Here is a 230,686-nt window from a genome sequence, read left to right on the forward strand (position 1 = left end):
CTGTGACTCGGCGTGGATCTCCACCGCCACAGGGGCGTACAGATAGAGGGTGACCTGGCGGTCGTTGACCAGGGGCAGGGTGAAGCTCATGGGGCGGTAACCGGGGCCGTCAGACTGGAGAACCAGGTCCGTCAGCAGTTGTCCGCCCTGGATGACCATCAGGTGACCGTCACCGGCCCAGCCCTGGCTGATCTGCAGGCGCAGCTTATCCCCCGTGGAGGGCAGGATCAGGCGCTTCCACACCATGGGGCCCCGCACCGCCATCAGGGAGGCGGGCTGCCAGTGGTGCTCATCGGCCAGCTGAGTCAGGGAGGCGTCCTGTCCCAGGTTGGCGTAGGCCAGCGGCTGTGTTCCGACGGCCGAACTCCAAAACCAGCCGAGACAGAGGGCGCCGAAAACCAACGCAATAAGTTTCAATCCCTTGATAATCTTAACTTCCTTGCAAAGCCCAGAGTAGTTGTAGCAGAAAAGGCCCATGGATGCAGAAAATTTATTCAATGGCGACTTTTGTCGTCAACAGAATGGCTTGCGGCGCCTGTCGCCGCCCTCTAGCATAAAGACAGTAGTGACTGGTAATAGGAGAGCTTGCATGCAACCGGTCTTTTTCGCCCTGATGTCCCGGATGCAGAACGTGCATCGCTGGGGCAAGTCCAACCCGACCCGCGCCGAGAACGTCGCCGAGCACAGCTTCCAGGTGGCGATGTTCGCCCATGCCCTGGGGGAGGTTCGCAACAAGGTGTTCACCGAACAGCCCCAGGTCGACGCCAATCACCTGGCGGTGGTGGCCATGTTCCATGATTCCGCCGAGGTGCTCACCGAGGATGTAAACAGCGGCATCAAATACAGCGACAAGCGGATGCTGGCCCTGTGCCGGGAGATGGAGGCGATCGCCGCCCATATGCTGGTGACCACCCTGCCTGCCCCTCTGCAATCCACCTATAAGGGGCTGATCGAGCACGAGGATGATCCGGAGACCGCCCGCTTCGTCAAGGCCGCGGACCTGCTGTCTGCCTACACCAAGGCGTTGTCGGAGCTGCGGGCGGGGAACATGGAGTTTGAGGGAACCGAACGCAAGGTGCTGGCGGCACTGGCGCCCTATGTCGAGACCATGCCTGAGGTGGCCTGGTTTATGGAGCACTGCGTGCCGGCGTTCCAGATGACCATCGACGATCTGGTGGACGCGGCGCTGGTGGGAGACGGCGAATAAAAGAAACGGGGCGCTGTGCGCCCCGTTCTGGTATAGGGTGGGCCATTCCATGGCCCGCGACAACCCGTATTACAGGTCGTCGGTGTTCTCGGACAGGTAGGCGGCTACGCCGGCAGGGGAGGCGTCCATACCTTTCTTACCCTCTTCCCACTGAGCTGGGCACACTTCACCGTGCTCTTCGTGGAAGTTCAGGGCGTCAACCATGCGCAGCATCTCGTCGATGTTACGGCCCAGGGGCAGGTCATTCACCACCTGATGGCGTACGTTGCCTTCGGAGTCGATCAGGAAGGAACCGCGGAAAGCCACACCGGCTTCTGGGTGCTCAACGTCGTAGGCTTTGCAGATCTCGTGCTTCACGTCGGCAACCAGGGGGTACTTCACTGGGCCGATGCCGCCATCTTCAACGGCGGTGTTACGCCAGGCGTTGTGGCTGAACTGGGAATCGATGGATACGCCGATAACCTTAACACCGCGCTTCTGGAACTCTTCGAAACGCTTGTCGAACGCGATCAGCTCGGAGGGGCAAACGAAGGTGAAATCCAGAGGGTAGAAGAAGATCACCGCCTTGGAGCCTTCGATTTCAGTCTTCAGGTTGAAGTTCTCAACGATCTCGCCATTACCCAGTACGGCAGCGGCGGTAAAATCAGGGGCAGGACGGCCTACTAATACAGACATGGTGTTCTCTTCCTTTTTAAAGGTTAATTTCAACGGCAATCTTAATCTAACTTACTAGACTGCCGACAAATTCCCAATACGTTAGTCATGTGAAACTGAGCACAGTATAGGGGGGTGTGTTCCTTTGAAGAATCGAATAAAATAGATTAAACCAATCGATTGTTCCGGAGCAGACGATGCGCAGACTCCCTAGTCTCAAAAACCTATATTATCTGGTGCATCTGCACAAGGCGCAGAACTTCAACCGCGCCGCCAAGGCGTGTCACGTCAGCCAGTCCACCCTCTCCAGCGGCATTCAGAACCTGGAAGAGCAGATGGGCTGTCAGCTGATCGAACGCGACCACAAATCCTTCCTGTTCACCGCCACCGGCGAGGAGGTGGTGTGCCGCGCCCGCGAGTTGCTGGCTCAGGTGCAGGAGCTGACCGATCTGGCTCAGAGCGCAGGGGACGCCATGAGCGGCACTCTGCGACTGGGTTGTATCCCCACCATCGCCCCCTTCCTGTTGAACAGGGTGGTGAAGGAGTCTCAGCAACGCTTCCCCGATCTTACTCTTTTACTTAGAGAAGATACCACGGAAAACCTGCTTTCCATGCTCGGCAACGGCGAATTGGACCTGCTGTTGCTGGCACTGCCGGTGGACACCTCGGGTTTCCACACCATGGGGGTGGGCATCGATCCCTTCCAGGTGGTGATTCATCAGGAGTCTGCAGAGCAGTCCAAGCTCAGCTACGAAGATTGGCCGGACGAGAGCATCTTCCTGTTGCAGAGGGAGCACTGCATCACCGGCCACGCCATCAGTGCCTGTAATCTGGAGAACCGGGAGAAGATCAATCCTTTTGCCGCCACCAGCCTGCACACCCTGGTGCAGATGGTGGATTCAGGCCTGGGCAGCACCTTCCTGCCGCAGATGGCCATAGACGCCGGTATTCTCAAGGGAACCAATCTGCTGACCTATGTGCCTGAGGGGCAGAAGGCGTATCGGGAGATTGGTCTGGTGTGGCGGCAGACGACCAGTCGCCTGCGCACCTTTAGAACTCTTGGGGAGATGATTGGGGATCTGCTGCCGAGTAAGTCCGACTGACGGAGAACACTTCGATCTCCTGCTGCTTTCCCTTGAGGCGAATGGGCCCAAGGGAGAGCAGATCATAGTTGTGGTCATCATCCAGCGCCTCTTTCACCTGATCGGACACCAGCATCTGGCATCCCAGGGGACCACACTGGTCCTGGAGGCGGGCCAGGGTGTTGAGTACGTCTGAGAAGAAGCTGATCTCCTGCTTATATACCCCCACCAGCGCGGCTACCACCTGGCCACCATGGGCGGCCGCCTTGAACTTGGGCACGAAGCCATACTCTTTCTGGAAATAGTGACGGTTCCAGTAGAGGGTCTGAACGAAATCAAAGTAGACGTTGAGGCAGAGTCGAGCCCTGGACCTGTGACGCTGTGGCCAGCTGATCAGCACCGCATCCCCCACGTAGCGATAGATCTCCCCCTGGTTCTGGGTGACCACATCGGAGAGCAGGTCGAAACAGTCCTGAATCAGGCGGCTGAACCTGTAATCCCCCAGGGCTTCGGCGTGGGCGGTGGAGCTGACCATATCCAGGAACAGGAAGATCCGCTCCTCATACCTGGGCTTGTGGTATTTGCCCATACCGATGTTGAGCAGCACCCTAGGCCCCACCAGCAACCCCATCTGCTCGATGAAGGCCAGACCGGTGCGCACCAGCACCAGATAGGCGATCAGGGTCTGGGCCGAGGGAGCGTTAAGCACATGGGCGGTGAGAATCTGACTGGTGGCAGCAAACTGCTCGGCGTTGTCCCAGGAGTTGAGCCAGTTGGTGATGTAGGCCAGGGTCAGGGCGCCCAGCAGCAGAAACAGCCCCTTGAACGCCACGATAAAGGCGTAGGGCATTCGCCGGATGCCGCTGACGTCGGTGATCAGGTTGGACAGCCAGTGCAGACAGCCGAAAATCAGCCCCATATAGATGGACAGGGTGGTGAGATCCGCAGCCGTGATCGCCCAGTACGGACGGTCGTCCCCCTGGGCATAACGGAAGGTTACATAGGCCATCATCGCTAGAGACCAGGCGATAATGGCGAAGACCAGTTTTAGAAATTGTTGCCGCGACTGCACTCTGGTAAAGGGACTCTGTAATTATGGGGCCGGTGGAAAAGTTCCCGCCTGGCTTATTTTATTTGTAATAACGAGACATTATACAAGTTTTGTGACCTCAACCCAAACGCATATCACCTTTTGGATAGGCATTATTTCAGTTGTTATGGAAGTGTCTCTGTAGTAGGGCATGGGTGAAGGGGATCTTCAGATAGAAGCCCCTGGGCAGGGTCTGAATCAGGGTGCCGTCCGGGCCGATTCCCTCGGTAAGCACCCGGCTGTTGGCGGCCTTGGGGCGAAGCTGCAATACCTCACCATGGCGGGCGGTGATCGATTCCACCTCGCCCAGGGCGACTCGCTCCATGATCTCCTCCCAATCCTGTTGCAATGCGTGCCACTCATCTGGCGAGGGGCGCCACATCAGGGGCATCCCCAGGGTACGCTGTGCCACCGGAATCTGCCGCTCTCCCAGGATGGGTATCCACAGTATTGCCCTGAGCTTGTGACAGACCGGGCTTTGTTCCCAGCGCAGGCCGCCCAGATTGGTGAGGGGGCAGACGCTGACGAAGGTGGTTTCCAGGGGCTTGCCCTGCAGATCCACCGGGATGGTCTTCAGTTCGATGCCCAGCTGTTCGAAATCCGGGTGGGGCTTGGAGCCTGCGCTGGCGCCCAGATAGCGTTCCAGCAACTGACCGCTCCAGCCTTTGTGGCGCAGCAGATTGTCGGGTACCGCGATGCCCAGAGCGTCGGCCAGCTCCCCCAGGGTCCAGCCTGCTACCGCTTCGGCGCGTTCCAGTAGCTGTGCTTCGGAGTCCGGGGTGAAGTTAAGATCGATCATCCCGCCATTCTAACCCGAAGCCCCTAAGTGGGAACACCTTGATGGGGATAACTTTTGTGGGTGATTTTTGTACTGGTTTGTTGCCCACAGCGTGGCAAGCTCTGCAAAAAGTCGGGTGAATGAGGCTAACCTCATGAAATTAAAATAATTAAGTCATAATCAAAATGCAGTAATTGTCACTGTTATTCAGGTTATCCCGCCCTTACCCGTTTTTTCTTAACAGAGTTATGCACAGTTTGATTGGATAACTGTCGGCATTTGATCCACAGGAGCCTAAGGGTGGTGGATCTCTAACCGGGTCGCCAGGGGTTTTCTAACCGGTTGAGTCAAACTTTATACCAGGCATCCTGGAGCGGCGAGAATTTGAACGATCCAGGATCCTAGGTGGCGATCTGAATGTGGTTGGCAGTTATATATTTGATTTAATTTGATTTTTGTTTGTGTTGCGTAAGCGTCGAAGGATGGATTCTGTTCATCCATTGCGGATATCTCCACCACATACATTTTTACAAACAGGCTTATCCACAGCTCCGGTTGATAACTTTAGGGGGAATCGAGCAGGGGATAAATTTTCTGTATATAAGTGTTGAAAATTCTCGAAGTTACCCACTGGGGGCGCTCTCTAGCCCGGGATTGCCCCCGAGCGTCATTCTGTGGAACAATCAGAGCAAGATAAAAATCAATCGGATGACATAGTGATCGACAACGAAGGCTATAGAGCCAATGTGGGGATCATTATCTGTAACCGCCAAGGTCAGGTACTCTGGGCAAGGCGGTATGGCCAACACTCCTGGCAGTTCCCCCAAGGGGGGCTGGATCAGGGAGAATCCGCCGAACAGGCGATGTATCGCGAGCTGTATGAAGAGGTTGGGCTGCAGAAGAGGGACGTCAAAATCCTGGCCAGCAGCCGTTCCTGGCTCAGATATCGCTTGCCTAAGAGGCTGGTCCGGCAAGATTCCAAGCCGGTGTGTATTGGTCAGAAACAGAAATGGTTTCTGCTGGAGCTGGTGTCCGGCGAAGATCAGATCGATCTCAAGCGCAGCGGCCACCCTGAATTCGATGACTGGCGTTGGGTCAGCTATTGGTACCCAGTTCGCCAGGTGGTCTCCTTTAAGCGGGATGTCTATCGTAAGGTGATGAAGGAGTTTGCGCCGGTGGCCATGCCATTTCAGCCGCGCAAGGACCATACTAAACGCACCCGGGATGGAAACAACAAAGCCAGACGACGAAGAAGAGGCCGATGATTACCACACTGCGCACTATAGTGCAGCGGGTCGCTGAAGCTCAGACTGCGGAGCAGTCGATGATCGAGTTGGTGCAACAGACCCGCGCCGCCATGAACACCGATTGTTGTTCCCTCTATCTGACCGATGGAGAGGGGCTGATCCTCAAGGCCAGCGACGGCCTGGCGCCGTCCGCCGTGGGGCGGGCCCGCCTCAATGCCGGCGAAGGCATCGTCGGTATGGTGATGCGCCGGGAGGAGCCCATCAACCTGGCCGACGCGCCCTCTCACCCCGCGTTCAAACTGCTTCCTGAAGTCGATGAAGATGAGTTCCGTGCCTTTCTGGCCACCCCCATTACCCACAGGAGTAAGGTCCTTGGGGTGCTGGTGGTGCAGCAGAAGCTGGCTCGTCAGTTCAACGAAGATGAGGAAGCCTTCCTGGTGACCCTGGCGTCGCAGCTGGTGCCTGAGCTGCGCCCCAGCAGTGACCTGCCTGAGTTGACCGAAACCGGCCCCCGTCGCTGGAGTGCCACCGTGGCCAGTCCCGGCATTGCCGATGCCGAGATCCTGCTGGCGCGCCCGCGCATCTCCCTCGCCATGGAGGAGAGTAAGGGGCAGGGCAGTGACCGCGAGTGGGACAGGCTGGAGCGGGCGCTACTGGCCACCCAGGATGAGATGACCGCCCTCAGTGGCCGACTCAGTGGCGAGATCGAATCCCAGATCAGCGCCATCTTCGACATCTACCAGTATCTGATTGCCGATCCTGTGCTGCAGCAGGATCTGATGGCCGGCTGTGACGAGGGCTGGTCCGCCGAAACCGTGGTCTCCAGGGTGTTTACCCAGTATGTGGCCCGATTCGAAGCGATGACCGATCACTACCTTAAGGAGCGTGCCAGCGATCTCAAGGATCTGGGCCAACGCATCCTGGGTCAGCTGGCCCGTCCCGGTCAGGGGGGCAAACCGCCCTCCAAGCCGGTGATCCTGGTGGCCAGCGAGATCACTGCCACCATGCTGGCAGAGGTGCCCCGCAATAAACTGGCGGGCATCGTCAGTGTCGAGGGGGGCGCCAGCTCTCACGCGGCGATCCTGGCCAGGGCGATGTCGATTCCGGCATTGTTCGGTATCGATGGCTTGCCGATTCAGGCCCTGGCGGGTAAGCGCGCCATCCTGGATGCGGTGCGCGGCCAGCTGCTGGTGGAACCAGCCGAGACCGTGGTGCGTGAGTTCCATCGCTTTCAGTCCTCCCTGGCCAAGAAGGACGCCCGTTATGAGCGCGGCCTGACCGAGCCCTGTGAGACCCTGGACGGCGAACCCGTGTGCCTGCAGGTGAATGCCGGGCTGGTGGCGGAAGGGGAGCAGCTGGATCCCGCCTACGTGGGCGGCATCGGCCTCTATCGCTCAGAAACCCTGTACATGCTGCAGAATCACTTCCCCACCGAGCAGACTCAGGAACGGGCCTATGGCCGGGTGTTGCGTGCCCTGGGCAGCAAGCCGGTCACCATACGTACCCTGGACATCGGTGGTGACAAGCCTCTGCCCTATTTCCCCATCCGGGAAGACAACCCCTTCCTGGGCTGGCGCGGCATCCGCCTCACCCTGGATCACCCAGAGCTGTTCCTGGTCCAGGTCAAGGCGATGCAGCGGGCGTCGGTGCAGACCGGTAACCTGCGGATCCTGTTGCCCATGGTGTCCAACCTGGATGAGGTGGAGCAGGCCCGTAAGCTGATCGAGCAGGCCCGCCAGGAGCTGGAGGAGGAGCTGGAGTGCACCCTGCCCAGAGTCCAGGTGGGGGTGATGATCGAGGTGCCCGCATCCATCTACCTGCTGCCACAGCTCAGACAGAATGTGGACTTCTTCTCCGTGGGCAGCAACGACCTGACCCAGTACCTGCTGGCTGTGGACAGGACCAATGCCCAGGTGGCGGACAGGTTCAGCCACTATCACCCTGCGGTGATTCAGGCCCTGGCCCAGACTGTCTCCCTGGCCGGCGACAGTGAACTGAGTGTCTGTGGTGAGATGGCCGGCGAACCCGAGGGGGCGCTGATCCTGATGGCCCTGGGGCTGCGTCAGCTGAGCATGAACCGTCGCAGCCTGGGCCGTATCCACCACCTGGTGCGCCACCTGAGCGCGTCCCGGTTGGAGCCGCTGCGCGGTGCCCTGCTGCAGGCCTGCGACGATCAGCAGGTGCGGGATCTGGCTCGCAGTTGGCTGGATGAGCACGATCTGTCGGAGCTCTACCAGGACGCCTAGGGTGATCATGGCATTTGGGACGCTGACTCAGTATCCTAGGGCCACTTTTAAGGGACGGGGGCCAAGTGCCCCCGCCGTCGTTGACGGCCCCGCCACCTCAAGGTGGTGGACTTTACAGAAGATTCCAAGATGACCGAAAGCTACTTTGTGTTTCCCCAGATCGATCCTGTGATCCTTGAGATTGGCCCCCTGGCCCTGCGCTGGTATGGCCTGATGTATCTGGTGGGTTTTTTGGGTGCCATGTGGATGCTCAACCGCCATGCGGACAAGCCGGGTTCCACCTGGAGCCGTGACCAGGTCTCCGACCTGCTGTTTTATGCTTTCCTGGGTGTGGTGCTCGGCGGGCGCCTGGGGTACGTGTTCTTCTACGGCTGGCAGTGGCTGTTGGAAGACCCGCTTTATCTGTTCAAGATCACCAACGGAGGCATGTCCTTCCACGGCGGTTTGATCGGGGTGATCGTGGCGATGTTCTGGATCGCCCGCCGGCAGCAGCGCACCTTCTGGCAGGTGGCGGACCTGGTGGCCCCCACCATTCCTATCGGCCTGGGTTTTGGTCGCATCGGCAACTTCATCAACGGCGAGCTGTGGGGCAGGGTGAGCGATGTGCCCTGGGCGATGATCTTCCCCGGTGCCGGGCCTCTGCCCCGTCATCCCTCTCAGCTGTATGAGGCGGTGCTCGAGGGGCTGGTGCTGTTCCTGGTCCTGAACTGGTATAAGAATCGCACCGATAAGCCTGGTGCGGTGGCCGGCCTGTTCCTGGTGGGGTATGGCTGTGCCCGCTTCCTCATCGAGTTCGTCCGTCAGCCGGACGCCCACATGAGCCTGTATATGGGCTTCTCCATGGGGCAGTTGCTGACCATCCCCATGCTGGCCTATGGCGGCTATCTGATGATGCGGCCGGCCAAATGACACTGCCCTGTTAACGGGCAGAACGATAACAATATCTTAAGGTTTGTAGACCCATGAAACAGTATCTGGACCTGTGTCAGCGCATCGTCGATGAGGGCACCTGGGTAGAGAACAAACGCACAGGCAAACGTTGTCTGACGGTGATCAACGCCGACCTGGAGTACGAGGTCGGTGGCAACCGCTTTCCCCTGATCACCACCCGCAAGAGCTACTGGAAGGCGGCCATCGCCGAGCTGCTGGGCTACCTGAGGGGCTATGACAGTGCCGAGCAGTTCCGGTCCATCGGCTGCAACACCTGGAATGCCAACGCCAACGACAACCCCGCCTGGCTGGCCAGCTCCTACCGCAAGGGTGAGGACGATATGGGCCGGGTGTATGGGGTCCAGGGCCGTGCCTGGCGCAAGCATGACGGCACCCCGCTGGATCAGCTGGCGAAGATTGTCGATGACCTGAGCCGGGGCGTGGATGACCGCGGCGAGATTCTGACCTTCTACAACCCCGGAGAGTTTGAGTTGGGTTGCCTGCGCCCCTGCATGCACACCCACACCTTCTCCCTGCTGGGGGACACCCTGCATCTGACCTCCTATCAGCGCTCATGCGATGTACCACTGGGGCTGAACTTCAATCAGGTTCAGGTGTTTACCCTGCTGGCATTGATGGCGCAGATCACCGGCCACAAGCCCGGCAAGGCCTACCACAAAATAGTCAATGCCCACATCTATGAGGATCAGCTGGAGCTGATGCGGGACGTGCAGCTCAAACGGGAACCCTTCGAGTCGCCGCGGCTGCTGATCAATCCCAAGATCAAGAGCCTTAAGGATCTGGAGACCTGGGTGACCCTGGAGGATTTCCAGGTGGAGGGTTATCAGCACCACGACCCCATCGCCTACCCCTTCTCCGTCTGATTGTCTGCCGCCCCTCTTCGGGGCGGCGTCGTTTCGGCCATATCGAGTCGCGCCATCAGTGGCCCTGAGCCTGTTTGGACCGGTGCTCAGAGGATTTCACTGGTTTGGGGCGCGTCCCATCCCCCGGCCTCGAGCGATTCTTCCATCGGCTCAATCGCAATTTTAAGTGGTGGTTGATGGCCCGCTTTGTGATAGTCTCATCTGCTTATGGTTGGGCTTTGGTTCAGCTTTCCCGAACTATAATAGGTCGGTCTGCACTCCGCAGTCCCCACGCCGCAGCTCTGCGGCACGGTTTCCGGTTTCCGGCCGAGGCATCGGCTGGCTCGTCGATTTAAGGAGAAGCCCTCCCCTAAGGGAGGTCCAGGTTATGGCGCATCTAAATTACAATCACCTCTACTATTTCTGGATGGTTCGCAAGAAGGGTTCGGTCACCAAGGCGGCGGAAGCCCTGTTCCTGACGCCACAGACGGTCACCGGCCAGATTCGTCATCTGGAGCACCGCCTGGGGGGCAAGCTGTTTCGTCGTCAGGGGCGTCAGCTGGTGGCTTCCGACCTGGGGGAACTGGTGTTTCGCTACGCCGACAAGATGTTCAGCCTGAGCTATGAGATGCTGGATCTGCTCAACTACACCCAGGATAAATCCATTCTGTTCGAGGTGGGCTCCTCCGATGCCCTGTCTAAGAGTCTGGCCAGCCGACTGCTGTTGTCGGTGATGCCGGACGACGGCTCCATCCATCTCTGCTGCTATGAGTCCGGTGAAGAGAACCTGATGGAGCGCCTGTCCCAGCACAAGCTGGATATGGTGCTCTCCGGCAGTGACGCCGAGTCGCTGAAGTACCCGGAGATCCTCAGCAAGAAGCTGGGCGAGACCGGCATCAGTTTCTTTTCCCAGGAAAAAGTGGAGGGGCGCTTCCCCGCCAATCTGGATGGGGCGCGCATTCTGATGCCTCACCGAAAGACCGCCCTGGGCCAGCAGCTGCTGCGCTGGTTCGACGAAGTGGGGGTGTCCCCGGTGATCGTCGGTGAGTTCGACGATGCGGCGATGATGAAAGCCTTCGGCCTGTATCGTCAGGGGATCTTCATCGCCCCTACCCTGTATCGGGAGGAGCTGTTGTCTCAGGGAGTACAGTTGGTGGGGGAAACCGTCGACATTACGGAACAGTATCATGTGATGTTCGCCGAGCGGATGATTCAGCATCCGGCGGTGAAGCGGATCCTCGAGACCGATTTCACCGACCTCTTCAGTGGCAAGGAACCGGCCTTCAAACGGTTCAAGTAATCACACAAGGGGCGCTCAGGGCGCCCCTTTTATCAGGAGCAGTATGACCGTTCAAACCAAAGCCTCAGGTCTGGGGCTTATTGTGCTGTTGGGGGCCCTGGCGGGGCTGACCCCTCTGGCCATCGACATGTACCTGCCCGCCATCCCCACCATCGCCGATGAGATGCACGCCACCGTGGCCCTGACCCAGCTGACGGTGAGCTTCTTTCTGGTGGGCTTTGCCGTGGGCCAGCTGTTGTATGGGCCGCTGACCGATGCCTATGGCCGGATGCCGGTGCTGGGGGGAAGCCTGGGGGTGTTTGTGCTGGCCAGCCTGGTCGCCACCTGGAGTCACTCGGTGGAGATGCTGATCGCCGCCCGCTCCCTGCAGGCCCTGGGGGGAGCCGGGGCCTCTGTGGTGGTGATGGCGGTATTGCGGGATCTGTTTCAGCGGGAGAAGTTTGCCCGGGCCATGTCCTTTGTGATGCTGGTGATGAATCTGGCGCCCCTGGCGGCGCCGATTCTCGGGGGTTATCTGCTGCTCCACGGTGGCTGGCGGGCCATCTTCTATCTGCTGGGCGGTTTTGCCCTGGCCCTGATTGTGCTGATGCGGTTGCGGGTGGGGGAGACCCTGCCTCCAGAAGGGCGTCAGCCCGCCGGGTTCAAGGCGGCGCTGTCTCTGTATCGGGCCATCCTGGTCCATGACAGGGTGCGGGTGTACCTGATTGTGGGGACCCTGTTCTCCGCCTCCCTGTTTCTCTTTGTCACCGGCTCCTCCTACGTCTATATCCGCTATTTCCAGGTGCCGGCAGAGCACTTCGGTTATCTGTTTGGCCTGAATATTGTCACCATGATGACCCTGACCACGGTCAACGCCCGTTACGTGGCCAGGGTGGGCACCGCCAATATGATGGTGCGGGGCCTGATGATCACCGCTTTGGGCGCGATCCTGGCCCTGGCCACCTCCCTGCTGAGTGAGCCGCCCCTGTGGGCGGTGGTGGTGCCGATCATGCTGATGATGGGCCCCCTGGGGATGGTCAGTGCCAACGCCACCACCCTGGCCCTGGATGCCTTCGAGGGAGCGGCAGGATCGGTGTCTGCCCTGGGAGGCGCCATGCGTTTCCTGGCCGGCGCCCTGGCTGGTGCCCTGTTGTCACTGGTGCATCCGGAATCGCCCGCCCCCATGCTGGTGGGGATGGCGGTATGCTCGCTGGCGTCATTGGGGTATTATCTGTGGCATCAGAAACACCTGAGCGTTAAGGACGAACAATGAACCAAGAGAGGGAAAGCCTGGCCCGGCTGAAGTGGGCGTGCCGTCGTGGCATGTTGGAGCTGGATGTGTTGCTGGAGCCCTTCGTGGAGAAGCACTACCTCTCCCTGAACCCGCAGCAGAAGGCGGAGTTTGAGCGGCTGCTGACCTGTGACGACCCGGACATGTTTGCCTGGTTTATGGGCCACGAGGCCTGCCCGGATCCGCAACTGGCGGCCATGGTGGCCCTGATCCTGGAGCGCAACCGCGAGCAGTTGCGCTGAGCCGACGTCACCACCTCTGCTTATCGGGGTCAACTATACTGTCCAGATGGTTGATCCCGTTCGTTATCCTTTTCCTGCCCCCAAGACCTATCCCAACTGGCTCAGACTGGCGCTGAGTCTGCTGCTGTTGCTCAGCCTGTGGTTGTGGCCCGAAGACAGGTTGCCCCTGCAGGGCATCTGGCAGTTGGTGCTGGCTCCCTTGGCCCTGCTGCCCTGGCTGGTCAGGGCGCCCGAGACTCAGCCTTTCCTGCTGGCCGAAAACGGTGAGGGGGTGGAGCTGGGCAGTGGTGAACCCTTCCAACTGGACAGTCGCAGCTGGGTGCTGGGCTCAGTGGCGCTGTTGTGGGTACAGCCCGGGGCGCGGCGATGGTGGCTCAGTCGTGAGCAGATGGACAGGGCCGGCTGGCACCGGCTCTGTCGCACCCTGGTCAGGCTCAGGTCGACGGGGCCAGAACCGTAGGGGTGGGGTTATCCTGTTTCTCCGGATAGTCCAGGGTATAGTGCAATCCTCGGCTCTCCTTGCGAGCCATGGCACAGCGGATGATCAACTCGGCAATCTGCACCAGGTTCCTCAGTTCCAGCAGGTCATTGCTGATCTTGAAGTCCGAGTAGTAGTCGTGGATCTCCCCCTTGAGCATCTCCACCCGTCGCAGGGCTCGCTGCAGCCGCTTGTCGGTGCGCACAATCCCCACGTAGTCCCACATAAACAGCCTGAGTTCGTGCCAGTTGTGGGAGATCACCACGTTCTCATCGGAGTCGGTGACCTGGCTTTCGTCCCATTGGGGCAGGTCGGTGATGTTCTCCACCAGATCCAGTCTCTGGAAGATGTCCCGGGCGGCGGCCCGGGCAAACACCAGGCACTCCAGCAGGGAGTTGCTGGCCATGCGGTTGGCGCCGTGCAGGCCGGTGTAGGCCACTTCGCCCACGGCATAGAGGCCGGCGATGTCGGTCTTGCCTTCCAGATCGGTCATCACGCCGCCACAGGTGTAGTGGGCCGCGGGTACCACGGGAATCGGCTGTTTGGTGATGTCGATCCCCAGTCCCAGGCAACGCTTATAGATGGTGGGGAAGTGGCGGGTGACGAACTCCGGGTCTTTATGGCTGATGTCCAGATACATGCAGTCGGCACCCAGTCGCTTCATCTCGAAGTCGATGGCCCGGGCCACCACGTCGCGGGGAGCCAGCTCCTCACGGGAGTCAAAGTCGGGCATAAAGCGGCTACCGTCGGGCCGTTTCAGCAGGGCGCCTTCGCCCCGCAGCGCCTCGGTCAGCAGGAAGTTTCGTGCTTCGGTGTGGTAGAGGCAGGTGGGATGGAACTGGTTGAACTCCATGTTGGCCACCCGGCAGCCGGCGCGCCAGGCCATGGCGATGCCGTCGCCCGAGGAGACGTCCGGGTTGGAGGTGTACTGATACACCTTGGAAGCCCCGCCTGTGGCCAGCACCACGAAGGGGGCGCTGACGGTTTCCACATGCTCTTGGGTGCGGTTCCACACGTAGGCACCCACCACCCGGGTATCGCCGGCCAGTCCCAGCTTGGCACTGGTGATCAGATCCACCGCGTTGTAGCGCTCCAGCAGGGTGATGTTGGGGTGACGGCGGGCCTGCTCCTCCAGGGTGAGCTGAACCTCCTTGCCCGTGGCGTCGGCGGCATGGAGGATGCGGCGATGGCTGTGTCCCCCCTCCCGGGTGAGGTGATAACGGGGTTCGGTCCCGGCCGAGGTGTCCTGGGACTCCTCTTCGTCGAAGTCCACCCCTTTGCGGATCAGCCACTCCAGGGCGGCGCGGGCCTCGCGGGCGGTGAACTCCACCGCTTCTCGGTCACACAGGCCGGCCCCGGCAATCAGGGTATCCTCCACATGGGACTCCACGGTATCCTCTTCGTCGAAGACCGCGGCGATGCCGCCCTGAGCGTAATAGGTGGAGCCCTCGGTGAGGGGGCCTTTGGCGACGACGGTGACCTGGCAGCGGTTGGCCAATTTCAGGGCCAGAGTCAGGCCAGCGGCACCGCTACCGATGACTAAGACATCAGTACTGTGTTCAATCCCGGCTTTCATTAGGTATCATGGGGTTTTGGAAATGTGACCCTATGTTACCCGCTTCCCGTTCCAGCACCAAAATTTCGCGGACAGTGCAGATTTTTCGATCGGATCACAATTTTTTACGAACTTTTACCAGTAGGCGCAGTCTACCTAAGTGCGCGGAGACGAGTAAAAGCAAAATCAGCAGTTTAGTTTATGGGAGAGTGCTCTCAAGTGAGTGAGCCAAACAGCGATCAGCAGCTGGTCGAACGCGTTCAACAAGGTGATAAACAAGCTTTTAATTTGCTGGTGATGAAATACCAGCACAAGGTAGCCAACCTGATAAGCCGCTATGTCAAGAATCAGGGCGATGTCGCCGATGTGGCACAGGAGGCGTTTATCAAGGCCTACCGGGCTCTGCCTAACTTTCGTGGGGAGAGCGCGTTTTACACCTGGCTTTACCGGATTGCGGTGAATACCGCCAAGAACTATCTGGTGTCCCAGGGACGGCGGCCACCTGCAACGGATGTGGACGCGGAAGAAGCTGAGTTTTATGACGGTGCCGATGCACTGAGGGAGCATGCCTCCCCCGAGCGTCAGCTGCTGTCCGACGAGATTAAGAGGGCAGTGTTCAGCACCATAGAAACATTGCCGGAAGAGCTGAGGGTAGCCATCACACTCCGGGAGCTGGAGGGGATGAGCTACGAGGAGATCGCGACTGTAATGGAGTGTCCGGTAGGCACGGTGAGAAGCCGTATCTTCAGGGCGCGGGAAGCGATCGACAAGAGGATTCAACCGCTGTTAGAGCGGTAGTATCAATCAGGGTGAACCATGACAGAACGTAAAGAAGCAGTATCGGCTTGGGTTGACGGAGAAGGAACCGATCTGGACCTCAAGCAGTGGCTTAAGGATGAAGAGATGCAGTCCTCCTGGGGTCGCTACCACCTTATCGGTGATGCGATGCGCAACGAGTTGCCCAAGGAGCTGAATCTGGACATCGCCTCCAGCGTGGCTGCCGCCCTGGAGCAGGAGCCCACAGTGCTGGCGCCCAAAGAGGAACCTAAGTCCTCTGAGCCAAGCCGACGCTCCGTGGTCTCTGGCAAGGTGGTGGAGTTCTCCCGCCGCTTCGGTCAGTACGCCATCGCCGCCACCGTTGCCGCCATCGCCGTAGTCGGCGTGCAGCAATACGGTGCCGAGCAGCAGAACAGTCCTGTGCCTGTACTCAATACCCTGCCGGTTGTGGGCGCTCCCACCCCAGCCAGCTATCAGGCCAACACTCCTGCCGCTCGTCAGGCCCAGGCTCAGAGTGCCGAGGCCCAGGCGATGGAACAGCGCCGCCGGGTGAACGCCTATCTGCGTGACCACCTGTTGCAGCAGCGTCTGAAGGGGCATAATGTGTCCAACGACGATCAAGAGCAAAACTAAGAGGCACGCTTGCGTAAATTCTTGTTTGTAGTGGCATGGTTGCTGGCATTGCCGGCCCATGCCGCTGGCGACGACCCCGCCATCGACTGGCTGCAGAAGATGCAGCACGCCCTCTCCAATACCCAGTTCCGCTACTCCCTGATACACCTGCAGTCGGATCACATCCGTCCCCTTCGCTATCTCCACGGCACCGTGGATGGCAAGGAGGTGGCCTACCTGGAGCACCTGAACGGGCCACAGAAGAATGTGGTCAGAATCGGTGATCAGGTCACCTACCTGGAGCACGACGTCAAACCCTACTCGGTTCGCAGCGCTCGCATCAGCGGCTTTATTCCGCCGGCGTTCGGCACCGGCGTGGAAGCCTTCACCCCCTACTACCAGCTGGCCGTGGGGGGCCGGGATCGGGTGGCGGGTCGCACCTCTCAGGTGGTGCGCATCGTCTCCACCGACAAGTTCCGCTACAGCTACAGCCTGTGGCTGGATATGGAAACGGCGCTGCCCCTGCGTATCGATACCCTCAACGCCGATGGTCAGCTGCTGGAGCAGTATCTGGTGATTGAGATGGCCGCCTTCGATGTGACCCCTCCGGTGTTGGGCAAACTGACCGAAGAGAACTGGCCGCCGGTGCTGGTGAGAGCCAACAGCGATCAGCAGTCTCCCTGGCGTTTCGGCTGGTTGCCTCAGGGGTTCAAACTGACCCATGTGGACCAGCACCGCCTGTTCGGTGTCAATGACCCGGTTCAGTACCTGGCCCTGAGCGACGGCCTGACCGAGATGTCGGTCTACATCGGCCTGGCTGGCCAGGTGGTGATGCCCGAGAGCCTCTCCACCGGCAGCGGCCTCTCCCTGGCGTCTGCCCGCCACGGCGACGTGGAAGTGGTTGTCGTAGGGCGCTTGCCCCTGGAGAGCCTGACCAATGTGGCCAACTCCATCTATCCGGCGGAGTCCGGCCAATGATGGAGGCCCTGGCCCGGGTGGAGTCCTGGGATAAAGGCCAGGTCACCCTGAGCTGGCAGGTGCAGAGTGCCTGCGGCCACTGTTATGAGTCCGACAACTGCGGCACCGGTGTGGTGGCCAAGGGGCTGAATCCCAGGTCTCAGCGCCTGACCCTGCCCTGGAAGCAGCGGCTCAGCCCGGGCACCCAGGTGACCCTGGGGATCCCCGAGCAGCAACTGCTCAGTGCCGCCGCCCTGGTTTATCTGCTTCCCCTGCTAGGCTTACTGGTGGGGGTAGGCGGCACTGCCCTGATGGGTGGCGCCGAACTGTTGGCCCTGGGTCTGGGTTTGGCCCTGGGTGGGGCAGGCTTTATGACAGCCCGGCGTCTGGCAGATTCACTGACACCCACACCGAGAATCATCAAGGTGTTGGGCGCGCCTGCCAAGGAGTAGGTGGCTCTTCTTTGTTGCTGAAGAGGGCACCAATTCCCGGCGGTTACCTATTCCATAGCCGCCGGGGATAAAATCCGTTAAAATCCCCCCCCTGTATCTATCCCTGATAGTTTTGTTCCTGTTGTTTTTGCAAGAAGCGGCCTAGATGAAGCATATTCGTAATTTCAGTATCATTGCCCATATCGACCACGGTAAGTCGACCCTGTCCGATCGCCTGATCCAGGTGTGCGGCGGTTTGAGCGATCGTGAAATGGCGGAGCAGGTCCTCGACTCCATGGATCTGGAGCGTGAGCGCGGCATCACCATTAAAGCGCAGAGTGTGACGCTGGACTACACCGCCCAAGATGGCGAAACCTACCAACTGAACTTCATCGATACCCCAGGACACGTGGATTTCAGCTACGAGGTGTCCCGCTCCCTGGCGGCCTGTGAAGGCGCCCTGCTGGTGGTGGACGCCGGTCAGGGGGTGGAAGCCCAGACCCTGGCAAACTGCTACACCGCCATCGAGATGGACCTGGAAGTGCAGCCGATCCTCAACAAGATCGACCTGCCCCAGGCCGACCCTGAACGGGTGGCGGAAGAGATTGAAGACATTGTCGGCATCGACGCCATGGAAGCGGTGCGCTGCTCCGCCAAGACCGGCGTCGGTATTGAGGATGTGCTGGAGTGCATCGTCAAGACCATTCCTGCCCCCGAGGGGGATCCCGAGGCGCCGCTGCAGGCGCTGATCATCGACTCCTGGTTCGACAACTACCTGGGTGTGGTTTCTTTGGTGCGCATCAAGAACGGTAAGCTGAAGAAGAACGACAAGATCAAGGTGATGAGCACCGGTCAGGTGTGGGGTGTGGACCGTCTGGGTATCTTTACCCCCAAGCAGAAGGACACCACAGAGCTGCTCACCGGCGAGGTGGGCTGGGTAGTGTGTGGCATCAAGGAGATCCACGGTGCCCCCGTGGGCGATACCCTGACCCACGCCAAGCACGGCTCCGATCAGGCTCTGCCCGGCTTCCAGAAGGTGAAGCCCCAGGTGTACGCCGGCATGTTCCCCATCTCCAGTGAAGACTATGAGTCCTTCCGCGATGCCCTGAACAAGCTCTCCCTGAACGACGCCTCCCTGTTCTTCGAACCTGAGACCTCCGCGGCCCTGGGCTTCGGCTTCCGTTGTGGCTTCCTGGGTATGCTGCACATGGAGATCATCCAGGAGCGCCTGGAGCGTGAGTACAACCTGGACCTGATCACCACCGCGCCGACCGTGGTGTATGAGGTTGAGACCACCAAGGGCGAGACCCTGATGGTGGACAACCCGTCGGAACTTCCTCCCCTTAACAACATCGAAACCATTGCGGAACCGATTGTTGAGGCCAACATTCTGGTTCCTCAGGAGTATCTGGGGAATGTGATCACCCTGTGTATCGAGAAGCGGGGTGTTCAGACTAAGATGGCCTATCACGGAAACCAGGTGGCGGTGACCTATGAACTGCCCATGGCGGAAGTGGTGCTGGACTTCTTCGACCGACTGAAGTCCACCAGCCGTGGTTTTGCCTCCCTGGACTACAACTTTGTCCGGTTCCAGCAGGAGGAGATGGTGCGTCTGGATGTGATGATCAACGGCGATCGGGTGGATGCCCTGGCGATGATCACTCACAAGGAGAACGCCCAGTTCCGTGGCCGCCAGTTGGTGGAGAAGATGCGTGAACTGATTCCCCGCCAGATGTTCGATATCGCCATCCAGGCTGCCATCGGCAACCAGATCGTGGCGCGCAGCACCGTCAAGGCCCTGCGTAAAGATGTGACCGCCAAGTGTTATGGCGGTGACGTCAGCCGTAAGAAGAAGCTGTTGCAGAAGCAGAAAGAGGGTAAGAAGCGGATGAAGCAGCTGGGTAATGTTGAGGTGCCTCAGGAGGCCTTCCTGGCGGTACTCAAGGTAGGAGATTAATCGCGCATGGCGGCACTGTTTTCCCTGATCCTGGTTCTGGTCACCCTGGGGACCGGCCTGGTCTGGCTACTGGATAAGTTTTACCTGGCGCCGCGGCGCCAGCAGAAGCTGGCGTTTGCCAGCGAGCAGACCTCGGGGGAGCTGCCTGAGGAGGCCAGAGACAAACTGGTTCAGGAGCCCTGGCTGGTGGAGACCTCCAAGTCCATCTTCCCGGTGATCGCCTTTGTGCTGGTGCTGCGCTCCTTCCTGTGGGAACCCTTCCAGATCCCGTCAGGCTCCATGATGCCCACCCTGCTGGTGGGCGACTTCATCCTGGTAAACAAGCATGAGTACGGCCTGCGGGATCCTGTGTTCCGCGCCAAGTTTTGGGAGAACAACGACCCCCAGCGCGGTGACATCATCGTCTTCAAGTATCCCAAGGACACCCGTGTCGACTACATTAAGCGGGTGATTGGCCTGCCCGGTGACCGTGTGGTGTACCGCAACAAGACCCTCTATCTGCAGCCCAAGTGTGAGGCGGGTGTGGCCAAGTGCCCGGGTCTGGAGCAGGTGCAGTCTGCGGAGCTGAATCGGGATGAGTTCTTCCAGAACGGCACGCCGCTGACGCGCCTGGGTGAAGACCTGGCCGGGGTGGAGCACGACATTCTGATAAACCCGCGTCGCCCTGAGCCCCTGCGCTACTACTACAAGCAGCAGGGCCGTCAGACCGGCGACTGGGTGGTGCCCGAGGGCAGCTACTTTGTCATGGGTGATAACCGTGACAACAGCACCGACGGCCGTTTCTGGGGTTTTGTCCCCGAGGAGAACCTGGTGGGTAAGGCCACCGGCATCTGGATCTCCTTCGAGTTCGATCGTGAACGCGACAGTGTGCTGCCCTCCTGGGTACCCACAGGCGTTCGCTTCAGCCGTATTGGCGGAATTGATTAAAGGTTAGCAGTGGCTGATTTACAACGATTGGTGAGGCTGCTGGGCTATGAGTTTCAGCAGCCTCAATTATTACAGCAGGCCCTGACCCACAGAAGTGCGGGCAGTCGCCACAATGAGCGTCTCGAGTACCTGGGAGACGCGGTGCTCTCCATGGTGGTGGCCGAAGACCTGTACCACAGGTTCCCCAAGGCCCCCGAGGGGGAGATGACCCGGATGCGGGCGACCCTGGTCAAGGGGGCCACCCTGGCGGAGATCGCCCGGGAGCTGAATTTGGGTGAGTACATCAAGCTGGGGCCGGGTGAGATGAAGTCCGGCGGTCATCGCCGCGAGTCGATTCTGGCCGATGCGGTGGAAGCCATTCTCGGGGCGATCTTCCTCGACGGCGGCATCGAGTCCTGTAAGCCGGTGTTGCTGGCGTTGTGGAAGCCCAGACTGGATGCCATCCAGCCCGGTGCCGGTCAGAAGGATCCCAAGACCCGTCTGCAGGAGCTGCTTCAGTCCCGTCGCAAGCCCTTGCCGGTCTATGAGGTGATCACCGTCACCGGTGACGCCCACAATCAACAGTTTACTGTCCACTGCTCCGTGTGTGAGCTGGACGAGCCCGTGGTGGGCACAGGCAGTTCCCGTCGCAAGGCGGAGCAGGATGCCGCCGCCCGGGTCCTGGAGGCACTGGAATCATGACAGACACCACTTACTGCGGCTTCGTCGCCATCGTCGGCCGCCCCAATGTGGGCAAGTCGACTCTGCTGAATCGCCTGCTGGGGCAGAAGGTGAGCATCACCTCCCGCAAGCCTCAGACCACCCGTCACCGCATCATGGGCATTCATACCGAAGGCCCCCGCCAGGTGATCTTCGTGGACACTCCCGGATTACACATCGAGGAGAAACGGGCGATCAACCGCCTGATGAACCGCGCCGCAGCCAGCTCCCTGGCGGACGTTGAGCTGGTGCTGTTCGTGGTGGAGGGGACCAAGTGGACCCCGGATGACGAGATGGTGCTGAAGAAGCTGCGCCGTGGCGGCGAGCACCGCAAGACCGCCCTGGTGGTCAACAAGATCGATCAGGTCAAGGACAAGGAGGAGTTGCTGCCTCACCTGCAGCAGCTGCAGGAGCGCTTCAACTTTGACGCGGTGTTCCCGGTGGCCGCTGGCAAGGGCGGCGACATCGCCCCCATCATGGATCTCTCCCTGGCCAGTGTGTCCGAGTCCATTCATTACTTCCCGGAAGACTACGTCACCGACCGCAGCCAGCGCTTCATGGCGTCGGAGATCCTGCGTGAGAAGCTGATGCGCTTCATGGGGGATGAGTTGCCCTATGCGGCCACCGTGGAGATCGAGCAGTTCAAGGTGGACGAGAAGGGCACCTACCACATCAATGCCCTGATCCTGGTGGAGCGTACCGGCCAGAAGCGGATGGTGATCGGCAACAAGGGTGAGAAGATTCGCACCATCGGCCGTGAAGCGCGCATCGAGATGGAGAAGATGTTCGACACCAAGGTCTATCTGGAGACCTGGGTGAAGGTGAAGTCCGGCTGGGCAGACGACGAACGTGCACTGCGCAGCCTGGGGTATGGAGACGACTAAGATGGAGCCGGGTTGGCAGTCTGCCTATCTGCTGCACGCCCGACCCTATCGCGAGCGCAGTCAGCTGATCACCCTGCTTACCGAGCAAGAGGGTAGGGTGGCGGCGGTGGCGCGCACCTCCGGCAAACAGGGGGGCCTGATGAAGGCCGCCCTGCAGCCCTTCCAGCCTCTGAAGGTCTCCCTGACCGGCCAGGGCTCCCTCAAGACCTTAAAGGGGGCCGAAACCCTCTCTCTTCCGGTTCCCCTCTCCGGTGATAAGCTCTACTGTGGTTTGTACTTCAATGAATTGGCGGTACGATTGCTCTCAGAGCTGGCTCAGTGCACCGAACTGTTTCAGGCCTACCATCAGTGTCTGCTGACCCTGGCCGCCGAGGAGGAGCACGAGTCGGTGCTTCGCTACTTCGAATGGGCCTTGCTGACTCACCTTGGGGAGGCGCCGGCCCTGAGCCGGGATGTCACCGGCGAGCCATTGGTGGCCGATTGCTGCTACGCCCTGGTGGCGGAACAGGGGTTCGTCCCTGTGGGCCATGACCGGGGTTACCTGGGGGCGATGCTGCTGGCTCTGGCTCAGCAGCAGCTGGCACCGGAACACCTGGCCCAGGCCAAGCACCTGGCCCGGACCCTGCTCAGGCCACACCTGGGCAACAAGCCCCTGCGCAGCAGGGAGCTGTTTATGAAACGAATCAACAACAAGGACTAGGCATGAGTATTCTTCTAGGGGTCAACATCGACCACATCGCCACCCTGCGTCAGGCCAGGGGCACCAGCTACCCGGATCCGGTTCATGCGGCGGCGGTGGCGGAGCACGCCGGTGCCGATGGCATCACCATTCACCTGCGGGAAGATCGTCGCCACATCATCGACCGGGATGTCTACCTGCTGGCCCAGACCCTGAAGACCCGGATGAACCTGGAGATGGCGGTAACCGAGGAGATGCTGGCCATCGCCCTCGAGGTGAAGCCCACCTATGTCTGCCTGGTGCCTGAGAAGCGTGAAGAGCTGACCACCGAAGGGGGCCTGGACGTGGCCGGTCAGTTGGACAAGATGCTGGACGCGGTGTCTCGTCTGAATGAGGCGGGCATCAAGGTGTCGCTGTTTATCGATGCGGACAAGACCCAGATCGACGCCGCGGTGAAAGTGGGGGCTCCCTACATCGAGATTCACACCGGTGCCTACGCCGATGCCGAGACCGAGGCAGAAGCCGAGGCTGAGCTGGCCCGCATCCGCGAAGGGGCAGCCTACGCCGCCTCCAAGGGGCTGATCGTCAACGCCGGCCACGGCCTTAACTACCACAACGTCAAGCCCATTGCCGCCATCCCGGAGTTCTATGAGCTCAACATCGGTCATGCCATCATCGCCCGCGCCGCCATCGACGGCCTGGACCTGGCGATTCGGGACATGAAGCGTCTGATGCTGGAAGGGCGTCAGGGGATCTGATGAGCATCAAGGGTCTGGGCACGGACATCGTTGAGATTGAGCGGGTAGAGGCCCAGTTTCAGCGACTGGGAGAGAAGTTTGCCAAGCGCATCCTTACGCCCAATGAGCTGGAGGAGCTGGCCCGCTCCAAGGCGCCGGCGAGGCTGCTGGCCAAGCGCTTCGCGGTTAAGGAGGCGGCGGGCAAGGCCCTGGGCACCGGCATCGGCCGCGGGGTCTCCTTCCAGCACATCGAACTGGGTCACAACGCCGACGGGGCGCCGCAGCTGATCCTCACCGAGGGAGCCCTGGCCAGGATGCAGGCCCTGGGGGCGGAACAGGCTCACATCAGCCTGGCGGATGAGCGCCGCTATGCGGTGGCCACGGTGATTCTCAGCTGACGCCCTGTCTCAGAAACCAAAAAGGCCACCTCAGGGTGGCCTTTTTGATGCTGGGAGAATCAGAATTTTACTTCGGTATTGAACCCCAGCACCGTCAGGTTCTGTTGCTGCTGTTGCTGAAACTGCAGGTCGACAGAGAGGGTGAATCGACCCATCTGGATGCCGGTGCCGACTCGGGCGCCCAGGCCCTGGTCAATCTCACGGGTCAGCCAGGGGGACTCCTGACGGGTGAGGCTGAGGGAGGTCTGAGTGTACCAGGGGCTGTCTCCCCACTGGGTCTGCAGGGTCAGGGGAATTTGACTGAAGCTGGGATCCTGGGTGACCAGGGTAGGCGCCTTGACCCAGTGCACCTCGGCACTGGCGGCGTGGGTCCACATGGTCAGCAGCAGGGTCGCTGCGGCCAAGATTCTGTGCATCACCTCTCCTCCCTGAAAAATGAAAGACCGGTTCGGCGGGCCGATCCGGTCTTTGAGTATAGAAGAGATTTTTGCCTTTGCTATTTTGCCTGCTCAACCTTCACCGTGGTGACCATGCTCTCATTGGCGTCCAGCACCTCAATCTGGTAATCGCCTATGGTCAGCCGGGTGTGCACCTTGGGGATCTCCTCCAGGGTCTCCAGCACCAGGCCATTGAGGGTCTTGGGGCCATCGGTGGGAAACTTCCAGTTCATCTCCCGGTTCATGTCACGGATATTGATGCTGGCGTCCACCTCGTAGCTGCCGTCCTCATTGCGGTTGATCTCGTCGCTGACCGCTGGCTGCAAGCCTGTGGTGAAGTCGCCGACAATCTCCTCGAGAATGTCCTCCAGTGAGACCAGCCCCTGGATGTCGCCATACTCGTCCACCACCAGTCCGAGGCGCTCCTTGGCCCGTTGAAACTTCAGCAGCTGCACGTTCAGCGGCGTGCCCTCAGGCACATAGTAGATCTCCCGGACCTCCCGCAGCAGGGTGGCCTTATCGCTCACCTCCTGATCCCGGGTCATCAGCCTGAGCAGATCCGACAGGTGCAGGAAGCCCACCACATCGTCGATGTTGTCCCGGTAGAGCAGCACCTTGGAGTGGGGGCTGTGGGTCAACTGCTTCATCATCTTCTTGAAGTCGTCGTTGATGTCGATGGCATAGAGCTCGTTTCTGGGCACCATCACGTCCTCCACCGTCACCTTCTCCAGGTCGAGGATGGAGACCAGCATCTCCCGGTGGCGCCGGGGGATCATGGCACTGGCTTCGTTGAGCACAGAGCGAAGTTCGTCGGCGGAGAGATCGTCCCCATCCCCATGGAGGGGGCGCACGCCGACGATGGAGAGCAGGGCATTGCTGATGCTGTTGACCAGCCACACCAGAGGGTAGAACAGGGTCATCAGCGGGCGCAGCACCACGCTGTTGGGGTAGGCCAGTTTTTCAGGATAGAGGGCGGCCAGGGTCTTAGGGGTGACCTCGGCGAAGATCAGCACGATAAAGGTGAGGGCCCCGGTGGCCACCGCCGGTCCCCAGGCACCGAACCAACGCTGACAGACTATGGTGGCCAGTGAGGCGGCCGCCAGGTTGACGATGTTGTTGCCGATGAGGATAAGGCCGATGAGCCGGTCTGGGCGTTCCAGCAAGCGCTCTGCACGGCTGGCACCCTTATGACCCTGCTGACTGAGGTGTCTGAGGCGGTAGCGGTTGAGCGACATCATCGCGGTTTCCGTACCGGAGAAGAAAGCGGAGAGGCAGATTAGGACAGCCAGGGCGATAAGCAGGCTGTCGGTGGATATCTCGTCCAAGTCAGGGCAATCCTATTAGGCGGCTGAAACTGTAGAGTCGGGAAATGGCTGCCTCCTGTCAAGAGGCAGCCTCGTGGCTCAGCCGATGAGCAATTCTCGCACCAGCCGGTTGCCGAAGTAGGCCAGGGTCAGCAGGGTGACACCGGACATGGAGTAGATGATGGCGCTGCGGATGCGAATCCCCTGAGTGCGGTGACGCAGCAGCATGGTGCCGTACACCAGCCAGGCGGCAATGGCGAAGATCGCTTTGTGGGCCTGACCGCTGCCGAAGAAGCCTTCCAGGAAGATAAAGCCGGTGAGCAGCGACAGGCTCAGCAGTGCAAAGCCGATCATCACGAAGTGATACAACTGCTTCTCTACGGTCATCAGAGGCGGCAGCGGTGACTCCAGCATCAGCTTGCGATCCTTGAGTCGGCGGTTGATGCTGGCCAGCTGAATGGCGTACAGGGCGGCAATCAGGAACACCGAGTAGGCCAGCAGCGAGGTGCCCACATGGGTAAACAGCGCGGGGTCATTAAACAGGTAGCCCTCGTTCTGGGGCAGCAGCACCATGCCGGCGGCACCGAAGATGCCACAGATATAGACCGCGGGCACCACCACGATCACCTTGATGCGGGTCAGCATGATGGTGATGGCGGTGGTGATCATCAGCATCACCATAGAGGCGGTGTTCACCAGGCTGTAGTGCTGGGCACCATTCTCCAGAATCTGCGGAACCAGGGCGGCCCCGTGGCAGAGTACCCCTACGGCACCGGCGATGGTGGCCAGCTTGCGATTGGGCCCCTGCGGGTGCAGCAGTTTGCTGGCGACCAGGTAGAAGGCCAGGCCGTAGCCAATGATTGCGCTGATGGCAAAAAACTCCATAGTGCCTCTTTACCTCACAAAAATAGATATCGATCGGGGAATGCTCCCAATTTCCCAAGCTTATCATGCACTCCGGGCTTTGGGCAGCGGCTAGATTCCCAATTTGATTGGTGAATTTTGTCTGTTTGTGACAGGTGATCCCCTGGGTTGGTTCCCCAGGAGGGCAGCGGCGGTTTGTGTTTGTCTCTGGCGCACCGTTATAATGCCGAGCGATTGATCATTAACCGATGCTGCAGGCGATGTTCCAGAATTTATCCGAACGCTTGGGCCAGACGCTGAAGAACATCAGCGGCCGTGGCCGTCTTACTGAAGACAATATTAAAGAGACCCTGCGCGAAGTGCGCATGGCGCTGCTGGAAGCCGACGTGGCTCTGCCGGTGGTTCGCGACTTCGTGTCCAAGGTGCGTGAGCGTGCCGTGGGTACCGAGGTTTCCAAGAGCCTGACTCCGGGCCAGGCCTTCATCAAGATCGTTCAGAGCGAGCTTGAGGCGGCCATGGGCCAATCCAACGAAGCCCTGAACCTGGCCAGCCAGCCACCGGCCATCGTGATGATGGCGGGTCTGCAGGGTGCCGGTAAGACCACCAGTGTGGGTAAGCTGGCCAAACAGCTGAAAGAGCGTGAGAAGAAATCTGTTCTGGTGGTCAGTGCCGACGTCTATCGTCCTGCGGCCATCAAACAGCTGGAAACCCTGGCCGGTGACATCGGTGTGGAGTTCTTCCCCTCTGACGTGAGCCAGAAGCCGGTGGACATCGCCAATGCGGCGGTGGACCACGCCCGCAAGAAGTTCATCGATGTGGTGATCGTCGATACCGCCGGTCGTCTCCACGTCGACTCGGACATGATGGATGAGATCAAGGCGCTGCACGCCGCCATCAACCCGGTGGAGACTCTGTTCACCGTGGACGCGATGACGGGTCAGGATGCCGCCAACACCGCCAAGGCCTTTAACGAAGCCCTGCCGCTGACCGGTGTGATCCTCACCAAGGTGGACGGTGACGCCCGTGGCGGTGCCGCCCTCTCCATCCGTCACATCACCGGCAAGCCGATTAAGTTCCTGGGTGTGGGTGAGAAGACCGACGCCCTGGAGCCCTTCCATCCGGACCGGGTGGCTTCCCGCATCCTGGGTATGGGTGACGTGCTCTCTCTGATTGAAGAGGTGGAGCGCAAGGTCGACCGCAGTCAGGCGGAGAAGCTGGCCAAGAAGCTGAAGAAAGGTGAAGGGTTCGACCTGCTGGACTTCCGCGACCAGCTGCGTCAGATGCACAACATGGGCGGCATGATGGGGATGCTGGAGAAACTGCCCGGTGTCGGACAACTGCCCCCCGAAGCACTGGCCCAGGTGCAGGATGACAAGATGACCCGCCAGATGGAGGCGATCATCAACTCCATGACCCCGGGTGAGCGTGCCCGTCCCGACATCATCAAGGGCTCCCGCAAGCGCCGCATCGCCGCCGGTTCCGGTACCCAGCTGCAGGATGTGAACCGTCTGCTCAAGCAGTTCACCCAGATGCAGAAGATGATGAAGAAGATGAAGGGCGGCGGCATGAAGAAGATGATGCGCGGTATGGGTGGCATGCTGCCCCCAGGGATGAAGATGCCCCGCCGCTGATTCCAGCGCCCAGACTTCCGGCTGCTACACTCGGTTGTGGTGGCCACAGAACCGCCGAAATGGTTGCAATGCGCTTGCATTCAGGTAAAATCGGCGGGCTTTCTACCTTGGGGCCCCTGCGGGCCCCAATTCTATTGCTGTAAACCATTAGAGGAATTACCTTATGGTAACCATTCGTTTAGCCCGTGGTGGCGCTAAAAAGCGTCCCTTTTATCAAGTGGTTGTAGCGGACTCCCGCTCCAAGCGCGATGGCCGCTTCATCGAGAAGATCGGCTTCTTCAACCCTATCGCTGCCGGTAAGGAAGAGCGTGTACGCCTGGACCTGGATCGTATCGATCACTGGGTATCCCAGGGCGCTTCCCTGTCCGATCGCGTAGCCACTCTGGTGAAGGACGCCCGTAAAGCTGCGGCTTAATGGGTGTTAGGTTAGGGGTACGTTGATGAAACAGCAGGAACTGATGATGGTGGGCCGCCTAGGTGCGCCACATGGGATTCGGGGCTGGATGAAGGTCAACCCCTTTACCGAAGATCGAGAGGGTATCTTCGAGTACCGTCCTTGGTTAGTCACCCGGGGTGGGGTGCAGCAGGAGATGAAGGTGCTGGATTGGCGTCGTCAAAATAACGGCCTGATTGTGCGCCTGGATGGGGTTGAGGACCGTGATGCGGCTGCAGCCTACACCAACTGCGACATCTCTATCTCTGCCGATCAGCTGGCTGAGCTGCCGGAAGACGAGTTCTACTGGCGTGATCTCATCGGCTGTAAGGTGGTCAACACCCAGGGGTACGACATGGGCACCGTTTCCGGAGTTCTGGAAACCGGCGCCAATGACGTGCTGGAGATCAAGGCGAACCCGAAAGACGCCTTTGGCAAAAGAGAACGTATGGTTCCTTTTGTCCCGGAGCAGTTCATCCTCGAGGTGAACAAATCCGACAAACTAATTACCGTTGACTGGGACCCAAGTTTTTAATGACACAAGCGAACGCAATGTGGTTGGGGGTCGTTACCCTGTTTCCCGAGATGTTTCGTGCTGTGACTGAGTTTGGGGTAACCGGTCGCGCCGTGAAAAACGGCTTGATTGGATTGCAGACGTGGAATCCTCGTGATTTCACCCATGATCGACATCGCACCGTGGATGACCGTCCTTATGGTGGTGGTCCGGGAATGTTGATGATGGTGCAGCCCTTGCGCGATGCCATCCGTGCGGCCAAGGCCGAAGCGGGTGACGAGGCTAAGGTGATCTACCTGTCGCCTCAGGGCCGTCCACTGACCCAACAGGGTGTGGAGGAGCTGGCTCAGAACAAGCGCATGGTGCTGGTGTGTGGTCGTTACGAAGGTATCGACGAGCGCATCATCCAGTCGGAAGTTGATGAGGAGTGGTCCGTTGGTGACTATGTTCTCAGTGGTGGTGAGCTGCCGGCCATGAACTTGATCGACGCCGTATCCAGGCTGGTGCCTGGGGTGTTGGGAAAGCAGGCTTCGGCAGAGCAGGACTCCTTCTCGGATGGCCTGCTGGATTGTCCTCACTACACCCGTCCGGAGGTTCTGGATGGTCAACAGGTTCCGCAAGTCCTGTTAAGCGGCAATCATGAATCGATTCGGCGCTGGCGGTTGCAGCAGTCCCTTGGACGCACATGGCAACGACGGCCCGAGTTACTTGACAACCTAGCTCTGACTGACGAGCAAGCCAAGTTGCTTGCCGAGTTCGTCGCCCAGCAGGGTCAGGATGAACGTTAGAGTTTTCAGTTTAATCTAGGAAGAGAGACATTATGAGCAACATCATTAAGCAGCTTGAACAAGAGCAAATGAAGCAGGACGTACCCGCGTTCGGCCCTGGTGACACCGTTACTGTACAGGTTCGTGTAACCGAAGGTAACAAGACCCGTCTTCAGGCTTTCCAGGGTGTGGTTATCGCTAAGCGTAACCGTGGCCTGCACTCTGCGTTCACTGTACGTAAAATCTCTAATGGTGAAGGCGTAGAGCGTGCGTTCCAGACTCACTCTCCGCTGGTAGAAAGCATCAAAGTAGAGCGTCGTGGTCGCGTTCGTCGTGCCAAACTGTACTACCTGCGTAGTCGTACTGGTAAGGCTGCCCGTATCCGCGAGCGCCTCAACTAAGAATTTCTTAGTTGAAACTGGTAAAAGCCCGCCCTTTCGGCGGGCTTTTATCGTTTTATAAGGCTTTGCCAGCGAATTCTCATCCAGTTCAGCATTTACTTGCATCTCCTATCCATAAAAGGCATGGTGAACTCAGGCCGGAAGCACCGGTTGGGTTAACTTACTCATCGAATCGCTTTACCGATGGGTCATACTTGGAGACGCAGAAATGCAAAAGGACAGTATTAACAACATCCACATTCAATCTGAACAGGTCCTGATTACCCCGGAGCAGCTGAAAAACGAGTTGCCCCTCTCCGAGCATGCCTATCGATATATCAACGGCGCCCGTGCCCAGGTCGCCGACATCGTCCACAAACGTGATAACCGACTGCTGGTGGTGACCGGCCCCTGTTCCATCCACGATGTGGACGCGGCCAAAGAGTACGCCCTGAAGCTGAAGAAGCTGCAGGAAGAGGTGGGCGATCAGATGTTTATCCTGATGCGGGTCTACTTCGAAAAACCCCGCACCACAGTGGGCTGGAAGGGACTGATCAACGATCCGGACATGGACAACTCCTTCGACGTGGCCAAAGGGCTGCGTGCCGCCCGTGAGCTGCTGATCTGGCTGGCGGAGCTGGAGATGCCGGTGGCCACCGAGGCCCTGGACCCCATCAGCCCACAGTACCTGGCGGAGCTGTTCTCCTGGTCCGCCATCGGCGCCCGTACCACCGAATCTCAGACTCACAGGGAGATGGCCTCCGGCCTGTCCATGCCTGTGGGCTTCAAGAACGGCACCGACGGCAAGCTGGACGTGGCGATGAACGCCCTCAAGTCCGCCGCCAGCGGTCACCGCTTCATGGGGATCAACCAGGCGGGGCAGGTGGCCCTGCTGCAGACCCAAGGTAACCCGGACGGCCATGTGATCCTCCGCGGCGGCAAGCAGCCCAACTACGACTCGGTCAACGTGGAGATGTGCACCCGTCAGCTGCATGAGGCGGGCCTGAACTCCCGGCTGATTGTGGATTGCAGCCACGGCAACTCCTCCAAAGATCACCGCCGTCAGCCCCTGGTGGCTCAGAATGTGTTTAATCAGATCATCGAGGGCAACACCTCCATCATCGGCATCATGCTGGAGAGCCACCTGAATGAGGGTAACCAGTCCTCGGATCTGGCCCGGGAGGAGATGACCTATGGTGTCTCCATTACCGATGCCTGCATCGACTGGGACACCACCGCCGATCTGCTGCGCAAGGGCGCGGAGGATCTGGCCCCTGTGCTGCCAACCCGATTCGGAGGTGCCTGATGGCTGAACGAAGCAGTATCGAACTGGAGCGTTTGCGCGACCGCATCGATGAGGTGGACAAGGAGCTGCTGACCCTGTTGCGCCGCCGCCTGGACCTGGTGTCCGAGGTGGGGGTGATCAAACATGAGCAGGGGGTGCCCATCTACGCCCCCAAGCGGGAGGCGGCGATGCTGATGAAGCGTCGTGATGAAGCCTCGCTGATGGGGGTGCCGCCCCAGCTGATTGAGGACCTTTTGCGCCGCATCATGCGTGAGTCCTACGCCAGTGAGAATGACGTCGGCTTCAAGTGCATCAATCCGGACGTGGGCCCTGTGGTGATCGTCGGCGGTGCCGGTAAGCTGGGCACCCTGTTCAGTCAGCTGTTCCGTCTCTCCGGCTACGAGGTGCGCATCCTCGACAAGGAGGATTGGCCCAAGGCCGATGCCATCCTCGAGGGCGCCGGTGTGGTGGTGGTCTCGGTGCCTATCCACAACACCACCCAGGTGATTGAGAAGTTGCCCAAGCTGCCCGAAGAGTGTGTGCTGCTGGATCTGACCAGTATCAAACAGGCGCCTCTGGCGGCGATGCTGGCCAGTCACAAAGGGCCGGTTGTGGGCCTGCACCCGATGTTTGGCCCGGATCTCGCCAGCCTGGCCAAACAGGTGGTGGTGGTGTGTCACGGCCGTGAGGAGCAGAAGTACGCCTGGCTGCTGGAGCAGATCCGCATCTGGGGGGCTCGCCTCCATGAAGCGTCCGCCGCCGAGCACGATCAGGCGATGCAACTGGTGCAGGCGATGCGCCACTTCACCGCCTTTGTCTACGGTGCGCATCTGCGTCGGGAGAGGGCGGATCTGGACCAGCTGCTGCAGTTCAGCTCCCCCATCTACCGCCTGGAGCTGGCGATGGTGGGCCGACTGTTTGCCCAGGATGCCAAGCTCTACGGCGACATCATCTTCTCCCAGCCGGACACCCTGGCCCGGGCGCGTCACTACCTGGAGCGTTACCAGGAGGCGCTGAAGTTCCTCGAGCAGGGGGACAAGGAGGCGTTTGAGGCGCAGTTCGACGACATCGCCCAGTGGTTCGGTGACTTCGCCCAGCAGTTCCAGAGTGAGAGTGGCAATATGCTGCTCAGTGCCAACGACAATCGCAGCGAAGGCTGAGTTGAGTCGATAGAAAAAAGAGGTGCCATCAGGCACCTCTTTTTGATCTTAGGCCGCGTCACGCCCGGTAACGACTGAGCTGCTGGTCCAGATCGCCCGCCAGAGTCTCCAGGGCGCGACTGGCGTGGCTGCTTTGCTCCGAGGCGGCCACGGCGGTGTGCAGCTGCTGCTGTCCCTCCTGCACCAGGTGTTGCACCTGGGCGGTGAGATCCACCTGGGCCTGACAGGCGTCGGCCACATCCCGGCTGCTGGTCTCTATTCCGGCCAGCCCCTGCTCCAGCTCTGACAGTGCCTGAGCCAGCGCCTTAACCTGGCCGTCAGCGCTGCTGGCCTGGTCGGTGGATTGGTCCATCGCTTCCACGACTTCGGCGGTGGTGGAGACCACCAGTTCAATCATCTGGCGAATCTCGCCGGTGGAGTTGGCGGTGCGGGTCGCCAGGGTGCGCACTTCGTCGGCCACCACCGCGAAGCCCCGTCCCTGCTCGCCGGCCCGGGCGGCCTCGATGGCGGCATTGAGTGCCAGCAAATTAGTCTGTTCGGCGATCTGGGCGATCTCCTTTACCACAGAGTCGATCTGTTCTGTGGTGCGGTCCAGGGCGGCGGTGGTGGTTTGGGCCTGATGGATGCGCTGACTGACCCCTTCCACCTCCTCTCCGGCCTGGGCCATCAAAGCCAGGCCCTGGTTCATCCTGTCGCGCAGCCCGGCCACCACCTTCACCTCCTCCTGAGCCCTGCCCGCCATCTGCCGGGCGTGGTCCGCCACCCGGGTATTGGTGTCCGACAATTCGGTCAGCTGGCTGTCCTGACGACGGGTGGCGTCACTGGTGTCGGCGGCGGCCGCCAGCACCTGACGGCTCTGCTGACGAACCTGAGTGGTGGTGCTCTTGCTCTCCTGAACCAGGGACGCGGTGGCCGCGGCCAGGGCATTGAATTGTTGTCCGATGCGGCTCAGTTCATCCCGGCCGCTGATGGGGACCCTGTGGCCGAGATCGCCCTGAGCGAAGGCGGCGGCGGCCCGGGCGGTTTCTCCTACCATGCTGGATACCTGGCGGTAGAAGCCGGCGGTGAGCCACAGGGCCAGCCCCAGGGTGGCCAGCAACAGGCCGGAGTGGAGCCACAGCCTATAGTGGGTATCCTGCCTGGCTTGATTCAACTGGAATGCCAGGGTGTTGCCCAGCTGGACACCGGTTGCATCCAGCTGGCTGGCGAGTCGTTGTTGCTCCGGTCCGGGATTGAGGCTGACATCAATGTTGTCGGCATCGAGGAAGTGACGCTGTACCCACTCCAGGTAGCGGCGGATCTCCGTGGTGGGGTCGGCCTGGCGCCACAGCTGAGGTTGCTGGGTGCGGGCCTTGGTCATGGCCGTAGTGAGGGAGCGCAGTTGGCGCTGCAATCGCTCCATCTGGCCACTGAGGCCCAGATAGAGCTCCGGGGTAAAGCGCCCCTGGTTCAGCAGGGCGGTCACCTGGCCATCCAGGCGGGCCAGTTCCAGCTGCCAGGCCACCAGCTCAGAGCTCCACAGGCTCAGCAGCAAGGGGTCGGAGATCAGGTTGTCCAATTCGCCCTGGCGGGTCTGATCTGACAGCCATTGGCGGATGCTGTCCACATCGCTGCTCTGGGTACCCTGCAGCAGGGGGCGCAGGGACGCGGGCAGGGAAGCCGGCAGTGACAGCGGCTGGACAGCTTGCCCCTGGGCCAGGGCCAGGGCCAGGTCGAGGTCGGCGCGCCGCTGCCAGATGGGCTTGAGGCTGCTCAACTGGGTCTGGGTCGTCAGGGCCCGCTCAATCTGGTTCAGTGCACTGAGTTGCTGGCCGATGAAGGGCAGCAACAGGGCCAGCAGGGGCAGCATCAGCAGCAGGGCCAATACCAGCAGTTTGGAGCGGAAGGAGAGGCGAGCCATCAGGCGTTCGGCCAGTGTCAGCATGGGGACCATCCATGGGAAAGCTAAGGGTGATAGAACAGACCCGGCCAACGGTCACAACATTTCATTAATTCGTGGTTAAGTTGTGGTAAATACAGAAAAAAAAGCGGCCCTCTCGGGCCGCGTGTTGTTTATTCCAGTTCCGTCGGCAGGATGCGTTCACTCTGATAGCAGCCCAGCACCTTGACGAAGCGGGTGATGGGCACCAGCTCAGACAGGGCTTGCTGCATGGGACCGCTGCTGAGGTTGGCTTCCACATCCAGGTAGAACATCTCCTCCCAGGGGTTGCCGGGGATGGGGCGGCTGGTGAGCTTGCTCATGATGAGGCCGTTGTTCTTCAGCACCAGCAGGGCGTCCACCAGGGCGCCGGCCTTCTGTCCCGTGGCCATGATCAGCGTGGTCTTGGCGGGCACCTGGACCGGCACCTCCTTGGCCTTTCGTGCCACCAGAATAAAGCGGCTTTCGTTGTCGGCCTGGTTGGCCAGTTTCTCCCGGCGAACCTCCAGGCCATAGAGGGCCCCGCCGGCCTGGCTGGCGATGGCGGCCTTGGTGGGATCTTTGCCATCGGCGACCAGGGCCATGGCGTGGGCGGAGCTGGCGCAGTACTCCAGCTTCACCCCAGGGTAGCCGCGCAGATGATTGCTGCACTGGGACAGGACCTGGGGGTGAGCGTAGATGGTATCGATGGCGTCCAGATCGGCACCGGGCAGGGTGAGCAGGCAATGGCCTATGGTCTCGGTGGTTTCGCCGACAATCTGCAGATGAGTCTGCTGCAGCAGGTCGTAGACCTCGTTGATGAATCCGGAGGAGGTGTTCTGAATCGGCAGTATGCCGTAGTCGGCGTTGCCCTGTTCCACCGCCTGAATCACTTCATGGAAGTCCGGGCAACCCATCTCCACCATGGACATCTCCCGGCGGGTAAAGTAGCCCTGAGCGGCGATGTGGCTGTAGGAGCCCCGTGCGCCCAGGTAGGCCACGGTCACCAGATCCTGGCTGGTGTTCTGCCGGCCTTGCAGCCAGGCCTGCTGACGCAGCACCGAATCTTCGATGATGGTCTGGAACAGGCGGACCACATACTGGGCATCCAGCCCCTGATCCTTGCCCAGGGCCACCAGCTTCTCCAGCAGCTGATGTTCCCGTTCCTGATCCCGAACCGGCTTTAGGTCGATCTCCTTGCTTCTGGCCACATTCAGGGTCAGCTGACGCCGCTTCGCCAGCAGGGCCAGAAGATCGTTGTCTACCTGATTGATGTCGGTTCTTATCTTGTTTAAGTCCATCTTATCCTCGTTGCTGCTCTGAGGGCCTGGCCCGCCGGATACAAAAAAGCCTCCCGGTGAGGGAGGCTTGCTGGGTCATCTATTTTCGTTTTGGCACCCGCATTTCGCCTCCCTATCTGGGTGGTGCAAAAAAGAAAATAAAAAACCTGTGAATCTGAATTTTTATCATTGGGCTACACTAGCGGCTCGTCGATGCTTTTGTCAACAACGCAAAGCGCCGGCGTTTGCCGGCGCACTCCTCATCTGAACGTACGGGGGAGTCTTAGGCCGCGCTCTCCTCCTCTTCCACCTCGACGGCGGCGGGTTTGACATGACGCTTGGCCTGATCTTTGTGAGCGTGGCGGTTCAGCTGACGCTCCAGTTTCTGTCCCATCTGATTGATGGCGTTGTACAGGTTCTCATGAGAAGCTTTAGCAAACAGTTTACCGCTGGGGACGCCCATGGACGCTTCTATCTGGAAGTCGTTGCCCTCCTGGGTGATGATCACATGGGGGCTGATGAGGTCGACATCGTGTCGATTCAGTTTCTCAAAACGGCTTTCGATGCGTTCACGGATGGGGTCGGTTACGGCGAGGTGTTTGCTGGTGATTTCAATTCTCATAGAGTTCCCCTTCTGTATGACCCAAAATCAGGTTCAACTTCAGACTAACTCCACTTTTGCGTATGGGTAAAGTGATCTTGATCACCTTTTTGTCGAATGTCGGAAAGATACGCAATCGGTTCAACTTAGGTTAAAAAAACACAGATTTTCGCTTGTGGGATAATCAAAAGCGGCGCATTATGGGTGGGATTTAGGGCAAGGGAGTGCTGCGGTTCGTCTAGGAAATAACCGCCTTAAAAACGCCTGGCCCAGACCGGATTCCAAGGAGTTTAAGGTGAAGGTGAAGATCTGGGACGGCATGGTCCGCCTTTTTCACTGGGGGACGGCCTTGTTGCTGCCTCTGTGTTGGTATACCGCAGATCAGGGCATGATGGAGTGGCACATGACCTGTGCCTACCTGCTGATGACCCTGCTGCTGATGAGAGTGCTCTGGGGCTTTGTCGGCACCACTACGGCACGATTCGATCACTTCCTGCGCCGCCCCGGCGCCGTTATCCATTATCTGGCCCATTGGCGCCACCACAAGCGTCCCTACTTCGGGCATAATCCCGCCGGTGGCTACATGGTGCTGGTGATGCTGCTGCTGTTGATGGGGCAGGTGATCACCGGGCTGTTTGCCACCGATGACATCCTCACCGAAGGGCCCCTCTATCCCTATGTCAGCAGCCAGCTGGCGTCCACCCTGACCAGCCTGCATCACCTGATCTTTGATCTGATCCTGGCCAGTGTGGCACTGCATCTGACGGCCATTCTCTTTTATCGGCTCAACGGGGTGAATCTGGTGGAGGCGATGCTCACCGGTTATGGGTTTACCGCCGAAGGACGTCGCTGCAACGCCAAGACGCCCATGCGCTGGTTGCTGCCCCTGACCCTGACCAGTTCCGGGGTGCTGTTTGGCCTGATTCTTCCCCTCTGGTAGTGGGGAGCCATAAACTAAAAAAGGGCTGCAGATGCAGCCCTTTTCTGTGCTCGGCAATCAGTCCTGCTTGAACTGATCGTGGCAGCCTTTGCAGGTCTTGCCTGTGGCACCAAACGCCTTCTTGATGGCGCCGGCGTCGCCACTGGCGGAGGCGGTCGCCAGATTGGAGGAGGCCAGTTGAAACTCCTTGGCGATGTCGTTGAACTTGGCGTTGTCGCTCCAGACCGAGGCCAGGGCTTCGGTATCGCCCTTGTTGGAGCCAGCCACCTTGAACGCATCGAAGGGGATGTTGGCCAGCATGGCCAGATGCTCCGCCCGGCGCTGGAACGCGGCGTCATCCATCTCCTTCTTGCCCTTAATCATGGCGTACATGTCGCCAAAGTTTTCCTTGATCAGCTGGAAGGCGTGTTGCCTGTACTTGATGGCATCCTCCGGAGTGTTGAAGGCACCTTCGGCTGCGACTGAGCCGCTCATGGCCAGCAGTGCGGCCAACAGCATAGAACTTCTTGTCATTGTTGCTTTTTCCCTGTCGTTGTTTTGCTCATGTGAATAGTAACGCGCAAATGTGTCCGTGACCAAGCTCACAATTGTTTCTGAAAGTGGCTCAGCCTCTCATGACGGGAAAAACCGCTCGCCTTTGTCCTGCTGTAGCGGTGTAATGCTACGGCATTACATGTGGAGACCAAAAACGATATGGAATCTGAGTATTGGGATGAGGCGCTCGACCTCATCGCCGGACTGAGTGGTAAGGAGTCACTGAATCCTCTGTTCTCTCTTCTGCTGACCCCGGATGAACGGGAAGCCATAGGCGCCCGGTTGGCGGTGTTTCGCGCCCTGTTGCAGGGGGAGATGACCCAGAGGCAGATCGCTTCGACGCTGAATGTCAGCATTGCCACCATCACTCGTTGTTCAAACACATTAAAACATCTGCCCGACCCCCAGCGCGCCCTGATGCAGGAGATGCTGCTGGGGCCCAGTTAACGAGTTACAACGGAGACATCGATGTCAGAAGTAGTATTAGAGACATCAGCAAAACAGGCCTCACCCGGAATCCTGGGAGGGGCGATGATCATCGCCGGCACCGCCATTGGCGCTGGCATGCTGTCACTGCCGGTGATGAGCGCCGGCATGTGGTTTGGGTGGTCGGTGATCATCCTCGCCCTCTGCTGCTACTGCTGTTACAGCTCCGCCATGTACCTGGCCGAGGCCAACCTCAACTACCATGCCGGTGCCAGCTACGCCACCATGGCCAGGGACACCCTGGGTGTCCCCGGGGTGATCGCGTCGCTCTGCACCGTGGGCTTTGTCAGCTACATCCTCTGTTACGCCTACATCTCCGGGGGATCCTCGGTGCTGGCCTCCAGCCTGGAGGCGGGGTTCGGTCTGAGCCTGGCCAACTGGCAGGCGGGCCTGGTGTTTGGCATTGTGCTTGGCGGCATCGTGCTGCTGGGCAGCCGGGCGGTGGATCGGGTGAGCACTATCATGATCGGTGCCATGGTGATCACCTTCATCACCTCCATCGGCATGCTGTCCGCCGAGGTGACCTCCACCAACCTGTTCCCCGAAGTGGGTATGGGGGAGACACTGCCCTACATCTGGTTGGGGATTCCGGTGCTGGCCCTGAGCTTCGGCTACCACAGTACCGTACCCAGCATCGTCAAACACTATGACATGGATATCCGCAAGTCACGTCAGGCGATCCTCGGTGGCAGCCTGTTGGCCCTGGCCATCTATGTCCTGTGGCAGTTTGCCATCCTGGGCACCGTCTCCCGTACCGACTTCGCTCAGGTGGTGGCCTCCGGGGGTAACGTCAGTGCTTTGATTGGCGCTGTGGGCGATGCGGTGGACGGTCAGTTTATCGATACCCTGCTCAGCTTCTTCGCCAAGTTTGCCCTGGCCAGCTCCTTCCTGGGGGTGGCCCTGGGACTGCTGGACTTTATGAAAGACCAATTGGGGCTGGGCGACAGCGCAAGAGATACCGCCCTGGCCGGGGCCGTGACCTTCCTGCCCACCCTGACCCTGGCGGTGGCCATTCCAGATGGCTTCATCGTGGCCATCGGCTATGCCTCTCTGCTGGCCAGCATCTTCGTCTTGGTGCTGCCCTGTTCCATCGCCCTGGTGTTGCGTCGCCGCGGTGCCAGCGAAGGGTTCAGGGTCTCCGGTGGCAACCTGCGTCTCTATCTGGTGCTGGGCTTCGGTCTGCTGGTGATTGTGTGCGAGAGCCTGGCCCTTTTGAAGATGTTGCCGAGTTACCCGTAACAACGTGTTGTCGGTGTCGGCCGGATCTTCTAGGGCTGACACTGGCCGGAGCGCCTCTGAGATCATCGGCGCCGCCCCTGGGCGGCGCCGAATTGTATTACCTGTCAAACATTGAGCTGCCTCAGGTCTGTTAACGGGGTTTCCGCCTAGAGTTGAATAAGAGGCTGGAGCTAACTGAGGAGAGCAGCATGGATTGGGAACCCGGCAACATTAACTATCAAGGCCAGGACAGCGGCGTGCACCGTTGGCAGGTGGACTCTGAAGTGACGCTTTTTTGGCACCCGGACTGGTTGCATCTGGCTGAGGACATCACCGGCATGCACAAGCGGGTCCCTCTGGATCTCAATGCCGGAGAGGTGCCCACCGAAGCCCATGCGCTTAAGGCGGTGGAGAAAGTGGTCAAGGCGCGCAAGGGAGAGGCGTAGCCCTTAGCCAGGGGGCGCCTGCCCCCTGACATCTTCCCTCGGCCCAGGGTGGGTGCAGGCCCATTTGAGCACCACAGGCCCGACTATGGTGGTGAGGGTGATCACCAGCACCAGCATGGCGAAGCTTTCGTCCCCCAACAGGTTTACCTGTCGTCCCATCTCGGCGAACACTAGGCCCACTTCACCCCTGGGTACCATGGCGCTGCCCACCATCAGCTTCTGCCGCCAACTCCCCGACAGCCACAGTCCGCACTGCAGCTTGGTCAGGACCGCCAGGACCGTCAGGACCAGAGCAATGATCAGCGCGGTCGGCGTCAGAGCCTGTTGGTTCAGGTTGATGCTCAGTCCCACATAACTGAAAAACAGGGGGGCCAGCACATCATTGAGTGGTCCAGAGGCCTGTTCCAGCTTGCGGGTGAAGGGGAAGGGGTTGACCAGCCACTTGGACCAGGGAGAGGTAAAGTGGCGGGAGATCCCCAGGCCGGCGGCAAAGCCGCCCAGCAGCGGTGGTGTGCCACACAGGTGGGCCAGCCAGCCAAACAGGCAGATCAGCAGCAGCACGGTACTGGCGTGGAAGCCCGGTAACATATCTTGTTTGGTCAAGGGTTTGATCAGATAGATGATCACCCTGGTGGCCACGGGAGCCAGCATCAGAAACAGCACTATGGTCACCAGTTGCATGACCAGCCCAACCGGTTCCGTATCGCCGTTGGAGAGGCTGAACATCAGCCCCAGCAGCAGCACCCCAATTACGTCGTCGATGATGGCCGCCCCCAGGATGGTGTGTCCCATTACCCCCTTGTCCTGGTGATTGAGCCTGAGCACCCGCATGGCGATACCTATGCTGGTGGCGGTCAGGGCCACGCCAAAGAACAGGGCTTCAAGGGGCGGGGCGGGCAACAACCAGTGGACGAAGGGAGGAATCAGCATCGCGGGCACCAGCACCCCGCTCAGGGCGACGGTGATCACCCTGTGGCCGCTGTGCAGCAGGCGCTTGATGGAGGTCTCGCAGCCGATGACGAACATCAGGGTGACCACCCCCAGCTCAGCCAAGTTGTGCAGCTGGGGATGAGGGGTGACCCAGCCCAGCAGTGACGGCCCAAGGATCAGGCCTGAGCTCAGCTCTCCGACTACAGCGGGCAGCCCAAGACGCCAGCATAGCTGGGCCAGAATCTTGGCCAGCAACAGCATCAACAGCAGGCTGAGCAGGAAGGTGTCCAGATGCATGAGGGCTCCTTTAGGCGGCAAAGCTCGGTGGGCTTGCTCTGGTTAGACTATGTTTAAATCATAGAATTTCTTCGGAACTCTGGTGTTTAAAAGCGACAGAGGAGGGACTATGAGCAAGATCTTGATCGTGGCTCCCAGGGACGATGATCAATTTGACGCCTTGGCCAAGGGAGTGGAGCTGGCACAAACACTGAAGATGGATGCCGAGGTGGTGGGCTACTGCCACGAGTCGATGCCTACCACAGATGGGATGACGCCTGAGTTGGTGGAGTCCATCAAAAATCGCCTGATGAGTGAGCTGGACGATAAGCTCCACACCAGGATGTCTCAGTTGGGAGGGGGCATCCCGGTGACGGTGCGCTGGGCCGAATATCTGGCCGAAGATGTGGCCGCCCTGGGCGATCAAGGGGCGTCGATGATCGTCAAATCCTATCGCAAGAGCGACCACCTGCTGCCCACAGACTGGCACCTGATTCGCCAGACCCGGGTGCCACTGATGCTGTTTACCGACAACCACAGGGCCAGGGCTCAGGATGTGCTGGTGGCGCTGGATCTCAGCGGCAAGAGTGAGTCTAAGCAGATGCTTAATCAGCAGCTGCTCCATCAGGCCAAGCAGTTGGTGAAATCGACCGGTGGTGAGCTGCATCTGGCTTATGTGGTGCATCTGTCACGGGTGATCCGCGATCTGGAGGTGGTGGATACCCGGCAGCTGGTGAAAGATGTCTATCGCAACAACGCGCTGCTGCTGGAGTCTCTGGGATTGCCCAAGGACCAGGTGCATGTGATGGTGGGGGATGAAACCCAGTGCCTGCCTCAGTTGGCCAACAAGCTGCAGGTGGGGTATTTCGTCATCGGAGCCCGTCAGCGCAAGGGGATTCTGGGGTATGTGATGGGCAACACCGCCGAGGAGATCCTCAGCAAGATGCACAGCCATCTGCTGGTGGTGCCCCAATTCGATCAGTAATCTCGCATCGCTCGGCAATAAAAAACGGCAGCCTGAGCTGCCGTTTTTCCTGAAGGCGGGAATGAACCCTTAGTGGCAGCCGCAGCCGCCTTTGCCTTCACCGTGGTCACCGCACTCGCCGGTGCCGCCACAACACTCGTGATCGTCACCCTTGTCGCTGCAACCGCCACCACAGCCGCCGGCCGCGTGGATGTGACCGTGAGCGATCTCCTCTTCGGTCGCGGCACGTACTTCAACCACTTCCACTTCGAATTGCAGGGTAACGCCGGCCAGAGGGTGGTTGCCGTCAACGACAACGGTGTCATCGCGGACTTCGGCGACCACTACAGGGGCAGGACCCTGGTCGGTTTCCGCCATAAAGCGCATGCCAGGGGTGATGTCTTCGATGTCGCCGAAGGCGGCCAGAGGCACCTCCTGCTTCAGGCCCTCCTGATAAGGACCATAGGCTTGCTCTGGGGCAACAGCCGCTTCCAGCTTGTCGCCGGCCGCTTTGTCGGCCAGTTGTGCTTCCAGGCCTGGGATCAGGTTGTTGGCCCCATGCAGGTACTGCATAGGCTGACCGCCGAAGGAGTCTTCGATCAGTTCGCCTTCGCCGTCACGCAGACGGTAGTGCATGGTAACGACGGTATTAGCAGCAATTTTCATCCTGAACTCCAAAAACAGATGAGTGTAAAAGGCCAAATCATACGGCTTTCACCCTTGCTGCACCATGACTGAGGCGACATTTTTACCTCCAAAGGGGGATCAGAGCCGGCACTCCTGGCGGTAGGGGCGGATATCCGGGTAGATGCCGTCTCGGATCTGGCTTTGCAGTCCCTGCCAGTAGCTGGCCTGAAGCAGATCCCTGTGCTGGGCCATAAAGCTCTTGCGGATCTCCGCACGTCCCAGCAGGAAACGACCAAACTCCTCCGGGAAGATGTCCTTGGGCCCTACCGAGTACCAGGGCTCCGCCGCCATCTCATCCTCCGGGTAGCGCGGTGGCGGAATCACCCGGAAGTTGCAGTCGGTCATATAATCGATTTCGTCGTAGTCGTAGAACACGACGCGGCCATGGCGGGTGACGCCAAAGTTTTTAAACAGCATGTCACCGGGGAAGATATTGGCGGCGGCCAGCTGCTTGATGGCGTTGCCATACTCGCCGATGGCCCGGTGCAGGTGGAGGTCGTCGGCATCATCCAGATAGATGTTGAGAGGGGTCATGCGCCGCTCAATATAGAGGTGGCGGATGATGATTCTGTCGCCATCCAACTCCACTTCGGACGGAGCGCAGGTCATCAGTTCATCCAGCAGGGCCGGGCTGAATCTGTGGCGGGGAAAGGCGAAGTTACGAAACTCCTGGGTGTCCGCCATCCTGCCTACCCGGTCGTGCTCCTTCACCAGGTTGTACTTCTCCATCACCTCGGCTTTGCTGCTCTCCTTGGGCGGAGCGAAGCTGTCCTTGATCAGTTTGAACACCACATCATAGGAGGGCAGGGTGAACACGCTCATCACCATCCCCTTGATCCCCGGGGCGATGACAAACTGATCGCTGCTGGTGTTGAGGTGGCTGAGGAAGGAGCGGTAGAACTCGGTCTTGCCGTGTTTTTGCAGGCCGATGGCGGTGTAGAGCTCTGCCCAGGACTTGTTGGGCATCAGGTGGCGCAGGTAGCGCAGCAGCAGGGCAGGGCGGTCGGTCTCCACCATGAAATAGGCCCGGGTAAAGCTGAAGATCACCGAACAGTCATCCTGGCGGGTGATCACCGCATCCAGTGCCAGTCCCGCATCTCCATGGCGAATGGGCAGAATCAGCGGGGATTCCCCTCTGTGGCCAATGAGTCGCCCCACCAGATAGGCGCCTTTGTTTCGGTAGAAGACCGGTTTGAGAAACTCCACATCATGGGCTTTGAGCCTGTCCATCACCGGCTCCAGCCTCTGATGCAGCTTGTCCAGATCCTGGTCTATGTTCTCAAAGGCATTGAGCAACCTGGCGTAGCCCAGGGCACGGCGAAACGCCTCTTTGGGACGCTCCCCCAGATGGAAGCGCCAGCATAGCTGATGAGGAGCAAAGGGGGCGCGCCGGGCACTGGCGGTGTGGATATACAGATGCTGATTGTCCAGCCCCCGATGGCGAAACAGCCTGGCAAACACCGAGTTAAAGAAGGTTTCTGCCAGCTCGGCCTGGGGGTGGCCCTGCAACAGGACGCTGTATTCACTCTTGGCGGCGCGCCACAGCTCGGTGGAGATGGTCAGGCTGTCCAGTCTGGCCATCAGGGCGGCGACGGTTTCCGATACCCGCTGGCTGTAGAAGCGGATTCTCTGCTTCTGGGCGCGCTGAACGCCGGCCCAGTCGGCACTGAGAAATCGCTCCGGGGCGCCGGCATTGACCCGGGAGAAGAGCCGGTAGTGTTGGTCGAACCCGGTGAGAATACGGTAGGCGAGCCGTTTCGGGGTGCCCTTGTCCATCTGTGGTACTCCTTACCTGACTGCGGGACCTGGGGCGTGTGATCCTCACCCCTGCACCCTCTAACCTACCGTCACCCACCTTGCTTCTCAATGGGATTTCATTACCCTTGGCCGCAAATGTTTTAAGGTGTACAGCGCCTTGATGGGCTTTTTTGCGCCAATGCCCGCCTGATGCGGCACCTGCGCACGAGGAGAGAGTGTGGAACTGACCTTTATTCTGGTGGCCCCTGCCCGGGGAGAAAACGTGGGCGCCGTGGCTCGTGCCATGAAGACCATGGGATTTGAACGGCTGAGGGTGGTGGCCTCCCAGGCACACCTGAGTGAGGAAGCGGGCTGGGTGGCCCACGGCAGTCAGGAGCTGCTGAGTCAGGCACAGAGTTTTGCCACCCTGGCCGAGGCAGTGGCCGATCAGGATCTGGTGATTGCCAGCACCGCCCGTCGCCGAGGCGACAAACGGGTATTGCACTCCCCGGCCCAGGCGGCAGAAAAGGTCAGGGCTCTGGGTGAGGCGGCCCCCAGGGTTGCCCTGGTGTTTGGCTGTGAGGAGTCAGGCTTGTCCAACGCGGATCTGGCCTTGGCGGATCTGCTGACCACCATTCCCCTGGCCAACCCCTACCCCTCTCTGAATCTGGCCCAGGCTGCCATGCTTTACGCCTACGAGTTTTCCCGGGTTCCCCAGACTCCGGTGCCGGACGCATCTGGCGAAGGACCGCTTTCGGCACTGAAACAGCGCTCCATAACCTTGATGAATGATTTGAATGTTGCTGAGAATGACCCGTTGCGCCTGTGGCTCAAAGATCGCTTAGGTCTTTTAAATCAAAGGGATGTGTCAATGGCGCACACCCTGATGGGAGACATCGAAAAGGCGCTGAAAAAATAGTCCTTGACTCTTCGGCGCCTTTCAGTTCAAGTAACAGGTAAGACAAATTTAAAGGTTTATTCATAAAACGATGCTAAATATGCACGCTGTAATCACCACCATTATCGTGATTACCGGCACCGGTACCACCGGTCGCGGGGCGGGCTGCTAGTATCTGAACAAACCACAAATTCAGTTACCAGAAAGCCCGCTCCCAAAGCGGGCTTTCTTCGTTTTGGGCAGGGCACAACAGGAGAGACGAGATGAAGGTGATGAAGTTCGGGGGCTCTTCCCTGGCCAGTGCAGAACGGTTTGCCCAGGTGGCGACTCTGGCACAGGAGAGCGTCGAGGGGTTCTCTCTGGCGCTGGTGCTGTCTGCACCCAAGGGGGTCACCAATGCCCTGGAGTCGGCGGTATATCGGGCGGTGGCCGGCTACAGTGATGAGTTGCTGGAGCCGGTCCGTCAGACTCTGGACGAGCTCAGCGACGGCGCCGAACTGGATCTGGAGGCTCGTGAAGCCCTGATGGCCCTGTGGCAACAGGAGCTGGCCCAGGTGGCTCAGAAGCTTCAGGGGGTGGCGTTGCTGGGACGTTGCCCCGATGAGGTGGTGGCGGAAGTGATGGTGGTCGGTGAGCGCCTGTCGGTGCACATGATGATGGCCCTGCTTACCGCCCGGGGCGAGCGCAATGCGTTTCTGGAGCCCAGACGTTACCTGATGGCCCGGGGAGAAGCCCTGGATGCCCAGGTGGACATCGAGGCTTCCCGCCAACGTCTGGCTTCTCTGCCTGTTGGGGAGTACCGTTTCTGGGTGATGCCTGGTTTTACCGCCTGCAACCAGGAGGGGCAGACCGTTACCCTGGGCCGCAATGGCTCAGATTACTCCGCGGCCGCCCTGGCCGCCTGCCTGCACGCCGACAGCTGCGAGATCTGGACCGATGTGGACGGGGTCTACAGCGTCGATCCCCGCCTGGTGCCCGATGCCCGCCTGCTGGAAGAGATGAGCTACAAGGAGGCGATGGAGCTCTCCTACTTCGGTGCCAAGGTGTTGCACCCCAGAACCATCGCCCCCATCGCCCAGCACCAGATCCCCTGCCGCATCCGCAATACCCTGAATCCCCAGGCCCTGGGCACCCTGATCCATCAGGAGGGGGCGGGCAGTGACGCGGTGAAGGCGGTCAGCCACCTGGCGGAACAGACCATGATCAGTGTCTCCGGCCCCGGGATGAAGGGGATGGTTGGCATGGCAGCCCGGGTGTTTGACGCCATGAGCCTGGCCGGTGTGTCAGTAAGCCTGATCACCCAGAGCTCCTCGGAATACTCCATCTCCTTCTGTGTGGAGGAGCAGGACCAGGAGCTGGCGGTACAGGCCCTGGAGGAGACCTTCGCCCTGGAACTGAAGAGCGAGATGCTCGATCCCCTGGAACTGATGCCCGGCATGGCCATCGTCACCCTGGTGGGCGATGGCATGAAGACCCGCAAAGGGGTCGCCGCCCGCTTCTTCCGCTCCCTGGCCCAGGCCTCCATCAACATTGCCGCCATCGCCCAGGGCAGCTCGGAGAGAGCCATCTCTGCGGTGATCCGCAACGATGATGCCGCTGCCGCCCTGCGCATCTGCCATCAGAATTTCTTCGACAGCCGCCTCTACGTGGATGTGCTGCTGGTGGGCTGTGGTCAGGTGGGCGCCGAGCTGCTCAGTCAGATCAATCAGCAGCAGCAGGCCCTCAATGATCATCATGTGGCGCTGCGGGTCTGTGGCGTGGCCAACTCCCGGCAGATGCTGCTGGACCCTCATGGTCTCGGCCTGGACGACTGGCGGGAGCAGCTTGAGGTCAAGGGGCAGCCCATGTGCCTGGAGGCGCTGTTTGCCTTTGCCCACGACGCCAAGCTGACCAATCCGGTGCTGGTGGATTGCAGTGCCAGCGATGCCCTGGGGGCCCGCTATGTGGATGCCATGAACGCCGGCCTGCACGTGGTGACCCCCAACAAGAAAGCCAACACCGCCGACATGGCCTATTACCGGGAGCTGCGCCAGGTGGCCCGCCGCCAGCGCCGTCAGTTCCTCTATGAAACCAACGTGGGGGCCGGCCTGCCGGTGATCGATAACCTGCAGGGGCTGCTGCGTGCCGGCGACGAGCTGCACAGCTTCGGCGGCATCCTTTCCGGCTCGCTCTCCTACATCTTTGGTCTGCTGGAGGAGGGGGTCTCCCTCTCCGACGCCACCACCCGGGCGCGGGAGAAAGGCTTTACCGAGCCGGATCCCCGGGAGGATCTGGCGGGCATGGACGTGGCTCGTAAGGTACTGATTCTGGCACGAGAGGCCGGCCTGGAGCTGGAGATGGAGGACATCCAGGTGGAGAGTGTGCTGCCTGCCTCCTTCGATGCCAGTGGCGACACCGACAGCTTTATGGCCAACCTGCCCCAGGCGGATGCCGAGGTGGCCCAGATGGTCGCCGCGGCCAAGGCCGAGAACAAGGTGCTGCGCTATGTGGGCGCCATCGAAGCGGACGGCAGCTGTAAGGTGGCGGTTCAGGCGGTGGCACCTGAGCATCCCCTGTATGCCATCAAGGGCGGGGAAAACGCCCTGGCCTTTTACAGTCGCTACTATCAGCCACTGCCCTTTGTCCTGCGCGGTTACGGCGCCGGCACCGCGGTGACCGCCGCCGGGGTCTTCGCCGACATCCTGCGTACCCAGGCTTGGCAGAAGGAGGGCTGATATGGCCAAAGTGACCGCTTATGCCCCCGCCTCCATGGGCAACGTCAGTGTCGGCTTCGATCTGCTCGGCGCCGCCCTGCAACCTGTGGATGGCAGCCGCCTCGGCGACAGGGTCAGCGTCGAGGACGCCGATGCGCCGGCGTTCGCCTGCTGCGGCCCCTATGAAGACGTGCTGCCCAAAGACCCGGCCGAGAACATTGTACTCAGGGCGGTGGAGGCGTTTTTCGAAGCCAGTGGCCTGGCGCCTCAGCCCCTGTCACTGACCCTGGAGAAGAATCTGCCGGTGGGCAGTGGCCTGGGCTCCAGTGCCAGCTCTGTGGTGGCCGCCTGTGCCGCCCTCAACCGCTTTTTCGGTGATCCCCTGAATGAGGTGGAGCTGCTCAGGTTGATGGGGGAACTGGAGGGGCAGATCTCCGGCTCCATTCACTATGACAATGTGGCGCCCAGCTACCTGGGCGGGCTGCAACTGATGGTGGCGGACTTTGCCCGCAAGCTGCCTGCGTTCGACGACTGGTACTGGGTGGTGGCCTACTCGGGGATCAGCCTGTCCACCGCCAAGATGCGGGCGCTGCTGCCCGAACAGTATGACAAGGGCACCACCATCGCCTTTGGCCAGAACCTGGCGGCCTTCGTAGACGCCTGTTACCGCCAGGACCAGCAACAAGCCCTGGCCATGCTCAAAGATGAGCTGGCAGAGCCCTACCGGGCGGCCCACATCCCCGGGTTTGTGGCGGCCAAGTCCGCCCTGGCTGAACTGGGCGCCGACGCCGTGGGGATCTCCGGGTCCGGGCCGACCCTGTTTGCCGTCTGCCGTGACCCAGAGAGCGCCCAGCGGGCCAAGACCTACCTGGACACCTGTTACCTGGCCAATGCCAGGGGTTTCGCCCATATCTGCCGGCTGGCGGAGGATGGGGTTATCTACCAGAGCGAGAAGTAACCACCATGGAACTCTATAACCTGAAACATCCCGATCAGACCGTCAGCTTCTCCCAGGCCGTGCGCCAGGGACTGGGCAGGGACCGCGGGCTGTTTTTCCCCTCGAGCCTGCCGAAGCTGGACAACGTCGACGAGTTGCTGGCCATGCCCTTTGTGGATCGCTCCGTGGCCATTCTGAATGCCTGGCTGGGCGATGAGCTGGGTGAGGAGACAGTCGCCTCCCTGGTGCGTGACGCCTTCACCTTCGATGCCCCCCTGGCCCAGGTGTGTGACCGCCAGTACTGCCTGGAGCTGTTTCATGGTCCCACCCTGGCCTTCAAGGATTTCGGCGCGCGCTTCCTGGCACGGGTCCTCTCCCACCTGGCCGGGGAGGAGTCTCTGACCATCCTCACCGCCACCTCGGGGGACACCGGCGCCGCCGTGGCCGATGCCTTCTATGGCCTGGACAACATCAAGGTGGTGATCCTCTACCCCGAGGGGCGCATCAGCTCCCTGCAGGAGAAGATGTTCTGTACTCTGGGGGGCAACATCCAGACCCTGTCGGTGGCGGGCAGCTTCGATGACTGCCAGTCCCTGGTGAAGCTGGCGTTTGAGGATGAGCCGTTGAAGCAGGCCATTGGCCTGAACTCCGCCAACTCCATCAACATCGCCCGGTTGCTGGCACAGATCTGCTACTACTTCGAGGCGGTGGCTCAACTGCCCGAGGAGCGCCGTCATCAGGCGGTGATCTCCGTGCCCAGTGGCAATTTCGGCAACCTGACCGCCGGCCTGCTGGCCAAGGCGATGGGCCTGCCGGTGAAACGCTTCATCGCCGCCACCAACAGCAACGACACCGTCCCCCGTTACCTGTCTAACGGTCAGTGGGAGGTGCGTCCTACGGTGGCCACCCGCTCCAACGCCATGGATGTGTCTGCCCCCAACAACTGGCCCAGGGTCGAGGCCCTGTGTCAGGCGAAGGGCTGGTCCCTGGCTCAGCTGGAAGGGGTGGCGGTCTCCGAGGCGGAGTGTGAAACCCAACTGACCGCCCTGCACAAGGGAGGCTACCTGTCTGAGCCCCATGCGGCGGTGGCCAGCCGGGCACTGTCTCTGTCTCTTAATCCGGAGGAGTGCGGCATCTTCCTGGGCACCGCCCATCCGGCCAAGTTCAAGGAGTCGGTGGATGAGTTGCTGGGTCTGGATCTGCCCCTGCCTGAGGCGCTGGCCCAGGCGGCGGTCAAGCCTCTGCTCAGTGAGTTTCTGGCGAACTCCTTCGAGGAGCTGAGGGCCAAGCTGCTCTGAGTTACCCAGAGATGAAAAGAGGACGCCGTGGCGTCCTCTTTTTGATTCCGGAAGGGTTAGCCATAGAGGGACTCGAAGTAGCCCTCGAGGATCAGGGCGGCCGAGGTGGCGTCGATGGCAGACTTTTTCAGGCCGCGAAAGCCGCGGCGCTCAAACAGGTGCGCCTTGGCGTCCGTGGTGGTCAGGCGCTCATCCTGGGTGACCACCTTGACCCCGAAACGTCCATGGAGGCGGTTGGCAAACTTGCGCGCCCTCAGGGTCAGCTCCTGTTCGGTGCCGTCCATGTTCAGGGGCAGGCCCACCACCACCAAGCTGGGTTGCCATTCGGCAAACAGATTGGCCACTTCATCCCAGTTGGGGATGCCGTCGTTGGCCTTGAGGCCACACAGAGGCTGGGCGGTGCCGGTGATGCTCTGACCTATGGCCACGCCGATGGCCTTGGTGCCGAAATCGAATCCGAGAATGGTGTCACTCATGCGTGGCCAATCTCCCCGGACAGTTGCCAGGCGTCGATGCCCAGGGCCCGGGTGGCGGCGGCCCAGCGCTCTTTGTGGGGCACTTCAAACAGCAGCTCCGGGGTGGCAGGAATGGTCAGCCAGGAGCCTTCGAGGATCTCCTGTTCCAACTGGCCCGCTTCCCAGCCGGCATAGCCCAGGGCCACCAGATAATGGTCCGGAGCCTGACCCTGGCCCAGGCTGTCCAGGACATCCTTGGAGCAGGTGACGGTCAGCTCATTGTTGATGCGGCGGCTGTTGGCGAAGTTGCGCTCGCTGCTGTGGAGCACGAAGCCGCGATCCGGCGTGACCGGCCCGCCAAGCAGCACCTGGTTGGCCAGGCTGGCAGGCAGGACAAATCCCTCCTCCTGCAGCTCCATCTTCTTCAGCAACTCGTCCAGTGCCAGTCCAATGGGGTGGTTGATGATCAGCCCCATGGCCCCCTCTTCGTCGTGTTCGCAGAGGTAGGTAACCGAGCGTTTGAACACCTTGTCCTGCAGTGAGGGCATGGCGATCAACAGGTGATCTTTCAGGCTTTGCATGGGTAACTCCTTAACCTCCCGCCAGTTTGACCTTGAAGCCCTGTTGCTCCAGAAGCTGCTTGAGCTGATCCCGCTTGTCGCCCTGGATCTCGATGTCGAACTCCTTGACGGCACCGCCGACACCCATCTTCTTCTTCAGGGTGGCGGCCAGCTTCTTGAGCTTCTTGTCTTCTAAGCCTAGCCCCTTCACCACCATCATTCCTTTGCCTTTGCGGCCCTTTCTGTCCAGGTGGATGCGAACCCAACCATCGCCCTGAGGCGGTTGGGGTTTTGTCTCTTCCTGGCTAATGCGCCCCTGGTCAGTGCTATATACCAGTTGCGAGTCTTGATTAGAGATCATATCTTGCGGCTTATCAGGTATGGGCCTGTCAGTTTATCAAAATCACAGAAGAAAAAGGAAAATCTGCGCCGATGTCCCTCTTCAACCGACTGCTTTCCTCCATGGGCATGGGCTCCTGTGAGGTGGATACCCTGCTGAGTTCCGACAGCTATTCGCCCGGTCAGAGGGTGACCGCCCGTGTATTGGCCAAGGGAGGCACCATAGGTCAGCATATCCATGGGGTCTACTTCTCCCTCCACTGCCGTTACCAGCAGAGAGAGGATGGCCAGGTGCAAACCCAGGAGGTGGAGCTGGCTCATTTCCAGTTGCCGGTGGCGATGACCGTTGGCGCCCGGGAGGAGCTGGAGATCCCCATAGAGTTCCAGTTGCCGGAATTCACCCCCCTGACCCTGGGTAGTACCGAGGTGTGGCTCTCCACCGGCCTGGATATCCGTCAGGCCCGAGACCCCAGCGATAAGGATCTGTTTGAGGTGGTGCCCCAGCCATTGGTCGCAGACCTGTTGGTGGCCATAACCCGGCTGGGCTTTATCCAGGATCTGGTGCACACCGAAGCGGTCTCCTCCATGGCCAGGGTGACGGCGCCCTACCTGCAGATGTTCCACTACAGTGTGGGCGAGGGGCCATTCAAGGGGCGCATCGAGGAGATGGAGCTGGCGGTGGTCCCGGCAGAGGGGGGACTCTACCTGCATGCGGAGGTGACCCGCACCGGCCGGGGCATGGCGGCGGCGGTGAGTCGCATCCTGGAGGAGAGCGGAGACCGGCAACGCCGCAGGCTCACCCCGGAACTGGTGGAGAACCTGCAGCAGCACATAGAACAGCTGTTGGTGGACTGACCTTCAGGGGCGCTGAGCCCCGGCATTCGCCAGTTTCAGGTGTTCAGCGATCGATCTTGGTGAACTTGGACCCTTCGAAGGTGAGGTTATACATCAGTCCCTTATTCGAGAAGATGAATCCGATGATCGGCTGCCTCAGGGTGTTGCTGTCGAAGGTGCCGCCCGCCCCCAGGGTGGCCAGGGCGACCGAGCCGTCCACGCCGGCTTTCCAGCCCTGACTGTTACGGAAGTTGTCCAACGCCTCTGAGGTCATAAACAGCACCACCTGGCTCTTGACCTGAGCGCCGACCTGCAGGCCGAACGAGGCCGCCGCAGTGGCATAGTAGTCGGCTGGGGCGCCATTGATCAGCAGGGCGCCCTCGCCATATTCGCCGCCGATGCCGAACCCGGCTTTGTACACCTCGGGCATCACCAGCACGCCTCTGGCTTTCGCCACCAGCTCCTTCGCCGCCGGGGTTTCTTTATAGAGTTGCTGCAGCGCGCCCTTTACCTTGGCGTCGATCTCGGTTTTTGAGGCGGCCTGGGCACCGAATCCAAGGGTCATGGTCATCAGTGCGAACAGCCATATCTTCAGCGCTCTCATTCTCTGTTACTCCTAAGGCTATGATCCGGGTGCTATCCTAATAAGTTGTTAAAAAGTATAGACAACCAAATGAGTGCATGAGGAAGTCTTGGGAAAGGAACCAGAGTGACAGTGTCATGCTGAACCCCGGCTGGCTGAGAGGTCAGAAGGGCTTTAGGGAACCTGAATCCCTGTGTTAAGGTCATAAACAGTGTATTAACGGATAGGGATCCCACTATGTTGAAGCGCGCGTTTCTTTGGATTGGCATTTTGGCGCTGGCGGGCTGCAGCTCGGTCAGCACCGAGTACGACTACGATGAGAAGGTGGCGTTCGACAGCTTCACCAAGTGGGCCTGGGTGGAAGCCACCCCGGACAGCGGTTCCGCCAAGTACCAGATGGACGGACTCAACGATCGTCGCATTCGCGATGCCCTGACCTCCCAGTTGACCAATGCGGGCCTGTCCCAGGTGCCCGCCAGTGATGCCCAGGTGCTGGTGAACTACCTGACTCAGGTTGAGAAGAAGATCGATGTCGACACCTTCTACACCAGTTTCGGCTACTACCCCTACTACCACAGCCGTCACGGCTACTGGGGCACCGGGGTCCAGGCAGACACCCGGGTTCGCGAGTACAAAGAGGGTACCCTGATCATCGACATCATTGATGCCAAGACCAAACAGTTGCTGTGGCGTGGCAGTGGCACCGACACCCTGAAGAAGAACCTGACGCCGGAGAAGCGAACCGAGCAGGTTCAGAAGGTGGTTGCCGCCATTTTCGAGGGCTACCCACCAGGCAAAGAGAAGTGATTCACCCAGGCCGACTTGAAAGTCGGCCTGTTTTTTGCTCTGAATACAGAACCAGACTTTGGTCATTGAACAAGGAGATGGGATGAATCCAGAAGTCGAACAGGTGCTGTTTTTCTGGTTCGGAGAGCTGGAGCAGGGCCTGCCTAAAGAGCCGAAAGGCAAGCTGTGGTTTGGTGCCGGAGAGGTGATCGATGAGGAGATCCGGGTTCATTTTGGTGAGCTGCATCAGCGGGCGCTGATAGGTGAACTGGACGACTGGGCTGAGCAACCCAGGGGGCGTCTGGCCCTGATCATCGTCCTGGACCAGTTCAGCCGCAACCTGTATCGGGGCCGGGCCGAAGCCTTCTCCGGGGATGCCAGGGCGGTTGCTCTGTGCCGGGAGGGGATCGCTTCCGGTATGGATGATGAACTCAGCCTGTCGGAAAAGCAGTTCTTCTATATGCCGCTGCAACACTCCGAGTCTTTGGACGACCAGCGTCTTGGCGTCGAATTGTTGACTGACCTGACCCAGGGCCTGACCGACCGGGCATTGACCGAAGCCGAAGGCACCCTGAAGTTTCAGCAGCTGCACCTGGAAATCATCGAACGCTTTGGCCGTTTTCCCCACCGGAATCAGGTATTAGGGCGGCAAAACAGTGCCGCAGAGGCCCTCTATCTTGCCGACGGTGCCCCCAGGTTCGGCCAGTAATTATGTGTGGTCGCTTCTTCCAGGCCTGTGATGGCTACGATACCCGGGATCAGCTGGGGATGAATGGCGGCACCTTTGAGCTGGAGCCCCAGGGGGAGATTCGCCCCACTCATCTGGTCTCGGCGGTATTGGAACTCGATGGCCAGCTCAGCCTGAGGCAGTTCCAGTGGGGCCTGCCTCATCCCGGGTTGTCCAGACCCGTCATCAATGCCCGTAGTGAAACCCTGGCGGAAAAGCCGATGTTTCGTCAGGCTCTGGCGCGCAGGCGCTGCCTGATCCCCGCCTCGGGTTGGTTCGAGTGGCGCAAAGAGGGGAGCGGCAAGCAGGCCTACCGCTTCTCTGCACCTCGTCCTGCGCCGCTGTTCAGTTTTGCCGGACTCTGGTGGCCACCGGCAGAGTCCCTGCCCAACGGCGCCGTGGTGCTCATTACCCAGGCTGCCACCCAAAATCTCTCCGAATACCATCACAGGATGCCAGTGGCCCTGTTGGGGGCACCCGCCAGAGCCTGGTTACAAAGCGGCGAGCTCGGCGCCGCTCTCTCCTGCTTCGATGTGGCTGCCCACCCTGGCGGTGGTCCCGCCCAGGGACAGCTGTTTTAACCTGCCTTTTGCCTCAGCTTGGTCTATCTTTGAGATGGAGCCAGGAGCGAGATATGACTTTCTTTATCAGATGTTTGTGCTGTACCTTGGTGTTAGTAGCCCCGGTTATGGCCGGGGACAGAGACGGGGATGGTGTCCCGGACAGTAAGGACGCCTGCCCAAGGACATCGGCGACCGTGGCCAGCGGCAATGGCTGCCCGGCCCAGGCGGCTCAGGAGGCGCGCACTGTGGTGCTGCTGTTTGACAGCGGCTCATCGGTAGTGCGTCAGGATCAGCTCAAGAAGCTGCAGCCCTGGATGAACAAATGGCAGGGGCATCAACTGGTGGTCAAGGGGCACGCCGATGAGCGGGGTGGTGCCAGCACCAACCAGACTCTGTCACGAGCCCGGGCGGAGGCGGTTGCCGACGTTCTGCAGTTGAATTTTGGCGTCGATCGCCGCTCTCTCTCCCTACATGCTTTGGGAGAGAGTGAGCCATTGAAGGAAAATGACCAAGGACTGGCTGCCAATCGCCGTGTGGAGGTGGTGGCCCAGCCCGTAACCCTAAAACTGATTAAGGGAGACTAGGGAAAATGGAAGCATGGATGGAGCAGTTGCCTGAACTGGCGATGGCCTATGGACTAAATATCGTATTCGCCCTGGTGATCTTCATTGTGGGTCGCTGGGTCAGCAAACTGGTGCGTAAGCTTGTGGAAGCGGTGATGACCCGGCGTAACGTCGAGAAGACCGCGGTCAGTTTTGTCGGTGCCCTGGTCTCGGTGATGATCATGGCGGTGACCCTGGTGGCGGTTCTGGCGCAGCTAGGGGTGCAGACCGCTTCGCTGATTGCCGTGTTGGGTGCCGCCGGCCTGGCGGTAGGCCTGGCTCTGCAGGGCTCCCTGTCCAACTTTGCTGCCGGTGTCCTGCTGGTGGTGTTCCGTCCCTGCAAGGCAGGAGACTACGTCGAGGCCGCAGGAGTGGCCGGTGTGGTCGAGGAGATCTCCATCTTCTCCACCACCCTGGTGACCCCGGACAACAAGAAGATCATCGCCCCCAATGCGGCGGTGATGAGCAGCGTCATCGTCAACTACAGTGCCAAAGACACCCGGCGAGTGGATCTGGTCATTGGTGTATCTTACGATGCCGACCTGCGTCAGACCCGTGAAGTGCTCACCAATACGGTCAAGGCCTGCGAGTATGTGCTGGATGATCCCGCGCCCACCATCGAAGTGTCTGCGCTGGCGGACTCCAGTGTTAACTTCGTGGTCCGTCCCTGGGTCAAGGGCGCAGATTACTGGAACGCCTACTTCCAGCTGATGGCCAACATCAAGGTTGCCCTGGACGACGCCGGCATCGGCATCCCCTATCCCCAGATGGATCTGCATGTTCAGCAGTTGCCGGCCAGGTCGCCGGCCGATCATCAGTAGTCCCATTCCTGAGCAGAGTCAGGATTGAACAGCAAGGCGGGTCGCGATGGCGGCCCGCTTCACGTTTGGCGGGGGGAATGTGATCTCTGCCCATTTGGGCGCGCCTTAGGTACAATGGCGCCAAGCAAACACTACAGGACCCGCAAATGCTGTTGAAAATTGTACGTGAAGGCCTGGGCCGCACCATAGCTCTGGGCGATGTGCTCACTCGCCCCAGGCCGGTTAAACGCTCTCCGGAGGAGCAGGCCAGGGTAGCCAAAGAGGTACAAAGCCTGTCTCTCTACCAGTTTTATGCCTGCCCCTTCTGCATCAAGGTACGCCGTGCCATGCATCGGCTGAACCTGCCCATCGAGACCCGGGATGTGAATCGTCACCCGGTATACCGCGCCGAGCTGGAGCAGAACGCCGGTAAGGTGATGGTGCCCTGTTTGCGCATTGATGGTGACGAAGGCAGCCAGTGGATGCTGGAGTCTGGTGACATCATCGCCTATCTGGATAAGCGCTACGGCACTGCCTGATCCCCTTTCCTGCCCCGGGGGCTTTGGCTACAATGGCCGCTTTTTTACGCCCCTGGGTGCCCATGGATCATCTTCAAAGGTTTCACCGGCTCACTGAACTGCTGAAGGCACATCGCCACTGGTGGCAGTTTGTGCCTTTCGAGCAGCTGAGTCTGCCCTGGCTGGAGTCGGCTCCTGCTCTGTGTACCTGGTTGGCAAACCAGCCCGACGAGACCCTGGTGGCGCTGCGCCAGGATCTGCCGACACTGCACGCTGAACTCTCCCCCTTCCTGCCTTTTACCGTCGAGCTAGGCTCTCTGGCCGCCGTCGACGACAGTGAAAGTCGTGAGATTCGCTACCCATCCCGTCTCGACTCTGGTGTGCCTGGGCGAAAGTGGCGGCAGATCACCGCCTTTGCCTCTGCGCTGCACAGTGACGACCAGCCCTGGCTGGAGTGGTGCGCCGGTAAAGGCCATCTGGGACGGGTGCTGGCGGCGACCAGCGGTCGCGACGTCGTCAGCCTGGAGTGGCAACAGACCCTGTGCGAAGAAGGGGCGATGCTGGCATCGAAAAGCGGTCAGCCGCAGCGATTTGTTCAGGGCGATGCCCTGGCGGCCGATGCGGCCTCCCTGCTTGCCGGTGAACAGCATGCGGTGGCACTGCACGCCTGTGGTGAGTTGCACCTGGCCCTGATGCGCCATGGGGCAGAGCGTCGCACCAGGTCCATCTCCCTCTCCCCCTGTTGTTACCATTTGATCCCTCAGGACAGTTATCAGCCTCAGTCCCGGGCGGCCCAGGCAACTGGCCTGAGTCTGAGCAAGATGGACTTGAAGCTGCCTCTGCAGGAGACGGTCACCGCCCCGCCCCAGGTGCGACGCCGCCGCCGGCTGGAACTCAGCTATCGTCTTGGGTTTGATTCCCTTCAGCGCAGTCAGGGTGGCAGCGGATACCAGCCTCTGCCCACCGTGCCCAAGGCGGTGTTGGATCAGGGATTTGAAGCCTTCTGTCACTGGGCCTGCGAGCGTAAGAATCTGCCGCTGGATCTGACCCGGGCCGGTGATTTTCTTGAGAAAGGGGAGGTCAGAGTGAGCCTGGTGGAGCAGATGGAAACCGTGCGTCAGCTGTTTCGTCGTCCATTGGAGATCTGGCTGGCCCTGGACAGGGTGCTGTTTCTTGAAGAGCAGGGATACCAGGTGTCCCTGACTAAGTTCTGTGAGCGCAGCGCCACCCCGAGAAACCTGCTGATTCAGGCGACCCTCAGCAAGGCTATTTGACCCTGACCTTGCCCCCGACCATCTTCAGGGCAGGCACACCCCGGATCAGGGTCTGGCGGCCAAACTGACTGCCGCAGCCGGGACAGATCCCCGGCTCCTGGGTGTGATCCTCGGTAATCCGCTCCATAAAGCACTTCACCAGGGCACCGTTGCCCCCCTTGCGGTATCGCAGCAGCTGGGTACGACATCGGCTGCAGCTGATCTGGACAGAGCGGTCCGGGAGTTTGCTGTTGGGTCTGGCCATGGAATCCGGGTATCTGGTGAAACAGGCTAGGCAGTGTATCCCAGAGAGGGGCGCGGCGCGAAGTGGGAAATCGCCTTGCATTTCTGACAGCTCTGCTAATCTTGTTGATATGCCGGGCACAGAGTTCGGCTTTTTTTGACTTGGCGGGAGTGCCGGGTTGTCAGCGCAGAGAATCACAAGGATGTGGCCAATGTTGCACAGAGAAACCCTCTTAGGGCGGGCGGCGGTGCCCGCCCCAGTTTTTCAACCTGCAGATCACACGCAGATCATGGTTGGCCACCCAAAACGGGGAGGCGCCCATGGTTAACACCCTGAGTATCCGTCAACGCCTGGTGCTTCTGGTGGTGGTGATCTGCGGCATTCAACTGCTCACCACCTCGACCGTCTTTATTAAGCTGACCAACCTGGAGGGGCACCTGGGTGAAGTGGCCCACAGGAACATGCCTGTGGTGGCGGCGGCCACCCGCATCACCGAGTTGCAGCTGGAGCAGGAGGTGATGTTTGAGCGGGGATTCCGTTATGCCCTGGAGCTTTCCTCTGAGGAGGGGGCGGTGTCGGGCTACCAATCCTCCCTTGCGGCCTTCTGGGCGATGAATCAGGAGATTGAACGGGAGTTCAGCCGTGCCGGTCGCTTCTTCGAGGGCAGTACCGGCGATATGGCGCTCCTTGGCGCCTCGCTGGTGAAGCTTCGCGCCCATCATCACACCTGGGTGGAGCATGTTCAGGAAGTGTTTGAACACCTGGAACAGGGGGCTATCAGTCAGGCAGAAGCACTCTCCGGCCAGGTGGAACAGGAGGCTCAGGCCCTGACCACTGAGGTGGAGGAGCTGCTGCATCAGTTGGCGGGGCTGACCGAAACAACTTTGGGGGACATAGAGGGAGAGGCCACCAGCCTGGAATATATCTCGGTGTCCGCGTCACTGGTCTCCCTATTGATCGCCTGTGCCATGGTGCTGTGGTTCTCCAGGGCGATCATGCGGGGGCTGGACAAAGGTCTGGTGGCCCTGCACGATCTTGCCGGTGGTGACTTCAGTCGGCCCGTCGCCAAAGATGAGCCCGGCGAGTTGGGTGAGCTGCTCTGCGCCATGGAGAAGACCCGCAACACCGTGGCTCAGCTGCTCATTGGTGTCAGGCACTCTACCGAGGAGGTGGCCCAGGCCTCAGATTCTCTGTCGGTGTGCAGCTGTGAGGTTCAGAACAACGTCAGTCGCCAGACCGATGAGGTGACCCAGGTGGCCACTGCGGTGAATCAGATGGCGTCGACCGCTCAGGAGGTGGCACGCAGCGCCTCGGCCACCCAGGCGGCCACCGGTGAAGCGACCCAGAGGTCTCAACAGAGCCAGCAGGCCAATCTGGAGGCCATGGGGCACACGGAACAGCTGGTGGAGAGCCTGAATCAGAGCGGCGAGGTGATGGGCGCGCTGGAGCAGAACAGCCACAACATCGGCACCGTGCTGGAGGTGATCAAGGGGATCGCCGAGCAAACTAATCTGCTGGCGCTCAATGCAGCCATCGAGGCGGCACGGGCCGGGGAGCAGGGCAGGGGGTTTGCGGTGGTGGCCGACGAAGTACGGCATCTGGCTCAGCGCACCCACGAGTCCACCACGGAGATTGAGTCGATGATTGAGCAGTTCCGCTCCGGAACCGATGAGGCGGTGCAGACCATCCAGCGCAGCTGCGACCTTGGCGGGCGCACCATAGAGCTGTCCGGTCGCTTCAGTGAGCTGATGTCGCAGATGAATGATGCGATTCAACGGGTGAACGAGATGAACACCCAGATCGCCAGCGCCGCGGAGGAGCAGAGTGGGGTGGTGGAGGAGATCAACATCAACGTAGTGCGGGTCAGTGATGCTTCAGAGGGCAACGCCCAGCAGATCCAGCAGGTTGCTGCGGCCAGTGAACAACTGACGGCCACCGCCAGTCAGCTGAGAACCGCCATCGATCATTTCAGGTTACCGGAAACGGGATAGAAAAAAGGCCGGAGTCACAGCTCCGGCCTTTTAGTTTTGGGGTTTCAGGCTAGCCTTGACGGGCGGCAATGGCCCGGCTGATGACGGCAAGGGTGGTGCCGTTGTGCAGCAGGGCACTGGTGGCGGGACGCAGCCAGCCCATGGCCGCGGCCAGCATAATGCCGCTGTTGACCACCTCTGCCAGGCGGATGTTGCTGTCAATCAGCGCCATCGCCTCCTGGGACAGCTCTCTGGCCTGGGCAATGCCCAGCAGGCTATCCTGCATCAGCACCACATCGGCGGCCAGGTGCGCCAAGTCGGTGCCTGTGGCCATGGCCAGGCCTACATCGGCAGCCGACAGGGCGGGGGCATCGTTGACACCATCGCCGACGAACATCACCTTGTGCCCCTGCTGTTGCAGCTTGGTGACCACGTCCGCCTTGGAGTCTGGGGTGGCTTCGGCAAAGAACATGTCGAAACCCAGCTCCTCGGTGACCTGACGGGCCTTGGCCGTGGTGTCGCCGGTGAGCAGGACCAGATTGCGAATGCCTTTATCCCTCAGGCGCTTGAGGGCGTCGTGGACCTCTTCCCTCAGGGTGTCCCGAAGGCCAATGACCCCCATGGGCAGGTTGCCACTGGCCAGGAACAGCATGTGCTTGCCCTCCGCTTCCAACTGGGCAATGGTCTGCTCCAGCGAGCTGAAGTCCACCTGCTCATGGGCTTCCAGGTAGTGGCGGCTGCCAATCACCAGGGGATGACCGTCAATGGAACTCTTCAGGCCATGGGCGATCACGTACTCCACTTCACCATGCTCGATGTGGGGTAAGGCATGGTGTTTGGCGGCATTGACCACAGCCTGGGCCAGGGGATGGTTGCAGTGCTCCTCCACCGACGCGGCAATGGCCAACAGTTCCCGGGCGTTCTCCTGTTCGCGCAGGCAGATGACGTCGGTCACCTCCAGGTCGCCATAGGTCAGAGTGCCGGTCTTGTCGAACACCACGGTATCCACCTCAGCCAGGTTCTCCATGGCCCGGCCGCCCTTGAGCAGCAGGCCCTGTTTGGCGGCGCGGTACATCATCGACTTAAAGGCCACCGGAGTGGACAGCTTCAGGGCACAGGAGTAATCCACCAGGAATACCGAGGCCAGGCGCTCCAGGTCGCCGGTCATGGCGAACACGGCACTGCCGATGGCCAGGGTGATCTTCACCCGGCGTTCTGCCATCTCCTGAGTCGCCAGTTGAGTCTGACTCTTCTCGCCCAGCGACTGGGCGATGATGGCGGCGATGCGTGCTGTGGTGGTGTCACAGCCGATCTTTTCCGCCTTGAGGGTGACATTGCCCTCGTGAATGGCGGTACCTGAGTAGAGGTAGGCGCTGTCCTCCCGGCGCACCGGTACCGATTCGCCGGTGAGCGAGGCTTGGTTGACCAGACATTCACCCTGGGTGATCACCCCGTCTGCGGGCACCATGTCGCCTGGGCCCAGGCGCACCAGTTCGCCCTCGACCAGAGTTTCGGAGCTGACCTGTATCTCCTGACCGTCACGGATGACCCACACCTGAGTGTGCTTGGGCTGCATCAGTTCGGCCAGCAGCTTGTCGCTGTTGCGACTGGTGAGCTGCTCCATATACTCGCCGGTGGAGAGCAGGGTCTGGGTGAGCATGGCGGTCTTGTGATCCCCGCGCCAGGCGGAGAGGCCGATGGCGAACGCATCCAATACTTCGACGCCCAGGGTGCGATCCCGAAGCTGCTCAACCCCGGCCTCCAGGGTCGGGGTGATCAGCGCTGCGGTACTCAGGGAGGCGTAGCGTTTGGGCAGCAGCCCGGCGGCCAGAAAGCCCATCAGGTTCAGGGCAATATCGCCGCGGGTGTATTGGTGCTCGCCGTCGGCATGTTCCACCGCCTGCCAGTCCAATGATTCCAGTCTGGCCTGAATGTCCGCCGGCTCCAGCAGCTGGTGATCATATTCAATCACCAGGGAGCGGGCGTATTCATTCAGGCGGACAGAGTGCACCCCCTGCAGGGAGAGCAGTCCGCTTTTCAGCCAGTCGCCACAGCCCTTTAGAGAAGCCAGCAGCTCAATCTTGAGGCGGATGCGTCCAGGTATGTGGTGTTTGACCACAAACTGAGTCATCACTGCTCCTTGTGCAGGTTGCGGTAGTACTCCAGCTCGGCCTGAGTGTCTTCCAGGCGCTCCTTGAGTTCCTCCACTTCGCCACGCACAGTGGACCAGGCACGGTTGCCCGCGGAGGCGACGCCCTGCTGCACCTTCTTGTTGGAGAGCAGGTAGGCCACGGCGGCACCGGCCAGCAGGCCAGAGACGAAGTGGGTACGGGTGTTCTGCTGTTGGTAAGGCTGCTGCGGCTGGTAGCCGTAGGGGTAATAGGGATTAGGCACTTTTTTCATTGGAATTGTCCGTTAATTCATCGATGAGGTAGAGGCTGGCGGCGCCGGCGCACAACACAGTGGCCAGGGACAGCAGGGGGCGTCCAGCCATGCGGCTGGCAACGGCGGTGGCCATGCCTCCGGCAACTCCCGCTTTGGCGGCATCCTTCAGCGTCTTGGCGGCAAGCTCATTGACCTGCAGTTCACCGCGCTGATAGGCGCTCCACTGTCCAGCCGCAGAGGCGGTGCCGCCCAGTAGGGCGCTGGCGATCATCGCCCGGCTGGCGGGACTCAGCTCTCGAGAGCTGTTACTCATTGGCTTCAGCCTTTACCTGAGGCTCCGCAGGGGCTTCAGGGGCAGACTCCTGCTGTGGCGCCGCTTGAGGCTCGGGCGCGCGGTGGCGCTCGACGGATTCCTTGAAGCCCGCCTTACCGGCGGCCAGGGTGTCTTTAAACACATCGGTGCCCATTGAGACGTTGCTGGTCATGTTGGAGGCGGTTTGGGTGGCGGTCTGTTTTACCTTGTCGGTGCCGGTTTTCAGCAGATCGCCGGCATTGCCCAACATGCTCATCAGGTTGCCGCGGACGTTTTCGTTGCTGAGAATCAAGGCGGCAGCGGCGCCAATCATCGCCCCTTTCCAGAACTCTTTGTCGTCCACACCCAGCTTGTGCAGAAGATCCTTGAAGATGCCTGCCTGATCACCCATCAGTCCTTCCAGCATCTGCTGAGACTGGGCCATCAGTGGGTCGCCGTGGTGGTGATCATGGTGGCCGCCGTGTGGTGGCATGCCATGGTGATGCGGCGGATAGCCATGGGGCATTTGCGGCTGGCCCTGGGGCGGCACACCATAGCCTTGGGGTGGCATGGCGTGGGGGTGATAGCCGTGCATGGGATGAGGGTGGTAGCCATGCATAGGATGGGGGGGCCACACAGGAGGATAACCGTATGGGGGGTAAGCCATGTTTTGCTCGTCTTTGTTACTCATGATGTAACCGTCCTTATTGGTAATGTGGCGCTAAAAGGTCAATCAGCTCCTGGCAGGCCTGCTCGGCGCCCATCTGGCATTCGCCGAACAGCCTGTCCAGTAACCCGGGATGGATGGTGCCGTGGTCATACTCAAGGATTAGGCTGTTAGAGCCGGTATTGAGCTGGAACCTTTTTAAGGGGGGCAGGCGATTGGCCTGCTCCATAATCTGCTCTGTCTTGAATCTGGCCATCTGAGTGACCAGGGCCGAGTTGAACTTAAGCCGGATTCGGCCAGGAATATGGTGGGCAACGTGGACCCACTGCCTGAGCTTTACTATTTCTGTGGCCGTATTTGGCATGTCATTCAATCGCTTTCGCTAGTGGTAAGAGTTGGATTCTTGCATGGGGCTCTGTAAAGAGTGTTGCGCGAAGTCAAAAGGGGGTTCTTGTTTCCCTCAAATGGAGTGAAAGGGCAAACAAAAATCAATCTCATCACGAGCTTTGTGATGTTGACCCAAGGCCGGTGATTTTTCTTTGAATTTCAGCAGGGGATGGGATACATTAAATGCAAATCAGTCTCATTTAAGGTGGTTGTCATGTCCACTTACATCCACAAAACGGATCGTCGTCTGCGCATTCGCTCCGACTATGTCCTGAATAACCCGGCAGAGGTGCAGGGGTTAGTGGAGCAGCTGCGTCAGATCGATGCGGTACTGGAGGTGCGACATCGCCGTTACGCCGGCTCGGTGACACTTATTTTTGACCACAATGAGCTGACCGCCGATGATCTTCTGGAGACAGTGGAGAGCCATGGTTGGCTGCGCTCAGACAGTCGCAGCGCCTTTGTGGAAAACGCGGTACGCAGTGGCTCTCGTTCCCTGGTCAAAGGGGTGGCTGTGCTGGCATTGAAGCGTTTGATGGGCCCAACGGTGGTGAAGGCGCTGGCGTTCGCCTGATTTGAGATCAAACAAAAAAACGCGCTCCATTGAGCGCGTTTTTTTGTGCCTGAAATTCGGTCAACTGGCAAACTTCTTGACGGCACACTTACATTGGCCGCCCATCAGGGCCGGGCAGCGCTTACAGGGCGGAGATTTCAGTGGCAGCATGGTGAGGGGACGTGCCGGTTGTCGAATGGACTGAATCTGTGGGGTGCTCGCTTCCGAGGAGGAGAATTCGATGCCTCCCTCGTTAAACCAACTGAGCAGTGGGTTGAGTGGTGCCATCAGTTCTCGCACTGCGCTTTGCCCTGCCTGCAGGGTGATCGCCCTGAGCTCAGGGTTGAGCTCTCTTAAGGGGCGCTCAGCCTTGGCGAGGCGTTTTTGAAACTTACCCGCCTTGGTGAGCTTTTTGAGCTTCTTCAATGATGACACTGCACATCACCCAACTGAAATTGATTCTCATTTATCTTAATGGGTGGGAGACAAAATTACCAGAGGGTTGTTGCCCCACAATGAGGTCGGATCTCAGTTCCTGGGGTGGGACTTTCAGCTGATTTCCGGTTTTTGTTCGCTGTAAACCTTCGGCTTGGTAAAGTGGTTGTTGCGATGGGGTGTGCGCATTGTTACTTCTCGCTTGCATTTTCTTACCATGTTGCGGTGTTTTGGTGCTGATGCTCACATTATTTGGAACTTGATGTGAAATGAAGGCGGCAGGGGATGCAGTTGTCTTGACGCTTTGTTGTACAGCAAATTAGAATTCAAAAAAATGTTGTTTTTTTCGGGGTTAAAAAATCATTGATGTGAATTTGATTATTAGTGATCTATAAACTTCCTTCACCCTATGAATAGGGCAGTTGTTAATAATTTCACAAAGGCCAAATCAAGAGCCTGAATTAAATTCTCCGTTGGATTTAAAAACATTTAGATAAAGCTAAATTAGACTGGCACACACTTAAGCATCGACTGGTGTTGCTCACTAACGCTTCATAAAACAATCTTCAAGATTCACATGACTGCCTGAGACATTGTTTGTCATTAGAGTAGTCGGTTATTGCCTGGTGGTTTTGCTTCACATTTTAATGGGCAGGTTGTTTTCACGGAGCACTCTTTTTTGATGACAGCTTACCTTTTTGCTGCTGTCCGGCTTCTTTGTGCCCAAAAGAACCAAATTTCTGCCAGCTAAAGGCTTGCCATAGCATTTTGGCGATTCTGTTCTTACTTGATATTCACAAAAATAGGTTGAGCTATGCAATCAACACGACTACCTCTTTCTGGCGGACGTCGGAGCCCTACAACTGGGCGGCTGTTGGCTGGAGCTATGATGCTCTGGACTGCCGCAGCGTCTGCCGCCATAGACTATGACCTGCCTCAGGACGAGCCTTCCCGCTGGTCCGGGTATGTCGGTGGCGGATACACAAGAAATGTTTATAGTTCAGACTCATATCATGCATATGAGTCCTTCTATATGAACGCCAGGCTGGGCTATAAGACAGATTATGGCCAGTACCGTCTTACCGTGGGTGGTGAACAGGAAACCCTGCATGGTCAGGAGTCGACTTTCTACGATCCCATGATTGAGTTTCGTACCAATAAGTACAAGTTTGATGAACAGTGGTCTTTAAGAGGCAGCCTTGCTGCCATTCTTCCCGGTAACCACTATTCCAAGCTGGATCACTTTGAATACGCATTCAGATTGGGTGGCTATCTATATTGGAACCCAAGCGATGACTGGTATTTATATGTCTCTCCAAGATATAGATACAATGATTACAAATACAAAACATCCGGGCAGCGTGTTTTAACAGAGCATCAATACGATATTGTCGCTGATGCTCTGTGGCAGTTCTATCCCGATTGGTATCTGGAACTGACCTATCAGCATATCTGGAGCGAAAATTATTACGGTAAGCAATTAGACGACAAATTCTTCTTCGCTCAGGAGTTGGGCTGGGAGATTAAGAAGAATCTGATTCTTGCTGTGGCTCACAATAACAGTGGCCGATTCTATAACCCCGAGAGGGGTCCTTCTCAAGAGTTTGAGATCTTCGATAAGCGAAGCTCAACTTTCACTCTTTCGATAACACAATATTTCTAAGGCAATCAAGCTAAGAGGATATGATGAATAAATCTCTTTTGTGCCTCTCGATCACCAGTGCTCTGGCACTGTCTGGTTGCGGGGCGGGCGAGGAGCCCTACAAGGAACTGCCCAAGGATGAGAAGCAGATAACCACTGCGGCCATCGAGAAAGCCGGTGAGCGTCAATATCTCTACATCCGAAGTGTTGGGCAGGCGCCACGTTATGCCGCCGCTATCCGCGGATTTACCCAGGGCGACCCCAAGCTGGTGACCCTTAAAAAAGTTAAAGGTGGTATTCAGGTACTGCAATTAGACCGCGATAACATTGGTCTCGGCCATGAAGGTCGGTATGACACCGACAACAACCTGGCGCCAGTAGTGACCATTGCAGGTCAGTATATCGATTTCAAGTGTAAAGAAGATAAGTGGCGTGAGTGCATCAACGAAGAGGAGGAGAACGAGGACAAAGACCTCGAGTGGCATCAGAAGCGCTACTTCGTTCCTCAGTTTGAAAAAACCAGTGTCCATGAAGTGTCGATCGAGGACATATTTACCTTTGGGGAATGTGTAAAAGAGGACAAAGAGGTTGTGACTCTGGCTCGAGATGAGGATCGAGGCTGGAAGGGTTATGAGATGAATCTTGAAGAGGGGGTGATCAACTTCGAGATCAAGCACACCTACACCGCTTCTGACTCCTGTCTGAATCAGTTCTACAACGGCAGCCTGGATAACCTCTCCTTCACTACCACAGAGTACATCTCCATTGTGGCGGTGGATAAGCTGGCCAGCCCAGATTATCAGGCTATTCCCTACAGTGAGGATGAGCGGGGTACCTACGGTTACTTCACTTCCGATCATCACTATCGTGATGCCACCGACAGCGACGGTGTGGACGGCTATGTCCGTACCTACATGAATCGCTTCAATCCTGCCAAGGAGAGCATCACCTATTACCTGAGCAACAACTTCTTCGATGCCAAGAACAAGGCGTATCTGGATGCGGCCAACGAAAGTGTTACCGCCATCAATATTCAGAACAAACTGTTCAAGACCGGCTTCCCTGAGATCAAGCTGGAGCAGGCCAATGACAAGCGTCATGGCGACCTGCGTTACAGCCACATCACCCTGTTCGATCAACCCCTGGACAACGGTCTGGCCGGTTACGGCCCCTCTGCCGCCAACCCCCTGACCGGTGAGATTGTCAGCGGCCGGGTGAACCAGTACAGCTCCAACCTGAAGCAGGGTGCGGTGCGCTATTACCGCCAGGTACGCCTGGACTACAACCGTGGTCGTCTGGACGCAGAAACCGCCACCGCCCTGACCGGTGTTGAGTACAAGAACAGCAACGACGTCAATACCGGTAAGCCGGCTCCCGTGGACAAGGTGGACGCTGCCAATTTCGAGCAACCTGAGCAGACTCTGCTGGCCAAGGCCACGACTTTGCCCAAGCTGGTGAAGGAGAGCCAGGAGTTCGACGAGCTGGTGGACTACGATCGCGAGACCCGCGACTACTGGTCCGAAAACACCATGATGCACCTGGACAATGTCTATGCTGTTGGCGGTGCCGCACGTCAGCTGCCTGCGGGCATCAAGGATCACAAGATTGACTGGAAGCGAGCCGAGCTTTGGGAAAACGGTGAAGTGGGCAGCAAGCTGGTTGCCTTTGAAACCCTGCCTGTGGATCTGCAGAATGAGCTGACCACCAAATTGGCTGCTCAGGCCTTTGCCGGCACCCTGACCCATGAACTGGGTCACAACTTCGGCCTGCGCCACAACTTCTCCGGCAGTACGGACAAGGAGAACCTGTTCACCGAAGAGCAGATGGCGATGATGGATGAGGCCTTTACCGCAGCCGGCTACCCGGACCTGACGGTGAACGCCGAGTTCTCCAGCCAGATGGACTACAACGTCAACCGTTTTGCCACCACCTTCGAACCCTACGATCTGGCGGCCCTGCGCTTTGCTTATGCTCGTGAAGTGGAGAAGAAGGACGGCGAGTTTGTCTCCCTGAAAGAGGAGGATGCCAAGCGTCGTGATGAGCTGGCCAAAGGCATTGTCAACGGTGAAACCCGCTTTGGTGCGCTGTACAACATCGAACAAAAGAATGAGCTGCGTAGATACAACTTCTGCACTGACGGCCATGTCACCCTCAACTCCAATTGTAACCGCAGCGATGCTGGCGGCACCCTGGAGGAGATTTCTGAATTTTACATTGAACGATATAAGGACAGCTATGAAACCGCTAACCTAAGGCATAATCGTCAGACCTTGTTTGAAGATCATACCTTGAGCTACGCCATTGGTCGCAAGCATCTGTTCAATGATATTCGTCAGTTTGTTGAAGACGTTACCAGCTATGAGGAGCTCTTCACTCTGCCTGAGAACACCTTCGTTCGTTGGTGCGGAGAGCTGGCTGCCTCCAATGAAGACGCTTGGTATTGCGAGATGGTTCGAGCCGAGGAGCAAGCCGCGGACCTGTTCTTGACCCTAATGGGTGAGAATGATGCGACCATTCGTGCGCACTTTAGAGCTAAAAGCGATGACTCCCCTGCCGGTAGTTTGACCTTTAACCTGAGGGAAGTGCTGGATTCTTATCTGAGATTCTCCGGTCAGCTCAGTGAACAATTTGAGCCGGGCCAAGTTATTCTCAACGCAACAGACTCTCCTGAGGTCCTGAAAGAGCTGATTTTGAAGTCACGCTTCTCTGAGGCAATTCAGGAGCAATTTTATATTGCTGATATCGAGTTAAGCGGTCGCTTGCTGAATGGCATGAAGGCGCCAAAGTCCTCGCCCAATCATCCTTATGTCAATGAACGCGATGTACTTGGCGTGTGGCCAGATAAATTGCTTGCAGTACGTTCACTGGTTACACGTACTACGGAGCGCAGCTCAAGCGGATTGAGTAATCGAGCTTTAGTCGACCTGCCTTCTGTTCAGCCTGTGTTTGAGGACATGCTTTGCAGAGCGGTTATGGGAGAATCCAGCGTATTGAGAGATACTTGCGGCACCAGCGGTAAGCTGGGTAAATATATGCCGGAATACAGTGACTTTGCGGATCGCAGCATTGAGCCTCTCCCTAATTACGCTCGGAGTGTTGCTCGTTACTTCGGTTTTAGCACTGATCGTAATGGTTACCCCAAGGGGGAAAGTAATCTGCTGGAGATGATGCTTCGTCAAGTGTCTATGGCATCGCGAGATAGTGATTATCAGGGATACGAGAAAGCGCGTAAATGGCGAGAGTACGTGGGTATTCACTGGAACAATATCTCATTGGCCAAGAAAGCGGAGATCACCCACAACGGTCGCATCTATGTTGCTACTGAAGAAAACGTTCTGGCTATTGGGTTAATCGATAGAATTCAAAGTGTGGAAGCGATTTTAGCTCCCGACTCTGGTATCGATCTGACCCGGGTGCTTGATGGTCGTACTTTAGAAGAGCACCTTAGGGCGCAACTGGAGCGTGACTACCGCGTTCTGACCTACCTACCTGTTCTGTAATCCATCAGAACCTGTATTGAAATCTAAGGGCCGCATTCGCGGCCCTTTTCTTTTGTCCGGCCTCTGGGCTGTATGTCATCGCCGATGACACCACGGCTTCCCTCTGAATTTCGTTGGCACTGGGTAGAGGCTCTGAGCTTTGAGGAGATGAGTCAGGGTAACCTTGGGGACAAGGGTGGAGCCAAGCAGCAAGACAGCTGTTGTGTTCGGTTCTTTTTAGCTTGTTGGAAATGCGCTCCCGATGCTGCGTGCTCGAACCATCTCCCGCTTGCACAGAGATTGTCTTCGAGTCTTTTTGAGCCTGTGAACTGCATGTGAGCAGAAATAAAAAAGCCGGCCCAGAGGGGCCGGCTTGCTTATCAATCTAAGTTGCCCTAGTTGAACAGAGGGAACTGCTCGAAGGCACGACGATAATCCACGTACTCGTTGGTGCTCCAAAGGCGCAGCAGCTGAGGGTCGTAGTCGTAGACCTCGGCATCCTTGCGGTAGGTGGAGTACTGATTGTTGGACTCGATGGCGTCGCCGAAGGTGGTGGCCAGGTTGTAGATCTCCGTCAGACGGGCGTCATCGATGCGGTCGATGGACTGCAGGGCGTTCTCCAGAGACTCCTGGGAGTTACACTTGCGGTTCAGGCGCTGGGCTTCGGTTTCGCTGTCCAGTTCCAGGCGACGACACTTAAAGGTGGTCTCGTTATCCTGGCCCTGGTTGCGAACAATCTCATACTCCTTGAAGTTGTTGCGTAGCAGGAAGAAGCGGGCAAACCCGGTGGTTTCCTGCATCAGCTTCAGAGCGTCCGCATCGGCGATGGCGATCAGGCGTGCTTCGTGGTGGTCACGGGCAGCTCGGAACACATTCAGGGCGTTGCGTACCCGGTAGCCAACACCACCAAGGCGTTCAACCTGGGGCTTTTGCTCGTCACCGTAGAGGGCGCGGGTAGCCATGGCCTGGGCCAGCAGGTTGCGGCGGGTGGCCACAAAGTTGTCTGCCTTCCAGGAGAAGGTGATGGCGCCCTCGGTGTCCACGTAAGGACCGGCCCTGCGCAGGCCAATGGCGTCGATCAGGCCCAGGGCGTTGTCGCTCAGACCATACTCTTTCGCCCAGGCGTATCTGTGCAGGTTGTTCAATAGCGCACGGAATTCAGGGGTCGGCGTATCGGGTGTGGCTGGGTCGTACCAAAGGTCATAGTAGTCCTGATCGGTGAAACCGAAGAAGTGCTTCATCGGCCACAGGTAGGAGGGCGACTGGTCAATCATCTTGCCCAGGCTGGGCACGTAGCGATCGACGGTCTCCACATACTCGCCATCCTTGTCCACAAACACCGGCTGGCGGGCTGTGGGGTTGCCGGCCAAGTAGGAGAGGTGGCTGTAGATATCTTCCACCTTACCTTCGATGTCGATCAGCGCCAAGCTGGAGTTCTCGGTGTCTACGAAGGGGCTGTCGCGGCGCACCAGCATCTGGGCAGCCAGCAGTTTGTCAGGCCAGGCGCCCAGCAGGTCGACAGAAGCAACAGAGCTCTGGTGCGGGTTGTTGGCCTGCAGACTAGCCTGGATACGGCCATCTCGGGTCTCGGAGCGGACCACGATCTTGTTCTGCTGATTGGCCAGAACCTCTACCAGCTCGTCGTCGTAACAGCTAGTGGGTATGTCGCGGTTGTCGGACATGCCCGGGCCGTAGGTGCGCCACAGGTCGGACAGGGTGGCGAAGCGGTAACGGTTAGGTACCCCTGGGGCGATCTCTTCCAGTTCACACACCTTGTCAGGCTGAGTCATTACATCGATGAAGAAATCGGCAGCGGTGACTGCGGCGTCGTAGGTATCACACAGGTTACGCAGGTTGCTGGTCATGGTGTCACGAGGCACACCGCGGCAGCTGTTGGCGTAGATCTCACTGAAGACACGACCGTTGGTGTTGCTGACCCCCAGGTAACGGGCAAACAGGTAGTCAATTTCTTCGACGTTTTCAATCACGTCACGAATATTCAGGAACTGATCCCAGCGGCTCAGGAAGTAGTTGTACTGATGGAACTGGTAGAAGCTCTGACGGCCGTTACGACGGTTCATGGTGTCGTAGCTGTCGTAGTAGCGCTGAATGCGGAAATCGGTCAGCTCTTTGATGTTGGTGCCTTCATCGAAGCGGTTACACAGCACCGAGGTGGTGGTGTGCTCGTCGGTACAGAAGTTGTACAGAGTCAGGCCCAAAGTCTGGTTGTCACCGAGATCGATATTTTTAAGTTCGTCGCTCTCCAGATAGTTGTCTCGTATCTGCTGGACGATGCCCCGAGGGTAGGCGTTGAAGTCCTCAGCCAGTTCGCTGTCCAGCTTGGCCAAAGAGAGGTACTTCTTCTCTGTGGTGGTCTTGGGCTGGTTGGTCTCTTCATCGATGGCTGTGGTGCTCAGGTCCGCTTCGACCTGGCGGCCGTAACCGAAACGCAGGGCGGCGATGTCGTACTTACCATAGGTCGGCAGCTCATCGAAGATGGAGGCCGCGTAGTCCATGATGGAGCTGTAGGCAGGCACCTTCTCCATACCCTTGGCCTTGGCTTCGGCTTCAGAGTAGAAGTTGGCTTTGTCCACTGAACCCATAAAGTTGTGGCGCAGGCCCAAGTTGTGGCCCAGTTCGTGGATAAGGGTGGAGCGGAACATGTGGGCGGCGATGGCGTCGCTGACCTCTGACTGCTGGGCTGCGGTCAAGTCGTCCCAGGCTTTCAGCTCGGTGTTCTCTTCGTTGGCGAAGTAGCCACCCTCCAGATAATCGATGCCTTCAATCAATCCTTTGGACTGGGTGCTCAGCCACATGAACTCCACCGCGTAAGCATTCTGTTCGGCGAGCATATCCAGATACTGCTGATGCTTGTTGAAAGATTGAATCGCCAGATCTTTGTGCTGGGTGTTCCAGGTTTTCTCTGCGGCGTGGTTGTGGCCAGCCAGTTGAGTGTCCATGGTGCTGCCGGCAACCTGGGCAATCTCGCTGTCAGCCAACTCTGGAACACCAATAGGAGCGCCCATGTCTGCGGCTAGCATGTCGCGGAACGCCTTAACCTCGAGGTTTTCTTCGGTATTTGTGTCGGCAGGCTCCTGAGTCTCCGGCTTGTATTCGTCAGGACGGGCAATCTCCTGACGGTTGTAGCGCATCACCAGTTGGGTCCACATGGCGCGGGTGGCGCCGCGGATGACGCCGGCGTACTGGTTGACGTGGGCGTGAACGATTTCACCGGTCAGCGGGTTGGTGGCGGAGGGGCCGTAACCCAGCAGGCCATTGTCTACAGGGTCGGTGATCAGGTTCAGTACGTTGTAGCGCAGGTCTCCGGTATGAACGCCCGCTTTGCTGTCCGGATTGACGATGCGAATCGGCGGTACCCCGGTGCCTTCCAGCGACTTATTGATGTCGGCGATGCTCTCCATGGTGACGCGCTTGTACAGCTCGTTGCCTTCATCGTGGTAGCTGTCGCTCAGGTAGTAGTCGATGCTGTCCTGATTGGGGGCAAAGCGGTTCAGCAGGCTGAATACACTGCCTTGAACATTGGTTTCACCTGTGGCGGTACGCTGCTCTTTGCTGTCCTCGAAGAAGCCGTAGAAGGCACGGTCACGGCCCTGGTAGTAGATGGGCTGGTAATCCGGGGTGACAAGCTTGTCCAGCTTCACCAGGGAGTAGAAGAAGCGGGTCTTGAAGGACAGGTTCTTCGGGTCATTGCCGAACTGGTACTGATCTTCTGGGTCTGCGGTAAAGGTGCGCTCCAACTCGACGTTGATCACGCCCTCTTCAGCGTTGTACTCGTAGGAGACGATACGAGGTTCGGCGGTCTCTTCCACGTTGCTGGCGGTGTACCAGGTCAGGCTGTCATGAGCCAGGGTGGCAACCTTTTCGTAGTCCGGCACGAAGTGAGTGGCGTCGGTCCACTCGCGGTCTTCGTCTTTGTTGATCTCTTCTTTGTTGGTGCACTCATCATAGGCGTTGAGGGCACAGCGGTATTCACGGAATTCACCGGGAATTTTCAGAACCGGGGCTTTGTTGATGTCCGAGTCCCAGCGGCTCTCGCCATCCATGGACAGCTTATCGCGGTCCACCTCTTCGGCGTAGATGCCGTTGAACTCGTCAAAGCGCAGGGTGACCAGCTTGGGGTCGCCCTGGAAGAAGCCACGCTGAGTCATGGCATATCTGGGGGCGGCACCGGTGGAGGGCATAAACAGCCAGAGGGATTCGGTGTCCAAAGAGGCAGTGGAGATCTCTTCGGCAGGCCTCTCAAATTTGTCGTAAGGCCTGTCTTCAGTGCCGCAGCCGGTGAGGGCGGCGGCCACTGCGGCGGCAATGGCGATCCGTTTAAACATTGGGATACCTTTTTAATAGATTAAAACTGATAGTTGGCAACGAAGTAGTAATTCATCTTGTCGAGATCGACGAAGTCATGAATTGGGTCTGTGCCACGTTCCTGGTTGTAGTAGGTGATGCCGTTGGTCATACCGATGGCGATATCGATATTGTCCGTGAGCTGGTAACCAAGCTCTTCACCATGAATTAGGTCTGGGTAGATATTGTCGCCGTCATAATCCCAGCCGTATCTGGAGATTAAGTAGGTGCTGAAGTTGAACCTGTCGGCAAAGAAGTAATCGATGGTAAATAGATTGCTTGCCTGATATTCGGACAGTTTTTGGTCACCAGCTGTCTTGTATTCATGAAAGTTCTTTCTTAGCCGCACACTGTCGCCTATGTAGAGGCCATCTACATAGTCGCTCAGATTGAAGCTGACGCGCAGGCTACCGCGAACACCGAACTCCAGATCCTGTCGGCGGGAGAACTTGGAAGTGGGTAGGATCAGACGCACCTCTCCACTTAAGGTGCTTGATTTGCTTGGCTTCCAGAGGTTGTTTCTCGACCAGGACAGGGAGGTGTCACTCCAGAAATCTCCCTGACTACCATACTCGTCACCATCACTGGCGTGGTAACCGGAGATGACGGCCTGTAGCCGTGAATCATTATTCAGCGAATAGCGAATGATCGCTGTTGCCGAATAGTTACGTTCTGCCAAATATGCACCAGCACTGTATTTGTTTTGGGTGTAGTCGACACTAAGAAAGCCTGACCAACGGCTCTCTTCAGGATCACTCCATCTGTCCTGAATATTTTCTGCACTCGCTAAAAAAGGCGCTATCCAAAGTATGGATGCGACCAAAAATGAGCATATTTTCATTATCGTTGTCCTAATTTAGGCTTTGGTTTTTAACCCTGAATTAAATTAGTTTTTACTAAATATTCCCCTCGAATTTTATTTCGGACACGAGACGCTATCATTAGTGCATATGGTATGCAAAACGAAAAAGCACAAAAAACAAACAAACTTAAAGAATCGTAAAGAGGAGTGCACAAACTGGGATCTGCGTCTCAAAAGTTGATAAACCAAATCGCCGGGTTAATTACACTTTGTAAGGAAAATGTGCGTAAAGCAGTAGGATAATGAAAGGGATAAGCTGTGAGCTGGAGTGTGACAGGCCTGCATGAGGCCATGCCATTGAGAGAGGTGCGGCAGGATCAATCCGCCAGTTCGGCGCCGACACTGAAGCTCAGCATTCTGGGGGGTTCTCCCAGCTCCATTCGGCCCTGTTCGCCCACCTTGATCACCACCGCTGGCATCAGCAGTTGGTTCAGGCGTTCGCCTTCGCCACTGGTCAGCACCGCGTCTACGGTGATCTGCTCGTTGTGGGTGCTGGGCTGCAGAGAGAGGCGGTAGTCACCCAACTGGTGGTCGCTCCACTGGTTGGCGGGCACTCGGGCGTCCAGTTGCATGGGTTGGGTGCCGGGAAGCACCACTTCGATGGAGAGATCCAGCTCCTGGGCCGCAACGTTAAGGGCGGTCAGCGACAGCAACAGGGGCAGAGCAAACTTCATTGGGTCTCCGGAGCAACAGGAAGCGAAAAACAGAGGCCAGAGTATCAGAAATCTGCGGCTGCCAGAAATGGAGTCTATTGATTAGGTAATAAAAAAGGCACCGCAAGGTGCCTAATTATTATCGGGGCAGATTCAGAGAATGCGCTCCTTGAGGAAACGTTCCCGGCGCGCCAGCTCCGCCTCCCTGGCCATCTTCGCCTTGCGCTTGTCGCAGGGTTCTGGGCAGTCGCACACCTTGTCGATGCCGACGCCCCCCAGTCCTCCGCAGGAACCGGCGATGGTCTTGCGCCTGAACAGATAGCCGACGGACATCATCAGGATCACCAGCAGCATGATGGCAAAGGTGGTGGCAAAGGCGGTCATAGCTTGTCTCCAAATCCGGGCACCCAACAGGGTGCCCCTTAATCAGTCACCGAAGTCATCCAGCAGGATGTTCTCGTCCTCAACGCCCAGATCTTTGAGCATCTTGATCACCGCGGCGTTCATTACCGGTGGTCCACACATGTAGAACTCGCAATCTTCAGGCGCCTTATGGTCCTTCAGGTAGTTCTCGTAGAGCACATTGTGGATGAAGCCGGTGTAGCCATCCCAGTTGTCTTCGGGCAGAGGATCGGACAGGGCCACATTCCAGTGGAAGTTGTCGTTCTCCGCCGCCAGGCTATCGAAGTCCTCCTGGTAGAAGATCTCCCGCACCGAGCGGGCACCGTACCAGAAGCTCATCTTGCGCTTGGTCTTCTTCGCCTTCAGCTGGTCGAAGATGTGGGAGCGCATGGGAGCCATGCCGGCACCACCACCGATGAAGATCATCTCCGCCTCGCTCTCCTCCTTGACGAAGAACTCGCCGAAGGGACCGGAGATCACCACCTTGTCACCGGCCTTGAGGTTGAAGATGTAGGAGGACATCTTACCCGGGGGCAGGTCGTTGCTCGGCGGCGTAGCGATACGCACGTTGAGCATGATCAGGCCCTTCTCATCCGGGTAGTTGGCCATGGAGTAGGCACGCAGTACGTCCTCTTCGACCACGGACTCCAGCTGGAACAGCTCGTACTTCTCCCAGTCGTCGCGGTACTCCTCCGGGATGTCGAAGTCGGCGTAGTTGACCTTATGGGCCGGGGCTTCAATCTGGATGTAACCACCGGCCTTGAAGGGCACCTCTTCGCCTTCGGGCACCTTGAGGCGCAGCTCCTTGATGAAGGTGGCGGTGTTGTCGTTGGAGACAACCTCACACTCCCACTTCTTCACCCCGAAGATCTCCTCTTCGATCTCCAGTTCCATGTCGTCTTTCACCGCCACCTGGCAGGCGAGACGGCAGCCCTCTTTGGCCTCTTTCTTGGTGATGTGGTCCCGTTCGGTGGGCAGGATCTCGCCACCGCCGGACTTCACATGCACCCGGCACTGGCCGCAGGTGCCACCGCCGCCACAGGCGGAGGGGATAAAGATATCCTGGCCCGCCAGGGCGCCCAGGAGTTTGCCACCGGCTGGCGTGTTGACCGTTTTATCCGGGTCGCCATTGATGCCGATGGTGACGTCGCCAGAGGCGACCAGTTTGCTTTTGGCGATAAGGATCACCGCGACCAGCAGACACACCACTATGGTGAACATGCTGATGCCGATTGCCATTTCCATCGCGTTACCTTCTTAAATCGTCACAAATTGGGTTACAGGGCGATGCCCACGAAGGCCATAAAGCCCAGTGCCATCAGTCCGGTGGAGATAAAGGTGATGCCGATACCCTGCAGCCCCTCGGGGATGGCAGAGAACTTCATCCGCTCTCGCAGGCCGGCCAGCAGTACGATGGCCATGGCCCAACCGGAGCCGGAGCCCAGTGCAAACACCACGGACTCGGTCATGTTGTAGTCGCGGTTGGCCATGAAGATCACCCCGGCGAAGATGGCGCAGTTCACCGTCAGCAGTGGCAGGAAGATCCCCAGGGTCTGGTAGAGCGCAGGAGCATACTTGTCCAGCACCATCTCCAGAATCTGTACCAGGGCGGCGATCACGCCGATGAAGGTGATCAGCTTCAGGTAGCTGAGATCCAGGTTCGGCATTCCCGCCCAGGCCAGGGCGCCGGGCTTAAGGAAGTTCACGTAGATCAGCTGGTTGACCGGTACCGCCAGGGCCATTACCACAATAACCGCGATTCCCAGGCCGAAGGAGGTGGAGACCTTCTTCGATACCGCCAGGAAGGTACACATCCCCATAAAGAAGGAGAGGGCCATGTTGTCGATAAAGGCAGCCTGAACGAACAGGTTGATATAGTGTTCCATGTTCGCTCCTTAGCCTTTGCGCTTCTGAATCACGTGAAGGCCCCAGATCATCAGGCCGATAAGGAAGAAGGCGCTGGGAGCCATCTTGAACATCTCGTTGGCCAGGTAGAAACCGCCGTTCTCTGTGGTGGTGATCACCTCATGACCGAACAGGGTGCCTGCGCCCAAGAGTTCGCGGACGAAGCCCACCCCTACCAGGATGACGCCATAGCCCAGGGAGTTGCCCAGGGCGTCGATGACCGACATCAGCGGTCCGCTCTTCATGGCGTAGGCTTCCGCCCGTCCCATCACGATGCAGTTGGTGATGATCAGTCCCACAAACACCGACAGTTTCTGGGACAGCTCATAGGCCACGTCCTGCAGCACCATGTCCACCACGATCACCAGAGAGGCGATCACCGTCATCTGGGCGATGATGCGCACGCTGTTGGGGATGAAGTTGCGGATCAGCGAGATAAACAGGTTGGAGAACACCAGTACGAAGGTCACCGCCAGGGTCATGACCACCGCGGTTTCCATGGAGTTACTCACCGCCAGGGCGGAACAAACACCCAGAACCTGCATGGCCACCGGGTTGTTGGCAAAGATGGGAGTGGTCAGCACCTGCTTGGCTGCATTACTGCGACTGCTCATCTCAGGCCTCCTTCTTAATGGTGTTCAGGAAGTTCTGGTAACCCTCTGGGCCGAACCAGAATTTCACCGCTTTCTGCAGACCCCGGCCGGTCTTGGTGGCGCCACTGACGCCATCGACGCCGTGAACGTCGCCTTTCTTGGCGCCGCCTTTGACCACCGCCAGCACAGGCTTGCCGCTGTCGTCGAAGATCTGCTTGTTGTGCCAGCCCGAGAGCCACTTGGTGTCTTTCAGGAAGTCGGTCAGGCCCGGGGTTTCTCCGTGCTCGGAGATCACCAGTCCTTCGATGGTGTTGAGGTCCGGTTGAATGGCTACATAGCCGTAGACCACGGACCACAGGCCCTTACCATGGATGGGGAACACCACACTGGTCAGCTGGCCATTCTCATCGGTGACCTTGAACACCCGAGCCTGATTGGCGCGGCGTTTGATGCGGGCGGTGTCCTTCTTCGGCTTGATGGAGGTCTCCGGGTTGATGGCCGCCATGCGGTCGTCGAAATCCAGAATCTCGTTGGCGCTGAGATCTTCGGTGGTGCCGCTGTCTAGGTTGACCAGCATCGGGGTGACCCGGTTATCGAACAGGTCCTCGATGTCGTCGCCCTGAACATTGGCGGCAACCAGCACATAGCGCTTGAGTTCACTGCGCTTCTTCGCCAGTTTGCGCTCTTTCAGGACCTCGGCAGTGCCGGTGATCATGAAGGAGCAGAGCAGGCAGAGAACCACGCTGAAGATCATGGTTCCCAGCACGGAATCCTTATTAAATGCCATTGCGTGCCAGCCTCCGCTTGATGTTGGTGCGTGCCACCAGGTAATCGAAAATCGGTGCCCACAGGTTGCTGAACAGAATCGCCAGCATCATCCCTTCGGCCATCTTGGGGTTGACCACACGAACCAGAACCACCATGAAACCGATGAGGATGCCGTAAGCCCAGCGCCCTTTACGGGTGTAGGTGCTGGTGACCGGATCCGTGGCCATAAACAGCATGCCGATGGCAAAGCCGCCGGTGACCAGGTGCCAGGTCCAGGGCATGGCAAACATTGGGTTGGAGTTGGAGCCGATCACATTGAACAGGGTGGCGGTGGCCACCATGCCAATGAACACACCGGCGACGATTCGCCAGGAGGAGAGGCTGGAGAGCATCAGCAGGCCGCCGCCAATCAGCAGGGCCAGGGTGCTGGTTTCGCCGATGGCGCCCGGGGTCAGGCCCAGGAAGGCATCCCACCAGGCAGAGTCGGTGAACGCTTGATACCAGGCGTAATCCGCAAAGTCGAGCTTGCCTTTGGCGGCCAGCGCCAGGTCAGTGGCACCGGTGTAGCCGTCTACGGCCACCAGCTGCTCAGGGGCAGCAAATACCGTGGGGTAGGCGAAGTAGAGGAACGCCAGACCCGCCAGTGCCGGGTTGAGGAAGTTACAACCCAGGCCACCGAACACCTCTTTGGCCATGACCACACCGAAGGTGACGCCCAGGGCCACCATCCACAGGGGGGTGGAGATCGGCAGGATCAGCGCAAACAGCATGGAGGTGACCAGGAAGCCTTCATGCAGCTCCTGACCACGGGCACGGGCAAACACAATTTCCCAGAACAGGTTCACCGCCAGAGCGGTAACGTAGATGGGCAGGAACAGGCAGGCGCCATAGGCAAACTTGGCCAGGGCGCCACTGTCGGCGTTCAGCTCACCAAACAGGGCGGTGAACAGGCCATTGGCCGCTTCGGCGCCGCCGGTGATGGCGATCTGCGCCTGCAGGCCCTGGTTATACAGGCCAAACAGCATGGCGGGCACCAGACACCACATCACCACCCACATGGTGCGTTTTACATCGATGCCGTCGCGGATGTGCACCTTACCCGAAGTCGGACGGGCATGGGCGACAAACAGCGACCGCATGAATGCCTTCATGGAGTTGCCGTGGGCGTAATACGCCTCCTGGCGTTTTTTGGGATTGGAACCGCTCATCAGCCTTCCTTCTCAATAATGTCCAGACAGGTGCGCAGCTCCTTGCCGAAGTCATACTTACTCGGGCAGACAAAGGTGCACAGTGCCAAGTCCTCTTCATCCAGCTCCAATGCACCCAAAGCCTGGGCTTCATCGGTGTCCTGGCAGATGAGATCTCTCAGCAGCAGGGTAGGGAGGATATCCAGCGGCATCACCTTCTCAAACTGGCCAAAGGCCACGATGGCGCGCTTGGAGCCCCCGGTCTGGGTGGTCAGGTCGAACTTCTGCTTGCCGGCAAACAGGGAAACCAGACTGCGAGCGATGGAGAACGCTTTGCGTGATGGGCGTTCCCAGGGCAGCAGTTCGTGTTCGCTGTCTTCGGTGAGCACGGTCACCTGGTTGTGGAAGCGTCCCAGGAAGTCGTGAGGGCCGTCGGCGGTATGGCCGGACAGCACGGAGCCGGAGACCACTCGAGAGTGGCTGGGCTTGAGCTCGCCTCGCATCAGGCGGGTCAGCTCTGCGCCCAGGGGGATGCGTACCAAGCGGGGATCGACGATGTCCGGACCGGACAGGGCGATCACCCGGTCGGTGTACAGCTCACCTGTGGTGAACAGCTTGCCTACCGCAATAACATCCTGGTAGCCGATGTGCCATACCTGACGCTCCAGGCTGACCGGCAGGATGTGGTGGATGTGGGTGCCCACCAGGCCGGCAGGGTGTACGCCGGTAAAGCGATGAGTTTCTACCTGAGGCAGTTCGGCTCCAGGCAGATCCTCACCTGCGTCGTGACACAGGTACAGCTTGCCGTCGGTCAGGGTGCTGAGCACCTTGAGGCCGTCGGCGAAGGACTGGGCCTCCTCGGCGATCACCACTCTGGGATCAGCCGCCACCGGATTGGTGTCCATGGCGGTGATGAACAGGCCTGCGGGGACGCTGCCAGGCTTGGGGGCACGGGAGAAGGGACGGGTGCGCAGGGCGGTCCACAGGCCACTGGCCAGCAGATTGCTTTGCACCTGTTCCCGGGTCAGGCCGTCGAGATCGTCGAAGCAGTCGAACAGTACCTGTTCGTCTCCCTCGATGTCGATCACCACGGACTGCAGCACTCGGCGTTCGCCCCGATGGATGGCGCTGACCACCCCGGCGGCGGGGGCCGTGTACAGCACACCCTTCTGCTTCTTATCCTCAAACAGCGGCTGGCCCTTCTTAACCCTGTCCCCGGGCTCCACCAGCATGGTGGGCTTGAGGCCGGCGTACTCTTCGCCGAGCAGGGCTACATGGGAGGGACACAGGCGGCCGTCGATCTCTTGCCGGGGTTCACCGGCCAGGGGCACATCCAGCCCCCGCTTTACGGTCGTTACCTTAGTTGTCGTCGCCATTGCAGTCTTCGATTACAAAAAATTTGTGACAAGGATAGAACTTCATCGCTTCAACTTCCTTTAGGGAGGTCACACTTTGTAGTAAAAGGTGAAGCAAATTCTAATAATAAAACGGAATAAAGTTACATTGCACGCATGCCTAAATATTGACCTCATTGCATTAAGGTGATGAATTTGATTGTTTTTTTGTTTGTGTGTCACGAGGCGCCAATTGTCGCGTTACAGGTCTAACCATTGTTGCTTGATCAACAAATGACTTTTTCTGTATGGAAATCCGCCACTTTCGTAGTGTTGTTCGTGATGTGTGCCGTGGGGAGGGTTTTACAGGTGAGAGCTGGATCGTTGGGAGGTAAAAAAAGGCGCAGCCTGAGCTGCGCCTTTCAAGTTTAGGCAGGGAGATTACAGCCTAACGTTAACGCCTACGTAGTAGCGGCGGCCAACCAGATCGTAGATCGGGTTAACGGTGTAACCTGGAGGCAGTTTGTCAAACAGGTTACGGATACCGGCACGCAGCTGTACGGTGTCGTTGAAGTTGTAGGTACCACCCAGGTCGTGAGTGAAGATGCTAGGAACGTATCCTGGGCTCACGTCTTCTGGGGAACCACCGTTTGGACCTGGGGTTACGTCATAGGTAACGGAGTTATCGATGAAGCGAGTCACCCAGTTCACAGTCATGTCATCCCAGCGGTAGTCGGCGCTGAAGCGGAACTGCCACTCTGGATCACCAACCTCACCCTCTTCGTAGTTCACCTCGTCAGGACGATCCTGGAATACAAACTCTTTGTATTCAATCAGGTGGTTACCAACCAGGTTCAGGTCCAGGTCACCAGGGCCCACTTCCATGGAGTAGGTGGCCTGGAACTCGACGCCTGAAGTTTCCAGGGCAGAAGCGTTCAGGTAGCCGGAGCGAACCAGGGTGATGTCGAAGGTGTCTGGGTCACGGTCAACCTGACCACAGAAGTTGGCGTCTGGGCCACCGGTGGCGTCCACACAGTTGTTGGCAACATCCTGAGCTTCAACGAAGGTGATGGCGTCTTCAATCTCAATCTCGTAGTAGTCCACGGTCAGAGAGAAGTCTTCCAGGAAGTTGGGGCTCCACACCAAACCAACAGTCTTAGACTTGGAGGTCTCGGACTTCAGGTCAGAGTTACCACCGGAGAGCAGATCAACACTCACGTTATCGTTGGCTTCGAAGCCTGGAGGCATGCCCAGGGCAGCACAGTTGGCGGCGCGATCCGGATCGTCGTTGATGTTGTCCGCGTCACAAGGATCGGATACACGGGCAAAACCAGGGGACAGGGGATCGAAGGCTTCGGCAACGTTAGGCGCACGTACCGCTTCGCCGATGGTTCCGCGGAAGCTCAGGCCGTCGAACGGAGAGTAGAAGGCACCCACTTTCCAGGCGTCGGCGTTACCAGCGTGAGAGTAGTCCGCGCCACGGAATGCACCGTCCAGGGTCAGCTCTTCGATACCGGTCATGCCTTCGATAAGAGGCAGACGTACTTCGATGAAGTATTCGGTTACGTCGTACTCACCGTAGGAATCAGGTGTTGCGGCGTTGGTCAGGAAGCCAGCTTTGGTGAACTCGTCGGTGGTGGTTTCGGAAGTCTCTTCACGATATTCCCAACCCACTACCACGTCTACCGGACCGCCAGGCAGTTCAAACAGCTCGGAAGAATCGGTGCCCAAGGTGGCGCCCATTACCTGCTGAGTGATCTTGTCGTTACGGGTTACGTCGGCAGAGACGAAGTCGCGGGCAGCGTCAGATACCTGGCCGAAACCGAAGGGGTTGTAGGCCACACACTGGTCGCCGTTAACGGACGCTGGATCTTCGTAGTCGTCACCTTGGGCACTAGGCACCTGACTGCGACAGGCGGCTTCGCCTGTGGCTGGGTCAATTACCGAGTCAATGGCGGCAACTAGGTTGTCTGGGATCAGGTCGTTCAGAGTCTTACGCTCGTTGCGGGTTTCGCCCCAAACGTAGAACAGTTCCCAGTTGAAGTCGGTTTCACTCAGGGTGAAGTCGCCACGGAAGCCACCAACGAAGCGGAACAGGTCACGCTGGTTGTCGGCGGAGCGGTTACCCAGCTCGTCGAAGAACTTGGCCATGGAGACGGTGGTTTGACCGGCATCCAGCAGAGTCTGACGCAGACCGTCATCCAGGAAGGCGTTGTCTTCTACGTCGATGCTGATGTTACCGAAGCGGAAGGAAGGCTGGAACTGCTGCTTGATGTCTGAGGATACGTATTTGAAGTCAGAGTAGAACTCAACGTTATCGGTCAGATCATAGTTAAAGGTAGAGCCAACGGTAATACGCTCAACACCTGGGATGTAGTTTTCGTACTCTTCAGGGTTGAAACAGGTGTCACAGCCGTTGGGGAAGTTACCGAAGGCGAAGCTGTTGGACAGGTCGCGCTCGGTTTGCAGCATGGGGTTACCGTTCTGATCAAAGGTCCAACGGCCGGCAGCACCACCAAAGGGGTTGATGACGCCGGTGTCGTTGATCATTTCGGAGTACACCCGAGGTACACGCAGACGATCTGGAATGCCATCGTCTTCGCCAGTGTCATCAGGGTTGGCCACAGTGCCCCAACCATCCAGCTGGTTCAGCTGAGTAGACATTACCTCTTTGGTGCGGTCGTAGTTGGCGAAGAAGGTCACGTTACCGCGGCCATCTGCCAGGTCAGCACCACCCACCAGGCTGAATACGTGGCCTTCGTTGTCCACGCCTTCCATGGAGTTGCCATAACCCACATCAAACTCGAAGCCTTCGAAGTTGTCTTTGAGGATGATGTTTACAACACCGGATACCGCGTCGGAACCATAGATCGCGGACGCACCGCCGGTAATCACTTCCACGCGCTCAATCAGAGCGGCAGGAATGGTGGTCAAGTCAACCTGAGCGGAACCAGGGGCACCGGCTACGTGACGCTTGCCATTCACCAGTACCAGGGTACGGTTGGCACCCAGACGGCGAAGGTCAGCGGAGCTGATACCGGCCAGGGCGTTACTGTTGTTGTTACCAATGATGGTGTCGGTCGCACCCACTGCAGGCAGTTCGGCCAGGATAGAACCCAGGTCGACGTTACCGAACTTGGCAATTTCGTCGGAACCGATGCTTACGATGGGGGCTGGTTGGGTGAATTCAGGACGGGCGATACGAGAACCGGTAACGGTAATTTTCTCTACTTCGCTTCCCTCGTCATTGCCTTCCTCGGCGGCTACAGCAGGCTGAGCCAAAGTTGCGGCTGCGCCAAATACTACAGCCAGCCTTACGGACTTGGCCAAGCTAGACTTCACGAACATGCTGTTCTCCCTAAAGTCGATTTATTATTGGATTGCAGCCCCCAGGCAGAGATAAGAGCAAGTGAACCTTGTTTAGGGGCTGTTAATACATGTTGCTCCTGACATTCTGGATGTTAACTCGTTGTTGATTTCATATCTAGAGTTGTGATGGAAAATTGACGTTAATTGAAGGAGTTTACTCTCGCTTTAGGTTCAAGGCCCCATGCTGTGGGCGTTGTAAGCTGGGGTTATGTTAACAATGAAGATTTTTCGTGGTTGAAAAGCGACCACGAACCAAGTGGTGAAAATGTGGGCAGGATCACGTGGTATTTGCGGAAGATAGCGGTGAGAAATGGTGATTTTGCGGCTTATGAGCGTGGGTTGGTATGACTTTGGAGGGGGAATAGGACTGGCCCAGTTTCCGGACAGTTTGTGCTGCTCGGCGACTGGAGCAACAAAGGGAAAAAAATTGACGCATCAATTGAGCTGAATCACTAACTTAGCTGGCTGCGCCATTCCTCATTGACCTATACCTAAGGGGATGGGAGGGCTGGCAGCGATGAACGTAAACCGAGTCAGAGAGGGCAGGTGCCCCCCAGGCCTTGAACCGGGAAGCCCCTGGGCAGAGCAGAGCCAGGGTCTGCTAGACCGGTTCGGCAGCTCCCCATCCGGGCTGAGTGCCGAAGAGGCCGGCCAGAGGCTGAAGCTTTTTGGCCCCAACCGTCTTCCTAAGCCTCCCACCCTTGGGGTGTTTGAGATCTTCCTACGGCAGTTCAGAAGTCCCCTTATCTACATTCTTATGCTGGCGGCTGTGCTGTCATTGGTGACCCATGAGGTTACCGATGCCCTGTTCATCGGCGCCATCCTGCTGATTAACGCCATCATCGGGACCATTCAGGAGTTTTCTGCCCAGAGGGCGACCGAAGCCCTGCAGCGGGTCGTGGGTACCCGGGCCAGAGTGCTTAGAGATGGTGAACCCTATGACCTGGACGCCGATCAATTGGTGCCGGGGGATATGGTGCTGCTGGAGTCCGGAGACAAGATTCCTGCAGACTTGAGGTTGGTGAGCTGTCACGACACAGCCATCGATGAATCCCTGCTGACCGGTGAGTCCCTGCCGGTGACCAAGTGTCACGACACTGCACTTCCCGTCGATACCCCGTTGGGCGACCGCAGCAATATGGCGTTTGCCGGCACCCTGATGGGAAGAGGGCGGGCCACAGGAGTGGTGGTGGCAACCGGCATGGCGACCCAACTGGGCGGCATTGCCGCTCAGGTGATGAGGGATCCCGAGGCCAAGGTGCCGCTGCTGGTACGCATGGATACCTTCGTTCGACGGGTGGCCTTAATGGTGGGGGGGGCGGTGACCCTGATGGCGCTGGTAGCCCTTTACCGCGGTGCCGGCTTAATGGAGATTATGCTCCTGGCTGTGGCCTTGGCGGTATCGGTGATACCCGAAGGCTTGCCTGTGGCGCTGACCGTGGCCCTGGCCATCGGCCAGGGGAGGATGGCGAAGCGTCAGGTGATCGTTCGCCGACTGATCTCTGTGGAAGCCCTGGGTTCCTGTACCTGCATCGCCTCCGACAAGACCGGCACTTTGACGGTCAATCGTCTGACGGTCAAAAGGGTGGTGCTGCCCGGAGACAAGATACTGACGGTCAGCGGTGAGGGGCTGGAGCCAGCGGGCAGGGTCGAAGGTGAAGACCCCATAACCGATAACCAACAGCAGAGGTTGCAGCGTCTGGCATGGGCGGCGCTCCTGTGTAATCCCGCGCATCTGCTCCATCACAATGGCAGTTGGCAGGGGCAGGGGGATGCCGTGGATGTGGCGCTGTTGGTGATGGGTAAGAAGCTGGGGCAGGTGAAAGAAGCGCTGCTTGGGCAATGCCCTGAGGTGGCCAGCCTGCCATTTGAGTCTGAACGGATGTTCTGTGCCAGTGCCAACCGCTGCGGTGACCGGGTTCAGGTGTCAGTGAAGGGGGCGCCAGAGCGGATATTGCCTATGTGCACCACTATGGCGACCTCGGCAGGGGATGTGCCCCTGGAAGAGGAAGAGCTTCGGAGGGTGGCGGAATCGCTGGCCTCGGAGAGTTTTCGCATGCTGGCGGTGGCGGAGGGAACCGCGCCGTCGCAGCTGCACAGCGATGGTGAACTGGAGCATGCCAGCCTGAAACAGCTGACCTTGCTGGGCCTGGTTGGGATGGTGGATCCTCTCAGGCCGGAGTCTGCTCAGGCGGTGGCCGACTGCAAGAGGGCAGGGATCCGGGTGGTGATGGTCACAGGGGATCACCCCATTACCGCCCTGGCGGTGGCGAGAAACCTGGAGCTGGCCGAACGGGCCGATGAGATCGTGACCGGCGAGTCACTCAGGCAAGCAGGCGGGGCGCAGGCCGTGGACGCCATTGTCGACCAGGGACGGGTATTTGCCCGGGTGGAACCGGTACAGAAGCTGGACATTGTCCACTCCCTCCAGCGCCTGGGTCACTTCGTAGCAGTCAGTGGCGACGGGGCCAACGATTCTCCGGCACTCAAGGCGGCACAGGTGGGTGTGGCCATGGGGAGCACTGGCACCGAGGTGGCCAAGGAAACCAGCGACCTGATCATTACGGATGACAACTTCAGCTCCATATTGGCCGGCGTTGAAGAGGGCCGGGTCGCCTACGCCAACGTGCGAAAAGTGGTGTTCCTGCTGATCTCCACCGCTGCCGCTGAGCTGGTGCTCTTTACCCTGGCGCTGTTCACTGGCCTGCCTCTTCCCCTGACGGCGGTGCAACTTCTGTGGCTGAACCTGGTGACCAATGGCATTCAGGACATCGCCCTGGCGTTTGAACCTGCAGAGGGCAGCGAACTGAAGCGGCCGCCCCGAGATCCGAAAGAGGCGATTTTCAACCGGTTGATGCTGGAGCGGGTAATATTATCGGCTCTCACCATAGGGCCCTTGGCTTTCCTGCTGTTCCAGTGGCAGTTGGCCCAAGGGGCCAGTCTGGATGAGGCGCGCAACCTGACCCTGCTGATGATGGTGCTATTCGAGAATGTTCAGGTGTTCAACAGCCGCTCTGAAACCTTATCTCTGTTCCGTCACCCCATACTGGGTAACCCTCTGCTGGTGTTTGGCACCCTGGCCGCGCAATTGGTGCACCTATGGGCCATGCACACTCCCTGGCTAGCCGGGATTCTGCAGGCGGCACCGGTTACCCTGGAGCAGTGGACATCCCTGCTGCTGGCGGCGCTGCTGTTGATGGTGGTGATGGAGCTGCATAAGGGGTGGTTACTCTGGCGGCAGAGATAGGACGACGCACTATCGACCAGGCACAAAAAAGGTTCTTCGCACATTAGCGGGAACTAGATACGAAAACGGCTGGAAAGGTTATTGTTTAGTCGCCAAACACAAACAATCACCACCAGCCGTTCTCGATGCAAAAGCTTACCTTGCCTATCTCACCGTGGGAAGGGTTTTCCCCCACTCATACTGAGCTCCACCACGATACTCTTACCATCCATTTAACCCCCTCGGGCCCCGGTCAATGTCGCTGTGGCCAAGCTGTCAGTCGGGTTCACGATGTCACTATCCGCACTATTCAGGAGCGTGATGTTTTTGGCTACCAGACTTTGCTGTCTGTACCACTGCGCCGACTACGCTGCCCTGACTGTGGTGTGGTCACTGAGTGCCTTTCCTGGCTGGAGCCCCATGCTCGCCAGACCAACCGACTTATCCTGTACGTCGAACAACTGCTAAAGCGGATGCCCATTAAGCACGTTAATGAGATGACCGGTTTGCACTGGCACACCCTCAAGCGGCTGGACATACAGCGTCTGACTCGGGAGGTCACCGAGCCGGACTGGAGCAAGGTACGACGTCTGGTCATGGACGAGTTTGCCCTGTTCAAGGGCCACCGCTACGCCACTGTCATCGCCGATGCCGACACTCACCAGGTGCTGTGGGTTGGCGAGGGCCGTAGTCGAGAGGCGATACGACCGTTCTTCCTGACGTTGGGAGAGCACTGCCAGCATATCGAAGCGGTAGCCATGGACATGAATACCGCCTTCGACCTAGAAGTGGCGATGCATTGCCCCAATGCCGCAGTGGTCTACGACCTTTTCCATGTGGTGGCCAAATATGGCCGGGAAGTGGTGGATCGGGTGCGAGTGGACCGAGCCAACGAGCTGAGGCAGGACAAACCGGCCAGAAGAAGAGTAAAGCGAGGTCGGTGGGTGCTGCTGAAGAACCGGAAGAACATGACCGACAAGCAGCACGCCTACTTGGAGGAACTGTTAGCTGAGAACCGGTCGCTGATGGTGGTGTACCTGATGCGGGAACAACTGAAGGAGCTGTGGTATGCCGACAGTCCCGATGCTGCTCTGAGCCAGTGGCGTTTATGGTGGCAACAGGTCACCGAGAGCGGCATCGAACCGCTTATCCGCTTCGCTAAGAAGCTCAAACCCTACCTCAATGGCATCATCGCCTCGGCTACCTTCCGGCTGCACACCTGCAAGCTTGAGGGAATGAACAACAAGATAAAGGTTATCAAGCGCATGGCCTACGGATACCGGGACAGCGACTACTTCTTCCTGAAGATACGAGCCGCTTTTCCCGGTAATGCGCGATGAACCACAAAAAAGCCCACCTTGCGGTGGGCTTTTAATGATGTTTGGTGGAGTCGGGGGGAGTTGAAAACCGTCGTTCACCATCGCTGCGCCGCGGTGTCACGTACTGTGTCTATCAAGTGAACTACCAATCGAACTACTAAAATAAAACATCGCTAGAAACAAAAAGGCACCCGATGTGGGTGCCTGTTCCGCATAGAGTGCTCGATATCAGCAGCAAGCTACCTTTGGGTGTTGCTTGCGAGAGCCTAGAGCAACTTTTTGGTTTAGCTCAAGGGAAGGAGAGGTCCATGCGGCTTTTGTTTGGATAAGGAATTGAACAGCCTTGGTGCTACGCTCGCTAACGGCTGTAACGCTCATCTTGTCCGTGGTTACACGTTTCCGACTCATAGGTGTCTCCTGTCTAACTGCGAACATTTCCATTTGCTCAACAAAACCACCATGTCACAAAAGGTTACGGATGTAAATCTTGCTGTTGCCAGTGCAAATGTTACTAATGGTAAATCAAGTAGTAACTCACTCTAGGCAACCATTCATGGCTGAGCGACGAAGTATACACTTGCTTATATTGTAGTCAAGGTTCTGGATTAAGTTTGTGATTCTAGCCGCATAACGGTATTGACTCTGTCTTCCAAGGCCTGCACTGATACAGACATGCTGAGAATGATTGCACCATCTTCGTTGGGAAGCCAAGAGAATCCGAATTTCTCGTAGTGTGCTACGAGCTTTGGCTCATTTGGATCTACATCATGGAGACGTATAACTTGGGCTCCAGCTGCTTGAGTGATGAGGTAGGCTCCCATAAACGTAACGTTACACACACGTTTATAGAAGGGACTGGTGCTGTCACAGAAGGATTCCAACATTCGGAGCTCTATGGTTTCATCTTCTGGGATGAAACGACCTAAGCAGGCGGCTTGCAGCGAACCGTCTATCAGCAGTTTGAATGTTAGATCGAATGCACCATCTTGATTGTATGTTGTGCAGAGCTCATGATCCCAGTTCAAGTCACTGTAGTCACTTGCCAGAGTGGAGTATATGTCTTCATCAATGCCCCCAATCTCCAACTGGTGATCGGGAAATATCTCATCGCAAACATACTGGAAGTCTGCGTAGAATCGGGCTTTAATTTGCTGAAAATCCAACTCGCTGCCTCTCCACATAAAGGAAGCGTACATTTTAATGTCACTTTCAAGGGTTTAGCAATTGTGATGAAGGATTTTTTGTTGTACCCAAGTTGGTTGTGCGTTCTGGCTTTGATAATGATTCGTAATCACCTTAAGGTGTGAACCTTTGAAAGCAGTGTGTCTAGTTTTGGGGGAGGTGTTAAGTTTGTGTTGAGCATAGAGTGCTCCACCAGAGTCTCGATGGAGCCATTTGAGTTGCTTACCCTGAGCTTCATACACCTTCTAGGGCGTTCCCCACATCTACCAGTTTGAAGTAGTCTCTGATCACCACTCTCTTTATAGAAGCTTCATCTAAATTGCTCATTTCTACAATGAATGGGCTTAAGAAAGGATTAGCTTGGGACTCGTTGTTGTCACCTATCTGTTCATTCCGCTCAATAGTCGCTTCTGCAACAAGATGGTCGATGCTAGTTGTGCTCATAAGCCCATTAGGCCCGTATCTTTCGATGTGGTTGTCTAATCGCTGAGCCTTTGGCCCATGACTGATGTAAGGCAAAAAGCCTTCGATTTTCGAGAAGACACTACTATCTTGATCAGTGGACAGGGAGAGGCGTCCGATTTTCAGGGATTCGTATAGGTCTGCGTGACTAACGCTTAAGCAAAGTAAAAATATTAGTGTTGGCCCATGAATTAGCCCTGGATTCTGTTCCATGATGAACTCCAGCCGCAGAGCTACCTGGTGTATATCTCTAAGCTCTAAGCCGGTATAGCCCCCGATAACTGAAGCAAAGCTGACTAATTTCTCATCTCGTGGCCATATCCGACCTCTGCCAAAGTGAGGGTTTTTAGACCAGTCAACTCGGGAGTTTAAAAACGCTGTTGTGCTAGGTTTGGGCAGCATGAATCTACTGTTGAAGAATCTACCGAGATACCTTCCTCCATCAAAGCTTTCTCCGTAGACACCGCTTATTGCGTGTCGGAGCTGAGAAGAGTCTGTGGCGACGACAAATGCTGCCTCAGGGATATAGAACATGTGCTTGATTAGCTCAAGCAGCTCGATAGCATACGAAGGGCGGCAACGATCGAGTTCGTCTATGAAGATAAATACCTTCTGGGAGCCGCAGTATGGGGACTTTTCCTCCTCCATGATCATCTGCATCAGTTGTGAAAGTGATGTTCGAAACGACTGGATATGGGCTTTATCTTTTTCAAATCGATCAATGAGGCCTTTGGTTGCAAGCATAGCCATGTGCTCAATTAGTTTTGTATCTGATTCTTCGCGGTTGTTATCCAGATCTCTTTTTGGAGGAGCTTCAGATAGCTTTTGCGATAGAGCCTCCTCGTCTTCATTTGAGTGGATAGCCGCTTCCCAGTCGAATCCAATAGCTTTCCTTACCGCTGCTCGGACCATTTCTGGAGCGGCCTTTTTCATGAAAGAGCCTGTCGCTTCGAGCCAGCTTCTGGACTTCTGGTCGAATCCCTCTATGTGGGGCTTTAGCTGAGTACTGATCTGTGCAACGCAGGCCAGTAGTGGGTCGTCTGCAAAATCAGTCTCCCAAGCATCAATGTATATTGCCAAAATGGGCTGGCTTCCCTGTATCCAGTCCGGAACTGAAAGCGAATTCTGCCAGCACTTTAAGAAGAATGTTTTTCCTGCTCCCCACGGTGCATTTATGTTGAGCGCGTACCCATTGGGTTGAGACAATAAGTGCTTAGTCAGACTTAGTGCATACGCTTCTCTCCCCCCCAAAAGATCATCGTTCCAAGTTGGATTTGCGGAGTTTGCGTCGAGAATGGTCATCATACTGATTGGTCTCGGATTGGGATTTTTCGATGTTAGGTATGAAACCATACAAGAGTTAGTGGATTTTGATGTGGATCATCCGGTTTCTCTAAAATCCACAGTATTTCAGGTGATTATAGAACTGAAAGAGCTTTGGGGTGCAACTTGAAGGTGCATCTGCTGCACTTCCATGAAATGAAAACTGGGCACAAAAATCTGAGTAACAACCTTATTGTGTTTGAAAATTGCTCACATTTTGTTGACGGTTTTTTAATAGGGGGGTACCCCCTCTTCAGTTGCACCCTCCCCCTCCCCCTCTTTGAAATCGATCAGAGTTCTTAAGAGAACAGCCTAATGGTGAAGCTATTAGTCGTGTAGATGTTCCGGGGAGTACTTCTAGGGTGGCCATTTGGGAGGGGCGTAACTGATGAGTTGGTGATAATGATGAGATTTTTATAGTTATTCCTATGCAGAGAACAAGTGATGTATACATGAGCGAATGTTGATGGCTTTACTGTTTAAGGGGATGAGGGTTGTATGGATGATGAGGAAACTGTTGCGTTGCAACCGCGGTCTAGTGAGGAGGTGCAACGCAACACAGGGTCGCTTTAGCTTATTTGGTTTAGTGAGAGGTAGTTGTCTTTAACGACTATCCCGTCCTCTTTGCCTACCGCATTGAACAAGCGACTTGTTCGGCTTCTCAGGGTGCCGTCTTTGATGTTGGGTTCAGAGCGACGAACCATGTCTTTAAACTCGTCCTTAGCGTAGGGAACTGAGATGGGTTCTGAACAGCCTCTTAGGTATCGAACGAGCCAATCTTTGTCACTCTGAGAGGTCACCCTCTGGCCATCTTGCGCCTGTTCCCAGGCATCCCCTGAGTGTTGAATGACTCCAACATCAATGCTGGTGTTATTGGCCAGTTTGACCTTTAAACTGGCAATAGGAGCGGCTGACGGAGCTCGGAGAGGAATGTCTTTTAGCTTTGACGGCCAGACAAATGGGATTGTGCTCTCATCATTGCCCTCCGCTGACTGGGCCTTTGCCATGACTACACCTAGAACGACCTCAGCTCCTGCTTTTAGATTCCCTGAGCCCCGCAAGATCATGTCCGCATCACACCCTGGCTTAATGGGGTTTTCATCACTTCCCTTTCGACTGTGGTGAATGCACAACACAGTGGCACCGGATAGGTCCCTTAACTGACGCATCCAGGCTATCGCGAGTTCGGTATCGCTACTGTCGTTCTCTCTCGAAGCACCGCTGTATGCTCTGAAGGTGTCGAAAAGGATCAGACGACACTTCTCCCCAGTAACCTCGGACTGTTTTCTCACAGCATCAGCTATAAGCTCTGGCGGCGTCGTTTTAAAACTGATGCATGTATTGCACTGCCACACCCTTTGCTCCCAGATAGCCTTATCAACCTCATGATATTGTCGGTAGGCTTCGAGACGCTTTCCGATGCCTTGAGTTCCCTCGACTGTGAAGTAGGCTGCGGCTCCGGCTTCTCCTATAATTTCGCCAACACCACAAAACGGAATACCAGTGGCAATGGCTCCGATCATGTCGATGGCCACGAAAGTCTTACCATTGGCTGATGGTCCAGAGATAAAACCAATAGCTTTACCAGGGACCCAGCTGTGTATAAGCCATTCGTATGGCTGTTCCCATTCACCAGAACCCATGCTCCAGCTCAATGCAGAGGTATATTGATGTTCTCCCCGTTGGATACGGAGCAAAGCGTCTGTGTCTCCGTTGAGTGCTTTTTGTAGGTCCTGGTTAAGGTTACGTTTCTTTGCATAGTCTTCGATTACTCGAGCGTACTGATCAACGTTTGAAATTCCTGGCGTGTTTCTGGAAAGATCTGACGCATAGGCGAGAAGGCCTGTAGTACGAATTCCATGCCGATTTATCTCTTCGTTGAGAGTTACTAGGTCAGGAGCAATACCCTTAGCTGACAGCTTCAGAATTAAGCTAACCAGTTTCTTGTGTTCAGCCTTATGGAACGGCTCCATTCCAAGGCGCTGGATATGAGGAAGGGCGTGAGCCCTCCCTCCTTCCAAAAACGCCGCCCCGATTAGACTTTGTTCTGCCAACTCGGAGTATTCTGACGTTTTATTGCCCATGTTAATCCTGGTAGCTGTTGACGTAATCTAGGATGAGCTTTTGCTTGACCTCAATGGGGAGAGGGCAGGCGAAGCGCTGAGCTCTGAGTTGGTCAAGGTGCTGCAGACACTTGATAAAATCGAGTAGGCTGATCGGCTTATATTCTCGGCCTCGGGTAAGGGTGACTCCAATGTCACGAGCTCGTTGTCGATAATATCCGGGGCTGGTGGTTTTCAGGCGACCAACAATTTGCCACCGAGATACCCCTTCACTGTCACAGGTGACAAGCATCTCGAAAAAGCGCTCAGTCTTCGTTTGGCGGTCGTTATGGTTGCCGATAAAGTCGAGAATTAGTGCTGTTTTCATAGTTGCCCCCTTAGGCCTTGTTGTTGGAGAGTTCGGATAGCCATTTCTGGATAGATGATTCTTTCCAGTAGTTGCGCCCTCCGATTCGAACTGGTTCGGGAAACTCACCTTTGCGACGCATAAGATAGATGCGGGTTCTAGAGAAGGGGACAACTCCGAGAAGTTGTGGGCCACTGATTAGGCGGTCTCTGTCTGTCATAGGCTTTCCTTTGGGTAAAGGTGTCTCAGGGTGATTTAGTTATCACCCATCAACGTGGGTTGGTATCTATGAACAGATTTTGTCGTGAATTAGCGAGTGCAGCAGTAGAACTGTCGAGGCAGGAAAATACGGGAAAATCTTGAATCTAAAATTCTACAGATTTTGTTGTAATGTCGTGGCTGAGGCGCAGGATCGTTCCGTCAGTAGCCAAAGAGTTGATAAAGGGCAGTATGGTCTGCCGCACTCTTTCGGCACTAGCCCATGGGTCATTGTCCGAGAATGCTGCCCTGTTTAGCACCTCACTGCTGACTTTGAACTTTTTAAAGGTTGCCCAGCTAAGAATGTCCATTATCAGAAACACGTTATAACGATGGATTTTGTCGAAGATGGCCGGGCCGTGGTTTTTAAAGCCCGATGGTGGCCATTGATCCCGGCTTTCCTCTGGACACTCGTACTCTTGTCGCAACTTAGGCAGCTGCTGCTTTAAGTCGGCCAAAATGGCCACATCAGAGCATTCATCAAGATTGAGGCATATTGGGACCCGTGTTGCCAACGGGTCAGCTTCAGCAAATTTGGAAACCGACACCATCGAGCAGTCATTTTCGAGATCTTCATTAAATTGAAGATCAATGCCATTACGCCCAAGATCCATCATATTGACCTCCGGATCTGGGATGTATAGCTTACCGTTATGAAATTTCATGTAACCTAGGGCAATAGCGTCGTTAGCTAGGCTGCACAGTTCAGCGAGATTTAACGAGATAGCGCAGGTCTCATTGTCCTCTTCTCCGTTCTCGTCGATGGCGGCCAGCATATCCTGCGTTGATAGTACTGGCGAGCCGGACCAGATCTTCTCGAGGTTTCGCATGTGCAGAGACTGGCCACTGCCACCTTCACTGCCGAGTACAGGCATTCTCTGGCTATCCACGAACTCGCGAATGTCGAGCCGCCTGGTAAGTTCCTGAAGCAGGTGTTCAGGTGCCATGCCCTCAAAAACGCGGTAAACAGAGCGGTTTGCCCATAAGGGGAGGTCAGATTTGGTGCGGATCTGTATTTTAATCTTGGAGCTCATGCTGTCTCGGCACCTTCATGGTTTTGTTCATCGCCTGGAATAACGCTGATAGTGGTGCAATTGGTGGCTGGCTTTTGGCCCAGCGAGGCTTGAGCAATCTGGTTGCTCCACCACTCCATCATGGGGCGTCGTCGTTCGACATACTGTGCCCTGTTGTATGCTGCTCGTACTTCGTTGCGGTCGGCATGGGCAAGAGCTGACTCGATGAGGTCTGGCGGAAAACCGGCTTCGTTGAGCGTGGTAGATGCGAGAGCACGGAGCCCGTGTGAAACCAGCTTTCCACTGAATCCTGCGCGTTTAAGGGCGGCATTAGCGGTCTGGGAGCAAGCAGGACGAGAGGGCACACGGTCTCCAGGGAAAAGGTGTTCTCGTTCCCCGGAAATACCCTTGAGCTCTTCAAGTAAGCTGAGTGCGTGGGAGGAAAGAGCTACCCAATGCTCCTTCTTTCGTTTCATTCGCGATGCTGGAATGCGCCAGGTACGACTCTCCATGTCTATCTCTTTCCAATGCGCCCCCGCAGCTTCACTGGGGCGGACCATGGTATGGAGTTGCCATTCGATTAGCAGGCGAGTAGTGGGTCGAGTATTCATCCGCTGCAGGCGCTTCATGAGCATGGGTAACTCATCGGGGCGCAAGGTCGGAAGGTTGTCTTTGGTCGGTGCCTTAAAGGCTGCGCGGATACCAGACATAGGGTTGGCATGAACAACGCCGGTGTTGACCGCATGCCTCATGATTTCGTTCAGTCTTTGAATGACGCGTTTTACCTGTTCTAAGGAGCCTTTTGCTTCCAGTGGACGCAGGCATTCAATTGCCATTGGAGCGGTCAGTTGTTTGATTGGTATTGTTCCCAGCTTGGGGAACAGGTGCATCTCTAATGAGCGGCGGATGTCCTCCGCGTAGTCAGCAGAGACCTTGGATTGTTTTACAAGCATCCAGTCTTTTGCGACTGCCTCAAGAGTTGTCATTACATCCACATTTTTCTGCAGTTGCTGCTGCTCTCTGTGGGCTTTCGGGTCAACGCCTTTCGCCAGCAATGCCTTTGCAGCTCTTTTGGCTTCTCGGGCGTCGGCCAGACCAACCTCTGGAAAGGCTCCGAGCCCTAAGCTGGTGCGTTTTTTATCCGTTGGTCTGTAGTAGTCCAGAAACCAGTGCTTACTGCCATTAGGTTTGACTTTGAGCTGAAGGCCATTGCCATCATTGAGGCGGTACATGGCCGCTTTGGGCTTGGCTCCCCGTACCTGGGTATCTGTAAGCGGCTTTACGATACGTGGCATGATTCCCTCCTGCGTAGTAGTTCAACAATGGGGTTGCTGCAGCTGCTGACTACTATCTGTACTACTACGAAGGGTGAACAGGCAAGAACAAAATAAAACGCCCTTGAACTGGATCATGAAAATATTTGTTCAAAAACAGTGGTTTGGGGTACTCTGTGAAGTCGGTCAAACGGAATTTGGACATAAAAAAACCCGCAAAAGCGGGCTTTTAATGATGTTTGGTGGAGTCGGGGGGAGTTGAACCCCCGTCCGAAAAACCTACATCCTCGGTCCTACATGCTTAGCCGGCTCTTTTAGTTAACCCATAGTGGCGCCGAGCGGCAGGCTTCACCTGGGCGATCCAGATTGAGTTTAACGCTTTGTCTACTGGAGAAGACGCCGCGCGATCCTATATGGCTTGACTACCTTGATCCTCTCCCAATAGGCGGGGGATTGGAGGTAGGCGATCTTACCGCTTATTAGGCGGCGATTGCGTAAGTTTCGTCGTTTGCGACTATTAAAATGCGGCTTTTTTACGAGGCCAACCGCACCTCGGCATGCACCTTGGGTTTCGAGAATCCCGTCGAATCCAAAATCGACCCCAGGTAGAGCTACTATACCACTTATCCACAGAGGACGCCAAGGCCAGTGTGGATAAGCATTAAGCGATCAGCGCTTGGAACCCTTCATGACCCGGGCTTTTTCACGGTCCCAGTCACGCTGTTTGGCATCATCGCGCTTGTCGTGTTGTTTCTTACCCTTACCCAGACCGAACTCCAGCTTCACCCAGGCCTTCTTCCAATAGAGGGCGGTGGGGATCATGCTGTAGCCCTGACGCTCCACCTGACCAATGAGGCGGTCCAACTCCCGGCGCTTAAGCAGCAGTTTGCGCAGACGCAGGGGATCGGCCACCACGTGGGTGGAGGCGGTGTTAAGGGGAGTAATGGTGACGCCGTGAAGGTAGGCTTCGCCATCTTTAATTTGAATAAAGCCTTCGGTGAGGTTTACCTTGCCTTCGCGAAGGGATTTCACTTCCCATCCCATCAGGGACAGACCTGCCTCAATCTTCTCCTCGATGTGATACTCGTGGCGCGCCTTCTTATTGAGGGCGATGGTCGAGGAGGTGGGCTTGGATTTTTTAGAACTTTTCTTAGCCATAGCGGCGTATTATACCCGTCTGCCGTAGATTTGGTATGACCTTGGGCAAGGGATTGTTACAATGCCCGGGAATTGTAGTTGGGAGAGTGAACCGATGCCGCAGATAAACCGCAGCGCCCTGGTCCGTTTCAGTGCGCAGCAGATGTATGACCTAGTCAATGACGTGGCGTCATATCCACAGTTTCTGCCTGGTTGCGTTGGCGGAGAGATTCATAGCCATACCGATGATGAGATGGTGGCCACTGTCTCGGTGAAGAAGGCAGGCATTGCCCAGAGTTTTACCACGGTAAACAGTCTGCAGGCACCAGACGCGATCACCATGAGTTTGAAAGAGGGGCCCTTCCAGGCATTGAAAGGAACCTGGAGCTTTAAGGCGCTCACCGAAGCGGCCTGTAAGGTGGAGCTCAGCTTGGATTTTGAATTCAATAACCCGGTGACCCAGAAAGCCTTTGGCAAAATTTTCAATGACCTGGCCCAGAATATGGTTATGGCGTTCTCCGAGCGTGCCAAGGAGGTTTATCGTGGGTAAGAGCTTTCAGGTTGAGGTGGTGTACGCCCTGCCGCAAGGGGCGACTGTGGTTAAGGTCGCCGCCGAACCTGGCAACAGTGCCGAGGCGCTGATTCAGGCCAGTGGCATTCTCTCCAGGCACCCGGACATTGATCTTGCCAAGAATAAGATTGGGGTGTTCAGCCGTCAGGTAAAGCTGGACTATGAGGTGAAGCCCGGTGAGCGAATCGAGATCTATCGCCCCCTGATTGCCGATCCCAAAGAGGTGCGTAAGCGCCGGGCCGAACAGGCAAAGGCCAAGGCTGAATAGGCCATCAGATATAACGAAACGGGCTCCTGATGGAGCCCGTTTTCTATTCGGCTTCCAGGGCCAGCAAAGGATCCGGGTAGCGGAAACGGTAGCCCAACTGCTTCTTGAGCTTGTCGCAATTCACCAGGCGATAGGGTTTGGGCTCATCGGAAAACAGTGGCAGAGGCAGTCCGGCCAATTGGCAGGAGCGGGTGTAGATCTGTCGTCTGCTTGGGTGCTGACAGGCGCTGGCGTTAAAGACCTCTCCCCAGGCGCCCTGGTCGATGATCGCCATGATAGCCCCGATGCAATCCTCCCGGTGAATCATGTTGACCGGGTCATCGGCCCCTCCCAGGGGGCGGCCGGAGAAGTAACGTCCTGGCTGATACTCTCCGCCGATAAGACCAGAAAATCGCACAACGGTTGCTGTATAGCTGCGTCCCTGAGTAAAGCAGGCCTCAATATCCAGCCAGGGGGTATCGGTAAAGGGCGACTCGATGCGTCGGGCATCCTCTTCGGTGACTTCGCGGTTTTCCTGGGGGTAGACAGAGGTAGCGCTGATGAAGAGCACACGCTGGAACTGGTGCGCTGCCAGTTCACTGGCCAGGTTGGTCATCTGCCTGAGGTAGTAGCCGGGCTTACCGTCCCCTTTTGTCGGAGGCAGGGTAATGATGGCAATCTCTCCCTCGCTCAGAGGGGAGTCACTCAACCGGGTTTCTGGGGAGAGCGTCAGCAGGTGGGCATCGATCTCCGCCTGGCGAAGCTGCGGCAATTTGGTTTCGGTGGTGGTGCTCCCTCGTACGCCGTATCCGGCCTCGACCAGGCGTTTGCCGAGGGGGAGCCCCAGCCAGCCACATCCGAACAGACTGATGCGGGGCAAAGTCATCTCCTTGAGTTGTTGATACTGACAATCATTCTCAATGACTTTGGGTGCAGATGCCAGGGGAGGGATCAAAAAAGCCGGCGATGCCGGCTTTTTTCTTACTGAGGACCTGAGACGCTCAAGGGCGTATCGAACTGATCTGAGAGGGTGTAATCACCACTCACCGAGGCGACCTTATCCTGTTCGAACTTGATGATCAGCTCCTTGCGAGTGATCTCGTTGGTGCGGCCACTCTTGAACTGATAGACGTAGTACCAGGTGTTGTCGGCGAAGGAGTCGCGCAATACTGGACGGCCCAGAATGAACTCCACCTGCTCACGGGTCATGGCAACTCTCAGTTTCTCTACCTGAGATTGCTCGATGAAGTTGCCCTGAGGAATGTCGATCTTGTACACCAGGCTGTCAAACACCGAACACCCGCTGAGGGTTGCTGCGGTCAGGGCCGCGGCCAACCAAATCTTACACTGCTTCATGCTGTTAATCGTTATCCCCTGTAAGTGAAACGCGATAATACCCTAGCCCGGGGGAGAAAGGGAAATTCAATACCACTAGGACTGTCCGCCTCGCAGGAGGTTCCCGGCATCAGGGTCAACATAGGAATAAAAAAGGCCGGCTAAGCCGGCCTTGATTTGCACACTAAGCGGACAACCTGATTACAGGGCGCCACGGAAGATGGCGCTGATCTCCTCGTGAGTTGCCTGCTTGGGGTTGGTCAGGCCACAGGCATCGTTCAATGCGTTGGTGGCCAGAGTAGGAATGTCTTCCTCTTTAACACCCAGCTCGGTCAGGTTGGCAGGGATGCCAATGTCCTTGGACAGCTCGCGGATGGCGTTCAGGGCGGCTTCGGCACCGTCAGCAGCAGTCATGCCGGTGGTGTCGATACCCATGCAACGGGCCACGTCGGCCAGGCGCTCTGGAACAACCTGGGCGTTGTAAGCCTGTACGTGAGGCAGCAGGATGGCGTTACAGACACCGTGTGGCAGGTCGTAGAAACCGCCCAGCTGGTGAGCCATGGCGTGTACGTAACCCAGGCTGGCGTTGTTGAAGGCCATACCAGCAAGGAACTGAGCGTAGGCCATCTGGTCACGGGCTTCGATGTTGGTGCCATCTTCAACGGCGTTGCGCAGGTTATCGGCAATCAGGGTGATCGCTTTCTCTGCACAGGCATCGGTGATGGGGTTGGCTGCGATAGACACGTAGGCCTCAACGGCGTGGGTCAGAGCGTCCATACCGGTGGCTGCGGTCAGAGACTTAGGCTTGCCAACCATCAGCTGAGGATCGTTAACAGACAGGATGGGAGTGGTGTTCTTGTCCACAATGGCCATCTTGATGTGACGATCTTCGTCGGTGATGATGCAGAAGCGAGTCATCTCAGACGCGGTGCCTGCGGTGGTGTTGATGGCAACCAGTGGCATTTGAGGCTTGGCAGACTTGTCCACGCCTTCGTAGTCACGGATGTCGCCACCGTTGGCGGCTACCAGGGCAATACCCTTGGCACAGTCGTGAGGTGAACCACCGCCCAGGGAGATAACGAAGTCACAGTCGTTCTCTTTCAGCAGAGCCAGACCGTCATTTACGTTACCTACAGTTGGGTTGGGCTGGGTTCCGTCGAATACAACGGTCTCCAGGCCACGGGTGGCCAGCTTGTCTACCACTTGAGCAACCAGGCCTACCTCGACCAGCACCTTATCGGTGACGATCAGGGCACGCTTGAAGCCCAACTGGAGAATATCGTCTGCGGCTGCATCCACGGCGCCGGTGCCCAGAGTGTTCACGGAAGGAATAAAAAACTTCGCTACGGACATGGGCTGTCTCCTTTAAGTTTGAAATTAAAATTCTATCTGGGACCAAAATAACCCGTCCATCACCCCGGTTTTGTGACGTTTCGCAGACTTTTTTCTGAAAGTTTGCGAGATATGACAGAAACATTACCTGCGTTAAAAAAGCCGGAGATTCGTCGGCTGGATCCGCAAAACTCAGATTATTAGATGAAGATCTTGCGAACCTGATTAAAAAACTCGCAAGCGGATTTGGCGGGGATCACACCTGGTGGGAAAGTGGGATCGAGGTGCCGGATGGGCCGGCACCTGTTGATTTCTGGGGGGGATCACTCTTCGACCAATAGCTCTCTGGCATTGGCCAGGGTGGCATCGGTAATGCTGTCCCCTCCCAGCAGCCTGGCCAATTCACCCAGGCGCTGCTCCTGAGCCAGGGGAATCATCAGGGTCTCGGTGGCTTTTCCCTTGGTGGACTTGCTGACGAACATATGGTTATGGCCATTGCCGGCCACCTGAGGCAGGTGGGTAACGCAGAAGACCTGGGTCGACTCACCCAGAGTACGCAGCATCCTTCCCACCACTGCTGCGGTGGGGCCGGAGATCCCCACATCCACTTCGTCGAAGATCAGGGTCGGGGTGGCCACCTTGCGAGCGGTGATCACCTGGATCGCCAAACTGATGCGAGACAACTCGCCCCCTGAGGCTACCTTGCCCAGGGGCTGCAAAGGTTGTCCCGGGTTGGTGGAGACCAGGAACTGCAACCGGTCGCTGCCGCTGGGGGAGAGCGATTGTGGTTCGAAGTTCACCTCTATATGGAACTTGGCATGAGGCAGGGCCAGCTCTCTGAGGTTGGCGGTGATCTGCTTATTCAGCTCTTTGGCATAACGCTGGCGGCTCTTGCTGAGTCGCTGGGCGGACTGGCCACAGGCCTCTCTGGCCTGGTCACGTTCCAGTTCCAGTTGCTCGAGGCGCTCCTCTCCGGCACCGATGGCGGAGAGCTCCTGGGCCAGCTGGGTGTGGAAGTCGGCCAGATCGGCGGCTTTAACCTGGTGCTTGCGCGCCAGGGTCATGGCTTTGGAGAGACGCTCCTCCAATTCGTGGAACCGCTCCGGATCCATCTCCAGGCTCTGATGGTAGCGATCCAGCTCGGCGGCGCCCTCCTGCAGTTGAATCAGCCCCTCATGAAGAAGCTCGACAGTGGGCGCCAGGGCGGCATCGTCACCGGCAAGGGTTTCCACCTCACCTATCGCCTGTTGAAGCAGAGACAGGGCGTTTACCTCTTCCCCTTCACTGAGCAGGTAGCAAGCACGCTGGCTCTGCTCCATGAGGGTGGTGCAGTTGGCCAGCCGTTTGTGTTCAGCTTCAATGTTCTGAAACTCCCCCGGCTCCAGGCCAAATTCATCCAACTCCTGAACCTGGTACTCCAGCAGCTGCCGACGGGCCTGACGTTGTTCCTGCTCGTCGCGCAGACGCACCAACTCATTGTCCAGGTGCTTCCAGCGCCGGTAAGCGTTGGCACAAGCCTCCAGCAAACCATGATGGGCGGCATAGTTGTCCAGCAGGCTTTGCTGGGTCTGACTCTGCAGCAGCCCCTGATGGGCATGCTGGCCGTGGATGGTGAGCAGCATCTGGCCCAGGGCCTTGAGCTGGGCCAGAGGCACCGGCTGGCCATTGATCCAGGCTTTGGAGCGTCCTTCACCGCTGATGCTGCGCCTGAGAATGCACTGGTCCTCGTCGTCCAGCTCATTCTCCTTTAGCCAGTGGACGGCGTCGGGAATGGCACTGATGTCGAAGCAGGCAGACAGTTCAGCCCGGGGGGCGCCGGGGCGCACCATGGCGGCTTCCCCCCGGCCACCAAGGCAAAGCCCCAGGGCATCAATGGCGATGGACTTACCGGCACCGGTTTCCCCGGTGATGGTGGTCATTCCGGAGTGAAACTCCAGCTCGAGGAATTTTACAATGGCAAAGTTGGAGACCGTCAGTTGGCTCAGCATCTCAGTTTCCTGTATGAATCGACATACTGTATGGAAAGACAGTATAGAAAGACAGTATAGGGCTTTTTTCTGCTCAGTAAAGCAACAGAGACAAAAAGTTGTACAGCGGGTAACCGCCTTCTATGGTTCATTGAGGGTGGTTTTCGGAGGCGTCTGCATGATAGCAGTGGTGACCGGCAGCAACAGAGGACTGGGGTGGCATGTGGCTCATCAATTGGCTGAGAGGGGGTACCATGTGGTGACCTGCGCCCGAAGCCATGAAGCCGCCACCCGGGTGGCGGAGTCCATTCGGGAGAGGGGGGGAGAAGCCAGCCCCTTTATGCTGGATGTGTGTGATGCCGAGCAGGTTCACGCCCTGGGAGCCTGGCTGGGTCAGTTGTTCGGCGGGGTTGAGGTGCTGGTGAACAATGCCGGGATCTTTGTCGATCAGGGGCAGTCCCTGTCGGACATCACTCTGGAGCAGTGGCAGCAAACTCTGACGACCAACGTCACCGGGGCGATGCTGATGTGCAAGATGATTCTGCCTCTGATGCGTCCCAGGGGCTATGGGCGCATCGTCAATGTTTCCTCCGGCTATGGCTCTCTGGCCGAGATGGGAGAGTTGCAGGTGGCCTACCGGGTGTCCAAGGCGGCCCTGAATGCGCTGACCCGGGTGGTGGCTTCTGAGGTGTCCGATGAGGGGATTAAGGTCAATTCCGTCTGCCCTGGCTGGGCCAGAACCGACATGGGCGGGCCTCAGGCCAGCCGGGATCCGGCCGAGTCGGCCAACTGGATCACCTGGGCAGCGACCCTGGATCCCCAGGGCCCCAATGGCGCCTTCTTGCGAGACGGCAAATCGATTCCCTGGTAGACAGGGTCTGCGGATGTGAACTACAGCGAAGGCAAATCAGAACAGTTTGTTGCCCCAATCCAGCTTACTGCGCAGCACTTCGAAATAGTTGTAGCCCTTGGGGTGGATCAGGCGCAGGCAGGCATCCGCCTTGCGAATGCGAATTTCGTCACCAGGCTGGCAGGGCAGGGTTACCTGGCTGTCGCAGCTGATGGCCAGTTCCGATGACGGGCTGTTGCAGGAGGCTTTCAGGGTGATCTCACTGTCGCCGTTGACCACGATGGGACGGCACGACAGGGTGTGAGGAAACATCGGCACCAGAATATTGGCGTTGAGTTTGGGGGTGAGGATGGCACCGCCTGCGCTCAATGAGTAGGCCGTCGACCCTGTGGGGGTGGCCACAATCATGCCGTCGGCACGCTGGCTGTACATGAAGTGGCCATCGATATAGACCTCGAAATCGATCATATGAGCCACTTTACCGGCGTGCAGAACCGCTTCGTTTACGGCCACGTTGTGGGCCTTCTGCTCTCCATGGCGATGTACTTCGGTACGAAGCAGGAATCGTCTCTCGGTGTCAAACTCGCCGGCCAGCACCTTGGTCAGCGTGGGTTTGAACTGGTCCGGGTCCACATCGGTGAGGAAGCCCAGGTTGCCCCGGTTCACCCCCAGTACGGCGATGTCGTAGCGGGACAATACCCGGGCCGCACCCAGCATGTTGCCGTCGCCACCCACCACTATGGCCAGATCGCAGCGCTCACCAATTTCGTTGATCTCTACCGCTTCTGCCTTGGTGCATCCCAGTTCCCGGGCGATGTTCGACTCAATAAGTACTTCATATCCTTGCTTATCCAGCCAATAAAACAGCTGCGCCAGAGTCTGGTTTGCGCCTTCGTGGCGAGGCTTGCCGATAAGGCCAATGGATTTGAAGTGTGTCTGCATCTTCTGCTCATCTGTAGGGCGGACGGGAATCTTGTGGCTCTGTGGCCCTTGAAGTCCGTAAATCAGTCCCCATAATAGGCTCAGAGCCTTTGGGAATAAAGTTTTTTAGCCGGAGTTGAAATGAGCGACGAGCAGCAAAAAGTGGAGCAGCCAGAAGAGGTTGAGATGGAGCAACAGCAGGCTGATGCCGAGCAGGATCCACAAGCCGCCCGCATAGAGGAATTGGAGAACGCCCTGGCAGCCGCTCAGGCAAAGGTGGAGGAGCAGAAGGACAGCGTTGTCCGCGCTCACGCCGAGATGGAAAATGTCCGTCGCCGCAGCGCCCAGGATGTGGAGAAGGCCCGTAAGTTTGCCCTGGAGAAGTTTGCCGGCGAACTGCTGCCTGTTATTGATAACCTGGAGCGGGCCCTGGCCACCGGGGATGCCGACAACGAAGCGGTGAAACCTCTGCTTGAGGGTGTGGAGCTGACCTACAAGGGCTTCCTCGCCGGTGTCGATAAGTTTGGCATCAAGGAGATTGATCCTATGGGTCAGCCCTTTAACCCTGACCAGCACCAGGCGATGGCGATGCAGCCCAGCGAGGAGTTTCCTGCCAATACCGTTATGGCTGTGATGCAGAAGGGTTATGAGCTGAATGGCCGCCTGTTGCGCCCAGCCATGGTGATGATCTCCAAGGGCAGCGATCAGCCCTCAGTGGACACTACCGCCTGATTGGGGTGAACACTGACGCAGAAGCAGCCTCCGGGCTGCTTTTTTTGTGCCCCAGGCTGGCCAGCGTGTCCCGAATGCGCCGGTATTTGTGCTCGGTCCACACCGGGCTGGAGGGCCAGGGGCGCAGTTTGGTGGTGCGGGGATCGACCGGGGAGATCACTACCTGGGTGTCGCCCAGGCCCACCTGCTCCACCAGATGGTAGATCTCTTCGATGGCGGTGTTGCCCATGGCCAGGCAGCCGCTGGAGGCCTTGTCACCGTGGATAAAGATATCTCCGCCGGGACGGGTGCGGCCCTCCGCCCGGGCGTAGTGTTTGTCCAGACCATTGGGGTAATTGAGTTTCACCGAGAGGTGGTATTTGCTGTTGGGGTTCAGGGCCACCGGGCGGTAGACCCCCTCCGGTACCTGAAGGTCGCCCTCCATCAGCTTGGGGCCTGGGCCACCACTGAACCCCATGATGGGGTAGGTGCGCAGTGGGTACCAGTTCCCCAGAACATCGGCGCCCCACACTTCCATACGATAGTCAGACTTGATCGCCACCAGGGTCAGTTGAACCGGCAGGGTGCCGCCAGGCATCCGCGCCAGGGCACTCTCCAGCCGCTTGGCGGCCTTCCCTTGAGCCAGAGTAGAGGATACGGGTGCCAGGCATAAAGCTGTGATAACTGTTGTTAAAAGTGCCCATCTGGCTGCCATTATCTCTCTCCGAATGCAATCTGGTTGCCGGGGAGCATAGCATTTTTGCGCTAGGGGATCATAAAGGCTGAGGGGTGTTCGTGATCTTGGTGGGGCAGATAAAGGCAGAGGCTCTCCCCTGAGAGCAGACGAAATTTGGGGGGAGAGCCTCTTAACTGGCGTGAGATCAGGCGGGCTGACGGGTAGTGGTCAGGACAATCTCACGAATATGAACGTTTTGCGGCTGGCGGTAGGCGTACTCAATGGCGTTGGCCACATCCTGAGATGACAGAACGCCACCCATGCTCTCTTTCCACTCGCCATAGCCCTCTTTAATGGCATCGCTGGTGGTGTGACTCAGCAGTTCGGTCTCAACGGCGCCCGGAGCGATGGTGATCACCCGGACATCGTCACCGCACACCTCTTCGCGCAGGGTTTCCGACAGGCCGTGTACCGCGAACTTGGTGCCGCAGTAGGCCACATGGTTGGGGAAGGTCTTGCGACCGGCGACAGAGCTGATGTTGATGATGGTGCCGCACTTGCGCTCACGCATCTTGCCCAACACCAGATGGATGCCGTTCAGCAGCCCCATCACGTTGACATCCAGCATCTTCTGCCACTCGGCGGGATTCTGGGTATGGGCATCGCCCAGCAGCATCACACCGGCGTTGTTGATCAGGCAGTCCGCGGGACCGAACTGGGCTTCCGCTTCCTCAATGGCATTGGCGAAGTCTGAGCTGGTCATGTCAGTCACGTCCACCTTGCGACACAGGGTGTTGGGCAGGTTCAGGGACTCCAGTTTTTCCAGGCGACGGGCCAGCAGCAGCAGTGGGTGGCCAGCGGCGGACAGGGTGCGTGCGGTGGCTTCGCCGATGCCAGAACTGGCGCCGGTGATGATTACCAGGGGCTTGGTCATAACAATCTCTCCAAAGGGGGTGATGCAGGGCGATGGCCCTGGCGATGGCGCTCACTATAGTGCTAGGCTTCATAGCCTTAAAATATTAATTTTCTCTGTTAGAGATAGGTGTTTCCTATGGATGTAAGATTGTTGCGCTGCTTCGTGGCGGTGTTCGAGGAGCGGGCCATCACCGCTGCCGCCCAGCGGGTGTTTGTCTCTCAGCCCTCGTTGTCGGCGGCAATCAAGCAGTTGGAGTCCGAAATGGGGGTCACTTTGTTCCGCCGCCACAAGCGCGGAGTGGACCTTACCGATGAGGCCCATCAGCTCTACCCTCTGGCATTGCAGGCTCTGGGACAGATGGAGAAAATGAGCCGGTTGTTTGATGACGCCAGCGCCCGCCTGCCTTTGGCGCTGGGGAATTTTCACGACATCAGCCCCAGCCACTACGCCCGATTCCTGGGGCACTGCACCGCAGCGGCGCCTCAGCTCAGCCTGGAACTGCTGGACCATGAGGATGAGCAGGCCCAGGCCAGGGTGACACTGGATGTGTTTAAGCGGGAGGACGAACTGTTTCTGCCCTTGTGGGAGGAGGACTATGTGCTCTGTGTTCCCAAAGAACATCCGTTGGCAGACCGGGAACGGGTATCCATTGCCGATCTCAATGATTTCAATTTCATTGAGTGCGTGGCCTGCGAGGCCCATCAGCAGACCCTGAGCCTGCTGGCCAGCGAGGGGTTTTCGGTCAATCTGGTGGCCAAGGCTCAGCATAAGACCCAGGTGAGACACCTGGTCAGTGCCGGGGTGGGGATCTCGTTCCTGCCCTGGGGGGTATTGGAAACCGCCGATGACTTGGTTCAGGTGGCCCTGGATGCGCCAAGGATGTTTCGCCGCATTGGCCTGACCCTGCACGCCAGTGACAGTGGCAAACCGGCTCAGGCGGCGCTGCTGGGCGCCGCCGAAGCCTGGGGATCACACAGAGCCTGAGTCGGCCACCTTGGTGCGTCGCAATGGCCTGAGCCTGGGACCCAGTTGCTGGCTCACCAGAGCCAGGACGATCAGCGCCAGGCCGGTGAAGGTGGCCGGGGCGATGGTCTCGCCCACCAGGGTGGAGATAAAGAACAGCGACAGGAAGGGGGCCAGGAACACCATATTGGTAATGGGGGCGGTACGCTCCGCGCTCTTCAGGGCCTTAAGCCAGAGCACGAAGGTAAAACCCATCTCGAACAGTCCTATGTAGGTGGCGCCTGCCAGCCCCTCCAGGCTGGGCAGGGTCAGTCCATCTCTGTACCAGCTGGCGGCGAAGATAAACGGCAGGCCAATCAGGAAACTCAGCAGCAGGCTGACCACAGGATCGCCCTTGTCCCGGGCGTTGACTATCCAGTAGAGCGACCAAAGCAGGGTACACAGCAAACCCAGTCCATACCCCACTGGGGATTCCATCTCGAAATCCAGCAATTGACCGCCGGTGGCGATCACCACCACGCCGCCATAGGCAACTGCCGCCGCCACCAGATCCCAGGCCTTGAGTTTCTGCCCCAACAGGGGGACCGACAACAGGCTGAACAGGATGGCCCAGGTGTAGGTCAGCGGCTGGGCCTGCTGGGCCGGCAGCAGGTCGTAACAGCCAAAGAGCACCAGATAATAGAGGAAAGGGTTAAGCAGGCCGCTTTGCAGGTAGCGCATGGGCGTGGCTTTGAGCTGGCGGCGAATCAGCGCCACTTTGCCTTGGGCTACCACCATGGCGGCCAGTGCCACGGTTGACACCAGGGCGGCATAGAGCAGCAACTGACTGGGAGACAGGTGCTGCAGGGAGAGCTTAAAGGCGGAGGCGACGGTGGACCAGGCCAGCACCGCTCCGCCACCGTACATCAGGGCACGACGTTGATTCTTAACCATTGGAAAACTTCACAGGGACCAAACAACAGGCGGGCTCATTATATTGTATACAATCCTGCTTGAGCACGGATTTTGATCAAATTTTTGTGTCGCCCCCTTGGTTTTTTCTCTGCAGGCCCCATATCCCTGCCATCCACAGGGAAAAATTTTTAATTGCCCCCTTGAAAGGGCAGGGCGCTAACCCCAGATAGGGGTTAACGAAAGAATTAGCTTAGTTAGCTTTAGATATAAACGTATTTTTTGGAGGCTTTCGATGGGCAAGATCATCGGCATCGACCTGGGTACCACCAACAGCTGTCTGGCTATCCTGGATGGCGACAAGCCTAAGGTTATTGAGAACGCGGAAGGGGATCGTACTACTCCTTCTATCATCGCCTACACCGATGACGAGATTCTCGTCGGTCAGCCTGCCAAGCGCCAGGCGGTTACCAACCCTCACAACACTCTGTTCGCCATCAAGCGTCTGATTGGTCGTCGCTTCAAAGATGAAGTGGTACAGCGTGACATCGACATCATGCCTTTCAAGATTGTTGAGGCTGACAACGGTGACGCCTGGGTTGAGGCCCAGGGTAAGAAGATGGCTGCGCCTCAGGTATCTGCAGAAGTTCTGAAGAAGATGAAGAAGACTGCGGAAGACTACCTGGGTGAAGAGGTGACTGAAGCGGTAATTACCGTTCCTGCCTACTTCAACGACTCCCAGCGTCAGGCCACCAAAGATGCCGGTCGTATCGCGGGTCTGGATGTGAAGCGCATCATCAACGAGCCTACCGCTGCTGCCCTGGCCTATGGCCTGGACAAGAAGACCGGTGACAACATCATCGCCGTCTACGACCTGGGTGGTGGTACCTTCGATATCTCCATCATCGAGATCGACGAAGTTGAAGGTGAGAAGACCTTCGAAGTACTGGCCACCAACGGTGACACCCACCTGGGTGGTGAAGACTTCGATAACCGTCTGATCAACTACCTGGTAGAAGAGTTCAAGAAAGAGCAGGGCATTGACCTGAAGAACGATCCCCTGGCGATGCAGCGTCTGAAAGAAGCTGCCGAGAAAGCCAAGATCGAACTCTCCTCTGCTCAGCAGACCGAAGTGAACCTGCCTTACGTGACTGCAGATGCCACCGGTCCTAAGCACATGAACATCAAGGTAACCCGCGCCAAGCTGGAAGCCCTGGTTGAAGATCTGATCACCCGCTCTCTGGAGCCTCTGAAAGTGGCCCTGCGTGACGCCGACCTGTCCGTTTCCGACGTTCAGGACGTGATTCTGGTTGGTGGTCAGACTCGTATGCCTAAGGTACAGGCTGCGGTAGCCGATTTCTTCGGCAAAGATCCTCGTAAGGATGTGAACCCTGACGAAGCTGTGGCCATGGGTGCTGCGGTTCAGGGTGGCGTACTGGCCGGTGACGTGAAAGACGTACTGCTGCTGGACGTAACCCCTCTGTCTCTGGGTATCGAGACCATGGGTGGCGTGATGACCTCTCTGATTGAGAAGAACACCACCATCCCTACCAAGAAGTCTCAGGTGTTCTCCACCGCCGAGGACAACCAGTCTGCCGTGACCATTCACGTGCTGCAGGGTGAGCGTAAGCAAGCCGGCGCCAACAAGTCTCTGGGTAACTTCAACCTGGAAGGCATCCAGGCGGCTCCTCGTGGTCTGCCTCAGATTGAAGTGACCTTCGACATTGATGCCGACGGTATCCTGCACGTGTCCGCCAAGGACAAGGGCACCGGTAAAGAGCAGAAGATCACCATTCAGGCCTCTTCCGGTCTGTCTGAGGACGAGATCAGCAAGATGGTGAACGAAGCCGAAGCCCACGCTGAAGAGGACAAGAAGTTCGAAGAGCTGGTTCAGGCCCGTAACCAGGCTGATGGTCTGGCTCACGCCACCCGTAAGCAGATCGAGGAAGCGGGTGAAGAGCTGCCTGCGGACGAGAAAGAGAAGATTGAAGCGGCCATCAAAGAGGTTGAAGAGGCGACTAAGGGTTCCGATAAGGAAGCCATTGAAGCCAAGACCCAGGAGCTGATCCAGGCTTCCCAGAAGCTGATGGAGATTGCTCAGGCCAAGGCTCAGGCCGCTCAGGGTGGTGCCGAAGGCGCCCAACAGACTGAGCAGCCTCAGGACGACGTGGTAGACGCCGAGTTCGAAGAAGTGAAAGACGACAAGAAGTAATTCTTAACGTCCTTTGACCTGACAACACAACGGGCGTTCGGTACCACCGACCGCCCGTTTTTGCGAGACTACTGACGGCTAGAGATATGTCCAAACGCGATTTCTACGAAGTGCTCGGGGTGGCGAGAGATGCCAGCGAGCGAGATATTAAAAAGGCCTACAAGCGCCTGGCGATGAAGTTCCACCCGGACCGCAATCCGGGAGATGCCAAGGCGGAGGAGAGCTTTAAGGAGGTCAAGGAAGCCTACGAGATCCTTACCGATTCCGAAAAGCGGGCTGCCTATGATCAATTTGGCCACGCTGGTGTGGACCCCAACCGTGGCGGTGGCTTCGGTGGTGGTGCCGGTGGCGATTTCGGTGACATCTTCGGTGACGTGTTTGGCGATATCTTTGGCGGCGGCCGCCGGGGCGGTCGTGCCGGTCCTGCCCGTGGCAACGACCTGCGCTACAACATGGAGCTGACCCTGGAGGAAGCGGTTAAGGGGATCACCAAGGAGATCCGCATTCCCGTTCTGGCCACTTGTGACAGCTGCAACGGCAGCGGTGCCAAGTCCGGTTCCAGCGCTCAGACCTGTGGTACCTGCCATGGCCAGGGCCAGGTTCAGATGCGCCAGGGCTTCTTCGCGGTGAACCAGACCTGTCCTACCTGTCGTGGTAAGGGCAAGGTGATCAAGGACCCCTGTGGCAAGTGTCATGGCCAGGGCCGTGTCGAGAAGACCAAGACCCTGTCTGTGAAGATCCCCGCCGGCGTGGATACCGGTGACCGCATTCGTCTCTCCGGTGAAGGGGAAGCGGGTGAAGTGGGCGCACCAGCGGGTGACCTGTATGTACAGGTGCACGTCAAAGACCACCCCATCTTCGAGCGCGATGGCAACAACCTTTACTGCGAAGTGCCCATCAGCTTTGCCACCGCCGCAGTGGGCGGCGACATCGAGGTGCCGACCCTGGACGGTCGCGTCAGCCTCAAGGTGGCTGCGGAGACTCAGACCGGTCGCATGTTCCGCCTGCGCGGTAAGGGCGTGAAGTCAGTACGCAGTCATGCGGTGGGCGATCTGATCTGCAAGGTGATCATCGAAACCCCGGTGAATCTGACCGAGCGTCAGAAGGAGCTGTTGCGTGAGCTGGAGCAGACCATGTCCGGTTCCTCCAAGAAGCACAGCCCCAAGGCGGAAGGTTTCTTCGATGGTGTGAAGAAGTTTTTCGACGACCTGACCAGTTAACCGACTGAATCCCATTTATAAAAGAGCCGCTTTTAACAGCGGCTCTTTTTCTTTAACATGCGGAAACCTATAAGAATCACCCATGTAACAAGGAGCGTTTCCGTGACCCGACTTCTTTCCTTGCTGGCCATTGTGCTGGCCCTGCCCGCCTGGGCTGCCGAGCCGCCGGTGGAGCATTTTGCCAAGGCCAGCCAGGCCTATTCAGTAAAAATCTCCCCTGAAGGGGATCACCTGGCGATGCTGACCAAGGCCGATGGCAAGCAGATAATCCTGATCCTGGACACCGACACCCTGAAGATGCGTCACGCCATCCGTTATAGGGGTAATGGCCAGGTCGGCGCCTACTACTGGGCCAGTAACGATCGCCTGGTGACCACCAAGGAGTACCTCAAGGGCTGGATTGCCCAGCCTCAGGACTATGGTGAGCTGATGGCCGTGGATTTCAATGGCAAAAAGCCCCTCTATCTGTTTGGTTACAACTCAGGGAAATTCAGTACGGGCACTCGCCTGGCCAAGGGCTCTGATCCCATTCAGGCCTGGGGCCATATGATCGATCCTCTGCCTGAGGATGAGGACTATGTGCTGATCAAGTCCACCCCCATGAGCTCCAAGGGGGATCGCAATGCCACCGTATTCAAGGTGAACATCCACAATGGCAAACGCAAGAAGGTGGCTTACGCCCCGGTGGCTTACTCAGGTTTCCTGACAGACCATGATGGTGAGGTGCGCTTCGTTGCCGGCACCAACAACGACGGCTTCTACAAGATGTACTACCGGGAAGGTAAGGGGGACGACTGGACCCTGTTCTACGATGAGGAGAGTAACGACGGAGACATCTATCCCCTTTCCTTTGCCTCCAAGGATGAGGTCTATGTGCTGGATGACAACGACCACAGCCTGCAGGCACTGAAGAAGGTCAACCTGAAGACGGGTAAGAGCAAGGTAGTGTACCGCGACGATGTGGTGAACCCCTCTGGCTGGAAGTTCTCTGCCGATGGTAAAAACCTCTACGCGCTGGAGGTGGAACCCGGGTATCCCAGTTATGTGTTTGTTGACGGTAAGAGCCGTGATGCCCAGACCCTGAAGGGACTGTTGCAGGCCTTCCCTGGCCATCAGGTGGCCATCACCAGCCAAACCCTGGATGGCAATCTGGCCGTCGTACTTGCCTACAGTGACACCAACCCCGGCACCTATTATCTGTACGACCGCAAAAAGAACAATGTCCGTCCCCTGCTGGCCAGTCGCGGTTGGGTGGACAGCAAGACAGCGGCCACGGTTGAGCCCTTCAGCTTCAAGGCCCGCGATGGCATGACCATCCATGGTTATCTTACTGTTCCTGCCGGCAAGGAGGTCAAGAACCTGCCCTTGGTGGTCAATCCTCATGGTGGCCCTCACGGCCCCAGGGATCACTGGACGTACAACGAAGAGACTCAGATGCTGGCCAGCCGGGGTATGGCGGTGCTGCAGGTGAACTTCCGCGGCTCCGGCGGTTATGGCCGCAACTATGAGGTGGCCGGTTACCGAAACTGGGGCAGCAAGATCCAGTACGACATCATCGATGCCACCCGGCATATGATTGAGCAGGGCAAGGTAGATAAAGACAACATCTGCATCTACGGCGGCTCCTTCGGCGGTTACTCTGCTCTGCAGGCACCCATTCTGGCACCGGATCTGTTTCAGTGTGCCATCGGCTTTGCCGGGGTCTACGACCTGGAGCTGATGTATGAGGTGGGGGATATCCCAACCCGCAAGTCCGGCGTGCGTTACCTCAAGGACGTGGTGGGTGAGGATGACAGTAACATGAAGGCTTTCTCCCCGGTTCACAATGTGGACAAGCTGAAGATTCCGCTGCTGATCATCCATGGCGGCGAGGATGAGCGAGTGCCTATCGAGCATGCCGAGGCACTGCGCAAGGCCCTGGATCAACACAAGCTCTCCTATAAGTGGGTGGAGCTGGATAAAGAGGGGCATGGCGTCTTTGATGAAAAGACCCGAATCGAAGTCTATGGCGAGATCCTCAGTTTCCTGGACGACAATCTGAAGCTGTAGTTTCACAGCCGATTTCGGTTAACCTAGAGGGGCGCGCAAGCGCCCCTCAGTTTTTTATGGAGAACGATATGCGATTGATTGCCACCCTCTCACTCCTGGGCCTGCTGACCTCCTGTGCGACCCATCAGTCGCCCACCGGCCGGGATCAGATGTTGCTGTTCTCTCCCCAGGAGATGGCGCAGATGGGGGATCAGTCCTTTGCCCAGATTAAGGAGAAGGAGACCCTCTCCACCGACAAGGCCACCAACGCCTATGTCCAGTGTGTCGCCGATGGCATCATCACCGCCCTGGGTGATGACCCCAAGGCCTGGGAAGTGGTGGTGTTCGACTCGGAGCAGGTGAACGCCTTCGCTCTGCCCGGCAAACATATCGGTGTTTACACCGGCTTGCTGGAGGTGGCCAAAAACCAGGATCAGCTGGCGGCGGTGATGGGCCATGAGGTGGCTCACGTGCTGGCCAGGCACAGCAATGAGCGGGTCTCCCGCTCCCAGCTCAGCAACGCCGGCCTGCAGATTGCCGACATCTTCCTCAAGGGCAACGCCAATAAGGATGTGTATATGGCGGGCCTGGGGCTTGGGGTTCAGGTGGGGATCACCCTGCCTTATGGCCGCACCCAGGAGAGCGAAGCGGATGTGATGGGCGCCGAGCTGATGGCCAGGGCAGGATTCGACCCTGGGCAGGCGGTGGATCTCTGGCACAACATGGCTGAGGCCAGTGGTGGCGATGCGCCACCTGAGCTGCTCTCTACCCACCCCTCCCACAGTACCCGAATTGGTGATTTGAAGTCGTTGCAGCCCCAGGTTCAGCCGCTGTTTCAGCAGGCGCAGGGGCAGGGGGTAACACCCCGGTGTAAGCGCTGACTAACCTTCATTGATTGAACCGAAAGAGCCCGCCGGTTTGAATCGGGCTCTTTTCCTCTCCCTCCTGTGTTCACGCCTTTCCCAAGGTGATACACTCCGCAACAGTTTTTCCCGACCGGAACCAATACCATGAAGTTCGAATCAGTAGAACAGAAGGCCAGCTACGGCGTAGGCCGTCAGCTGGGTGAGCAACTGGCCGCCAACAGCTTTGAAGGCGTAGAGATCTCTGCCGTTCAGCAGGGCCTGGCCGATGCTTTCGAAGGCAAAGACAGCCTGGTAGAGATGGCTGAGCTGCAGCAGGCTTTTGCTGTTATCTCTCAGCGTCTGGCGGAAGCCCGCGAAGCCAAGGCTAAAGAAGCCGCTTCTGAAGGCGAAGCCTTCCTGGTGGAGAACGCCAAGCGTGACGGCGTAATCACCACTGAGTCCGGCCTGCAGTACGAGATCATCAGTGAAGGTGAGGGCGACAAGCCTGGCCTGAACAGCACTGTTGCCTGTCACTACCACGGTACCTTTATCGATGGCAACGTGTTCGACAGCTCCGTAGAGCGTGGCGAGCCCGTAGAGTTCCCTGTTAGCGGCGTTATCGCTGGCTGGACCGAAGCCCTGCAGATGATGAGCAAGGGTGCCAAGTGGAAGCTGTACATCCCTCACCAGCTGGCCTACGGCGAGCGCGGTGCCGGTGGTGCCATCCCTCCCTTCTCCGCTCTGGTCTTCGAAGTGGAGCTGCTGGAGATTAAGTAAGGGACATAAGGGGGAAGCCAAGGCTTCCCCCTTTTTTTATGGACTCTCTTGGTGCCGGTTATGGGAGAGTGAGACCCCCTTTAAGTCCCCTGTCATTAGGCATATGATGGATCGGATAGTTAAAGAGAGTAGGGAGCTGTAAACCATGGATAAAGTCCGGGTTGCCATAGTGGGTGCCAGCGGCCGAATGGGCCGCACCCTGATTGAAGCCGCACTGGCCCATCCTCAGATTCGTTTGGGGGCGGCCATCGAGCGTTCTGGATCGACTCTGATGGGTGTGGATGCCGGTGACCTGATTGGCCACGGCTCCGTAGGCGTTACCCTGGTGGATAAACCGGATCTGGTCAGTGATGACTTCGACGTGCTGATCGATTTCACCAATCCCGAGTCTACCGTGGAGCTGGCGGCCTGGTGTGCCCAGCATGGCAAGCCCATGGCCATTGGCACCACAGGCTTCAACAGCCATCAGAAGGAGCGCATCGCCGAGCTGGCCCAGGACCTGCCCATAGTGCTGGCCCCCAACATGGCAGTAGGGGTGAACCTGCTGTTCAAGCTGCTGGAAACCGCAGCACAGGTGATGGGCGACTACACCGACATCGAGATCATCGAGGGCCACCACAGGTATAAGAAGGATGCGCCATCCGGTACCGCTCTGCGCATGGGTGAGGTGATTGCCGACACCCTGGGACGGGATCTGGAAGAGTGTGCCATCTATGGCCGGGAGGGGATTACCGAGGAACGGGATCGCCAGACCATCGCCTTCTCCACCATCCGTGCCGGGGACATCGTCGGTGAGCATACCGCCCTGTTTGCCGACATCGGTGAGCGACTGGAGATAACCCATAAGGCGTCCAGCCGAATGACCTTTGCCAATGGGGCCATGCGGGCCGCGCTCTGGTTGTCATCGAGGGATAACGGGCTGTATGACATGCAGCAAGTATTGGGTTTCAAATAAGAAAGGGGCTTTTTAGCCCTTTTTTTCTACTTGCCTATATACAAATGAGACTTTGGTCGCTATAATTTCCGGAATTTGCCAAAAATACAGTTTTTGCCCTTGGCAAGTTGGAGGTTTACGTTCTGTACCAACGTAAAAACAATAACTTATAAATAATCTGGTGGGAGGTCAAGTTGAACAAAACTGCCCTATTAGTGCTCCAGGACGGCACTGTTTTCCATGGTACTTCTATAGGTGCCGATGGAAATGCTGTCGGAGAAGTCGTTTTTAACACTTCTATGACTGGTTATCAAGAAATCCTGACCGATCCTTCCTATTCACGTCAAATTGTTACTCTTACTTACCCTCACATAGGTAACACCGGAACCAATTCCGAAGACGTCGAATCCTCAGCCATTCATGCTACCGCCCTCATCATCCGTGACCTGCCAGCCCTGGCATCCAATTTCAGAAACGAACAAACCCTTTCCGATTACCTTAAGCAGCACAATGTTGTTGGCATCGCCGATATCGATACCCGCAAGCTGACCCGGGTTCTTCGGGAGAAGGGCGCCCAGGCCGGCTGCATCATCACCGGAGAAGCCGAGGTGGCCAAGGCTCAGGAGCTGGCTCAGGCCTTCCCCGGCCTCAAGGGGATGGACCTGGCCAAAGAGGTGACCGTCAGCGAACCCTACAGCTGGCGTAAAGGTTCCTGGAAGCTGATGGGCGGTCTGCCCAGTGACACGCCGTCCGAGGAGCTCAAGTTCAAGGTGGTGGCCTACGACTATGGCGTAAAGCAGAACATCCTGCGGATGCTGGTAGACCGTGGCTGTGACGTCACCGTGGTGCCGGCCCAGACACCGGCCGCCGACGTGCTGGCGATGAACCCGGACGGCATCTTCCTCTCCAATGGCCCCGGCGACCCGGAGCCCTGCGACTACGCCATCGAAGCGATTCGCCACATCCTGGAGACCGAGGTTCCTGTGTTTGGCATCTGCCTGGGGCATCAGCTGCTGGCCCTGGCCTCCGGCGCCAACACGCTGAAGATGAAGTTCGGTCACCACGGTGGTAACCACCCGGTGAAGGACCTCGAAGGTGGCCAGGTGATGATCACCGCTCAGAACCACGGTTTTGCCGTAGACGAAGCCAGCCTGCCCGCCAACCTCAAGGCCACCCATAAGAGCCTGTTCGACGGCACCCTGCAGGGGATTCACCGCACCGACAAGCCCGCCTTCTCCTTCCAGGGTCACCCTGAAGCGAGCCCCGGGCCTCACGATGCCGCCCCGCTGTTCGATCACTTTATCGAACTGATGCAAGCCAGAGCCGCCCAGTAGTCCGGAGTGAAGAGATAGAACAATGCCAAAACGTACCGACATTCAAAGCATTCTGATTCTGGGCGCCGGCCCCATTGTGATTGGCCAGGCCTGTGAGTTTGATTACTCCGGCGCCCAGGCCTGTAAGGCCCTGAGGGAAGAGGGTTACCGGGTGATTCTGGTGAACTCCAACCCGGCCACCATCATGACCGACCCTGAGATGGCCGACGCCACCTACATCGAGCCCATCCACTGGGAGGTGGTGCGCAAGATCATCGAGAAGGAGCGTCCCTGCGCCGTACTGCCCACCATGGGCGGCCAGACTGCGCTGAACTGCGCCCTGGAACTGGAGAAGCACGGCGTCCTCGAGGAGTTCGGTGTGCAGATGATCGGCGCCACCGCCGACGCCATCGACAAGGCGGAAGACCGGGCCCGTTTCGACAAGGCGATGAAGTCCATCGGCCTGGAGACTCCGCGCTCCGGCATCGCTCACACCATGGAGGAGGCCAACGCGGTCCTGGATCAGGTGGGCTTCCCCTGCATCATCCGTCCCTCCTTTACCATGGGCGGTTCCGGCGGCGGCATCGCCTACAACCGGGAGGAGTTTGAGACCATCTGTACCAATGGTTTGGATCTCTCCCCCACCAATGAACTGCTGATCGATGAGAGCCTCATCGGTTGGAAGGAGTACGAGATGGAGGTGGTGCGGGACCGCGCCGACAACTGCATCATCGTCTGTTCCATCGAAAACTTCGACCCCATGGGGGTGCACACCGGAGACTCCATCACTGTCGCCCCAGCCCAGACGCTGACCGACAAGGAGTATCAGCTGATGCGCACCGCCTCCATGAACGTGCTGCGGGAGATCGGCGTCGAGACCGGTGGCTCCAACGTACAGTGGGCGGTGAACCCCAAAGATGGTCGCCTGGTGATCATCGAGATGAACCCCCGGGTGTCCCGCTCCTCCGCCCTGGCTTCCAAGGCCACCGGTTTCCCCATCGCCAAGGTGGCGGCCAAACTGGCTGTGGGGTACACCCTGGATGAGCTGCAGAACGACATCACAGGTGGCGCCACCCCGGCCTCCTTTGAGCCCTCCATTGACTACGTGGTTACCAAGGTGCCGCGCTTCAACTTCGAGAAGTTCTCCGGTGCCAACGACCGTCTGACCACCCAGATGAAGTCTGTGGGTGAGGTGATGGCCATCGGCCGTACCTTCCAGGAGTCCCTGCAGAAAGCCCTGCGCGGCCTGGAGACCGGCATGAACGGTCTGGACTCCGTGGTCAACCTGGAGGAGAACGACTCTCTGTCCAAGATTCGCTACGAGCTGCAGGAGCCGGGTTGTGAGCGCATCTGGTTTGTGGGCGACGCCTTCCGCGCCGGCCTGTCCATGGAAGCGATTCACAAGCTGACCCACATCGACCGCTGGTTCCTGGTGCAGCTGGAAGAGCTGGTGAATCTGGAGGAGCAGGTGAAGGAGCGCGGTTTTGCCGGTCTGGATGCCGACTTCATGCGCAAGCTGAAGCGCAAAGGCTTCTCCGATGCTCGCCTGGGCCAGCTGCTGGCTCATTCCGAGTCTGAAATTCGTAAGTTGCGTCAGCGCCAGCAGGTGCTGCCTGTGTACAAGCGGGTGGACACCTGTGCCGCCGAGTTTGCCACCAACACCGCCTACATGTACTCCACCTACGAGGAGGAGTGTGAGGCTCAGCCCTCCGACAAAGACAAGATCATGGTGATCGGCGGTGGTCCTAACCGTATCGGTCAGGGTATCGAGTTCGATTACTGCTGTGTCCATGCCGCCCTGGCGATGCGTGAGGATGGCTATGAGACCATCATGGTCAACTGCAACCCGGAAACCGTGTCCACAGACTACGACACCTCCGACCGCCTCTACTTCGAGCCGGTGACTCTGGAGGATGTGCTGGAGATTGCCCGCGTTGAGCAGCCTAAGGGCGTAATTGTTCAGTACGGCGGTCAGACTCCGCTGAAACTGGCTCGTGCCCTGGAAGCGGCCGGTGTGCCCATCATCGGCACCAGCCCGGACGCCATCGACCGCGCCGAAGACCGGGAGCGTTTCCAGCAGGCGGTCGAGCGCCTGGGCCTGAAGCAGCCGGAGAACAGCACGGTGACCACTCTGGAGCAGGCGGTTCTGGATGCCGAGCGCATCGGCTACCCCCTGGTGGTGCGCCCCTCCTATGTACTGGGTGGCCGCGCCATGGAGATCGTCTACGACGAGCAGGACCTGCGCCGTTACTTCAACGAGGCGGTCAGCGTGTCCAACGAATCTCCGGTACTGCTGGACCGCTTCCTGGACGACGCCACTGAGGTGGACGTGGACGCTGTCTGCGACGGTGTGGATGTGGTTATCGGCGGCATCATGGAGCACATTGAGCAGGCGGGTGTTCACTCCGGTGACTCCGGCTGTTCCCTGCCTCCCTACACCCTGAGCCAGGATGTTCAGGACAGGATGCGGGATCAGGTGCGCAAGCTGGCCCTGGAACTGGGCGTGGTGGGTCTGATGAACGTGCAGTTCGCGGTGAAGGACGACGCCATCTATCTCATCGAGGTGAACCCCCGTGCCGCCCGTACCGTGCCTTTCGTGTCCAAGGCCACCGGTGTGCCCCTGGCCAAGATCGCCGCCCGGGTGATGGCAGGTACCAGCCTGAAGGCGCAGGACTTCACCCAGGAGGTGATTCCGCCTTACTACTCCGTCAAGGAGGTGGTGCTGCCGTTCAACAAGTTCCCTGGCGTGGATCCCCTGCTGGGTCCAGAGATGCGTTCTACCGGTGAGGTGATGGGCGTAGGCGATACCTTCGCCGAGGCTTATGCCAAGGCGCAGCTGGGCGCCATCAAGGATGTGCCCAAGTCCGGCCGGGCTTTGCTCTCCGTTCGTCAGGGTGATAAGGCCCGGGTGGCGGATCTGGCCAGCCAGCTCATCGAGCTTGGCTACCAGCTGGATGCCACCCATGGTACCGCCGTGGCACTGGGGGAAGCGGGCATCAACCCCCGTCTGGTGAATAAGATCCATGAGGGACGCCCCCACATTCTGGATCGCATCAAGAACGATGAGTACACCTACATCGTTAACACCACCGAGGGTCGTCAGGCGATTGAGGACTCCAAGCATCTGCGTCGCGGTGCCCTGCAGCACAAGGTGAACTACACCACTACCATGAACGCGGCTTTCGCCACCTGTCTGGCTCATGCGGCCGATGACCGTGGCAAGGTCAGTTCTGTGCAGGAGCTGCATCAGCGCAGTTTGAAGTAAGCTGGGTTTTTTAGCCTAACTGAGACGCCGGCAGGGGTGACCCGCCGGCGTTTTCTTATTACAATCGATGCTCCTAGCGAGAATAAACTCCCCGGATTCACCCCTATGGGGTCAGGAATTGTCCTGGCCGGGAGAGCTTTTGTCCGAACTGAATTGGAAGCAGATTATGACCCAGGTTCCTATGACCGTTGTGGGTGCTCAGCAGCTGCGTGAAGAGCTGGAGCATCTGAAACATACCAAGCGCCCCGCGATCTCCCAGGCCATCGCCGAGGCCCGTGAGCTGGGTGATCTGAAAGAGAACGCCGAGTATCACGCCGCCCGTGAAGAGCAGGGTCTGTGCGAAGCCCGTATCCGCGACATTGAGAGCAAGCTGTCTACGGCTCAGGTCATCGATGTCACCAAGATCCCCAACAATGGCCGGGTGATCTTCGGTGCCACAGTGACCATATTGAATGTGGAAACCGATGAAGAGGTGACCTACCGCATCGTGGGTGACGACGAGGCGGACCTGAAGCAGCGGATGATCTCCGTGAACTCCCCCATTGCCCGTTCTCTGGTCGGCAAAGAGCTGGATGACGTGGTGGTGGTGAAAGCCCCGGGCGGCGAGGTTGAGTACGAAATTATCGAGGTGGAGTACAAGTAATACCTTGTACTCTGGTACAAAAAAGCCGCATCGTGTGCGGCTTTTTTGTTATCGGCCCTTGGGCAGTTCGATCTTCTGTTTTTCAGAAGGGCGATACAGCACCAGGATGTGACCGATAACCTGCACCTCGGCGGCGCCGGATTCACGGACGATGGCATCGATGATGGCTCGCTTGTTGTCGCGGTCTTCGCTGGCAACCTTCACCTTGATCAGCTCATGGTGAGCCAGGGACAGTTCGATTTCAGCCATGACCCCTTCGGTCAGGCCGTTGCCACCGAGCAGAACCACGGGCTTCAGGCTGTGGGCCAACCCCTTGAGGTACTGCTTCTGCTTGGTTGTTAATTGACTCATTAGGCCACTCATTTCGTTTGGGGACTTGAAAAGCGCGTATTCTAACGCCATCTATAGCGTAATACTAATTCTTACCGTAGTGTTCCACTCCCGGTAAGATCATTGGCACATCGACGGTCTGGAGAGTTATGGCCGCTAATCCGAAAAAGAAACGCAGCGCCAGTTCCACGCGCTGGATGAAAGAACACTTCGATGACCGCTTCGTGAAGGAGGCCCAGAAGAAAGGGCTGCGCTCGCGGGCGGTCTTTAAGCTGGAGGAGATCCAGGGCAAGGACAAACTGCTTAAGCCCGGGATGACCGTAGTGGATCTGGGGGCGGCCCCGGGTGGCTGGTCTCAGTACGCGGTGCAGGAGATCGGCCTGGAGGGCCAGGTGATCGCTTGCGACATTTTATCGATGGACCCAATCGCCGGCGTCGATTTCCTCCAGGGGGATTTTCGTGAGGAAGCGGTACTGGGCGCCCTGCTGAAAAAGGTGGGGGACGATAAGGTGGACGTGGTGTTGTCGGACATGGCCCCCAACTTCTCGGGTAACGCCTCGGTGGACCAACCCTCTGCCATGTACCTGGTGGAGCTGGCTTTGGACATGTGTTACCAGGTGCTGGCCCCCAACGGCAGTTTCATCGTGAAGGTGTTCCAGGGTGAAGGATTTGATCAATACCTGGCTGACATACGTAAAGCCTTCAAAGTTGTAAAAATTCGTAAACCGGATTCCTCCCGTGCTCGGTCCCGAGAGGTCTACATTGTGGCAAGCGGCTACAAGTTGTAAGCTTGCTAAGAATAAACAAAGGAATTTGCGAGGTTCTCTACCTTGAGTGACATGGCGAAAAATCTGATTTTATGGCTGGTTATCGCTGTCGTGCTGATGTCGGTGTTTAAGGGATACAACCCTGCCAGCAGCACCGGTAATGCCATCAGCTATACCGCTTTCATTGAAGCCTACAGCAATGGCCAGGTGCCATCCGTAGAGTTCCAGGAGGATGGAATTACCATCACGGGCAAGACCCGCAACGGCGATCAGTTCATTACCTACATGCCGGCTATGGACGTGAAGCTGGTTGATGACCTGATCAAGAACAAAGTCGACATCAGTCGCCTGCCACCGGAACAGCCCAGTGTCTTGGCCCAGATCTTCATCTCCTGGTTCCCGATGCTGTTGCTGGTGGGCGTGTGGATCTTCTTTATGCGTCAGATGCAGGGGGGCGGTGGCAAAGGCGCCATGTCCTTCGGTAAGAGCAAGGCGCGCCTGATGGGCGAAGACCAGATCAAGACCACCTTCGCCGACGTCGCCGGTTGCGACGAAGCCAAGGAGGAGGTAGCGGAGCTGGTGGATTACCTGCGTGACCCCACCAAGTTCCAGAAGCTGGGCGGTAAGATCCCCACCGGCGTGCTGATGGTCGGTCCTCCGGGTACAGGTAAAACCCTGCTGGCGAAAGCCATTGCCGGTGAAGCCAAGGTGCCGTTTTTCACCATCTCCGGTTCCGATTTCGTCGAGATGTTCGTGGGTGTGGGTGCCTCCCGGGTTCGCGACATGTTCGACCAGGCCAAAAAGTCTGCCCCTTGCATCATCTTCATCGATGAAATTGATGCGGTGGGTCGTCAGCGTGGCGCCGGTCTGGGTGGTGGTCACGATGAGCGTGAGCAGACCCTGAACCAGATGCTGGTTGAGATGGATGGCTTCGAAGGTAACGAAGGTATCATCGTTATCGCTGCAACCAACCGTCCCGACGTGCTGGACCCTGCGCTGCTGCGTCCTGGTCGTTTTGACCGTCAGGTAACCGTAGGTCTGCCCGATGTTCGCGGTCGTGAGCAGATCCTCAAGGTGCATATGCGCAAGGTGCCTCTGGCAGAAGACGTGAAAGCGGATCTCATTGCCCGTGGTACCCCCGGCTTCTCCGGTGCCGACCTGGCCAACCTGGTGAACGAAGCGGCCCTGTTTGCCGCCCGTGGTAACCGTCGCCTGGTCTCCATGGAGGAGTTTGAGAAAGCAAAGGACAAGATCATGATGGGGGCGGAGCGTCGCTCCATGGTGATGACCGAGGAGGAGAAGAAGATGACCGCCTATCACGAGGCCGGTCACGCCATTGTCGGCCGCATGGTGCCTGAGCACGATCCGGTCTATAAGGTCTCCATCATTCCTCGTGGCCGTGCCCTGGGTGTCACCATGTACCTGCCTGAGCAGGATCGCTGGAGCCACTCCAAGCAGCACCTGGAGTCGATGATCTCCAGCCTCTATGGTGGCCGTATCGCCGAAGAGATCATCTATGGTGCCGACAAGGTGACCACGGGTGCCAGTAATGATATCGAGCGGGCCACCGAGATCGCCCGTAAGATGGTGACCCAGTGGGGTCTCTCCTCTCGCATGGGTCCGATGAACTATGCGGAAGAGGACGGTGAGGTGTTCCTGGGCCGCTCCATGGCCAAGGCCAGCCACATGTCCGATGAGACCGCTAAGATGATCGACGAAGAGATCAAGGACATCATCGACCGTAACTATCAGCGCTCCCTGAGCATCCTGGAGGACAACATGGATATCCTCCACACCATGACCGAAGCGCTGATGAAGTACGAAACCATTGATGCCAAGCAGATCGATGACTTGATGGCCCGTCGAGACGTGCGTGAGCCTGCGGACTGGACCAGCGGCGACTCCGATGACAAGCCTACTGGTGGCAGTAAGGTGGAGTCTGAGCCCAAGGCCCCTGAGAGCAAAGACACCGACATTGACGGTGCCGGTGCCCCCGCCAAGTAACAGAATCTGATACACTACGAAGTCCCGCCATCGGCGGGACTTTTTTATGGAGAGAGGAAACGATGAGACTCGATTGCGCCGGCCGAGTGCTGGACCTGACCCGGCCCCAGGTGATGGGGATCATCAACGTGACTCCGGACTCCTTCTCCGACGGCGGTCGCTTCAACCGCCTGGATACCGCCCTGGAGCAGGCCAGACAGATGGTCAACGACGGGGCCACCATCCTGGATGTGGGCGGCGAGTCCACCCGCCCAGGTGCGCCGGATGTGGCGCTGCAGGAGGAGCTCAACCGGGTGGTGCCTGTGGTGGAAGCCATCAGCTCCGAACTGGACGTGGTAATCTCCGTGGATACCAGCAAGGCCCAGGTGATGCGTGAAGCGGTGGCCTCCGGCGCCGGATTGATCAACGATGTTAGGGCCCTGCAGGAACCCGGCGCCCTGGCGGCGGCGGCGGATCTGCAGGTGCCGGTGTGTCTGATGCACATGCAGGGCCAGCCCAGGACCATGCAGCAGTCCCCGGTGTACGGCGAGCTGATGACCGATATCCGTGGCTTTTTCGAGGCGCGCATCGAGGCCTGTGTCGCGGCGGGGATACCCAGGGAGCTATTGCTGCTGGATCCCGGTTTTGGTTTTGGCAAGACTCTGGACCACAACTATCAGCTGCTGGCCAGAATGAGAGAGTTTCTCGATATGGGTCTGCCTCTGCTGACCGGCCTGAGCCGAAAGAGCATGTTTGGCAACTTGCTGGAACGTCAGGTGGATCAGCGCCTTGCGGCCAGCCTCGCCGGAGCCCTGCTCTGTGCCCAGGAGGGCGCGTCGGTGCTGCGTGTGCACGATGTCCGTGAGACGGTCGACGTTCTTAAGGTGCTGGCAGAGACACAGAAGTGGCAAGACGGATAAAATAGAAGCAGTTAAGCCGCTTAAGACGGTTTTTAACGGGTGAGGACTTGTAACTTAAAAAGGGGTTCGTTATTATCTCGCCCGCTTTCACAGGAGAGAAGTATGGCACTAAGACGCCCTATGGTCGCCGGCAACTGGAAGATGAACGGCTCCCGTCAGTTAGCTGATGAGCTGGTCAAGAAGTTTGCCAAGCTTAAGGATGATTCCGCCGAAGTGCTGATTTGTCCGCCGACTGTATTCCTGGAGAGTGCCAGCCGCTTGCTGGAAGAGAGCAAGCAAAGCCTGGACGGCCGACTGGTTCGCCTCGGAGCGCAGAACGTCAGCCACCACGAATATGGCGCATACACAGGTGAGGTTTCCGCCTCCATGTTGCGCGAGTTCGGATGTAAATACGTGATCATTGGTCACTCCGAGCGCCGTCGTATGTACGGTGAGACCAGTGACATCGTGGCAGATAAATTCGCCACAGCGCAGAAGATGGGACTGACTCCCATTCTGTGTGTTGGGGAGTCCCTGGCGGCCCGCGAAGCGAGCCGAACTTTTGAAGTTATCTCCGGTGAACTGGATGCGGTAATTGAAAAAGTCGGGACCTTGGCCTTCGATAATGCCATTATTGCTTACGAGCCCCTCTGGGCGGTAGGTACTGGCAAGAGCGCCACCCCAGAGCAGGCCCAAGAGGTGCATGCTTTTATCAGACAGAGACTGTCTGACGTTTCGCCCTTTATCGGCGAGAAGATTCGAATCCTGTATGGTGGCAGTGTTAAGCCCAGCAATGCAGCGGATCTCTTCTCTCAGCCCGATGTGGACGGTGGATTAATTGGCGGTGTGAGCCTCAATGCCAGCGAGTTCCTGGCAGTGTGCAGCATCGCAATGAACGCGGAATAAGCGATATGCTTTTTACGGTTTTGATGGTAGCTTACCTGCTGGTCGCCGCGGCCATTATCGGCCTGGTGCTGATTCAGCAAGGTAAAGGTGCAGACATGGGTGCCTCCTTTGGCGCCGGTGCCAGCGGTACCCTGTTCGGGTCCACAGGTTCAGGTAACTTCCTGACCCGAGCCACCGCAATCTGCGCCGTACTGTTCTTTGTACTGAGCCTGGTTCTGGGTAACATGTCCTCTCATAAGGGCAAGGTGACCAGCGACTTCGAAACCATCGAAGTGGAGCAGCCTGTACAGGACAACCTGCCGCAGTAACAGAATACGCCGAGGTGGTGGAATTGGTAGACACGCTATCTTGAGGGGGTAGTGTCCTATGGACGTGCGGGTTCAAGTCCCGCTCTCGGCACCATACCGAAAAAGGTCGATTGAAAAATCGGCCTTTTTTCTTTTTTGTGGCTTGGTGATGCCCTTGCGTGGTCAAGGCTGCATCAGTATAATCTAGGCCGCTGGTTTGACCCCCCTCCCGAGGGGCAGCGATGGACTAAACTGTTGAGGGTAATCTCGCGGTTGTTGTCCGGTGCTGAGGGCAGACCGCAGATCTCCGTAATCACCGCAAGGTGATGTTGTACTACCGAGAAGGCCGCGACGGAGGCGGTGAGCTGTTCCCCTGGAATGGTTCGATGACCCAAGTCATCCTAAACAGGGTCCAGCGCACTTTAAGCCCCGTTTTGCTCGGGGCTTTTTGTTATCTGAACCACTGTGATGGAGACGATAGCGCAATCACATGGGGCTGTAGAGAACAGGCCATCTGATTGTGTTTATCGTAATTGTCACTTTGATAACAGGGCTTTAGGCCCTTTTTTCGTTTGTAGGGGGAGGCGCAATGGCTACGTTAGAGCAACGCTTAACCGATATGTTGCAAGAACCGGTGGTGGCCCTGGGCTACGAGCTGGTTGGTATTCAGTATGTTCGTGCCGGTTCGCACTCCACTCTTAGGGTGTTTATCGACCACGAAAACGGCATCACAGTGGATGACTGTGCCGAGGTGAGCCGCCAGGTAGGCGCGGTGCTGGATGTGGAAGACCCCATCAGCACCGAGTACAACCTGGAGGTTTCTTCTCCCGGCATCGAGCGTCCTCTGTTTACGCCGGCCCATTATCAACGCTTCATCGGCGAGGAGGTGAATGTCCTGCTCAACATGCCGATGGAGGGTAAACGCAAGCTGAAGGGCGAGATCAAGTCTGTAGAAGGCGAAATGATCACCCTGTCAGTGCAAGGTAAGGATCAGGAAGTGGCTTTAGCTAACGTGCGGCAAGCCCACCTGGTAGCTAAATTCTGAGAGTTTCAGGGTGAAACGAGGCTGACCCATGAGCAAAGAGATTTTATTAGTCGCCGAAGCGGTATCTAACGAAAAAGCACTGCCGCGTGAGAAGATTTTCGAGGCCCTGGAAACGGCCCTGGCGACTGCCACTAAGAAAAAGTATGAGATTGAGATCGAGGTTCGCGTCGAGATCGATCAGAAAACCGGTGAGTTCGACACCTTCCGCCGCTGGCTGGTAGTGGAAGACGACGCGGAGATGGAGGAGCCTACCAAGGAGATCTCCCTGTCCGCGGCGCGCGCCATGTACGAAGATGAGAGCATCGAAGCCGGTGACTACGTGGAAGAACAGATCGAGTCTGTGAAGTTCGACCGCATCACCACCCAGACCGCCAAGCAGGTAATCGTGCAGAAGGTACGCGAAGCCGAGCGTGGCCTGATCATCGAGCAGTTCCGCGATAAAGAGGGACAGCTGGTGACCGGCGTGGTGAAGAAGGTGAACCGCGACTCCGTCATCCTGGACCTGGGCAACAACGCCGACGCGATCCTGTATCGCGAAGAGATGCTGCCCCGCGAAAACTTCCGCCCCGGCGACCGCGTTCGTGCTCTGCTGTTCTCTGTGCGCCCCGAGTCCCGTGGTGCCCAGCTGTTCCTGAGCCGCACCAAGCCAGAGATGCTGATCGAACTGTTCCGCATCGAGGTGCCGGAGATTGGCGAGGAGATGATTGAGATTATGGGCGCCGCCCGTGATCCAGGCTCCCGAGCCAAGATCGCCGTGAAGAGCAACGATAAGCGTATCGACCCCGTCGGTGCCTGTGTGGGCATGCGTGGTGCCCGAGTTCAGGCGGTATCCGGTGAGCTGGGTGGTGAACGTATCGACATCGTCCTGTGGGACGACAACGTGGCTCAGTACGTGATCAAGGCGATGGCGCCTGCGGATGTCGGCTCCATTGTGGTGGACGAAGACGCTCACTCCATGGACGTTGCCGTAGAGCCTGACAGCCTGGCCCAGGCCATTGGTCGTAACGGTCAGAACGTACGTCTGGCGTCTCAGTTGACCGAGTGGGAACTGAACGTGATGACCACCGATGACATGGCCACCAAGCACCAGGAAGAGTCTGATCGTCTGATCACCCTGTTTGTAGACGGCCTGGACATCGACGACGAGTTCGCCGAAGTCCTGGTTGATGAGGGCTTCACCAGCCTGGAAGAGATCGCCTACGTGCCAATTCAGGAGCTGCTGGAGATCGAAGGCCTGGAGGAGGAGATGGTTGAGGAGCTGCGAGAGCGCGCCAAAGCCGCCCTGACCACCAAGGCCCTGGCCAGCGAAGAAGCCCTGGACGGTGCCGAGCCTGCTGAAGACCTGCTGGGTCTGGAGGGCCTGGATCGTCACCTGGCCTACGTGCTGGCTTCCAAGGGTGTTATTACCCTGGAAGATCTGGCCGAGCAAGGCATCGATGACCTGAGTGAAATTGAAGAGCTGACCGAAGAAAAGGCCGGCGAACTGATTATGGCCGCCCGCAACATTTGCTGGTTCAGTGACGAGGCCTGAGTCGATCAACGGAGGATTCAAGAAATATGGCAGATTTGACAGTAGAACAACTCGCCAAAGAAGTAGGTAAGCCGGTTGATCGTTTGGTTGCCCAGTTTGCCGAAGCCGGCATTAAGAAAGGTGCTAGCGACAGCGTTACTCAACAGGAGAAAGAGACCCTGCTGAGCCACCTGTCCGGCCAGCACGGGGGCGGCACGGAGCCTACCCGCATGACTCTGCAACGCAAGAAGCGCTCTACTCTGAGCGTGAACGCCGGCGGAGGCAAATCAAAGGACGTACAGGTTGAGGTGCGCAAGAAGCGCACCTATGTGAAGCGCAGCGCGATTGAAGAGCAGCAACGTCAGGAAGAGGAAGCCCGTAAGGCCGCAGAAGAAGCGGCGCGCCGAGAGGCGGAGGAGCGGGCCAAACGTGAAGCCGAAGAGATAGCCAAGCGCGAAGCACAAGAGAAAGCCAAACGTGACGCCGAGGATAAGGCCAAGCGACAGGCAGCAGAGAAAGCCAAGCGCGAGGAGCAAGAGAAGTTGATGGCGAAAGATAAGGCCCAAGATGATACCGCCCGTCAGGAAGCGGAGAAACTGAAGGCAGCCCAGGAAGCCGAAGCCGCTCGTAAGGCGGAAGAGGAAGCCAAAGCCAAGGCCGAAGAGGCCAAGCGTCTGGCGGAAGAGAACGCCAAGCGCTGGGAACAGGAAGAGAAGGAGCGTAAGGCCCGCGAGCAAGCGGATTACCACGTGACCACCTCTACCGCTGCCCGTGCAGCAGAAGACGCTTCCGACGCCCAGGCCGAGCGCGGCCGTCGTCGCAAGAAGAAAAAGCCTGCCGACGACCGTGTCGCTCGCGGTCCTCAGCGTGGTCGCGGCCGTGGCCGTGGCAAGCCTGCTGCCAACCAGCACGGCTTCCAGAAGCCTGTTGAAAAGGTAACTCGCGACGTTGAAGTGGGTGAAACCATCACCGTAGGTGAACTGGCCAACAAGATGGCCGTGAAGGCCACCGAAGTGATCAAGGTGATGATGAAGATGGGCGCCATGGCGACCATCAACCAGGTGATCGATCAGGAAACCGCCGTTCTGGTGTGTGAAGAGATGGGTCACAAGGTGATTCTGCGTAACGAAAACGAGCTGGAAGATTCCGTACTGTCCGATCGCGACACCGGTGCTGAGTCTGTGCCACGTGCACCCGTTGTAACCATCATGGGCCACGTTGACCACGGTAAGACCTCTCTGCTGGATTACATCCGTCGCGCCAAGGTGGCCGATGGTGAGGCCGGTGGTATTACCCAGCACATCGGTGCCTACCACGTAGAAACCGGCAACGGCATGATCACCTTCCTGGATACTCCTGGCCACGCAGCCTTTACCTCCATGCGTGCCCGTGGTGCCCAGGCGACCGACCTGGTAGTTCTGGTGGTAGCAGCCGACGACGGCGTGATGCCTCAGACCATCGAAGCGATTCAGCACTCCAAGGCGGCCGGTGTGCCCCTGGTGATTGCCGTGAACAAGATGGATAAAGAGTCCGCCGATCCGGATCGCGTTAAGAACGAGCTGTCTCAGCACGACGTGATCCCTGAGGACTGGGGTGGTGAGCACATGTTTGTTCACGTCTCCGCCAAGTCCGGCATGGGCATCGACGAGCTGCTGGAAGGCATCCTGCTGCAGTCCGAAGTACTGGAACTGACCGCACGCAAAGAGGGCATGGCTCGCGGCGTGGTGATCGAGTCCCGCCTGGATAAGGGCCGCGGTCCTATCGCCTCCGTTTTGGTACAGGAAGGTACTCTGAACCAGGGCGACATCGTTCTCTGTGGTCTGGAGTATGGCCGTGTTCGTGCCATGCGCGATGAGAACGGTAAAGAGATCAAGTCTGCCGGTCCTTCCATCCCTGTAGAGATCCTGGGTCTGTCCGGGGTTCCTGCTGCCGGTGATGAAGCCACCGTAGTTCGTGACGAGAAGAAAGCCCGTGAAGTGGCCCTGCACCGTCAGGGTAAGTTCCGCGAGGTGAAACTGGCCCGTCAGCAGAAGGCGAAACTGGAGAACATGTTTGCCAACATGCAGGAAGGGGATGTGTCCGAACTGAACGTGGTCCTGAAGGCCGACGTACAGGGCTCCCTGGAAGCCATTGCCGACTCCCTGATGAAGCTGTCCACCGACGAGGTGAAGGTGAACATCATCGGTCGTGGCGTGGGTGGTATCACCGAGACCGACGCCTCTCTGGCGGCGGCGTCCAACGCCATCATGGTGGGCTTCAACGTCCGTGCCGATGCCGTTGCCCGTCGCACCGTCGAGAACGAGAACCTGGATCTGCGCTACTACAGCGTGATCTACGACCTCATCGATGAGGTGAAGGCGGCCATGAGCGGTATGCTGGCCCCTGAGTTCAAGCAGGAGATCATCGGTCTGGCTGAAGTGCGTGACGTGTTCAAGTCGCCCAAGATTGGTGCGGTTGCCGGCTGTATGGTTACCGAGGGTATCGTTAAGCGCTCCGCCCCCATCCGTGTACTTCGTGAAAACGTGGTTATCTACGAAGGCGAGCTGGAGTCCCTGCGTCGCTTCAAGGACGACGTTGCCGAAGTGCGTAACGGCATGGAGTGTGGTATCGGCGTGAAGAACTACAATGACGTGAGAGTCGGCGACCAGATCGAAGTCTTCGAAACCGTCGAAGTGAAGCGTACCCTGTAAGCAATTGAGTAGGGGAGGGGAAACCCTCCCCGGATTTAGGTGTTATGGCGAGAGAATTCAGTCGAACCCGGCGTGTCAATGAGCAGATCCAGCGTGAGCTGGCGATGATTCTGATGCGCGAGATCCGGGATCCCCGCCTGGGGATGACCACCATCAACGACGTTGAGGTGTCCCGGGATCTCAACTATGCCAAGGTGTTTGTGACCTTTCTGGACGACGAGCCAGAGCAGGTTAAGAGCCAGATGGACGCGCTGCTTGAGCTGGCGCCCTACATCCGCTCACTGCTGGCCTCCAGCCTGCGCAATATGCGCGCCATTCCCGAACTGCGCTTCACCTACGACAAGTCGTTGGTGGAGGGGATCCGCATGACCAATGCGGTGAACAAGGCGGTTGCCGAGGATGAGGCTAAGGCCGAAAAGCACGGCACTCAAGAGTCAGATGAGGATCAGAAGTAATGGCCAGACGTCGTTTTCGCGGCCGATTGGTTGACGGCATTGTCCTGCTGGACAAGCCGGCGGGCATCACCTCTAACGATGCCCTGCAGAGGGTAAAACGCATCTACAACGCCGCCAAGGCGGGGCACACCGGTGCCCTGGACCCTTTGGCGACCGGGATGCTGCCTCTGTGCTTTGGTGAAGCCACCAAGTTTTCCCAGTACCTGCTGGAGGCGGATAAGCGCTATCGCGTTGTTGCCAAGCTGGGTGTCCGCACCACCACCTCGGACGCCGATGGTGAAGTGGTTGAGGAGCGCCCGGTGAACATCAGCCTGGGAGAGATCAACAAGGCCATTGACCACTTCCGTGGTGAGTCGATGCAGATCCCCAGCATGTACTCCGCCCTGAAGTATCAGGGTGAGCCCCTGTACAAGTATGCCCGCCAGGGCATCGAGGTGCCCCGTGAGGCCCGCCCCATCAACGTCTACGAAGCGGAGCTGATCCGATTCGAAGGCGATGAAGTGGAGATGGAACTGCACGTGTCCAAGGGCACTTACATCCGCACCATTGTCGACGACATGGGCGAGCTGCTGGGCTGCGGAGCGCACGTTACCGTGCTGCGTCGTACCCAGGTGGCCGGTTACCCCTATGAGCGCATGGTCAACCTGGAACAGCTGGAAAACCTGCTGCAACAGGCCCTGGACCAGGGCCGTAAGCCCAAAGAGCTGCTGGATCCCCTGCTGCTGCCGATGGACACTGCGGTGATGACTCTGCCTGAGGTGAACATGAACGAGGTGGTGGCCAGCTACATCATGCAGGGCCAGCCTGTTCAGGTTCCCAAGGCGCCCAAAGAGGGTGCGGTACGCCTGACCGTGGGCAGCCAGCGGGTGTTTGTCGGTGTCGGTGAAATCGACGCAGACGGCCTGGTGGCACCAAAGAGGCTGATTAACGTCAGCCAGGGTTGAGTCCAGGGGACACAGCCGCTAGAATACCCCGTCCTGCTGGAGCTGAATTAGTGATCGGCCCAGCCTATTTGTAAATTCGGAGATTATTATGTCACTAAGCACTGAAGCGAAAGCAAAGATTCTGGCTGAGTTTGGCCGCGGCGAGAACGATTCCGGTTCTCCTGAGGTTCAGGTAGCTCTGCTGACCCACCAGATCAACCATCTGCAAGGTCACTTCAAGAAGCACATCCACGATCACCACAGCCGTCGTGGTCTGCTGCGCATGGTTTCCCAGCGTCGTAAGCTGCTGGACTACCTGAAGCGTAAGAACCACACCTCCTACGCTGAGCTGATCGCCAAGCTGGGCCTGCGTCGCTAATAGATGCATTCCGAAAGAGAGGGGACCCTTTGGGGTCCCCTTTTTTGTATTTGGTTACTGGGCCTCTTTCAAGTGGGTACAACAACGAGTCAGTGGCAGTGAGACGTTCCCTCCGGGCTGATTTTGGCGGGCTTTATGCTGTGTTACGCAATCTTACTTTAGAGCCACTAGAGCTTCGTTTGCCTGCCTTGCCTAAAGCCCGTTAAATTTCAGCTGAATGGCCAGATATTTAGTGCAATTGGTATAGGTGAGCGATTTTTCCACCTTTTCCCCCTTGACGCCTGTCATTCCCCCAGCATTGCAGTATACTAATCCGCGAAATTTAAGGTTAAAAATACTGCTAAGGAACACATAACGTGAATCCCGTCATTAAGAGTTTTGAGTATGGCCGTCACACGGTCACTCTGGAGACCGGTGTCATCGCTCGTCAGGCTGACGCCGCCGTACTGGCAAGCATGGGTGATACCACCGTGCTGGTTACCGTTGTTGGTAAAAAGCAGGCCGATCCCGGTCGCGACTTCTTCCCTCTGACGGTGAACTACCAGGAGAAAACTTACGCAGCGGGCAAGATTCCAGGCGGTTTCTTCAAGCGTGAAGGTCGTCCTTCCGAAGGTGAGACTCTGACTGCTCGCCTGATCGACCGTCCTATTCGTCCTCTGTTCCCCAAAGGGTTCAAGAACGAGGTTCAGGTTGTTGCCACCGTAGTGTCTGTTGATCCTGAGATCCAGCCTGACGTGGTTGCCATGATTGGTGCATCCGCCGCCCTGGCCCTGTCCGGTATCCCCTTCGCCGGCCCCATCGGTTGTGCCCGCGTAGGTTACAAAGATGGCGACTACCTGCTGAACCCCTCCATCACCGAGCTGGAAGAGAGCGATCTGGACCTGGTGGTTGCCGGTACTGCCGACGCGGTACTGATGGTAGAGTCCGAAGCGGCTATGCTGTCCGAGTCCGTGATGCTGGGTGCCGTGGTATTCGGTCACCAGGAGCAGCAGAAAGTGATCGCTGCCATCAACGAACTGAAGGCCGAAGCTGGCAAGCCTACCTGGGACTGGACTGCCCCTGAGAAGAACGAAGCCCTGATCGCCAAGGTGGCCGAGCTGGCCGAGGCCGACATGGGCGATGCCTACCGCATCACCGACAAGATGGAGCGTAAGGACGCCGTCGACGCCGTTAAAGCCAAAGCCAAAGAAGCGCTGCTGGCCGAAAACGAAGAGCTGGATGGTCAGGAGATCTCCGACGTTCTGGGTAGCCTGGAAAAGACCGTGGTTCGTGGCCGCGTTCTGGCCGGCGAGCCACGTATCGATGGTCGTAACACCAAGATGATCCGCGCCCTGTCCGTGGCTCCAGGTGTTCTGCCCCGTACTCACGGTTCTGCCCTGTTCACCCGTGGTGAGACTCAGGCCCTGGTTGCCGCTACCCTGGGTACCGAGCGTGACGCTCAGATGATCGATGAGCTGACCGGTGTTCGCACCGATCGCTTCATGCTGCACTACAACTTCCCTCCCTACTGTGTGGGCGAAACCGGCATGATCGGTTCTCCCAAGCGCCGCGAAATCGGCCACGGTAAGCTGGCCAAGCGCGGTGTGATGGCGGTTATGCCCTCTGCTGAAGAGTTCCCATACTCCATCCGTGTGGTAAGTGAGATCACCGAGTCCAACGGTTCCTCCTCAATGGCTTCCGTATGTGGTACCTCTCTGGCCCTGATGGACGCCGGTGTGCCAATTAAGGCCTCCGTAGCCGGTATCGCCATGGGTCTGGTGAAGGAAGGCGACAACTACGTGGTTCTGTCTGACATCCTGGGTGACGAAGACCACCTGGGTGACATGGACTTCAAGGTTGCCGGTAGCCGTGACGGTATTACCGCCCTGCAGATGGACATCAAGATCGCCGGTATTACCCAGGAGATCATGCAGGTTGCCCTGAAGCAGGCCTACGAGGCCCGTATTCACATCCTGAACGTGATGGATGAGAGCCTGCCTTCCGCCCGTGAAGAGCTGTCCGAGCATGCACCTCGCATCACCACCATCAAGATCCACCCTGACAAGATCCGCGACGTGATCGGTAAGGGCGGCGTGAACATCCGTGCTCTGACCGAAGAGACCGGTACCACCATCGAGATCGAAGACGACGGTACCGTGAAGATCGCCTCCAGCGATGGCGCGGCTTCTGCCGAAGCGGTTCGTCGCATCGAAGCGATCACCGCCGACGTGGAAGAGGGTCGCATCTACGAAGGTAAGGTTGTTCGCATCGTAGACTTCGGTGCCTTCGTGAACATCCTGCCTGGCAAAGATGGTCTGGTTCACATCTCCCAGATCACCGCCGAGCGCGTAAACAACGTGGCTGACCACCTGTCCATTGGCCAGGAAGTGAAAGTGAAAGTTGTGGAAGTGGACCGTCAGGGCCGCATCCGTCTTTCCATCAAAGACGCCATCGAAGGTGAAGCCAAGGGCGAATAAGTCCGGTTTTCATCCTTAGCAAAAGGGAGCCTTGGGGCTCCCTTTTCTTTTTCCGGTGCGGTGAAATTCCGATGGATACTTGGGGAACCCCGGGGACTATTGCGCCTCTAACTCCTTAGTTTTTTGACGTTGTACAAATAGTTAATGCGTTTGCCATGGTCCCCCTCTACAATGAGAGCATACATGGCACGCCGCTGCTTTAGCGGCGGCAAAAGGATGGTTCTATGAGATTAAGACAATACTGGCTGGCCCTGGGGGTCCTCTGCCTCGGTTTGACCGGTTGCGCCGCAACCCCAGAGGCACCCAAGGAGCAGGGCGGTGGCCAGATGATGCTGGTGACGCCGTTGCAGCCAGATGCCAACCTGGAGCTGGCTCTGGCCAAGATCAGCGAAGTGCTGATCACCGCCGAGCTGTCCGAGGAGCAGCGTGCCCGGTTCCTCTATGACCGTGGTGTGCTGTATGACAGTGTTGGCCTGCGCACCCTGGCACGCATCGATTTCTCCCGCGCCCTGAAGCTGCGCCCGGACCTGCCCGATGCCTACAACTTCATGGGGATCTACCTGACCCAGGCAATGGAGTTTGATCAGGCTTATGAAGCCTTCGACGCGGTGCTGGAGCTCGACCCCGAGTATGATTTTGCCTTTCTCAATCGCGGTATTGCCCTCTACTACGGCAGCCGGCCGCAGCTGGCGATGTCTGATCTGGAGGAGTTCTACAACCGGGACACCGGCGACGCCTACCGTGCCCTGTGGCTCTATCTGGCTGAGCGCCAGGGCAACTCTGAGCAGGCACTGGTAGGCCTAAAGGCCCGCAGTCAGGGCATTCAGGATGGCTGGGGCGCTGCCCTGGTTGCCTACTACCTGGGTGAACTGGACGAAGGTCAGCTTCTGGCTGCGGCCAGGCAGGACCTGAGCCATCAGAAGCAACTGGCAGAGCGTCTGTGTGAAGCTTACTTCTATATGGGCAAGCAGGCCAGGATGGACGGTCAGCCAAGGCGGGCTCTGAACCTGTTCAAGCTGTCACTGGCCACCAACGTCTATGAGTTCGTCGAGCATCGCTACTCCATCATGGAGATGCGTCAGATTGCTGAGCAATTGATGGAAGAGGCGGAGCAGGAGACACAGGCCAACTAGGCCCTGGTGCAACAGACTGAGTAAGGGGGCCGATTGGCCCCCTTCTTTTTTGTGTCCTACATGCCGCTGCTGCTGCCGGAGGGGGGCTGAGCCAGCGTCACCTTGCCAGTGTCTGCGGGCTTGCGGGCGGTGCCGGGCATCAGTTCGAAGGCAGGATTGAAGTTGACCAACATCGACTGCAGGCTGCGAAAGTGGTCCAGGTTGCCCTGATGCTTCACTTTGCCTGCGGTTACCTGGTCGTCGAAAGAGGCTGTGCCCATCATGACCGGCTCCAGATCGCTGCGGTTGATGGTCAGTGTCAGGTCCGGATTGTTGGCCTGAACCCCTTTGATGTTGGTCAGGGTGGCGTTACTCAATTCCACCACAAACTCCTCGTTGATGTCGGGCAGCACCAGGTTGATGACAAACTCCTGCTCGCCGGCCTTGGCGCTGTCCAGGCGAATACCAAGAAAGTCCAGCCATAGCTCGGTGGCCATCGCCTTGATGGTATCCGCTCCGCCGGTCTTCGGTGAGTTGCCCTCAGGAATGCCGGAGCGCAGCTCATAGGCGGCAGCCAGGAAGCTGTTTCGCACACTGGGGCTCTCCTGCTGGTAACCGATCTGCTCAAACACGTCGGCGAGCAGGTCTTTGGCCTGTTGATTGTCTGGCTCCGCATAGACCAGTTTGTTGAGGATCTCCTGGGCCAGCTTGTATTTACCTTTGGTGAACAGTGCCTGGCCTTTGGCAAGAATCTTGTCAGAGCCGCCCATCATCTCCACGAAAAGAGGCGCGGATTCTTTGGGGGAGAGGGGGATCAGGGTGGCCGGGTTACCATCCCAATAACCCAGATAGCGATTGAGTACCGCGCGGCTGTTGTGGGCTTCGGAGCCGTGATAACTGTGGGCGGCCCACTGGTCTCTCAGGTTCTTCGGTGGCCGGTATTCGTTGTGAACTTCGTTGATGGTCACCCCGGAGTTGGCCAGGTGCAGCACTTCATTGTTGAGGTTGGCGTAGATGTCCCGCTGCGCCCGCATCACCTCCTGGATGCGTTCGTTGCCCCAGCGAGGCCAACTGTGAGAGGCGAACATCACATCCGCCTTCATCCCATAGCGGTAGAGAGCGATGTTGATCTGTTTCGACCACTCCAGCGCGTCGCGAACCAGGGCGCCACGTAGGGTGTAGATGTTGTGTACCGTACCTGTGATGTTTTCTGCTGCCCAGAATGCTTTGAGATCCGGGAAGTAGGTGTTCATCTCCGCCGGCGCCTCGGTGCCTGGCGTATTTTGAAACTCCATGGTGATGCCATCGATGGTCAGGGTTTCAAAATCCTTGGTAATGATGGTGTTGGGTGCGATCAGCCCCAGATTACCCGCGGCGGTGTTTTTGCCGATGGACTGGTCCACGTGACCAAAGGGACTGCGGGGAAGCAGCACGCCATACTGGAAGAACAGCCTGCGGTTCATGGCGTTGCCGGCGTAAACGTTCTCAGAGACGGCGTTTTCCATAAAGCCGACCGGGGCAATGAGCTTGACCTTACCACTGAGCACATCCTGCTCATCGACAACGCCACGAACACCACCGAAGTGGTCGGCGTGTGAGTGGGAGAAGATCACCGCTTTGACCGGCCGCTCACCCAACTGCTCGTTCACGAACTTGAGGGCTGCGGAGGCGGTTTCCTTGGCGGTCAGTGGGTCAAAGATGATCCAGCCGGTGTCGCCTTTGATGAAGGTGATGTTGGCCAGGTCGAACCCCCTTACCTGATAGATCTTTCCCGGGAGTACCTCAAACAGACCATAGGCCATATTCAGTATCGCCTGGCGCTGAAGGGAGGGGTGGATGCTTTCGAACTCCTTGTCTTGCAGCAACCACTGATAGCTGCCCATGTCCCAGGCCACATGTCCCGCTTCCGCCATGATCTGTTGATACTCCGGGGCGGCTATAAAGCCACGCTTGGCTTCTTCAAAGTCTCGCTCATCTTTGAAGGGCAGGGCTGTCAACTGCTCCTCACGTATGGCGAGGGTGTAACTGGAGGGGTGCTTGCCCTTGGGGTGGAAGTGCTCGCCTTTTGCGGCACCCGGATCGGACAGCACGGCACCGCCCCCGGACGCCAGAGCGGCCATTGAAGTGATCAGCAGTGTTGCCAAGAGAATAGGCGCTTTTGAAGCCATCAGGACTCCTCCTTGAGTGTGGGTCTACAAGAAAGCTAGTTCAGCTTGGGCCATCTGCAAGAAAAGAGCTTAAAAACAGTGAACTAAATATGGAGGGGGACGTAGTGTGTATTGGTGCCGTTTGGCAGTAGTGGCGCCTTCAGTCGCCATTTAGGGGCAGAGGGTTAATGTTGGTTGAAATATGCATCTTATCCGGTGTCTTGCAGTGAAAATAATAAAAATAGAGCTGGTAAAAGCCGCCGAATAAAATAAGACGAGTGAGAGTTTAATACTCTGCGAAACTTAGGTTTGGTGAATTTTTGAGCTAAAAAGGTGGCGGGGACTGTATCCATGCACACAGGTTTGAGGCGATAGTGATACCACAAATTAGTGGCTGTAAAGCAGGTTGAGAGTCTCTTGATGGCGGAGGGTAGTAATTCTTAAGTTGTTTATGCTGAAAACAACCGTCAATGCGCGAGTGATTACTCTAGAGGTCTGGCTCTTGTCAATGATTTTATCCTGCTGAGGTCGGATGAGACTTGAAAATGTATCGAACGTTTTCGGAACATCCTGAATCATGGTCAGATTGTTGACGTTGCCTTGTTTTTGACACCCCAGATTGATAATCTTGCTTAACCTACATTCGTATCTCAACTGGATTCGCCAGCGAATTCATTTCAGGGGTTTGGTGAGTCTCATCTTCCGGCCACAAGATTGCCGAACGACCCTACTCTGGGGCCTTGAAGAGAACTGAACAGTCTGCTGCTATGCTTAAGTCATAAGCTCTTTTTCGAGCGCTAAATTTGGCGCTTGCCATATAGAGCTTTTGCCCTTGATAGCTTTGGCAGAGACTTTGACTAAAGTCGGTCTGCGTGCACAGACATGGAACGTTTGTAGGAAGTCACAAACAGCAAGGAATCATCGGGGAATAGTATGGCTATTAGCTTAGTTATCGCGGCATCCGCTAAGGGTGCCTGGATCTTGTCTGAAGATGGCACTCGCCGCGAAGCGAAAGCCGGAGACCTTCTTCTTGAAACCGACACCCTCCTGGTGCCGGATGGTCAGGAAGTGATTTTGCAGGATCCCGATAAACTTCCCCTCTTTGTTGAACCTGGCGAGTTTTCCTTCTTGGAACTGCAGGCGCAGTTGACCGAAGTGAAGGAGCAAAGCCCCGAACCCGTTGCCTCGGCTGAAGATGATATTGCTGCTTTGCAGGAGAGCATTTTGGCAGGGGTCGACCCCACCAAGGCGTTTGAAGCGGCCGCGGCGGGTGGCACGCCTGCCACCGAGCCACAGAGCTCCGGATCGTCTCAGGTGGCTTCCATAGAGCGCCAAGCCGAGGAGGTCATTGCCACCAGTGGTTATGACACCGTGGCTCCCGCGGCTTCGCCTGTGGTGACCGATGTCCCAGAAGACATTACCAGCAACCAAGCGCCGGTCGTTCAGAGCGCTTCAGCCCCGACTCTGATTACGCCTGAAGACACCAGCATTCAGATCACCAGTGAGCAACTGCTCGGCCATATCACCGATCCCGAGGGTGATGAGCTGTCTGTGAGCTCCATTCGATTGGCTGACCCCTCTGCCGGAACCCTGATTGATAATGGTGATGGAACCTGGACCTTTGTGCCGGCTGACAACACCAATGGTGAATTTGAGCTGATTTACGATGTGGTTGATGCGGCAGGCAACACCACAACAACTTCCGTCGACGTTACTGTTACCCCGGTCAATGACGCGCCTGATGCGCAAGATGACAACCTGGGTGCCGTTGAGGATACGCCGCTGACTCTTGGAGTGGCGGACATCGTCAACCCCAATGACACCGATCTGGACGGCGATACCCTGGTGATCACCGGCGTGTCCAATGCGACCAATGGCACAGTGACCCTGAATGCCGATGGCACCATCACCTTTACCCCAGACGCCAACTTCAATGGCCAGGCCAGCTTCGAGTACACCGTCAGTGACGGCAATGGCGGCACTGATACGGCCACCGTGATTGTCGATGTTGCTGCAGCAAACGATGCCCCTGTTGCCGCTGACGATTCGGCCTCCACTCAGGAGGATACGCCGGTTACCCTGGGACTGACCGATCTTGTTGATCCCAATGACACGGATCTGGATGGCGACAGCCTGGTTATCTCCGCCGTGGGCAATGCCACCAATGGTACTGTCGTTCTGAATGCGGATGGGACCGTCACCTTTACCCCAGACGCCAACTTCACTGGCCAGGCAACCTTTGAGTACACCATCAGCGATGGCAATGGCGGCTTTGACACCGCCACGGTGACCATCGATGTGGGTGCCGTCACCGACCTGACCGCCGGCGATGACAGCAACGCCACTCAGGAAGACACCGCGGTGTCCGGCTCTGTGGCGGGCAACGACAGCACCACCAGTGGCGGCGATCTCAGCTTCGCCCTGGCCACCGATGCGGCCAATGGCAGCGTGGTGATGAACGCCGATGGCACCTACACCTACACCCCGAACTCCAACTACCACGGCACCGACAGCTTCACCTACACGGTGACCGACGCCGCCAGTGGCGAGAGCAGCACCCAGACGGTGACCATCACTGTGGGGGCGGTGGACGACCTGACCGCTGGCGATGACAGCAACAGCACTCAGGAAGATACCGCGGTGTCCGGCACTGTGGCTGGCAACGACAGCACCACCAGTGGCGGCGATCTGTCCTTTGCCCTGGCCACCGATGCGGCCAATGGCTCTGTCACCATGAACGCCGACGGTACTTACACCTACACGCCGAACGATAACTACCACGGTACCGACAGCTTCACCTACACGGTGACCGACGCCGCCAGTGGTGAGAGCAGCACCCAGACGGTGACCATCACCGTGGGCTCGGTGGACGACCTGACGGCTGGCGATGACAGCAACAGCACCACCGAGGACAACGCCGTCTCCGGCACCGTGGCGGGTAACGACAGCACCACCAGCGGCGGTAGCCTGTCCTTTGCCCTGGCGACCGATGCGGCCAATGGCAGCGTGGTGATGAACGCCGACGGCACCTACACCTACACCCCGAACGCCAACTACCACGGCACCGATACGTTCACCTACACGGTGACCGATGCGGACAGTGGCGAGAGCAGCACCCAGACGGTGACCATCACCGTCGGGTCGGTGGACGACCTGACTGCGGCTGATGACAGCAACGCCACTCAGGAAGACAACGCGGTGTCCGGCTCTGTGGCCGGCAACGACAGCACCACCAGTGGCGGCGATCTGAGCTTCGCCCTGGCCACCGACGCGGCCAACGGCAGCGTGGTGATGAACGCCGACGGCACCTACACCTACACCCCGAACGCCAACTACCACGGTACCGATACGTTTACCTACACGGTGACCGATGCCGCCAGTGGCGAGAGCAGCACCCAGACGGTGACCATCACCGTGGGCTCGGTGGATGACCTGACGGCTGGCGACGACAGCAACAGCACCACCGAGGACAACGCGGTGTCCGGCACCGTGGCGGGTAATGACAGCACCACCAGTGGTGGCGATCTGTCCTTTGCCCTGGAAACTGACGCGGCCAACGGCAGGGTGGTGATGAACGCCGACGGTACCTACACCTACACGCCGAACGATAACTTCCACGGTACCGACAGCTTCACCTACACGGTGACCGATGCGGACAGTGGCGAGAGCAGCACCCAGACGGTGACCATTACTGTGGGTTCGGTGGATGACCTGACTGCGGCTGATGACAGCAACAGCACTCAGGAAGATACCGCGGTCTCCGGCACCGTGGCCGGCAACGACAGCACCACCAGTGGTGGCGATCTGTCCTTCGCCCTGGAAACCGACGCGGCCAACGGCTCTGTCACCATGAACGCCGACGGTACCTACACCTACACCCCGAACGACAACTACCACGGCACCGATACGTTCACCTACACGGTGACCGATGCCGCCAGTGGTGAGAGCAGCACCCAGACGGTGACCGTCACCGTGGGCTCGGTGGATGACCTGACTGCTGGCGACGACAGCAACAGCACCACCGAGGACAACGCCGTCTCCGGCACCGTGGCCGGCAACGACAGCACCATCAGTGGTGGCGATCTGTCCTTTGCTTTGGCGACCGATGCGGCCAATGGCAGCGTGGTGATGAACGCCGACGGCACCTACACCTACACGCCGAACGCCAACTACCACGGCACCGATACGTTCACCTACACGGTGACCGACGCCGCCAGTGGCGAGAGCAGCACCCAGACGGTGACCATCACCGTGGGTGCGGTGGATGACCTGACTGCGGCTGATGACAGCAACAGCACTCAGGAAGACACCGCGGTGTCCGGCACCGTGGCGGGCAACGACACCACCACCAGTGGCGGCGATCTGAGCTTCGCCCTGGAAACCGACGCGGCCAACGGCTCTGTCACCATGAACGCCGATGGCACCTACACCTACACGCCGAACGCCAACTACCACGGCACCGATACGTTCACCTACACGGTGACCGATGCGGCCAGTGGCGAGAGCAGCACCCAGACGGTGACCATCACCGTGGGTGCGGTGGATGACCTGACGGCTGGCGACGACAGCAACAGCACCACCGAGGACAACGCCGTCTCCGGCACCGTGGCCGGCAATGACAGCACCACCAGCGGCGGCGATCTGAGCTTCGCTCTGGAAACTGATGCGGCCAACGGCTCTGTCACCATGAACGCCGACGGCACCTACACCTACACCCCGAATGCTAACTACCACGGTACCGATACGTTTACCTACACGGTGACCGACGCCGCCAGTGGCGAGAGCAGCACTCAGACGGTGACCATCACCGTGGGCTCGGTGGACGACCTGACTGCCGGCGATGACAGCAACAGCACCACCGAAGACAACGCAGTCAGTGGCACCGTGGCGGGCAACGACAGCACCACCAGTGGTGGTAGCCTGACCTTTGCGATTGCGGGTAACCCTGCCAACGGCAGCGTCACCATGAACGCCGACGGCACCTACACCTACACGCCGAACGACAACTACCACGGTACCGATACGTTCACCTACACGGTGACCGACGCCGCCAGTGGCGAGAGCAGCACCCAGACGGTGACCATCACCGTGGGCTCGGTGGACGATCTGAGCGCCGGCGACGACAGCAACAGCACCACTGAGGACAACGCGGTCTCCGGCACCGTGGCGGGTAATGACAGCACCACCAGCGGCGGCGAACTGAGCTTTGCCCTGGCCACCGATGCGGCCAATGGCAGCGTGGTGATGAACGCCGATGGCACCTACATCTATACCCCGAACGATAACTACCACGGTACCGATACGTTCACCTACACGGTGACCGACGCCGCCAGTGGTGAGAGCAGCACCCAGACGGTGACCATCACCGTGGGCTCGGTGGATGACCTGACTGCTGGCGACGACAGCAACAGCACCACCGAGGACAACGCGGTGTCTGGCACCGTGGCCGGCAACGACAGCACCACCAGCGGCGGTAGCCTGACCTTTGCGATTGCGGGTAACCCTGCCAACGGCAGCGTCACCATGAACGCCGACGGCACCTACACCTACACGCCGAACGACAACTACCACGGTACCGATACGTTCACCTACACGGTGACCGATGCGGACAGTGGCGAGAGCAGCACCCAGACGGTGACCATCACCGTGGGCTCGGTGGATGACCTGACTGCTGGCGACGACAGCAACAGCACCACCGAGGACAACGCGGTGTCCGGCACCGTGGCCGGCAACGACAGCACCACCAGTGGCGGTAGCCTGACCTTTGCGATTGCGGGTAATCCTGCCAACGGCAGCGTGGTGATGAACGCCGACGGCACCTACACCTACACCCCGAACGACAATTACCACGGTACCGACAGCTTCACCTACACGGTGACCGACGCCGCCAGTGGCGAGAGCAGCACCCAGACGGTGACCATTACTGTGGGGTCGGTGGACGACCTGACGGCTGGCGATGACAGCAACAGCACCACCGAGGACAACGCGGTGTCCGGCACCGTGGCCGGTAACGACAGCACCACCAGTGGTGGCGATCTGTCCTTTGCCCTGGAAACTGACGCGGCCAACGGCTCTGTCACCATGAACGCCGACGGCACCTACACCTACACGCCGAACGATAACTACCACGGTACCGATACGTTTACCTACACGGTGACCGATGCGGCCAGTGGCGAGAGCAGCACCCAAACGGTGACCATCACCGTGGGTGCGGTGGACGACCTGACTGCCGGCGACGACAGCAACAGCACCACCGAGGACAACGCGGTGTCCGGCACCGTGGCCGGCAACGACAGCACCACCAGTGGCGGTAGCCTGACCTTTGCGATTGCGGGTAATCCTGCCAACGGCAGCGTGGTGATGAACGCCGACGGCACCTACACCTACACCCCGAACGACAATTACCACGGTACCGACAGCTTCACCTACACGGTGACCGACGCCGCCAGTGGCGAGAGCAGCACCCAGACGGTGACCATTACTGTGGGGTCGGTGGACGACCTGACGGCTGGCGATGACAGCAACAGCACCACCGAGGACAACGCGGTGTCCGGCACCGTGGCCGGTAACGACAGCACCACCAGTGGTGGCGATCTGTCCTTTGCCCTGGAAACTGACGCGGCCAACGGCTCTGTCACCATGAACGCCGACGGCACCTACACCTACACGCCGAACGATAACTACCACGGTACCGATACGTTTACCTACACGGTGACCGATGCGGCCAGTGGCGAGAGCAGCACCCAAACGGTGACCATCACCGTGGGTTCGGTGGACGACCTGACGGCTGGCGACGACAGCAACAGCACCACCGAGGACAACGCGGTGTCTGGCACTGTGGCCGGCAACGACAGCACCACCAGTGGCGGCGATCTCAGCTTCGCCCTGGCGACTGACGCGGTCAACGGCAGCGTCACCATGAACGCCGACGGCACCTACACCTACACCCCGAACGCCAACTACCACGGCACCGATACGTTCACCTACACGGTGACCGATGCGGCCAGTGGCGAGAGCAGCACCCAGACGGTGACCATCACCGTGGGTGCGGTGGATGACCTGACGGCTGGCGACGACAGCAACAGCACCACCGAGGACAACGCCGTCTCCGGCACCGTGGCGGGCAACGACAGCACCACCAGCGGCGGCGATCTGAGCTTCGCTCTGGAAACCGACGCGGCCAACGGCTCTGTCACCATGAACGCCGACGGCACCTACACCTACACCCCGAATGCTAACTACCACGGTACCGATACGTTTACCTACACGGTGACCGACGCCGCCAGTGGTGAGAGCAGCACTCAGACGGTGACCATCACCGTGGGCTCGGTGGACGACCTGACTGCCGGCGATGACAGCAACAGCACCACCGAAGACAACGCAGTCAGTGGCACCGTGGCGGGCAACGACAGCACCACCAGTGGTGGCGATCTGTCCTTTGCCCTGGAAACTGACGCGGCCAACGGCTCTGTCACCATGAACGCCGACGGCACCTACACCTACACGCCGAACGACAACTACCACGGTACCGATACGTTCACCTACACGGTGACCGACGCCGCCAGTGGCGAGAGCAGCACCCAGACGGTGACCATCACCGTGGGTGCGGTGGACGATCTGAGCGCCGGCGACGACAGCAACAGCACCACTGAGGACAACGCGGTCTCCGGCACCGTGGCGGGTAATGACAGCACCACCAGCGGCGGCGAACTGAGCTTTGCCCTGGCCACCGATGCGGCCAATGGCAGCGTGGTGATGAACGCCGATGGCACCTACACCTATACCCCGAACGATAACTACCACGGTACCGATACGTTCACCTACACGGTGACCGACGCCGCCAGTGGTGAGAGCAGCACCCAGACGGTGACCATCACCGTGGGCTCGGTGGATGACCTGACTGCTGGCGACGACAGCAACAGCACCACCGAGGACAACGCGGTGTCTGGCACCGTCGCCGGCAACGACAGCACCACCAGTGGCGGCGATCTGAGCTTCGCCCTGGCGACCGACGCGGCCAATGGCAGCGTGGTGATGAACGCCGACGGTACCTACACCTATACGCCGAACGTTAATTACCACGGTACCGACAGCTTCACCTACACGGTGACCGATGCGGCCAGTGGCGAGAGCAGCACCCAGACGGTGACCATTACCGTGGGGTCGGTGGATGACCTGACTGCGGCTGATGACAGCAACAGCACTCAGGAAGACACCGCGGTGTCCGGCACTGTGGCGGGCAATGACAGTACCACCAGCGGCGGCGATCTGAGCTTCGCCCTGGAAACTGATGCGGCCAACGGCTCTGTCACCATGAATGCCGATGGCACCTACACCTATACGCCGAACGACAACTACCACGGCACCGATACGTTCACCTACACGGTGACCGATGCGGACAGTGGTGAGAGCAGCACCCAGACGGTGACCATTACTGTGGGTGCGGTGGATGACCTGACTGCGGCTGATGACAGCAACGTTACTCAGGAAGACACGGCCGTTAGTGGCACTGTGGCGGGTAATGACAGCACCACCAGCGGTGGTAGCCTGACCTTTGCGATTGCGGGTAACCCTGCCAACGGCAGCGTGGTGATGAATGCCGATGGCACCTACACCTACACCCCGAACGACAACTACCACGGTACCGATACGTTCACCTACACGGTGACCGACGCCGCCAGTGGTGAGAGCAGCACCCAGACGGTGACCATCACCGTGGGTGCGGTGGACGATCTGAGCGCCGGCGATGACAGCAACGCCACTCAGGAAGATACCGCGGTGTCCGGCTCTGTGGTCGGTAACGACAGCACCACCAGCGGCGGCGATCTGAGCTTCGCCCTGGAAACTGACGCGGCCAACGGCTCTGTCACCATGAACGCCGATGGCACCTACACCTACACCCCGAACGCCAACTACCACGGCACCGACAGCTTCACCTACACGGTGACCGACGCCGCCAGTGGCGAGAGCAGCACCCAGACGGTGACCATCACCGTGGGCTCGGTGGACGACCTGACTGCAGGCGACGACAGCAACAGCACCACCGAGGACAACGCGGTGTCCGGCACCGTGGCCGGCAACGACAGCACCACCAGTGGCGGTAGCCTGACCTTTGCGATTGCGGGTAATCCTGCCAACGGCAGCGTGGTGATGAACGCCGATGGCACCTACACCTACACCCCGAACGCCAACTACCACGGCACCGACAGCTTCACCTACACGGTGACCGACGCCGCCAGTGGTGAGAGCAGCACCCAGACGGTGACCATCACCGTGGGCTCGGTGGACGACCTGACTGCCGGCGACGACAGCAACGCCACTCAGGAAGACACCGCGGTCTCCGGCACTGTGGCCGGTAACGACAACACCACCAGCGGCGGCGATCTGTCCTTTGCCCTGGCGACTGACGCGGCCAACGGCAGCGTGGTGATGAATGCCGATGGCACCTACACCTATACGCCGAACGACAACTACCACGGCACCGATACGTTCACCTACACGGTGACCGATGCGGACAGTGGTGAGAGCAGCACCCAGACCGTGACCATTACTGTGGGTGCGGTGGATGACCTGACGGCTGGCGACGACAGCAACAGTACCACCGAGGACAACGCGGTCTCCGGCACCGTGGCCAGCAACGACAGCACCACCAGCGGTGGCGATCTCAGCTTTGCCCTGGCGACCGACGCGGCCAATGGCAGCGTGGTGATGAACGCCGATGGCACCTACACCTACACGCCGAACGCCAACTACCACGGTACCGACAGCTTCACCTACACGGTGACCGACGCCGCCAGTGGTGAGAGCAGCACCCAGACGGTGACCATCACCGTGGGCTCGGTGGACGACCTGACGGCGGGCGATGACAGCAACGCCACTCAGGAAGATACCGCGGTGTCCGGCTCTGTGGCGGGCAACGACAACACCACCAGCGGCGGCGATCTCAGCTTCGCTCTGGCGACTGATGCGGCCAACGGCTCTGTCACCATGAACGCCGACGGCACCTACACCTACACCCCGAACGCCAACTACCACGGCACCGATACGTTCACCTACACGGTGACCGACGCAGCCAGTGGCGAGAGCAGCACCCAGACGGTGACCATTACTGTGGGTTCGGTGGATGACCTGACTGCGGCTGATGACAGCAACAGCACTCAGGAAGATACCGCGGTGTCCGGCACTGTGGCCGGTAACGACAGCACCACCAGCGGCGGTAGCCTGACCTTTGCGATTGCGGGTAACCCTGCCAACGGCAGCGTCACCATGGCGGCCGACGGCACCTACACCTACACCCCGAACGCCAACTACCACGGCACCGATACGTTCACCTACACGGTGACCGACGCTGCCAGTGGTGAGAGCAGCACCCAGACGGTGACCATCACCGTGGGCTCGGTGGACGATCTGACCGCCGGCGATGACAGCAACAGCACTCAGGAAGACAACGCCGTCTCCGGCACCGTGGCGGGCAACGACAGCACCACCAGTGGTGGCGATCTGAGCTTTGCCCTGGCGACCGATGCGGCCAACGGCAGCGTGGTGATGAACGCCGACGGCACCTACACCTACACCCCGAACGACAACTACCACGGCACCGATACGTTCACCTACACGGTGACCGACGCCGCCAGTGGCGAGAGCAGCACCCAGACGGTGACCATCACCGTGGGCTCGGTGGATGACCTGACTGCGGCTGATGACAGCAACAGCACCACCGAGGACAACGCGGTCTCCGGCTCTGTAGCCGGCAACGACAGCACCACCAGCGGCGGCGATCTGAGCTTCGCCCTGGAAACTGACGCGGCCAATGGCAGCGTGGTGATGAACGCCGACGGCACCTACACCTACACCCCGAACGACAACTACCACGGTACCGATACGTTCACCTACACGGTGACCGACGCCGCCAGTGGCGAGAGCAGCACCCAGACGGTGACCATCACCGTGGGCTCGGTGGATGACCTGACTGCTGGCGACGACAGCAACAGCACCACCGAGGACAACGCGGTGTCCGGCACCGTGGCCGGCAACGACAGCACCACCAGTGGCGGTAGCCTGACCTTTGCGATTGCGGGTAATCCTGCCAACGGCAGCGTGGTGATGAACGCCGACGGCACCTACACCTACACCCCGAACGACAATTACCACGGTACCGACAGCTTCACCTACACGGTGACCGACGCCGCCAGTGGCGAGAGCAGCACCCAGACGGTGACCATTACTGTGGGGTCGGTGGACGACCTGACGGCTGGCGATGACAGCAACAGCACCACCGAGGACAACGCGGTGTCCGGCACCGTGGCCGGTAACGACAGCACCACCAGTGGTGGCGATCTGTCCTTTGCCCTGGAAACTGACGCGGCCAACGGCTCTGTCACCATGAACGCCGACGGCACCTACACCTACACGCCGAACGATAACTACCACGGTACCGATACGTTTACCTACACGGTGACCGATGCGGCCAGTGGCGAGAGCAGCACCCAAACGGTGACCATCACCGTGGGTGCGGTGGACGACCTGACTGCCGGCGACGACAGCAACAGCACCACCGAGGACAACGCGGTGTCCGGCACCGTGGCCGGCAACGACAGCACCACCAGTGGCGGTAGCCTGACCTTTGCGATTGCGGGTAATCCTGCCAACGGCAGCGTGGTGATGAACGCCGACGGCACCTACACCTACACCCCGAACGACAATTACCACGGTACCGACAGCTTCACCTACACGGTGACCGACGCCGCCAGTGGCGAGAGCAGCACCCAGACGGTGACCATTACTGTGGGGTCGGTGGACGACCTGACGGCTGGCGATGACAGCAACAGCACCACCGAGGACAACGCGGTGTCCGGCACCGTGGCCGGTAACGACAGCACCACCAGTGGTGGCGATCTGTCCTTTGCCCTGGAAACTGACGCGGCCAACGGCTCTGTCACCATGAACGCCGACGGCACCTACACCTACACGCCGAACGATAACTACCACGGTACCGATACGTTTACCTACACGGTGACCGATGCGGCCAGTGGCGAGAGCAGCACCCAAACGGTGACCATCACCGTGGGGTCGGTGGACGACCTGACGGCTGGCGATGACAGCAACAGCACCACCGAGGACAACGCGGTGTCCGGCACCGTGGCCGGTAACGACAGCACCACCAGTGGTGGCGATCTGTCCTTTGCCCTGGAAACTGACGCGGCCAACGGCTCTGTCACCATGAACGCCGACGGCACCTACACCTACACGCCGAACGATAACTACCACGGTACCGATACGTTTACCTACACGGTGACCGACGCCGCCAGTGGCGAGAGCAGCACCCAGACGGTGACCATCACCGTGGGTTCGGTGGACGACCTGACGGCTGGCGACGACAGCAACAGCACCACCGAGGACAACGCGGTCTCCGGCACTGTGGCGGGTAACGACAGCACCACCAGCGGCGGCGATCTGAGCTTCGCCCTGGAAACTGACGCGGCCAATGGCTCTGTCACCATGAACGCCGACGGCACCTACACCTACACCCCGAACGACAACTACCACGGTACCGATACGTTCACCTATACGGTGACCGATGCGGACAGTGGTGAGAGCAGCACCCAGACGGTGACCATCACCGTGGGTGCGGTGGACGACCTGAGCGCCGGCGATGACAGCAACGCCACTCAGGAAGATACCGCGGTCTCCAGCACCGTGGCGGGCAACGACAGCACCACCAGCGGTGGCGATCTCAGCTTTGCCCTGGAAACCGATGCGGCCAATGGCAGCGTGGTGATGAACGCTGACGGCACCTACACCTATACGCCGAACGACAACTACCACGGTACCGACAGTTTCACCTACACGGTGACCGATGCCGCCAGTGGCGAGAGCAGCACCCAGACGGTGACCATCACCGTGACCCCGGACAATGCCGACGCGGTGCTGGCCGACGACAGCAAGACGGTGGCGGAAGACACCAATGCCACCGGCAACGTGCTGAGCAACGACCAGGCGGACGACGCGGCGCTGAGCGTGAAGAGCTTCAGCGTGGGCGATCAGAGCGTGGCCGCCGGTGAGACCATCACCCTGGAGAACGTCGGTACCATCAGCATCGACGCCAACGGTGACTACACCTTCGAGCCGGTGGACGATTGGAACGGCAGCGTACCGACCATCACCTATACCACCGACACCGACCAGACCGCCGAGCTGCGAATCACCGTCAGCCCGGTCAACGATGACCCCATCGCCGTAGACGACTCCTACCAGGAAACCCAGCTGTTCCATGAGTCCTTCGAGAACATGGCCAGCCCCAACTCCTGGACCATTGTGAGTCGAGACCCTGACGGCAACTGGGACTTCACCCACGGCCTGGAGATCCAAAGGGATGGTCTGTTGACCAAGGCTCCGGACGGCGACTTCTATGTGGAGCTGGATCCCAACGTCAATACGGCCATCAGCACCAGCATTAACACTACGGGTCAGGATGCTGTGCGGGTTGAGTTCAGCTACAACCCACGCTGGGATGGAAACTCTTCATCTGACATGAGTTTCACCGTGGGGGATGTGACCTACACGGTGAACGCCAATGGCGAAGTGGTGCCTGGGGATCAGGGTGTGACCATTGAAGGTCCCGACGCCGATGGCTGGTACCGTGTTTCCGGTGAGTTTGACGTGGACGGCGACAGTGTCGATATCGTCTTCGCCGGCGAAGGGCGCTCTGACTCTTATGGCGCCCTGCTGGACGACATCACCGTTACAGGTATTCAGAATCCCTCCCTGGAGACCCAGGAAGACACCAGTGTGGTCATCAATGGGGCTGAACTGCTCTCTAATGACAGCGATCCAGAAGGCGACGCTATCAAGATCATTTCGGTCGAAGCCACCGATGACACCCATGGCACCGTAACCCTGGACGCCGACGGCAATGTGGTATTTACCCCGGATAGCAACTTCCATGGAACGGCGACCTTCCGCTACACCATTGAGGATGAGCACGGTGCCACTGACACCGCCATCGCCACTGTGGTTGTCCATCCCGAAAACGATGACCCTGTTGCCGCGGACGACGGTTTCACCGTCGCCGAGGATGGCAGCATTGCTCTGAATCTGATCGGCAATGACACCGATGTGGACAATGATGCCCTCAGTCTCAAGTCCATCAATGGTGTCGAGCTGACCCCCGGTACTGCCCAGGACATTGCCGTAAACAATGGCACCGTCCGGGTGGCGGCAGATGGCAGCCTCAGCTTCGAGCCTGCGGACAACTATCACGGCCCCATCAGCTTCGATTATGTGGTGACCGATGGCCAGGGTGGGGAAGATACCGGCACCGTGAGTGGCACAGTGACACCGGTCATTGACCAGCTCACCGACGGTAATGAGCAGGTCAGCGGCAACGAGGAGCTGACCCAGCGCGGTAATCTGCTGGATGTGGCCGACGCCGACAGCAACAGTCACTCTGTGGTGAGCTTTGAGGTGAATGGCACCACCTACACCGCTGGCCAGACCGCCATCATCGCCGGTGTGGGTACCCTGCTGATCGCCAGCAATGGTGCTTACAGTTTCGACCCTGAAGATCATTATCACGGTGATGTGCCCAAGGTGACCTACACAGTGGTGGACAACAACGACGCCACCGATATTGATACCTCCACCCTGGAGATCACCGTTAACCCGGTGATTGATCCTCTGACCGACGCCAGTGAGCAGGTCAGTGGCAATGAAGATAACAACCAGAGTGGAAACCTGCTGAATGTGACCGATGCAGACAGCAGCGAGCACTCGATCGCCCAGTTTGAAGTTAATGGCCAGACCTACAATGCCGGCGACACCGCCAACATCGATGGCGTGGGCACTCTGACCATCGACAGCGATGGCGAATACCGCTTCACTCCTGTGACCAACTATCACGGCAGTGTACCCACGGTGACCTACACCGTGGTGGACGATAACGATGCCACTGATACCGACACTTCAACTCTGGAGATCACCGTGAAACCGGTGACCGATGAGCTGACCGACGGTAACGAGCAGATCTCTGTCACCGAGGATAGGTCTAAGACAGGCAACCTGCTGAATGTGACTGACTCTGACAGCAGTGAGCACTCCATCAGCCAGTTTGAGGTGAATGGCGAGGTCTTCACGGCTGGTCAGGAAGCCAGTATTTCCGGTGTCGGCACCCTGATCATCCACGGCAATGGCAATTACAGCTTCACTCCGGTGGCCAACTACCACGGACCGGTGCCGGCGGTGACCTACACCGTGGTGGACGACAACGACGCCGGTGACTTGGACACCTCCACCCTGCAGCTCACCGTGGATCCGGTCAACGATGCGCCGGTGTCCGAGGACTTTACCGTCACCGCCGACTTCACCGATCCCAATGTGGACAGCATCCTTATCGATTTCGGTATCGATAACCTGGGTGACAGTGCCATCAACGGCAGCGAAGTGTCCGACCTGGAAGGCAACCCAACCCATATTCAGCTGAGCTCTCTGCCCACCTCCGGCACCCTGTTTGTCATCAACGATGACGGCAGCCGCACCGAAGCCGAAGTAGGTAAAGTCTACGCCATGGACGAGCTTCGCTATGAGATGGACCCAGGCCTGCCAGGCCAGGTGACGTTGGGTGAGCAGTCTGAAGAGATTGCCAGCTCCCTGGATCACTGGGGTGAGGCAATCGATGGCTCCAGCAGTCGCCTCTACACCCATGACAACTCAGACGTTGCCATCCGCATCACCCCTGTAGGCGGTGAGTTGGAACTGATTCATGGCAGTCTGGCCAACCATCAGGGTGGCGGACTGGGAGTTGGCACCGGCGGAGAGATCAACAGCAACAATGAGGCGATCAACTTCTCCTTCTATGAGCCTGCATCAGGTTCTGGCAGTGAGCGTGGGGTTCCGGTTAACGAGGTGAACATCACCCTGACCGGCCTGGGAGGCTACTTCGTGCCGGGTCATACCATGGCGGGCCGAGCCACCATCACTGTGCTGGACGCCGATGGCAACCCTATCGACCCAAGTAAACTGACCATCACCACCGCCGACGATGCCCAGGGCACCAGCGACGTGGTGTGGGATGCGGCCTCCGGCTCTTACCATGTTTCCAACAGTGAAGAGGCGATCAGTGGCGATCTGACCGAACAGGTTAGGATTGTGGTTAACGACCCCAGTATTCAGATTGGTTCTGTGGAAGTGGGCCACGCCGGTACCGGCAGCTTCGAAGTGCGTAACCTGTCTGTTGGCGTTGATTACAATGACAGCTTCGATTACCTGCCTGTGGAAACCGACGGCAACGGTAACGTCACCCTGGTGGGTGGCGATATCACCGATGGCCAGGGTGAGCCAAGCACGGTTACCATCAACGCTATCCCCAATAACCTGCCAGCAGCGCCTGTGATTGACTCCACCTCCTCTCTGGTGGTGTCTGAAGAGGGCCTGAGCTCCGGTATCCGTGATTCCATCGGTCAGCCGGTGGACACCACTAATCAGGTGAAAGCTCATGGCCACTTCACCGCCAGCGATGCCGACGGTGACAGTCTGACCGCTTCCTTCTCAGCGCAGCAGCCAGGCCTGTCCGACCTGACCTCCAACGGTGCGGCGCTGCAGTTCACCCACTCCAACAATGGTCAGACCCTGATTGGCTCTGCCAATGGTGAAGAGGTGATCCGATTCGACATCAGCAACGATGGCAGTTACACCGCCACCCTTCTGGGGTCGGTAGATCACCCTCAGGGCAACGGCGAGAACCTGCTGACCTTCGACCTGTCCATGTCGGTCACCGACGGCCAGCACAGCACCTCGGCCAGTATCTCGGTGACCGTGGAGGACGATGCACCGGTGCAGAACACCGTGAATCAGACGCTGATCGCCGAGCCTCAGTCCACCAACATCATGTTGATTCTGGATACCTCAGGCAGCATGGACTATTCCGCCCGTTCTGATGGTTACGACAATCGTCTGGAGCTGATGCAGGATGCGGTGAACAACCTGCTGGAGCAATATGGTGAACTGGGCGATGTCCGGGTTCAACTGGTGGAGTTCAATGGCGATGCCCGCTCCCTGAGCAGTGAGTGGCTGACCATTGGGGAAGCCAAGGCCATTGTGGACAATCTCATCGCCGATGGCGGCACCAACTATGATGCCGCGCTGGAGACCATGATGAGCTCCTACAACGCCCCGGGCGCCCTGGAAAATGGAGTGAACGTCTCCTACTTCATGTCCGACGGCGCCCCTGCCAGCTCTACTGTGATTGACGGCAACGACGAGGCCAAGTGGATTGAGTTCCTGGAAGGCAATGACATCATCTCCCATGCGGTAGGTTTCGGCGGCTCTCTGAGTCAGAGTGCCACCGCCTATCTGGACCCCATCGCCTACGATGGGGCGACGGGCACTGACAGGGACAGCGATGTGGTCACCACCGCCAGCGACTTCAATCTGCTGCTGTCCGATTCCGTGCTGGCCAAACCCATTACCGGCTCTCTGTTCGGTGACCTGGACGCCGGGTCGCAGATTGGGGCTGATGGCGCCAGCATCCATACCCTGGAGATTGACGGTGTGGTCTACACCTATGACGGTCAGAGCATCAGCAATGCCGACGGTCATCTGGTGAACGGCAGCGTGCTGACCATGGAGACTCCGCAAGAGGCCTCCATCACCGTGGACTTTGCCACCGGCATCTATGAGTACACTCCGGATGTGATGCTGGCTATGGGCACCTCGGTGACCGAGAGGTTCATCTTCTCCTCCACAGACAACGATGGGGATACCGGCACAGGCACCGTTAACCTGACCATCACCCGGGGCTACGACACCGACAATGATGGGGTGATCAACAGCATCGACATTGACGACGATAACGACGGCATCCTCGACTCTGTGGAAAACCAGCCTCATCAGGGTGAAGAGATCACCATCTCCGGCATCCAAGATCGTGCCTTGCGTATTCAGGATGATAACGAGAGTCAGAGCCATCAAAAGAGCTATGTCATCGATGTCAGCCGTTACGGCTTCAAGGCCGGCGATGTCATCACCCTGGATAACATCCACGCCAAGGGGGACATCAACAATGTTAATCATGACGATTATCTGCGATTGAGTTCCGGCTCTAACCATACTGGTTATCTCACTGTCAAAGACGATGGTCGCTTCCATGACGTTAGTGCGAAGTGGGGGGCGACCTCATTGCAGATGACCGTCACTGAGGACAGTGATGGCCGGGCCATTGTCACCTTTACCGCGAAGACTGGTTGGAGAGTGGATGATGACAGTGTCAGTTTCTACTACGACCTGACCGGCACCCCCTCTGCGGTGGTGGACAGCGACTATGACGGCATCATCGACAGCCTGGATACGGACAGTGACAACGATGGCGTTTCTGACAACATCGAAGCCCAGACCAATGCTGGCTATGTGGCGCCCTCAGGTCAGGACAGCGACGGAGATGGCCTGGATGACGCCTACGAAGGAAGTGGCCTGAGTCCTGTCGACAGCGATCTGGACGGTCTGGCTGATTACCAGGATGCCGATAACAGTGGCCGTAAGGTAGGGGATGATGAGCGTCTCGTTGGCACTCACGGACCCGACAGCCTCTCCGGTGGTGATGGCATCGACTTCCTCTTCGGCGGAACCGGTGATGACAGCTTGCTGGGCGGCATAGGTAACGACCTGCTCATTGGCGGCGTAGGCTCCGACACCCTCACCGGAGGGGAGGGCGCCGACACCTTCAAGTGGCAGCAGGGCGATGCCGATGGCTCTACCGATACCATCACCGACTTCAATCCGTCAGAGGGCGATGTCCTGGACATCTCCGAGGTGCTGACAGGCCTGGAGGAACAGGATGAGATCAGCGACTACCTCAATGCTACTGTCTCCGAAGATGGTCGCGATCTGCTGATTGAGATTGACCCTGTAGTGGGTGGTCCGACAGGGCTCACTGTGAGCCTGAAAGACTACGCCAATGACAACAACATCACCGCCGATGGCGCCTCGGGTTCCACCTCGGCGGCCGATGAGCTGAATCGCTTGCTGGAGAACACCAACGCCAACGATCCGGACATCATCTGATACTGCTGATGAGCCCCTTCAGAAGCATCGAAGGGGCTCTTTTAACACCAAATTCAGGGGCTGGGCAGTGGCACTGCCCATTGTGTTTTACTGGGGCAGAGGGGAGCTCTGCCATCAGGCTAATAACAGAAAAAATTTGTAGGGAACTATGAAACTCCGACTCATCTCTATACCGCTGTTCCTCACCTGTGGAATCGCGCTTCAAGCTCAGGCCGTCACTCTGCCAGAGGCCGTATTCAAGGCACTGCAACACCACCCCGATGTCAGGCAGGGGCAGGCTCGTGTCGAAGAGGGCGAGTGGCAAACCGAGGGCGCCAAGGGGGGCTACCTGCCCACAGTGGAAGTGACTGGCGACTGGGGCTTTGAGGTGGTGGACAACAACTCCACCCGCAGCCGTGGTGAAGAGCACGATACCTGGAGGCGCAACCAGGTGGGGTTTGAGGTTCGTCAGATGCTGTTTGACGGCTTCAGCACCGAAAACAACGTGGATCGCACTCACTCCTTCACCGAGGCGCGCCGCCATGAACTGGACGCGACCCTGGAGAACCTGGCCCTCTCTGTCAGTCAGGCTTACCTTGAGGTTCAGAAGCAGCGTCAATTACTGCAGCTGGCCGAGCAGATCCTCAGCAACCACCAAACCATCTATGAGCAGATCAAGAGCCGGGTCGACCGCGGCGTCGGCACCTCGTCCGATCTGTCTCAGATTGAGAGCCGGCTGAACAACGCCCATGCCAATGTGTTGTCTGCTCAGAACAACCTGATCGATGCCGAGACCCTGTATCACCGTCAGGTGGGAGAGCTGGCTCCTCAGAAAATGGAAGAGTTTGGCATCAGTTCCTCTGTACTGCCCACCAGCCTGGAGCAGGGGCTGAAGATCATGCTGGAGAACAACCCCACTCTGGCGGCGGCCCGCTCAGACATCGAGGAGACCCGCTTCCAGCTTAAGGGCACCAAGGCATCCAACTATCCTGAGTTCGATCTGGTCCTCAAGGGCAACTATGGCGACAACCTCAGCGGCATTCGCGGCCTCAACAACGACTATCGTGCCGTGGTCGAGATGCGCTGGAATCTGTTTAACGGTGGCCGGGACAAGGCCTCCACCCGTCAGGCTGCCAAGCAGCTGGACCAGGCGTTCGCCATCTCCGATGATGCCACTCGTCAGGCCGAGCAGGGGCTGAGACTGGCCTGGGTAGCCTACGACGTACTGGGTCGCCAGCGTGACTTCCTTTCCGGCTATAAGAAGACCACCATCGCCACCCGCAACGCTTACCGCAAGGAGTTCAACCTGGGTAAGCGCACCCTGCTGGATATGCTGGACTCTGAGAACGAGGTGTTTACCGCCGGTCAGAGTTACATCCAGGCCGACTACGACTACGAAGCCTCCAAGGTGAGGATTCTCAATGCTATGGGACAACTGAACGAAACGCTGGGAGTGCGCTGATCATGAACAATAAAACCAAACTGACTGCCGTGGCGGCGCTGACCGCCGTGGCGATGAGCGCCTCCGCCTGGGCCGAAGAGGGGGTGATGGAACCCAGCCAGGGCTGGTTTGTGGGCGCCCAACTGAAACACGCCGAGTTTGATGGCGATCGCAAGGATGGCAACGGCAATGAGATTCGCCGCGGCACCCTGGCCGGGCTGGAGCTGGGCTTTGACATCTCTGAGCGCTTCGCCTGGCGACTCACTGCCGCCAATGCGGACTTGAACTCCGACGGCGCCGGTGAAGATGAATCCGGCATGTGGTACGGCGCGGATCTGCTTTACCACATCAACGACAAGCGCAACTACTTCATCCTGGGCGCGGATTACATCGACCTGGACAGCGAAGCGACCCAGGCTGCCCACCTGGGTTTCGGCATCCGCTACAACATGACCCCCTCCTGGGTACTGACCGGCGAGGCCATGGTGCATCAGGGGTTCGATGAGGGCTACTCGGACTTCACCGCGGGCCTCGGCATCCGTTACTACTTTGGTGGTCACAAGCCAGAGTCCAAGCCGGCGCCGGTTGCGCAGCTTGCGCCTGTGGCGGTCGTCGATACCGACGGTGACGGTGTGGTGGACTCCCTGGATGAGTGTCCGGCGACCCCGGTGGATTACGCCGTTGATTCATCCGGCTGCACCCTGTACCGGGAAGAGACAGTCTCCAAGCGGCTGATGGTCAATTTTGCCAACGACAGCGCCGACGTGCCCTCCGAGTCTCGAGAGGACATCCAGGAGCTGGCCGAGTTCATGGAGAAGTACCCTCAGCTGAACGTGGTGATCGAGGGGCATACCTCCTCCGTCGGCGCGGACGATTACAATCAGCAGCTGTCTGAGCGTCGTGCCAATGCGGTGTCCGAGATTCTGGTCAGTGACTATGGCATCGATGGCGCCCGGGTCTCCGCCAAGGGATTCGGCGAGTCCAACCCTTTGCTCAAGGGCAGCAGCGAAAAAATCCATGCCGCCAATCGCCGGATTATGGCAGTATTGTCGGTAAACGAAAAAGTCGGAATTCGAAAGTAAACTGGAATGCGTAGATGGCGCATTTTGGGTCGTCATCTATGCATTGGTCCAGATACACCTGCCTTATTATCCTGATACTCTGGGTCGGCTTGTTAAAAGCCGGCCAAGGTCTGGACTTCTCCAAAATTGGCGCCTTTCTTAAATCCAATTACGGTGCTGAAGCCTACGAAAGGGGCGTTCAGTGGCAACAGCTGCTGGATAAATATCAAACCCAGCCAAAGCAGTCGCAATTAAAGGCGGTAAACGACTTTTTTAATCAGCTCACCTTTGCCGACGACATCTATGTGTGGGAGCAGGAGGATTACTGGGCTACGCCGGTGGAGTTTATAGGCCGAGGTGCCGGAGACTGTGAAGATTATACCCTGGCCAAATATTTCTCCCTGGTGGAGATGGGGTTCCCGGCGGACAAGCTGAGGCTGATGTACGTGAAGGCCGTGGAGTTCAATCAGCACCATATGGTCCTGACTTATTACCCGAAAAAGGGGGCAGAGCCCCTGGTGCTGGATAACATTGATCCCAAGATAAAGCCTGCGGGTCAGCGACAGGATCTTATTCCTATCTACAGTTTCAATGCCGATTATCTTTGGCTGGCCAAGGCCAGGGGCGGCGGTAAGATGGTGGGGGGCTCGGAGCGCCTCAGTCTATGGCAGGATATTTTAACCAGACAATCGGAATATCTGGTACCCAAGGGTTCGGCGCAACAGGATAAACCACAATGACGCTTTATCGACAACTTCTTATTTTGCTCTGGACAACGCTGCTTATCTCCCTGGTGGCGGTGGTGGCGGTGAATTTCCGGGCCAGTTCAGAGTCCCTGCAGGCGCAATTGCACACCAATACGGAAAATGCGCTCACCTCCCTGGGAATGAGTGTGTCGCCCTATTTGGATCCTGTCGATGAAACCCTGGTAGAAGGTACGTTGAATGCGGCATTCGACGGCGCCTTTTATCGGAAGATGAGAATTGAACTCTATGCTGTGGACCGGGTGTTCGAGCGGGAGAACCGCGCCAACCCACAAGGGGTCCCTGCCTGGTTTATTGCCCTGTTTCCTTTCCCCTCTGTGGTGGCAGAAGCACCCATCACCACAGGCTGGACCGAATCTGCCCTGGTGACCATCGAGGGACACCCTGGTTTTATTCAGCAGCAGTTGTGGCAGATCACCTTTCAACTGCTCCTGGTGTACGGCTCACTGTTCCTGGCGGCCGCACTCTTTGGTTCCTGGGGCATCCGTCTGCTGATCCGCCCCCTTAACCAGATTGAGGCTCAGGCGAAGGCCATTGAAGCCAGAGATTTCGATCACCGTATTCCCCTGCCCAAGACCCGTGAGCTGAAGCGGGTAGTGCTGGTGATGAACAACCTGATGAAGATTTTGCAGGAGCGTTTTGCCAGTCACGCACGGCAGTTGGAGACCATGAGGGTCAAGCTGCAGCAGGATGGGGAAACCGGCATCGCCACCCGCCAGCACCTGGTGAATGAGCTGGAAGCGAACATCGCCGATGCCGATAAACACGGCGCTCTGGTGATGTTGCGTTTGCTGGACGCGGAAAAGATTCGTAAGAGCTTCGGCTACGGTGCCTGGAGCACGCTCCTGAATCAGTCCATTGAGTCTCTGAAAGGGGCCTTTGGCTCAGAAGAGGTGGTGGTTGGGCGCATGTCCGAGGCGGAACTGGCCCTGCTGATCCCCACGGTGCCCCGAGCCGACCTGTCCGCAGAACTGCAGGCGCTCAGGGAGACCCTCAGCGCCCTGAGGCAGACTGGTGTTGCCCCGCAGGATGCCATCTTCCTGCTGGCCGGCACCACCATACTGGCCGACGACACCAAGGCCAGTGTGCTGACTCGCAGCGATAACCTGCTTTCTGAACTGGCGGCCAAAGGGGTCAACCTGGCCAAGTGGGCCGACGACATGCCGGCAGGGTCACTGAGAACCGGCCAGGAGTGGGTAGCCCTGCTTCGTGAGCGCATCGACAGTGGCAAGCTTCACCTGGAAACTCAGGGAGTGTTCTCTGAGCTGGGTGGCCAGGCGATCCATCATGAGGTCTATGTGCGGCTGCTGGATGAGTCTGGCGCCCAGATGCCAGCCGGCGCCTTTATGCCGGTCATTGAACAGTTTGATCTTGGGGTCGCCCTGGATATCTCCGTGCTCAAAAAGGTGCTGGAGACCCCCCAAGGGGCCCCTCAGGCGCTGAATATCTCGCTCTCCTCCATGCGGGACACCCGATTTGTCGGTCGCCTCTCCTCTCTGACCAGGGAGGAACTGGCTCAGGTGGTGATCGAGGTGTCCGAACAGCAGCTGAAGAGAGAGCGGGAGTTGGTGGAGAGCTTTATCCAGATCCTCAACTCCCTCTCCATCAAGTTTGGCTTCGATAATGTCGGAGCCACGGGGATCAGTCTGGATTATGTGACTGCCCTGAAGCCTGCCTACTTGAAGGTGGCGCCGGGGCTGTGCCGGGGAGCGGATGAAGACAGCCTGATGCTGGTGACGGGGATCTGTAATACGGTACACAATCTGGAGGTGCCGGTGTATGCCACAGTGGTGGAGAACCAGCCTCAGCTGGAGAAACTGCAACAGACTGGCATTGACGGATTCCAGGGCTACATTAATAACCAGTAGTTTTTCAGATAGCTATCCTGGATCAGATGAGGATCTCATCCTTGTCAGAGTCGGCGATCAGCGTGGAGCTGGTGCTCAGGGTAGAGAGGGCTTTTCGCATGGAGCGACGTTCAAGCAGCTTTTGCTGAGCGGCCGGGGGCAGCTCGGTAAACTGGATAAGGTCCTTGTCGGTCAGCAGGTCGATAAGATCCTCCAGCACACGAATAAAGGCCATGTCGCTCTGTGACAGAGCGGAGTACTCTTTTCCCTCTTCGTGGTTGCGCTGAAGAAACGCGTAAACATCAGGGTGATCAGAGGCTAGCTGCTCCTGCTCTGCAAACAGGGCGGTTTCGGAGAGAGACTGAATATCACCTTGCGGATTGCGCGTCACATAAAACATGGACTGTCCTGTTTTAAAAAGTGTTAGCATCAACAAAAAGTATATGTAAATTTCGGCAAAAACAAGCGGCTAAAATCCTTATATGCCAGACCAAATCTTGAATGAACCTGAGCAACAATGGCACTTCTCCGCTCAGGAAGACACCTTCTTCGATCCTCTGCTCGATGCACTGCTGATTGCCTGCAAGATGTATGGGGTCCCCAGTTCTGCAGATGAACTGAGGGCGGGACTGCCCCTGGAAGACAATCGGCTGACCCCGGACCTGCTTCCCCGGGCCGCCAAACGGGGCGGATTGTCCGCCAGATTGCTGCGCCGCCGCGTCGAGCAGATTGACAACCTGCTGCTGCCGGCCATTGTATTCCTGCAGGACGGCAAGGTGGCGGTCCTGACCGAGCTCAGCGCTGAGTCTGCCCTGATGGTGCGCCCGGAGGCGGGAGAGGGGGAGGTTCGCCTCTCCAGGGAGGAGTTTGAGCAGGAGTACCTGGGGTACGTCTTCTACCTGAAGAAGCAGTTCCGTTACGACAGGCGGGCTCCCAGTTCCCTCAAGGTAAACCGACGCCACTGGTTCTGGGGCACGCTGCAGCAGTCCTGGAAGATCTATCGCGATGTGTTCCTGGCGTCCCTGCTGATCAGTGTGTTTGCCATCGCCAGTCCGCTGTTTGTGATGAATGTGTACGACCGGGTGGTGCCCAACAATGCGGTAGACACCCTCTGGGTGCTGGCCATCGGCATCAGTATCGTCTTCCTGTTCGATTTTCTGCTGAAACAGCTTAGGGCCTACTTCATCGACCTGGCGGGGAAGAAATCTGATGTGCTGTTGTCCTCTCAGATCTTTGAGAAGGTGATGTCCATCAAGATGTCCGCCCGCCCCTCCTCTGTGGGGGCCTTCGCCAAACATATGCAGGAGTTCGACTCCGTCCGGGACTTCATCACCTCGGCGACGGTGACCGCCCTGTTGGATCTCCCCTTCGGCTTGCTGTTTATCTTTATTATCATCGCCTTGGGTGGCTGGGTGTCGGTGATCCCCCTGACCGCCATGGTGATCGTCATCGGTTTCAGCATCTGGGTGCAGCGTCCCCTGAGGGAGAGCGTGGAGGAGTCCAGCCGGATGGCCAGCGTCAAGAACGCTACCCTGGTGGAATCCCTTACCGGCCTGGAAAGCATCAAGCTGGCCGGCGCCGAGGGTCAGTTGCAAAAGCGCTGGGAGCAGGCCGTGGGCCACATCGCCGAGTGGAATGTGAAGACCCGTCGTCTGGCCTCGTCCGCCAGCTCCGTGGCCAGTTTCTGCATCCAGATGACCACAGTGGGGATCATCATCCTGGGGGTCTACCTGATTCAGCAGGGGGATCTCTCCATGGGCGGGCTGATCGCCTGCGTAATGCTCTCCTCCCGGGCCCTGGCGCCCATGGCGCAGATCGCGTCTTTGGCCACCCGTTACAATCAGGCCAAATCCGCCTTGAAACTGCTGGGTGACATCATGGAGCTGCCGGTGGAACGCCCGGAAGAGAAGCGTTTCCTTCATAAGGAGCAACTTGAGGGGCACATCCGCTTCAATCAGGTGAACTTCGCGTATCCCGAGCAGCGCACCCTGGCCCTCAATGGCGTCAGTTTCCGCATCAAGCCCAAGGAACGGGTGGGGATCATTGGCCGTATCGGTTCTGGCAAGTCCACCCTGGGCCGCCTGATGACCGCCTTTTATGAGCCAACCGAAGGAGAGGTGTTGCTGGATGACGTGGACATTCGCCAGCTCTCGCCGACCCATGTGCGTCATCTCATCGGCATCGTCCCCCAGGACATTACCCTGTTCTACGGCACCCTGAGAGACAACCTGAAGCTGGGAGTACCCTGGATTGACGACGATGCCGTGGTGCACGCGGCGGAGATGGCCGGGGTGATGGAGTTTGTCCGTCAGCACCCCGATGGTCTGGATATGCCCATTGCCGAACGGGGCAGCAACCTCTCCGGCGGTCAGCGCCAGAGTGTGGCCCTGGCCCGAGCCCTGTTGCTGGAACCCAGGATTCTGATGCTGGACGAACCCACCTCCTCCATGGATAACACCTCGGAGGCCAGGTTCCTGAATAAGATGAAGGAGAGCCTCAAGGATCGCACCCTGGTGCTGATCACCCACAAGGCTTCCATGTTGGAACTGGTGGACAGATTGATCATTCTGGACAAAGGCAAGATTGTGGCCGACGGTCCCAAAGAGGTGGTTCAGGAAGCGCTTCGCTCCGGCCGTCTCCACGTTGACCGGTAAGAGTGGCAGGAGCAGCTATGGAACATCAAGACACGCACTCTTCAGAGTCACAACAGCAGCCCAGTCATCAGGCTGCCACTGAGCCAGCCAGCCCGGCCCGGGGCAATAATGTCCCGGAATCGGACCTGCAATTCACCTCCGACAGAATGGCGGTGGTGCTCGAATCCTCGCCCAAGGGGGCGCGTTTGCTGCTGTGGGGCATCGCCCTGTTTGTGGTGGTCGCCCTGGTGTGGGCCAATTTTGCCGAGCTCGATGAAGTGGCGGTGGGCATGGGTAAGGTGATCCCTTCCAAGCAACTTCAGGTGGTACAGAACCTGGAAGGGGGCATTGTCGAGTCGATTCTGGTGAAGGAGGGGGATCAGGTGGAAGCCGGTCAGCCCCTGCTTCGCTTGGACGACACCCAGTTCAAGGCGACCTTCAGGGAGAATGAGCAGGCCTATGATAACTTGCGGGTAATCGTCGCCCGTTTGAAGGATGAGGCCTCCATTCTCAGGCTGATGCACGAGTCCGATCAGTTCCGCGCCCCCAACCTGCAGGTCAGTTCCGTGTACCTCAATGGCTTGCCCAAGGAGCTGAATCTGCTGGTGGCCCGCGAGCGGGAGGTGCTGGAGGGCAAGATCAACAATCTGGAAGCTGGACTGGATGTGTTCTCTGGTCAGATTGGCCAGAAGCGGGATGAGTTGATTGCCCTTAAGAACAAGGGTGCCAGCCTGAAGATCTCCTATGAACTGGCGGAAGAGGAGATCGAGCTTAAGCGGCCACTGGTGATTGAAGGGGTGGTGTCCCAGATTGAGTTTCTTCAGGACCAGCGCAGCCTGAACGATCTCAACGGCGAGCGGGAAGCGATTCGACTGTCTATCCCCATGGTGGAGAAGGAGACCGCCGAGCTGATTCAGAAGCAGTATGAGATGGTGGCCAAGGCCCGCTCCGACGCCCTGAGTGAGCTGAGCACCAGTGAGTCGGAGCTGAATCAGATGGAGGAGAGCCGGGTTGGATTTGAGGACAAGCTCAACCGCACCCTGGTGGTCTCGCCCATGCACGGCATCATTCAGACCATCAACGTCAGTACCCTGGGCGGGGTGGTTCAGCCGGGGATGAATCTGGTGGAGATCGTGCCGCTTGAGGGCAACCTGCTGGTGGAAGCGCGCATCAAGCCGGAAGATATCGCCTTCATCCGTACCGGTCTGGATGCAGTGGTCAAACTCACCGCCTATGACTTTGCCATCTATGGCGGCCTGCACGGCAAGGTAGTGCACGTCAGCCCGGATACGGTCATCGATGAAGAGGGCCGCAGCTTCTATCTGGTGCGGGTGGAAACCGATAGGGCCTACCTGGGCCCGGAAGCCAATCCTCTACCCATCATCACCGGGATGATGACCTCGGTGGACATCCTTACCGGTAAAAAGTCGGTGCTCGATTATCTGCTGAAGCCCATCAACCGGGCCCGGGCCAACGCGCTGCGGGAACGCTAAAGGACAACAAAGGAGGGCAGGGCCCTCCTTTTTCTTTGGCTTATTGGTGGACACCAGAAAGCTGCACTCTGAATCAGGTATAGCTACTAGCGGTAATTTAGCAGGGTTCCAGAGTGTTACTGCGCTAATTGCAATGACAAGTTTTATGCCGTCGCCAAGGCCTGACGGGATTGATATAATGCCGGCCTTTGTTTGTTCATCCATGGGTTGTTATGTCTACGCACCAGCAGGAAGTGGCCAAGAGGCGCACCTTCGCAATCATCTCTCACCCCGATGCGGGTAAGACCACCATCACCGAAAAAGTGATGCTGTACGGAAACCTGATCCAGAAGGCGGGTACCGTAAAGGGGCGCGGCTCAGGCCAGCACGCCAAGTCTGACTGGATGGAGATGGAGAAGGAGCGTGGCATCTCGGTGACCACCTCTGTGATGCAGTTCCCCTATGGCGACTCTCTGGTGAACCTGCTGGACACCCCGGGTCACGAAGACTTCTCCGAAGACACCTACCGAACCCTGACGGCGGTGGACTCCTGTCTGATGGTGATCGACGCCGCAAAGGGTGTAGAGGACCGGACCCGTAAACTGATGGAGGTGACCCGACTGCGCGATACTCCCATCGTTACCTTTATGAACAAGCTGGACCGCGACATCCGTGACCCCATGGAGCTGATGGATGAAGTGGAAACCGAGCTGAACATCATGTGTGCGCCCATTACCTGGCCCATCGGCTGTGGTAAGGAGTTCAAAGGGGTGTACCACATCCACCGCAACGAGGCGATTCTCTATCAGAGCGGCCAGGGCCACACCATTCAGGATGTGGATATCGTCAAGGGCCTGGATAACCCCGAACTGGATGACAAGATTGGCGCCGAGCTGGCGGAAGTACTGCGTGAGGAGCTGGAGCTGGTGCTGGGCGCCTCCAACGAGTTTGATCAGGAGATGTTCCTCACCGGTGAGCTGACTCCGGTCTACTTCGGTACCGCCTTGGGTAACTTCGGTGTGGACCACATGCTCGATGGCCTGACTGCCTGGGCGCCTGCCCCTCAGCCTCGCGCCACCGACGCCCGTGACGTGACCGCCGACGAGGAGAAGTTCTCCGGCTTCGTCTTTAAGATTCAGGCCAACATGGATCCCAAACACCGGGACCGCATCGCCTTCATGCGCATCTGCTCCGGCAAATACAGCAAGGGGATGAAGATGCGCCATGTTCGCATCGGTAAAGATGTGGCGATCTCCGATGCGGTGACCTTCCTGGCCGGTGATCGCAGCCACGCCGATGAAGCCTATCCCGGTGACATCATCGGTCTGCACAACCACGGCACCATCCAGATTGGCGACACCTTCACCCAGGGTGAGGAGATGAAGTTTACCGGCATCCCCAACTTTGCTCCTGAGATGTTCCGCCGCATTCGTCTGAAGGATCCTCTGAAGCAGAAGCAGCTGCTCAAGGGCCTGGTACAGCTCTCCGAAGAGGGCGCGGTGCAGGTGTTCCGTCCCCTGGACAACAACGACCTGATTGTGGGCGCCGTCGGTGTGCTGCAGTTTGATGTGGTGGTGGCCCGTCTGAAGTCCGAGTATAAGGTGGACGCCATTTATGAAGCGGTCAGTGTGGCGACCGCTCGCTGGGTTAACGGTGAGGATCCCCGTAAGCTGGATGAGTTCCGTCGTAAGGCATCTACCAACCTGGCCCTGGATGGGGGAGATAACCTCACCTATATTGCGCCTACCATGGTGAACCTGAACCTGACCATGGAACGCTACCCGGACATCGTTTTCCATAAGACCCGGGAGCACTAGGCTGGGTCGTGGAGAATAAGCCACGTATAATGAAGGGCAGCAATCGCTGCCCTTTTTCTTTATGTACCGTTTTTCAAGGAGAGAGCCATGGGATGGATAAAGCGCTGGTGGCGCGCCTACTGCGCTTGGTGTGATGCCAATGGGCTCAGTCCGGAGCACAAACGCTCCTGCGTGCCCAGAACCAAGGAGCCCTCCCCGGAAAAGAGCCCCCGCCCCGATGCTGATTGACAGCCATTGTCATCTGGATTTCGCCGAGTTTGATCAGGACAGGGAGCTGGTGCTCGAGCGCGCCCGAATGTTCGGGATTCAAGGGGCGATAGTCCCCGCCATCGGACCTGAAAACTGGCAGCGGGTCATTCAGCTGTGCAGCAGCCAGACTCAGCTCTGGTTCGCCCTGGGCGTCCACCCCTGCTTTGCCAGCCAGGAGAGCTTCGCTCATCTCGAGGAGCTGGAGAGTTTGCTGAGCCACTTACCCTCCAGGCTGGTGGCGGTAGGGGAGTGTGGCCTGGACGGAGTCAATTCATCTCTGGCCATGCCTGAGCAGATTCGGCTGTGTCTGCAGCAGATGCGATTGGCCAACCGTTTTGACCTGCCGGTGATCTTCCATATAAGGAAGGCGCATCATCATCTGCTGGCCCTGTTGGATCAGGAGCCATTGAAGGCGGGTGGGGTGGTACACGGATTCAGTGGCAGTCCCCAGGTGGCCTCCGAGTATCTGCGCCGAGGTCTCTATCTCGGGGTGGGGGGCGTCATCACTTACCCCAGAGCCTCAAAAACCCGTGCCGCGGTGGCCGGTGCCTCTCTGGAGCGCCTGCTGCTGGAAACGGACTCTCCCGATATGCCCCTCAACGGCTATCAGGGCCAGCGCAACGAACCCCAGCGAAGCGCCCTGGTATTGCAGGAGTTGAGTCAGCTTCTAGACTTACCCATTGCGTCGCTCACCCAGGCTCTGTCTCAAAATCACCTCCGCCTGTTCCGGCGCATGTTGTAAATTCAACATCAAACTAACCTCTTAAAGGCTGCTACACTTGACTTTTTAGCTTTTGAGCTGAGTTTGACTGTAATTTGAGCAACAATTTTTGTATGCGAATTACTGATTTGTAAGATAAATATGGCGACAGGCTGATTTGTGCTCAAAAAATGCGATCTGATCGGCGATTTTTGTTGTGAGTCACAGTATAATCCCGTGCGGATGATAAGTTGATTTACGACACTATTTATAAAATTTAACAAGAGGATGATGGGTTCATGGGTATTCTGATGAGCTTAGTCGGGGTGGTAACCCTAGTACTGATTGCCGTTTTGTGTTCCACAAATCGCAAGGCGATCAACCTGCGCACCGTTGGTGGTGCGTTGGCCATTCAGGCCGCTCTGGGTGCGTTCGTTCTGTATGTTCCTTTCGGTAAGGACGTACTGGGCAATATCTCAGAGGCTGTTTCCAGCGTAATTAGTTACGCCAACGACGGGATCGGCTTCCTGTTCGGCGATCTGGCCAAGTTCAAAGTTGGCTTTATCTTCGCCATCAACGTTCTGCCAATCATCGTATTCTTCTCCTCCCTGATTGCGGTTCTGTACTACCTCGGCATTATGCAGTGGATCATCCGCATCCTGGGTGGCGCGCTGCAGAAGGCTCTGGGCACTTCCCGTCCTGAGTCCATGTCTGCTACCGCCAACATCTTCGTGGGTCAGACCGAAGCACCTCTGGTGGTTCGTCCTTTCATCGCCACCATGACTCAGTCCGAGCTGTTCGCCATCATGACCGGTGGTCTGGCGTCTGTAGCCGGTTCCGTACTGGCTGGTTACGCCGGTCTGGGTGTTAAGCTGGAGTACCTGATTGCTGCTTCCTTCATGGCGGCCCCAGGTGGTCTGCTGATGGCCAAGCTGATTGTGCCAGAGACCGAAGCTGCCAAGCAGGACATGGCTGACATCGGCGAAGCCGAAGACAAGCCTGCCAACGTACTGGATGCCGCCGCGGCTGGCGCATCTTCCGGTATGCAACTGGCTCTGAACGTAGGCGCCATGCTGCTGGCCTTCATCGGTCTGATCGCCATGATCAACGGCATCATCGGTGGTGTTGCTGGGTGGTTCGGTTACGAAGGCGTAACCCTGGAGCTGCTGCTGGGCTACCTGTTCTCCCCTCTGGCCTTCCTGATTGGTGTTCCATGGGAAGAAGCTCTGGTTGCCGGTTCCTTCATTGGTCAGAAGATTGTTGTTAACGAATTCGTTGCCTACATCAACCTGGCTCCCTACCTGAGCGGTGAGGCCCTGATCAACGGCGCAGTTATGACTGACCGTACTCAGGCTATCCTGTCCTTCGCTCTGTGTGGCTTCGCCAACCTGTCCTCTATCGCCATTCTGCTGGGTGGTCTGGGCGCCATGGCTCCTAACCGTCGTCACGACCTGGCTCGCCTGGGTGTACGTGCGGTACTGGCTGGCTCCCTGTCCAACCTGATGAGTGCGACTCTGGCAGGCCTGTTCCTGGCTCTGTAATCGCATCGCACTCTAGAGTGTAGAGAGGCCGAACCTTAGGGTTCGGCCTTTTTTGTATTCGGCAAAAAAGTTTACGGTTCTTTGGTTCCGCCTAAGTGCTTGTGCCCCCCCTCAGGACGGCTCACCCTTTGTGTGAATCACTCTGCCTGGCCCTGCTGTTGTTCCGGCAGTGCTGAGAGGCTCTCCTGAAACAAAGGCTGGCTGCAGTGGATTGACGTTGTAGCCAGGCTCATCGGGAGCCCTGTACCGCCGGCCGGGGAAAGCTTTCGTCCTTTAATTGACTGCTGTCAGGACCAGACTCAGCGCAGAGAAGGGCGGTTTGCCCCTGGTGAATGGAGTGCTACTGGTTATGACGCTCTTATCCTGCCTCAGACTGTCACTCTCCTTCGTGGAGGAGAGAGATATACCTGCCTCTCTTTACCCCGGCGATATATTTGGCGACCGATAATAAACCGGGTTTCCGAGTCGCTTGTGATAGCGAGTCATTCGAACACAGGCTGCACCGCCACTGGCTTCAACACCTTTATTCCTTCTTGAGTTTTTCTTGCTCGTCTCTTAAATCCGGGTTGACAGTTCTTTCATCAACAAATGCCCTTGGGGCTTGCCAGCGGATGGTAAATATGATGGGCGTTGACTCGGCGTAATTCATTAATCAGAACTGTTGGTGGGTGACGCTGGTTGGTCCAGTTTGAGCAGGTGATCCAGATCGCAAACAGCACTCTTTCACCTGCCTTGCCATCGTCTCTAAAGTGGGAGTGGCAGGGGGTGACCGTGATTCAGGTCACGCAGGAATTATTGGTGTGAGAGTGGTTATTATTTTACAGGTGTGCGAGTGAGTCGAGATCTATGGCTGAGGGAGGGGCTGAGGTGGTCAAAATTTGGCTGCTCTTTGGTATTAAATTTTCAAGGCGCGGCGCCTGCTCGAATCCTCCTCATATTTCGCGCGAATATTCTTCATTTGTAGCAAACTTACACTATGATCGAGAGCTCTATGTTGTTAGATCATATTTTGGTTAACAATTGAGCTGGTTGGTGCTCTTCGTGTAATAAAGTGACGTATTGAGAAATAATGTGACGGCGGTGGTTCTGTTACGCCAGTATGACAAAAAGTCTATCAAAAGCGGGTGAAAATGTTAGCTGGATCACGATCCTGCACATTTTCACTTTCTTTTTATTGGAAACCGGGAACAACCGATTGTTCCTGTGAGTGCGTTAGATAGAATGCGCTTGCTCCAAGGATGTTGGAAAACCAAATTTTAATAATCTGTATATATACAGGGGTTGATGATGAAAAAGATGTTGGCCGGTGCAGCTCTGACTGCCCTCTCTCTGAACGCTTTCGCTGCTGACTACTCTGACGGCGATATCCACAAGAACGACTACAAGTGGATGCAGTTCAACCTGATGTACGCTCTGAACCAGCTGCCTCAAGCTGATGGTTCTCACACAGGTCACGACTACCTGGAAATGGAATTCGGCGGTCGTTCCGGTATTGTTGACCTGTACGGTTACCTGGACGTGTTCAACCTGACCAACAACGAAGGTCAGGACATGAACTCTAACTCCAACTCCAGCAAGATGTTCCTGAAACTGGCTCCTCGTTTCTCCCTGGATGCCATGACCGGTAAAGACCTGTCTTTCGGTCCTGTGCAGGAAATGTACATCTCCACTCTGTTCAACGTTGACGGCAAAATCGGCAGCGGTAATGGCCTGTATAACACCTTCTGGGGTGTGGGTGCTGACGTAATGGTTCCTTGGCTGGGCAAAACCGGCATGAACCTGTACGGCCTGTACGACGCCAACGAGAGCAAGTGGGACGGCTATCAGTTCTCCATGAACTGGTTCAAGCCCTTCAAGTTCTTCGAGAACGGTTCCTTCCTGTCCTTCCAGGGCTACGTTGATTACCAGTGGGGCATCGACGAAGTATCCTTCGGCGCCGGTACTGAGAACCAGCTGAAAACTGACAAAGGTGGCGCTGCCTTCTTCGGTCTGTACTGGCACTCTGACCGTTACTCCGTTGGTTACGGTCTGAAAGGCTTCAAAGACGTATACGGCCTGAAAGATGGCGGTGTAGTTGGTGATGCCACTGGTTGGGGCCACTACTTCGCAATCACTTACAAGATCTAATCTAGTAAGCTGACTGATAAGCCCCGGCGCTCAGGCCCCGGGGCTTTGTTTTTCCTGCTTCCGGCCCCCTGTGAAAGCCAATCAGGCTGTAACGAATCATGGCCAGAATATTGTCAGTAATAATTCAACAAAATCGGCTCTGAGCGGTTGTAATCTCGCGTTTCTACTGCCATGATGCTGCATAGTTTGTTCATTGTACAAAACTGAGTGTTCGCACTGGAGTGCCAGTGAGGTGCTTCGGGAACTCTCCAAGGAATTTATCTCGCGTCACGCATGTGAGCGTAGGTGACCTCCAGCCTTGAACCCGTCCGGGTTCAGTGCCTGCCGTTAATAGGTTTTATTAGAATTCGTGCCACGTGCGAGTGACCATTCTTTTTCTATACTGCTTTTAGTTTAAATTTAGACTGGAGACTCACCATGAGTGATATCAAAGCGATTGCACAGCGCGCCATTCAATTGATGGACCTGACCACCCTGAATGACGACGACACCGATCAGAAGGTGATTGACCTGTGCCACAACGCCAAGACTGCTGCTGGCAACACTGCGGCCATCTGCATCTACCCTCGCTTTATTCCTATTGCCCGCAAGACTCTGCGTGAGATCGGTGCCGAGCAGGTACAGATCGCCACAGTAACCAACTTCCCACACGGTAACGACGACATCGACATCGCCGTTGCTGAGACCAAGGCTGCGGTTGCCTATGGTGCCGACGAAGTTGACGTAGTATTCCCTTACCGCGCCCTGATGGCCGGCAATGAGCAGGTGGGTTTCGACCTGGTTAAAGCCTGTAAAGAAGCCTGCGGCGACGTACTGCTGAAGGTGATCATCGAGTCCGGTGAACTGAAAGATGACGCCCTGATCCGTAAGGCGTCCGAAATCTCCATCGACGCCGGAGCCGACTTCATCAAGACCTCCACCGGTAAGGTTCCGGTAAACGCCACCCTGGAAGCCGCTCGCATCATGATGACCGTGATCGCCGAGAAGAACCCTGCCATCGGCTTCAAGCCTGCTGGCGGCGTTCGCAACGCGGAACAGGCCGGTGAGTACCTGGATCTGGCTGCCGAACTCCTGGGTAAAGACTGGGTTTCCCCCCGCACCTTCCGCTTCGGTGCTTCCAGTCTGTTGAACAGCCTGCTGCACACTCTGGAACTGGCTGACGCTCCAGCAGAAAGCAAAGGTTATTAATCTACACCCAGATTGATATTTGTGATCCGGATCGCCGGAACTGGTGCTGACCTTGACTAAAATTGGGTCAGCGCTAGTAAATTTACGACACATTAGTTCCGAGTCCGTTTCAAAATTATAAGGTGTTGCTCCCGTCGCAGGAGCAACCCATATCGGAGGCATAGGATGTTTCTACCGCAAGAGATAATCCGCAAGAAGCGTAATGGAGAGCCCCTGTCCGAGCAGGAGATCCGGTTCTTCGTTGAAGGCATTACCAACGGCAACGTCAGTGAAGGTCAGATTGCGGCATTCGCCATGGCGATCTACTTCAATGACATGCCCATGGATGAGCGTATCTCCCTGACTAAGGCGATGCGTGATTCCGGCATGGTGCTGAACTGGGATGCCCATAACTTTGACGGTCCTGTTATCGACAAGCACTCCACCGGTGGTGTGGGTGATGTTGTTTCCCTGATGATGGGCCCCATGATTGCTGCCTGTGGCGGCTATGTGCCGATGATTTCCGGCCGTGGCCTGGGCCACACCGGTGGCACTCTGGACAAGCTGGAAGCGATTCCCGGCTACAACATCACCCCGACCAACGAAGTGTTCGGCAAGGTAGTGAAGGAAGCGGGCGTGGCTATCATCGGCCAAACTGGTGACCTGGCCCCTGCGGACAAGCGCTTCTACTCCATCCGCGATGTGACCGCCACCGTTGAGTCCATTGCTGCCATTACCGCGTCCATTCTGTCCAAGAAGCTGGCTTGCGGCCTGGAAGCCCTGGTGATGGACGTGAAAGTCGGCAGTGGTGCCTTCATGCCTACCTATGACGCGTCCAAAGATCTGGCTCAGAGCATCGTGGATGTGGCCAACGGCGCCGGTGTTCGCACCTCTGCGCTGCTGACCGACATGAACCAGACCCTGGCGTCCAGCGCCGGTAATGCCGTGGAAGTGCGTGAAGCGGTTCGCTACCTGACTGGCGAATATCGCAACCCCCGTCTGCACGAAGTGACCATGTCTCTGTCCGCAGAACTGCTGGTTCTGGGCAAGCTGGCTGCAGACACCACCGACGCTCGCGCCAAGCTGCAACATGCGCTGGACAGCGGCAAGGCCGCCGAGGTCTTTGCCAAGATGGTGTCCGGCCTGGGTGGTCCAACTGATTTCATCTCCAAGATGGATATCTACATGCCACAGGCGGAGATCATCCGTCCCGTATATGCTGAAGATAGCGGCATCGTGACTGCCATGGACACTCGCGCCATGGGCATGGCCGTGGTTGGCCTGGGTGGCGGTCGTCGCCTGCCTACCGACGGCATCGACTACGCCGTGGGCATGACCAACATCATCTCCCTGGGTGAGACTGTCGACAGTGCCACGCCGATTGCCATGGTTCACGCCCGTAACGAGGCGCAGTTCCAGGAAGCTGAGGCGGCGCTGCGTCAGGCGATCAGCCTGGGCGATGCCTATGAAGCCACTCCGGATGTGTATGAGACCATCCGCGGTCGCTAAGGAGTAATTGAATGAAACGCGTATTTATCCTGATGATGGACTCCTTCGGCATCGGTGCCGCAGGCGACGCCGACAAGTTCGGTGACGTCGGTTCCGATACCTTTGGCCACATTGCCAAAGAGTGTGCCGAAGGCCGCGCCGAAGTGGGCCGCAGTGGCCCCCTGAAGCTGCCCAACCTGGCCAAGTTTGGTCTGGTCAAGGCGGCCCAGGAGAGCACTGGTCAGGTGCCTGCGGGTATGGATGCCGACATCGAAGTGACCGGTGCGTACGGTTACGCCTCCGAGCTTTCTTCCGGCAAGGATACCCCCAGCGGTCACTGGGAGATGGCCGGTGTGCCTGTCCTGTATGACTGGGGTTACTTCACCGACAAGCAGAACAGCTTTCCCAAGGAGCTGACCGACCGCATCCTTGAGCGTGCCGGTCTGGATGGATTCCTGGGTAACTGTCATGCGTCCGGTACCGCCATCCTGGAGCAGCTGGGTGAGGAGCACATGCGCTCCGGTCAGCCCATCTTCTACACCTCTGCGGACAGCGTCTTCCAGATCGCCTGTCACGAGGAGAGCTTCGGTCTGGAGCGCCTGTACGAGCTGTGTAAAATTGCTCGTGAGGAGCTGGAGCCCTACAACATTGGTCGTGTGATTGCCCGTCCATTCGTTGGCAGCGGCGCCGCTGATTTTGCCCGTACCGGCAACCGTGCCGACTACGCCGTTGAGCCACCAGCGCCTACCGTGCTGGACAAACTCAAGGCCGCTGGTGGTGAAGTGGTTTCCGTGGGTAAGATCGCCGACATCTACGCCAACTGCGGCATCACCAAGAAGGTGAAGGGCAGTGGTCTGGAAGCGCTGTGGGATCGCACCCTGGAGCAGGTCGATGAAGCCGGTGATAACACCATCGTGTTCACAAACTTCGTAGATTTCGATTCCTCTTATGGCCACCGCCGTGACGTAAACGGCTATGCTAATGCACTGGAATACTTTGATAAGCGGCTGCCAGAGCTTCTCGAGAAGCTCAGCGACGGTGACGTCGTGCTGGTGACTGCGGACCACGGCTGTGATCCTACCTGGTCAGGTACCGATCACACCCGTGAGCATGTTCCCGTACTGGCCTATGGCAAACCTGTGACTGCGGGCTCTCTGGGGCACCGTGAGTCCTTTGCTGATATCGGTCAGTCCATTGCCAGCTACTTTAAGCTGGACGCTATGGACTACGGCAAGTCCTTCCTGAATTAACTGATGAAATGAAATAGGGGTCAATAATAATGGCAACTCCACACATTAATGCACCAGCCGGCGCCTTCGCCGAAACCGTTCTGTTCCCTGGCGATCCTCTGCGCGCCAAGTACATCGCGGAAACCTTCCTGGAAGACGTTGAGCAGGTTACCGACGTACGTAACATGCTGGGCTTCACCGGTACCTACAAGGGCAAGAAAGTGTCCGTAATGGGTTCCGGCATGGGCATCCCATCCTGCTCCATCTACGCCAAAGAGCTGATCACCGAGTACGGTGTGAAGAACATCATCCGCGTAGGCAGCTGCGGTGCCGTAAGCACCGACGTGAAAGTACGTGACGTGATCATCGGCATGGGTGCCTGCACCGATTCCGGCGTTAACCGCACCCGTTTCAAGGGTTACGATTTCGCCGCCATCGCCGACTACGGCCTGCTGTCCAACGTCGTGAAGTCTGCCGAAGCGTCCAACATCGCCGTTAAGATCGGTAACATCTACTCTGCCGACCTGTTCTACACTCCGGATCCAGAGATGTTCGACATCATGGAGAAGATGAACGTTCTGGGCGTAGAGATGGAAGCTGCCGGCCTGTACGGTGTTGCTGCCGAGTACGGCGCCAACGCCCTGTGCGTAGTGACCGTTTCCGATCACATCCGTACCGGTGAAGCGACCACCTCTGAAGAGCGTCAGACCACCTTCAACGACATGATCGTGATGACTCTGGACTCTCTGCTGTAAGCCGAAGTTTCAGATGACAAAGGCGGGCCTTGTGGCCCGCCTTTTGTGTTTCTGGCGCTTATTTCTCCCTGGAAGGGGGGCTTTCTTCTTCCCGGGCGCTCTGCTCGGATCCCTCCGATTCGGCCATTTTGGCGGCCTTCAGCTGTTCCCGGCGGCGATGGATGTCCAGGCGACGGGTGGAGAGGGCCAGAGTCAGCAGGGCCCCCCCCAGGCCTGCCATCAGCATCATCAGCGGCTGCTGCCGAATCAGGGTGCGCTCCAGGCGGCGTTGTTCGATGAAAAACAGATGGGTATTGGCGCGAATGCGCAGGTAACCCAGAGACTGCTCCTCCAGGATCACATCGGCCACAAAGGGATCGAACCTGTCCAGGGCGGCGTCGAGGACCTGCTCTTCCGGCAACTGGGATTCAGGAAACAGGCTCTGAGCCTGGAACAGCTTCTGGCCATCGGCGCTGAACAGGGTGGCGGAGAGGATACGGCTGTCTGCCACCAGGCTGTCCACCAGCCACTGCAGCTGATCATCCTTCTCCTCGGCCAGGGCCGGGGCAGCGGCGATGGCGGCAAACTGAACGATCTGTTCCGCCTGCTCATCGGCCTTGTCGTAGAGTAGCTGGCTGCGCTGGGTCACCTGGTGTTGCCACATCAGCAAGATGGCGCTGAGCAGGCCCACGGAGGCGACCACCTGCATCAGCCTGAGGGTCAGTCGTCCGTAGTTATGGTTGGTTGTCTCGCCGTTATGGGTCAAGCCGTTGTCCTTGCAGCCTCTTCATCCTTTTGTGATCCTAGCGATTAATCTGCGCAATGAACAGACAACCTGTCGCTTTTCAAGGAGTAAGCCATGAGTTCTCAGCCTCTTACCGTCCAGGAGACCCGGATTGTCCTCACCGACGCGGCCGACGCCGAGCGGCTGGCCGGTGACGCCCGGCAACAGGGGCTGGTGGTGTCAACCGGCCACAGGGGCGCCCACTACTGGGTCAGTTGGCTGGGGGAGGCCGCCTTGCCTCTGCCACAAGGCGCCGAGCGTTTTAGCTTGTGTGCCGAGCGGCCCAGGCTGGATACTCCAGGGCTGTTGTTGATGGATATGGACTCTACCGCCATCGACATAGAGTGCATCGATGAGATCGCCCGGGCAGGGGGCGTGTATGATGAAGTCAGCCAGGTGACCGAAGCGGCGATGCGCGGTGAACTGGGTTTCGAGGAGAGCCTGCGCCAGCGGGTGGCCAAGTTGGACGGCATCCCAGCCTCAGTGCTGGATGAGATCGCCGCCAACCTGCCGCTCAACCCTGGCCTGGAAGCCCTGGTTCTTGGGCTGAAACAGGCGGGCTGGAAGGTGGCCCTGGCCTCGGGCGGCTTCAACCGCATCGCCTCGGTTCTGGCAGCTCAGCTGGGATTGGATCACTTTCAGGCCAACGATCTTGAGGAGGCCGGCGGGCTGCTGACCGGCCAGGTCTGTGGTGAGATTGTCGGTGCCGAGGTGAAGGCGGCGATCCTGGCTCAGTTGGGGGAGAAGTATGGCATTCCCCAGTGCCAGTGGGTGGCCATGGGGGATGGGGCCAATGACCTGCCGATGATGAACCGGGCGGCGCTGGGGGTGGGCTTTCGGGCCAAGCCGGCGGTGGCGGCACAGGCGGATGCCCACCTGGCCACCCTGGGTCTGGACGCCACATTAGTGCTATTGATCTAGATCACAAAACAGGGTCTAATCAAGCCTCCAAGGAGTAGGAGGTTTGGATTGGCCATGACACACAGCCAGGGATCGGAGTTTATCGATTATCGCAGCGGCCAGCTGCATCTGCGGGTATTGATCCCGAAAGAGTCGCCCAAAGGCGTCGTATTGATGGTGCATGGCGCCATGAGCAATGGCCGGGTGTTCTACAGCAGCGGCGGCCGCGGCCTGGGGTGCTATCTGGCGGATCAGGGCTACCAGGTCTATGTGCTCGACTGTTACGGTCACGGGCAATCCCATCCTCCCCTGGCGCATCGTGAAGAGCATGGCCAGTATGAAGTGATCCACGAGCAGCTGCCCCTGGTGCACAAGCTGTTGCTGGAGCGACATCACCAGCCCGTCCATTGGGTGGGCCACTCCTGGGGGGGCGTGCTGATGATCGCCGCCCTGGCCCGCTATCCCTCCCTGTTGGCACAGATCCCCACCCTGACCCTGTTTGCCTCCAAGCGCACGGTGCGCAGCTGGAGCTCCGAGCGGTTGCTCAAGATTGAGCTGGCCTGGAAGCGACTGTTTCCCTGGCTGGGGCAGAAATTGGGTTATCTGCCCCTGCAGCGCTGGCGGGTAGGGATGGATGACCAGTCCACCCGCTTCTTGATGGATTCTCTGCCCTGGATCTCCGACGCCCACTGGCTGGATGAGATGGATGGCTTTGATTATGGTGAAGCGGCCAGGGAGCTGGTGGCTCAGGGGCGATGGCCCGCCACCTGGTTTCTGGCCGGGGCTGGCGACAAGGCCCTGGGCAACCCCAGGGATGTCAAAGATCTGATGCAGGAGTGTGGTCTGGATGGCATGGCGCGCTATCAGGTGCTGGGTCGCCGTCAGGGGTGGCGCCGTGACTACGACCACGCGGGCATACTGACGCACCGGGATGCAGCCCATGAGCTGTACCCCGATGTACTCAGCTGGCTGCAGTCTCCCCAGTGGCGAGCTGATACTCCAGCAGGGTCTCAGGGGTGATCTCCTTGAGTTCACCCACCACCACCACCTGCCACAACATCTCCTCCAGCTCCTTGGCCCGATGCAGGGCGTGGGTGCTGATGGCGGCCAACTCCCCCTGCAGATAGTCCAGGTCCGGTTTCTGAGCCCGGCTGAGCTTGAGGCTCACCACCTTGAGGTGGCCTTTGGCCCCCAGCTCCATCAGTTTGCTGTGGATATTGTGACTGTCACCGATCTCCGACAGGGTCCAGCTCTTACGCAGCTCCCGCTCCGGTGGCCAGTGAAGCAGAAGGGTGCTGTGCCACTCCTTGTGCTGCTCCTGACCCTTGCCGATCCCCTCCAGGTGCTCCTTGACCACGGCATTGTCCAGAATCGCTGCCAGACTCAGCCCTTGCGGGTCGGTCAGGGCCTGGAAGGTGGCGCTGGGCAACAGGCTGCTGCCGGCCAGGTTGGCTTCCAGGTGTGTTTTTCTCTTGTGCACAAAGAAGGGCAGGGAGTAGAGCCGCTTCAGGATCAGGTTCTTCATCCCCTCCAGCAACTGGCGGTGCTGCAACTTGGAGCCCACCTGGGTGATCTTGCTGCGGTTCTGGCTCAGCAGGTGGGAGAGGAACACCACGCCCGCATGAGGCTCATCCTCTGAGGCCTTCAGGTGCAGGGTGCGTTTGTCCTTCTGACAACGCACCAGCTCGTAGGGCAGGGCCTTAAGCTTGAGCTTGCCCGCCATGGGCTGCAGCTCGGGAAACGCCACCTTGACCATCTCTCTGGGTTCCAGCTCGGCGTTTTCGGTGAGCATCAGTCTCAGTCCCCGGGGGGAGACATCCACGGACTGGGCGATGAGATCGCGGCGGCCGTGGCTGATCACCACCTTGGTGTGCAGCGAGAACCTGGGCTCGCGGCGCAGCTCCTGGTGATCGCAGGCCAGTGGGCTGGGATCCAGGTCAGAGACCCGCTTCTGGCCAAATCGGCGCAGCTGGTTGATGTGGCATTCGGATTCGTAACCGCCAAAGCCACTCTCCTGGCCAAGGAAGGTGCTCTCCAGGTTGATCAGCAGCGACAGGGCGCGCAGCTGCTGCTGCACCAGGGAGTCGGCGGCGCGGCCATTGACCGGTGAGTGGCAGGCCCACTCCTTGTCACGGTCGCTGATGGCATGGAGCCGGATGCGGTGCAGCTTAAAGCCCTGCTTGTGACTGCCGTGCTTAAAGAAACAGGCGGCCATCTCCAGCTTGTTCAGTTCCCACAAGGTGGCGGAGAAGAACAGCCTGTGGCCCTCGTGCAGGTGAACAAAGCTGAACAGCAGTTGGTGCGCCACTTCGCCGGGCTGCTTCAGTACCCGGGCCAGGCGCTCTTCGGTGAGGGCGGAGCCAATCTGGCTGTGACCCCGTTCATCCATCCAGTAATCCAGGTGGGCCAGGTTGGCCTTGGTCTGCAGCACCAGAGAGGGGCGCAGCTTGCCCTGCTTGATGGACATGGCCAGGGGCACCGAACTCAGCTGAGGCAGGTATTGGCGCTCATAGCCGCGGCTCTTGGCGGTGCGCAGCAGGTGATTGAGTTCGGGGCGGGTGCGCAGGCGGCTGACGCTGAGAATCCGCTCCAGGGTCTGGTCCAGATCCGACTCGCTGTCGTTGCGCACCAGCCTCAGGCTCTGATGGTCGTCCGTCGGCAGGGCTTCCACCAGCCGGTAGCTGACGCCATGCTTGAGCTCAGGAGCAACAAACTCAGAAGCCAGCTCGGTGAAGCTGATGAAGATCGGCAGATCCGGGTTCAGGTGCCATTTGCGCTCCGTCTTGATTCGGGCACCGCGAATGGACAGGTCCTGGGTACGGCCGGACACAGGCGCCCCCTCAGGTTGCCACAGGGTGATGGCGGAGGAGAAGGTATGGCGGGTTTCCCGGCGGCGGATGTAGTGCCCCATGGGCAGCAGGTCCATGCGGAAGGGGGCGGGCTCCTTGGGCGCGTCGCTCTCCTGCTGTTCCTGCTCAGGTTCCCCTTTGAGATAGGTCATCAGCGCTTCATAGGCGCCGACGGTGTAGCGTCCCTCGTAGAGCTCCAGCTGCTGCTCGAGAAACTGCTTGGCTTCCTCGGTGAGTCTGTGGGTCAGGCCGGCAATGTCGCACTCGGTGACCGCCTCGGTGCCACTGAGGTCGATGCGACGCAGGCAGTCCTGATTCAGGCGCCTGAGCTCCATGCGGATCAGGAAGCGATCCGAATTGCTCAGATGGGTGGTGGCCTGATCCAGCAGATTGTCGAAGCTGCTGTCCTGCAACAGAGGAATCAGCTGATTTATGAGGTCGTGGTGCTCTTCCATGGGAACGCTGTTCAATTTTTTATCCCCAAGAGTGTAACCCGTGGCGGGGATGACGTATATAATCCCAGGCTCAAGTGAATGATTGGAGTCTCATTTTTTGTGGCTCCTCCGATGAGCATGGGCGAAAAGTATGGCCAAATCCAAGTCTGCGTATGTGTGTAACGATTGTGGCGCCGACCACCCCAGGTGGCAGGGGCAGTGTAACGCCTGTGGTGCCTGGAACACCCTGACCGAGGTGCGCCTTGGGGCCGCACCCAAGGGGCGCAGCGATCGTTTCAGCGGCTATGCCGGTGATGCCACCAACAGTGGTGTCCAGTTGCTCAACGAGATTGATCTGCAGGAGTTGCCACGGTTCTCCAGTGGTTTCAGTGAGCTGGACCGGGTGCTGGGCGGTGGCATCGTACCCGGCTCCGCCATTCTCATTGGCGGTAACCCAGGGGCCGGTAAGTCCACCCTGCTGCTGCAGACCATGTGCCGACTGTCCCAGTCCATGAATACCCTGTATGTGACCGGTGAGGAGTCCCTGCAGCAGGTGGCGATGCGCGCCAACCGGCTGGGGCTGCCCACGGACAAGTTGAAGATGCTGTCGGAGACCTCGGTGGAGCAGATCTGCCACATCGCCGATAAGGAGAAGCCCTCCATCATGGTGATCGACTCCATCCAGGTGATGCATATGGCGGATGTGCAGTCCGCCCCGGGCAGCGTGGCCCAGGTGCGGGAAAGCGCCGCCTACCTGACCCGCTTCGCCAAGCAGAACAACGTGGCCATGTTCCTGGTGGGGCACGTCACCAAAGACGGCTCCCTGGCCGGGCCCAAGGTGCTGGAGCACTGCATCGACTGCTCGGTGCTGCTGGACGGCGACGGCGATTCCCGTTTCCGTACCCTGCGCAGCCACAAGAACCGCTTCGGTGCGGTTAATGAGCTGGGGGTGTTTGCCATGACCGGGCAGGGGCTCAAGGAGGTGGCCAATCCCTCCGCTATTTTCCTCTCCCGCGGCGAAGAGCAATCTCCCGGGTCTGTGGTGCTGGTGATCTGGGAGGGGACCCGTCCCCTGCTGGTGGAGTTGCAGGCCCTGGTGGATCACAGTCAGCTGGGGAACCCCAGGCGCATCGCCGTGGGTCTGGAGCAGAACCGGCTGGCGATGCTGCTGGCGGTGCTGCACCGCCATGGTGGCCTGCAGATGTCCGATCAGGATGTGTTTGCCAACGTGGTGGGCGGGGTCAAGGTCACCGAGACCGGCGCCGATCTCAGCCTGCTGCTGGCCATGGTGTCCAGCTTCCGGGATCAGGCGCTGCCCAGGGATCTGGTGGTGTTTGGCGAGGTGGGGTTGTCCGGGGAGATCCGGCCGGTGCCCAACGGTGGCGAGCGCCTCAATGAGGCGGCCAAGCACGGCTTTACCCGCGCCATTGTGCCTAAGGGCAATGTGCCCCGTCAGCCTGTGGAGGGGATGGAGGTGATCGGTGTCACCAAGTTGGCTCAGGCCCTGGAGGCCATCTAGCTTCCGTCTGCGCTAGAGCTCTTGCCACAGCTCCTCCAGCTCTTTGTCGATGCTGGTGGGGCTGTGCAGTTCCACCAGGCGCCTAAGGTGAATCAGGCTCTCCACCTCGATGTTGTGCCACACCAGCCCCAGGGAGAGGCGGTTGACCCTCATCACTTCGGCACTCATCTCGATGCTGGCCTGCTCTCCCAGAGGGATATGAATGGTCAGGGTCTCCCCCGGAGTGACCGTCAACCCCTCGGGCCGGGCCAGCAGGATGCCGTGCAGGCTGAGATCCAGTACCTTGGTGGAGCACTGGTGTTCCCCCTGCCATAGCAGGGCGGGACCCATGAACTGTACCCGGGTAAAGTGTCTGCGTTCTTCCATCCGTTACTGCTCCAAACCTGTTTGATTTCAGTATAGTGCCGAACATCAGTCACCGACAGTGACCCAGGTGGCATTGTCGGTGCCCCCTTACTCTTCGGCGTACTCCGCCAGTACCGCCCGTCCCAGGGTGAGGCGCTGCATCTCCTCTGAGCCGCCGGAGACCCGGTCTACCCTCAGGTCGCGCCAGAAGCGGGCGATGCGATGCTCGCCGGTGATGGCGGAGCCGCCGAACACCTGCATCGCTTCATCCACCACCTCGAAGGCGGCCTTGGCGCAGTAGAGCTTGCACATGGCGGCGTCGCCGGAGGTCATCAGGCCATTGTCCGCCTTCCAGGCGGTCTGATAGAGCATGTTCTTCATGTTGTTCAGGTGGATCGCCATCTGGGCGAACTTGTCCTGAATCAGCTGGGTGCGGGCGATGGGCTGGCCAAACTGAACCCTGGAGTTGGCGTAGCGGGCGGCGTCTTCGAAGGCGCAATAGGCGCTGCCGTAGTTGGTGCAGGCGATGAGGAAGCGCTCCAGGTTGAACTCCTCCTTCACCCGTTCGAAGCCGTTGCCTTCGGTGCCGAACAGGTCGCTCTCATCCAGTTCCACATCGGTGAAGCTGACCTCGCAGCAGCTGTCCATCTTCAGGCCCAGCTTGGGCAGCTCGCTCACTTCGATGCCCGGCTTGGACATGTCGACGAAGAACTCGGAGAAGATGGGCACCACCGCATCGGCGTCCCTGGCCATCACCACCAGGTAGGGGCAACCGGCGGCGGAGGTGATGTAGCACTTGGTGCCGTTGAGGTAGATCTTGCCCTTCTTGCCTTTCTTGCGCTTGTAGGTGGATTGTAGGCTGCGCACATCGGAGCCGGCACCGGGTTCGGTGATGGCGGAGTTCCACATCTGCTGGCCTGTGCCGCGCAGGGCCAGGATCTTGTTGATCTGCTCCTCGCTGCCCTCTTTCAGCAGGGTGCCGTAACCGGCCAGCTGGTAGAGCACATAGGTCGGTGCGCCCAGACGCCCCAGCTCCTCCCAGATCACTGTCAGGGTCAGCATGCCGGCGTCGAAGCCATCGTACTCTTCCGGGAGCAGCAGGCTGTCGATGCCCATCTTCGCCAGTTCGTGGACGAAGCGTTCCGGGTAGACGCAGTCACTGTCACACTGGGCGAAATAGCTTTCCCAGTCCTCCCGCTCCATCAGGGCGCGTACGCTGCGGACAAATTGTTCCTGCTCGTGGGTCAATCGGTAGTTCATAGATCCTTCACCAAAATCGTGTCTTGCATCCGTTTCCGGGAGGCCGGGTTGTGCTCATCTTACCCAAGGGGCCTGGGAAAAGGTATGGCCTGTTCTGAGTAAGTAAAGCGTCCCATCTCGCCTGAAGCGGCAAGCTTAACACTGGCGAAGCGATGAAAAGTTGAGAGAGTTCAAGGTTGAAGGGGGGAGAAGGGCGCCCGGGAACCGGGCGCCGCAGTGGCATCAGTCGATGCGCTTGTACTTGATGCGGTGAGGTTCCAGGGCATCGGCGCCGTGGGTTTTCTTCATCCAGTCGCGGTATTCGCTGTAGTTGCCTTCGAAGAAGTTCACCTGGCCTTCGTCGCGGTAGTCCAGGATGTGGGTGGCGATGCGGTCCAGGAACCAGCGGTCGTGGGAGATCACCATGGCGCAGCCCGGGAACTCCAGCAGGGCGTTCTCCAGGGCACGCAGGGTCTCTACGTCCAGGTCGTTGGTGGGCTCATCGAGCAGCAGCATGTTGCCGCCGGCCTGCAGCAGCTTGGCCAGGTGCAGACGGCCACGCTCACCACCGGACAGTTCGCCAACACGCTTCTGCTGGTCGGTGCCCTTGAAGTTGAAGCGGGACACGTAGGCGCGGGATGGGATTTCGAAGTTGCCGATCTTCAGGATATCCTGACCGCCGGAGACTTCCTGGAACACAGTCTTGCTGTCGTCCATGTCGTCACGGAACTGATCCACGGACGCCAGCTTGACGGTGTCGCCCAGGTCGATGGTGCCGCTGTCCGGTTGCTCCTTGCCGGAGAGCATGCGGAACAGCGTGGACTTACCGGCACCGTTGGCACCGATGATGCCGACGATGGCCCCCTTGGGCACGGAGAAGGAGAGGTCGTTGATCAGCACCCGGCCGTCGTAGGACTTGGTCAGGTTGCTCACCTCCAGTACCTTGTCACCCAGGCGCTCGCCCGGCGGAATGAACAGCTCGTTGGTTTCGTTACGGCGCTGGTAGTCGGTGCTGCTCAGCTCCTCGAAGCGGGCCATACGCGCCTTGCTCTTGGCCTGACGACCTTTGGGGTTCTGGCGAACCCACTCCAGCTCTTTCTGGATCGACTTCATCCGGGCCTTCTCCTGGGCAGCTTCCTGCTCCAGACGGGCTTCCTTCTGCTCCAGCCAGGAGGAGTAGTTGCCCTCCCAGGGGATGCCCTCACCACGGTCCAGTTCCAGGATCCAGCCAGCGGCATTGTCCAGGAAGTAACGGTCGTGGGTAATGGCGACCACGGTACCTGGGTACTCTTCCAGGAAGCGCTCCAGCCAGGCCACGGACTCGGCGTCCAGGTGGTTGGTGGGTTCATCCAGCAGCAGCATGTCCGGCTTTTCCAGCAGCAGACGGGCCAGGGCCACACGGCGACGCTCACCACCGGAGAGTACCTTCACCTTGGCGTCCCACTCAGGCAGGCGCATGGCGTCGGCGGCGCGCTCCAGGGCGTTGTCCAGGGCGTGGCCATCTTTGGCGGCGATGATCGCTTCCAGCTCACCCTGCTCCTTGGCCAGGGCGTCGAAGTCGGCATTCTCATCGGCGTAGGCGGCGTACACCTCATCCAGGCGGGTCAGGGCACCTTTCACGTCGGCCACCGCTTCCTCAACCACTTCACGGACGGTTTTTTCCATGTCCATCTGCGGCTCCTGGGGCAGGTAGCCCACATTGATGCCAGGCATGGGACGGGCTTCACCTTCGAATTCGGTGTCTACGCCGGCCATGATGCGCAGCAGGGTGGACTTACCTGCGCCGTTCAGACCCAGAACACCAATTTTGGCGCCGGGGAAGAAGGAGAGGGAGATATCTTTCAGGATGTGGCGCTTAGGTGGTACCACCTTGCCAACCCTGAGCATGGAGTAGATAAACTGTGCCATGAGGTTTCCTGTATCAATTCAAGCTTTGCCAGCCCGGGCCCGGGCCGTCTCATCAATGGCCCCAGGGCCGGATAGGGGCGGCCGGCAGTATTGGGATGGCGCCTATGATACTGGCTGGGCTGCGGGAATCCAGTCATAAGCGCCACCAAGGGGGGAAACTGAGGCTAAAGGGCGGCTTTGTTCCTGCTGCCTCGCTGCCAGCCATGGGCCCTTAACTCGCGGATAAAGGAGAATATCCCCAGGGCGATGACCCCAAGGACCGGCAGACCGGAGACTATGGTGGCGGTTTGCAGCACCTCCAGGGGGCCGTCGAGCACCATGATCCCCAGGGGCAGCAGGCTCAGGACACAGGCCCAGAACAGGCGGTTCCAGCGCGCCGGTTCCTGCTCAGGGGTGAGCTTGGCGGTGGTGGTGGCCGACAGGGCATAGCTGACCGCATCATAGGTGGTGGCCAGGAAGATACAGCAGACGAAGGCAAATACTGCTTCAAACAGCTGATGGGCAGGCAGGAATTTGGCCACCATCATGATCACCTCGCCCCCTTTGTACTGCTGCACCAGGCTGGCCACATCCAACTGACCGGTCACCTGAAGGTGCAGGGTGAAGTTGCCGAAGATGATGTAGAAGGCGGCACAGCCGCAGGAGGCGGCCAGCAGGGTCACCAGTATGGTGGCCTTGACGGTACGCCCCCGGGAGATCTTGGCGATGAACATCGACATGAAGGGGGCAAAGGAGGCCCACCAGGCCCAGTAGAATACCGTCCAGCCCGTGGTCACGCCGCTGTCGCCTATGGGATCCATATTGGTGGACATGGAGATGAAGTTGGTCAGTACCCGCCCCAGGGTACTGATCCCCATCTCCAGGGTGAACACCGAGGGGCCGGCCAGCAGCACGAACGCCAGCAGCAGGATGGAGAGCACCACGTTGATGTCCGACATGGTCCTCAGCCCCTTCTTGATGCCGAAGAAGGCACTGCAGCCAAACACCGAGGTGACGAAGAACAGCACGGCGATCTCCAGGCGGGTGGTGTTGGCGATCCCCAGCAGGTCACTGACGGCGGCGGCGATCACCGGTGCGCCCAGGCCCAGGGAGGTGGCGGCACCGCCGATCAGGCCGATCATAAACAGGATGTCGATGGTCTTGCCCGCCAGGCCGTTGACCCGGTCACCGAGGATCGGCCGGCAACACTGGGAGATGTTCAGCACCGGGGTGCGTTTGACGTGAAAATGGTAGGCGATGGGCACCGCCAGGGTGGCGTACATGGCCCAGGCGATGGGCCCCCAGTGAAACATGGCGTAGGCGGCGGCCCACTCATTGGCGCCGGTGGTGACAGGGTCGGTGCCGTTGATCCCCAGATTGGAGAGGTGGGCCCAGTCCAGCATGCTGCCGTACATGATGCCGGAGCCAACCCCGGCACACACCAGCATCGCCACCCAGCTGTAATCCGAATATTCGGTGGTGTCTCCCAGGGTGCGATGGCCGTAGCGACCGAAGGCCAGCCACAGACACCATAGAAAAGAGCCGACGCCGGCGAGGATGTAGAGCCAGCCCAGCTCTTCGGTGATAAAGCGAAACAGCACGAAGATCTGCGCCTTGGCCGCATCCGGATGGAGCAGCATCGGCAGGGTGCCGAGCAATACCAGCAGGAAGGTGCCGAAGAACTTCAGGCCATCGATGTTGGCAAACAGGGGAAGCGGAGCCGTGGTATTCAGCTCCAGCTCATGACTTGAGGTTGCGCTCACAAGGGTTTCATCCATTCATATTGGGCGACTGAGCCCCGCCGCTGGCGGGGCCTGGTATATAGGATCAGCCGAACTTGGCCGAGCTGGCTTCGGCCAGGGCCATTCCGCGGGTCTCCGGGGCCATGGCGACGGAAATCAACAGTCCCAGCAGGGAGATGAGTGCCCCCATCATCATGGTGGCGGAGATGCCGTAGCTGGCCATAAACAGCGGCAGGGCGTAGGTGGAGACTATGGTGCCGATGCGGCTGAATGCCATCACCGCACCGACCGCCGAGGCGCGGATCTCTGTGGGAAACAGCTCATTGGGGTAGAGCCACTGCAGAATGCCCGGGCCGCCGGAGAAGAAGGCATACAGGCCAAAGGCGCTGACCACCAGGGCGATGCTCGGATTGGGGATCACCCCCAACACCGCCAGGGCCAGGGTCATGGCGGCAAAGCTGCCGATCAGCAGTGGACGGCGGCCGATGGAGTTGAGCCAGTAGATGGCCGGGATGCAGCCGGCAATAAAGAAGCCGCTGATGATGATGTTGCCCAGGGCGGCATCTTTCCCCTCATGCAGGCCAAGCATGCCGATGATCTGCGGGCCAAAGGTGTAGATGGCGAACATGGGGATGATCTGGCAGCTCCAGATGGTGCCGGTGAAGATCACCATCTTCAGGTTGCGCTTGCGGAACAGGTCTGCGTAGCTGGTTTTTTTCGGCGCCTCCTGCTCCAGGGTGACCCCCTTGCCGAAATAGGTCTCCATCACCTGGCGACACTCCTCCACCCGGCCTTTCTTCAGCAGCCAGCGAGGGGATTCGGGCAGGTGGAAGCGGCCCAGCAGGATCACCAGGCAGGGGATGACGCCGCTGCCGAGCATCCAGCGCCAACCATCCTCCATGTCGTAGAGCAGGTAGCCGACGGCGTTGGCGGCGGTGGCGCCGACGTACCACATCAGGGCGATGAACCCCATGGTCAGGGCGCGCTGCTTGGTGGGGGAGAACTCCGCCACCATGGAGGTGGCGATGGGGTAGTCGGCGCCGATCACCACGCCGATCAAAAAGCGCATGATCACCAGCTCCATGGGTGAGGAGACAAACATGGTGCCCACGGACAGCAGGGCGATGGCGATGATGTCAATCAGGAACATCAGCCGGCGGCCGAACAGGTCGGCGATGTAGCCAAACAGGGCGGTACCGACAAACAGACCCACCAGGGTGGAGGCGCCCACCAGGCCGATCCAGTTGGAGTCCAGCTGCATGCTGGGGATCAGTTGTTCCAGGGCAATGCCGATGATCACCAGGACATAGCCATCCAGGAAGGGACCGCCGCTGCCCCAGAGCATGATCTTCTTATGCAGTGGAGAAAACTCCATATCATCGAAACTTGTTTCAGCTTTCATCATTAGCCTCTATTTTTCTGCATAGAAAGATCGCGCTGTGAAATATCCCTTAATGTTGCTGTTTGTTTTTCACCCCCGAGGAGCGACCACTCTCCTGCGGGTGGGCCTGTCCCTGCCCAGATCTGGCCGGCGAGTGTATCAGTTCTCAGCCCCGAGTTTTGTGTCGTGGCTAACAGCGGCCGGTACGAAAAAATCTCTCTATGTCTTCGTTATTTTTTAAGTCGTGAGTGTTTTTGGTTTGTTCGTTTTAAATTCATTCAATATCAGCTGGTTGCGCATGGTTTCTGGCTGTTTTGCTGGCGGCGCCTCCAACTGCAACGACAAAGAGGCAATATACTTATTGCCTCTTTTTATCTCCGCTAACCGTAGCGATATTCGATGCCGAAGGTCCCTCTGGGGTACTCCCACTTTTCCAAAATGGTGTCGCCACAGAGGAATTTGCAGGTGCCACACTCCAGGCATCCGGCGGAGTCGAACTTGACGCTGCCATCCTCCATCAGTTTGTAGAGTCCGGCAGGGCAGGCGTTGACCAGTTTTTTCACTTCTGCCAGGTCCGGGTTCTCCTTGAGGACGATGTGGGGGTGCCCCTCATCCACATGGAACTTGTTGACCCCGAGTTTGACGTCGACGTTTACGCTGTTGCTCATAGTGCGGTGACTCCTTTAATGCCATCCTTCAGCAGGTTGAGGTAACCCACCTCTTTGCAGTGCTTCATCAGGGTCTTGCGGATGGGTTGGGACGGAGTGCCGTCGACGGTGAACATCTCCTGCATCAGGTCGGCCACCATCTTGGGGTACTGGTTGAAGATGCGCGGGTTCTCCATAAAGGCCGGCAGCTTCTGATACAGCTTGAGATCCTTCATCACAAAGCTCTCTTCCAGCATCCTCTGGTAGCTGGCGAGGCCGTTGGCGGAGAAGTCGTTGCTCTCTTTCGCGGTCAGCACGGCCCGGGCGGCGGCTTCGCCGGAGGCGATGGCCAGGTCCATGCCGCGGACGGTGTAGCCCACATTGAGGCACAGGCCGGCGGCATCGCCGGTGATCAGCACGCCGTCGTCCACCAGCTTGGGCACCATGTGGATGCCCGCCTCGGGGACCACGTGACCGGAGTACTCGATCATCTTGCCACCCTCGATCAGGGGCTTGACCGCCGGATGGTTTTTGAAGTCCTCCAGCATCTGGGGCACGGTCTTGTCGGTGTCACCGATGTGGTGCAGGCCGGCGACGATCCCCAGGGAAACGGTGCTCTTATTGGTGTAGAGGAAACCGCCGCCCATCAGGCCGTTGGAGGGGGAACCGGCAAACAGCCAGGCGGCCCCTTCGTCACCACTCAGGTTAAAGCGATCGCGGATCTGCTCTTCGGACAGCTCGATCAGTTCCTTGGCACCCACCGCCATGGCGCTGGCCTGAACCTTGGGCTGGACCATCCCCAGCTGTTCACCCAGCACAGGGTTAACCCCTTCCGCCAGGATGACGCACTTGGCCAGGAGCTCGTCGCCGTCGGCTTCGACCCCCACCACCTTGCCGTCGCGGGTCAGCACCTTGTCGACCCGGATGCCGGTAATAAACTGGGCTCCGACCTCTTCCGCTTTGCCGGCCAGCCATTGGTCAAACTCACCGCGCAGAACGGTGTAGGACTCTTCCACCGCCTGCTGGTCCTGGCCATTGTGGTAGTCCAGGGTGACGGCGCTGTCGTCGGTCATAAAGGAGACCTTCTCCTTGGTGACCCGGCGTTCGATGGGGGCTTCTTCGGCAAAGCCGGGAATCACCCGCTCCAGGCTGTGGCCGTAGAGCCGGCCCCCGGTCATGTTCTTGCTGCCCGGGTAGTTGCCCCGTTCAATCACGAGTACGTCGGCGCCGCCCTGTGCCAGGACATAGGCGGCGACGCTGCCCGCCAGGCCTGCGCCGACGATAATGGTGTCAAATGCTTCTTCTGACATAGTCTTGTTTCTCTGTCGCTGGATGCCGGGTCCCGCTTCCTCCTGAAACGGGACCGCTGGCGGAGAGCTATTAGCCCTTGAGAGCCTCTACCAGAGCGGGGATCACCTTGGTGGTGTCACCCACCAGGCCGTAATCGGCGTACTGGAAGATGGGGGCGTTCTTGTCCTTGTTGATGGCGATGATGGTCTGGGCACCGTTGACGCCGACCATGTGCTGGATCTGACCGGAGATGCCCACCGCCAGGTAGAGGTCCGGCTTGAGCATCACCCCGGAGACGCCGATGTAGCGCTCGCGCTCCATCCACTTCTCGGTTTCCGCAATGGGGCGGCTGCAGCCCATCTCGGCGCCCAGCAGACCAGCGAGAGTCTCGGCTTGCTTGAGGTTGTCCTGGGAAACGATGCCGCTGCCCACGCCGACAACACGCTTGGCACGGGACAGATCCACACCTTCACCCTCTTTTGCGCGACGCTCGATGCACTTGATGGCAATCTTGGGCTCGACGAAGGGCAGGGTCTGCACTTCACCCTGGGCTGCGCCTTCGGTGGCAGGCTCAAAGGTGCCGGAGGCCAGGGTGACCACGGCGATCTGCGAGGTGAGCTTCTCCTCACCCAGGGCCAGTCCACCGTAGACCATGTGCTTGGCAACCACGGCGTCGGCGTCGCAGCGGATCTCGCTGGCATCGTTGAATACGGCGCCGTTGAGGCGGTTACCCAGCTTGGCGGCCAGCGCCTTGCAGCGGCGGGTGGCGGCCATCAGTACCAGGCTGCGGTCGCTGGTCTCACCGAGGATCGCCACCAGGGTATCGGCGTAGTCCTCGACGATGCGCTCGGCTGGCTTCTCACCCAGGTGGAACACCTTGTGGGCACCCAGGGCCAGGGCCTGGTCAACCTGTTGCTGGGGACCCAGCACCAGGGCACAGACCTGCTCACCCAACTGGGCAGCGCCGGCAATCAGTTCAGGCAGACGGGAGGGGCTGTCACTGAAAACCCATACATTGTGCAGTTTGCTCATTCTTCTCTTCTCCGAAATCAGTTGGCGGCTTTGCGCAGGTGGTCAGCGAATTCGGCGATCTGGTCATCACCGTCACCCTCAATCAGGATGCGTTTGCGCTCCTGCTGCTCTGGGGCTTTCACTGTCAGCAGCTCGGCCAGGGCGGGTACCTCGATGGGACCGAGGTCTGCCTGACGGAGAATGGTGCTGGGTTTCTTCGCCGCACCCAGGATCGCCTTCATGGAGGGAATCTGAGGCTCGTTGATGTCGGCGGAGACGGAGATCACCGCAGGCAGGGGAATGGCCAGTACCTCGACTTCGTCATCCAGCTCGCGCTCTACGGTCAGGACGCCGGCTTCGGCACCGACGATCTTGCTGACGCCGTTGATGTTGGGCAGTTGCAGTTGCTCACCCAGCAGCAGGCCGACCTGTTGGGCGTAAAGGTCGCCGGAGCCGTCACCACAGATGATGAGGTCAAAATCGCTCTTCTGTGCTGCGGTGGCCAACACTCGGGCGGTCTGATGGGGCAGGGCCTGTTCGAAGCTGTCGTCCACCGCCAGGGTCAGTGCGTCCGGGCCGCGGGACAGGATGTCTTTTTTGGCCTTGGGGGCTTCCAGTGCCTTGCCGCCCATGCTCAGTGCGGTGATGTGGCCTTCACCCATTTGAGCCTTGAGCTGGACAGCCGCTTCGACGGCACTCAAATCAAATTGGCTGATCTTCATCGCTGCTTTGGCGGTGTCTATGGCACCGTCTGACTGCACGTTGATGTCTTGTTCCTCGGGAACCAGTTTGTAACACGCAAGAATGTTCATCGTCTCTCCAGTGTTGCTGTTGCGTTGCCGGGTAAGTGACAAAGGGAAGGGGAACACTTTTTCACTTACCACAGGGCAAACTGTGGGGTTGATAACGTACAAACCGGTTTTATTTGCTCAGTTTTAACTGGGTAACAAATGTCGTTCACGACCCTTTTTAAATTCTTAGTCGTGCCTATTGTTATTGCTGCTTACCTTCAAGAAAGGAAACGTTTTCCAGTAAAAAGATTCGCGCTGAGCAATTTCATTTCCTTGGTTTGTTTTCTGGCTTTTATTAATACAACTCGAAATATTCTCAGGGCAATTGAAACCGTCCTTGTGGCGACCTAAATGTTATCTTGGTCACAAAAAAATGCGATTCGCACTTTTTTGGGTGTTCAAAAAAGCCACAAAACAAAGTTTCACTCGGAAAAAGTGTGATTACCATCAAATAAATGCCGCTTTGGGCCTGATCTTGGAGAGTGAATTGTGACGAGGGGCGGTTTTTTCCCCGAAATCAATATGCATAATGCGAACAACCTAAAATGGAGGTCGATGTAAATGAATAAAAAAATATTAGCTTTACCACTGGCTCTATTTCTTGTGAGCAATACCGCAAGTGCCGTTGAAGTGGGTGGGAATGTCCGTGTTAACTATGCTTGGAAGGATTTCAGTGAGTCCTCCAAAGCCACCTCGGGCGACTTTGATTTCAATATGTTTGCCATCAAGCTGTCTGAGGACTGGGATGATTACGGTGTGGCGGCGGAGTACCGTTTCACCGACTCCTACGACTACCTCAAGTATGCCTACGCCTACTGGAATGCCAGCGACGATCTGACCTTTAAACTGGGCGTGGTTGAGAAGGCATTTGGTAACAAGAACTTCGCTTCTCACAACTGGTGGTACAGCTTGAACTACTACCTGGGATTCGAAGATGACTGGGGCGTGGGTGCCAACCTGTCCTATAAAAAAGGTCCTTGGGAAACAGAGTTTTCCTTCCACCAAGGGGCCACTTATGGTGCCAGTGATTACCGTCATTACGCCGGTACCGTAAGCTCCGGCACCATCGGGGACAACACCTACAACAACGAAGAGCGCAACACCTTCGATCTGCGTCAGTCCTATCGCCTGGATGGGGAAAACTACCAGCTGCTGCTGGGTGCCTCTCTGGAATATGGCCAGCTGTACAACGCCGTTGAAAACGAGTCTGGCGATACCTTCACCTGGGCCGCTCACGGTGATCTGTCCATGGGCGAGTGGGGCCTGCAACTGCAATATCTGGATTACAGCTTCGACCAATATGACGATGGCGAAGTGGACACCAATAAGATTGGTATTGGCGCAGTAACTGGTTTCTATGAAGTGGCCAGCGAAGGCAAAATTCTTACCGCCAACGTTTCCAAGAAATTCCCTATGAGCTGGGGAACCATCACTCTGTATAACGACTACAGCGTACTTCAGCCCGATGAGGCCGGTTTTGATGATTCTATTCTGAACTCCACTGGTTTCTCTGTTGCCTATAAGCAGTTCTTTGTTTATGTCGATTACTACAATGCCAAGAACGTTCTGTGGCTGGGCGGAAACAGCCTGGGTCTGGAGCAAGCTTCTGGCGACTGGAACGGCCGATTCAACATTAATATGCAGTACTACTTCTAATAAGCCTCTGGCTAAATTAGAAACGACTTAATATTGCCTCGCTAGGGGCACGTAAAAAACAACTCACTCCATTAGGACGATATATATAAATATCGGCCCGGGCATGACTTTGCCTAAAAACAGAGTGGGAATAAATACAAATCACAACTTGTCGATGGGCTTAATTAAGAACGTCGACAGATATGGAGATTTTAGGATGACCGGTGTACAAGCATTAAAAGGCGTACTCCCGAAAAAAGTGGGGATCGAGAAGACCGTATTCTTCCCCTCACTGCTGATCGTGATCCTGCTGTCCTACCTGACCGTCAGGGACCTGGATGCAGCCAATCAGGCGATCAATGCGGTATTCCATTACCTGACCCACAGCTGGGGCTGGGCCTTCGAGTGGTACATGATCGCCCTGGCCGTCGGCTGGGCCTGGCTGGTGTGGGGCCCCTACGCCAACAACCGCCTGGGCCAGGAGGAGCCTGAGTTCAGTACCGGAAGCTGGATCTTCCTGATGTTCGCGTCCTGTACCTCTGCTGCGGTTCTCTACTGGGGTTCTCTGGAAGCGTACTACTACCTGACCTACCCACCGTTCGAGCTTGAGTCCATGTCGGTCCAGGCAAAAGAGCTGGGCGTGGCCTACAGCCTGTTCCACTGGGGCCCACTGCCCTGGATGGGCTATGGTTTCTTCACCGTGGCACTGGGTTACTTCCTGTTCGTGAAGAAGATGGACGTGGTTCGCCCCAGTGGCACCCTGGAGCCTGTACTGGGCAAGCATCATAAGGGCCTCGCCGGTACCATCATCGACAACATCTATGTGGTTGCCCTGATTCTGGCCATGGGCACCAGCCTGGGCCTGGCCACACCTCTGGTGACCGAGTGCATCCAGTGGCTGTTCGGCATTCCCCGCACCATCGAAGTGGATACTTTCGTTATCTCCGTGTGGATCATCTTCAACGCCGTGTGTGTGGCCTTTGGCCTGACCAAGGGCATTAAGATCGCCAGTGACCTGCGCAGCTACCTGAGCATCATCATGCTGGTGTGGGTGTTCCTCATCGGCGCCACCAGTTTCACCGTGAACTACTTCACCGAGTCCGTGGGCGTGATGATCAGCTACCTGCCCCGCATGCTGTTCTACACCAGCTCCATCAGTGAAGGCAGCTGGCCTCAGGACTGGACCGTATTCTACTGGGCCTGGTGGGTGGTGTACGGCATCCAGATGTGCATCTTCCTGGCCAAGATCTCCCGCGGCCGTACCGTGCGTCAGCTGTGCCTGACCATGGTGGGTGGCCTGACCGCCTCTACCTGGTTCCTGTGGACCATCCTGGGCTCCAACACCGTCAACCTGATGCACGAAAGCATCATCAACATGGGTGCGCTGATTCAGGAGCATGGTGCGCCAAGAGCCATCATCGAGACCTGGGCGGCCCTGCCCATGAGCACCATCACCATGTGGGGCTTCTTCATTCTCTGCTTCCTGGCCACGGTAACCCTGATCAACGCCTGTTCCTACACCCTGGCCATGTCCACCTGTAAGGGTGTGGACGCCGACAACGAGCCACCGGTGTGGATTCGCGTGGGCTGGTCCGTGCTGGTGGGTGTTATCGGCATCGTGTTGCTCTCCCTGGGCGGCCTCAAGCCACTTCAGACCGCCATCATCGCCGGCGGTGCGCCCCTGGTGATCGTCAACATCCTGGTGATCATGTCCTTCCTCAAGGACGCCAAGCGCAATAAGTGGGCGGATTAGATTCCATTTGGTGACGACCTACGTCCCCTGAAAGCAAGTAAACAGAAGGTATTGAAATATGGACTACAGATTGACCGACGAGCAGGAACTGTTTGTCAAAGGCGTACGTGACCTGATGGAGCGCGAAAACTGGGAAGCCTACTTCGCTGAGTGCGATGAGACCAGCACCTACCCCGAGCGTTTCGTTAAGGAGCTGGCGGAGATGGGCATCGACAGCCTGCTGCTGCCGGAAGAGCACGACGGCTTCGACGCCGGCCTGACCACCCTGGCGGTGATCTGGGAAGAGCTGGGTCGCCTGGGTGCCCCCACCTATGTGCTGTACCAGCTGGCGGGCTTCACCACAGTGCTGCGTGAAGGCACCGACGAGCAGATCGACAAGATCATGTCCCTGCGCGGTACCGGCAAGCAGATGTGGAACTCCGCCATCACCGAGCCCGGCGCCGGCTCCGATGTGGGCAGCCTGACCACCAACTACCTGCGTAAGGATGGCAAGATCTACCTCAACGGCAGCAAGTGCTTCATCACCTCTGCCGCAGGTTGCCCCTTCCTGGTGGTGATGGCCCGTGACGCGTCCTCCGAGACTCCGGTGTTCTCCGAGTTCTTCGTAGACATGACCAAGGCCGGCATCAAGCTGAGCAAGCTGCCTAAGCTGGGCCTGAAGATGGACAGCTGCTGCGAAGTGACCTTCACCGACGTCGAGCTGGAGGAGAAGGATTTCTTCGGTGCCGAAGGCAACGGCTTCAACCGGGTGAAGGAGGAGTTCGACATGGAGCGCTTCCTGGTGGCCTGCACCAACTACGGCACCGCTTACTGCGCCTTCGAGGACGCGGCCAAGTACGCCAACCAGCGGGTTCAGTTCGGTCAGGCCATCGGCCGTACCCAGCTGATCCAGGAGAAGTTCGCTCACATGGCCATCCGCCTGAGCAACATGAAGAACATGATCTACCACGTGGCCTGGAAGGCGGACAACGGCATGATGACCTCCGGCGATGCCGCCATGTGCAAGTTCTACTGTGCCAACGCGGCCTTCGAGGTGGTGGACTCCGCCATGCAGGTGCTGGGCGGTTACGCCATCGCCGGCGAACATCGCATCAGCCGCTTCTGGCGAGACCTGCGGGTTGACCGCGTCTCTGGCGGTTCCGATGAGATGCAGATCCTGACCCTGGGTCGAGCAGTACTGAAAGAGTACCGCTAAGCAAGGAGCCCGGGGGAGAGATTCCCCCGGGCAGCCGCCACCGGCGGCGCTCCAACACAGACAGATTTTGAAAAGGACGACCATCATGTCCCAAAAGCTTTTCACTCCCGAGTTCGGCCCCCTGGCGGGCGTACGGGTTGTATTCTCCGGCATCGAAATTGCCGGTCCCTTCTCTGCCCAGATGATGGCGGAGTGGGGCGCCGAGGTGATCTGGATTGAGAACGTGGCTTACACCGACACCATCCGGGTGCAGCCCAACTACCCAGAGCTGTCGCGCCGTAACCTGCATGCCCTCTCCCTGAACATCTTCAAGGATGAGGGGCGCGAGGCCTTCCTCAAGCTGATGGAGACCACCGACATCTTCATCGAAGCCAGCAAAGGGCCCGCCTTTGCCCGCCGTGGCATCACCGATGAATTGCTGTGGGAGCGCAACCCCAAGCTGGTGATCGCCCACCTGTCCGGTTTCGGTCAGTACGGCACCGACGAGTACACCAACCTGGCGGCTTACAACACCATCGCCCAGGGCTTCAGTGGCTACCTGATGCAGAACGGCGACATCGAACAGCCTGCCGCTGCCTTCCCCTATGCCGCCGACTACTTCTCCGGCCTGACCGTGACCAGTGCCGCCCTGGCGGCGTTCCACAAGGCCAAGGAGACCGGTAAGGGCGAGAGCATCGACGTGGCCATGTATGAAGTGATGCTGCGTATGGGCCAGTACTTCATGATGGACTACTTCAACGGCGGCAAGATGGCCCCCCGTCAGTACAAGGGACGGGATCCCTACTATGCCGGTTGCGGCCTGTACAAGTGTGAAGATGGCTACATCGTCATGGAGATGGTGGGCGTCAATCAGATTGAGGAGCTGTTCAAGGATATCGGCCTGGGCCACCTGCTGGGTACCGAGGCGATTCCAGAGGGCACTCAGCTTATCCACCGCATCGAGTGTCCTCACGGCCAGGAGATCGAGGATGCCCTGGACCGTTACATCAATACCCGCTCCGTGGCCGAGGTGCGCGAGCGCTTTGCCGAGCTGAAGATCGCCTGCGCCAAGGTGCTCAGTGCCGAGGACCTGGAGGAGAACCCCCAGTACGTGGCGCGGGAGTCCATCACCCAATGGCAGACCCTCAAGGGCGACACCTGCAAGGGCCCCAACGTGATGCCCAAGTTCAAGAACAACCCCTGCAAGATCTGGCGCGGCATGCCGGGTCACGGCATGGACACCGCCGCCATTTTGAGCGAAATCGGTTACAGCGATGAGGCGATTGAGCAGCTGGCGGAGAAGGGGCTGGCCAAGGTCTCTGACAAATAGTCATTGGAGATCACGAGTCCGGAGTGACGGGCGTGACAACCCTCACTCCGGAAATTAGGGTTTTCCCATCCTGAACTTGGTTTGATGTGAAAGGTAGCAGATGGACATTATTAACGGACAGAGTTTGCGAGAAGCCTGGGATGACCTGGCGCAACTGCATGGCGACAAAACGGCGCTGATCTTTGAGGACGTGGCGGGGCACACCAGACAGTACAGCTACGCCCAGCTCAATGACGAGATCAACCGAACCGCCAATCTGTTCACCGCCCGAGGCATCAGAAAAGGTGACCGGGTGGCTCTGCATCTGAACAACAGCGTGGAGTTCATCCAGTGCTGGTTTGGCCTGGCCAAGATCGGCGCGGTGATGGTGCCCATCAACACTCACCTGCTGCAGGAGGAGTGCGCCTACATCGTTCACCAGTGTCAGGTGAAGGCGGTGGTGACCCGCCCCGAGTTCCTGCCCATCTACCTGGAGATTCAGCAGAGCCAGCCGGTGTTGACCGAGCTGCTGATCACCGGCGGCAGCGGCAGCCTCAACGGCACCGCCAACTTTGATCGCCTGCTGGCTCAGCAATGCACCGAGCTGAAAAGCCAGGAGAGCGTCAGCGCCGAGGATGTGGCGGAGATCATGTTCACCTCAGGAACCACCTCTAGGCCCAAAGGGGTGGTGATCACCCACTACAACCTGAGGTTTGCCGGCTACTACACCGCTTGGCAGATCGCCCTGCGCAGTGACGATGTTTACCTGACGGCAACCCCGGCGTATCACATCGATTGCCAGTGTACCGCCGCCATGGCGGCCTTCTCCTCCGGCGCCACCTTTGTGTTGCTGGAGAAGTTCAGTGCCCGGGCATTCTGGGGTCAGGTGGTGAAGTACCAGGCCACGGTGACCGAGTGCATACCACTGATGATGCGCACCATGATGATGCAGCCGCGTCAGCCCTGGGAGCGCAACCACCGGCTGCGTGAGGTGCTGTTCTACCTGAGCATGTCCGATCAGGAGAAGGACGCATTCATCGACCGTTTCGGTGTGCGCATCTTCACCTCCTGGGGGATGACCGAGACCATCGTCGGCATCATTGGCGATCGTCCCGGGGATAAGCGCCGCTGGCCCTCCATCGGCCGCACCGGCCTCTGTTATGAGGCCAGAATCGCCGGCCCGGAAGGGGGCACCTTGGCCCCGGGGGAGATTGGCGAGATTCAGGTGCGGGGAGAGCCGGGTAAAACCCTGTTTAAGGAGTATTACCAGGCTCCGGAGATCACCGCTCGGGCCTTCACCAGCGACGGCTGGCTGAAAACCGGTGACTCCGCCTATCGGGACGAAGAGGGGTTCTTCTTCTTCGTCGATCGGGCCAGCAACATGATCAAGCGTTGCGGTGAGAACGTCTCCTGTCTGGAGATCGAGAACATCATCTCGGAGATTCCCGAAGTGGTGGAGGCCGCGGTCATCGGGGTGAAAGACTCTATTCGTGATGAAGCCATCAAAGCTTTCGTGGTAATTAATGACGGGGCTGAGATTGGTGAAGAAGAGATATTGGAATATTGCGTTAAGAACATGGCGAAATTCAAAGTTCCCTCCTTTATCGAATTGAGGGGCGCCCTACCCAAAACTTGCACGGGTAAGGTTCAGAAACATTTGCTGTGTGAAGTGAATTAATACCAACTTTTAATGGATGGAGTCATTAAATGACTCTTATTGGAGAAAGAGTATGAGCGAATCATTGCACGTTACCCGACATGGCCACGTTCTGGAGATTGTTCTGGACCGTCCCAAGGCCAATGCCATTGACGCCAAGACCAGCTACGCCATGGGCGAAGTGTTCATGATGTTCCGGGATGACCCGGAGCTTCGGGTGGCCATCATCACCGGTGCCGGCGAGCGCTTCTTCTCTGCGGGCTGGGATCTCAAGGCCGCCGCCGAAGGGGAAGCGCCGGATGCCGACTTCGGTCCTGGCGGCTTCGCTGGCCTGACCGAGCTGTTCGATCTGGATAAGCCGGTGATCGCCGCGGTGAACGGTTACGCCTTCGGCGGTGGCTTCGAGCTGGCCCTGGCGGCGGACATGATCGTCTGCGCCGATAACGCCAGCTTCGCCCTGCCTGAAGCCAAGCTGGGCATCGTACCCGACAGTGGCGGCATGCTGCGTCTGCCCAAGGTGATGCCTCAGGCCATCGTTACCGAGATGATGATGACCGGTCGCCGCATGGACGCCGAGGAGGCGCTGCGCTGGGGTGTGGTCAACCGTGTGGTACCCGTGGATCAGCTGATGGACAGTGCCCGTGAGCTGGCGGCCCAGATCGCTCAGAGTGCCCCTCTGGCGGTGGCTGCCCTGAAGGAGGTGTGTCGCACCACCGCCGAGATGACCGTGGAAGAGGGCTATCGCTTTACCCGCAGTGGCGCGCTGAAACACTACCCGGCAGTGCTGCACTCCGAGGATGCCCTGGAGGGGCCCGCCGCTTTTGCAGAGAAGCGCGATCCTGTTTGGAAAGGAAAGTAATCATCATCGTTTGACCGTTTATTTTTTCTCATGGAATGAGAAGGTAAAAATAAACGCCGTATTCACTTAACCCTTTGGGTTATTAGAGTTCAAAACTATTTATCTGGTTTGTTTCTGACAATCCGGAGGGATAAGTGTTTTTTCAACCTGTACCTATCGAGCGTTAGCGTTATCGCTTGGCGAGCTCTACACGAGGAATTCTGGCGGGTGTGCCATAAGTAGAGTCTCGCCCTTTTTTTATTTTTATCTCGTGAGTTGATATCACGTTTTTTATCTGGAGTGGTGATGCCCTGTTACCAGTTTGAAGGCCTGACACCTGTGGTGGACCCCAGTGCCTATGTGCATCCGACGGCGGTGCTTATCGGCGACGTCATCATTGGCGCTGATGTCTATGTTGGCCCCAATGCGGTGCTGCGTGGAGACTTCGGCAGGTTGATCCTGGAGTCCGGCTCCAATCTGCAGGATGGCTGCATCATGCACGGCTACTGTGACCATGACACCAAGGTGGAGGCCAATGGCCATATCGGTCATGGGGCGGTGCTCCATGGCTGCACCATCGGCCGCGATGCCCTGGTGGGGATGAACGCCGTGGTGATGGATGGGGCGGTGATCGGCCCCCAAAGCCTGGTGGCAGCCATGAGCTTCGTCAAAGTGGGCTTTCAGGGAGCGCCCAGGCAGTTGCTGGCGGGCAGTCCTGCCCGGGTGAAGCGCAGCCTCACCGAGCAGGACCTGGAGTGGAAGCGCCTCAACACCCTGGAGTACCAGGCCCTGGCCAAACGCAGTGCCCTCTCCATGACGCCGGTTGCCCCCCTGACCAGGCCTGAAACGAACAGACCCAGGCTGACAGGCGTTACCGAGGTGACGCCCTCAGCCTGATACCGATTTTGTCGCCTGCCGGAGGAGCAAACACTGTCATCTGCCGGAGTGTATCCACCTCTCTCATCCTCGGATCCCCTGCGGGCAATTTCGGGGGGCGACACCCTACACCCCGGGGCGGAAGACCGCCTCATTGATAACCAAGGAGACGTTGATGTCACTGGACCCTCAAGTGGCGGCCTACCTGGAAGAGGTACGCCAATCCGGAGCCAAGCCCTATGAGGCGATGACGCCGCAGGAAGCCCGGGCCCTGGAGCTCTCTGGCGGCGAGCCAGCCCGAACCCCGGAGCCCGTGGCGGCCGTAGAGCATCTGTTCATCCCCGGCCCCACGGCGGATCTGCCGGTGCGCCTCTACCGGCCCGCTGGCGTCACCGCTCCCGAGCAGGGGATGCCGGCGCTGATCTTCTTCCACGGCAGCGGCTGGATGGTGTCCAACGTCGGCACCAACGACCCCTTCGCCCGGGCACTGGCCAATCGCACCGGCGCCGTGGTGGTGGCGGTCAACTACCAGAAAGCCCCGGAGCATAAGTTCCCCATCCCCATGGAGGACTGCTTCGCATCCACCCAATGGGTGTTTGACCACGCGGCCGCTCTGGGTCTGGATCCCCAGCGCATCGGCCTGTTTGGCGACAGTGCCGGCGGCAACCTGGCCGCCGCCGTGGCCCTGCGTTGCCGGGATGAGCAGGGTCCAAGCCTGGCCTGTCAGGTGCTGGTGTACCCCGCCGTCCAGTACGGCCTGGAGACCCGCTCCATGGTGGAGCACGGCACAGGTTACCTGCTTGAGCGGGCCAGCATGGAGTATTACTGGGGCCACTATATGCGCGCCCCTACCGACGCCCTGCACCCCTACTGCGCGCCTCTGGGCGCCAGTGACCACAGCCGCTTGCCCCCCACCCTGATCTACTGTGCCCAGTATGACCCCCTGTGTGACGACGGCGCCCTCTACTCAGACAAGCTGGCCCGTGCCGGCGTACCGGTGCAGTACCGGGTATTCGATGGCGTGATTCATGGCTTCATCAAGATGCTGGGCAGTTGCGACCAGGCGGATCACTTCCTCGACGTGGTGGCCCGGGACGTCCGTCCACTGCTGGGCTGAGCGAAATCCGATGACCTATCTGTGGCTGTTGCTGGCCATAGTGGCGGAAGTGGCGGCCACCAGCTTGCTGGAACACACCCGGGGCTTTACCCGGGTGCTGCCTACCCTGGCGTGTCTGGTCGGGTATCTGCTGGCCTTTGCCCTGCTGGCCAGGGTGGTGACTCAGATGCCGGTGGGCATCGCCTATGCCCTGTGGTGCGGCATCGGCATGGTGCTGGTGGCGGTCATCGCCTGGTTGGTCCAGGGGCAGAAGCTGGACGGGCCGGCACTGCTGGGGTGTGGCCTGATCCTGGCCGGCTCCCTGGTTATTCATCTTTTTTCAGCGGTTTCGGTCCGCTGATACCCAAACGAATCGAGAAGCTAAGGAGTATCAGGTGAGAGTCAGTAACCTGAGTGTGAGAAACAAGATCGCCCTGGGGTATCTGGGCATCGCCCTGGCGTTTGCCCTGCTGATTGGCCTGGTGACCCGTCAGACCATGGAGATGGACAGGACCATGGCCGAATTCAGCCAGCAAACCCTGCCCAGGCTGATGTTGGTGGAGGACATGCGTGCCTTCATCATCGACTATCGAAAGTATGACTTTTCCCTGGTCTCCAATGCCGGGGATCCGGACATGGGCCTGTGGGTCGCCGACGGTCGCAAGATGCCCCTGACCATGGAGGGCCACCTTCAAGAGTATGTGGCCGGTATCGACTCCGAGCAGGAGCGCCAGACCCTGGCACAACTTCAACAAGCCTGGGAAGCCTATCTCATCGCCAATGCGCCGTTTTTGGATCTGGTCAGTGAAGACCGGTACCAGGACGCCAACGCCGCCATCATGGCCAGCTACCCCGCCTACCTCAAGCTGATGGAGGCCACCGAGGCCCTGGTGGAGTTCAATCAGCAGGTGGTGGAAGCAGACACCCTCGCCAGCCAGGAGGCCTCAACCCGCAGCTACTGGGTGCTGGGAGGGGGTGCCCTGTTGGTGGGTGTCTTTATGCTGGGAAGCGCGATGGTGCTGGTGCGCCAGATCTGCCGTCCATTGGCCAGGGTTCGGACCTTTATCTCAGCAGTGGCCCAGGGGGACCTCACCTGTCAGCTGGATCAGTCCCATTTCTCCCAGGACGAATTGGGGCAACTGGCCGCCGACAGCAGGCAGATGGGTGAGCGGCTGGCCTCTTTGGTGGCTGAAATAGCCGGGGCCGCCGATCAGCTTGGCGGGGCCATCGATGAGGTTGGCTCGGTGTCGGAGCAGGTGTCTCAGGGGATGGCGCAACAGCAGGCGCGCATCGGCTCCATCGCCGCCGCCATGACCCAGATGCAGACCACGGTGGATGAGGTGGCGCGCAACACTCAGTCCGCCTCGGGTTCGGCGGATCAGGCCAATGGCGACGCCGGTTCCGGCATGAGTGAGGTGCAAAGCAGCATCCAGGGCATCGGCGAGGCGGAGAGAGTGATCCAGCAGGCGGGGGAACTGGCGGCAGAGCTGGAGCGGGAGACCAACAACATCACCGTGGTGGTGGACGTGATCCGCGAAATTGCCGACCAGACCAACCTGTTGGCCCTCAATGCCGCCATCGAGGCGGCCCGGGCGGGTGAGCAGGGCAGGGGCTTTGCGGTGGTGGCCGATGAGGTGCGCACCCTGGCCGGTCGTACCCAGGAGTCCACCAGCCGCATCAACGCCATCATCGAACAGCTGCAGGCCAGCTCCAAGCAGGCCGGCGAGGCCACCCAGGCCAGCTGCGAGCTGATCAAGAGCTGCGTGGCCCAGGCCGACAGGGCCAGCCACTCCATGACTCAGGTGGTGACCAGCATCGATGCCATCGCCGCCATGAACACCCAGATTGCCGGTGCCTGCGCCCAGCAGCAGTCGGTGGCCACCGAACTGGGCCAGAACCTGGAGGGGGTCAGTCAAGCCTCCCGGGAAGTGGCCGCCGGCTCGGCCCAGACCGCCAGGGCCAGCGTCGAGCTGGGGCAACTGGCCTCCCAGCTGCACGGCGCCGTCAGTCAATTTCGCATTCAATAGAAGAGACCACCTATGATCACAACCATGCTGAAGGGCAAGCTGCATCAGGCCCGAGTGACCCACGCCGAGCTGGAGTATGAAGGCTCCTGCGCCATCGACCGGGAGTTTCTGGCCCTGGCCGGAATCCTGGAGTACGAGAAGATCGAACTCTACAACGTCGATAACGGCGAGCGATTTGCCACCTATGCCATCGCCGCCGAGGCGGGCAGCAAGATAATTTCCGTCAATGGTGCCGCCGCCCACAAGGCCTCCCCCGGTGACCGGCTGATCATCTGCGCCTATGTGCAGATGGCCCAGCATCAGGCCCAGAACCACAAGCCCAGCCTGGTGTACCTGGCCGAGGGCAACCGGGTGAAGGGGGTTGGCCAGGGCGTGCCGGTTCAGGCCGCCGGTTAAGGGAACGCCTCGCCGATTCCCGGGGGATTGGCAAGGCGGATTTCGATGCGCAGGGATGCGCCAACTATCGCGTTCATTTATGAGGAAACAGCATCCGGGCTCATTGGACTTGGGATCGGGGTCACACAGGAGTAAACTAGTGGCCGCCTAAAAAATAACCCCCTACGCAGGAGACATGGATGCTGGAAAAAACTATGAACATCGCCGATTTTGATCCCGAACTCTGGGAAGCGATGGAAGCGGAGCGTGTCCGTCAGGAAGAGCATATCGAACTGATCGCCTCCGAAAACTACACCAGCCCCCGAGTGCTGGAGGCCCAGGGCTCTCAGCTGACCAACAAGTACGCAGAAGGCTATCCGCACAAGCGCTATTACGGTGGCTGTGAGTATGTCGACAAGTCCGAAGAGCTGGCCATCAATCGTGCCAACGAGCTGTTCGGTTCCGACTACGCCAACGTTCAGCCCCACTCCGGCTCCCAGGCCAATGCCGCGGTCTACATGGCCCTGCTGCAGCCCGGCGATACCGTACTGGGAATGAGCCTGGCCCACGGTGGCCACCTGACCCACGGCGCCAGCGTCTCCTTCTCCGGGAAAATGTACAACGCCGTTCAGTACGGTATCTCTCCTGAGACCGGTGAGATCGATTACGACGAAGTGCTGGCCCTGGCCAAAGAGCATCAGCCCAAGATGATCATCGCCGGCTTCTCCGCCTACTCCGGTGTCATCGACTGGGCCAAATTCCGCGAGATTGCCGATGAAGTGGGTGCCTACCTGTTTGTGGACATGGCCCACGTGGCGGGTCTGATTGCCGCCGGCGTCTACCCCAACCCGGTGCCTCACGCCCATGTGGTGACCACCACCACTCACAAGACCCTGGCGGGTCCCCGTGGTGGCCTGATCCTCTCCGCCTGTGGCGACGAGACCATCTACAAGAAGCTGAACTCCGCGGTGTTCCCCGGCGGTCAGGGCGGCCCTCTGTGTCACGTGATCGCCGCCAAGGCGGTGGCCTTCAAGGAAGCGCTGCAGCCTGAGTTCAAAACCTACCAGCAGCAGGTGGTGACCAACGCCCAGGCGATGGCCGAAGTGTTCATGGCCCGTGGTTATAAGGTGGTGTCCGGTGGTACTCAAAACCACCTGTTCCTGTTGGACCTCATCGACAAGGACATTACCGGTAAGGATGCGGACGCCGCCCTGGGCCGCGCCAACATCACGGTCAACAAGAACTCAGTGCCCAACGATCCCCGCAGCCCCTTTGTGACCTCTGGTCTGCGTATCGGCACCCCGGCCCTGACCCGCCGTGGCATCGACGAGGCGGAATGTCGCGAGATGACCGGCTGGATCTGCGACATCCTCGACGATTTCGGTAACGAAGCCGTGGTCGAGCGGGTGAAGTCCCAGGTGAAGGAGCTGTGTGCCCGCCGTCCGGTTTACCGCTAATCTGAATCCGGTGCGGTGACCAGTTCGTCTGTACAGGGCCCATCACTCGATGGGCCCTGTTGTTTTCCTACCCACAATGACCCGGAATCTCTTTTTGAGACCCTCCTTTGTTAGCAAAGGGTTATGGAGTCACGTCCAGACGGAGAGCCAGATCAAAGGGCGAGCCCCAAACCCCCGCAAACCGTTAACCTGAGGGCGTAAATCCGCTATTCTATGCAGTCAGTTAAGCTGTCCTGGTAAAAGGGACCCCGCCGGAGGCAACATGCACTGTCCATTTTGTTCAACCAACGACACCAAGGTGATCGACTCCCGTCTGGTGGCCGAAGGGCACCAGGTGCGACGCCGCCGTGAGTGTCTTACCTGTCATGAGCGTTTCACCACTTTCGAAACCGCCGAACTGGTGATGCCCAGGGTGATCAAACAGAACGGCACCCGAGAGCCCTTTGATGAGGAGAAACTGCGTCGTGGCATTCAGCGCGCCGTGGAGAAGCGTCCGGTGTCTCAGGAAGCCATCGAGCAGTCCCTGAGTAAGATCAAGTCCGCTCTGCGCGCCACCGGCGAGCGGGAAGTGGGTTCAGACATGGTGGGTAATCTGGTGATGGAGCAATTGATGGCCCTGGATAAGGTGGCCTACATCCGTTTCGCCTCTGTGTACCGGGCCTTCGAAGATCTGTCTCAATTCGGCGAAGCGATCGCCAAGCTGGAAAAGTAATGAACTGGTCAGAAGACGACTTTCAATTCATGCGCCGGGCCATCGAACTGGCCCGGCGCGGCCGTTTCTCTACCCGCCCCAACCCTGCAGTGGGCTGCGTCATCGTCAAGGATGGCCAGGTGGTGGGAGAGGGGTTCCATCCCAAGGCGGGTGAGCCCCATGCCGAGGTGTTTGCCCTGCGCGCCGCTGCCGAGCAGGCCCGGGGGGCCACCGCCTATGTGACCCTGGAGCCGTGCTCCCATTATGGCCGCACCCCACCTTGTGCCGAGGCCCTGATCAAGGCCGGCGTCGGCCGGGTGGTGGCCGCCATGGTGGATCCCAATCCCCAGGTGGCAGGTCGGGGCCTGACCATGTTGCGCGAAGCGGGCATCGAGGTCGCTGCGGGTTTGCTGGAGGGGGATGCCAGGGCGATCAACCCAGGTTTTATCAAAAGGATGTCCACCGGGCGTCCCTACATCCGCATCAAGCTGGCGGCTTCCATCGATGGCCGCACCGCCCTGGCCAATGGGCAGTCGAAATGGATCACCGGCCCACAAGCCAGGATGGATGTCCAGGCGATGCGTCTGGCCCACGGCGCTATCATTACCGGTGCCGACTCGGTGCTGGCGGATGACCCGTCCATGAATGTGCGCCCTGAGCAGCTGCCCGAGTCGCTGGCGTTGCCTCAGCACTGGTCTCAGCCCCTGCGGGTGGTGGTGGACGGCCGGGCCCGGCTGGCGCCACCACTGAAGATGACCGAGGTGGAGGGTCCCATGCTGCTGGCGTCCACCCAGGACTACGCTTGTGACTGGCCATCATCGGTAGAGTGCTGGCAGGGTCCCTCCAACGGGGAGAAGCTGGACCTGCAAGCCCTTATCGCCGAGCTGGCCGAACGCCAGATCAACACCGTGATGGTGGAGGCGGGGGCCTCATTGGCCGGCGCCTTTCTCAGTTCCGGTCTCTGGGATGAACTAATTCTGTATCAGGCACCTAAGATGATGGGCAGCGACGGCCGCGGGGTGGTAAACCTGCCCGAGCTGGCTGAGATGGCCCAGGTGCCGGAGTTTCAATTTAAAGACGTACGCCGGGTCGGCGCCGATTTGCGGCTGACCCTGGTGCGCGCGGAGTCATAGATGTTTACAGGCATTATCGAAGCGGTAGGCACCCTGCGTCAGCTGGAACGCCGCGGTGACGACCTCAAGGTGACCGTGGCCAGCGGCAAGCTGCCCCTGGAAGACGTGCAACTGGGAGACAGCATCGCCACCAACGGCGTCTGTCTCACCGTGGTGGAGAAGCTGGCGGACGGCTATGTGGCCGATGTGTCCGGTGAAACCCTGGCACGAACCAATTTTGCTCACTACCAGGTTGGCCAGAAGGTCAATCTGGAGCGGGCGGTGACCCCGGACACCCGTCTGGGAGGTCATCTGGTCAGCGGCCACATCGACGGCCTGGCCACAGTCGAGAGCGTCAGCCCCCGCGGACGCGCCATAGAGTATTGGCTGCGGGCCCCATCGGGCCTGGGCCGCTACATCCCCGAGAAGGGGTCGGTGACCATTGACGGCATCAGCCTGACCGCCAACGAGGTGGACGGTCACCGTTTCCGACTTACCCTGGTACCCCATACCGTCCAGGAGACCACCATAGGTGAGCTCAAGCCCGGTTCTACGGTGAACCTGGAGGTGGATCTGATCGCCCGTTATCTGGAGCGACTGATGCAACCTCTGGATGATGAGCCTGAGGCCGGCGGCATCACCATGGAGATGTTGGCAAAAACTGGATTCTTAAAATAACAAGGTCATCAAGATGGCACTGAACAGCATTGAAGAGATCATCGAGGATATCCGTCTGGGCAAGATGGTGATCCTGATGGACGACGAGGATCGCGAGAACGAGGGCGATCTGATCATGGCCGCGGAAGCGGTGACCCCGGAAGCGATCAACTTTATGGCCAAGTATGGCCGTGGATTGATCTGCATGCCCATGAGCGGTGAGCGCTGTGACCGTCTGGGTCTGCACCAGATGGTCTCCCGCCACACCGAGCAGTACGGCACCGCCTTTACCGTCTCCATCGAGGCGGCCCAAGGGGTGACTACAGGCATCTCCGCCGCCGATCGCGCGGTCACCATTTTGACCGCCGTGGCCAAGGACGCCAAGCCCACCGACCTGGTGCAGCCCGGGCATATCTTTCCCCTGCGTGCCCGTGAGGGTGGGGTGCTGACCCGAGCCGGTCACACCGAAGCCTCGGTGGACCTGGCCCGCCTGGGTGGATACGAGTCCGCCGCGGTGATCGTGGAGATCCTCAATGAGGATGGCACCATGGCCCGTCGTCCTCAGCTGGAGGAGTTTGCCGCGGAGCATGGCCTCAAGGTGGGCACCATCGCCGACCTGATTGAGTACCGCAACCTCAATGAGACCACCATTGTCCGTGAAGCCAGCTGCCGCTGGCCCACCCGCTTTGGTGAGTTTGAGCTGGTGAGCTTCCGCGACACCATTGACGGTGAAGCCCACTTTGCCCTGGTGAAGGGCGACCTGGCTGACAACCCTCTGGTCCGGGTTCATCTGCATGATGGCTTCAACGACCTGTTGTTCTCCGAACGTGGCGGCGCCAGCCCCTGGGGCCTGGACAGTGCCCTTGGCCGCATCGCCCAGGAGGAGAACGGTGTGCTGGTGCTGTTGGGTCGTCACCAGACCAGCGAAGAGCTGTTGGAGCAGATCAAAGCTTACGCCGAAGAGGACAAGGGTGCCGTTGGCCCCAAGCACAAGCCTTTCGGCACCTCCCGCACCGTGGGTGTGGGATCCCAGATCCTGGCGGAGCTGGGGGTCACCCGGATGCGTCTGCTGTCCGGGCAGAAACGTTACCACGCCCTGTCCGGTTTCGGACTGGAAGTGACCGAGTACATCGGTGAATAAAACTGGCCGGCCAGCGTTAAGTTTTTAATGCTGGCTGTGCTATCATTACGCCACTTTTCGCCCCGGTCTCATGCCGGGGCGTATACCAATCTGTTTTTTGGATATAAATCATGATTGTCATCGAAGGAAACATTGAAGCCAAAGGCGCTAAGATCGCCCTGGTGGTCGGCCGTTTTAACAGCTTTGTCGTAGAGAGCCTGGTAGAGGGCGCCATCGATACCCTGAAGCGTCTTGGTAACGTCAATGACGATGATATCTCCATCGTTCGCGTACCTGGCGCCTTCGAACTGCCTCTGGCAGCTCGCAAACTGGCTGCCAAGGGTGAGTTTGACGCCATCATCGCACTGGGTGCGGTGATCCGTGGTGGCACTCCCCACTTCGATTTCGTTGCCGGAGAGTGCAACAAGGGACTGGCACAGGTGATGCTGGAGTTTGATACTCCCGTCTCCTTCGGCGTCCTAACTACCGATACCATCGAGCAGGCCATTGAGCGTGCCGGCACCAAGGCTGGCAACAAGGGCCACGAGGCCGCAATGAGCGCCCTGGAGATGGTCAACGTCCTTAAGCAGATTTAAGAGACGTCTATAATTCAGGAGAACCAAGTGAAGCCTTCAGAGCGTCGCAAAGCCCGCCGACTGGCGGTGCAAGCCATCTATTCATGGCAATTGAGTAGAAATGATGTGGCTAACGTAGAGCACCATTTCCTCACAGAGCAGGAAACCGACGGCGTGGATGTGGCTTACTTCCGTGAACTGCTGGTTGGGGTATCGACCCACGCCAAGCAGTTGGATGAAAAGTGCAAGCCTTACCTGGCTCGTCTCATCGAGGAAGTGGACCCCATCGAACTGGCGGTTTTGCGCCTGGGCGCGTACGAGTTGCTCTATCGCGACGACGTGCCCTTCAAGGTGGCTATCAACGAAGCCATTGAACTGGCCAAGGTTTTCGCCTCCGACGACAGCCACAAGTTCGTCAACGGGGTGCTGGATAAACTGGCCAACGCCCAGAAGCGTTAAGCTTTAGCGTTGATCGATTAATGGAGCGGCCACATAACTATGTGGCCCTTTTTATGTATGCCTATTAGCGAATTTGAATTGATCGAGCGGTTCTTCCGTCAGGGATGTCAGCGAGGCAACCAGCGCAAGGACGTATTGATGGGGATCGGTGACGATGCCGCCGTCCTGAAGATGCCGGACAACAACCAGCTGGTGGCCACCACGGACACCCTGGTTGAGGGGATCCATTTCCTGCCCTCCATCGACCCTCAAGTACTGGCGTATAAGTCGGTGGCGGTCAACCTGTCGGATCTGGCCGCCATGGGCGCGGATCCCGCCTGGCTGACCCTGGCCCTGACCCTGCCGACCAGCGATGAAGCCTGGCTGGCCCGTTTCGCCGCCGGTTTGAACCAGATCTGTGAGTACTATGGTATCGCCCTGGTCGGGGGAGACACCACCCGCGGTCCGCTGACCATCACCCTGACCGCCCTGGGCCATGTGCCCGCGGACCAGTCCCTGACCCGCAGTGGTGCCAAGCCCGGAGACTGGATCTTCGTCACCGGTCACCTCGGCGACAGCGCCGCCGGCCTCAAGCTGCTCAAGGGCGAACTGGAGGCCAGTGACGACCACAAAGAGTTTCTGGTGACCCGTCACCTGAGGCCGACGCCGCGAATCCTGGCGGGACGCTCTCTGCGTGGCATTGCCAGCTCCTGCCTGGATCTCTCCGACGGCCTGGCCGGGGATCTGGAGCACATCGTCAAGGCGTCAGAGGTGTCCGCTCATGTGGAGATCGATAAGCTGCCTCTGTCCAGGGCGCTGCAGGAGACTCTGGGGCTGGAGGAGGCCCGTCAACTGGCGATCCGTGGCGGCGAAGATTATGAGCTGCTGTTCACCGTACCCGAGGCTCAGAAGGGCGCCCTGATCACCGCCCTGGGTGAGGCGGGAGTCAGCCACACCTGCATCGGCCAGGTTCGTGCCGGCAGCGGCATCCACTACTATTGCGATGGTGAGCCTCTGGCTGAGGCGCCCCAGAGCTTCCGCCACTTCTGAGGGAAGAGAGATGACGCGATTTGCTGGTGTGCGCCTGAGCAACCCGGTGCACTTCCTGGCCCTGGGGGGCGGCCTGGGGCTGGCGCCCAAGGCGCCGGGCACCTTCGGTACCCTGGCGGCTTTCCCCTTCTACTGGCTGATGCAGGACTGGTCCCTGTTTCCCTATCTGATGACCCTGATCCTGTTCTCTGCGGTGGGGATCTATCTGTGCGGCAAGACCGCCGAGGACATGGGGGTGCACGATCATCCCGCCATCGTCTGGGATGAGGTGGTGGGAATGCTGATCACCCTGATCGCCGCCCCGGCGGGGTGGATCTGGCTGGTGATCGGCTTTGCCCTGTTCCGTCTGTTCGATATCTGGAAACCCTGGCCCATCCGCTTCTTCGACAAGCAGATGGAGGGGGGCCTGGGGATCATGATGGACGACATCCTCGCCGGCATCTTTGCCCTGGTGTGGCTGCAAGCCCTGGCCCGCCTGTTCCCCGATCTGTGATGCTCCCCCAAAGGCCCGCGCTCTGCGGGCCTTTTGTCATCAAAATGTCATCTTCCTCGCTTTACATATGCGTTTTGGCGAATATAATTAGTGCATATTCGTTTTTCCATATGTGAGTCACCATGAGAGATCCCGTATCCCTGCTCAAGGGGTTGGCCGACGCCACCCGGCTGAAGATCATGCTGCTCATCAGCCGCGAAGGGGAGCTGTGCGTCTGCGAGCTTTCCACTGCACTGGATGAGAGCCAACCCAAGATATCCCGTCACCTGGCCCGTCTGCGCAGTGAAGGCTTGCTGCGCGATGTGCGTAAGGGTCAGTGGGTGTTCTACCGCCTGGCGGAACTGCCGGACTGGACCCTGGATACCCTGGATGGACTCAACCAGCAACGGCCCGACGTCATCGACGCCGACATCAAACGACTGGCGGCCATGGGCGATCGCCCCGACCGCAAAGCACTGTGCTGCGACTGAGGGGAAATCATGGGACTGTTTGAACGTTATCTTAGCCTGTGGGTGGCCCTGGCCATTGGCGCAGGCGTCCTGCTGGGCCAGCTGTGGCCCGAGGCCTTCGCTGCCCTGGCCAACTGGCAGGTGGCGCAAATCAATTTGGTCATTGCCGTACTTATCTGGGTGATGATCTTCCCGATGATGGTGCAGGTGGAGTTCCGCTCCGTGCGTCAGGTGAGCCGCCAACCCAAAGGGCTGTGGCTGACTTTGGTGATCAACTGGCTGATCAAGCCCTTCACCATGGCCGCCATCGCCTGGCTGTTCTTCCGTGGCCTGTTTGCGGATCTGGTGCCTGCCGCCGACGCGGAGCAGTACATTGCCGGGATGATCCTGCTGGGCGTGGCGCCCTGTACCGCCATGGTGTTTGTCTGGTCACAGCTGACCCGGGGCAACCCGGCCTACACCCTGGTTCAGGTATCGGTGAACGACCTCATCATGGTGGTGGCTTTTGCCCCCATTGCCGCCCTGTTGTTGGGGGTGTCTGAGATCACCGTGCCCTGGGAAACCCTGGCCCTGTCCACCCTGCTCTATGTGGTGCTGCCCCTGGCCGTGGGCATCCTGGTCCGCCAACTGCTACTGCGACGTGGTCAGGCCGCCCTGGCGCGCTTCTGTGACAGCCTTAAGCCGGCGTCCATGACCGGCCTGCTGGCCACCGTGACGATCCTGTTTGGCATCCAGGCGCCCACTCTGCTGGCCAGCCCCATGGTGATCGGCTTGATTGCCATCCCCTTGCTGATTCAGACCTATGGCATCTTCGTGATCGCCTACGGTGGTGCCAAGCTGCTCAAGTTGCCCCATAATGTGGCGGCTCCGGCAGCGATGATCGGCACCTCCAATTTCTTCGAGCTGGCGGTGGCGGTGGCCATTGCCCTGTTCGGCCTGCATTCCGGTGCGGCGCTGGCGACCGTGGTCGGTGTTCTGGTGGAGGTGCCGGTGATGCTCTCCCTGGTGGCCCTGGCCAATCGCACCCGCCACTGGTTTCCCCAGGCCGACGACAACCCCCATACTGACGCGGCGCCACAGTCCGCGTAATCAACCGACTGAGAGAGAGAAAGATGACGGTAAAAGTAGGCATCAACGGATTCGGGCGCATGGGGCGCCTGGCCCTGCGCGCCGCCTGGCAGTGGCCGGACTTTGAATTTGTTCAGGTGAATGACCCGGCGGGTGACGCCGACAGCCTGAGCCACCTGCTGGCCTTTGACAGCGTTCATGGTCGCTGGGATGCGGAGATCCGCAGTGAAGGCGATGCGATGATCATCGACGGCAAACGCATCGAAGTGACCAGCCACAAGACTCCGGCGGAGGGCGACTGGTCCGGGTGCGACATTGTCATTGAGGCATCCGGCAAGTTCAAGAGCAAAGAGAAACTGCAGCCCTTCCTGGACCAGGGGGTCAAGCGCGTGGTGGTGACGGCGCCGGTGAAGCAGGAAGGGGTGCTCGATGCAGTCTATGGCGTAAACCATCACTGGTACGACAGGGAGGTGCACCGCATTGTCACCGCCGCCTCCTGTACCACCAACTGTCTGGCGCCAGCGGTGAAGGTGATCCAGGAGAAGCTGGGCATCAAGCACGGCTCCATGACCACCATCCACTCCATCACCAACACCCAGACCATTCTGGATGCGCCCCATAAGGATCTGCGCCGTGCCCGCGCCTGTGGCGAGAGCCTGATCCCCACCACTACGGGGTCGGCTACCGCCATCACCCACATCTTCCCCGAGCTCAAGGGCCGGCTCAACGGCCATGCGGTGCGGGTGCCTCTGTGCAACGCCTCCATTACCGATTGCGTGTTCGAGCTGGAGCGGGCCACCACGGTGGAGGAGGTCAATGCCCTGCTGAAAGAGGCCGCAGAAGGTGAACTGAAAGGGGTGCTGGGCTATGAGGAGCGTCCTCTGGTCTCCATCGATTATCGCACCAACCCCCACTCCAGCGTGGTGGATGCCCCCTCCACCATGGTGGTGAACGACACCCAGCTTAAGCTCTACCTCTGGTATGACAACGAGTGGGGCTACGTCAACCGTACCATGGAGCTGGCCCGCTACCTGGTGGCCCAGGGTCTTTGATTTCAGGCCGACCTCTGGGTCGGCCTTTTCTATGCTGGTTTATCTACTGACTCTATGATTGCCAAGATACGCGGCCTGAGCCCAGGCCTTCGCCAGTACTTGCTGGTGACCTTCAATTACTGGAACTTCACCCTGACCGACGGCGCCCTGAGGATGCTGGTGGTGCTCCACTTCCATCAGCTGGGTTACAGCCCGCTGGCCATCGCCTCGCTGTTCCTCTTCTACGAGATCTTCGGGGTGGTCACCAACCTGGTGGGCGGCTACCTGGGGGCGCGCATCGGCCTCAACCGCACCATGAACCTTGGGTTGGGGATGCAGGTGGTGGCGCTGCTGATGCTGGCGGTACCCTCACCCTGGCTGTCGGTGCCCTATGTGATGGCGGCCCAGGCGCTGTCGGGCATCGCCAAAGATCTCAATAAGATGAGCGCCAAGAGTGCCATCAAGACCCTGGTGCCCAAGGGGGAGTCCGGTGCCCTCTACCACTGGGTGGCGGTGCTGACCGGCTCCAAAAACGCCCTCAAGGGGGCGGGGTTCTTCCTCGGTGGCCTGCTGTTGGTGGTGCTGGGCTTCCAGGGGGCCATGGTGGCCATGGCCGGAGTACTGCTGCTGGTGCTGCTGGCCAGCCTCAACTGGCTGGGGCAGGACATGGGGCGGGCCAAGAGCAAGCCTAAGTTCTCCCAGCTGTTCTCCAAGAGCCCCAGCATCAACATTTTGTCGGCGGCGCGGTTGTTCCTGTTCGGGGCCCGGGATCTCTGGTTTGTGATTGCCCTGCCGGTGTATCTGGGCACCACTTTTGGCTGGAGCCACACCGCCGTCGGCGGCTTCCTGGCTCTGTGGGTGATCGGCTACGGCTTCGTTCAGGGGATCGCCCCCAGAATCACCGGCAGTGACCGTCGCCATGGGGCGGTGCCCGACGGCGCTGGTGCCCTGAAGTGGGCGGCGCTGCTGACAGGGGTGACCCTGATGGTCGCCCTAGGGGTGCAGCTGCAGTTTCTGCCCCAGTTCACCATAGTGGTGGGGCTGATGCTGTTTGGTGCGGTGTTTGCGGTGAACTCCAGCCTGCACTCCTTCCTCATCGTCCATTACGCCGGTGAGGACGGGGTGTCCATGGATGTGGGCTTCTACTACATGGCCAACGCCATGGGGCGGCTGGTGGGCACCATACTGTCGGGGCTGGTGTTCCAACTGGCCGGACTGGCGGCCTGTCTCTGGGTTTCTGCAGCCTTCCTGGCACTGACTACACTGATCTCACTCTGGCTGCCCAAAGACAGCAGCCAATCCCTCTCACAAGGAGCGCCATAATGAGCTTTTCTCCCATCACCCTGACCCTGTCCGGGGTTAACCTGGCTCTCCACTCGGCCCCCGGGTTGGAGGGGGACCTGACCGGGGATCTGAAGACGCTGAAGCAACTGGGGGTGACCGCCATGGTCACGACCCTCACCGACGAGGAGTTGCAGCGGTTTGGCATTGCCGGGTTGGGCCCTGAGGCTGAATCCCAGGGGATCGCCTGGCAGCATCTGTCGGTGAAAGACAAGTCTTTGCCGGATGAGGCCTTTGAGCATCAATGGCCCCAGGCGATGGAGCAACTGCTTCCCCGGCTGCTGAGCAGCGAGCGGGTCTCGGTCCATTGCCGGGGCGGCACCGGCAGAACAGGCCTGGTGGCAGCCCGATTGCTGCTGGCCGCCGGCATCCCCCTGTCTGAGGTGGTGGAAGCGGTGCGCCAGGCTCGTCCCGGTGCCCTGGCCAGCGAGGAGCAGGTTGACTATCTGAGCCGGCATCAGGCTTGATTGTGTGTTCGCGCATTGGCCGTCGGGCAGAGCTGCTCTGGGCCTGAATAGGGGGCAGGAGTAGGCGGGCCGGCCCCCGCGGGGGAGAGAGTGCCCCTTGGGGACCGACCCTTAAGGGTCAGAACAGCCTGATCTGCTCAGGGCTGTCGTAGTGAATGATTCTGTTGGCCATTCCCTCCAGTTCCGGAAGGGTGTTGCATCCATGCTTTTTCAATAATATCAGCGGTTTTCCTGCCGCTGCGCTGTAGCCTGCGGCTACCGCAGCCAGCATGGAGTCCTGATACACCTCCATGATGGTCATGTCCACGGAGCGCAACTGTTCAACCAGTTGGTCCATGATGCCCTGGGGATACCCCTCCTCCGGATCCACCGTCTGCTGCCACAGGCTCAGGGCGACGCCCTGACGCTTCAGAGAACGGGCAATCTGATGGTGGTGAATGCTGGGGTTGCTGCACCCTGTGGGCAGGCTGATAAAGCTGGCACTTGGCATGGTGTCTCTCCAAAAAAAACGGCGGGTTGCCCCGCCGTTTATCATGGGCTTAGGCCTGTCTTACACCGAAGGTTCGGATGTAATAGATGCTGGGCTTGGTGCCCGCTTCAGGCTTGAGCTGCATCGGTTTGTGCATCTTGATCAGGCGGGATACCTCGCTGTTGGGATCGCTGAGATCCCCAACCACCCGGGCGCCAGCCGGACAGGCGTCCACGCAGGCGGGAGCAAGGCCCACGGCCTGGCGGTGGTCACAACCGGTGCACTTCTCGACGGTACGGCGGGGGCGGGTGACCGGATAGGTGTCGCCGCGCTCCGGGTTCTCGTGGGGCGAGTGCTTGGCGCCGGTAACCATCAGCACCTCTTTCGGTGAGACGGTACCGTTTTCCACCAGGGCGGTGTCATCCTGCCAGCTGCGGTGCGGGGCCTGCTTGTTGAAGCTGATGACGCCGTAGGGGCAGGCGCGCTCACAGCGGCGGCAGCCGATGCATTTGTCGTTGTCCTGCAGGGTCAGGCCGTTGTCCGCCTTGTACATGGCGCCCTTGGGGCACACCTTCACACAGGCTGCGTCCTCACAGTGGTTGCACAGAGTGGGGATGTAGCTGTAGCTCACGTCGGGGAATTTCCCCTCGGTTTTGCTGATGTGATGGGACCACTGGATCCCTTCAGGGGTGTTGTTTTCCGTCTTACAGGCGAGGTCACAGCCGCCGCAACCTACGCATTTTTGCAGGTCGATAACCATTCCAAATTTCATCTGTTGTTACCTCACGCTTTCTCGATACGGATACGGGTGTGGCCATAGAAGGCCGAGGCGCCGCTGAATCTGTCGTAGCGGGCCGGGATGATGGCGTTGTTGCTGCCACCGCGTGGGGTCTTGCCGAACTCCTTGGCGGCGTAGCGGCCGTAGGCCCAGTGACCCTGGCCAAACGCCTTGGCGACACTGCCTGGACGTACCCCTTCCCACAGCTTGGCGGTACAGGTCAGCTCGCCCACAGTGCTGATGATGCGAATTTCGTCGCCATCCTTGATGCCCAAAGCGTTGGCATCAATGGGGTTCATCTTGGCCACATCCTGATAGGCTTCATCGCCAGGGGTAACATCGCCAAACTCATAGAACCAGGGGGCGTTCTGAGAACGGCCTTCGTGACTGAGGCGAGACTTGTGGTCCACCAGCAGCAGTGGGAACTCTTTGGCGTCGCCGTCACGAACCGGCTCCTGGTAGTGAGGCACGAAGGCCAATTCACCGAAGCCGGTGTACTCACAGGCCTTGACCACGTCGTCGATGGACACATGGTGACGCTTGGCGTGTTTGCCCAGGGCGTGCTCCAGGGTGACGCTGTAGAACTCGAACTTGTGGGTATCGGTCTTAAACTTGCCCCAGCGCTTGCGGTACTCATAGGGGTGGGAGTTCCATACGCCGCGCTTCACAAACTCGTCCCAGCCGGAGAGCTTCTCACCATACTTGGAGGCGTCTTTCTGCCAGATGCCGGTGGTCAGGTGCTTGATGGCGATCTCGGCAAACTCTTCGGAGTCCTTGGCCGGCTTGCCGGTTTCCGGATCGACAATCTTGTCATTGATGTAGCGCCAGGCGTTGTCGAAGCCCTTGTCCGCCAACTTCTTGGCCAGCAGGTAGGGCACCTCGGTCTCATCCTGACGGGTGTCGTACATCCGCTTGATGCTGGGCACCTGCAGAGACACGTGGCTGACGCCATTACCGGCGGCCTTCAGCAGGCCCCATTTCTCGAACATGTGGTGGCTGGAGGGCAGCAACACGTCGGCAAACCAGCTGAACTCGGAGATGCTGGTGGTGATGTGCGCCATGAAGGGCAGGCGGCTCAGGGCCTTCTCCCAACGCTCGGTTTCCGGTGCGGCGAAGGTGAAGTTGTTGAAGTAGGCCAGCATCACCTCGATCTCATAGGGATCGGCGTTGAGGATGCCGTCGGCGGCGTTGTTGGTGACCACGCCCTTACCGGACTTACCCTTCTTCAGGGCGGGGAATTCCAGACGGCCACGCTGGTCGATCTTTTCGTGCTTCTTGCCCTTCTTGGCGATGGCGTCAATGTAGTCCGCGGCATCGGGGAAGGTTTTGCTCACTGGCGCCTTGTTGTAGGGGAACAGGCCGCCTTCATTGTCGATGGCACCGAACAGGCCGTTGAGGGCGTGACAGGCCATGGAGGTGTAGGTGCCCCGGGTCTGCATCACCGCGCCACGGGCGGTCCACACCTGCACTGCAGGAGCGGCGGATCCCATCTCTCTGGCCATGGTGCGGATGTCATCGGCTTTCACGCCGGTCACGCTTTCGCCCCACTCGGCGCTGTACTGGTTCAGCGCCAGGTTCCACCATTTCACCAGACCATGGCTGTACTTGTCTTCGAACAGGGACTCATCCACCTTGTTGCCGGCAACGAAGTGGTTTTTGCCGTCTTTGAAGTCTCCGACAAACGGCTTGTACCAGACGCCGGCCACCAGAGCTTCGTGGGCGATGGCCAGGGCCAGGGCGGAATCCTGACCTGTCTCGATGGGGATCCACTTATGGGCCTTGGCCGCGGACGCGGACAGACGTGGGTCCACCACCACCACCTTGGCGCGGTCTAGGGTGTTGCCCCACTCGCTGGAGTAGAAGCTCACCTGGCGGTTGGATGCGATGGGATCGGCACCAAAGGAGAGGATGTACTTGGTGTTGGTTACGTCATACTGGTTGTAGCCCCAGTTGCCGTCCTGATAGAAGGGCCCCATCTTGTGGGCCTCGGCACAGATGGCGCTGTGGGAGATGTTGTTGGGGGAGCCAATGATCTTGGTCATCTTGTCATACAGCAGATCCCGGGCCAGAGAGTAGCGGCCACGGAGCAACGCGTACTTGTGGCTCTCGCCGCGCTCACGCAGGTCTAGGATGCGATCGGCAATCATATCCAGGGCCTTGTCCCAGCTGATGGGCACAAATTTGGGATCTTCGTTGCGACCCTTCTTGGGGTTGGTGCGCATCATCGGAGTCTTGAGGCGATCCGCGTCGTACACCATCTGCAGACCCAGGTGCTGACGGGGGCAACCTGCGGTGTCGTGGATCTTGGAGTAGGGGTTACCTCGCACCTTGGTGGCGCGACCATCCATGATGTAGACCTGCTTGGCACACCAGGAGGTGCAACCCTGACAGGTGGTGGGGACCCAGGTGCCTGTGTTGGTGCGCAGGTCTACCTTGGGCAGCTCGGCGGCGATGGCGTCCATTACCGGAGCAAAGGCAAAGCCACCGCTGATCCCGGTGGCGGCAGTGCCGGCCAGTGAAGCTTTCAATAACGCCCTGCGGGACGTGCTGAACTCTCTTTTTGTGGTCATAGCTATATGCCTATGTGTGTATATGTGGTTTCACGCATATCTAAGCGGATTTTGTATTTTTTTTGTGAGGTAGTAGTCACAAAAGAGAGCGCCCGAATTCGGTATATCCCTCAAAAGAGGTAGTGAATTTAGTTTTTTGCGGTGTAGATCAAAAAAGCCCCGCTTGGCGGGGCTTGGTTTGGAATAGTGGCTGGGGAGTCTTACAGGCTGATGCCGATGTTGGAAACGCCGCTGCTGCGGATCTCCTTACGCATCTCCTTGATCTCTTCTGAAGAGGGCTCGGACTCCACCCAGTCCAGCAGTTGGGACTGAATCGATTTCTCCTCCTGCATCATCTCGTGATTGAAGATGAAATCATCCAGGGCGCGTCCCTCCAGTTCGGGCATCTCGGTCACTTCGATGTAGTTGGTGACCGTGGAGCTGGAGAGCTTGGAGACGTTGATCAGGTCTTCCTCTACCTTCTGCTGCATGGCAATGAAGATGGTGGAGACGGCGACCACGGCATCCATGGCGGGGTAGACCCCATACATGTCGTGTTGCTCCGGGTCCGGAGTGATCGCTTCCAGTTTTTCGATCTGCTGTTCCATGGCCAGTTTCAGCCTCTGGGTAAAGCAGCTCTCCCACAGCAGGTCCAGGGAGACCTGGAGCTGGTCGGCTCCTTCACTCTCTGTAGCGGCACAGAACAGCTGGAAATTGGGCAGCATACGTTCCGCCAGGGCGGTGGCAAACAGGCGTTTTTGATCTGCGCTCAGCGCTTTGATGCGGCTGAAGAAGCCGGGTGTTTTGCTCATCTATCGATTCCGTTTAGGCTGCCAGTATGGTCTCGGCAGCGGATTCTACCTTGTTTAGCTCGTCGAGTAACTCGAGAATTTCCGGTTCCAGGTCCAGGGTGCCCTGTCCCTGTTTGAGTTGTCCTTCCAGGTTGGCGCACAGGGACTGCAGGGCAGGGACGCCGGAATAACAGGTGGCCCCGTGCAGTTTGTGTACCGTCTGCTGCAGGGTGTGGCGGTCCCCCTGGTTCAGGGAGTGTTCTATCTGCTCCCGGGTCTCAGGAATGCTCTGGGCCAGCATCTTCAGCATCTCCCGGGCCAGGTCATCGTTGCCGCCGGACTGGGTCAGGGCCAGCTCCCAGTCCACCACCTGGCTGGCCTCGGCGGTGACCGGAGCGGTCCAGCGCACGATCATCTCCTCCAGACCACTCTCGTCGATGGGTTTGGTGAGGATGTCATCCATGCCGCTGGCCAGCACCTCCTCACGCTCTTCACCCAGCAGGTGGGCGGTGACCGCAATAATGGGGGTGCGGGTGTTCAGCGAGGCGCGGCGGATCTCCCGGGTGGCCTGGATGCCGTCGATGTCCGGCATCTGGATATCCATAAAGATCAGGTCGTACTCCTCTTCGGCGGCCCGGCGAATCGCTTCGGTCCCCGAGGAGAGGGTGTCAACCCGGGTGACCAGTTCCTGGAGCAGAGTATCGATCAGCTTGAGGTTGGCTCTGTTGTCGTCCACCGCCAGGGTTTTCAGGGCGCGCTTCTCCCGGGGAGGCAACTGGGGCGGCTCGGCCGCCGGCAGGTGCTGGGGGCCACCATTGGTGAGGCTGGCAAACAGCCGCCGTTCACTCATGGGCAGGGTCAGGCAGTGGTCGATGCCCAGCTCCTCCACCTGGTGAATCACCTCACTGCTGTCGCTGTCCAGCAGCAGCACCAGGTTGTCACAGTGCTGGCGGATGGTGCCCAGGGTCTCCATCATCGACTCGCTGGGTTGCAGCTTACGCCAGGCGATCAGCGCGTGGCTGAAGTGACGCCCCTCCAGATAATTCTGCAGTGGTGCGCTGGAACCACAGGCGGTGGTGTCCATCTGCCAGTTTTCCAGCTGCTGCACCAGGTTGTTGCGGGTGAGCAGCCTGGGCTCGAACACCAGGGCACTCTGGCCCCGTACCTGATCCAGGTTGAGGGGATCGGAGATGGTAAAGGGGCTCTTCTCTATGCTCAGGGTGAACCAGAAGGTGGAGCCCTGCCCCTCGCTGCTGGTGAAGCCGATCTGGCCCTCCATGTGGTTGACCAGACGCTTGGTGATCACCAGTCCCAGACCGGTTCCGCCGAAGCGACGGCTGATGGAGCTGTCCGCCTGACCGAAGGCCTGGAACAGCAGGGACTGCTGCTCCTTGGAGATGCCGATGCCGGTGTCCGAGACTTCACCGCGGATCAGCACCCGGTCGGCGGTCTCCTTGGCGGCGTCCAGTTGCAGGCGCACGCTGCCCTTGTCGGTGAATTTGACCGCATTGTTCACCAGGTTGGTGAGGATCTGCTGCAGCCGCATCACGTCACCGTTGAGGCTGTCCGGCAGGTGGTCATCGATCTCAATCACCAGTTCCAGCCCCTTCTCGGCGGCAGCGGTGGAGAGCAGCTGCATGGTTTCATCCACGGCGTCCCTCAGGGCGAAGGGCATCTTCTCCAGCACCATCCGTCCCGCCTCCAGTTTGGAGAAGTCGAGGATGTCATTGATGATGGAGAGCAGGTTGCTGGCGCTGCGCTCGATGGTTTTCAGGTAGTCACGCTGGTTGTCGTGGAGCGGGGTCTTCAGCAACTGGCGGGTAAAGCCGATCACTCCGTTGAGTGGGGTGCGCAGCTCGTGGCTCATGTTGGCCATAAACTCCGATTTCACCCGGCTGGCCTCCAGGGCCCGCTTCTTGGCGATGTCCAACTCGACGTTCTGAATCTCGATCTGCTCCAGGGTCTCCCTCAGATCCGAGGTGGCCTGGTCGATGTTCTGCTGCATCTCATTGTGGTACTCCGCCAGGGAGGAGGCCATGGCGTTGATGCCCCGCTTGAGCTGGTCCAGCTCGCCGATCAGCTCGCCCTGGAGCCGGGTATCCAGTTTGCCTTCACGTATCTTGGCCACCGCCGCCACCATGTCGGTGATCGGCCGGGTGACGTTTTTCATCAGCCGGAAGGTGAACAGCAGGTTCAGCTGCACCCCAATGAGCACGATGATGAAGGCCCAGCCCGCCCCCCGGTACTGACTCACCAGGGCTTCATGCTTGTTGATCTGCAGCACCACGTAGCCCAGCTGGGTGCGTGGGGTAAAGTTGGTGTCGACGTTGGGGGTGGGCAGGGTGAAGATGGGGGCGCGCATGATCACATGGTCGCCGATGTGCTCCACGTCCATCCCCTGCTTGAGGTCCCGGTTCAGGGGCAGCTTTATCAGGTCGAAGTTTTGCCGGTACTGGCTGGTGGCAAACACCTGGTTTTCGTTGTCAAAGATGGCGATCAACTGAATGAACAGGGAGTTCTGCTTGTGGATCATGTCGATCAGGCGCTGGCTGTAGTCCCGGTTACTGGTGCTCAGGCCATAGCTGGCCGCCATCGCCAGGGGGCTGACGATGTTCTCCCCCCGGTTGATCAGGGACTGGTCCAGCTCAGAAAAGCGGGTCAGGGTAAAGAAGCTGCCCAGCAGAATGCCGATCAGTATGGTGGGCGCCAACGCCAGCACCAGTACCCAGGCTCTGAGACTGTATTTGGTGACCCCATTCATCTGTGGGACAATGCTCCCCTTATCTGTTTTGGCTCAGGTGATCCGCTCTGCGCCCTGGTAAACCGGGCGCCGCAGGCGATTCCGGCCGTAACCACGCCTGTGTGGATCCCCCTATTGTAATCAACGGACCTTTTCATGGCACAGTTTTTTACCCCTAAGTCCAATAAATTAAAGAAGTTGTCGAAAAAAATCATCCTGGATGTCCAGCGCCTGGATCACAAGGGCCAGGGGGTGGCCGACCACGAGGGCAAGGTGGTGTTCGTCCCTGGCCTGCTGCCCGGTGAGCGCGGCGAGGTTCAACTGACCGAGC

193 protein-coding genes, 1 tRNA gene, 1 other RNA gene, 2 pseudogenes and 1 other annotated feature (2 of these 198 cut by a window edge) are annotated in these 230,686 nt (G+C 58.6%); of the genes and pseudogenes, 124 read left to right on the forward strand and 73 right to left on the reverse strand.

The features are described 5' to 3' along the window. Positions 1 to 417, reverse strand: the 5' portion of a protein-coding gene (locus QUE41_RS04065; protein WP_286341659.1) for a sensor domain-containing diguanylate cyclase. Its footprint begins 1,224 nt before the window's first position; 417 of the gene's 1,641 nt are visible here — the first part of the coding sequence; its start codon is at positions 415 to 417; the stop codon falls past the left edge of the window. A 172-nt stretch (positions 418 to 589) separates the two neighbouring features. Here QUE41_RS04065 and yfbR point away from each other — a divergent pair, with 172 nt between their 5' ends. Next, complete coding sequence (gene yfbR / locus QUE41_RS04070; protein WP_286341660.1) at positions 590 to 1,207, forward strand: 5'-deoxynucleotidase; 618 nt, start codon at positions 590 to 592, stop codon at positions 1,205 to 1,207. Positions 1,208 to 1,276: 69 nt separating this feature from the next. Here yfbR and QUE41_RS04075 read toward each other — a convergent pair whose 3' ends face one another. Next, positions 1,277 to 1,882, reverse strand: a complete 606-nt coding sequence (locus tag QUE41_RS04075) for a peroxiredoxin C (protein WP_028108695.1) — start codon at positions 1,880 to 1,882, stop codon at positions 1,277 to 1,279. A gap of 176 nt (positions 1,883 to 2,058) precedes the next feature. On the opposite strand from QUE41_RS04075, the gene QUE41_RS04080 reads away from it, so the two are divergent. Then, the gene (locus QUE41_RS04080; RefSeq protein ID WP_286341661.1) at positions 2,059 to 2,964 is read left to right on the forward strand and encodes a hydrogen peroxide-inducible genes activator; all 906 of its coding nucleotides are present in this window, start codon (positions 2,059 to 2,061) and stop codon (positions 2,962 to 2,964) included. On the opposite strand, the gene QUE41_RS04085 is transcribed toward QUE41_RS04080, so the two are convergent. Further along, a complete protein-coding gene (locus QUE41_RS04085; RefSeq protein ID WP_286341662.1) occupies positions 2,912 to 3,955 on the reverse strand; it encodes an adenylate/guanylate cyclase domain-containing protein in 1,044 nt (347 codons plus the stop codon). The genes QUE41_RS04080 and QUE41_RS04085 overlap by 53 nt on opposite strands. Before the next feature lie 196 nt (positions 3,956 to 4,151). Then, on the reverse strand, positions 4,152 to 4,832 hold the full coding sequence (gene mutH, locus QUE41_RS04090; protein ID WP_286341663.1) for a DNA mismatch repair endonuclease MutH: 681 nt from the start codon (positions 4,830 to 4,832) through the stop codon (positions 4,152 to 4,154). Positions 4,833 to 5,527: 695 nt separating this feature from the next. Between mutH and rppH the strand changes: the two genes are divergently transcribed. From rppH to QUE41_RS04130, 8 genes are all read left to right on the forward strand, one after another. Further along, positions 5,528 to 6,076: an RNA pyrophosphohydrolase gene (gene rppH / locus QUE41_RS04095; RefSeq protein WP_286341664.1), complete on the forward strand. Its 549-nt coding sequence runs from the start codon at positions 5,528 to 5,530 to the stop codon at positions 6,074 to 6,076. Then, entirely contained in the window at positions 6,073 to 8,304 is a 2,232-nt protein-coding gene (gene ptsP / locus QUE41_RS04100) for a phosphoenolpyruvate--protein phosphotransferase (protein WP_286341665.1), read from the forward strand. The genes rppH and ptsP overlap by 4 nt, the downstream gene beginning before the upstream one ends. 129 nt (positions 8,305 to 8,433) lie before the next feature. Beyond that, entirely contained in the window at positions 8,434 to 9,213 is a 780-nt protein-coding gene (gene lgt / locus QUE41_RS04105) for a prolipoprotein diacylglyceryl transferase (RefSeq protein WP_286341666.1), read from the forward strand. Positions 9,214 to 9,266: 53 nt separating this feature from the next. Then, positions 9,267 to 10,118, forward strand: coding sequence for a thymidylate synthase (locus tag QUE41_RS04110; RefSeq protein ID WP_286341667.1), 852 nt, complete (start codon positions 9,267 to 9,269; stop codon positions 10,116 to 10,118). A 367-nt stretch (positions 10,119 to 10,485) separates the two neighbouring features. Beyond that, positions 10,486 to 11,397, forward strand: a complete 912-nt coding sequence (gene nhaR / locus QUE41_RS04115; RefSeq protein WP_028108688.1) for a transcriptional activator NhaR — start codon at positions 10,486 to 10,488, stop codon at positions 11,395 to 11,397. A gap of 43 nt (positions 11,398 to 11,440) precedes the next feature. Further along, positions 11,441 to 12,649 carry a Bcr/CflA family multidrug efflux MFS transporter gene (locus QUE41_RS04120; RefSeq protein ID WP_286341668.1) on the forward strand — a complete coding sequence of 403 codons (1,209 nt, stop codon included), beginning with the start codon at positions 11,441 to 11,443 and terminating at the stop codon, positions 12,647 to 12,649. Next, entirely contained in the window at positions 12,646 to 12,909 is a 264-nt protein-coding gene (locus QUE41_RS04125) for an FAD assembly factor SdhE (RefSeq protein WP_286341669.1), read from the forward strand. Before QUE41_RS04120 ends, QUE41_RS04125 begins: the two co-directional genes overlap by 4 nt. Before the next feature lie 46 nt (positions 12,910 to 12,955). Further along, positions 12,956 to 13,369, forward strand: a complete 414-nt coding sequence (locus QUE41_RS04130; RefSeq protein ID WP_286341670.1) for a protein YgfX — start codon at positions 12,956 to 12,958, stop codon at positions 13,367 to 13,369. On the opposite strand, the gene nadB is transcribed toward QUE41_RS04130, so the two are convergent. Further along, on the reverse strand, positions 13,344 to 14,963 hold the full coding sequence (gene nadB, locus QUE41_RS04135) for an L-aspartate oxidase (protein ID WP_286341671.1): 1,620 nt from the start codon (positions 14,961 to 14,963) through the stop codon (positions 13,344 to 13,346). The genes QUE41_RS04130 and nadB overlap by 26 nt on opposite strands. A 198-nt stretch (positions 14,964 to 15,161) precedes the next feature. Between nadB and rpoE the strand changes: the two genes are divergently transcribed. The 11 genes from rpoE (at position 15,162) to acpS (ending at position 24,000) form a co-directional block, all read left to right on the forward strand. Beyond that, a complete protein-coding gene (rpoE, locus tag QUE41_RS04140) occupies positions 15,162 to 15,740 on the forward strand; it encodes an RNA polymerase sigma factor RpoE (RefSeq protein WP_286341672.1) in 579 nt (192 codons plus the stop codon). An 18-nt stretch (positions 15,741 to 15,758) separates the two neighbouring features. After that, the gene (locus QUE41_RS04145) at positions 15,759 to 16,352 is read left to right on the forward strand and encodes a sigma-E factor negative regulatory protein (protein WP_286341673.1); all 594 of its coding nucleotides are present in this window, start codon (positions 15,759 to 15,761) and stop codon (positions 16,350 to 16,352) included. A gap of 9 nt (positions 16,353 to 16,361) precedes the next feature. Then, positions 16,362 to 17,309 carry a MucB/RseB C-terminal domain-containing protein gene (locus QUE41_RS04150; RefSeq protein WP_286341674.1) on the forward strand — a complete coding sequence of 316 codons (948 nt, stop codon included), beginning with the start codon at positions 16,362 to 16,364 and terminating at the stop codon, positions 17,307 to 17,309. Continuing rightward, entirely contained in the window at positions 17,306 to 17,740 is a 435-nt protein-coding gene (locus tag QUE41_RS04155) for a SoxR reducing system RseC family protein (protein WP_286341675.1), read from the forward strand. Before QUE41_RS04150 ends, QUE41_RS04155 begins: the two co-directional genes overlap by 4 nt. Positions 17,741 to 17,885: 145 nt before the next feature. Then, on the forward strand, positions 17,886 to 19,676 hold the full coding sequence (gene lepA, locus QUE41_RS04160) for a translation elongation factor 4 (protein WP_286341676.1): 1,791 nt from the start codon (positions 17,886 to 17,888) through the stop codon (positions 19,674 to 19,676). 6 nt (positions 19,677 to 19,682) lie between these two features. After that, positions 19,683 to 20,603: a signal peptidase I gene (gene lepB / locus QUE41_RS04165; protein WP_286341677.1), complete on the forward strand. Its 921-nt coding sequence runs from the start codon at positions 19,683 to 19,685 to the stop codon at positions 20,601 to 20,603. A gap of 9 nt (positions 20,604 to 20,612) precedes the next feature. Next, entirely contained in the window at positions 20,613 to 21,284 is a 672-nt protein-coding gene (gene rnc, locus QUE41_RS04170; RefSeq protein WP_286341678.1) for a ribonuclease III, read from the forward strand. Continuing rightward, on the forward strand, positions 21,281 to 22,186 hold the full coding sequence (gene era, locus QUE41_RS04175) for a GTPase Era (RefSeq protein WP_286341679.1): 906 nt from the start codon (positions 21,281 to 21,283) through the stop codon (positions 22,184 to 22,186). Before rnc ends, era begins: the two co-directional genes overlap by 4 nt. Position 22,187: 1 nt before the next feature. After that, the gene (recO, locus tag QUE41_RS04180; protein ID WP_286341680.1) at positions 22,188 to 22,886 is read left to right on the forward strand and encodes a DNA repair protein RecO; all 699 of its coding nucleotides are present in this window, start codon (positions 22,188 to 22,190) and stop codon (positions 22,884 to 22,886) included. 2 nt (positions 22,887 to 22,888) lie between these two features. After that, complete coding sequence (gene pdxJ / locus QUE41_RS04185; RefSeq protein ID WP_286341681.1) at positions 22,889 to 23,623, forward strand: pyridoxine 5'-phosphate synthase; 735 nt, start codon at positions 22,889 to 22,891, stop codon at positions 23,621 to 23,623. Beyond that, positions 23,623 to 24,000 (forward strand): holo-ACP synthase, encoded by a 378-nt coding sequence (gene acpS, locus QUE41_RS04190; protein WP_286341682.1) that lies wholly within the window; start codon positions 23,623 to 23,625, stop codon positions 23,998 to 24,000. Before pdxJ ends, acpS begins: the two co-directional genes overlap by 1 nt. A gap of 59 nt (positions 24,001 to 24,059) precedes the next feature. Here the strand turns inward: acpS and QUE41_RS04195 are convergent, their stop codons facing one another. The 3 genes from QUE41_RS04195 to QUE41_RS04205 form a co-directional block, all read right to left on the reverse strand. Further along, positions 24,060 to 24,416 carry a hypothetical protein gene (locus QUE41_RS04195; protein ID WP_286341683.1) on the reverse strand — a complete coding sequence of 119 codons (357 nt, stop codon included), beginning with the start codon at positions 24,414 to 24,416 and terminating at the stop codon, positions 24,060 to 24,062. Between the two features lie 80 nt (positions 24,417 to 24,496). Continuing rightward, on the reverse strand, positions 24,497 to 25,762 hold the full coding sequence (locus QUE41_RS04200) for an HlyC/CorC family transporter (protein ID WP_286341684.1): 1,266 nt from the start codon (positions 25,760 to 25,762) through the stop codon (positions 24,497 to 24,499). 78 nt (positions 25,763 to 25,840) lie between these two features. Then, on the reverse strand, positions 25,841 to 26,626 hold the full coding sequence (locus QUE41_RS04205; protein ID WP_286341685.1) for a cytochrome C assembly family protein: 786 nt from the start codon (positions 26,624 to 26,626) through the stop codon (positions 25,841 to 25,843). Between the two features lie 239 nt (positions 26,627 to 26,865). On the opposite strand from QUE41_RS04205, the gene ffh reads away from it, so the two are divergent. From ffh to tyrA, 7 genes are all read left to right on the forward strand, one after another. Next, positions 26,866 to 28,236: a signal recognition particle protein gene (gene ffh / locus QUE41_RS04210; RefSeq protein ID WP_286341686.1), complete on the forward strand. Its 1,371-nt coding sequence runs from the start codon at positions 26,866 to 26,868 to the stop codon at positions 28,234 to 28,236. A gap of 163 nt (positions 28,237 to 28,399) precedes the next feature. After that, positions 28,400 to 28,651, forward strand: a complete 252-nt coding sequence (gene rpsP / locus QUE41_RS04215) for a 30S ribosomal protein S16 (protein ID WP_028108669.1) — start codon at positions 28,400 to 28,402, stop codon at positions 28,649 to 28,651. Positions 28,652 to 28,673: 22 nt separating this feature from the next. Continuing rightward, positions 28,674 to 29,204: a ribosome maturation factor RimM gene (gene rimM, locus QUE41_RS04220; protein ID WP_286341687.1), complete on the forward strand. Its 531-nt coding sequence runs from the start codon at positions 28,674 to 28,676 to the stop codon at positions 29,202 to 29,204. A gap of 17 nt (positions 29,205 to 29,221) precedes the next feature. Continuing rightward, on the forward strand, positions 29,222 to 29,971 hold the full coding sequence (trmD, locus tag QUE41_RS04225; protein ID WP_286342906.1) for a tRNA (guanosine(37)-N1)-methyltransferase TrmD: 750 nt from the start codon (positions 29,222 to 29,224) through the stop codon (positions 29,969 to 29,971). A 32-nt stretch (positions 29,972 to 30,003) separates the two neighbouring features. Further along, positions 30,004 to 30,351 (forward strand): 50S ribosomal protein L19, encoded by a 348-nt coding sequence (rplS, locus tag QUE41_RS04230; protein WP_084643864.1) that lies wholly within the window; start codon positions 30,004 to 30,006, stop codon positions 30,349 to 30,351. Between the two features lie 208 nt (positions 30,352 to 30,559). Further along, positions 30,560 to 31,636: a 3-deoxy-7-phosphoheptulonate synthase gene (locus QUE41_RS04235; protein WP_286341688.1), complete on the forward strand. Its 1,077-nt coding sequence runs from the start codon at positions 30,560 to 30,562 to the stop codon at positions 31,634 to 31,636. Then, complete coding sequence (tyrA, locus tag QUE41_RS04240; protein ID WP_286341689.1) at positions 31,636 to 32,775, forward strand: bifunctional chorismate mutase/prephenate dehydrogenase; 1,140 nt, start codon at positions 31,636 to 31,638, stop codon at positions 32,773 to 32,775. Before QUE41_RS04235 ends, tyrA begins: the two co-directional genes overlap by 1 nt. A gap of 58 nt (positions 32,776 to 32,833) precedes the next feature. On the opposite strand, the gene QUE41_RS04245 is transcribed toward tyrA, so the two are convergent. The 3 genes and pseudogenes from QUE41_RS04245 to hpf form a co-directional block, all read right to left on the reverse strand. Beyond that, positions 32,834 to 34,699, reverse strand: coding sequence for a methyl-accepting chemotaxis protein (locus QUE41_RS04245; protein WP_286341690.1), 1,866 nt, complete (start codon positions 34,697 to 34,699; stop codon positions 32,834 to 32,836). 134 nt (positions 34,700 to 34,833) lie between these two features. Continuing rightward, positions 34,834 to 35,973: pseudogene (locus QUE41_RS04250) on the reverse strand (chorismate mutase); the annotation flags it as partial. 39 nt (positions 35,974 to 36,012) lie between these two features. After that, positions 36,013 to 36,135: a sequence feature (Phe leader region), on the reverse strand. Positions 36,136 to 36,235: 100 nt separating this feature from the next. Continuing rightward, on the reverse strand, positions 36,236 to 36,574 hold the full coding sequence (hpf, locus tag QUE41_RS04255) for a ribosome hibernation-promoting factor, HPF/YfiA family (RefSeq protein WP_286341691.1): 339 nt from the start codon (positions 36,572 to 36,574) through the stop codon (positions 36,236 to 36,238). Positions 36,575 to 36,848: 274 nt separating this feature from the next. Here hpf and QUE41_RS04260 point away from each other — a divergent pair, with 274 nt between their 5' ends. Beyond that, the gene (locus QUE41_RS04260) at positions 36,849 to 37,493 is read left to right on the forward strand and encodes a cytochrome b/b6 domain-containing protein (protein ID WP_286341692.1); all 645 of its coding nucleotides are present in this window, start codon (positions 36,849 to 36,851) and stop codon (positions 37,491 to 37,493) included. A 57-nt stretch (positions 37,494 to 37,550) separates the two neighbouring features. On the opposite strand, the gene QUE41_RS04265 is transcribed toward QUE41_RS04260, so the two are convergent. Continuing rightward, positions 37,551 to 38,006, reverse strand: a complete 456-nt coding sequence (locus tag QUE41_RS04265) for a c-type cytochrome (RefSeq protein WP_286341693.1) — start codon at positions 38,004 to 38,006, stop codon at positions 37,551 to 37,553. A 180-nt stretch (positions 38,007 to 38,186) separates the two neighbouring features. Between QUE41_RS04265 and trpR the strand changes: the two genes are divergently transcribed. The 3 genes from trpR (at position 38,187) to QUE41_RS04280 (ending at position 40,177) form a co-directional block, all read left to right on the forward strand. After that, the gene (gene trpR, locus QUE41_RS04270) at positions 38,187 to 38,474 is read left to right on the forward strand and encodes a trp operon repressor (protein ID WP_286341694.1); all 288 of its coding nucleotides are present in this window, start codon (positions 38,187 to 38,189) and stop codon (positions 38,472 to 38,474) included. Between the two features lie 21 nt (positions 38,475 to 38,495). Continuing rightward, positions 38,496 to 39,752 carry an amino acid permease gene (locus tag QUE41_RS04275; protein ID WP_286341695.1) on the forward strand — a complete coding sequence of 419 codons (1,257 nt, stop codon included), beginning with the start codon at positions 38,496 to 38,498 and terminating at the stop codon, positions 39,750 to 39,752. 188 nt (positions 39,753 to 39,940) lie between these two features. Further along, positions 39,941 to 40,177 (forward strand): hypothetical protein, encoded by a 237-nt coding sequence (locus QUE41_RS04280; RefSeq protein ID WP_286341696.1) that lies wholly within the window; start codon positions 39,941 to 39,943, stop codon positions 40,175 to 40,177. Between the two features lie 3 nt (positions 40,178 to 40,180). Here the strand turns inward: QUE41_RS04280 and QUE41_RS04285 are convergent, their stop codons facing one another. Next, a complete protein-coding gene (locus QUE41_RS04285; RefSeq protein WP_286341697.1) occupies positions 40,181 to 41,404 on the reverse strand; it encodes a cation:proton antiporter in 1,224 nt (407 codons plus the stop codon). A gap of 109 nt (positions 41,405 to 41,513) precedes the next feature. Here QUE41_RS04285 and QUE41_RS04290 point away from each other — a divergent pair, with 109 nt between their 5' ends. Next, the gene (locus tag QUE41_RS04290; protein ID WP_286341698.1) at positions 41,514 to 42,368 is read left to right on the forward strand and encodes a universal stress protein; all 855 of its coding nucleotides are present in this window, start codon (positions 41,514 to 41,516) and stop codon (positions 42,366 to 42,368) included. Between the two features lie 69 nt (positions 42,369 to 42,437). On the opposite strand, the gene slyD is transcribed toward QUE41_RS04290, so the two are convergent. Both slyD and aceK read right to left on the reverse strand, forming a co-directional pair. Beyond that, the gene (gene slyD / locus QUE41_RS04295) at positions 42,438 to 43,013 is read right to left on the reverse strand and encodes a peptidylprolyl isomerase (protein WP_286341699.1); all 576 of its coding nucleotides are present in this window, start codon (positions 43,011 to 43,013) and stop codon (positions 42,438 to 42,440) included. A 99-nt stretch (positions 43,014 to 43,112) separates the two neighbouring features. Next, a complete protein-coding gene (gene aceK, locus QUE41_RS04300; RefSeq protein WP_286341700.1) occupies positions 43,113 to 44,810 on the reverse strand; it encodes a bifunctional isocitrate dehydrogenase kinase/phosphatase in 1,698 nt (565 codons plus the stop codon). Between the two features lie 199 nt (positions 44,811 to 45,009). On the opposite strand from aceK, the gene QUE41_RS04305 reads away from it, so the two are divergent. The 4 genes from QUE41_RS04305 (at position 45,010) to thrC (ending at position 50,597) form a co-directional block, all read left to right on the forward strand. Then, entirely contained in the window at positions 45,010 to 45,690 is a 681-nt protein-coding gene (locus QUE41_RS04305) for a tRNA/rRNA methyltransferase (RefSeq protein ID WP_286341701.1), read from the forward strand. 242 nt (positions 45,691 to 45,932) lie between these two features. Further along, complete coding sequence (gene thrA / locus QUE41_RS04310) at positions 45,933 to 48,383, forward strand: bifunctional aspartate kinase/homoserine dehydrogenase I (RefSeq protein ID WP_286341702.1); 2,451 nt, start codon at positions 45,933 to 45,935, stop codon at positions 48,381 to 48,383. A gap of 1 nt (position 48,384) precedes the next feature. Continuing rightward, positions 48,385 to 49,320: a homoserine kinase gene (thrB, locus tag QUE41_RS04315; RefSeq protein ID WP_286341703.1), complete on the forward strand. Its 936-nt coding sequence runs from the start codon at positions 48,385 to 48,387 to the stop codon at positions 49,318 to 49,320. A gap of 5 nt (positions 49,321 to 49,325) precedes the next feature. Then, positions 49,326 to 50,597, forward strand: coding sequence for a threonine synthase (gene thrC, locus QUE41_RS04320; RefSeq protein WP_286341704.1), 1,272 nt, complete (start codon positions 49,326 to 49,328; stop codon positions 50,595 to 50,597). 56 nt (positions 50,598 to 50,653) lie between these two features. On the opposite strand, the gene ruvX is transcribed toward thrC, so the two are convergent. The 3 genes from ruvX to yciH are packed head-to-tail and all read right to left on the reverse strand — an operon-like array spanning position 50,654 to position 51,973. Continuing rightward, entirely contained in the window at positions 50,654 to 51,073 is a 420-nt protein-coding gene (gene ruvX, locus QUE41_RS04325; RefSeq protein WP_286341705.1) for a Holliday junction resolvase RuvX, read from the reverse strand. After that, positions 51,070 to 51,633, reverse strand: coding sequence for a YqgE/AlgH family protein (locus tag QUE41_RS04330; protein ID WP_286341706.1), 564 nt, complete (start codon positions 51,631 to 51,633; stop codon positions 51,070 to 51,072). The genes ruvX and QUE41_RS04330 overlap by 4 nt, the downstream gene beginning before the upstream one ends. Positions 51,634 to 51,643: 10 nt before the next feature. Then, positions 51,644 to 51,973 carry a stress response translation initiation inhibitor YciH gene (yciH, locus tag QUE41_RS04335; RefSeq protein ID WP_286341707.1) on the reverse strand — a complete coding sequence of 110 codons (330 nt, stop codon included), beginning with the start codon at positions 51,971 to 51,973 and terminating at the stop codon, positions 51,644 to 51,646. A 71-nt stretch (positions 51,974 to 52,044) separates the two neighbouring features. Here yciH and QUE41_RS04340 point away from each other — a divergent pair, with 71 nt between their 5' ends. After that, positions 52,045 to 52,806 carry a sporulation protein gene (locus QUE41_RS04340; protein WP_286341708.1) on the forward strand — a complete coding sequence of 254 codons (762 nt, stop codon included), beginning with the start codon at positions 52,045 to 52,047 and terminating at the stop codon, positions 52,804 to 52,806. A 43-nt stretch (positions 52,807 to 52,849) separates the two neighbouring features. Here the strand turns inward: QUE41_RS04340 and QUE41_RS04345 are convergent, their stop codons facing one another. Further along, positions 52,850 to 53,389: a BPSL1445 family SYLF domain-containing lipoprotein gene (locus QUE41_RS04345; RefSeq protein ID WP_286341709.1), complete on the reverse strand. Its 540-nt coding sequence runs from the start codon at positions 53,387 to 53,389 to the stop codon at positions 52,850 to 52,852. Positions 53,390 to 53,605: 216 nt separating this feature from the next. Here QUE41_RS04345 and QUE41_RS04350 point away from each other — a divergent pair, with 216 nt between their 5' ends. The 7 genes from QUE41_RS04350 to QUE41_RS04380 all read left to right on the forward strand — a co-directional run bounded on the left by QUE41_RS04350 (position 53,606) and on the right by QUE41_RS04380 (position 58,638). Next, positions 53,606 to 54,175, forward strand: coding sequence for a DUF4136 domain-containing protein (locus QUE41_RS04350; RefSeq protein ID WP_286341710.1), 570 nt, complete (start codon positions 53,606 to 53,608; stop codon positions 54,173 to 54,175). Between the two features lie 82 nt (positions 54,176 to 54,257). After that, entirely contained in the window at positions 54,258 to 54,863 is a 606-nt protein-coding gene (locus QUE41_RS04355) for a DUF924 family protein (protein ID WP_286341711.1), read from the forward strand. A gap of 2 nt (positions 54,864 to 54,865) precedes the next feature. Then, positions 54,866 to 55,462, forward strand: coding sequence for an SOS response-associated peptidase (locus tag QUE41_RS04360; RefSeq protein WP_286341712.1), 597 nt, complete (start codon positions 54,866 to 54,868; stop codon positions 55,460 to 55,462). A 107-nt stretch (positions 55,463 to 55,569) separates the two neighbouring features. After that, complete coding sequence (locus tag QUE41_RS04365) at positions 55,570 to 56,028, forward strand: OmpA family protein (RefSeq protein ID WP_286341713.1); 459 nt, start codon at positions 55,570 to 55,572, stop codon at positions 56,026 to 56,028. Between the two features lie 5 nt (positions 56,029 to 56,033). After that, positions 56,034 to 56,867 carry a mechanosensitive ion channel family protein gene (locus QUE41_RS04370; protein ID WP_286341714.1) on the forward strand — a complete coding sequence of 278 codons (834 nt, stop codon included), beginning with the start codon at positions 56,034 to 56,036 and terminating at the stop codon, positions 56,865 to 56,867. A 146-nt stretch (positions 56,868 to 57,013) separates the two neighbouring features. Further along, a complete protein-coding gene (locus tag QUE41_RS04375) occupies positions 57,014 to 57,385 on the forward strand; it encodes a glutaredoxin family protein (RefSeq protein ID WP_286341715.1) in 372 nt (123 codons plus the stop codon). Positions 57,386 to 57,447: 62 nt separating this feature from the next. Then, the gene (locus QUE41_RS04380) at positions 57,448 to 58,638 is read left to right on the forward strand and encodes a methyltransferase (protein ID WP_286341716.1); all 1,191 of its coding nucleotides are present in this window, start codon (positions 57,448 to 57,450) and stop codon (positions 58,636 to 58,638) included. Here QUE41_RS04380 and QUE41_RS04385 read toward each other — a convergent pair. Then, entirely contained in the window at positions 58,631 to 58,882 is a 252-nt protein-coding gene (locus QUE41_RS04385; RefSeq protein WP_286341717.1) for a hypothetical protein, read from the reverse strand. The genes QUE41_RS04380 and QUE41_RS04385 overlap by 8 nt on opposite strands. Before the next feature lie 299 nt (positions 58,883 to 59,181). On the opposite strand from QUE41_RS04385, the gene QUE41_RS04390 reads away from it, so the two are divergent. Continuing rightward, on the forward strand, positions 59,182 to 60,852 hold the full coding sequence (locus QUE41_RS04390) for a methyl-accepting chemotaxis protein (protein WP_286341718.1): 1,671 nt from the start codon (positions 59,182 to 59,184) through the stop codon (positions 60,850 to 60,852). 49 nt (positions 60,853 to 60,901) lie between these two features. On the opposite strand, the gene QUE41_RS04395 is transcribed toward QUE41_RS04390, so the two are convergent. The 5 genes from QUE41_RS04395 to QUE41_RS04415 are packed head-to-tail and all read right to left on the reverse strand — an operon-like array spanning position 60,902 to position 64,539. After that, positions 60,902 to 62,962: a heavy metal translocating P-type ATPase gene (locus QUE41_RS04395; RefSeq protein WP_286341719.1), complete on the reverse strand. Its 2,061-nt coding sequence runs from the start codon at positions 62,960 to 62,962 to the stop codon at positions 60,902 to 60,904. After that, positions 62,962 to 63,234 (reverse strand): YtxH domain-containing protein, encoded by a 273-nt coding sequence (locus QUE41_RS04400; RefSeq protein ID WP_028108637.1) that lies wholly within the window; start codon positions 63,232 to 63,234, stop codon positions 62,962 to 62,964. Before QUE41_RS04400 ends, QUE41_RS04395 begins: the two co-directional genes overlap by 1 nt. Further along, entirely contained in the window at positions 63,218 to 63,529 is a 312-nt protein-coding gene (locus tag QUE41_RS04405; RefSeq protein ID WP_286341720.1) for a magnetosome protein MamC family protein, read from the reverse strand. The genes QUE41_RS04400 and QUE41_RS04405 overlap by 17 nt, the downstream gene beginning before the upstream one ends. Then, on the reverse strand, positions 63,522 to 64,199 hold the full coding sequence (locus QUE41_RS04410) for a hypothetical protein (RefSeq protein ID WP_286341721.1): 678 nt from the start codon (positions 64,197 to 64,199) through the stop codon (positions 63,522 to 63,524). The genes QUE41_RS04405 and QUE41_RS04410 overlap by 8 nt, the downstream gene beginning before the upstream one ends. Positions 64,200 to 64,212: 13 nt before the next feature. After that, entirely contained in the window at positions 64,213 to 64,539 is a 327-nt protein-coding gene (locus QUE41_RS04415; protein ID WP_286341722.1) for an HMA2 domain-containing protein, read from the reverse strand. Between the two features lie 237 nt (positions 64,540 to 64,776). Here QUE41_RS04415 and QUE41_RS04420 point away from each other — a divergent pair, with 237 nt between their 5' ends. Continuing rightward, on the forward strand, positions 64,777 to 65,136 hold the full coding sequence (locus QUE41_RS04420) for a hypothetical protein (protein ID WP_286341723.1): 360 nt from the start codon (positions 64,777 to 64,779) through the stop codon (positions 65,134 to 65,136). 60 nt (positions 65,137 to 65,196) lie between these two features. Here the strand turns inward: QUE41_RS04420 and QUE41_RS04425 are convergent, their stop codons facing one another. After that, the gene (locus tag QUE41_RS04425) at positions 65,197 to 65,541 is read right to left on the reverse strand and encodes a hypothetical protein (protein WP_286341724.1); all 345 of its coding nucleotides are present in this window, start codon (positions 65,539 to 65,541) and stop codon (positions 65,197 to 65,199) included. An 898-nt stretch (positions 65,542 to 66,439) separates the two neighbouring features. Here QUE41_RS04425 and QUE41_RS04430 point away from each other — a divergent pair. Both QUE41_RS04430 and QUE41_RS04435 read left to right on the forward strand, forming a co-directional pair. Next, positions 66,440 to 67,213 (forward strand): hypothetical protein, encoded by a 774-nt coding sequence (locus tag QUE41_RS04430; RefSeq protein ID WP_286341725.1) that lies wholly within the window; start codon positions 66,440 to 66,442, stop codon positions 67,211 to 67,213. Between the two features lie 23 nt (positions 67,214 to 67,236). Continuing rightward, positions 67,237 to 70,692 (forward strand): zinc-dependent metalloprotease, encoded by a 3,456-nt coding sequence (locus QUE41_RS04435; protein WP_286341726.1) that lies wholly within the window; start codon positions 67,237 to 67,239, stop codon positions 70,690 to 70,692. Between the two features lie 374 nt (positions 70,693 to 71,066). Here the strand turns inward: QUE41_RS04435 and QUE41_RS04440 are convergent, their stop codons facing one another. From QUE41_RS04440 to QUE41_RS04490, 11 genes are all read right to left on the reverse strand, one after another. After that, the gene (locus QUE41_RS04440) at positions 71,067 to 75,017 is read right to left on the reverse strand and encodes a zinc-dependent metalloprotease (RefSeq protein ID WP_286341727.1); all 3,951 of its coding nucleotides are present in this window, start codon (positions 75,015 to 75,017) and stop codon (positions 71,067 to 71,069) included. Between the two features lie 20 nt (positions 75,018 to 75,037). Continuing rightward, positions 75,038 to 75,877 (reverse strand): hypothetical protein, encoded by an 840-nt coding sequence (locus QUE41_RS04445; protein WP_286341728.1) that lies wholly within the window; start codon positions 75,875 to 75,877, stop codon positions 75,038 to 75,040. Between the two features lie 338 nt (positions 75,878 to 76,215). Beyond that, a complete protein-coding gene (locus QUE41_RS04450; RefSeq protein ID WP_286341729.1) occupies positions 76,216 to 76,572 on the reverse strand; it encodes a hypothetical protein in 357 nt (118 codons plus the stop codon). Positions 76,573 to 76,704: 132 nt separating this feature from the next. After that, positions 76,705 to 76,935, reverse strand: a complete 231-nt coding sequence (nqrM, locus tag QUE41_RS04455) for a (Na+)-NQR maturation NqrM (RefSeq protein ID WP_028108630.1) — start codon at positions 76,933 to 76,935, stop codon at positions 76,705 to 76,707. 42 nt (positions 76,936 to 76,977) lie between these two features. Then, positions 76,978 to 78,198, reverse strand: coding sequence for an NADH:ubiquinone reductase (Na(+)-transporting) subunit F (gene nqrF, locus QUE41_RS04460; RefSeq protein WP_286341730.1), 1,221 nt, complete (start codon positions 78,196 to 78,198; stop codon positions 76,978 to 76,980). A gap of 32 nt (positions 78,199 to 78,230) precedes the next feature. Continuing rightward, complete coding sequence (gene nqrE, locus QUE41_RS04465; protein WP_286341731.1) at positions 78,231 to 78,839, reverse strand: NADH:ubiquinone reductase (Na(+)-transporting) subunit E; 609 nt, start codon at positions 78,837 to 78,839, stop codon at positions 78,231 to 78,233. 9 nt (positions 78,840 to 78,848) lie between these two features. Beyond that, positions 78,849 to 79,472, reverse strand: coding sequence for an NADH:ubiquinone reductase (Na(+)-transporting) subunit D (locus QUE41_RS04470; RefSeq protein WP_286341732.1), 624 nt, complete (start codon positions 79,470 to 79,472; stop codon positions 78,849 to 78,851). Between the two features lies 1 nt (position 79,473). Next, complete coding sequence (locus QUE41_RS04475) at positions 79,474 to 80,238, reverse strand: Na(+)-translocating NADH-quinone reductase subunit C (RefSeq protein WP_286341733.1); 765 nt, start codon at positions 80,236 to 80,238, stop codon at positions 79,474 to 79,476. After that, on the reverse strand, positions 80,228 to 81,427 hold the full coding sequence (locus QUE41_RS04480) for an NADH:ubiquinone reductase (Na(+)-transporting) subunit B (protein WP_286341734.1): 1,200 nt from the start codon (positions 81,425 to 81,427) through the stop codon (positions 80,228 to 80,230). Before QUE41_RS04480 ends, QUE41_RS04475 begins: the two co-directional genes overlap by 11 nt. Beyond that, positions 81,427 to 82,782 carry a Na(+)-translocating NADH-quinone reductase subunit A gene (locus QUE41_RS04485; protein ID WP_286341735.1) on the reverse strand — a complete coding sequence of 452 codons (1,356 nt, stop codon included), beginning with the start codon at positions 82,780 to 82,782 and terminating at the stop codon, positions 81,427 to 81,429. Before QUE41_RS04485 ends, QUE41_RS04480 begins: the two co-directional genes overlap by 1 nt. 399 nt (positions 82,783 to 83,181) lie before the next feature. Continuing rightward, positions 83,182 to 86,088, reverse strand: coding sequence for a TonB-dependent receptor domain-containing protein (locus tag QUE41_RS04490; RefSeq protein ID WP_286341736.1), 2,907 nt, complete (start codon positions 86,086 to 86,088; stop codon positions 83,182 to 83,184). A 538-nt stretch (positions 86,089 to 86,626) separates the two neighbouring features. On the opposite strand from QUE41_RS04490, the gene QUE41_RS04495 reads away from it, so the two are divergent. Both QUE41_RS04495 and QUE41_RS04500 read left to right on the forward strand, forming a co-directional pair. Beyond that, entirely contained in the window at positions 86,627 to 89,356 is a 2,730-nt protein-coding gene (locus QUE41_RS04495) for a cation-translocating P-type ATPase (protein ID WP_286341737.1), read from the forward strand. 125 nt (positions 89,357 to 89,481) lie between these two features. Then, a complete protein-coding gene (locus QUE41_RS04500) occupies positions 89,482 to 90,675 on the forward strand; it encodes an ISL3 family transposase (protein WP_286341738.1) in 1,194 nt (397 codons plus the stop codon). A 584-nt stretch (positions 90,676 to 91,259) separates the two neighbouring features. On the opposite strand, the gene QUE41_RS04505 is transcribed toward QUE41_RS04500, so the two are convergent. The 9 genes from QUE41_RS04505 to smpB all read right to left on the reverse strand — a co-directional run bounded on the left by QUE41_RS04505 (position 91,260) and on the right by smpB (position 99,733). After that, positions 91,260 to 91,817, reverse strand: a complete 558-nt coding sequence (locus QUE41_RS04505) for a hypothetical protein (protein ID WP_286341739.1) — start codon at positions 91,815 to 91,817, stop codon at positions 91,260 to 91,262. A 253-nt stretch (positions 91,818 to 92,070) separates the two neighbouring features. Beyond that, complete coding sequence (locus tag QUE41_RS04510) at positions 92,071 to 93,603, reverse strand: KAP family P-loop NTPase fold protein (RefSeq protein ID WP_286341740.1); 1,533 nt, start codon at positions 93,601 to 93,603, stop codon at positions 92,071 to 92,073. Positions 93,604 to 94,190: 587 nt separating this feature from the next. After that, entirely contained in the window at positions 94,191 to 95,705 is a 1,515-nt protein-coding gene (locus QUE41_RS04515; RefSeq protein ID WP_286341741.1) for an AAA family ATPase, read from the reverse strand. Between the two features lies 1 nt (position 95,706). Then, positions 95,707 to 96,051: a hypothetical protein gene (locus QUE41_RS04520; protein ID WP_286341742.1), complete on the reverse strand. Its 345-nt coding sequence runs from the start codon at positions 96,049 to 96,051 to the stop codon at positions 95,707 to 95,709. 10 nt (positions 96,052 to 96,061) lie between these two features. Further along, a complete protein-coding gene (locus QUE41_RS04525; protein WP_286341743.1) occupies positions 96,062 to 96,250 on the reverse strand; it encodes a helix-turn-helix transcriptional regulator in 189 nt (62 codons plus the stop codon). A 145-nt stretch (positions 96,251 to 96,395) separates the two neighbouring features. Then, positions 96,396 to 97,322: a DUF6387 family protein gene (locus tag QUE41_RS04530; RefSeq protein WP_286341744.1), complete on the reverse strand. Its 927-nt coding sequence runs from the start codon at positions 97,320 to 97,322 to the stop codon at positions 96,396 to 96,398. Beyond that, complete coding sequence (locus QUE41_RS04535) at positions 97,319 to 98,596, reverse strand: integrase domain-containing protein (protein WP_286341745.1); 1,278 nt, start codon at positions 98,594 to 98,596, stop codon at positions 97,319 to 97,321. The genes QUE41_RS04530 and QUE41_RS04535 overlap by 4 nt, the downstream gene beginning before the upstream one ends. 219 nt (positions 98,597 to 98,815) lie before the next feature. Continuing rightward, positions 98,816 to 99,178: a transfer-messenger RNA gene (ssrA, locus tag QUE41_RS04540) on the reverse strand. Between the two features lie 66 nt (positions 99,179 to 99,244). Continuing rightward, positions 99,245 to 99,733, reverse strand: a complete 489-nt coding sequence (gene smpB, locus QUE41_RS04545; protein WP_286341746.1) for an SsrA-binding protein SmpB — start codon at positions 99,731 to 99,733, stop codon at positions 99,245 to 99,247. 94 nt (positions 99,734 to 99,827) lie between these two features. Between smpB and QUE41_RS04550 the strand changes: the two genes are divergently transcribed. Both QUE41_RS04550 and QUE41_RS04555 read left to right on the forward strand, forming a co-directional pair. Next, positions 99,828 to 100,262 carry a type II toxin-antitoxin system RatA family toxin gene (locus QUE41_RS04550; RefSeq protein WP_286341747.1) on the forward strand — a complete coding sequence of 145 codons (435 nt, stop codon included), beginning with the start codon at positions 99,828 to 99,830 and terminating at the stop codon, positions 100,260 to 100,262. Then, positions 100,252 to 100,551, forward strand: coding sequence for an RnfH family protein (locus tag QUE41_RS04555; protein ID WP_286342907.1), 300 nt, complete (start codon positions 100,252 to 100,254; stop codon positions 100,549 to 100,551). The genes QUE41_RS04550 and QUE41_RS04555 overlap by 11 nt, the downstream gene beginning before the upstream one ends. 43 nt (positions 100,552 to 100,594) lie before the next feature. Here the strand turns inward: QUE41_RS04555 and QUE41_RS04560 are convergent, their stop codons facing one another. From QUE41_RS04560 to recN, 4 genes and pseudogenes are all read right to left on the reverse strand, one after another. Further along, positions 100,595 to 101,410 (reverse strand): Rossmann-fold NAD(P)-binding domain-containing protein, encoded by an 816-nt coding sequence (locus QUE41_RS04560; protein ID WP_286341748.1) that lies wholly within the window; start codon positions 101,408 to 101,410, stop codon positions 100,595 to 100,597. 113 nt (positions 101,411 to 101,523) lie between these two features. Continuing rightward, a pseudogene (locus QUE41_RS04565) lies at positions 101,524 to 101,886 on the reverse strand (outer membrane protein assembly factor BamE); the annotation flags it as partial. 180 nt (positions 101,887 to 102,066) lie between these two features. After that, positions 102,067 to 103,218 (reverse strand): L-threonine dehydrogenase, encoded by a 1,152-nt coding sequence (yiaY, locus tag QUE41_RS04570; protein ID WP_286341749.1) that lies wholly within the window; start codon positions 103,216 to 103,218, stop codon positions 102,067 to 102,069. 302 nt (positions 103,219 to 103,520) lie between these two features. Beyond that, a complete protein-coding gene (gene recN / locus QUE41_RS04575) occupies positions 103,521 to 105,185 on the reverse strand; it encodes a DNA repair protein RecN (RefSeq protein WP_286341750.1) in 1,665 nt (554 codons plus the stop codon). 157 nt (positions 105,186 to 105,342) lie between these two features. On the opposite strand from recN, the gene QUE41_RS04580 reads away from it, so the two are divergent. Then, positions 105,343 to 106,035 carry an SDR family oxidoreductase gene (locus QUE41_RS04580; RefSeq protein WP_286341751.1) on the forward strand — a complete coding sequence of 231 codons (693 nt, stop codon included), beginning with the start codon at positions 105,343 to 105,345 and terminating at the stop codon, positions 106,033 to 106,035. Between the two features lie 36 nt (positions 106,036 to 106,071). On the opposite strand, the gene nadK is transcribed toward QUE41_RS04580, so the two are convergent. Then, positions 106,072 to 106,956 (reverse strand): NAD(+) kinase, encoded by an 885-nt coding sequence (nadK, locus tag QUE41_RS04585; RefSeq protein ID WP_286341752.1) that lies wholly within the window; start codon positions 106,954 to 106,956, stop codon positions 106,072 to 106,074. A 120-nt stretch (positions 106,957 to 107,076) separates the two neighbouring features. Between nadK and grpE the strand changes: the two genes are divergently transcribed. Beyond that, entirely contained in the window at positions 107,077 to 107,667 is a 591-nt protein-coding gene (grpE, locus tag QUE41_RS04590) for a nucleotide exchange factor GrpE (RefSeq protein WP_286341753.1), read from the forward strand. Here grpE and QUE41_RS04595 read toward each other — a convergent pair. Both QUE41_RS04595 and QUE41_RS04600 read right to left on the reverse strand, forming a co-directional pair. After that, on the reverse strand, positions 107,657 to 108,361 hold the full coding sequence (locus QUE41_RS04595) for a L,D-transpeptidase family protein (protein ID WP_286341754.1): 705 nt from the start codon (positions 108,359 to 108,361) through the stop codon (positions 107,657 to 107,659). The two genes, grpE and QUE41_RS04595, sit on opposite strands and share 11 nt — an antisense overlap. 166 nt (positions 108,362 to 108,527) lie before the next feature. After that, positions 108,528 to 109,256, reverse strand: coding sequence for an SDR family oxidoreductase (locus tag QUE41_RS04600; protein WP_286341755.1), 729 nt, complete (start codon positions 109,254 to 109,256; stop codon positions 108,528 to 108,530). 117 nt (positions 109,257 to 109,373) lie between these two features. On the opposite strand from QUE41_RS04600, the gene QUE41_RS04605 reads away from it, so the two are divergent. Next, positions 109,374 to 110,222: a LysR family transcriptional regulator gene (locus QUE41_RS04605; RefSeq protein ID WP_286341756.1), complete on the forward strand. Its 849-nt coding sequence runs from the start codon at positions 109,374 to 109,376 to the stop codon at positions 110,220 to 110,222. Here QUE41_RS04605 and QUE41_RS04610 read toward each other — a convergent pair. After that, entirely contained in the window at positions 110,208 to 111,134 is a 927-nt protein-coding gene (locus QUE41_RS04610; RefSeq protein ID WP_286341757.1) for a DMT family transporter, read from the reverse strand. The genes QUE41_RS04605 and QUE41_RS04610 overlap by 15 nt on opposite strands. 253 nt (positions 111,135 to 111,387) lie before the next feature. On the opposite strand from QUE41_RS04610, the gene dnaK reads away from it, so the two are divergent. The 9 genes from dnaK to greA all read left to right on the forward strand — a co-directional run bounded on the left by dnaK (position 111,388) and on the right by greA (position 124,329). Continuing rightward, positions 111,388 to 113,304, forward strand: a complete 1,917-nt coding sequence (dnaK, locus tag QUE41_RS04615; protein WP_286341758.1) for a molecular chaperone DnaK — start codon at positions 111,388 to 111,390, stop codon at positions 113,302 to 113,304. 86 nt (positions 113,305 to 113,390) lie between these two features. Continuing rightward, positions 113,391 to 114,524, forward strand: coding sequence for a molecular chaperone DnaJ (gene dnaJ / locus QUE41_RS04620; RefSeq protein WP_286341759.1), 1,134 nt, complete (start codon positions 113,391 to 113,393; stop codon positions 114,522 to 114,524). 102 nt (positions 114,525 to 114,626) lie between these two features. Beyond that, positions 114,627 to 116,573, forward strand: a complete 1,947-nt coding sequence (locus tag QUE41_RS04625; protein ID WP_286341760.1) for an alpha/beta hydrolase family protein — start codon at positions 114,627 to 114,629, stop codon at positions 116,571 to 116,573. Between the two features lie 68 nt (positions 116,574 to 116,641). Further along, the gene (locus QUE41_RS04630; protein WP_286341761.1) at positions 116,642 to 117,433 is read left to right on the forward strand and encodes a M48 family metallopeptidase; all 792 of its coding nucleotides are present in this window, start codon (positions 116,642 to 116,644) and stop codon (positions 117,431 to 117,433) included. Positions 117,434 to 117,562: 129 nt separating this feature from the next. Beyond that, complete coding sequence (gene bamJ / locus QUE41_RS04635) at positions 117,563 to 118,174, forward strand: BamJ family beta-barrel-assembly machinery protein (RefSeq protein WP_286341762.1); 612 nt, start codon at positions 117,563 to 117,565, stop codon at positions 118,172 to 118,174. Between the two features lie 145 nt (positions 118,175 to 118,319). Continuing rightward, entirely contained in the window at positions 118,320 to 119,129 is an 810-nt protein-coding gene (gene dapB, locus QUE41_RS04640; RefSeq protein WP_286341763.1) for a 4-hydroxy-tetrahydrodipicolinate reductase, read from the forward strand. A 173-nt stretch (positions 119,130 to 119,302) separates the two neighbouring features. After that, a complete protein-coding gene (gene carA / locus QUE41_RS04645) occupies positions 119,303 to 120,442 on the forward strand; it encodes a glutamine-hydrolyzing carbamoyl-phosphate synthase small subunit (protein WP_286341764.1) in 1,140 nt (379 codons plus the stop codon). Between the two features lie 22 nt (positions 120,443 to 120,464). Then, complete coding sequence (gene carB / locus QUE41_RS04650) at positions 120,465 to 123,686, forward strand: carbamoyl-phosphate synthase large subunit (protein ID WP_286341765.1); 3,222 nt, start codon at positions 120,465 to 120,467, stop codon at positions 123,684 to 123,686. Between the two features lie 166 nt (positions 123,687 to 123,852). Further along, positions 123,853 to 124,329 (forward strand): transcription elongation factor GreA, encoded by a 477-nt coding sequence (gene greA / locus QUE41_RS04655; RefSeq protein WP_286341766.1) that lies wholly within the window; start codon positions 123,853 to 123,855, stop codon positions 124,327 to 124,329. A 48-nt stretch (positions 124,330 to 124,377) separates the two neighbouring features. On the opposite strand, the gene yhbY is transcribed toward greA, so the two are convergent. Continuing rightward, the gene (gene yhbY / locus QUE41_RS04660; protein ID WP_286341767.1) at positions 124,378 to 124,680 is read right to left on the reverse strand and encodes a ribosome assembly RNA-binding protein YhbY; all 303 of its coding nucleotides are present in this window, start codon (positions 124,678 to 124,680) and stop codon (positions 124,378 to 124,380) included. Positions 124,681 to 124,808: 128 nt separating this feature from the next. Between yhbY and rlmE the strand changes: the two genes are divergently transcribed. The 14 genes from rlmE to nlpI all read left to right on the forward strand — a co-directional run bounded on the left by rlmE (position 124,809) and on the right by nlpI (position 140,092). Further along, positions 124,809 to 125,447, forward strand: coding sequence for a 23S rRNA (uridine(2552)-2'-O)-methyltransferase RlmE (rlmE, locus tag QUE41_RS04665; RefSeq protein WP_286341768.1), 639 nt, complete (start codon positions 124,809 to 124,811; stop codon positions 125,445 to 125,447). Between the two features lie 42 nt (positions 125,448 to 125,489). Beyond that, the gene (gene ftsH, locus QUE41_RS04670; RefSeq protein WP_286341769.1) at positions 125,490 to 127,430 is read left to right on the forward strand and encodes an ATP-dependent zinc metalloprotease FtsH; all 1,941 of its coding nucleotides are present in this window, start codon (positions 125,490 to 125,492) and stop codon (positions 127,428 to 127,430) included. A gap of 62 nt (positions 127,431 to 127,492) precedes the next feature. Then, entirely contained in the window at positions 127,493 to 128,329 is an 837-nt protein-coding gene (folP, locus tag QUE41_RS04675; RefSeq protein ID WP_286341770.1) for a dihydropteroate synthase, read from the forward strand. Between the two features lie 102 nt (positions 128,330 to 128,431). Then, positions 128,432 to 129,214 (forward strand): triose-phosphate isomerase, encoded by a 783-nt coding sequence (gene tpiA / locus QUE41_RS04680; protein ID WP_286341771.1) that lies wholly within the window; start codon positions 128,432 to 128,434, stop codon positions 129,212 to 129,214. A gap of 5 nt (positions 129,215 to 129,219) precedes the next feature. Further along, positions 129,220 to 129,522 (forward strand): preprotein translocase subunit SecG, encoded by a 303-nt coding sequence (secG, locus tag QUE41_RS04685; RefSeq protein WP_286341772.1) that lies wholly within the window; start codon positions 129,220 to 129,222, stop codon positions 129,520 to 129,522. Positions 129,523 to 129,530: 8 nt separating this feature from the next. Then, positions 129,531 to 129,616: transfer RNA gene (locus tag QUE41_RS04690), tRNA-Leu, on the forward strand. Between the two features lie 474 nt (positions 129,617 to 130,090). Next, the gene (rimP, locus tag QUE41_RS04695; RefSeq protein ID WP_286341773.1) at positions 130,091 to 130,546 is read left to right on the forward strand and encodes a ribosome maturation factor RimP; all 456 of its coding nucleotides are present in this window, start codon (positions 130,091 to 130,093) and stop codon (positions 130,544 to 130,546) included. 28 nt (positions 130,547 to 130,574) lie between these two features. Continuing rightward, positions 130,575 to 132,077, forward strand: coding sequence for a transcription termination factor NusA (gene nusA / locus QUE41_RS04700; RefSeq protein ID WP_286341774.1), 1,503 nt, complete (start codon positions 130,575 to 130,577; stop codon positions 132,075 to 132,077). Between the two features lie 26 nt (positions 132,078 to 132,103). Beyond that, a complete protein-coding gene (gene infB, locus QUE41_RS04705; RefSeq protein WP_286341775.1) occupies positions 132,104 to 134,746 on the forward strand; it encodes a translation initiation factor IF-2 in 2,643 nt (880 codons plus the stop codon). 44 nt (positions 134,747 to 134,790) lie between these two features. Next, on the forward strand, positions 134,791 to 135,201 hold the full coding sequence (rbfA, locus tag QUE41_RS04710) for a 30S ribosome-binding factor RbfA (protein WP_286341776.1): 411 nt from the start codon (positions 134,791 to 134,793) through the stop codon (positions 135,199 to 135,201). After that, positions 135,201 to 136,145, forward strand: a complete 945-nt coding sequence (truB, locus tag QUE41_RS04715; RefSeq protein ID WP_028108593.1) for a tRNA pseudouridine(55) synthase TruB — start codon at positions 135,201 to 135,203, stop codon at positions 136,143 to 136,145. Before rbfA ends, truB begins: the two co-directional genes overlap by 1 nt. Before the next feature lie 88 nt (positions 136,146 to 136,233). After that, complete coding sequence (gene rpsO, locus QUE41_RS04720) at positions 136,234 to 136,503, forward strand: 30S ribosomal protein S15 (RefSeq protein ID WP_028108592.1); 270 nt, start codon at positions 136,234 to 136,236, stop codon at positions 136,501 to 136,503. Positions 136,504 to 136,859: 356 nt separating this feature from the next. Further along, a complete protein-coding gene (gene pnp, locus QUE41_RS04725) occupies positions 136,860 to 138,959 on the forward strand; it encodes a polyribonucleotide nucleotidyltransferase (RefSeq protein ID WP_286341777.1) in 2,100 nt (699 codons plus the stop codon). 224 nt (positions 138,960 to 139,183) lie between these two features. Further along, positions 139,184 to 140,092 carry a lipoprotein NlpI gene (gene nlpI, locus QUE41_RS04730; protein WP_286341778.1) on the forward strand — a complete coding sequence of 303 codons (909 nt, stop codon included), beginning with the start codon at positions 139,184 to 139,186 and terminating at the stop codon, positions 140,090 to 140,092. A 56-nt stretch (positions 140,093 to 140,148) separates the two neighbouring features. Here the strand turns inward: nlpI and QUE41_RS04735 are convergent, their stop codons facing one another. Continuing rightward, positions 140,149 to 142,239, reverse strand: coding sequence for an alkyl/aryl-sulfatase (locus QUE41_RS04735; protein ID WP_286341779.1), 2,091 nt, complete (start codon positions 142,237 to 142,239; stop codon positions 140,149 to 140,151). 912 nt (positions 142,240 to 143,151) lie between these two features. Between QUE41_RS04735 and QUE41_RS04740 the strand changes: the two genes are divergently transcribed. From QUE41_RS04740 to QUE41_RS04760, 5 genes are all read left to right on the forward strand, one after another. Next, a complete protein-coding gene (locus tag QUE41_RS04740; RefSeq protein WP_286341780.1) occupies positions 143,152 to 161,271 on the forward strand; it encodes a cadherin-like domain-containing protein in 18,120 nt (6,039 codons plus the stop codon). Positions 161,272 to 161,419: 148 nt separating this feature from the next. Beyond that, on the forward strand, positions 161,420 to 162,712 hold the full coding sequence (locus tag QUE41_RS04745) for a TolC family outer membrane protein (protein WP_286341781.1): 1,293 nt from the start codon (positions 161,420 to 161,422) through the stop codon (positions 162,710 to 162,712). 2 nt (positions 162,713 to 162,714) lie between these two features. After that, positions 162,715 to 163,773 carry an OmpA family protein gene (locus QUE41_RS04750; RefSeq protein WP_286341782.1) on the forward strand — a complete coding sequence of 353 codons (1,059 nt, stop codon included), beginning with the start codon at positions 162,715 to 162,717 and terminating at the stop codon, positions 163,771 to 163,773. Between the two features lie 38 nt (positions 163,774 to 163,811). After that, a complete protein-coding gene (locus tag QUE41_RS04755; RefSeq protein ID WP_286341783.1) occupies positions 163,812 to 164,492 on the forward strand; it encodes a transglutaminase-like cysteine peptidase in 681 nt (226 codons plus the stop codon). Continuing rightward, entirely contained in the window at positions 164,489 to 166,384 is a 1,896-nt protein-coding gene (locus QUE41_RS04760; RefSeq protein ID WP_286341784.1) for an EAL domain-containing protein, read from the forward strand. Before QUE41_RS04755 ends, QUE41_RS04760 begins: the two co-directional genes overlap by 4 nt. 22 nt (positions 166,385 to 166,406) lie before the next feature. Here the strand turns inward: QUE41_RS04760 and QUE41_RS04765 are convergent, their stop codons facing one another. Beyond that, complete coding sequence (locus tag QUE41_RS04765; RefSeq protein WP_286341785.1) at positions 166,407 to 166,763, reverse strand: hypothetical protein; 357 nt, start codon at positions 166,761 to 166,763, stop codon at positions 166,407 to 166,409. 82 nt (positions 166,764 to 166,845) lie between these two features. On the opposite strand from QUE41_RS04765, the gene QUE41_RS04770 reads away from it, so the two are divergent. The 11 genes from QUE41_RS04770 to deoD all read left to right on the forward strand — a co-directional run bounded on the left by QUE41_RS04770 (position 166,846) and on the right by deoD (position 181,541). Beyond that, positions 166,846 to 169,017, forward strand: coding sequence for a type I secretion system permease/ATPase (locus QUE41_RS04770; RefSeq protein ID WP_286341786.1), 2,172 nt, complete (start codon positions 166,846 to 166,848; stop codon positions 169,015 to 169,017). Positions 169,018 to 169,034: 17 nt separating this feature from the next. Beyond that, the gene (locus QUE41_RS04775) at positions 169,035 to 170,489 is read left to right on the forward strand and encodes an HlyD family type I secretion periplasmic adaptor subunit (protein WP_286341787.1); all 1,455 of its coding nucleotides are present in this window, start codon (positions 169,035 to 169,037) and stop codon (positions 170,487 to 170,489) included. Between the two features lie 212 nt (positions 170,490 to 170,701). Further along, entirely contained in the window at positions 170,702 to 172,285 is a 1,584-nt protein-coding gene (gene prfC, locus QUE41_RS04780) for a peptide chain release factor 3 (RefSeq protein WP_286341788.1), read from the forward strand. Positions 172,286 to 172,372: 87 nt separating this feature from the next. Continuing rightward, on the forward strand, positions 172,373 to 172,513 hold the full coding sequence (locus QUE41_RS04785) for a DUF5363 family protein (protein ID WP_286341789.1): 141 nt from the start codon (positions 172,373 to 172,375) through the stop codon (positions 172,511 to 172,513). Next, the gene (locus QUE41_RS04790; RefSeq protein WP_286341790.1) at positions 172,503 to 173,276 is read left to right on the forward strand and encodes a TatD family hydrolase; all 774 of its coding nucleotides are present in this window, start codon (positions 172,503 to 172,505) and stop codon (positions 173,274 to 173,276) included. Before QUE41_RS04785 ends, QUE41_RS04790 begins: the two co-directional genes overlap by 11 nt. Positions 173,277 to 173,533: 257 nt before the next feature. Continuing rightward, the gene (locus QUE41_RS04795) at positions 173,534 to 174,775 is read left to right on the forward strand and encodes a NupC/NupG family nucleoside CNT transporter (protein WP_286341791.1); all 1,242 of its coding nucleotides are present in this window, start codon (positions 173,534 to 173,536) and stop codon (positions 174,773 to 174,775) included. A 1,284-nt stretch (positions 174,776 to 176,059) separates the two neighbouring features. Beyond that, positions 176,060 to 176,902, forward strand: a complete 843-nt coding sequence (locus QUE41_RS04800; protein ID WP_502875945.1) for a nucleoside-specific channel-forming Tsx family protein — start codon at positions 176,060 to 176,062, stop codon at positions 176,900 to 176,902. Positions 176,903 to 177,319: 417 nt separating this feature from the next. Beyond that, positions 177,320 to 178,090: a deoxyribose-phosphate aldolase gene (gene deoC, locus QUE41_RS04805; protein WP_286341793.1), complete on the forward strand. Its 771-nt coding sequence runs from the start codon at positions 177,320 to 177,322 to the stop codon at positions 178,088 to 178,090. Positions 178,091 to 178,255: 165 nt separating this feature from the next. Then, the gene (gene deoA / locus QUE41_RS04810; protein ID WP_286341794.1) at positions 178,256 to 179,578 is read left to right on the forward strand and encodes a thymidine phosphorylase; all 1,323 of its coding nucleotides are present in this window, start codon (positions 178,256 to 178,258) and stop codon (positions 179,576 to 179,578) included. Positions 179,579 to 179,589: 11 nt separating this feature from the next. Beyond that, positions 179,590 to 180,807, forward strand: a complete 1,218-nt coding sequence (locus QUE41_RS04815) for a phosphopentomutase (RefSeq protein ID WP_286341795.1) — start codon at positions 179,590 to 179,592, stop codon at positions 180,805 to 180,807. A gap of 29 nt (positions 180,808 to 180,836) precedes the next feature. Continuing rightward, positions 180,837 to 181,541, forward strand: coding sequence for a purine-nucleoside phosphorylase (gene deoD, locus QUE41_RS04820; protein ID WP_028109859.1), 705 nt, complete (start codon positions 180,837 to 180,839; stop codon positions 181,539 to 181,541). Positions 181,542 to 181,599: 58 nt separating this feature from the next. Here the strand turns inward: deoD and QUE41_RS04825 are convergent, their stop codons facing one another. Continuing rightward, complete coding sequence (locus QUE41_RS04825; RefSeq protein ID WP_286341796.1) at positions 181,600 to 182,286, reverse strand: AhpA/YtjB family protein; 687 nt, start codon at positions 182,284 to 182,286, stop codon at positions 181,600 to 181,602. A gap of 93 nt (positions 182,287 to 182,379) precedes the next feature. On the opposite strand from QUE41_RS04825, the gene serB reads away from it, so the two are divergent. Together serB and QUE41_RS04835 are read left to right on the forward strand one after the other, a co-directional pair. Continuing rightward, the gene (serB, locus tag QUE41_RS04830) at positions 182,380 to 183,225 is read left to right on the forward strand and encodes a phosphoserine phosphatase SerB (RefSeq protein WP_286341797.1); all 846 of its coding nucleotides are present in this window, start codon (positions 182,380 to 182,382) and stop codon (positions 183,223 to 183,225) included. 54 nt (positions 183,226 to 183,279) lie between these two features. Continuing rightward, the gene (locus QUE41_RS04835) at positions 183,280 to 184,224 is read left to right on the forward strand and encodes an alpha/beta fold hydrolase (protein ID WP_286342908.1); all 945 of its coding nucleotides are present in this window, start codon (positions 183,280 to 183,282) and stop codon (positions 184,222 to 184,224) included. Here QUE41_RS04835 and QUE41_RS04840 read toward each other — a convergent pair. Beyond that, positions 184,166 to 186,523 (reverse strand): PilZ domain-containing protein, encoded by a 2,358-nt coding sequence (locus tag QUE41_RS04840; protein ID WP_286341798.1) that lies wholly within the window; start codon positions 186,521 to 186,523, stop codon positions 184,166 to 184,168. The genes QUE41_RS04835 and QUE41_RS04840 overlap by 59 nt on opposite strands. Positions 186,524 to 186,638: 115 nt before the next feature. On the opposite strand from QUE41_RS04840, the gene radA reads away from it, so the two are divergent. After that, positions 186,639 to 188,006, forward strand: a complete 1,368-nt coding sequence (radA, locus tag QUE41_RS04845) for a DNA repair protein RadA (RefSeq protein ID WP_286341799.1) — start codon at positions 186,639 to 186,641, stop codon at positions 188,004 to 188,006. Positions 188,007 to 188,018: 12 nt separating this feature from the next. Here radA and QUE41_RS04850 read toward each other — a convergent pair whose 3' ends face one another. The 9 genes from QUE41_RS04850 to fixA all read right to left on the reverse strand — a co-directional run bounded on the left by QUE41_RS04850 (position 188,019) and on the right by fixA (position 198,360). Beyond that, on the reverse strand, positions 188,019 to 188,372 hold the full coding sequence (locus tag QUE41_RS04850; RefSeq protein WP_286341800.1) for a PilZ domain-containing protein: 354 nt from the start codon (positions 188,370 to 188,372) through the stop codon (positions 188,019 to 188,021). 87 nt (positions 188,373 to 188,459) lie between these two features. Further along, positions 188,460 to 189,611, reverse strand: coding sequence for a crotonobetainyl-CoA dehydrogenase (gene caiA / locus QUE41_RS04855; RefSeq protein WP_286341801.1), 1,152 nt, complete (start codon positions 189,609 to 189,611; stop codon positions 188,460 to 188,462). A 222-nt stretch (positions 189,612 to 189,833) separates the two neighbouring features. After that, a complete protein-coding gene (gene ettA / locus QUE41_RS04860) occupies positions 189,834 to 191,498 on the reverse strand; it encodes an energy-dependent translational throttle protein EttA (RefSeq protein ID WP_286341802.1) in 1,665 nt (554 codons plus the stop codon). A gap of 164 nt (positions 191,499 to 191,662) precedes the next feature. Next, complete coding sequence (locus QUE41_RS04865; RefSeq protein WP_286341803.1) at positions 191,663 to 193,240, reverse strand: BCCT family transporter; 1,578 nt, start codon at positions 193,238 to 193,240, stop codon at positions 191,663 to 191,665. 64 nt (positions 193,241 to 193,304) lie between these two features. Next, on the reverse strand, positions 193,305 to 194,621 hold the full coding sequence (locus QUE41_RS04870) for an MFS transporter (protein ID WP_286341804.1): 1,317 nt from the start codon (positions 194,619 to 194,621) through the stop codon (positions 193,305 to 193,307). 359 nt (positions 194,622 to 194,980) lie between these two features. Then, positions 194,981 to 195,268, reverse strand: coding sequence for a ferredoxin family protein (locus tag QUE41_RS04875; RefSeq protein ID WP_028109869.1), 288 nt, complete (start codon positions 195,266 to 195,268; stop codon positions 194,981 to 194,983). Further along, the gene (locus QUE41_RS04880; protein WP_286341805.1) at positions 195,265 to 196,557 is read right to left on the reverse strand and encodes an FAD-dependent oxidoreductase; all 1,293 of its coding nucleotides are present in this window, start codon (positions 196,555 to 196,557) and stop codon (positions 195,265 to 195,267) included. Before QUE41_RS04880 ends, QUE41_RS04875 begins: the two co-directional genes overlap by 4 nt. Positions 196,558 to 196,627: 70 nt before the next feature. Next, positions 196,628 to 197,569: an FAD-binding protein gene (locus QUE41_RS04885; RefSeq protein ID WP_286341806.1), complete on the reverse strand. Its 942-nt coding sequence runs from the start codon at positions 197,567 to 197,569 to the stop codon at positions 196,628 to 196,630. 17 nt (positions 197,570 to 197,586) lie between these two features. Beyond that, positions 197,587 to 198,360: a putative electron transfer flavoprotein FixA gene (gene fixA / locus QUE41_RS04890; protein ID WP_286341807.1), complete on the reverse strand. Its 774-nt coding sequence runs from the start codon at positions 198,358 to 198,360 to the stop codon at positions 197,587 to 197,589. 693 nt (positions 198,361 to 199,053) lie between these two features. On the opposite strand from fixA, the gene QUE41_RS04895 reads away from it, so the two are divergent. The 25 genes from QUE41_RS04895 (at position 199,054) to QUE41_RS05015 (ending at position 223,028) form a co-directional block, all read left to right on the forward strand. Further along, positions 199,054 to 199,995 (forward strand): hypothetical protein, encoded by a 942-nt coding sequence (locus QUE41_RS04895; protein ID WP_286341808.1) that lies wholly within the window; start codon positions 199,054 to 199,056, stop codon positions 199,993 to 199,995. 196 nt (positions 199,996 to 200,191) lie between these two features. Continuing rightward, a complete protein-coding gene (caiT, locus tag QUE41_RS04900) occupies positions 200,192 to 201,727 on the forward strand; it encodes an L-carnitine/gamma-butyrobetaine antiporter (protein ID WP_286341809.1) in 1,536 nt (511 codons plus the stop codon). A 58-nt stretch (positions 201,728 to 201,785) separates the two neighbouring features. Next, a complete protein-coding gene (gene caiA / locus QUE41_RS04905) occupies positions 201,786 to 202,922 on the forward strand; it encodes a crotonobetainyl-CoA dehydrogenase (protein ID WP_286341810.1) in 1,137 nt (378 codons plus the stop codon). Positions 202,923 to 203,007: 85 nt separating this feature from the next. Next, on the forward strand, positions 203,008 to 204,231 hold the full coding sequence (gene caiB / locus QUE41_RS04910) for an L-carnitine CoA-transferase (protein WP_286341811.1): 1,224 nt from the start codon (positions 203,008 to 203,010) through the stop codon (positions 204,229 to 204,231). A 100-nt stretch (positions 204,232 to 204,331) separates the two neighbouring features. Then, on the forward strand, positions 204,332 to 205,888 hold the full coding sequence (gene caiC, locus QUE41_RS04915; protein WP_286341812.1) for a crotonobetaine/carnitine-CoA ligase: 1,557 nt from the start codon (positions 204,332 to 204,334) through the stop codon (positions 205,886 to 205,888). Between the two features lie 52 nt (positions 205,889 to 205,940). After that, positions 205,941 to 206,726 carry a crotonobetainyl-CoA hydratase gene (caiD, locus tag QUE41_RS04920; protein ID WP_286341813.1) on the forward strand — a complete coding sequence of 262 codons (786 nt, stop codon included), beginning with the start codon at positions 205,941 to 205,943 and terminating at the stop codon, positions 206,724 to 206,726. A 285-nt stretch (positions 206,727 to 207,011) separates the two neighbouring features. Further along, entirely contained in the window at positions 207,012 to 207,602 is a 591-nt protein-coding gene (caiE, locus tag QUE41_RS04925) for a carnitine operon protein CaiE (RefSeq protein WP_286341814.1), read from the forward strand. A gap of 154 nt (positions 207,603 to 207,756) precedes the next feature. Continuing rightward, positions 207,757 to 208,698, forward strand: a complete 942-nt coding sequence (gene lipP1, locus QUE41_RS04930; protein ID WP_286341815.1) for a LipP1 family hormone-sensitive lipase — start codon at positions 207,757 to 207,759, stop codon at positions 208,696 to 208,698. Positions 208,699 to 208,708: 10 nt separating this feature from the next. Continuing rightward, entirely contained in the window at positions 208,709 to 209,038 is a 330-nt protein-coding gene (locus QUE41_RS04935) for an SMR family transporter (protein WP_286341816.1), read from the forward strand. 34 nt (positions 209,039 to 209,072) lie between these two features. Beyond that, positions 209,073 to 210,704 carry a methyl-accepting chemotaxis protein gene (locus QUE41_RS04940; protein WP_286341817.1) on the forward strand — a complete coding sequence of 544 codons (1,632 nt, stop codon included), beginning with the start codon at positions 209,073 to 209,075 and terminating at the stop codon, positions 210,702 to 210,704. 12 nt (positions 210,705 to 210,716) lie between these two features. Beyond that, positions 210,717 to 211,100: an aspartate 1-decarboxylase gene (panD, locus tag QUE41_RS04945; protein WP_286341818.1), complete on the forward strand. Its 384-nt coding sequence runs from the start codon at positions 210,717 to 210,719 to the stop codon at positions 211,098 to 211,100. Positions 211,101 to 211,279: 179 nt separating this feature from the next. After that, complete coding sequence (gene glyA, locus QUE41_RS04950; protein WP_286341819.1) at positions 211,280 to 212,536, forward strand: serine hydroxymethyltransferase; 1,257 nt, start codon at positions 211,280 to 211,282, stop codon at positions 212,534 to 212,536. 262 nt (positions 212,537 to 212,798) lie between these two features. Then, entirely contained in the window at positions 212,799 to 213,248 is a 450-nt protein-coding gene (nrdR, locus tag QUE41_RS04955) for a transcriptional regulator NrdR (RefSeq protein WP_028109885.1), read from the forward strand. Continuing rightward, a complete protein-coding gene (gene ribD, locus QUE41_RS04960) occupies positions 213,248 to 214,360 on the forward strand; it encodes a bifunctional diaminohydroxyphosphoribosylaminopyrimidine deaminase/5-amino-6-(5-phosphoribosylamino)uracil reductase RibD (RefSeq protein WP_286341820.1) in 1,113 nt (370 codons plus the stop codon). The genes nrdR and ribD overlap by 1 nt, the downstream gene beginning before the upstream one ends. Further along, positions 214,361 to 215,017: a riboflavin synthase gene (locus tag QUE41_RS04965; protein ID WP_286341821.1), complete on the forward strand. Its 657-nt coding sequence runs from the start codon at positions 214,361 to 214,363 to the stop codon at positions 215,015 to 215,017. Positions 215,018 to 215,030: 13 nt separating this feature from the next. Then, positions 215,031 to 216,137: a bifunctional 3,4-dihydroxy-2-butanone-4-phosphate synthase/GTP cyclohydrolase II gene (gene ribBA / locus QUE41_RS04970; RefSeq protein WP_286341822.1), complete on the forward strand. Its 1,107-nt coding sequence runs from the start codon at positions 215,031 to 215,033 to the stop codon at positions 216,135 to 216,137. A 110-nt stretch (positions 216,138 to 216,247) separates the two neighbouring features. Beyond that, positions 216,248 to 216,712: a 6,7-dimethyl-8-ribityllumazine synthase gene (gene ribH, locus QUE41_RS04975; protein ID WP_028109889.1), complete on the forward strand. Its 465-nt coding sequence runs from the start codon at positions 216,248 to 216,250 to the stop codon at positions 216,710 to 216,712. Positions 216,713 to 216,739: 27 nt separating this feature from the next. Next, on the forward strand, positions 216,740 to 217,150 hold the full coding sequence (nusB, locus tag QUE41_RS04980) for a transcription antitermination factor NusB (protein ID WP_028109890.1): 411 nt from the start codon (positions 216,740 to 216,742) through the stop codon (positions 217,148 to 217,150). A gap of 63 nt (positions 217,151 to 217,213) precedes the next feature. Then, on the forward strand, positions 217,214 to 218,179 hold the full coding sequence (gene thiL / locus QUE41_RS04985; RefSeq protein ID WP_502876014.1) for a thiamine-phosphate kinase: 966 nt from the start codon (positions 217,214 to 217,216) through the stop codon (positions 218,177 to 218,179). A 10-nt stretch (positions 218,180 to 218,189) separates the two neighbouring features. Beyond that, the gene (locus QUE41_RS04990; protein ID WP_286341824.1) at positions 218,190 to 218,672 is read left to right on the forward strand and encodes a phosphatidylglycerophosphatase A family protein; all 483 of its coding nucleotides are present in this window, start codon (positions 218,190 to 218,192) and stop codon (positions 218,670 to 218,672) included. Positions 218,673 to 218,794: 122 nt separating this feature from the next. After that, positions 218,795 to 219,142 carry a metalloregulator ArsR/SmtB family transcription factor gene (locus QUE41_RS04995; RefSeq protein ID WP_286341825.1) on the forward strand — a complete coding sequence of 116 codons (348 nt, stop codon included), beginning with the start codon at positions 218,795 to 218,797 and terminating at the stop codon, positions 219,140 to 219,142. Between the two features lie 9 nt (positions 219,143 to 219,151). After that, positions 219,152 to 220,210 (forward strand): ACR3 family arsenite efflux transporter, encoded by a 1,059-nt coding sequence (gene arsB, locus QUE41_RS05000; protein ID WP_286341826.1) that lies wholly within the window; start codon positions 219,152 to 219,154, stop codon positions 220,208 to 220,210. Positions 220,211 to 220,233: 23 nt separating this feature from the next. Beyond that, positions 220,234 to 221,241, forward strand: a complete 1,008-nt coding sequence (locus QUE41_RS05005) for an ArsJ-associated glyceraldehyde-3-phosphate dehydrogenase (RefSeq protein WP_286341827.1) — start codon at positions 220,234 to 220,236, stop codon at positions 221,239 to 221,241. A gap of 54 nt (positions 221,242 to 221,295) precedes the next feature. Then, positions 221,296 to 222,543, forward strand: coding sequence for an organoarsenical effux MFS transporter ArsJ (arsJ, locus tag QUE41_RS05010; protein WP_286341828.1), 1,248 nt, complete (start codon positions 221,296 to 221,298; stop codon positions 222,541 to 222,543). Further along, positions 222,543 to 223,028: a phosphatase domain-containing protein gene (locus tag QUE41_RS05015; protein WP_286341829.1), complete on the forward strand. Its 486-nt coding sequence runs from the start codon at positions 222,543 to 222,545 to the stop codon at positions 223,026 to 223,028. The genes arsJ and QUE41_RS05015 overlap by 1 nt, the downstream gene beginning before the upstream one ends. Before the next feature lie 118 nt (positions 223,029 to 223,146). On the opposite strand, the gene QUE41_RS05020 is transcribed toward QUE41_RS05015, so the two are convergent. The 5 genes from QUE41_RS05020 to barA all read right to left on the reverse strand — a co-directional run bounded on the left by QUE41_RS05020 (position 223,147) and on the right by barA (position 230,376). After that, complete coding sequence (locus QUE41_RS05020) at positions 223,147 to 223,518, reverse strand: hypothetical protein (RefSeq protein ID WP_286341830.1); 372 nt, start codon at positions 223,516 to 223,518, stop codon at positions 223,147 to 223,149. Positions 223,519 to 223,567: 49 nt separating this feature from the next. Further along, a complete protein-coding gene (gene arrB, locus QUE41_RS05025) occupies positions 223,568 to 224,269 on the reverse strand; it encodes an arsenate respiratory reductase iron-sulfur subunit ArrB (RefSeq protein WP_286341831.1) in 702 nt (233 codons plus the stop codon). 11 nt (positions 224,270 to 224,280) lie between these two features. Continuing rightward, the gene (gene arrA, locus QUE41_RS05030; protein ID WP_286341832.1) at positions 224,281 to 226,845 is read right to left on the reverse strand and encodes an arsenate respiratory reductase molybdopterin-containing subunit ArrA; all 2,565 of its coding nucleotides are present in this window, start codon (positions 226,843 to 226,845) and stop codon (positions 224,281 to 224,283) included. Positions 226,846 to 227,045: 200 nt separating this feature from the next. After that, entirely contained in the window at positions 227,046 to 227,636 is a 591-nt protein-coding gene (locus QUE41_RS05035) for a YjaG family protein (RefSeq protein ID WP_286341833.1), read from the reverse strand. 13 nt (positions 227,637 to 227,649) lie between these two features. Continuing rightward, positions 227,650 to 230,376 (reverse strand): two-component sensor histidine kinase BarA, encoded by a 2,727-nt coding sequence (barA, locus tag QUE41_RS05040; protein ID WP_286341834.1) that lies wholly within the window; start codon positions 230,374 to 230,376, stop codon positions 227,650 to 227,652. Positions 230,377 to 230,511: 135 nt separating this feature from the next. Here barA and rlmD point away from each other — a divergent pair, with 135 nt between their 5' ends. Then, on the forward strand, positions 230,512 to 230,686 hold the beginning of the coding sequence (gene rlmD, locus QUE41_RS05045; RefSeq protein WP_286341835.1) for a 23S rRNA (uracil(1939)-C(5))-methyltransferase RlmD. The gene runs 1,160 nt beyond the window's last position; the window shows 175 of its 1,335 coding nt (coding positions 1-175); it begins with the start codon at positions 230,512 to 230,514; its stop codon lies off the right edge, out of view.

This window comes from Ferrimonas sp. YFM, from assembly GCF_030296015.1.
Classification (GTDB): domain Bacteria; phylum Pseudomonadota; class Gammaproteobacteria; order Enterobacterales; family Shewanellaceae; genus Ferrimonas.

What these genes read in the sequence shown, in the direction of transcription:
- QUE41_RS05005 (WP_286341827.1), top strand. Translation starts at nt 220,234, where the DNA reads ATGACGGTAAAAGTAGGCATCAACGGATTCGGGCGCATGGGGCGCCTG.
- glyA (WP_286341819.1), top strand. Translation starts at nt 211,280, where the DNA reads ATGCTGGAAAAAACTATGAACATCGCCGATTTTGATCCCGAACTCTGG.
- QUE41_RS04740 (WP_286341780.1), top strand. Translation starts at nt 143,152, where the DNA reads ATGGCTATTAGCTTAGTTATCGCGGCATCCGCTAAGGGTGCCTGGATC.
- QUE41_RS04995 (WP_286341825.1), top strand. Translation starts at nt 218,795, where the DNA reads ATGAGAGATCCCGTATCCCTGCTCAAGGGGTTGGCCGACGCCACCCGG.
- ffh (WP_286341686.1), top strand. Translation starts at nt 26,866, where the DNA reads ATGTTCCAGAATTTATCCGAACGCTTGGGCCAGACGCTGAAGAACATC.
- QUE41_RS04785 (WP_286341789.1), top strand. Translation starts at nt 172,373, where the DNA reads ATGGGATGGATAAAGCGCTGGTGGCGCGCCTACTGCGCTTGGTGTGAT.
- QUE41_RS04245 (WP_286341690.1), bottom strand. Translation starts at nt 34,699, where the DNA reads ATGCTGACACTGGCCGAACGCCTGATGGCTCGCCTCTCCTTCCGCTCC.
- QUE41_RS04155 (WP_286341675.1), top strand. Translation starts at nt 17,306, where the DNA reads ATGATGGAGGCCCTGGCCCGGGTGGAGTCCTGGGATAAAGGCCAGGTC.
- deoA (WP_286341794.1), top strand. Translation starts at nt 178,256, where the DNA reads ATGTTTCTACCGCAAGAGATAATCCGCAAGAAGCGTAATGGAGAGCCC.
- bamJ (WP_286341762.1), top strand. Translation starts at nt 117,563, where the DNA reads ATGAAGTTCGAATCAGTAGAACAGAAGGCCAGCTACGGCGTAGGCCGT.
- QUE41_RS05035 (WP_286341833.1), bottom strand. Translation starts at nt 227,636, where the DNA reads ATGAGCAAAACACCCGGCTTCTTCAGCCGCATCAAAGCGCTGAGCGCA.
- radA (WP_286341799.1), top strand. Translation starts at nt 186,639, where the DNA reads ATGGCCAAATCCAAGTCTGCGTATGTGTGTAACGATTGTGGCGCCGAC.
- rpsO (WP_028108592.1), top strand. Translation starts at nt 136,234, where the DNA reads ATGTCACTAAGCACTGAAGCGAAAGCAAAGATTCTGGCTGAGTTTGGC.
- fixA (WP_286341807.1), bottom strand. Translation starts at nt 198,360, where the DNA reads ATGAACATTCTTGCGTGTTACAAACTGGTTCCCGAGGAACAAGACATC.
- QUE41_RS04525 (WP_286341743.1), bottom strand. Translation starts at nt 96,250, where the DNA reads ATGACAGACAGAGACCGCCTAATCAGTGGCCCACAACTTCTCGGAGTT.
- rbfA (WP_286341776.1), top strand. Translation starts at nt 134,791, where the DNA reads ATGGCGAGAGAATTCAGTCGAACCCGGCGTGTCAATGAGCAGATCCAG.
- nlpI (WP_286341778.1), top strand. Translation starts at nt 139,184, where the DNA reads ATGAGATTAAGACAATACTGGCTGGCCCTGGGGGTCCTCTGCCTCGGT.
- QUE41_RS04360 (WP_286341712.1), top strand. Translation starts at nt 54,866, where the DNA reads ATGTGTGGTCGCTTCTTCCAGGCCTGTGATGGCTACGATACCCGGGAT.
- trpR (WP_286341694.1), top strand. Translation starts at nt 38,187, where the DNA reads ATGGAATCTGAGTATTGGGATGAGGCGCTCGACCTCATCGCCGGACTG.
- ribH (WP_028109889.1), top strand. Translation starts at nt 216,248, where the DNA reads ATGATTGTCATCGAAGGAAACATTGAAGCCAAAGGCGCTAAGATCGCC.
- QUE41_RS04235 (WP_286341688.1), top strand. Translation starts at nt 30,560, where the DNA reads ATGCAAAAGGACAGTATTAACAACATCCACATTCAATCTGAACAGGTC.
- nadK (WP_286341752.1), bottom strand. Translation starts at nt 106,956, where the DNA reads ATGCAGACACACTTCAAATCCATTGGCCTTATCGGCAAGCCTCGCCAC.
- era (WP_286341679.1), top strand. Translation starts at nt 21,281, where the DNA reads ATGACAGACACCACTTACTGCGGCTTCGTCGCCATCGTCGGCCGCCCC.
- truB (WP_028108593.1), top strand. Translation starts at nt 135,201, where the DNA reads ATGGCCAGACGTCGTTTTCGCGGCCGATTGGTTGACGGCATTGTCCTG.
- QUE41_RS04510 (WP_286341740.1), bottom strand. Translation starts at nt 93,603, where the DNA reads ATGATGACCATTCTCGACGCAAACTCCGCAAATCCAACTTGGAACGAT.
- QUE41_RS04375 (WP_286341715.1), top strand. Translation starts at nt 57,014, where the DNA reads ATGCTGTTGAAAATTGTACGTGAAGGCCTGGGCCGCACCATAGCTCTG.
- tyrA (WP_286341689.1), top strand. Translation starts at nt 31,636, where the DNA reads ATGGCTGAACGAAGCAGTATCGAACTGGAGCGTTTGCGCGACCGCATC.
- QUE41_RS04935 (WP_286341816.1), top strand. Translation starts at nt 208,709, where the DNA reads ATGACCTATCTGTGGCTGTTGCTGGCCATAGTGGCGGAAGTGGCGGCC.
- QUE41_RS04285 (WP_286341697.1), bottom strand. Translation starts at nt 41,404, where the DNA reads ATGCATCTGGACACCTTCCTGCTCAGCCTGCTGTTGATGCTGTTGCTG.
- rlmE (WP_286341768.1), top strand. Translation starts at nt 124,809, where the DNA reads ATGGCCGCTAATCCGAAAAAGAAACGCAGCGCCAGTTCCACGCGCTGG.
- carB (WP_286341765.1), top strand. Translation starts at nt 120,465, where the DNA reads ATGCCAAAACGTACCGACATTCAAAGCATTCTGATTCTGGGCGCCGGC.
- thrA (WP_286341702.1), top strand. Translation starts at nt 45,933, where the DNA reads ATGAAGGTGATGAAGTTCGGGGGCTCTTCCCTGGCCAGTGCAGAACGG.
- QUE41_RS04745 (WP_286341781.1), top strand. Translation starts at nt 161,420, where the DNA reads ATGAAACTCCGACTCATCTCTATACCGCTGTTCCTCACCTGTGGAATC.
- QUE41_RS04605 (WP_286341756.1), top strand. Translation starts at nt 109,374, where the DNA reads ATGGATGTAAGATTGTTGCGCTGCTTCGTGGCGGTGTTCGAGGAGCGG.
- QUE41_RS04795 (WP_286341791.1), top strand. Translation starts at nt 173,534, where the DNA reads ATGGGTATTCTGATGAGCTTAGTCGGGGTGGTAACCCTAGTACTGATT.
- QUE41_RS04495 (WP_286341737.1), top strand. Translation starts at nt 86,627, where the DNA reads ATGAACGTAAACCGAGTCAGAGAGGGCAGGTGCCCCCCAGGCCTTGAA.
- recO (WP_286341680.1), top strand. Translation starts at nt 22,188, where the DNA reads ATGGAGCCGGGTTGGCAGTCTGCCTATCTGCTGCACGCCCGACCCTAT.
- hpf (WP_286341691.1), bottom strand. Translation starts at nt 36,574, where the DNA reads ATGAGAATTGAAATCACCAGCAAACACCTCGCCGTAACCGACCCCATC.
- dnaK (WP_286341758.1), top strand. Translation starts at nt 111,388, where the DNA reads ATGGGCAAGATCATCGGCATCGACCTGGGTACCACCAACAGCTGTCTG.
- rpsP (WP_028108669.1), top strand. Translation starts at nt 28,400, where the DNA reads ATGGTAACCATTCGTTTAGCCCGTGGTGGCGCTAAAAAGCGTCCCTTT.
- mutH (WP_286341663.1), bottom strand. Translation starts at nt 4,832, where the DNA reads ATGATCGATCTTAACTTCACCCCGGACTCCGAAGCACAGCTACTGGAA.
- panD (WP_286341818.1), top strand. Translation starts at nt 210,717, where the DNA reads ATGATCACAACCATGCTGAAGGGCAAGCTGCATCAGGCCCGAGTGACC.
- aceK (WP_286341700.1), bottom strand. Translation starts at nt 44,810, where the DNA reads ATGGACAAGGGCACCCCGAAACGGCTCGCCTACCGTATTCTCACCGGG.
- QUE41_RS04965 (WP_286341821.1), top strand. Translation starts at nt 214,361, where the DNA reads ATGTTTACAGGCATTATCGAAGCGGTAGGCACCCTGCGTCAGCTGGAA.
- QUE41_RS05020 (WP_286341830.1), bottom strand. Translation starts at nt 223,518, where the DNA reads ATGCCAAGTGCCAGCTTTATCAGCCTGCCCACAGGGTGCAGCAACCCC.
- QUE41_RS04340 (WP_286341708.1), top strand. Translation starts at nt 52,045, where the DNA reads ATGTCCCTCTTCAACCGACTGCTTTCCTCCATGGGCATGGGCTCCTGT.
- serB (WP_286341797.1), top strand. Translation starts at nt 182,380, where the DNA reads ATGAGTTCTCAGCCTCTTACCGTCCAGGAGACCCGGATTGTCCTCACC.
- QUE41_RS04760 (WP_286341784.1), top strand. Translation starts at nt 164,489, where the DNA reads ATGACGCTTTATCGACAACTTCTTATTTTGCTCTGGACAACGCTGCTT.
- barA (WP_286341834.1), bottom strand. Translation starts at nt 230,376, where the DNA reads ATGAATGGGGTCACCAAATACAGTCTCAGAGCCTGGGTACTGGTGCTG.
- nqrM (WP_028108630.1), bottom strand. Translation starts at nt 76,935, where the DNA reads ATGACCGCCTTTGCCACCACCTTTGCCATCATGCTGCTGGTGATCCTG.
- nhaR (WP_028108688.1), top strand. Translation starts at nt 10,486, where the DNA reads ATGGCGCATCTAAATTACAATCACCTCTACTATTTCTGGATGGTTCGC.
- nqrF (WP_286341730.1), bottom strand. Translation starts at nt 78,198, where the DNA reads ATGGAAATGGCAATCGGCATCAGCATGTTCACCATAGTGGTGTGTCTG.
- QUE41_RS04130 (WP_286341670.1), top strand. Translation starts at nt 12,956, where the DNA reads ATGGTTGATCCCGTTCGTTATCCTTTTCCTGCCCCCAAGACCTATCCC.
- QUE41_RS04415 (WP_286341722.1), bottom strand. Translation starts at nt 64,539, where the DNA reads ATGCCAAATACGGCCACAGAAATAGTAAAGCTCAGGCAGTGGGTCCAC.
- thrC (WP_286341704.1), top strand. Translation starts at nt 49,326, where the DNA reads ATGGAACTCTATAACCTGAAACATCCCGATCAGACCGTCAGCTTCTCC.
- secG (WP_286341772.1), top strand. Translation starts at nt 129,220, where the DNA reads ATGCTTTTTACGGTTTTGATGGTAGCTTACCTGCTGGTCGCCGCGGCC.
- QUE41_RS04345 (WP_286341709.1), bottom strand. Translation starts at nt 53,389, where the DNA reads ATGAGAGCGCTGAAGATATGGCTGTTCGCACTGATGACCATGACCCTT.
- lgt (WP_286341666.1), top strand. Translation starts at nt 8,434, where the DNA reads ATGACCGAAAGCTACTTTGTGTTTCCCCAGATCGATCCTGTGATCCTT.
- QUE41_RS04630 (WP_286341761.1), top strand. Translation starts at nt 116,642, where the DNA reads ATGCGATTGATTGCCACCCTCTCACTCCTGGGCCTGCTGACCTCCTGT.
- QUE41_RS04420 (WP_286341723.1), top strand. Translation starts at nt 64,777, where the DNA reads ATGTCCACTTACATCCACAAAACGGATCGTCGTCTGCGCATTCGCTCC.
- QUE41_RS04370 (WP_286341714.1), top strand. Translation starts at nt 56,034, where the DNA reads ATGGAAGCATGGATGGAGCAGTTGCCTGAACTGGCGATGGCCTATGGA.
- pdxJ (WP_286341681.1), top strand. Translation starts at nt 22,889, where the DNA reads ATGAGTATTCTTCTAGGGGTCAACATCGACCACATCGCCACCCTGCGT.
- QUE41_RS04885 (WP_286341806.1), bottom strand. Translation starts at nt 197,569, where the DNA reads ATGAGCAAACTGCACAATGTATGGGTTTTCAGTGACAGCCCCTCCCGT.
- QUE41_RS04120 (WP_286341668.1), top strand. Translation starts at nt 11,441, where the DNA reads ATGACCGTTCAAACCAAAGCCTCAGGTCTGGGGCTTATTGTGCTGTTG.
- lepB (WP_286341677.1), top strand. Translation starts at nt 19,683, where the DNA reads ATGGCGGCACTGTTTTCCCTGATCCTGGTTCTGGTCACCCTGGGGACC.
- deoC (WP_286341793.1), top strand. Translation starts at nt 177,320, where the DNA reads ATGAGTGATATCAAAGCGATTGCACAGCGCGCCATTCAATTGATGGAC.
- QUE41_RS04350 (WP_286341710.1), top strand. Translation starts at nt 53,606, where the DNA reads ATGTTGAAGCGCGCGTTTCTTTGGATTGGCATTTTGGCGCTGGCGGGC.
- QUE41_RS04550 (WP_286341747.1), top strand. Translation starts at nt 99,828, where the DNA reads ATGCCGCAGATAAACCGCAGCGCCCTGGTCCGTTTCAGTGCGCAGCAG.
- QUE41_RS04265 (WP_286341693.1), bottom strand. Translation starts at nt 38,006, where the DNA reads ATGACAAGAAGTTCTATGCTGTTGGCCGCACTGCTGGCCATGAGCGGC.
- QUE41_RS04380 (WP_286341716.1), top strand. Translation starts at nt 57,448, where the DNA reads ATGGATCATCTTCAAAGGTTTCACCGGCTCACTGAACTGCTGAAGGCA.
- QUE41_RS04990 (WP_286341824.1), top strand. Translation starts at nt 218,190, where the DNA reads ATGACGCGATTTGCTGGTGTGCGCCTGAGCAACCCGGTGCACTTCCTG.
- QUE41_RS04470 (WP_286341732.1), bottom strand. Translation starts at nt 79,472, where the DNA reads ATGAGCAGTCGCAGTAATGCAGCCAAGCAGGTGCTGACCACTCCCATC.
- QUE41_RS04770 (WP_286341786.1), top strand. Translation starts at nt 166,846, where the DNA reads ATGCCAGACCAAATCTTGAATGAACCTGAGCAACAATGGCACTTCTCC.
- QUE41_RS04405 (WP_286341720.1), bottom strand. Translation starts at nt 63,529, where the DNA reads ATGAGTAACAGCTCTCGAGAGCTGAGTCCCGCCAGCCGGGCGATGATC.
- QUE41_RS04815 (WP_286341795.1), top strand. Translation starts at nt 179,590, where the DNA reads ATGAAACGCGTATTTATCCTGATGATGGACTCCTTCGGCATCGGTGCC.
- infB (WP_286341775.1), top strand. Translation starts at nt 132,104, where the DNA reads ATGGCAGATTTGACAGTAGAACAACTCGCCAAAGAAGTAGGTAAGCCG.
- acpS (WP_286341682.1), top strand. Translation starts at nt 23,623, where the DNA reads ATGAGCATCAAGGGTCTGGGCACGGACATCGTTGAGATTGAGCGGGTA.
- caiT (WP_286341809.1), top strand. Translation starts at nt 200,192, where the DNA reads ATGACCGGTGTACAAGCATTAAAAGGCGTACTCCCGAAAAAAGTGGGG.
- slyD (WP_286341699.1), bottom strand. Translation starts at nt 43,013, where the DNA reads ATGAAAATTGCTGCTAATACCGTCGTTACCATGCACTACCGTCTGCGT.
- QUE41_RS04355 (WP_286341711.1), top strand. Translation starts at nt 54,258, where the DNA reads ATGAATCCAGAAGTCGAACAGGTGCTGTTTTTCTGGTTCGGAGAGCTG.
- QUE41_RS04075 (WP_028108695.1), bottom strand. Translation starts at nt 1,882, where the DNA reads ATGTCTGTATTAGTAGGCCGTCCTGCCCCTGATTTTACCGCCGCTGCC.
- rimP (WP_286341773.1), top strand. Translation starts at nt 130,091, where the DNA reads ATGGCTACGTTAGAGCAACGCTTAACCGATATGTTGCAAGAACCGGTG.
- QUE41_RS04480 (WP_286341734.1), bottom strand. Translation starts at nt 81,427, where the DNA reads ATGAGCGGTTCCAATCCCAAAAAACGCCAGGAGGCGTATTACGCCCAC.
- QUE41_RS04485 (WP_286341735.1), bottom strand. Translation starts at nt 82,782, where the DNA reads ATGGCGACGACAACTAAGGTAACGACCGTAAAGCGGGGGCTGGATGTG.
- caiA (WP_286341801.1), bottom strand. Translation starts at nt 189,611, where the DNA reads ATGAACTACCGATTGACCCACGAGCAGGAACAATTTGTCCGCAGCGTA.
- folP (WP_286341770.1), top strand. Translation starts at nt 127,493, where the DNA reads ATGAGACTCGATTGCGCCGGCCGAGTGCTGGACCTGACCCGGCCCCAG.
- QUE41_RS04765 (WP_286341785.1), bottom strand. Translation starts at nt 166,763, where the DNA reads ATGTTTTATGTGACGCGCAATCCGCAAGGTGATATTCAGTCTCTCTCC.
- arrB (WP_286341831.1), bottom strand. Translation starts at nt 224,269, where the DNA reads ATGAAATTTGGAATGGTTATCGACCTGCAAAAATGCGTAGGTTGCGGC.
- greA (WP_286341766.1), top strand. Translation starts at nt 123,853, where the DNA reads ATGACCCAGGTTCCTATGACCGTTGTGGGTGCTCAGCAGCTGCGTGAA.
- QUE41_RS04600 (WP_286341755.1), bottom strand. Translation starts at nt 109,256, where the DNA reads ATGACCAAGCCCCTGGTAATCATCACCGGCGCCAGTTCTGGCATCGGC.
- QUE41_RS04580 (WP_286341751.1), top strand. Translation starts at nt 105,343, where the DNA reads ATGATAGCAGTGGTGACCGGCAGCAACAGAGGACTGGGGTGGCATGTG.
- QUE41_RS04520 (WP_286341742.1), bottom strand. Translation starts at nt 96,051, where the DNA reads ATGAAAACAGCACTAATTCTCGACTTTATCGGCAACCATAACGACCGC.
- nusA (WP_286341774.1), top strand. Translation starts at nt 130,575, where the DNA reads ATGAGCAAAGAGATTTTATTAGTCGCCGAAGCGGTATCTAACGAAAAA.
- QUE41_RS04870 (WP_286341804.1), bottom strand. Translation starts at nt 194,621, where the DNA reads ATGAAAGCTGAAACAAGTTTCGATGATATGGAGTTTTCTCCACTGCAT.
- QUE41_RS04275 (WP_286341695.1), top strand. Translation starts at nt 38,496, where the DNA reads ATGTCAGAAGTAGTATTAGAGACATCAGCAAAACAGGCCTCACCCGGA.
- trmD (WP_286342906.1), top strand. Translation starts at nt 29,222, where the DNA reads ATGTGGTTGGGGGTCGTTACCCTGTTTCCCGAGATGTTTCGTGCTGTG.
- QUE41_RS04435 (WP_286341726.1), top strand. Translation starts at nt 67,237, where the DNA reads ATGAATAAATCTCTTTTGTGCCTCTCGATCACCAGTGCTCTGGCACTG.
- ettA (WP_286341802.1), bottom strand. Translation starts at nt 191,498, where the DNA reads ATGGCACAGTTTATCTACTCCATGCTCAGGGTTGGCAAGGTGGTACCA.
- QUE41_RS04475 (WP_286341733.1), bottom strand. Translation starts at nt 80,238, where the DNA reads ATGGCATTTAATAAGGATTCCGTGCTGGGAACCATGATCTTCAGCGTG.
- QUE41_RS04450 (WP_286341729.1), bottom strand. Translation starts at nt 76,572, where the DNA reads ATGAAGTTTGCTCTGCCCCTGTTGCTGTCGCTGACCGCCCTTAACGTT.
- rplS (WP_084643864.1), top strand. Translation starts at nt 30,004, where the DNA reads ATGAGCAACATCATTAAGCAGCTTGAACAAGAGCAAATGAAGCAGGAC.
- yiaY (WP_286341749.1), bottom strand. Translation starts at nt 103,218, where the DNA reads ATGTCCGTAGCGAAGTTTTTTATTCCTTCCGTGAACACTCTGGGCACC.
- QUE41_RS04110 (WP_286341667.1), top strand. Translation starts at nt 9,267, where the DNA reads ATGAAACAGTATCTGGACCTGTGTCAGCGCATCGTCGATGAGGGCACC.
- arsJ (WP_286341828.1), top strand. Translation starts at nt 221,296, where the DNA reads ATGATTGCCAAGATACGCGGCCTGAGCCCAGGCCTTCGCCAGTACTTG.
- thrB (WP_286341703.1), top strand. Translation starts at nt 48,385, where the DNA reads ATGGCCAAAGTGACCGCTTATGCCCCCGCCTCCATGGGCAACGTCAGT.
- nqrE (WP_286341731.1), bottom strand. Translation starts at nt 78,839, where the DNA reads ATGGAACACTATATCAACCTGTTCGTTCAGGCTGCCTTTATCGACAAC.
- QUE41_RS04755 (WP_286341783.1), top strand. Translation starts at nt 163,812, where the DNA reads ATGCATTGGTCCAGATACACCTGCCTTATTATCCTGATACTCTGGGTC.
- QUE41_RS04895 (WP_286341808.1), top strand. Translation starts at nt 199,054, where the DNA reads ATGTTTGCCATCAAGCTGTCTGAGGACTGGGATGATTACGGTGTGGCG.
- smpB (WP_286341746.1), bottom strand. Translation starts at nt 99,733, where the DNA reads ATGGCTAAGAAAAGTTCTAAAAAATCCAAGCCCACCTCCTCGACCATC.
- dapB (WP_286341763.1), top strand. Translation starts at nt 118,320, where the DNA reads ATGGATAAAGTCCGGGTTGCCATAGTGGGTGCCAGCGGCCGAATGGGC.
- QUE41_RS04205 (WP_286341685.1), bottom strand. Translation starts at nt 26,626, where the DNA reads ATGGAGTTTTTTGCCATCAGCGCAATCATTGGCTACGGCCTGGCCTTC.
- QUE41_RS05015 (WP_286341829.1), top strand. Translation starts at nt 222,543, where the DNA reads ATGAGCTTTTCTCCCATCACCCTGACCCTGTCCGGGGTTAACCTGGCT.
- arsB (WP_286341826.1), top strand. Translation starts at nt 219,152, where the DNA reads ATGGGACTGTTTGAACGTTATCTTAGCCTGTGGGTGGCCCTGGCCATT.
- QUE41_RS04775 (WP_286341787.1), top strand. Translation starts at nt 169,035, where the DNA reads ATGGAACATCAAGACACGCACTCTTCAGAGTCACAACAGCAGCCCAGT.
- QUE41_RS04145 (WP_286341673.1), top strand. Translation starts at nt 15,759, where the DNA reads ATGACAGAACGTAAAGAAGCAGTATCGGCTTGGGTTGACGGAGAAGGA.
- tpiA (WP_286341771.1), top strand. Translation starts at nt 128,432, where the DNA reads ATGGCACTAAGACGCCCTATGGTCGCCGGCAACTGGAAGATGAACGGC.
- QUE41_RS04535 (WP_286341745.1), bottom strand. Translation starts at nt 98,596, where the DNA reads ATGCCACGTATCGTAAAGCCGCTTACAGATACCCAGGTACGGGGAGCC.
- QUE41_RS04445 (WP_286341728.1), bottom strand. Translation starts at nt 75,877, where the DNA reads ATGAAAATATGCTCATTTTTGGTCGCATCCATACTTTGGATAGCGCCT.
- QUE41_RS04490 (WP_286341736.1), bottom strand. Translation starts at nt 86,088, where the DNA reads ATGTTCGTGAAGTCTAGCTTGGCCAAGTCCGTAAGGCTGGCTGTAGTA.
- QUE41_RS04125 (WP_286341669.1), top strand. Translation starts at nt 12,646, where the DNA reads ATGAACCAAGAGAGGGAAAGCCTGGCCCGGCTGAAGTGGGCGTGCCGT.
- ptsP (WP_286341665.1), top strand. Translation starts at nt 6,073, where the DNA reads ATGATTACCACACTGCGCACTATAGTGCAGCGGGTCGCTGAAGCTCAG.
- QUE41_RS04750 (WP_286341782.1), top strand. Translation starts at nt 162,715, where the DNA reads ATGAACAATAAAACCAAACTGACTGCCGTGGCGGCGCTGACCGCCGTG.
- nrdR (WP_028109885.1), top strand. Translation starts at nt 212,799, where the DNA reads ATGCACTGTCCATTTTGTTCAACCAACGACACCAAGGTGATCGACTCC.
- QUE41_RS04400 (WP_028108637.1), bottom strand. Translation starts at nt 63,234, where the DNA reads ATGAAAAAAGTGCCTAATCCCTATTACCCCTACGGCTACCAGCCGCAG.
- QUE41_RS04290 (WP_286341698.1), top strand. Translation starts at nt 41,514, where the DNA reads ATGAGCAAGATCTTGATCGTGGCTCCCAGGGACGATGATCAATTTGAC.
- QUE41_RS04430 (WP_286341725.1), top strand. Translation starts at nt 66,440, where the DNA reads ATGCTCTGGACTGCCGCAGCGTCTGCCGCCATAGACTATGACCTGCCT.
- grpE (WP_286341753.1), top strand. Translation starts at nt 107,077, where the DNA reads ATGAGCGACGAGCAGCAAAAAGTGGAGCAGCCAGAAGAGGTTGAGATG.
- lepA (WP_286341676.1), top strand. Translation starts at nt 17,886, where the DNA reads ATGAAGCATATTCGTAATTTCAGTATCATTGCCCATATCGACCACGGT.
- QUE41_RS04530 (WP_286341744.1), bottom strand. Translation starts at nt 97,322, where the DNA reads ATGAGCTCCAAGATTAAAATACAGATCCGCACCAAATCTGACCTCCCC.
- caiC (WP_286341812.1), top strand. Translation starts at nt 204,332, where the DNA reads ATGGACATTATTAACGGACAGAGTTTGCGAGAAGCCTGGGATGACCTG.
- QUE41_RS04390 (WP_286341718.1), top strand. Translation starts at nt 59,182, where the DNA reads ATGGTTAACACCCTGAGTATCCGTCAACGCCTGGTGCTTCTGGTGGTG.
- ruvX (WP_286341705.1), bottom strand. Translation starts at nt 51,073, where the DNA reads ATGAGTGACACCATTCTCGGATTCGATTTCGGCACCAAGGCCATCGGC.
- QUE41_RS04850 (WP_286341800.1), bottom strand. Translation starts at nt 188,372, where the DNA reads ATGGAAGAACGCAGACACTTTACCCGGGTACAGTTCATGGGTCCCGCC.
- yciH (WP_286341707.1), bottom strand. Translation starts at nt 51,973, where the DNA reads ATGATCTCTAATCAAGACTCGCAACTGGTATATAGCACTGACCAGGGG.
- ribD (WP_286341820.1), top strand. Translation starts at nt 213,248, where the DNA reads ATGAACTGGTCAGAAGACGACTTTCAATTCATGCGCCGGGCCATCGAA.
- lipP1 (WP_286341815.1), top strand. Translation starts at nt 207,757, where the DNA reads ATGTCACTGGACCCTCAAGTGGCGGCCTACCTGGAAGAGGTACGCCAA.
- QUE41_RS04395 (WP_286341719.1), bottom strand. Translation starts at nt 62,962, where the DNA reads ATGACTCAGTTTGTGGTCAAACACCACATACCTGGACGCATCCGCCTC.
- QUE41_RS04085 (WP_286341662.1), bottom strand. Translation starts at nt 3,955, where the DNA reads ATGATGGCCTATGTAACCTTCCGTTATGCCCAGGGGGACGACCGTCCG.
- QUE41_RS04790 (WP_286341790.1), top strand. Translation starts at nt 172,503, where the DNA reads ATGCTGATTGACAGCCATTGTCATCTGGATTTCGCCGAGTTTGATCAG.
- caiD (WP_286341813.1), top strand. Translation starts at nt 205,941, where the DNA reads ATGAGCGAATCATTGCACGTTACCCGACATGGCCACGTTCTGGAGATT.
- QUE41_RS04195 (WP_286341683.1), bottom strand. Translation starts at nt 24,416, where the DNA reads ATGCACAGAATCTTGGCCGCAGCGACCCTGCTGCTGACCATGTGGACC.
- QUE41_RS04280 (WP_286341696.1), top strand. Translation starts at nt 39,941, where the DNA reads ATGGATTGGGAACCCGGCAACATTAACTATCAAGGCCAGGACAGCGGC.
- QUE41_RS04800 (WP_502875945.1), top strand. Translation starts at nt 176,060, where the DNA reads ATGATGAAAAAGATGTTGGCCGGTGCAGCTCTGACTGCCCTCTCTCTG.
- QUE41_RS04500 (WP_286341738.1), top strand. Translation starts at nt 89,482, where the DNA reads ATGCAAAAGCTTACCTTGCCTATCTCACCGTGGGAAGGGTTTTCCCCC.
- deoD (WP_028109859.1), top strand. Translation starts at nt 180,837, where the DNA reads ATGGCAACTCCACACATTAATGCACCAGCCGGCGCCTTCGCCGAAACC.
- nadB (WP_286341671.1), bottom strand. Translation starts at nt 14,963, where the DNA reads ATGAAAGCCGGGATTGAACACAGTACTGATGTCTTAGTCATCGGTAGC.
- QUE41_RS04835 (WP_286342908.1), top strand. Translation starts at nt 183,280, where the DNA reads ATGACACACAGCCAGGGATCGGAGTTTATCGATTATCGCAGCGGCCAG.
- QUE41_RS04410 (WP_286341721.1), bottom strand. Translation starts at nt 64,199, where the DNA reads ATGAGTAACAAAGACGAGCAAAACATGGCTTACCCCCCATACGGTTAT.
- QUE41_RS04385 (WP_286341717.1), bottom strand. Translation starts at nt 58,882, where the DNA reads ATGGCCAGACCCAACAGCAAACTCCCGGACCGCTCTGTCCAGATCAGC.
- QUE41_RS04440 (WP_286341727.1), bottom strand. Translation starts at nt 75,017, where the DNA reads ATGTTTAAACGGATCGCCATTGCCGCCGCAGTGGCCGCCGCCCTCACC.
- QUE41_RS04330 (WP_286341706.1), bottom strand. Translation starts at nt 51,633, where the DNA reads ATGCAAAGCCTGAAAGATCACCTGTTGATCGCCATGCCCTCACTGCAG.
- caiE (WP_286341814.1), top strand. Translation starts at nt 207,012, where the DNA reads ATGCCCTGTTACCAGTTTGAAGGCCTGACACCTGTGGTGGACCCCAGT.
- ribBA (WP_286341822.1), top strand. Translation starts at nt 215,031, where the DNA reads ATGGCACTGAACAGCATTGAAGAGATCATCGAGGATATCCGTCTGGGC.
- QUE41_RS04880 (WP_286341805.1), bottom strand. Translation starts at nt 196,557, where the DNA reads ATGTCAGAAGAAGCATTTGACACCATTATCGTCGGCGCAGGCCTGGCG.
- QUE41_RS04875 (WP_028109869.1), bottom strand. Translation starts at nt 195,268, where the DNA reads ATGAGCAACAGCGTAAACGTCGACGTCAAACTCGGGGTCAACAAGTTC.
- QUE41_RS04735 (WP_286341779.1), bottom strand. Translation starts at nt 142,239, where the DNA reads ATGGCTTCAAAAGCGCCTATTCTCTTGGCAACACTGCTGATCACTTCA.
- arrA (WP_286341832.1), bottom strand. Translation starts at nt 226,845, where the DNA reads ATGACCACAAAAAGAGAGTTCAGCACGTCCCGCAGGGCGTTATTGAAA.
- QUE41_RS04515 (WP_286341741.1), bottom strand. Translation starts at nt 95,705, where the DNA reads ATGGGCAATAAAACGTCAGAATACTCCGAGTTGGCAGAACAAAGTCTA.
- QUE41_RS04365 (WP_286341713.1), top strand. Translation starts at nt 55,570, where the DNA reads ATGGCCGGGGACAGAGACGGGGATGGTGTCCCGGACAGTAAGGACGCC.
- QUE41_RS04595 (WP_286341754.1), bottom strand. Translation starts at nt 108,361, where the DNA reads ATGGCAGCCAGATGGGCACTTTTAACAACAGTTATCACAGCTTTATGC.
- prfC (WP_286341788.1), top strand. Translation starts at nt 170,702, where the DNA reads ATGTCTACGCACCAGCAGGAAGTGGCCAAGAGGCGCACCTTCGCAATC.
- caiA (WP_286341810.1), top strand. Translation starts at nt 201,786, where the DNA reads ATGGACTACAGATTGACCGACGAGCAGGAACTGTTTGTCAAAGGCGTA.
- yfbR (WP_286341660.1), top strand. Translation starts at nt 590, where the DNA reads ATGCAACCGGTCTTTTTCGCCCTGATGTCCCGGATGCAGAACGTGCAT.
- recN (WP_286341750.1), bottom strand. Translation starts at nt 105,185, where the DNA reads ATGCTGAGCCAACTGACGGTCTCCAACTTTGCCATTGTAAAATTCCTC.
- yhbY (WP_286341767.1), bottom strand. Translation starts at nt 124,680, where the DNA reads ATGAGTCAATTAACAACCAAGCAGAAGCAGTACCTCAAGGGGTTGGCC.
- QUE41_RS04080 (WP_286341661.1), top strand. Translation starts at nt 2,059, where the DNA reads ATGCGCAGACTCCCTAGTCTCAAAAACCTATATTATCTGGTGCATCTG.
- caiB (WP_286341811.1), top strand. Translation starts at nt 203,008, where the DNA reads ATGTCCCAAAAGCTTTTCACTCCCGAGTTCGGCCCCCTGGCGGGCGTA.
- dnaJ (WP_286341759.1), top strand. Translation starts at nt 113,391, where the DNA reads ATGTCCAAACGCGATTTCTACGAAGTGCTCGGGGTGGCGAGAGATGCC.
- QUE41_RS04610 (WP_286341757.1), bottom strand. Translation starts at nt 111,134, where the DNA reads ATGGTTAAGAATCAACGTCGTGCCCTGATGTACGGTGGCGGAGCGGTG.